This is a genomic window from Leptothoe sp. ISB3NOV94-8A (genome assembly GCF_043421595.1).
GTDB classification, from domain to species: Bacteria; Cyanobacteriota; Cyanobacteriia; order Phormidesmidales; family Phormidesmidaceae; genus Leptothoe; species Leptothoe turfae.
Genome location: NZ_JAXSQW010000004.1, coordinates 1 through 230,686, shown reverse-complemented (window position 1 = coordinate 230,686; position 230,686 = coordinate 1). Strand labels below are relative to the sequence as shown.

At 46.1% G+C, this 230,686-nt stretch carries 138 protein-coding genes and 7 pseudogenes (1 of these 145 cut by a window edge); 60 read left to right on the top strand and 85 right to left on the bottom strand.

Annotated features, from left to right (window positions below; all coding sequences use genetic code 11):
• The 3 genes and pseudogenes from SPB21_RS34550 to SPB21_RS34540 form a co-directional block, all read right to left on the bottom strand.
• On the bottom strand, nucleotides 1-2,683 hold the start of the coding sequence (locus SPB21_RS34550; RefSeq protein ID WP_499869575.1) for an amino acid adenylation domain-containing protein. Its footprint begins 3,974 nt before the window's first position; the window shows 2,683 of its 6,657 coding nt (coding positions 1-2,683); its start codon is at nucleotides 2,681-2,683; its stop codon lies off the left edge, out of view.
• Nucleotides 2,680-3,729: pseudogene (locus SPB21_RS34545) on the bottom strand (class I SAM-dependent methyltransferase); the annotation flags it as partial. The pseudogene SPB21_RS34545 and the gene SPB21_RS34550, both read right to left, overlap by 4 nt.
• A gap of 612 nt (nucleotides 3,730-4,341) precedes the next feature.
• A pseudogene (locus SPB21_RS34540) lies at nucleotides 4,342-7,296 on the bottom strand (non-ribosomal peptide synthetase); the annotation flags it as partial.
• Between the two features lie 1,663 nt (nucleotides 7,297-8,959).
• Between SPB21_RS34540 and SPB21_RS34535 the strand changes: the two are divergent.
• Nucleotides 8,960-9,097: pseudogene (locus tag SPB21_RS34535) on the top strand (ISAzo13-like element transposase-related protein); the annotation flags it as partial.
• Nucleotides 9,098-9,641: 544 nt separating this feature from the next.
• Here SPB21_RS34535 and SPB21_RS34530 read toward each other — a convergent pair.
• Nucleotides 9,642-10,646 (bottom strand): helix-turn-helix transcriptional regulator, encoded by a 1,005-nt coding sequence (locus SPB21_RS34530; RefSeq protein WP_499869573.1) that lies wholly within the window; start codon nucleotides 10,644-10,646, stop codon nucleotides 9,642-9,644.
• A 2,124-nt stretch (nucleotides 10,647-12,770) separates the two neighbouring features.
• Here SPB21_RS34530 and SPB21_RS34525 point away from each other — a divergent pair.
• The 22 genes from SPB21_RS34525 to SPB21_RS34420 all read left to right on the top strand — a co-directional run bounded on the left by SPB21_RS34525 (nucleotide 12,771) and on the right by SPB21_RS34420 (nucleotide 44,258).
• Nucleotides 12,771-13,028, top strand: a complete 258-nt coding sequence (locus tag SPB21_RS34525) for an acyl carrier protein (RefSeq protein WP_163666334.1) — start codon at nucleotides 12,771-12,773, stop codon at nucleotides 13,026-13,028.
• Nucleotides 13,029-13,646: 618 nt separating this feature from the next.
• Nucleotides 13,647-13,835, top strand: a complete 189-nt coding sequence (locus SPB21_RS34520) for a hypothetical protein (protein WP_163666336.1) — start codon at nucleotides 13,647-13,649, stop codon at nucleotides 13,833-13,835.
• A 491-nt stretch (nucleotides 13,836-14,326) separates the two neighbouring features.
• The gene (locus SPB21_RS34515; RefSeq protein WP_163666338.1) at nucleotides 14,327-16,039 is read left to right on the top strand and encodes an NAD(P)-binding domain-containing protein; all 1,713 of its coding nucleotides are present in this window, start codon (nucleotides 14,327-14,329) and stop codon (nucleotides 16,037-16,039) included.
• An 86-nt stretch (nucleotides 16,040-16,125) separates the two neighbouring features.
• Nucleotides 16,126-17,691, top strand: coding sequence for a benzoate-CoA ligase family protein (locus SPB21_RS34510; RefSeq protein ID WP_163666340.1), 1,566 nt, complete (start codon nucleotides 16,126-16,128; stop codon nucleotides 17,689-17,691).
• Nucleotides 17,692-17,753: 62 nt separating this feature from the next.
• Entirely contained in the window at nucleotides 17,754-19,076 is a 1,323-nt protein-coding gene (locus SPB21_RS34505; protein ID WP_163697761.1) for a salicylate synthase, read from the top strand.
• A gap of 622 nt (nucleotides 19,077-19,698) precedes the next feature.
• The gene (locus SPB21_RS34500) at nucleotides 19,699-20,586 is read left to right on the top strand and encodes a 3-hydroxyacyl-CoA dehydrogenase family protein (RefSeq protein WP_163697758.1); all 888 of its coding nucleotides are present in this window, start codon (nucleotides 19,699-19,701) and stop codon (nucleotides 20,584-20,586) included.
• 62 nt (nucleotides 20,587-20,648) lie between these two features.
• A complete protein-coding gene (locus SPB21_RS34495) occupies nucleotides 20,649-20,900 on the top strand; it encodes an acyl carrier protein (RefSeq protein ID WP_163666346.1) in 252 nt (83 codons plus the stop codon).
• 107 nt (nucleotides 20,901-21,007) lie between these two features.
• On the top strand, nucleotides 21,008-22,162 hold the full coding sequence (locus SPB21_RS34490) for an acyl-CoA dehydrogenase family protein (protein WP_499869571.1): 1,155 nt from the start codon (nucleotides 21,008-21,010) through the stop codon (nucleotides 22,160-22,162).
• Nucleotides 22,163-22,357: 195 nt separating this feature from the next.
• Entirely contained in the window at nucleotides 22,358-24,757 is a 2,400-nt protein-coding gene (locus SPB21_RS34485) for a non-ribosomal peptide synthetase (protein ID WP_499869569.1), read from the top strand.
• 39 nt (nucleotides 24,758-24,796) lie between these two features.
• A complete protein-coding gene (locus tag SPB21_RS34480) occupies nucleotides 24,797-25,564 on the top strand; it encodes an alpha/beta fold hydrolase (RefSeq protein ID WP_163666350.1) in 768 nt (255 codons plus the stop codon).
• A gap of 46 nt (nucleotides 25,565-25,610) precedes the next feature.
• Complete coding sequence (locus SPB21_RS34475; RefSeq protein WP_163666352.1) at nucleotides 25,611-26,336, top strand: 4'-phosphopantetheinyl transferase family protein; 726 nt, start codon at nucleotides 25,611-25,613, stop codon at nucleotides 26,334-26,336.
• A 325-nt stretch (nucleotides 26,337-26,661) separates the two neighbouring features.
• A complete protein-coding gene (locus SPB21_RS34470) occupies nucleotides 26,662-28,074 on the top strand; it encodes an alpha/beta hydrolase family protein (protein WP_163666354.1) in 1,413 nt (470 codons plus the stop codon).
• Nucleotides 28,075-28,924: 850 nt separating this feature from the next.
• Complete coding sequence (locus SPB21_RS34465; protein ID WP_163666356.1) at nucleotides 28,925-30,457, top strand: 3-oxoacyl-[acyl-carrier-protein] synthase III C-terminal domain-containing protein; 1,533 nt, start codon at nucleotides 28,925-28,927, stop codon at nucleotides 30,455-30,457.
• A gap of 131 nt (nucleotides 30,458-30,588) precedes the next feature.
• The gene (locus SPB21_RS34460; protein WP_163666358.1) at nucleotides 30,589-31,569 is read left to right on the top strand and encodes a sulfite exporter TauE/SafE family protein; all 981 of its coding nucleotides are present in this window, start codon (nucleotides 30,589-30,591) and stop codon (nucleotides 31,567-31,569) included.
• Between the two features lie 359 nt (nucleotides 31,570-31,928).
• The gene (locus SPB21_RS34455; protein WP_163697743.1) at nucleotides 31,929-34,400 is read left to right on the top strand and encodes a TIGR03118 family protein; all 2,472 of its coding nucleotides are present in this window, start codon (nucleotides 31,929-31,931) and stop codon (nucleotides 34,398-34,400) included.
• Between the two features lie 284 nt (nucleotides 34,401-34,684).
• Nucleotides 34,685-35,701 carry a helix-turn-helix transcriptional regulator gene (locus SPB21_RS34450; protein WP_163666362.1) on the top strand — a complete coding sequence of 339 codons (1,017 nt, stop codon included), beginning with the start codon at nucleotides 34,685-34,687 and terminating at the stop codon, nucleotides 35,699-35,701.
• A gap of 236 nt (nucleotides 35,702-35,937) precedes the next feature.
• Nucleotides 35,938-38,034 carry a TonB-dependent receptor gene (locus tag SPB21_RS34445; protein WP_163666364.1) on the top strand — a complete coding sequence of 699 codons (2,097 nt, stop codon included), beginning with the start codon at nucleotides 35,938-35,940 and terminating at the stop codon, nucleotides 38,032-38,034.
• Between the two features lie 393 nt (nucleotides 38,035-38,427).
• A complete protein-coding gene (locus SPB21_RS34440) occupies nucleotides 38,428-40,224 on the top strand; it encodes an ABC transporter ATP-binding protein (RefSeq protein ID WP_499869566.1) in 1,797 nt (598 codons plus the stop codon).
• The gene (locus SPB21_RS34435; protein ID WP_250565034.1) at nucleotides 40,191-40,775 is read left to right on the top strand and encodes a protein-S-isoprenylcysteine O-methyltransferase; all 585 of its coding nucleotides are present in this window, start codon (nucleotides 40,191-40,193) and stop codon (nucleotides 40,773-40,775) included. The genes SPB21_RS34440 and SPB21_RS34435 overlap by 34 nt, the downstream gene beginning before the upstream one ends.
• A gap of 11 nt (nucleotides 40,776-40,786) precedes the next feature.
• Nucleotides 40,787-42,529, top strand: a complete 1,743-nt coding sequence (locus tag SPB21_RS34430; RefSeq protein WP_499869564.1) for an ABC transporter ATP-binding protein — start codon at nucleotides 40,787-40,789, stop codon at nucleotides 42,527-42,529.
• Nucleotides 42,530-42,852: 323 nt separating this feature from the next.
• Nucleotides 42,853-43,681 (top strand): IS1 family transposase gene (locus SPB21_RS34425; RefSeq protein WP_250565035.1). Its coding sequence is split into 2 segments (ribosomal slippage): nucleotides 42,853-43,196 and nucleotides 43,195-43,681, totalling 831 coding nucleotides; the frame shifts between segments, so codons are not numbered across the junction.
• Between the two features lie 118 nt (nucleotides 43,682-43,799).
• Nucleotides 43,800-44,258 carry a GlxA family transcriptional regulator gene (locus SPB21_RS34420; RefSeq protein WP_499869563.1) on the top strand — a complete coding sequence of 153 codons (459 nt, stop codon included), beginning with the start codon at nucleotides 43,800-43,802 and terminating at the stop codon, nucleotides 44,256-44,258.
• A 113-nt stretch (nucleotides 44,259-44,371) separates the two neighbouring features.
• Here the strand turns inward: SPB21_RS34420 and SPB21_RS34415 are convergent, their stop codons facing one another.
• The 6 genes from SPB21_RS34415 to SPB21_RS34390 all read right to left on the bottom strand — a co-directional run bounded on the left by SPB21_RS34415 (nucleotide 44,372) and on the right by SPB21_RS34390 (nucleotide 49,883).
• Nucleotides 44,372-44,911, bottom strand: coding sequence for a phosphotransferase (locus SPB21_RS34415; RefSeq protein WP_499869561.1), 540 nt, complete (start codon nucleotides 44,909-44,911; stop codon nucleotides 44,372-44,374).
• A 33-nt stretch (nucleotides 44,912-44,944) separates the two neighbouring features.
• Nucleotides 44,945-45,355, bottom strand: coding sequence for an aminoglycoside phosphotransferase/kinase family protein (locus SPB21_RS34410; RefSeq protein ID WP_163703342.1), 411 nt, complete (start codon nucleotides 45,353-45,355; stop codon nucleotides 44,945-44,947).
• Nucleotides 45,356-45,377: 22 nt separating this feature from the next.
• Nucleotides 45,378-45,941, bottom strand: coding sequence for a GNAT family N-acetyltransferase (locus SPB21_RS34405; protein WP_499869559.1), 564 nt, complete (start codon nucleotides 45,939-45,941; stop codon nucleotides 45,378-45,380).
• Between the two features lie 403 nt (nucleotides 45,942-46,344).
• A complete protein-coding gene (locus SPB21_RS34400) occupies nucleotides 46,345-47,100 on the bottom strand; it encodes a class I SAM-dependent methyltransferase (protein ID WP_499869558.1) in 756 nt (251 codons plus the stop codon).
• Between the two features lie 112 nt (nucleotides 47,101-47,212).
• Complete coding sequence (locus SPB21_RS34395; RefSeq protein ID WP_499869556.1) at nucleotides 47,213-47,998, bottom strand: GNAT family N-acetyltransferase; 786 nt, start codon at nucleotides 47,996-47,998, stop codon at nucleotides 47,213-47,215.
• Between the two features lie 319 nt (nucleotides 47,999-48,317).
• The gene (locus SPB21_RS34390) at nucleotides 48,318-49,883 is read right to left on the bottom strand and encodes an iron uptake porin (RefSeq protein WP_499869554.1); all 1,566 of its coding nucleotides are present in this window, start codon (nucleotides 49,881-49,883) and stop codon (nucleotides 48,318-48,320) included.
• Nucleotides 49,884-50,235: 352 nt separating this feature from the next.
• Here SPB21_RS34390 and SPB21_RS34385 point away from each other — a divergent pair, with 352 nt between their 5' ends.
• A complete protein-coding gene (locus SPB21_RS34385; RefSeq protein ID WP_499869552.1) occupies nucleotides 50,236-50,472 on the top strand; it encodes a hypothetical protein in 237 nt (78 codons plus the stop codon).
• Between the two features lie 164 nt (nucleotides 50,473-50,636).
• Here SPB21_RS34385 and SPB21_RS34380 read toward each other — a convergent pair whose 3' ends face one another.
• The 3 genes from SPB21_RS34380 to SPB21_RS34370 all read right to left on the bottom strand — a co-directional run bounded on the left by SPB21_RS34380 (nucleotide 50,637) and on the right by SPB21_RS34370 (nucleotide 51,929).
• Nucleotides 50,637-50,852, bottom strand: a complete 216-nt coding sequence (locus tag SPB21_RS34380) for a hypothetical protein (RefSeq protein WP_499869550.1) — start codon at nucleotides 50,850-50,852, stop codon at nucleotides 50,637-50,639.
• 210 nt (nucleotides 50,853-51,062) lie between these two features.
• Entirely contained in the window at nucleotides 51,063-51,542 is a 480-nt protein-coding gene (locus SPB21_RS34375) for a hypothetical protein (protein WP_499869549.1), read from the bottom strand.
• Between the two features lie 51 nt (nucleotides 51,543-51,593).
• Nucleotides 51,594-51,929 (bottom strand): AAA family ATPase, encoded by a 336-nt coding sequence (locus SPB21_RS34370; protein WP_499869634.1) that lies wholly within the window; start codon nucleotides 51,927-51,929, stop codon nucleotides 51,594-51,596.
• 85 nt (nucleotides 51,930-52,014) lie between these two features.
• On the opposite strand from SPB21_RS34370, the gene SPB21_RS34365 reads away from it, so the two are divergent.
• Nucleotides 52,015-53,676 (top strand): IS1182 family transposase, encoded by a 1,662-nt coding sequence (locus SPB21_RS34365; RefSeq protein ID WP_499869548.1) that lies wholly within the window; start codon nucleotides 52,015-52,017, stop codon nucleotides 53,674-53,676.
• 56 nt (nucleotides 53,677-53,732) lie between these two features.
• Nucleotides 53,733-54,155: pseudogene (locus SPB21_RS34360) on the top strand (ISAzo13-like element transposase-related protein); the annotation flags it as partial.
• Between the two features lie 246 nt (nucleotides 54,156-54,401).
• Here the strand turns inward: SPB21_RS34360 and SPB21_RS34355 are convergent.
• The 5 genes from SPB21_RS34355 to SPB21_RS34335 form a co-directional block, all read right to left on the bottom strand.
• On the bottom strand, nucleotides 54,402-55,232 hold the full coding sequence (locus SPB21_RS34355; RefSeq protein WP_499869546.1) for a DUF928 domain-containing protein: 831 nt from the start codon (nucleotides 55,230-55,232) through the stop codon (nucleotides 54,402-54,404).
• An 86-nt stretch (nucleotides 55,233-55,318) separates the two neighbouring features.
• A complete protein-coding gene (locus SPB21_RS34350; RefSeq protein WP_499869544.1) occupies nucleotides 55,319-57,688 on the bottom strand; it encodes a CHASE2 domain-containing protein in 2,370 nt (789 codons plus the stop codon).
• A 14-nt stretch (nucleotides 57,689-57,702) separates the two neighbouring features.
• Nucleotides 57,703-58,734 (bottom strand): DUF1822 family protein, encoded by a 1,032-nt coding sequence (locus SPB21_RS34345; RefSeq protein WP_499869543.1) that lies wholly within the window; start codon nucleotides 58,732-58,734, stop codon nucleotides 57,703-57,705.
• A 36-nt stretch (nucleotides 58,735-58,770) separates the two neighbouring features.
• Nucleotides 58,771-59,412: a sigma-70 family RNA polymerase sigma factor gene (locus SPB21_RS34340; RefSeq protein ID WP_163670228.1), complete on the bottom strand. Its 642-nt coding sequence runs from the start codon at nucleotides 59,410-59,412 to the stop codon at nucleotides 58,771-58,773.
• A 779-nt stretch (nucleotides 59,413-60,191) separates the two neighbouring features.
• On the bottom strand, nucleotides 60,192-60,347 hold the full coding sequence (locus tag SPB21_RS34335; RefSeq protein ID WP_163670229.1) for a hypothetical protein: 156 nt from the start codon (nucleotides 60,345-60,347) through the stop codon (nucleotides 60,192-60,194).
• A gap of 1,484 nt (nucleotides 60,348-61,831) precedes the next feature.
• Between SPB21_RS34335 and SPB21_RS34330 the strand changes: the two genes are divergently transcribed.
• Nucleotides 61,832-66,244, top strand: coding sequence for a two-partner secretion domain-containing protein (locus tag SPB21_RS34330; RefSeq protein WP_499869541.1), 4,413 nt, complete (start codon nucleotides 61,832-61,834; stop codon nucleotides 66,242-66,244).
• A 23-nt stretch (nucleotides 66,245-66,267) separates the two neighbouring features.
• Nucleotides 66,268-68,868, top strand: a complete 2,601-nt coding sequence (locus SPB21_RS34325; RefSeq protein WP_499869539.1) for a CHAT domain-containing protein — start codon at nucleotides 66,268-66,270, stop codon at nucleotides 68,866-68,868.
• A 327-nt stretch (nucleotides 68,869-69,195) separates the two neighbouring features.
• On the opposite strand, the gene SPB21_RS34320 is transcribed toward SPB21_RS34325, so the two are convergent.
• The 22 genes and pseudogenes from SPB21_RS34320 to SPB21_RS34215 form a co-directional block, all read right to left on the bottom strand.
• Nucleotides 69,196-69,375 carry a hypothetical protein gene (locus SPB21_RS34320; RefSeq protein ID WP_163670235.1) on the bottom strand — a complete coding sequence of 60 codons (180 nt, stop codon included), beginning with the start codon at nucleotides 69,373-69,375 and terminating at the stop codon, nucleotides 69,196-69,198.
• 222 nt (nucleotides 69,376-69,597) lie between these two features.
• Entirely contained in the window at nucleotides 69,598-70,065 is a 468-nt protein-coding gene (locus SPB21_RS34315; RefSeq protein ID WP_250565177.1) for a nitrogen fixation protein, read from the bottom strand.
• 343 nt (nucleotides 70,066-70,408) lie between these two features.
• A complete protein-coding gene (locus SPB21_RS34310; RefSeq protein ID WP_499869537.1) occupies nucleotides 70,409-70,621 on the bottom strand; it encodes a hypothetical protein in 213 nt (70 codons plus the stop codon).
• Nucleotides 70,622-71,686: 1,065 nt separating this feature from the next.
• Nucleotides 71,687-72,811: a T3SS effector HopA1 family protein gene (locus SPB21_RS34305; protein ID WP_163670238.1), complete on the bottom strand. Its 1,125-nt coding sequence runs from the start codon at nucleotides 72,809-72,811 to the stop codon at nucleotides 71,687-71,689.
• Between the two features lie 21 nt (nucleotides 72,812-72,832).
• The gene (locus tag SPB21_RS34300) at nucleotides 72,833-74,014 is read right to left on the bottom strand and encodes an aminoglycoside phosphotransferase family protein (protein WP_499869535.1); all 1,182 of its coding nucleotides are present in this window, start codon (nucleotides 74,012-74,014) and stop codon (nucleotides 72,833-72,835) included.
• A 64-nt stretch (nucleotides 74,015-74,078) separates the two neighbouring features.
• The gene (locus tag SPB21_RS34295; RefSeq protein WP_499869534.1) at nucleotides 74,079-74,876 is read right to left on the bottom strand and encodes a peptidylprolyl isomerase; all 798 of its coding nucleotides are present in this window, start codon (nucleotides 74,874-74,876) and stop codon (nucleotides 74,079-74,081) included.
• A gap of 70 nt (nucleotides 74,877-74,946) precedes the next feature.
• Nucleotides 74,947-76,368 carry a beta-barrel domain-containing protein gene (locus SPB21_RS34290; RefSeq protein WP_499869533.1) on the bottom strand — a complete coding sequence of 474 codons (1,422 nt, stop codon included), beginning with the start codon at nucleotides 76,366-76,368 and terminating at the stop codon, nucleotides 74,947-74,949.
• Between the two features lie 116 nt (nucleotides 76,369-76,484).
• The gene (locus SPB21_RS34285) at nucleotides 76,485-79,235 is read right to left on the bottom strand and encodes an ABC transporter transmembrane domain-containing protein (RefSeq protein WP_499869531.1); all 2,751 of its coding nucleotides are present in this window, start codon (nucleotides 79,233-79,235) and stop codon (nucleotides 76,485-76,487) included.
• Between the two features lie 98 nt (nucleotides 79,236-79,333).
• Nucleotides 79,334-80,014, bottom strand: coding sequence for a helix-turn-helix domain-containing protein (locus SPB21_RS34280; RefSeq protein ID WP_499869530.1), 681 nt, complete (start codon nucleotides 80,012-80,014; stop codon nucleotides 79,334-79,336).
• Nucleotides 80,015-81,140: 1,126 nt separating this feature from the next.
• Nucleotides 81,141-81,528: pseudogene (locus tag SPB21_RS34275) on the bottom strand (helix-turn-helix domain-containing protein); the annotation flags it as partial.
• Nucleotides 81,529-81,830: 302 nt separating this feature from the next.
• Nucleotides 81,831-83,177: a pentapeptide repeat-containing protein gene (locus tag SPB21_RS34270; protein WP_499869528.1), complete on the bottom strand. Its 1,347-nt coding sequence runs from the start codon at nucleotides 83,175-83,177 to the stop codon at nucleotides 81,831-81,833.
• A gap of 57 nt (nucleotides 83,178-83,234) precedes the next feature.
• Nucleotides 83,235-83,627, bottom strand: coding sequence for a DUF4280 domain-containing protein (locus tag SPB21_RS34265; protein WP_163670257.1), 393 nt, complete (start codon nucleotides 83,625-83,627; stop codon nucleotides 83,235-83,237).
• Between the two features lie 8 nt (nucleotides 83,628-83,635).
• Nucleotides 83,636-85,645 (bottom strand): VgrG-related protein, encoded by a 2,010-nt coding sequence (locus SPB21_RS34260; protein ID WP_499869526.1) that lies wholly within the window; start codon nucleotides 85,643-85,645, stop codon nucleotides 83,636-83,638.
• Between the two features lie 205 nt (nucleotides 85,646-85,850).
• Nucleotides 85,851-86,327: a CIS tube protein gene (locus SPB21_RS34255; RefSeq protein ID WP_163670260.1), complete on the bottom strand. Its 477-nt coding sequence runs from the start codon at nucleotides 86,325-86,327 to the stop codon at nucleotides 85,851-85,853.
• Nucleotides 86,328-86,340: 13 nt separating this feature from the next.
• Nucleotides 86,341-92,565 (bottom strand): hypothetical protein, encoded by a 6,225-nt coding sequence (locus SPB21_RS34250; RefSeq protein ID WP_499869524.1) that lies wholly within the window; start codon nucleotides 92,563-92,565, stop codon nucleotides 86,341-86,343.
• 3 nt (nucleotides 92,566-92,568) lie between these two features.
• The gene (locus tag SPB21_RS34245; RefSeq protein WP_431732038.1) at nucleotides 92,569-93,114 is read right to left on the bottom strand and encodes a phage tail protein; all 546 of its coding nucleotides are present in this window, start codon (nucleotides 93,112-93,114) and stop codon (nucleotides 92,569-92,571) included.
• A gap of 69 nt (nucleotides 93,115-93,183) precedes the next feature.
• Nucleotides 93,184-93,459, bottom strand: coding sequence for a hypothetical protein (locus SPB21_RS34240; protein ID WP_250565179.1), 276 nt, complete (start codon nucleotides 93,457-93,459; stop codon nucleotides 93,184-93,186).
• 15 nt (nucleotides 93,460-93,474) lie between these two features.
• A complete protein-coding gene (locus SPB21_RS34235; protein WP_499869521.1) occupies nucleotides 93,475-93,918 on the bottom strand; it encodes a hypothetical protein in 444 nt (147 codons plus the stop codon).
• Between the two features lie 24 nt (nucleotides 93,919-93,942).
• Entirely contained in the window at nucleotides 93,943-94,428 is a 486-nt protein-coding gene (locus tag SPB21_RS34230) for a phage tail protein (RefSeq protein ID WP_163671841.1), read from the bottom strand.
• Between the two features lie 109 nt (nucleotides 94,429-94,537).
• A complete protein-coding gene (locus SPB21_RS34225; RefSeq protein WP_163670265.1) occupies nucleotides 94,538-95,020 on the bottom strand; it encodes a phage tail protein in 483 nt (160 codons plus the stop codon).
• Nucleotides 95,021-95,037: 17 nt separating this feature from the next.
• Nucleotides 95,038-95,535 (bottom strand): phage tail protein, encoded by a 498-nt coding sequence (locus tag SPB21_RS34220; RefSeq protein ID WP_163670267.1) that lies wholly within the window; start codon nucleotides 95,533-95,535, stop codon nucleotides 95,038-95,040.
• Between the two features lie 112 nt (nucleotides 95,536-95,647).
• Nucleotides 95,648-97,360 carry a phage tail sheath family protein gene (locus tag SPB21_RS34215; RefSeq protein WP_499869520.1) on the bottom strand — a complete coding sequence of 571 codons (1,713 nt, stop codon included), beginning with the start codon at nucleotides 97,358-97,360 and terminating at the stop codon, nucleotides 95,648-95,650.
• A 658-nt stretch (nucleotides 97,361-98,018) separates the two neighbouring features.
• Between SPB21_RS34215 and SPB21_RS34210 the strand changes: the two genes are divergently transcribed.
• Nucleotides 98,019-98,222 (top strand): hypothetical protein, encoded by a 204-nt coding sequence (locus SPB21_RS34210; RefSeq protein WP_163670271.1) that lies wholly within the window; start codon nucleotides 98,019-98,021, stop codon nucleotides 98,220-98,222.
• A 34-nt stretch (nucleotides 98,223-98,256) separates the two neighbouring features.
• Here the strand turns inward: SPB21_RS34210 and SPB21_RS34205 are convergent, their stop codons facing one another.
• Together SPB21_RS34205 and SPB21_RS34200 are read right to left on the bottom strand one after the other, a co-directional pair.
• A complete protein-coding gene (locus tag SPB21_RS34205) occupies nucleotides 98,257-99,720 on the bottom strand; it encodes an ATP-binding protein (protein WP_499869518.1) in 1,464 nt (487 codons plus the stop codon).
• Between the two features lie 50 nt (nucleotides 99,721-99,770).
• Nucleotides 99,771-100,298: an eCIS core domain-containing protein gene (locus SPB21_RS34200; RefSeq protein ID WP_499869517.1), complete on the bottom strand. Its 528-nt coding sequence runs from the start codon at nucleotides 100,296-100,298 to the stop codon at nucleotides 99,771-99,773.
• Nucleotides 100,299-100,560: 262 nt separating this feature from the next.
• Between SPB21_RS34200 and SPB21_RS34195 the strand changes: the two genes are divergently transcribed.
• Nucleotides 100,561-101,193 carry a type I restriction endonuclease subunit R gene (locus SPB21_RS34195; RefSeq protein WP_499869515.1) on the top strand — a complete coding sequence of 211 codons (633 nt, stop codon included), beginning with the start codon at nucleotides 100,561-100,563 and terminating at the stop codon, nucleotides 101,191-101,193.
• A gap of 11 nt (nucleotides 101,194-101,204) precedes the next feature.
• Complete coding sequence (locus tag SPB21_RS34190) at nucleotides 101,205-101,636, top strand: four helix bundle protein (RefSeq protein ID WP_499869513.1); 432 nt, start codon at nucleotides 101,205-101,207, stop codon at nucleotides 101,634-101,636.
• Nucleotides 101,637-102,135: 499 nt separating this feature from the next.
• Here SPB21_RS34190 and SPB21_RS34185 read toward each other — a convergent pair whose 3' ends face one another.
• The 5 genes from SPB21_RS34185 to SPB21_RS34165 all read right to left on the bottom strand — a co-directional run bounded on the left by SPB21_RS34185 (nucleotide 102,136) and on the right by SPB21_RS34165 (nucleotide 108,302).
• On the bottom strand, nucleotides 102,136-103,119 hold the full coding sequence (locus SPB21_RS34185; protein WP_499869511.1) for a hypothetical protein: 984 nt from the start codon (nucleotides 103,117-103,119) through the stop codon (nucleotides 102,136-102,138).
• A 156-nt stretch (nucleotides 103,120-103,275) separates the two neighbouring features.
• The gene (gene xerA / locus SPB21_RS34180) at nucleotides 103,276-104,397 is read right to left on the bottom strand and encodes a site-specific tyrosine recombinase/integron integrase (protein WP_499869509.1); all 1,122 of its coding nucleotides are present in this window, start codon (nucleotides 104,395-104,397) and stop codon (nucleotides 103,276-103,278) included.
• 81 nt (nucleotides 104,398-104,478) lie between these two features.
• Nucleotides 104,479-106,635, bottom strand: coding sequence for an ATP-binding protein (locus SPB21_RS34175; RefSeq protein ID WP_499869508.1), 2,157 nt, complete (start codon nucleotides 106,633-106,635; stop codon nucleotides 104,479-104,481).
• Nucleotides 106,632-107,855, bottom strand: coding sequence for a Pvc16 family protein (locus tag SPB21_RS34170; RefSeq protein WP_499869507.1), 1,224 nt, complete (start codon nucleotides 107,853-107,855; stop codon nucleotides 106,632-106,634). The genes SPB21_RS34175 and SPB21_RS34170 overlap by 4 nt, the downstream gene beginning before the upstream one ends.
• 237 nt (nucleotides 107,856-108,092) lie before the next feature.
• Nucleotides 108,093-108,302: a Nif11-like leader peptide family natural product precursor gene (locus tag SPB21_RS34165; protein WP_163665486.1), complete on the bottom strand. Its 210-nt coding sequence runs from the start codon at nucleotides 108,300-108,302 to the stop codon at nucleotides 108,093-108,095.
• A 611-nt stretch (nucleotides 108,303-108,913) separates the two neighbouring features.
• Between SPB21_RS34165 and SPB21_RS34160 the strand changes: the two genes are divergently transcribed.
• The 11 genes from SPB21_RS34160 (at nucleotide 108,914) to SPB21_RS34110 (ending at nucleotide 127,409) form a co-directional block, all read left to right on the top strand.
• Nucleotides 108,914-109,336, top strand: coding sequence for a GPW/gp25 family protein (locus tag SPB21_RS34160; protein ID WP_163665489.1), 423 nt, complete (start codon nucleotides 108,914-108,916; stop codon nucleotides 109,334-109,336).
• A gap of 79 nt (nucleotides 109,337-109,415) precedes the next feature.
• On the top strand, nucleotides 109,416-111,665 hold the full coding sequence (locus SPB21_RS34155) for a putative baseplate assembly protein (protein WP_499869506.1): 2,250 nt from the start codon (nucleotides 109,416-109,418) through the stop codon (nucleotides 111,663-111,665).
• Nucleotides 111,666-111,676: 11 nt separating this feature from the next.
• A complete protein-coding gene (locus SPB21_RS34150) occupies nucleotides 111,677-112,732 on the top strand; it encodes a phage tail protein (RefSeq protein WP_499869504.1) in 1,056 nt (351 codons plus the stop codon).
• 82 nt (nucleotides 112,733-112,814) lie between these two features.
• Entirely contained in the window at nucleotides 112,815-114,113 is a 1,299-nt protein-coding gene (locus tag SPB21_RS34145) for a hypothetical protein (RefSeq protein WP_499869502.1), read from the top strand.
• A 5-nt stretch (nucleotides 114,114-114,118) separates the two neighbouring features.
• Nucleotides 114,119-116,410 carry a WD40 repeat domain-containing protein gene (locus SPB21_RS34140; protein ID WP_499869501.1) on the top strand — a complete coding sequence of 764 codons (2,292 nt, stop codon included), beginning with the start codon at nucleotides 114,119-114,121 and terminating at the stop codon, nucleotides 116,408-116,410.
• Between the two features lie 54 nt (nucleotides 116,411-116,464).
• Nucleotides 116,465-119,035: a COG1470 family protein gene (locus tag SPB21_RS34135; RefSeq protein ID WP_499869499.1), complete on the top strand. Its 2,571-nt coding sequence runs from the start codon at nucleotides 116,465-116,467 to the stop codon at nucleotides 119,033-119,035.
• A gap of 64 nt (nucleotides 119,036-119,099) precedes the next feature.
• Nucleotides 119,100-120,515, top strand: a complete 1,416-nt coding sequence (locus tag SPB21_RS34130; RefSeq protein WP_499869498.1) for a cache domain-containing protein — start codon at nucleotides 119,100-119,102, stop codon at nucleotides 120,513-120,515.
• A 230-nt stretch (nucleotides 120,516-120,745) separates the two neighbouring features.
• Nucleotides 120,746-122,422, top strand: coding sequence for a tetratricopeptide repeat protein (locus SPB21_RS34125; RefSeq protein WP_499869497.1), 1,677 nt, complete (start codon nucleotides 120,746-120,748; stop codon nucleotides 122,420-122,422).
• A 280-nt stretch (nucleotides 122,423-122,702) separates the two neighbouring features.
• The gene (locus SPB21_RS34120; RefSeq protein ID WP_163665505.1) at nucleotides 122,703-123,959 is read left to right on the top strand and encodes a hypothetical protein; all 1,257 of its coding nucleotides are present in this window, start codon (nucleotides 122,703-122,705) and stop codon (nucleotides 123,957-123,959) included.
• Between the two features lie 496 nt (nucleotides 123,960-124,455).
• A complete protein-coding gene (locus tag SPB21_RS34115; protein WP_499869495.1) occupies nucleotides 124,456-126,843 on the top strand; it encodes a hypothetical protein in 2,388 nt (795 codons plus the stop codon).
• 278 nt (nucleotides 126,844-127,121) lie between these two features.
• The gene (locus SPB21_RS34110; RefSeq protein WP_499058314.1) at nucleotides 127,122-127,409 is read left to right on the top strand and encodes a hypothetical protein; all 288 of its coding nucleotides are present in this window, start codon (nucleotides 127,122-127,124) and stop codon (nucleotides 127,407-127,409) included.
• 96 nt (nucleotides 127,410-127,505) lie between these two features.
• Here SPB21_RS34110 and SPB21_RS34105 read toward each other — a convergent pair.
• Nucleotides 127,506-127,736, bottom strand: a pseudogene (locus tag SPB21_RS34105) (AMP-binding protein); the annotation flags it as partial.
• Nucleotides 127,737-128,540: 804 nt separating this feature from the next.
• Between SPB21_RS34105 and SPB21_RS34100 the strand changes: the two are divergent.
• The 3 genes and pseudogenes from SPB21_RS34100 to SPB21_RS34090 all read left to right on the top strand — a co-directional run.
• On the top strand, nucleotides 128,541-128,783 hold the full coding sequence (locus SPB21_RS34100; RefSeq protein ID WP_499058316.1) for a hypothetical protein: 243 nt from the start codon (nucleotides 128,541-128,543) through the stop codon (nucleotides 128,781-128,783).
• A gap of 120 nt (nucleotides 128,784-128,903) precedes the next feature.
• On the top strand, nucleotides 128,904-129,221 hold the full coding sequence (locus tag SPB21_RS34095; protein WP_499869493.1) for a LexA family protein: 318 nt from the start codon (nucleotides 128,904-128,906) through the stop codon (nucleotides 129,219-129,221).
• Between the two features lie 10 nt (nucleotides 129,222-129,231).
• A pseudogene (locus SPB21_RS34090) lies at nucleotides 129,232-129,615 on the top strand (Y-family DNA polymerase); the annotation flags it as partial.
• Here the strand turns inward: SPB21_RS34090 and SPB21_RS34085 are convergent.
• On the bottom strand, nucleotides 129,579-129,728 hold the full coding sequence (locus SPB21_RS34085) for a hypothetical protein (protein ID WP_250565497.1): 150 nt from the start codon (nucleotides 129,726-129,728) through the stop codon (nucleotides 129,579-129,581). The pseudogene SPB21_RS34090 and the gene SPB21_RS34085 sit on opposite strands and share 37 nt — an antisense overlap.
• Before the next feature lie 16 nt (nucleotides 129,729-129,744).
• Here SPB21_RS34085 and SPB21_RS34080 point away from each other — a divergent pair, with 16 nt between their 5' ends.
• Nucleotides 129,745-130,035 (top strand): DNA polymerase Y subunit UmuC family protein, encoded by a 291-nt coding sequence (locus SPB21_RS34080; protein ID WP_250566266.1) that lies wholly within the window; start codon nucleotides 129,745-129,747, stop codon nucleotides 130,033-130,035.
• Nucleotides 130,032-130,505, top strand: coding sequence for a DUF4113 domain-containing protein (locus SPB21_RS34075; RefSeq protein WP_250566144.1), 474 nt, complete (start codon nucleotides 130,032-130,034; stop codon nucleotides 130,503-130,505). The genes SPB21_RS34080 and SPB21_RS34075 overlap by 4 nt, the downstream gene beginning before the upstream one ends.
• Nucleotides 130,506-130,683: 178 nt before the next feature.
• Here SPB21_RS34075 and SPB21_RS34070 read toward each other — a convergent pair whose 3' ends face one another.
• The 6 genes from SPB21_RS34070 to SPB21_RS34045 all read right to left on the bottom strand — a co-directional run bounded on the left by SPB21_RS34070 (nucleotide 130,684) and on the right by SPB21_RS34045 (nucleotide 137,758).
• Nucleotides 130,684-131,199 (bottom strand): hypothetical protein, encoded by a 516-nt coding sequence (locus SPB21_RS34070; protein WP_499869491.1) that lies wholly within the window; start codon nucleotides 131,197-131,199, stop codon nucleotides 130,684-130,686.
• 226 nt (nucleotides 131,200-131,425) lie between these two features.
• Nucleotides 131,426-131,605: a DUF4278 domain-containing protein gene (locus SPB21_RS34065; RefSeq protein ID WP_499869490.1), complete on the bottom strand. Its 180-nt coding sequence runs from the start codon at nucleotides 131,603-131,605 to the stop codon at nucleotides 131,426-131,428.
• Nucleotides 131,606-132,206: 601 nt separating this feature from the next.
• Complete coding sequence (locus SPB21_RS34060; RefSeq protein WP_250565535.1) at nucleotides 132,207-133,178, bottom strand: class I SAM-dependent methyltransferase; 972 nt, start codon at nucleotides 133,176-133,178, stop codon at nucleotides 132,207-132,209.
• Between the two features lie 312 nt (nucleotides 133,179-133,490).
• A complete protein-coding gene (locus tag SPB21_RS34055; RefSeq protein WP_499869488.1) occupies nucleotides 133,491-136,739 on the bottom strand; it encodes an ATP-binding protein in 3,249 nt (1,082 codons plus the stop codon).
• A gap of 68 nt (nucleotides 136,740-136,807) precedes the next feature.
• On the bottom strand, nucleotides 136,808-137,521 hold the full coding sequence (locus SPB21_RS34050; protein ID WP_499869486.1) for a peptidylprolyl isomerase: 714 nt from the start codon (nucleotides 137,519-137,521) through the stop codon (nucleotides 136,808-136,810).
• A gap of 108 nt (nucleotides 137,522-137,629) precedes the next feature.
• Nucleotides 137,630-137,758 carry a hypothetical protein gene (locus tag SPB21_RS34045; protein WP_490795726.1) on the bottom strand — a complete coding sequence of 43 codons (129 nt, stop codon included), beginning with the start codon at nucleotides 137,756-137,758 and terminating at the stop codon, nucleotides 137,630-137,632.
• A 308-nt stretch (nucleotides 137,759-138,066) separates the two neighbouring features.
• Here SPB21_RS34045 and SPB21_RS34040 point away from each other — a divergent pair, with 308 nt between their 5' ends.
• Both SPB21_RS34040 and SPB21_RS34035 read left to right on the top strand, forming a co-directional pair.
• The gene (locus SPB21_RS34040) at nucleotides 138,067-143,730 is read left to right on the top strand and encodes an AAA family ATPase (RefSeq protein ID WP_499869484.1); all 5,664 of its coding nucleotides are present in this window, start codon (nucleotides 138,067-138,069) and stop codon (nucleotides 143,728-143,730) included.
• 216 nt (nucleotides 143,731-143,946) lie between these two features.
• Entirely contained in the window at nucleotides 143,947-145,245 is a 1,299-nt protein-coding gene (locus SPB21_RS34035; protein WP_499869483.1) for a response regulator, read from the top strand.
• A 196-nt stretch (nucleotides 145,246-145,441) separates the two neighbouring features.
• On the opposite strand, the gene SPB21_RS34030 is transcribed toward SPB21_RS34035, so the two are convergent.
• The gene (locus SPB21_RS34030) at nucleotides 145,442-146,881 is read right to left on the bottom strand and encodes a sensor histidine kinase (RefSeq protein ID WP_499869481.1); all 1,440 of its coding nucleotides are present in this window, start codon (nucleotides 146,879-146,881) and stop codon (nucleotides 145,442-145,444) included.
• A gap of 303 nt (nucleotides 146,882-147,184) precedes the next feature.
• On the opposite strand from SPB21_RS34030, the gene SPB21_RS34025 reads away from it, so the two are divergent.
• The gene (locus tag SPB21_RS34025; protein WP_163665529.1) at nucleotides 147,185-147,436 is read left to right on the top strand and encodes a hypothetical protein; all 252 of its coding nucleotides are present in this window, start codon (nucleotides 147,185-147,187) and stop codon (nucleotides 147,434-147,436) included.
• Here the strand turns inward: SPB21_RS34025 and SPB21_RS34020 are convergent.
• Complete coding sequence (locus SPB21_RS34020) at nucleotides 147,426-148,082, bottom strand: DUF928 domain-containing protein (protein WP_163665531.1); 657 nt, start codon at nucleotides 148,080-148,082, stop codon at nucleotides 147,426-147,428. The genes SPB21_RS34025 and SPB21_RS34020 overlap by 11 nt on opposite strands.
• Nucleotides 148,083-148,476: 394 nt before the next feature.
• Between SPB21_RS34020 and SPB21_RS34015 the strand changes: the two genes are divergently transcribed.
• Nucleotides 148,477-150,945: a CHASE2 domain-containing protein gene (locus SPB21_RS34015; RefSeq protein WP_163699525.1), complete on the top strand. Its 2,469-nt coding sequence runs from the start codon at nucleotides 148,477-148,479 to the stop codon at nucleotides 150,943-150,945.
• 33 nt (nucleotides 150,946-150,978) lie between these two features.
• On the opposite strand, the gene SPB21_RS34010 is transcribed toward SPB21_RS34015, so the two are convergent.
• From SPB21_RS34010 to SPB21_RS33995, 4 genes are all read right to left on the bottom strand, one after another.
• A complete protein-coding gene (locus tag SPB21_RS34010) occupies nucleotides 150,979-152,235 on the bottom strand; it encodes an adenylate/guanylate cyclase domain-containing protein (protein ID WP_163665535.1) in 1,257 nt (418 codons plus the stop codon).
• A 130-nt stretch (nucleotides 152,236-152,365) separates the two neighbouring features.
• Complete coding sequence (locus tag SPB21_RS34005; RefSeq protein ID WP_499869480.1) at nucleotides 152,366-155,941, bottom strand: two-partner secretion domain-containing protein; 3,576 nt, start codon at nucleotides 155,939-155,941, stop codon at nucleotides 152,366-152,368.
• 291 nt (nucleotides 155,942-156,232) lie between these two features.
• Nucleotides 156,233-158,716 carry an L-type lectin-domain containing protein gene (locus tag SPB21_RS34000; protein ID WP_163699531.1) on the bottom strand — a complete coding sequence of 828 codons (2,484 nt, stop codon included), beginning with the start codon at nucleotides 158,714-158,716 and terminating at the stop codon, nucleotides 156,233-156,235.
• A 1,038-nt stretch (nucleotides 158,717-159,754) separates the two neighbouring features.
• On the bottom strand, nucleotides 159,755-160,468 hold the full coding sequence (locus SPB21_RS33995) for a DUF928 domain-containing protein (protein ID WP_499056844.1): 714 nt from the start codon (nucleotides 160,466-160,468) through the stop codon (nucleotides 159,755-159,757).
• A gap of 448 nt (nucleotides 160,469-160,916) precedes the next feature.
• Here SPB21_RS33995 and SPB21_RS33990 point away from each other — a divergent pair, with 448 nt between their 5' ends.
• The 3 genes from SPB21_RS33990 (at nucleotide 160,917) to SPB21_RS33980 (ending at nucleotide 165,264) form a co-directional block, all read left to right on the top strand.
• Nucleotides 160,917-162,932: a CHASE2 domain-containing protein gene (locus SPB21_RS33990; RefSeq protein WP_499056842.1), complete on the top strand. Its 2,016-nt coding sequence runs from the start codon at nucleotides 160,917-160,919 to the stop codon at nucleotides 162,930-162,932.
• A gap of 19 nt (nucleotides 162,933-162,951) precedes the next feature.
• Nucleotides 162,952-163,557 (top strand): slr1658 superfamily regulator, encoded by a 606-nt coding sequence (locus SPB21_RS33985; RefSeq protein ID WP_163665551.1) that lies wholly within the window; start codon nucleotides 162,952-162,954, stop codon nucleotides 163,555-163,557.
• Between the two features lie 69 nt (nucleotides 163,558-163,626).
• Nucleotides 163,627-165,264, top strand: coding sequence for a mechanosensitive ion channel family protein (locus SPB21_RS33980; RefSeq protein WP_499056839.1), 1,638 nt, complete (start codon nucleotides 163,627-163,629; stop codon nucleotides 165,262-165,264).
• A gap of 52 nt (nucleotides 165,265-165,316) precedes the next feature.
• Here SPB21_RS33980 and SPB21_RS33975 read toward each other — a convergent pair whose 3' ends face one another.
• The 4 genes from SPB21_RS33975 to SPB21_RS33960 all read right to left on the bottom strand — a co-directional run bounded on the left by SPB21_RS33975 (nucleotide 165,317) and on the right by SPB21_RS33960 (nucleotide 173,024).
• Complete coding sequence (locus SPB21_RS33975) at nucleotides 165,317-167,203, bottom strand: calcium-binding protein (RefSeq protein WP_499869479.1); 1,887 nt, start codon at nucleotides 167,201-167,203, stop codon at nucleotides 165,317-165,319.
• A 592-nt stretch (nucleotides 167,204-167,795) separates the two neighbouring features.
• The gene (locus SPB21_RS33970; protein ID WP_163665554.1) at nucleotides 167,796-168,152 is read right to left on the bottom strand and encodes a slr1659 superfamily regulator; all 357 of its coding nucleotides are present in this window, start codon (nucleotides 168,150-168,152) and stop codon (nucleotides 167,796-167,798) included.
• Between the two features lie 94 nt (nucleotides 168,153-168,246).
• Complete coding sequence (locus tag SPB21_RS33965) at nucleotides 168,247-171,258, bottom strand: CHAT domain-containing protein (RefSeq protein ID WP_163699541.1); 3,012 nt, start codon at nucleotides 171,256-171,258, stop codon at nucleotides 168,247-168,249.
• A 47-nt stretch (nucleotides 171,259-171,305) separates the two neighbouring features.
• Complete coding sequence (locus SPB21_RS33960) at nucleotides 171,306-173,024, bottom strand: ShlB/FhaC/HecB family hemolysin secretion/activation protein (RefSeq protein ID WP_163699543.1); 1,719 nt, start codon at nucleotides 173,022-173,024, stop codon at nucleotides 171,306-171,308.
• Between the two features lie 358 nt (nucleotides 173,025-173,382).
• On the opposite strand from SPB21_RS33960, the gene SPB21_RS33955 reads away from it, so the two are divergent.
• Together SPB21_RS33955 and SPB21_RS33950 are read left to right on the top strand one after the other, a co-directional pair.
• Nucleotides 173,383-174,513, top strand: coding sequence for a PAS domain-containing protein (locus SPB21_RS33955; protein ID WP_250565801.1), 1,131 nt, complete (start codon nucleotides 173,383-173,385; stop codon nucleotides 174,511-174,513).
• A gap of 81 nt (nucleotides 174,514-174,594) precedes the next feature.
• Complete coding sequence (locus SPB21_RS33950; protein WP_163665558.1) at nucleotides 174,595-175,350, top strand: MinD/ParA family ATP-binding protein; 756 nt, start codon at nucleotides 174,595-174,597, stop codon at nucleotides 175,348-175,350.
• A gap of 261 nt (nucleotides 175,351-175,611) precedes the next feature.
• Here the strand turns inward: SPB21_RS33950 and SPB21_RS33945 are convergent, their stop codons facing one another.
• The 5 genes from SPB21_RS33945 to SPB21_RS33925 form a co-directional block, all read right to left on the bottom strand.
• A complete protein-coding gene (locus SPB21_RS33945) occupies nucleotides 175,612-176,451 on the bottom strand; it encodes an SDR family NAD(P)-dependent oxidoreductase (protein WP_499869478.1) in 840 nt (279 codons plus the stop codon).
• Between the two features lie 22 nt (nucleotides 176,452-176,473).
• Nucleotides 176,474-178,429, bottom strand: coding sequence for an ATP-binding cassette domain-containing protein (locus SPB21_RS33940; protein ID WP_499869476.1), 1,956 nt, complete (start codon nucleotides 178,427-178,429; stop codon nucleotides 176,474-176,476).
• 41 nt (nucleotides 178,430-178,470) lie between these two features.
• Nucleotides 178,471-179,634, bottom strand: a complete 1,164-nt coding sequence (gene devC / locus SPB21_RS33935; RefSeq protein ID WP_163665563.1) for an ABC transporter permease DevC — start codon at nucleotides 179,632-179,634, stop codon at nucleotides 178,471-178,473.
• Nucleotides 179,631-180,809, bottom strand: a complete 1,179-nt coding sequence (locus SPB21_RS33930; protein ID WP_163665566.1) for an HlyD family efflux transporter periplasmic adaptor subunit — start codon at nucleotides 180,807-180,809, stop codon at nucleotides 179,631-179,633. Before SPB21_RS33930 ends, devC begins: the two co-directional genes overlap by 4 nt.
• Before the next feature lie 153 nt (nucleotides 180,810-180,962).
• The gene (locus SPB21_RS33925) at nucleotides 180,963-181,211 is read right to left on the bottom strand and encodes a DUF6200 domain-containing protein (protein WP_163665568.1); all 249 of its coding nucleotides are present in this window, start codon (nucleotides 181,209-181,211) and stop codon (nucleotides 180,963-180,965) included.
• A 519-nt stretch (nucleotides 181,212-181,730) separates the two neighbouring features.
• Here SPB21_RS33925 and SPB21_RS33920 point away from each other — a divergent pair.
• Nucleotides 181,731-183,842: an ABC1 kinase family protein gene (locus SPB21_RS33920; protein ID WP_163665570.1), complete on the top strand. Its 2,112-nt coding sequence runs from the start codon at nucleotides 181,731-181,733 to the stop codon at nucleotides 183,840-183,842.
• A 220-nt stretch (nucleotides 183,843-184,062) separates the two neighbouring features.
• A complete protein-coding gene (locus SPB21_RS33915; protein ID WP_163665572.1) occupies nucleotides 184,063-184,476 on the top strand; it encodes a rhodanese-like domain-containing protein in 414 nt (137 codons plus the stop codon).
• 9 nt (nucleotides 184,477-184,485) lie between these two features.
• Here the strand turns inward: SPB21_RS33915 and SPB21_RS33910 are convergent, their stop codons facing one another.
• The 5 genes from SPB21_RS33910 to SPB21_RS33890 all read right to left on the bottom strand — a co-directional run bounded on the left by SPB21_RS33910 (nucleotide 184,486) and on the right by SPB21_RS33890 (nucleotide 213,956).
• On the bottom strand, nucleotides 184,486-190,557 hold the full coding sequence (locus tag SPB21_RS33910; protein ID WP_499869473.1) for a thioester reductase domain-containing protein: 6,072 nt from the start codon (nucleotides 190,555-190,557) through the stop codon (nucleotides 184,486-184,488).
• A 1-nt stretch (nucleotide 190,558) separates the two neighbouring features.
• On the bottom strand, nucleotides 190,559-210,634 hold the full coding sequence (locus tag SPB21_RS33905) for an SDR family NAD(P)-dependent oxidoreductase (protein WP_499869472.1): 20,076 nt from the start codon (nucleotides 210,632-210,634) through the stop codon (nucleotides 190,559-190,561).
• A gap of 76 nt (nucleotides 210,635-210,710) precedes the next feature.
• Nucleotides 210,711-212,474, bottom strand: a complete 1,764-nt coding sequence (locus SPB21_RS33900) for an FAD-binding oxidoreductase (protein WP_499869471.1) — start codon at nucleotides 212,472-212,474, stop codon at nucleotides 210,711-210,713.
• A 199-nt stretch (nucleotides 212,475-212,673) separates the two neighbouring features.
• A complete protein-coding gene (locus SPB21_RS33895) occupies nucleotides 212,674-213,303 on the bottom strand; it encodes an HAD family hydrolase (protein WP_499869469.1) in 630 nt (209 codons plus the stop codon).
• 11 nt (nucleotides 213,304-213,314) lie between these two features.
• Complete coding sequence (locus SPB21_RS33890; RefSeq protein WP_499056816.1) at nucleotides 213,315-213,956, bottom strand: lysophospholipid acyltransferase family protein; 642 nt, start codon at nucleotides 213,954-213,956, stop codon at nucleotides 213,315-213,317.
• Between the two features lie 171 nt (nucleotides 213,957-214,127).
• Here SPB21_RS33890 and SPB21_RS33885 point away from each other — a divergent pair, with 171 nt between their 5' ends.
• On the top strand, nucleotides 214,128-214,808 hold the full coding sequence (locus tag SPB21_RS33885; RefSeq protein WP_499056814.1) for a DUF6629 family protein: 681 nt from the start codon (nucleotides 214,128-214,130) through the stop codon (nucleotides 214,806-214,808).
• Nucleotide 214,809: 1 nt separating this feature from the next.
• On the opposite strand, the gene SPB21_RS33880 is transcribed toward SPB21_RS33885, so the two are convergent.
• From SPB21_RS33880 to SPB21_RS33845, 8 genes are all read right to left on the bottom strand, one after another.
• Nucleotides 214,810-217,908 (bottom strand): type I polyketide synthase, encoded by a 3,099-nt coding sequence (locus SPB21_RS33880; RefSeq protein WP_499869468.1) that lies wholly within the window; start codon nucleotides 217,906-217,908, stop codon nucleotides 214,810-214,812.
• A gap of 37 nt (nucleotides 217,909-217,945) precedes the next feature.
• Complete coding sequence (locus SPB21_RS33875; protein ID WP_163665588.1) at nucleotides 217,946-220,045, bottom strand: AMP-binding protein; 2,100 nt, start codon at nucleotides 220,043-220,045, stop codon at nucleotides 217,946-217,948.
• Nucleotides 220,046-220,104: 59 nt separating this feature from the next.
• The gene (locus SPB21_RS33870) at nucleotides 220,105-220,935 is read right to left on the bottom strand and encodes a long-chain fatty aldehyde decarbonylase (RefSeq protein WP_499056811.1); all 831 of its coding nucleotides are present in this window, start codon (nucleotides 220,933-220,935) and stop codon (nucleotides 220,105-220,107) included.
• Between the two features lie 164 nt (nucleotides 220,936-221,099).
• Entirely contained in the window at nucleotides 221,100-222,167 is a 1,068-nt protein-coding gene (locus tag SPB21_RS33865; RefSeq protein ID WP_499056809.1) for a fatty acid desaturase, read from the bottom strand.
• A gap of 15 nt (nucleotides 222,168-222,182) precedes the next feature.
• On the bottom strand, nucleotides 222,183-223,151 hold the full coding sequence (locus tag SPB21_RS33860) for an acyl-CoA desaturase (RefSeq protein ID WP_499869467.1): 969 nt from the start codon (nucleotides 223,149-223,151) through the stop codon (nucleotides 222,183-222,185).
• A gap of 385 nt (nucleotides 223,152-223,536) precedes the next feature.
• Nucleotides 223,537-224,391, bottom strand: coding sequence for an arsenite methyltransferase (arsM, locus tag SPB21_RS33855; protein ID WP_499869466.1), 855 nt, complete (start codon nucleotides 224,389-224,391; stop codon nucleotides 223,537-223,539).
• 410 nt (nucleotides 224,392-224,801) lie between these two features.
• Nucleotides 224,802-225,431, bottom strand: a complete 630-nt coding sequence (locus SPB21_RS33850; protein WP_499869465.1) for a hypothetical protein — start codon at nucleotides 225,429-225,431, stop codon at nucleotides 224,802-224,804.
• Nucleotides 225,432-225,458: 27 nt separating this feature from the next.
• Nucleotides 225,459-226,670 carry a hypothetical protein gene (locus SPB21_RS33845; RefSeq protein ID WP_499869464.1) on the bottom strand — a complete coding sequence of 404 codons (1,212 nt, stop codon included), beginning with the start codon at nucleotides 226,668-226,670 and terminating at the stop codon, nucleotides 225,459-225,461.
• A gap of 616 nt (nucleotides 226,671-227,286) precedes the next feature.
• Between SPB21_RS33845 and SPB21_RS33840 the strand changes: the two genes are divergently transcribed.
• Nucleotides 227,287-228,588, top strand: coding sequence for an eCIS core domain-containing protein (locus tag SPB21_RS33840; protein ID WP_499869463.1), 1,302 nt, complete (start codon nucleotides 227,287-227,289; stop codon nucleotides 228,586-228,588).
• Nucleotides 228,589-228,889: 301 nt separating this feature from the next.
• On the opposite strand, the gene SPB21_RS33835 is transcribed toward SPB21_RS33840, so the two are convergent.
• Entirely contained in the window at nucleotides 228,890-229,096 is a 207-nt protein-coding gene (locus tag SPB21_RS33835; RefSeq protein ID WP_163701050.1) for a hypothetical protein, read from the bottom strand.
• Nucleotides 229,097-229,213: 117 nt separating this feature from the next.
• On the bottom strand, nucleotides 229,214-230,521 hold the full coding sequence (locus SPB21_RS33830) for a hypothetical protein (RefSeq protein WP_499869462.1): 1,308 nt from the start codon (nucleotides 230,519-230,521) through the stop codon (nucleotides 229,214-229,216).
• Nucleotides 230,522-230,686 lie beyond the last annotated feature (165 nt).

Genomic DNA, 230,686 nt, shown 5'->3' with positions numbered 1-230,686 from the left:
AAATAAAAGATTTCTCAGTTAAATCAGGCCGATTTAAATAACCTTTAGCAAGATTAGTGCCACCGATATAGAGTTCCCCAGGAATACCAATGGGAACCGGTTGCATCTGGCTGTCAAGAACATGGGTTTGTACATTATTAATGGCTTTTCCAATGGAGGGAGCCCAATGCTGTTCTAACTTAGCAGTCACTATGCCAGATGTTGTCACAACCGTATTCTCAGTTGGACCATAGTTGTTTATGACTGTAAAAGGTATGTTCTCAGATGGATATTGTTTTAATTTATCTCCTCCAGTTAACATAACGCGTAATGCTGTCTGAGTGGGCCAGTCTAAAGAAAGTAGGGCTTCTGCCAAGGGCGTGACAACAGCTGTCACTGTAATTGAATTTTCTAGGAGCCAGCTTTGTAAATTTCTAGGAGAGCGGAGGATGTCTGGCTCTACCAAATAGAGCGTTGCCCCAGCTGTTAGGCAGGGATAAACCTCTAAAACACAGGGATCAAAAGCAAGCCCAAAAATCTGTGTGACATGATCGCAAGTGGATATCTTAAAGGTAGAGTGATGCCAGAATACAAGGTTGAGCAGCCCTTTATGTGGTATGAGAACTCCTTTGGGTTGCCCGGTTGATCCGGATGTATAGATAATATAAGCCAGGTTTTCGGCAGTGACTTTGCTATCTGGATTAGCGTTACTTGCTTGGTCAAAAGCCTGAACAACAGCATCTAAACAAAGGATCCGTTCCTGGAAGAATGACAGGCTAGGCAATAATGTTTGCTGCGTTAGTAAGATGCTGACTTGGGCATCAGACAGCATAAATCTTAAGCGCTCTTGGGGATACTCTGGATCAAGGGGGACATAAGCCCCGCCGGCTTTGAGAACTGCCAAAAAACCAATCACTAACTCAGGCGATCGCTCAAGACAAATACCGACCAAGCTATTGGAGCCTACACCTAATGTTTGTAAGTAATGAGCCAACTGGTTTGAACGTTGGTTTAACTCACGGTAGGTGATTTGCTGATTCCTAAAGACAATTGCGATCTCATCCGGTGTCTTTTCTACTTGCTCTTCAAATAACTCATGGATACAACGCTCATAGGAAATATTAGTAAACGTATTATTATTCCACTTTACCAATTGCTGTCTTTCAGCGTTCGTTAATAAAGGTAAGTTGGAAAGACACTGATCTGGATTGGCCACAATTGCTGTTAGTAAGGTTTGAAAATGGCCGATCAAGCGCCTAATTGTGGCATCGTCAAATAGCTCTGTATTATATTCAAACCTACCAATTAAACCACCCGTAGTTTCTTGCATCGATAAGCTCAAATCGAACTTAGCAATGGCGACTGGAGTTTCCCATCGACTAAGGGTAAGCCCCCCTGATTCTATCTGCTCGATTCCTAAACTCTCTAAAACAAATACAGCTTGGAATAACGGTGTATAAGACCGATCCCGCTGCGGTTGAAGTTTTTCTACTAACGTGTGAAAGGGAAGATCTTTATGTTCTTGGGCTTCAAAGACAATCTGCTGTACATGCTTGAGAAAGTCTCGAAATGAAGAGTTCCCTGATGGTTGAGTACGGATAACAACAGTATTCACACAGTAACCGACCAGTGATTCCAGGCTACGATTATCACGATTTGAGATGGTTGTACCAACGCACAGATCAGTCTGATGTGTATAACGGTGCAGCAACACCTGGAATGCTGTAAGAAGCAATGTGAAGAGAGTTACCCCATGCTGCTGACTCAATTGCTTGAGGGATCTCGTCAAATCCGCTCCAAGCGTTAACGTAGTTGCCTTTCCACGATTAGTTTGAATAACCTGTCGCGGACGATCCGTCGGTAGCTGTAAAAGGGGAGGAGCACCATTAAGCTGCTGTAACCAATAATTCAAGTGCTTTTCTAGAACCGTTTCAAGCTGTTGCTGTTGCCAATAGGCAAAGTCGGCATACTGAACAGAGAGTGCTGGTAGGGGTGAAGGGTTACCGACAAGAAATGCTTCGTAGAGAGTACCTAACTCTTGGATGATGACGCCACTGGACCAACCATCTGCAATCAGATGGTGCATGATAAAGATCAAAACATGGGATTTATTTTCCAGGCGGAAAAGCGAAATACGGAAAAGTTGCTCCTGTGCCAGATTAAATGGACGCTGAACTTCGGCAATGGTAAATTGCTCAATTTCTGCCCGTCGATCGACCTCTGCAAGATGTGAAATATCTACCTGAGATAACTGGAAATCATTGAGCGCTTGAATAACCTGAACTGGTTTTCCATTTCTACTTACAAAGTTTGTGCGCAGAATTGCATGACGAGCGATAACTTCCTGTAGAGAGCGCTCTAAAACATGAACGTCAAGCTGCCCCTCCAACGCCACTGCAAAGGTTTGGTTGTAGGTCGCTAGATTATTGTCCAACTGTTCGATAAACCAGAGCCCTTGTTGATTAGGAGCTAATGGTAAAACACTATCAGACGGAGCCGGTGAAATAGTGTTCACTTTGGCAGCAGCAGCCGTCATCGTTTGAGACAGAAACGAGATGATTTCGGATTTATGCTGTGCCAGTTTGTCGCGCAAAGCAGGTGTAAGGACATCATGAGGCGCATTGCAGCACAAGCTATCGCCCTCTAACCAGAGTCTAATATCCTTTTCACTCAATTCGAGCAGAAATTCCTGTATCGAACTCATAATTTGATTTCCATCCGTTGAGATGATGCAACATCAATAGGGGCTTGTAATTTTTGAGTGATTTGCTGAAATTTTTCAATAGAGTCTGCTAAAGCTGCAAGCGTAGGCGTTTCTAGCAAACGTTGTACAGACAAATTGATTTTCAATTTCTCACGCAGTCGAGAGAGAACCTGAGTCGCTTGTAAAGAGTCGCCTCCTAGGGCAAAAAAGTTATCTTGGGACCCAATTCTCTCAATTTGTAAAATTTCTTGCCAAACACTGGCAACTAACTGTTCCATATCATTTTGAGGCACTACATACGTGGCCTTTGCTTGGGAATGAAGCCCCTTCAATGTGCTCAGCGATAGGCGATCTACCTTGCCATTCGCGGTCAAGGGTAATGCATCTAGGAGAACAAATTGATGCGGCACCATATATTCTGGCAGTTTTTTGTTAAGGAAATTCTGTAGCCTTTCGGGTTTAAACTGCTTCACTGAGGATGGGCCTTGGGCAACCAGGACATCAAAGCCAATATCATCGGCAACTGAATCGGGACGATTTAGGAAGGTACTGTTTTCAAATCCAAGATGACATAAAACGCTCTGCCATTGTTCTTTAGAAGGAACGGGATGCTCTGGCCGTAAACTATTATCTTCAAAGCGTTCAAAGCCTTGCTGTAGACCCATATTCAAATCAAACGCAGGATGAAATCTTGTTTTCTCAATAGCTAAAAGCAATCCATTGGGAGCTAACAAAGCACGAATATGCCGCAACGACTCTTCAATTGATCGGGTGTTATGCAAAACTGTTGCAGCAATGATGATGTCAAACGAGTGGGGGGCATAGCCTTGCTGGTAAGGATCTTTTTCAAGATCAAATCGATTGTACTCAATGAAGGAGTAGTCGGCAAAACATTCTTGAGCTCTCTGTAGAAAGAAGTTAGAAATATCGGTGAAGACATAAGTTGTGCGCTCAGGCGAAAATAATGGCAACAGGTGAATTGCTGTTGTTCCGTAGCCAGCGCCAACTTCTAAAACTCGTAATGGTCGATCTGGTTCTAAAGTGTTAAGGTAAGCACTCATAACAGCTTTAGAAATCGCATTACAATCGGCAAACATTAACTGATATATCGTCTGAGTGTTATCAGATGTGTAAATCTCTGCCGAGTGAATTTTTTCAGTGATAATGTCTGCTAATTCTTCTAAGGGAGTTTTTGGCATGAGGGCAATCCAGTTTTGCATGAATTCGTCACTGCAAGATAAGCTGGATTGAATCTCTGCTGTTAAAGGTTGGAAGACCGTTGCTGGCAGATCTGCAATGCTTTTGAAGTGCTGGCCCTGTTGCTCTAACAATCCTGCTTTAATCAGTGTCTTGAGACCGCGAAGTAACCACTTGCGATAGCGAGGCGCAATTTGACATTGCACTATGATTTCATCCAGTGTGTACGCGTCTCCTATCGATTGGTAAATACCTAGCTTCTTCAATGCCTTACAAACTGAAATCAGATGCAAATGATTTTGATAGTCCCAATAGGCTGAGAAAGTAGATCGATCAAGCGTCCAGAAGGTTTGTTCAGCCTGTTTATATCCTGCTCGGAGAAGATCTTGCCATTGTTGCTGATGCTTTGAAGAGTTTGCCCGCTCTATTTGCAATAAGCCAGATTCTTCGCCAGGTTGAAGCACAATATAAGCCACTAGAGCCTGGTTCTCATGAGTATTTTTTAATGTCGTAACAACGGCATTTTTGATGGATTGATGCTGCATTAAGGTAGCTTCAACTTCCCCAGGTTCAATCCGATATCCGCGTAATTTTATTTGAAAGTCGACTCGCCCTAAAAATTCAATATTTCCATCAGGTAAATAGCGCCCTAAATCACCTGTTTGATAAATTCGCTCACCTGTACGAGGGTGTTGGATAAAGTTAGCCTCTGTTTTTTCCTTATTTCGCCAATACCCTTGGGCTAACTGAACTCCAGCACAGTGCATCTGACCTGGAACCCATACGGGACAGTCTTCTAGTGCATCATTCAAAATGTAGTACTGCGAATTAGCCATTGGCTGACCATAGGGAATACTTTGCCAATTAGGATCAACCTCCTCAATTAAATAGCCAATGTTCCAAATCGTTGTTTCTGTTGGACCACCAATACTTAGTATTTGTATCTGTGGCACGAGAGCACGTACCTGATTGGGGAGCGAAACGGGTAGCCAGTCTCCCCCTAAGATTGCTAGCCGTAAACTGTCAGGTAGACTTCTAGAATGGCTATCTGCATAGCGAACTAGCATCTCCATCATGGCAGGAACTGAATTCCACAACGTCACCCGATGTTGCTGCAATAGGCTGGCCCAATGAGCCGGCTCTTTAACTAAGGCTGCATCAGGTAGAACAATTGCTCCCCCAGTACTCAAAAGTCCGAAGATGTCATAGACTGATAAGTCATGATTAAGTGCCGTAAGAGCTAGGATGCGATCGCAGGCATCAATGTTGAAGCGCTGGTTAGTATTAACAACCACATTGATAACGTTACGATGTGAAATCATCACACCTTTCGGATTGCCTGTAGAACCAGACGTGTAGATCACATAAGCTAAATCATCAGAACCTTGAACAAGTTCGAGATCCTCTGTAGATTCATCTGCCAAGGAAAACTGATCAATATCATCCACATCCAAGCAGTGAATTTCTGAAGGATATTGCAACTGTTTTAACCAAGATTGAGTGAGGACAATCCGCGCCTTACTATTCTCTAATAGGTAAGATAACCGCTCTTGAGGAAGCTCAGGACTAATCGGAACATAAGCTGCACCAGCCAACAAAGTCCCCATCACTGCAACAATTTGTTCCCACCCCTTTTCCATCACAATGGCTACTAGCTGGTTAGGGCGAACGCCTAAGGCACGTAATCGATGGCCAACTTGCTTTGATAATTCATACACCTCTTGATAAGTGAGGTTGCGGCGGGAAGAAATAACCGCAACCTCTTTGTCCCTTAGTTTTACTTGTTCTATAAATAGCTGATGCAGAGTGATTTCAGGAATGGGGATTAATTTAGCATTGGCCTTAGAGCGTTGGTTAAGTTGATTTGGTAAGGCAAATTGACGACTTGTCTCAGTCCAAGCTGACTCAGATGATGCCAACTTTTGCAGGAATCGACAATATGCTGAAAACATATCATCAACCAACCCTTGTGGAAATAGCTCTTCAACAACATCCCAGTTGAACGTTAGAGTATTATTCTCTTCCCAAACTTGAACATCTATCCAAGCTTGTGACGCTTGGCTGATGCCATACACTAACTTGCCGAAGTGACTAAACGTACGAGTGTCCTGTCCCAGTGAACTGAAACCTAACGTGCTTGTAAAGATAATCGGCATAGCACTGGGCGCAGTGCCTCGCTTGCGGGATAATTCTCGTACTACACGGACACCACTGAAATAGCGATGTTCCAAGTCTCTCCATAATTGCTGCTGAAGCTGCACTGCTTGGTCCGCAAAAGATTTGGGCACTGAGTGATCGGCTTCTAACAAGGTAACAGACGTAAAATCCCCCAAAATATGGCTAACTTGGGGGTGCATCGGCAAACGGTTGAAAAGGGCAAGATTTATAGTGAACCGAGGAATTTTACTCCAAACTGCCAAGATTTCAGAAAAGGCTGATAACAATAATCCAGAGGGTGTTAAACCAGCTTGAGCTGCTTTCTGCTTCAATGCTTGCCAAACAGACTGTTCTAACCCACCTTCGTATCGTCTACATCGATGATGCTGAAGATCGCTAGGACGTTTTGCTAAAGGTAAATCTGGCGCTGGCGGTAGGGTATCCAAGCGATTCAACCAATAGTCTTGTGATTGTCGATACTGTTGCGTCTCCTGTAAAGATTGCTCAGCTAAGACATAGTCCCGAAATGAAATTTCAAGGGGGACTAATTCAGCGTTAGATGCTTGATAAAGCTGAAACCATTCATCAAACAGTCGAAATAGGCTCCAAGCATCAAATATTTGCAAATCATAACTAATATGCAGCCGAATTTTGCCTTTGTCTAAGCGCGTCGCCCGAAACTCAAACAGCGGATATTGGTCAGCAGGTAATACTTGATGAGACATTCGATGACGAATGTCGTTGATTCTAGCCTTTACTACAGGATCTGGCTGCGATCGTAAGTCTAATATTTCAATTTGATAAGGAGGAACTTTTTTCAGAACTTGCTGTTGCCCATCGGGCAAAACAATTGCCCGTAACATATCATGGCGATCAATTAACTGTTGCAATGCCAAATTCAATTTTTCTAAATCTAAATCATATGACTCAATCTCGTAATAGCCATGATTGGCAACCTCACCCAGTTCCAACGCACCACTGCGCCCTACCCAAAAGGCGTGCTGCATATCTGTCAAAGGAAAAGGCTTATAGCGATCTTCTGGCCGAGGTGCTACGTTAGGTAGCTGATTGATGTTAACATTCAAAACCTCACTATATTGATGTAATAGCGAAAGTAACTCTGCTTTATGCTGCGTAATAGAACAACTTATATCTGGAGTAATAGCTCCCTTAGGTGCGTCAACTTCTAACGCATCGCCGTAAAGAGATAATTTTACTCCATGACTGGAAAAATAATTTAACAACGAATACAGATCCATAATTACACCAAAGTAAATTGATGATCTACTTATCTCATTGCGAGCCAAACAGATTACAACTCTTGTTCCTGCAAGCTTTAAAAAGGAATACTTAATGTGTTTATTTTACTAGGCTATTTCGTTTCGAACATCAGAAAACTAGAACTAATCTTTCGAGGCCTGTTCCAACGATTCTAATCTACCTCGAACAATATCAATTTTTCCGATGCTACCTGGTCATAGCAAGAAGATAAATCCGAGCCTAGCTCTATAACTAAAGCATCAGGATGGGTCGTAATATGGTTCACTACAACATCATCAATCAGCTTTGTTCCAATAGCAATTCCCGCTTGATAACTCCAACTATACCAATCCTCCGAGTCAGCAGCCCAATTTAATTTCTGCCTCCATTCCATAGCTCTAGGATTACAAAACAGCCTATTCTCTCGCTGATGTTCATCAGCTCCTCCCCTAAACGTAAAAATTGTGGGGTGCGAGGAGCCCCGGTTAGTTGTGTCATCAGCATAGGAAGGATGTCTCCGTACCCTTAACCTATCGTTTGCAATGGTATTAGGATTAAGTAATACAGAGCCCTAAATATTTCTGACGTTCTACACAGTCAATAGAAGAATGGAGTTCTAATTTCTGGATTTACCTATCCTTGTATTCAATAGAAGACATGCCTACATCAATATAAAGTTCTCAATTGCATAGAGCTACCTCAATGACAGCTCAAAAATTGCTACCACAGAGATTAGGACGTTGCTTGCAACAACAGATGGAACGTTAGGTTGTGGAAGGCCATCCGCCTAAATTTTATAATTCTCACTTGTTTCCTAACATCCATACAATACTTTTCTGAAGGCAATGGATAGATATTCCATACCTTCGCTCCCGTAAAAATTACATGGAGAAACCCAGACAGTTGATTCACCTATTGAGTAGGCTCAATTTCTTTACTCTAGCCGTATACTCCACAGCTAGCAAAGTCATTCTAACTATTAGAAGACTATCTTTCGTCTGAGTCTTTCTTCTCAAGATACCTCCCTTTTCCAACAGGATTATCTACAGAGTGCAATAGTAACGATTCTCAGATGGTATTCATCTATGTATAAGCAGTCAAGAATTTAAATTGTGAGCCATGCATCTTGCTATCAGGTTAATCTAAAAATTCGCTAAGCCTAGGGTTTGAAAAAGCATTTATGCTTCAAAACCCAGCTACTTAGGCCGCAAATGTTTGTTCATTAACTAACCTTATCCTCTCTTATCTGACCCAAGTTAATACTACAGGACTAAAGCAGTAATCAGTTCATCACAATAAATATTTCCATATTTCCTATCCCAAACGGATCATCATCTATCCTCAGTAGAGCATAAATGAACACTGTTATGGTTCAGTAGATAAGAAAACAGCCTGGATGAGGGGACAGTATCGTTTAACGGCATGGGCTATAAACTCCAGCAGGGTCGCGAGCGGAAACATTCGCCTGTTATAGGTGCAAATCACGCGTATCTCACAAGGGACGGTCCCGTACCGAGAGCCGGTCAAGAGATACTCAGTGAAATAGCTACACCGCTCTTTGAGCAGTTGCCTGGTCCCCCTGCTTACCGCGTACAATGACCGGCATCAGAAAAGGGGTATCGATAGCAATGACATGTTTGTGTTTCTTGAGTCGTCCTTGGGACCAGTCGAGACACCTTGGAATTTGCCTGTGACTCCATCTATCATTGGTGGACTCAGCATGGCATCAACGACTATCCCACGGCTACCTCAATTAGCCCCTTGTGTGATGCAGGCGATAGCAATAGTGCTAGCCACTAGATCTTCCAAGAAGATTTACAGCTGTTGGCCCATGACTTGGGCCTCGAGATTCGGATTGCTCATTGGAACTATGTTGCCCAAGCACAACAGGTCTAAAATTGGAGTTTATCAAATCCTTTTTCTTGAGCGGTTACTATACCGTTCAAGAACAGTTAGTGTGGACCCTTAGGTGTTCCAGGTTACTAAGACGTTAGCACAATGATCCTTTCTGAACCGCCCCAAGGCTTTCTCGATAAAACAACAACCTTGTTCCGTTCTCAACGCTTAATAGATAGACTTGGCCTGCGTCCACTATTTGGCTCAAGAGAGCTATCTTCAATTCATTTCAGATGTGCATTAGAGTATACACAATACCTATAGGAGGGTATATTGAATTACGACATTACATCGTTCAACCTCATTACAACCCCCTTTACTAGTTAAAGTTGCTGGATATATTGAAACATTCCCACTGGTCGCTGACTCACTACCTGGAGTTTGGCGGTGTTACCGATGCCCGTTAGATTCACCCCTTAATTCAGCAACACCTCTTTTCTCAGGCTCCCTAAAAGATCGATGCTCTATAAACAGTCGGGGGCACACCAAATTTCTCTTTAAATGCAGCACTAAAAGACGTTTCACTAGCATAGCCGACAGCTCGTGCAATTTCAACAATACTGAGCGCCCTGGTGGCAAGTAAGTCTTTAGCATGATGCATTCTATGCTCTCTAAGATAGCCAAAAGCAGTTTTACCTAAAACTTGACGAAAACCAATCTTGAGCTTGTAATCATTTAGACCAACTAGTTTAGCTAAGCTTGCTAATGAAGGTGGATGAGCTAAATCATTTAACAGAATCTCTTTGGCCCAATGAATTCGATCGATATCAGTAGGTTTGAGGGCAGGAGTTCGAGATTTTGTCTTTGCACTAGATGAAAGATGCTCTAGAAAGCAGGCGAATACTTCAAGTGCTTTGCTTTCTAGATAAAGACGTTTTGTGAGGCCATGGTATGGGCACTTTAAGACTTGCTGCATGGCCATTTTCATTGTGTGCGTCATCCAATCAGTTTGTAAATAAGGGGACCTATCTTTCCCTTTCATAAGCCGCTGAAATTGGGTAGGGAGCGACTCAGCACGGCCATTCAATAAAGTATCGAGCACTTCAGTATCCATGGAGATATTGATAAATGAAAATGGTTTTCCAGCACAATACTCAATTGTCCCAAGTGTATCGGATGTAACACCCCAGCCAATTTGCCCTGATTTGAAGCTCAATTCCTCTTTGACCCCTTTGATCGTTCCCCTGGAACTGCCTGAAACGCAGAAGCCGAGAGTCAAAGATGCCGGGTGGCTAAATTCAGTCTCTAAGATAAGACGCTTTGGAAATAAAGTATTTTGTACCGATAGCTCAAATCCTGGACGTAACTTATAACTCTTTACCAAACCATTGCAAATACGCGACGGAAATATCAACGTATGCTCATATTCTTCTGAACTGATCGCTAAATCTTCTTGATGACTCAATTCGGCAAATAGTTCGTCTATATTTCGAACAGAGAAATTTACTTTCATGACGTCTGTGTGCAAAGTTTGATGTTGTCAATGAGTAAGTTCAATAAGAGATTTCAGTCTAAGGTCATACTTATTGATATGTTCCTAACATATGTATGAACTTACTCTCTTTTACACTTACTTATTCGGAGGAAGCCTGAAGAATGCTGAGCATTTCTCTAAAATCACTTTGTTAGCCAGCAAGATTAGCGTAAGAAACTATTTTAACGAGCAGAGAGGGAAGCTATGAAATTATGCCCGTTTCCGAAGAATCAATTGAGTCATTAAAATGTGAACCATCACTTTTGTGAACCATCACTTTTGTGAACCATCACTTTGGATGACTCGGTTAAATTCTTATACTCAGCTCTTGCACGTATGTTGGTGATGAGGCAATAACCCACGTCGGGTTCAAAATCCAACGCTAATTAAGGGCTGTCTGCTAAGGTGAAAACTTGGCCGTAGGGCTCTGGATATAGAGCTTTTACCGATCTCTCAACCCCTTTAGTGGGTTTTGATTCGATTAGCCGTGCAACTTTGAGTCCATGGTGAGCTAACGCCGCCTCGCCAGTTGCAAGATCTGAGCCTTTTACGAATAGCAGGGCTGTTCGCTCAACCGGCAAGAAACACAATTGTCGTGATTCTGTCGACAATCAGTCTATTTTAGGGTTGATTAGTTTGTGTTTCTTAGGAGTTATAGCTTCTAATCAATGGTCGGTAACATTTCCATCCTCAAAGGCCCGTTCGATGACCCAGCATCCTTTGGCAGAATGGGACTTTTGATTCCTTATGGCATAAAGCGACCTGAACAATCCATCAAATAAATTCATAGCTCATTGGATAAAGTTTACCCCTCCGATGAACTCCATTGCCCCAAAAGAGATACTCACTTGCAGTGACTTTACTTGTGTAAGAGACTTTTTCAAGAACCTACTGTCTCAAACATATTCAGGAACGTTGGTAGTCGTAATTGCAGCACAAAACGTTAAACCGAACGTATCAATTGTGGTACACGTCTTCAACCTTCTGTTGTATCGCTAAAATCATCATCCAAAAGCCATGAATCGTTGTGTTAGGACAACACCCCGACTGTAGCCTTTCAGGTTGACTTAGCTTTCTATGTTTATCCTAGATTCTATCTCCATACTTTCTTTGCTTGCCAATAGTAATAAAGCATTATTGAGAATTTATGTCAATAGATGCCATACCCCCTTTATATTACATATCGCTTGAGATAGCTTTCAATTGCTAAATCGGCACTGTAATGCGGCGGAATCATATATAACCGATGCGCTGTCAAATGGCGATAGGATTGATAACTTGCTAAATCTAAGCTCATTGCCAGAATTATTTGGAGTCTGATAACGCTAATCAAATAGCAAAGGAATGTAAAGCAATGAGATTTACGTCATAAAGTATGATATAGAGTATATTATTAAGTAGATCCACTGAAAGGTTCTTTAGCTACTGGTAATCTTTCTTGATTGGTCTATCTGAAAAAAGTCACTCATTCATCTGTCATAAGTAGTCTAGGTAACCTTTAAAGAGTCAATTCTGAAGGTTAAGTGATTTGAAAAAGCTTTTGCAACACTTATGTTGTTTAGAGGAATGAAATACTTTAAAATTCAGGCTACATGGAAATGGACCGTTACTTAACTTTTCCTGGTCGGCTTGAATATTTCATCTGTTTTCTAGGTTTATCTAAACTAGCTGTTCGTTTTTCAATCTCTCTGAATTGTATGTTTGAAGTTTAGAGTTGATCGTTGAATGGGGAAAGTTGTTTATTTTAGCATCCCTGTCGATTGAAGCAGTAGATGTTCAATCTATAATGTTACGTTTGCGATATTATCGTTTTTCCTGCTGATGAGACGCCTTGGTTTCCTGGTTAAGGTTTTTTGGGTCAAGCTTTTCCTTATTTGACTTGAGAATCTGGAGGGCTCCTTGTTGTCATGGGTAGAAGTGACAATAACGAAAGCTGGATAACATATATCTAGAAGATACGTACTGGAGTTTAACCCTCCTAAAGCACTAGATTGAGAGAACCATACTCCACTTTTTTCAGAATTGAGATGGAAGCATCAAACAGTTAAACAACTTGTTCACCTCTTAGAAAAGATTTAATTGACTTATCGAAGTATTTAATTTATGAATGCATTACAACCAATGAATGTGCTCATGGATATTTTATATGAGCTAGGTATTCCAACAGATGAGCTTAATCCAGATTCTTTCCTTTATAAGGATTTACAGTTGGATTCGACAGAAATAGTCGAAGTCGCTGTTGTACTGAAGCAGAAATTTGGTGTCAGGATTAAGCTAGAAGGCCGTCGAGATAAGACTTTAAGTGAGGTTTGCGATTTAATCAATTCATCCATATCTAAAGATTCTGAAAATGCTAGTTAAGCAGACTCATCTTGTTTTTGGAGAGATTGTGAATCATGTGGATGGGATTAGCTTGTTGAGGATTGTTTACATGGAAAATTAGTTTTCAAGCCTAGATTTTGACAGACGGGTACAGAGTGATTCTAGATTAGTGATAGCTAAGATTGATTGTCTTAGTTCATATCCATCGTCATTTAAAAAGTTCTCAATCCATGAGTAAAGGCTATTATGGTCAGTATTGATGAAGAGTTGTTTGATGTTTCCAGGCTTTCTGCATATTTAAATAGTTGACTTGCTCTGTAGAGTCAACTACCATTCTGTTATGAGAGAATCTTTTCTTATAATAGAATATAGAGGAACGCACTTTGTTACAGTCAATGGCTTAGTTTAGGTTATTGTGTTGTTAAGTGATATAGCTGCTGAATGTTTTTTGAAAAAGATTAGCTTTCAATTATTTTTGGACGATTCTCAAGATTTTTGGAGAGTACATAATTCTTGTAGTAAGTTTTTGTAGTAGATCAAGATTTGAGATTAGGAGGTGCTATCATCGCTTACTTTCTTCACTGCCTGCTAGATCAAGATAGGCAAGAGCTAATGAGTTCGTTGCGACCTCAACATCGTGTTTACATGAGAAATCACTTGGAGCAGATTGCTTTTGGTGGACTTGCTTATGATGAAGACTCTGATACCACTGTGATCTGTATTTGCTTAAACGTCGAGTCAGACTCTGAAGCAAGCGACTTTGTTAAAGATGATCCGTATTGGGAGGTTTACAAGCAGGTTAAGATTGAGAAGTTCAAGCAAATGATCCCAGGAGTGATTACTTAAAGACGATCATACGGTGTAAAGTCGGTCTTCAAAGCACTTCTTTTCGGTGTTGCTGTTTTTGGTAAGTCTTTAAAATATGAGTTGCTGTTTGTGCTTTGATAATTTGTTTTCGCTTAAGGAATTTCAACTAAGCGTAAGACATTTTTTTCTTCTAGAGATTCTGCCTAAGATTTTATTAGGATAAATCTTAGGCAATTGGATATGTAATCTGTTTTGAAAAGCCATCTGACTTAGGATTCTATAAAGCTATCGCTTTATTTGGATTGGTTCGGGATTTTAGAGGCTTTAAGGCAGTTTTGATTTAATCTAAGATAGCGTGTGACAAGTTCTTGGCGTAACTAGATTAATTCCCTAATCAATGAAAATCGCAAAACAGATCTACTGTACCAAAAGATATGTGAAGTTTCAGTAAATCTGTTTTGTGATTAATTCTGTAGATCTGCTCAGTTCGAGTTGAAAGAATTTCCAAGAAGCAAGGAGCCGAGATAGTTATGGATGTTAGACGTCATAAATACATTATTGTAGGTGCCGGTCCGAGTGGCTTGCAGCTTGGCTATTTTATGGAAAAAAATCAGAAAGATTATGTCATTTTAGAGCGTAATCAAACTGCAGGGTCCTTTTTTTCTAAATATCCGCTACATCGCAAGCTTATCTCCATCAATAAGAAGAATAATTATTTCCCTGAGGATGATTTTAATTTGCGTCACGATTGGAATTCATTATTGTCTGATGATCCAGAGATGCGCTTTACTGAGTACTCAGATGATTTATTCCCAAGTGCTGATCGACTTTACGAGTATCTTCAGGATTTTGCTAAACACTTTGATTTAAATATTACTTACGGCACTACGGTTTCTAAAATCAAGCGCTATGACAATGGGCACTTTCATCTCGCAACAGAGGATGGGGTCCATTATGAGTGTGAAGCTCTTTTTCTTGGATTAGGCCCAGTGAAAGCGCTGTTGCCAGATGATATTGAAGGCATTGAGCTGGCTACAGTTTATGATGATCAGATCCTCGATCCAGAAACTTATCGGAACAAGAGAGTCTGTATTATTGGACAAGGTAATTCAGCGTTTGAAACAGCGGAGTTTTTATCAGGGATTGCTAGCTTCGTTCACGTCTTTGCTAAAGAACCTATCAAGTTCGCATGGAATACTCATTTTGTCGGAGATGTGAGGGCTGTTAACAATAACATCTTTGATATGTATCAGTTAAAGTCGCTACATGCTGTACTAAATCCTCGATTAAAGCGAATTACTCGTCTGGAAAATGGTTGTTTGCAAACTAATCATAGCTATGATTATCCAAATTCAGATATTCCTGGCTCTCTTGAGTTGACTCGTGAGTATGACCACATAATCTGTTGTTCTGGTTGGCGCTGGTTTGATGAAGAACTCTTTGATGAATCGGCCATGCCATTATCTTGGAAACGAGGTAAGTTTCCAAAGATGACTCCCATCTGGGAATCGGAAAATGTTCCTAACATGTTCTTTATCGGTGCGGCCATGCAGAGCATTGATAGAAAAGCTTCATCTGCTTTCATACATGGCTTCCGGTATGCTATACGAACACTGTTCAAGCTTATAGAGGAGCGCTATGAAAATATTCCTCTGCCCAGCAAGACGATAAAACCATTAGATTGGGATAAACTTTTGGACTGGATGTACGAACGATTTAGCATCGCGTCTGCTATCTTTCAGCTTTTTGGTGTTCTTTCGGATGTTGTTGTCCTAGCCGATGATATGACGGAAGCGACGATTTTTGAGGAACTTCCCTTCAATCATGTAAGAGAACGCCATTTTGACGGAAAACATGTCCTGGTTTTTACGCTTGAGTTTGGTTTCGATAACTTTAAAGACCCAGCTATTACCTTTATGGGCCCCTCTGATCCGGTAGACACTTCCTGTGCGGCATTTTTGCATCCCGTCATTCGACACATTTACAACGGAGAGGAAACCGAGTTTCATTTTGGCGATTCATTGCTGGCCCGGTGGGATCGTCCCCATGGTGACGGAGGTGCCGTTATGTCGTATCACTACTTGTTCCAAAAATGGCTCGAAAATCAGTTAGGAATTGACCTTAACCTGCCAGAGCCTGTAGAAGGAGGCCCTTATCGTAGATGGTCTCAAGAAGAGATTGAAAACTGGAAGTTAAACAATCCACCGACTGATTCTATTGCAAAGTGTGTTCGCCCTGTGTAACGACAAAACCTTTGTGTTGGTGAGCCTAAAGTTGACTTCAGCTTAATCAGCTAGCTAATGATTGCAGGAACCATAGGACAATTGCCATGAAAAGCGTCAACGAAGAGTTACCTGATGTTTTTAATCTTGCTGCATACCTCATTGAGGGTAATCTAAACATAGAGTATAGTGATAGGATCGCTTTTTATACTCGACTTGGAACGTATACTTATACCCAAGTAAATAGTTTGGTCAAGCGTAGTGCTCAATTACTTTCTGATCTAGGTGTAGAGCAGGAAAATCGAGTGAGTATTCTCCTTGAAAATGAACCTGAGTGGATATTTTTCTTTTTAGGTGCAATTTGGTTGGGCGCTGTGCCTGTCCCTATTAACCCCACCTGTTCCGTAGAAGATATTGGTTATATCCTTCAGGATTCTCGGAGTAAGGTTTTGCTAACAGCTCAGGTATGGCAAGAAGAAATAGTATCTCTCCCATTAGACTATTTGTGTCATACCCTGCTTGTGGATGGTGAAAATCCCTTCTTGTCATCGCTTGAACATAGAAGTGAATTGATGACTCATGCTCAAACATCTCCCAATGAGCCTGCTTTTTGGCTGTACACATCGGGTAGTACAGGGCGGCCTAAAGGCGTCATTCATGCACATCAAAGCTTTCTTTTCTGTGCCCAAAATTATGGTCAAAGTACTATTGGTTTAAGTCAGGATGATATTACCTATTCGGTTGCCAGTATGGCATTTGCCTATGGGCTAGGCAATAGCCTATACCTACCCATGACGATGGGGGCTGCTTCAGTACTTTCTGCTACTAAAAGTGCTTTTGATATAGTTGATGATGTTAAACGCTATCGACCTACAGTTTTCTTTGGAATACCCAGTGTATATGCCGATCTTTTAGAGGTGGAGGACATTTCTAATTTTGATTCTTCATGTCTACGTTTGTGTGTATCGGCTGCTGAAAAACTCCCTAACAGTATTTGGCAGAAGTGGTTTGATACTCATCATCTAGAAATTTGTGAGGGAATTGGCACAACTGAATTTCTTTATATATTTCTCTCTAATCAATTAGGAAAGTCAAGACTAGGTAGCTCTGGATACCCTGTGGCTGGTTACGAAGTTCAAGTTGTCGATGAAAAAGGGCTTCCTTGCTCTATTGGTGAGATTGGTGAGCTGCAAGTTAGCGGTCCTAGCCTGATGTTAGGTTACTGGAATCGCCTGAAGGAGACTCGTAAGGCAATTCATGGTTCTACGATGAAAACTGGAGATAGGTATAGACGAGATCGTGATGGTTTCTTTTGGTTCGTAGGACGGAAGGATGAACTGTTTAAAGTTAAAGGGCAGTGGATTTCACCTTTGGAGATAGAAGAGGTCTTGCATCAGCACCCACACATCCATGAAGTTGCCGTGGTGTCCTCCTCTACCCATGGTGAGCAGTTAACTGAAATTGTCGCCTATATTAGTCTCAAGCCAGAGCAAATCTCTTCCCCAAAATTAGAAAGAATGATTTATCAGTTCGCCAAGCAGCGACTACCCCATTTTAAGACACCTAAACGTATGTTCTTTTTGGATAGCCTACCTCGCACATCCACAGGAAAAATTCATCGACAGATGTTGAAAAATATGCTTTCTGAACCTCCATTAGCTATTGCCAATTAAGCAATACCAGGAATTCTAATTTAGTCTGTTGAAAAGTATGTAACCCCAAAAGGAGAAAATGAATGGTACTGGATTTTAAACCTTCGACCAAGTACTATGAAACATTTATTCCTGGCAAAAGAGAACCCGTGATTATTTTGCATAATCTTCTCCAAACCGGAATATTTTCTAAGTATATGATGTACGAGTCAAAGGACGAGACTTGTATAGCTGGGGGTGAGTTAGCAAAAGTTTTAGTCACTCAGGAACAGATTTCTTTAGAGGGATTAGGTGCATCTAAATCTGAACCTGTTAGTGATCCCCTTAAACAAGTCGAGAATCTTTTGAATTCCTTACGCTTTGAAGATTGGACAGCTTATGGCTATGTTGCCTTTGATATAGCCCGATTTTATTCTTCTTATTCTAAGGCAATTGACCAACCGCTTTGCCATTTTTTTATTCCTGAAACTGAGTTACGCTTTACCAAAGAGGGGGTCAGGATTAAAACAACTAAACCTCTAGAAACAATTAGAGACCAACTCTTTTTTGATGGTCAGATGCCCAGCTTTGAATCAGCATCTTTGATATGTGATGATAGCGATCAAGAGGCCTATCAAAGCTCTGTCAATCAAATGGTTAATGTTATTAAAGAAGGACACTTGCATAAAGCTATTATTGCTCGATCACGTGAGATTTCTGGTACCTTAGATGTCTTAGGAACCTACGAGGTTGGCTCAAAAGTAAATAATGCAGCTCGTTCCTATTGTTTGGATTTTAAGGACATAAAAGCTGTTGGTTTTAGCCCTGAAACCCTTGTAGAGGTGAGTCAAGATGGGTTTGTAACGACTAATCCTTTAGCAGGGACTCGACCTCGTAGCAGTACTTTAGAGGAAGATATCAAGCTGAGCAAGGAACTTTTTACAGATGCCAAAGAGGTTAAAGAGCATGCCTTATCTGTGTGGCTAGCACAGGATGAAATTACATCCGTTTGTTTGCCAGGTACAGTGCAGGTGTTCAACTTTATGGAGGTTAAAAGGTACCGATGTGTACAACATTTGTCATCAAAAGTTGGTGGCCAGCTGCAGCCTGATAAAACCTTTTGGGATGCCTTAAAAGTGTTATTTCCAGGAATTACAGTTTCCGGTATCAACAAAGATAAAGCTCTGGAATGGATAAATCATTTGGAATCCGAGCCCAGAGGTCTTTATGCTGGAGGTATTGGGTGGTTTGATAGTCGTGGCAAAGCAGATCTAGCGATCGCAATTCGTTCAGCCTATCAATATGGTGAACGTACTTATCTGAATGCGGGAGCAGGAATTGTAGCTGAATCAATTCCTCAAAATGAGTACACTGAGTCTGTTAATAAGATGAATACAATGTTAACCAATTTAGTTTTGAAATCTTGAGAAGAAGCTTGAGTGACTGCTCTAATCGTTCAAGCTCAAGCCTATCTGATATTCATACGACTCTATCTCTCATGCCTTGAGATATTAAACGCCAACTATCTTAAAGCTAGTCTGGTCATGACGTTAACTATCCTGATGTAGTTGGTCACGGAATTTATTTGGTAGAAATCAGCCGCTTTCAACAACTAAGAAATGAGCTGAGAGAATCTTTAGATCATCATTGTTTCACGCACAGAGCGCACTGCAACTCATTCTCTGGAGAACGCCACCTTCACTTTTTGGTAGACTGTTTAGCTGGAAAATTGTTGTTGTAAAAGTACTTGGTCAAGACAATGTTCCTGAAAATCCTTAGCAGAGCATGGATATTCAAAAGCGGCCTAACGATCAGCTATTAGTAGTCCTTAACGGAGAGATGTAAAATGTTGCTGATCGGCGAAGAATTAGAGCATAGAGTCACACGCCATCCTATGCGTTAACTAATGCGATTGTCCTTGGCTCAAACCAAGGGGTTAGGGTAAAAAACATTATTCCAATCCACTTTGGGGAAATGTTGGACGATGAGTGATTAGTGATGGCGAGTCTACATTACCTCATATACTCACTGAGTTCTGAAATAGCAGTTATGAAGATTCAATCAGTTGGTGTTATTGGTGCTGGCACAATGGGCATTGGTCTTGCCCAAAATTTAGCCCAGACAGGTCATCAGGTTACGTTGTTAGATGTTGCTGATCGGATTTTGGAAAGAGCTGAAGCCGAAATACGAAAAAATCTACGCATGCAAAATTTTTTCTCAGCCTCTAAATCTAACATTTCTCTTGAGCTGAGTACTATAGAAATTCTTGATAAAATTATTTTTTCCACAGATTATCAACAACTTAAAGATGTTGAATTTATCGTTGAAAATGCCACAGAAAAATGGAATTTAAAGCAAACTATTTATGAAAAAATAGATGAAGTTTGTCCTGCTGAGACTATCTTTGCAGCTAATACATCAGCCATTTCCATTACACGATTCGGTTCAGTAACTCAGCGGCCAGATCGAGTAATTGGTATGCATTTTATGAATCCTGTTCCAATTAAACCCATGGTGGAAGTGATTCGCGGTTACCATACCGCTGACGCGACGATTCAAAGTGCTCAAACATTGTTAAGACAAATGGGTAAGGACTCGATTGTTGTCAATGATTCCCCAGGGTTTGTAACTAATCGAGTCATGATGTTGACCATCAATGAGGCAATTTTTATCCTACAAGATCAGGTTGCTACTGTTGCAGAAATCGATCGGTTATTTAAAGGATGCTTTGGCCATAAAATGGGGCCTTTAGAGACGGCAGATCTCATTGGTTTGGATACTATTCTTTATTCGATTGAGGTTTTGTATGAAAGTTTTAATGACGACAAGTATCGCCCTTGTCCCCTACTCAAGAAGATGGTAGATGCGGGGCTATATGGCTGTAAGAATGGTAAAGGTTTTTACACCTACATTCAAGGGCAAAAGGTATCTGATTAAGCTTTTATCCTTGAATATTCACGAAGTTTTGAGGTCATTTTTACTGAATAAGGTTAACAAAAATGAAAGAAATAAAAGAAAAAATCTACTCGTTTCTATCAGGTCACTTTAGCGATTATCAATTGAAAGAAGATGAAGATATTTTCGCAACCGGTTTTATTAATTCTATGTTTGCCATGCAGCTGGTTCTCTTCATTGAGAAAGAATTTCAGTTGACTATCAGGGATGAGGAACTTGATTTTGAAAATTTTAGGACGGTTAATGCGATGACTCGATTGATCGAGAACAAAGTCTCTGTCACCACTAGTCACTAATGTTTTGATGTATTCTCTGCCCCTTTGGTATCAGCGACAGTGTATTAACTTGTGCTGTCGAGTACTACAAAGTTTATGCATATCATAATTGCCAGTTATTTCTCATAATGAGTATAAGTTTTGCTTGGGATTCAGATCAACTTGACTTCCGTAAGTCAGTCATTAGCTTTGCTCAAACGGAATTAAATCAAAGGTTAATTGAGAGAGATCGGAATAGTGAATTTAATCAAGAAGGTTGGATAAAATGTGCCGACTTTGGCATCTTAGGTTGGCCAATTGCTAAGGAGTATGACGGACAGGATCTAGATTTTTTGACGATTATATTGGGCTTAGAAGGGTTAGGTTATGGTTGCAAAGATAATGGCTTAGTATTTGCCATCAACAATCATCTTTGGAGTTGTGCCGTCTCAATCGCCAATTTTGGCACTGAGGTTCAAAAGCAACAGTATCTACCATCTCTTTGTCGAGGAAAATCTCTTGGAGGACATGCTTTAACAGAGTTAACGTCCGGTTCAGCAGCCTTTGAGATGAAAACTGAAGCTATCCGTCATGGAGATTACTACATCTTAAACGGCACCAAAACGTTTATTAGCAATGCTCCTATTGCTGATGTCTATGTTACATTTGTTCGTACTGACTCAGAGGTAGATATTCAGAAAGGAATTTCTGCTTTTATCATCCACAAAGATTTACCTGGTTTGACGATCGAGAAAGAGTGGGAAAAGTCAGGGCTTCGTACGGCACCGATGGGTGAATTAGTTTTTCAAGATTGTAAGGTACCGGTTGACCATCGCTTAGGTCAGGAGGGGCAAGGCTATAATATTTTCCAGTCAACAATTATTTGGGAACGAGGATTTTTATTTGCTAGCCAGGTGGGCGTGATGGAAAGAATCTTGGAACAATGTGTCAACTATGCTAGAAAACGGCATCAGTTTGGCCAGTCCATTGGTTCTTTTCAAGGAATTTCCCACAAAATTGCTGATATGAAGATGAGATTAGAGCTAGCAAAGCTAATGCTATATAAAATAGGATGGCTGAAGAAAGAAGGTAAACGAGCTTTCTTGGAAGCTTCGATTTCTAAAGTTTTTATCAGTGAAAGTTTGCTTCAAATTTGTCAGGATGCCATCCAAATTCATGGTGCTAGAGGGTATATGACTGACTATGAATTAGAGAGGGAACTCCGAGATTCTATTGCTGGTACTATTTATGCTGGTACGTCTGAAATCCATCGCAATATGATCGCTACACTCATAGGTATTTAATCTTTTATGAGTATCAATTCAAGGTGGGGAGTAATTCTGGGAAAAGGAGATAGTATATAGAATGCAGCAGGGCTAATACTTCTAGCTCTTGCATTCTATATTTCCACCTACCAAAATTTCCCAGATTAAATTGATCTCCACCTTTTATTTAATCAAGATTTTCTATCATTTAGGCTTAAGGAAAGAAGTATGAGTATGAACAGTCCATCTGTTTTGGTCTCACTTTATCAAGAAAATGATTATCAGGGTCTTAAGTCTGATAATCAATGGCTGGATTTATGGCAACATCGTATTGAAGCTTTACCGTTAGCGCCAGAACTACCTTTATCACGAAACCTCGATAAGCTTAATCCCAAGCTGATCCAGTATAGTCACCAAGTTGATTCTGCAACCTGGCTTCGGCTGCGAGAACAGACTGTGCAGTCTGGGTTAATGCCTAGTGAGATTGTGTTAGCAAGCTACGTTGAAGTTCTAACAGCCTGGAGTAAAAACTCTCACTTCACCATTAATGTGGTTGAACAGTTAGCTCCAGATATCGGTGCAAAAGCCGAATTCGGGTTAGCAGCTAATCAATTCAAGCCAGGTAATAATTCATTCACCTTACTAGAGATCAATCACTCTGCTTCTGACTCTTTTGGGAATAAAGCTAGGCATATCGCAACACGCTTGAGAGATAATCCAAAACATCGATCAGAAGTTCAGTTTCAACAACTAACCTCATTGTCTGAAAACTCCTTAGAAAAGCTAAAGTCTATATTGGCTACATCCTTTTTTATTGAGCCTACAGAAATTAAAAAAGATGTGGCCACAAAGAATGATATAGCCGTCCCAGCTGTGACAGTTCCTGCTCATTTAGAATGTCGATATCGGGAAGAAAACAACACGCTAACTATTAGTTTAAATGTTGATGAAGGTCTCTTTCCACCTGGCATGGCTAAAGATATGCTAGTGTCTCTCTGCCATTTATTACAACGCCTGGCTTATGAGGAAGACATTTGGCATGCAAATACATTGCAGATGATTCCTTGCACTCAACTTGAGCAGAGGGATACAGTTAATGAGACATCCACCTCGTTATCTGAGGAGACACTTTATAGCTTATTTGTTACACGGGTTCAGCAGCAGGGCGAATCAATTGCCATTGTTACCCCAAAACAATCATTCACTTATGAAATTTTATATCAACGCATTAGCCAATTAGGTCATTATTTAAGACAGTTAGATGTCCGACCTAATCATCTAATAGCAATTGTTATGGAGAAAGGATGGGAACAGATTGTTGCGGTGCTTGGTATCTTAGCTGCTGGCGCTGCCTATGTTCCAGTTGATCCTGAGTTACCGCCAGAAAGATTCCAATATCTTTTAGAGAATAGCGGTGTAGACATTGCTATAACTCAGTCATGGCTAGACGAGAAGCTATCCTGGCCATCGTCGATCCGTCGATTAGCCCTTGATCAAGAACATTTTCACCAGGGTAATTATTCTCAATTATCGCTAATCCAAAGTCCTGATGATCTGGCTTATGTCATTTATACATCTGGATCCACAGGTTTACCTAAGGGGGTAATGGTTACCCATCGTAATGTGGTCAATGTGGTTATCCATACTAATCAGCTTTTTCAGGTGAATTCCAGAGATCGGGTTTTAGCACTCACTGCCCTCAACCATGATCTATCTGTTTATGATATCTTTGGTCCTTTAGTAGCTGGAGGAACCATTGTGATGCCAGATGCTGCTGCTGTTAAATTTTCTCGTCACTGGCTTGATTTGTTGATCAAAGAGCGGGTAACTCTATGGAATTCAGTGCCTGCCATGATGGAAATGCTAGTCAATTATCTTGATATTACGTCTGAAAAGCTACCGCGGAGCTTACGTTTAGCAATTTTGGGCGGCGATTGGCTACCAGTTTCCCTAGTGAATCGCCTAAAAGCACTCTCACCTGATTTAAGTATTCTAAGTATTGGTGGACCCACTGAAACTACAATCTGGAATATTGGTTATCTAATTCGCTCAGTCAATCCTGATTGGAAGAGTATTCCTTATGGGAAGCCTATGGCTAATTCGAAGTACTATATTTTAAATGATAATCTTGAAGACTGTCCGGTGTGGGTTCCAGGAGAAATGTATTGTGCCGGTGTGCAGTTAGCTAGAGGCTACTGGCGCAACTATGAAAAAACAGCTGCTAACTTTATTAATCATCCTCGAACTGGTGAGCGGATATACCGGACTGGAGATCTAGGTTGTTATTTACCAGATGGTAATATCGAATTTTTAGGTAGAGTTGACTTTCAAATTAAATTGCGGGGCTACCGCATCGAAGCCGGAGAAATTGAAGCCGTACTTACAGAGTACCCTTCCATACAAAATGCCGTAGTTACGGTTGCAGAAACACAACAGCATCAAAAATATTTAACAGCTTATATAATTCTTCACCGAGGACACGTTCTTAACATTGAAGAAGTTCGCAGTTTTCTCGAAAAAAAATTGCCGTCATACATGGTTCCATCAGACTTTCAGGTCTTGGATGTTTTTCCGTTGACAGCAAATGGTAAGGTTGATCGTCTCATGTTGTCACAAGGGAAAATTACTCGATAAAAACCATGCATATAGGGCATATTTTTGTTACTTGAGCTTATGAGAGAGACATTTTTGATGAATAAATGGATGGTTTGTTTCCATCCAAGATCTCATCCTAAGCTGAGATTGCTATGTTTTCCACATGCAGGTGGTTCGGCCAGAGTATTTTATAAATGGTCTGAACTATTACCGTCGACAGTTGAGGTATGTGCACTTGAGTTGCCTGGACGAGGTAAGCGTCTATTGGAAACTCCATTTACTAACATTGATTTATTGCTGTCAGCCTTAGGCCCTGAATTATTACCTTTTTTAGATGTTCCCTTTGCGTGTTTTGGCCATAGTCTAGGAGCACGGATTGCTTTTGAGTTTTGTCGATGGCTACAAGAGACAGTTCAGCTTACTCCTCAACATCTTTGGGCAGCAGCAGCCCGCGCCCCTCATCTACCACCGGATACTAAACCAATACATGGTTTGCCTGATCCTGACTTCATTGTTGAATTAAGACGATATAGTGGCACGTCTGAAGAGGTTTTGAATAATCCTGAGCTCATGGGCTTAATGCTCCCTGCTCTGAAGGCAGATTTTTCATTACTGGAAACATATCAATATCGCCCTAGTGCTCCGCTAGATTGTCCAATTACTTGCTTTTGGGGACAATGGGATGACATTGCGATTCAGGCAGATGTGGCAGCCTGGCAGCAGCATACGAATACATTTAGCCTAGAACCCGTTCCAGGTAATCATTTCTTTCCCCATGATCCCCTGTTTCCCAAAAGATTATTATCTAAACTGATGAAATTTAACTGCGTTGAGTCTCCTAGTTGAAAAACTCAATAACAAGACAGATGACTCCATCAGTCCATCATCTCCAATGAATCTGACGTTACCGGTTTGCTCGCATATTCACGTTTGGCAGCTACACATACCTTGTTTTCGCTTTGAACTTGATCGCTGGTTTAAGTGGCTATCTAATGATGAATGTGAGCGTGCCCAGAGATTTTTCAGATGCCAAGATCGAGAACGCTTTATTCTAAGCCGAGGCGGATTACGCTATCTCTTAGCCTGCTATCTTGACTGTGCACCCAAATCGCTGGTTTTTGCCTACAATTCTTACGGAAAACCTCGTTTGGCAATTCCCGATGGGTCTTTACAATTTAATTTATCTCACAGCGGTGAATGGGTCGTGTATGCGATCGGATTCAAAGTACTACTGGGCGTAGATATTGAACAGATCTCCTCGCGAACTCGCTTGGATAAATTCCGAACTCGCTTGGAGGGGTTAATCGAGTACTGCCTCACATCAAATGAACAAATTACTTTACCAACATCCCATGTCGAAAGATTGGAAGGCTTCTTTAAATACTGGACCTTGAAAGAGTCTCACCTCAAGGCTATTGGGTTGGGCTTGAGCTATCCCATGACAGATATAGAGATTGCATGGCTTCCCGAACCCAAATTAGTGATTCCGGCCAAGATTGACCAAGCCCCTGTAGGTTGGACAGTCAAGCTTTGGTATCCTGCTGATGGCGCGATCTCAGCTATGTGTGTGGGTCAATCAAAGATTCAGGTAGTGATTCGGTCTTTTCCTGGGCATTAGTGCCCTAGGGATGGCGAGTACTGTTATTAAGGGTGCTACAACTTACAAATTTTTTCCTTAACTTATTTATTAGGTTTTCTGGGCAGTATGGGTAATACTGGTAATGTAGTAGAGACATCTTTTTCCATGAAAGGTTCTGGAGGATGCTAGAAACAAGTTCTTTGGATATACTGCTACGCTCTTTTACTACCTTTAAAACCTGATGCATTGGTGTGTTGTCATTCCTTGGTGTTAAGCCAATATTCGAGCCTAAATAAAGTTATCAGCAGGCTTATCGGCAACAAACTTATCCAGTCGTTCTGAATATTGATTCTAGAAGCGCAATATGGCAATAATAACACAGTTCTCTGATTATGAAGTTGATAGTTACACTACGATGATCGCGGCAGAGGATCCCGTAGATATTTATTTTCCCGTTTTACCTGATCCCGTTGAAGATAGTCTTGAATTTCCTATCGCTTTAATGCTTCAGGGGGCTTTTCTGGATAAGGCAGAATACTCAAATTACGCTTCTACAGTAGCGAGTTATGGATTTGTTGTCGTAGTTCCTAATAACGAACGAACAATAGTTGCTCCGACTGGGGACTCGTTATCTGGCTTGCTTGCCGAGCAGCAGCAAGTGAATGAGACTTTAACACAAATGCTATTAGAGGATACAGACAGTTCGTCTCCAGTTTTTGAGATTATTGATACAGATAAGATGGGACTGCTAGGGCACTCCTTTGGTGGCGCAGCTGGATTAAGTGCTATTCAAGAAGACATTTGCCTACTCGAATTTTGTTCTGAAGACGAAGACTATGTTCGACCGCCAGAATTAATGGCAGGCATCTTTTATGCGGCAAGCTTTAGAGACACTTTCACGGAAGAGGCTCTGCCAGTTAATAACGACGATATACCGACTGGCTTGATAGTCGGTGAGTTGGATGGTGTAGTTCCATCTATTCTTAGTGAAGAAACCTACGACCTGATTCTTAATCCACCGAAAGCCTTAATCACTGTTGAGGGCGCTAACCATTACAGCATCACAAATGAGGATAATCCTTTACGTGAGCCAAGCCGCTCCACGTTAGATCAAGCCATTGCAACAGAGACAATTGCTCGTTGGAGTGCCTTATTTTTACGAGCACATTTATTTGAAGATGAGGCTGCATTTGAATATGTCTATGGCACAGGTGATTCTCTTGATCAAAACGTTACCGTTATTAGTCAGTTACCAGATGTGAATCCTGGTTCTATCAGTGTCATCGATTTTGAGATGGCTGATGACCTCGTATTAACGGCTGGCACTATTATCACTGATCAATTTGAGGGGCTAGAGGTTTCAACACCGGATAATCCCTATGGAGCAATGATCTTCGACAGTGCTGAGCCCACAGGCGGCGATAACGACCTACTGGCACCCGAGTTGGGGAACGTGCTAATTATTTCCGAAGATGGGGATAGTAATGACCCCGATGACAATGCCAGAGGTGGCACTCTACGTTTTGAGTGGGATGAGCTAGTCAATGTTGCCAGTGTTGGCTTCCTAGATATAGAAGAGTCAGGCAGTTCTATTCAGTTATTTGACGAAAATAATCACTTAATTGAAGCTGTAGATATTCCAAGTTTAGCTGATAATAGTATACAAGAGATTATCTTGGGAGTGTCTGAGATTGCGCGGATGGACGTCACATTTGTTGGCAGTGGTGCGCTAACAGATATAGCATTGACAACAGATGTCGTCGTAAGTACGGTGTAAGAGTTATTTATGTTGGTCAAGACCTCTTAACCAGCGTAAATAATCGTAATTTTCAAGAAATTGCCAAGGGTCTGTATTCTGTCCAAACAGATACAGACCTTTTTTTATAGATTTACCGACAATATTATTATTTTGTCTGGAAATGTTAACTCTGATGGTGAATAGGGTTAGAAAATTCTGATGCATTAAGAAGTTTGCTCGTCATATTGGCTTTGTAGCTGAATGCCCTCGTGGGAGATGAACTGCCTTAACCAATATGACCAAGGCTATAAATCTATATCTAGAAGGACCATAGGATAATTTGTTAGATGCGAGATGATTTTAATATTTTTCAACCTAGCTCGATTAATTTGAGCTTTTAGAAAGATAAAGTATTGCAATCAGTCATTTTCTCTGTTAATAATGAGAGTATTATCAACACTGATATATTCGCCTCTGAAGAGCGATAAAAATATTCACCAAATACTGGAGAAGTCAAAGGGTACGCTGTTTCAATTTGGTTGATACAAAGCGAGATACTCAAGTTATGCAATTCTTTAGACTGTTTAGATTTTAGACCTTGTTAAGGTCAAATAGTCTCGGGATATTTGTTTGGGCTAGAAAATCCTGACCAGCTGTGGATTTAGGATCCAAGGGGCTTATAACTTCTGCCCTAACTGAAATTTCTCGGCATAAGCTCATACCTAGGTTTGGTTGCATAAGAGCATTTATCGTCTCAGCTAGGGGCATATTGAAAAGCTGAAAATACTTTTTGGGAAACTTTGAATTTTTTTCCTGATGTGACAGTGTCGGGATTTGACAAGTATTTCCCTTTAAAAGAGATTCAAGGATCATTAAAAGGAGTTATATCATGGTAATGGATGCAGTTGGAATCCGCTCCTTAGCATTATGTTTTCCAGATACAATTCGAACTAATGAATATTGGCAGGAAAAGTTGTCATCTGAGGCACCTCTAAGTGCACCAAAACGGGTTCGAGTTAAACGCCCTCGTCAATTTACTCCTAGTGCAGATGGGCTTGATATCTGGTCACGTGCAGTTGCACCATATTTGCCCGATCCATTTCGAGGCAGTGTGGAGCGAAGAGTAATTGGAGCTAAAGAGTCGTCACGCTCCCTCGAGTATCGTGTGGCTCAAGATGCTTTGTCGGCGGCTGGCTTAGTTTCAGATGAGGTTGAATTACTAATAGTCACTTCTATTTTTTCAGAGTCTTTAGGCTTACAAGATGCCTCTGACTTGTCCCAACAGTTGGGGCTGAAAGCGCCAGCCTGGAACTTGGAAGCAACATGTTCCAGTGCTTTAGTAGCATTGCAGAATGCCAGTGCTTTAGTAAAGGCTAACGAGCACAGACATGTTTTAGTTGTAGTTTCACATGTTGGTTCAAATGTTAGAGCAGACGATGATACGCTTTCGTGGTCATTGGGTGACGGAGCAGGGGCATTTGTCGTTAGTTCGCTGAAACCACATCAGGGGATTTTGGGTACAAAGATGATACATACTGCAGAAACAAGAGGAGCCTATATTTACGAGCCTGCTATCAATGCACAAGACCAGCCACGTATTTGTCTGCGCACAGGTGAAAACGCCAGTTCTCTTGCTGAAACGGCTGTTAAATTTGTTCGAATATGTTGCGAGGGAGCGCTCACTGCTGCTGGGGTAACGCTTGAGCAAATAAAGTTTTTTTCATTTAATACACCCTCTGCTTGGTATGCAAACGTTTGTACTCAAGCACTAGAAATTGATTCCAATAACACTATAAATCTCTATCCCTACTATGCAAATATTGGTCCTGTTTCGCCGATTGCAAACCTGTATCACGGGATGCAAAATGCCAAGTTTCAAGAAGATGATTTAGTGCTTGTTTATACGACTGGCGCAGCATCAACAGCGGCAGCAATGGTTATACGATGGGGAGATGTAAAACTTGGAGCAACTCCAGCTCCTCCCCTAGATGAAGAACTTACACAGCACATCGCAACATCTTATTGTGAGGCTGCTCCTCAATCCTCGTTGTCTCAGGTGGGCTATATTTCCCGCTCAAAAATTTTAAACGCCAGACCTAATCAAAGTCGGCAAATCTTAGAAATAGCTTTGTTAGAATGGCTAGCGACCTATCTTCAACGCCCAATTTCTGACTTCAATGCTCAGGAATCAATGGCTGCGTATCTTGATTCTCTTATGGTGTTCACTCTAAGGACCCATATTGAGCAACATCTCCAGATCCAAATTCCCATTGAACAATTTTTTAATGATAGTAGCTTGACTCAGCTTATTGAATTTATTTTAAAGCAATTATTGTTGGTAGACCTGATTGAAACTGAATCTATTGCAGAGAACAAACTTAGTAGTGAAAAAACAGTATCCAGGAAAAAACTCCTTTTTTAAACAACTTTTTCGATCTAAATCTTATTTGTGTTTGTCATTGGGTGAAGCTTTATCTGTTGGAGTATTCGGCTCCTTGCTTCCATCACAAAGTGCTAGCGCGGAGGTCATCAATCCATGCGAGTGTTTTTAAGATGAAGGCTCTAGCAAGTGCGGCTAAGCATAAACTCAGCATCTGTCTCTTGATTGCCTCATTCGTCTGGAGTGTCTGGTTTATCCTTTTAGGACCGACTTCTATTATTAATATTTTGCAGGCTTATTGGCCGATAACATTGACGATGCTGTTTGGCTCGATGGTGGCAGGCGGTACTAGCATGGGTGGCGGAGCCGTTGCATTCCCTGTCCTGACAAAACTCTTGGAGGTACCACCCCACGAGGCTAAGATATTTGCCCTCGCCATTCAAAGTGTGGGCATGACCGCTGCCACGCTTACCATCATCGCCATGAAAACTAAGATAGACTGGCGACTCATTTGGTGGGCCAGCAACGGTGGCTTGATAGGTATCGTAATTGGCACGCTGTTGCTGGAACCTCGGCTGCCTCCTGATTTTATTAGGTTGTCATTCACTATGATGACAAGCAGTTTTGGATTGGTGATGGTATTTATTCAACTACGTAATAGTGAACGGTGTATTCTGCATCCTTTTTGGGGACATCAAGAACGGGCTATTTGGTGGACGACGGGCTTTGTCGGCGGGATCATTAGTGGGCTGGTGGGTTCGGGAATTGATATTTTTGCCTTTTCGGTGATGGTGCTGCTGTTTCAAATGTGCGAGAGCATTAGCACGCCGACTTCAGTTGCCTTGATGGCAATTAATGCGATCGCAGGGTTTGTTCTGCACGGCCTATTCCTTAACGACTTTGGTTTCCCTGTTCGAGAATATTGGCTGGCCTCGGTGCCTATTGTTGTTGTGGGGGCTCCTATCGGCGCGGTTTTGTGCAGTTATGCCCAACGTCATCACATTGCGATCGTTCTACTAGGATTGATTTTTACTGAATTAGTCAGCTCTCTTTTGCTCATTCCACTTACTTGGAATAGTCTTTTGGCTTCCATCTGTGTTCTGACTGGCTTTCTTTGCTTTTATATCTGGATTGCCCACGCACAAGTCAAATAAAGCTTTTCTATTATATCTAAGTAGGCTCAGTCCAGACAAATTTTCCGTTAATTTTAAGAAAAAGTTTTGAATTAACTTAAAGGCTCTCAAATGAGACTACCTAGGGTATTTTCAATCTCCAGAATACCTGAAGGGCTTAAGAAAATACCGCTTGGAGCTGTTTTGCAGACCCTTATTATTTACGCTTCATAACAAACCTTACATTCGAGAGCTTGTGTTTGCAAAATATTGCAACCGCAGCATAGCCTCTCCAGAAAATGTTGGAACAACTATGAGAAAGGTACTCATATGATTCCAGGGGGACACCTTAGAGTTCAGCTAATAATTCGTTTCCAAGTCAACGAAGGATAATACTGTTTATGAATAGCGATTCATTGAATCTAATTGACAATGACTCAGGCTATGTGGTCACTAATTTAGTGTCCAATAATCCCGATAACAATCCACAACTACTAGATCCTTATGTCAGTTTAGGTTGGGGAATTGCCATTCGACCTGCAGGATTGGGTGGTCACTTCTGGATCAACAATTCCGGTACCGGTACCGTGACCGAATATGTTGGCGATGTTGGCGGTGTTCCTATATATCAGGATAGTCTTAAAGTAGTAGAGGTTTCTCCCACACCACTTAATCCCTTTGAGCTGTCTGGACCAACGGGACAAGTATTTAATGGATCTGGTGATTTTATCATCACCCAGGAGCATCCCAATGGTGACATCACTGCTCCCAGCAAATTTATCTTTGTATCTAGCGATGGCGGTATTTCTGCCTGGACCGAGCGCCGCAATGATGATGGCACTGTTGATCGCCCCCTAGTGTCTGAAGTGGTGGTGGATAAACTGGGACAATCCATCTATTACGGGTCGGCGATTACCAACTTTGAAAGCGATAATCGTCTGTATGTGGTCGATTTTGGTCCTACACCAGGGATTGAAGTTTATGACGCTAACTTTTCTGAGATTACGGACAATTTTGAGTTTATTAATCCCTTTATTGATGAAGGGTATGCCCCCTACAACATTCAGAACGTTAACGACTCTCTATTGGTTGCCTATGCGATTCCATCGCCGGTTATTCCAGGGGATGAAATCATTGAACCTGGCCTGGGCAGAGTAGCCGAATTTGATTTAGACGGTAACCTGATCGCCATTTGGGATGATGAAGGGCTTTTAAATGCGCCCTGGGGATTTGTCGCAGCCCCCGACAATTTTGGCGAATACAGCAACATGCTGCTGGTGTCTAATTTTGGGGATGGCACTATCGTGGCTTTTGATCCTACGACGCAAGAAGCCGTTGATTATTTACGGGATGGCAACGGTGACCCCATCGTTATTGACGGTCTTTGGGGCTTAGTCTTTGGTAATGGAGGCAGCCTTGGTGAAACCAATGATCTCTACTTTGCTGCCGGTAATGATATCGGCAACAATCCAGGAGATGGCGTTTTTGGTAAGGTTGAAGTTGCCACCGATGTGGATGTCCCGGCACCAGGGGGGGATCAAACCTTTACGGGGACTGCCGATGACGATCTGCTGGTGATTGATGGAGATAACAACACCTTCTCTCTAGGGGCAGGCAATGATACTCTGACAGCTCGTGGCCTTAATCAAACGGTAACTGCTGGCGACGGTGACGATATTGTGAGTATCGGTAGTGGCACCGTTGATTTGGGTGGCGGTGACAACTTTGTGACCGCCAGTGACGGATCGACTACTGTCACCGCTGATGCAGGTAATGACACGGTTAATTTAGTCAAGGGTGACCTGACGGCTAATGTCGGTGAGGGCGATAACCATATCACCTCCGGTGCTGGAGATGATATGGTCACAGCAGGCAGTGGTGATGATATTGTCCATGCGGGTGCAGGCAATAATACCCTCGACCTGGGTGGGGGGAACAACACGGTTAATACCATTGTTAACCAGGGCAATTTCCTAGTATCCATTGGTCAAACCACTGTTACCACTGGCAGCGGTAGCGATACCTTTAGACTGGGTGCTGGTGAGGGCATTGTCACGATTACAAACTATGATGCTAGCGATCGTTTTGAGCTAGTCGGCTTAAAGTCAGATTTTTCCGGGATTCTTGGCTTTAGTGACTTGGCTATTATTCAGGAGGGTGCAGACACTGTTATCACCCTGGCTGGTACAGACGATGTGTTGGCCATTTTGCAAAATGTGTCAGCCGACGCCATCAATAGCGGTGATTTTGAACTGGGTCAGACGCTGGTAGGTGGGGATGCTGACGACACCCTTGACGCTGGCGGTGGGGATGACACCGTAGCGGGTGAATCAGGTAACGATATCATCACAGGCGGCGGCGGTGATGATGTGCTGCGGGGAGATCGCAACTCCCGCGATGCTCAAACAGGTGAACCTGGCGGTAACGATATTATCTTTGGTGGCGACGGCAATGACCGCATCGGTGGCAAATCTGGTAACGATATCCTCAGCGGTGATGCCGGCGATGACTACATTTGGGGTGATGCCGGTGATGACATCCTAATGGGTGTCACTGGCAACGATATCCTCGTAGGCGATAACGACTCTGGCGGTAGCGGCAGCGACTTGTTTGTCTTTGGCAATGGCGATGGCACCGATACCATTCTTGATTTTGAGGTGGGCGTTGACCGCATCGGCCTGATGGAGGGTGAGCTGGTGTTTGCTGACCTTAGCCTGACTCAGGATGGTGACAATACTCTGCTGGGCGTCACCAGTACTGGTGAAACGCTGGCAGTGCTGCAGAATGTTCAAGCTTCTGCCCTTGGGGCGAACAGTTTTGAGATTGTGCCTGATATTTCCGACCCTAGCGGTGGGTTGAGCTTAGCAGTTTAGATTAGAGAAAGGCTGGAAAAAGGGGACAGGGAGACGCGGGGATGCAGAGATCTATCTGAAGCTGCGTCCCCCTGTCCCCCTGTCCCCGCGTCCATCTCAAGCCCTGTCCATCTCAAGCCCTGTCCATCTCAAGCCTTATCCATCTGTAGTCGCTCCTGATGGAGCAGACACTGCTGGCTATTGACAATTAATTTCAATAACGTAAAAATATTCATGTATATAATATTCCAGCTATAAGGCGTGATTGCTTCGGTGAGATCGCACCTAGCGAAGCATCAGTTATTATGTCAAGTCAAGTCTTTCTTTCCGATCACGATCTTGAAGAAATGCTGGCGGAGCTGCAGCAAGAGGCTGAGCAGCCAGATATCGGTAAACATTATCAAGCAAACGATAGTGAGATTGTATGGACCCTCAATAAACCCTTTGGTAAATGGTTTAACCATTCATTTCATCTAAGGGATTATCTTACTCTAACCTTAACCGAATGGACCTTCCAAGAGAATTTTAACTTCACAATGAAGAGCCAGACAGAGCCGTTATTTGGCTTCTCATTTTGTATGTCTGGCGGGTTTAGCGTAAAGCCATTTGGTAGAGCTAAAGAATTTGTAGCCCATGCTCGTGATACCCATATTGCCTTTTTTCAAGGCGATATGCAGACTACGTCTGAAGTGGATTCTGGTCAAACAGTTTCCCTCGTTCAAATAGGGGTAAAGCCCGAGCTTATTAATACCCTATCGACAGAAGTATCGGACCCATCGCAATCGGTTTTGCACCAGACCTTTTCCAACTATCAGACTGGAAAGTCGTGGTTAACGATAACGATGACTCCAGCAATGTCCATTGCTCTCCAACAAATTCTTCAGTGTCCCTATCAAGGAATAACAAAACAACTCTATCTGGAAAGTAAAGCGTTGGAGCTGATTACCCTGCAACTACATCAGCTTACTGAAGACCGATCGACCGCATCCACATCGCTTAAGTTGGACGATATCGACCGCATACATCTGGCTCGGGATATCCTGATTCGTAATCTAAACGAGCCACCTTCCCTATTGCTCTTAGCAAAGCAAGCGGGCATCAATAGTTTTAAGCTCAAGCAGGGATTTCGTGAGATTTTTAATACGACCGTATTTGGATACCTACATGCCTATCGGATGGAAGAAGCACGGCGGTTGTTACAGTTGGGCAAGTTGAATGTGACTCAAGTTGCTCAAACTGTTGGCTATGATCATCCAGGCAAATTTGCAGCTGCTTTTAAGAAAAAGTTTGGTATTAGCCCAAAGATGCTTAAGTCTTGCTAGTCAGTAGAGTGACGCGAGGACGAGAGGGTAGAGTGACGCGAAAACGCGGGCAAAGGGAGACGCGGGAATCCCTGATTGATCAAGCTCTCCGTGTCTGCGGGGCTCCCCCTTTCCGTGCCCTAACAATACCGGAAGGGCTTAAAAAAATACCGCTTGGAGCTGTTCTGTAGGCCATTATTGCATAAATTTCTCAACAAGCCCTGGTGTGTGTGAGGAATAGTATAGTGCGAAAATTTATGTTCAACGAACTTAGGGTATTTGGCATAGCTGCGTTTACCCTGTTAGCAACAATGCCTCCGACTATGGCAGAAGAAACGCTGCGCATTATTGTAACGGCCGAAAGAACGCCTGAAGATGTTCAAGATGTGCCCATTAGCATCACGGCTATTACTGAGCAGGAAGTTGAAGATGCGGATATTACATCGTTAGAAGACATTGCTCGCAATACTCCTAACTTTACATTCTTCTCCAGCGGTGATCGCTCCTTTGGGCTTTACAGCATTCGAGGGCTGTCCAATAGCACTGCGATTTCAAATCGAGATCCGGTTGATTTTTATGTGGATGGCGTTCCCTATAATTTTGCGTCTTTTATAGATTTTGATCTACCAGATTTGGAGCGTGTGGAGGTACTGCGGGGTCCCCAGAGTGTTCTATATGGCAGAAACTCCCTAGCGGGGGTGGTCAACTTGATTACCCGCAAACCCACCGATACCTTTGAGTTTAGCGGGGTGGCTAGCTACGGTAACTATAATGACCTGGATTTAAGGGCCAGTGTCAGTGGCCCCATCATTGATGATGACCTGTTCTTTCGTCTTTCTGGCAACTATGGTTCACGGGACGGCTATCTCCGCAACACATTATTGGATGATGGGGTTAATGAACAATCTGGCGGTAATGGTCGAGGACAGTTGTTATGGACTCCATCAGATAATCTAGAGATTGCATTAAATACTTCATTTAATAACTACCAAGATGGAGCAAATGCCTATGTAATTCTCAATACTGATGATCCATTTGAAACTGAGCAAGATATTGATGGCTTTACCGATCTGGTCTCCAATGACCAGTCGTTACGCGTTGCCTATACCCATCCTGACTTTCGTTTCACCTCCATTACCAACCGTCGCTTTTCTAAAAATGATGTTGAATTTGATGGAGACTATACAGCCGCAGATGCTTTTGTGGTGACCATAGAAGAACTAACCAACACCATATTTAGTCAAGAATTACGGCTTCAGTCTCCTGAAACTGCAGAACGATTTGAGTGGATCCTGGGGGGATATTATGAATCAAATCACACTGACTCAATTAATAATGGTCTGATCAATGGTGATGATATCGCGACGATATTTGGCCCCACATTTCCTCTCCCTCCTGGCAGTATCAATGTAGCCAACGCTGAGGTCAATAGCGACACATTTGCTATTTTTGGTCAGATGAGCTATCGCCCCATTGATGCCCTTACCCTCACCACGGGCCTCCGCTATGAGTCAACTAATAGCACCCTGGAAAGGTTCGATCGATCGATTGCGATTCCTGGTCTGCCAGATATGCCTTTTATCTCTCTAGATGAGATTGAACAAAATGGGGATGAATTATTACCTCGCTTTGCAGTTGAGTATCGTTTCTCTCCGGACCTGATGGCCTACGGCAGTATTACCCGAGGCTATCGCCCTTCGGGTGTCAATTTAGGTCCCGGTGGTGAGGATTCTGCCACCTTTGATGCGGAGCGTTCCTGGAACTATGAAGTGGGTTTGAAATCCTCCTGGCTAGATGATCGTCTAGCGGTTAATCTTGCCCTGTTTCATACTCCGGTGGATGATTTTCAGATACTACAGTTTGATCTAATCGGCAACTCGTTTACTGACAATGCCGATGTGAGCATTACGGGCTTTGAGCTAGAGGCTAGGGCTACCCCTGTACCAGGGTTTGATATTATTGCTGGTCTGGGTTTGACCGATGCTGAATTTACTAACTTTACCAATCCCTTTACGGGAGACGATGCGGAGGGAAATAATCTTCAGTTTTCTCCTGATGTTACCTATAATCTTGCCCTCCAGTATCGCAGTCCCCAGGGACTGTTTGGGCGGTTAGAGCTTCAGGGATTGGGGACTACGTTTTTTGATGATGCCAATACCATAAAGCAAGAGCCCTACGCCATTTTCAATGCTCGTCTGGGATATGAGTTTGACAATACTGGCATCTATCTCTTTGGCAATAATATCTTTGATCAAGAGTATATCAATCAGGCCTTTGCCTTTCCTCCTTTCGGTACGTTGGCATCCTATGGAATGCCAGCAAATTATGGGGTACAGGTGAGGACGCAATTTTGAGTGGTGGTCGAGAATAAGGGGTGAGGGGGAAGCGGAGACAGGAAGATACGGAAAGAGGGGGAGGGTTTAACAAGTAGCGTCTCCGTCAATCATTTCCTTTGGTTGGATATGCTCATCTCGGTAAATTTGCCGCTACCTTTAAGAAAAAGTTTGGCATTAACCCAAAGGCCCTAAAATCAACCTCATTAGAAGATTTAGAAGTCTGAAAATACCAGAGGGGCCTTAAAGAATACTGCTTGGAGCTGTTTTACGAACCATTATTATCTAAATTTTTGAATAAGCCTTGTGTCTAAGGGAGGGATAAAAAATAATTTAGTACGAAAATTCATATCCAATCAAAAGACTAACCGTAACTTTCACCATTCTTTCCGGTAATTTATTACTGGTATTCTTATGAAAAATCGCCCTTTTACTAAACCGCCAACGGGACTCTGGAGCATCGTGGCTCCGGTTAAGGGCAAGATTGCGATCTCAATCATCCTTGCAGCTCTGAGTTCTCTCACCAGTCTTGGAGCTCTGCTTGCTTTTCCGCCCATTGCTGCTAACCTGCTTTCTGATTCTCCCCAGCCTGATTTGATTTGGCGCTGGCTGGCCGTTGCCATAGGACTAGTAATTGTTGCCTTTACCTCGCGCGTTCTGGCATTTAATATTTCTCATATGGCGGCCTTCAAGCTGGAGGTAATTCTGCGCACTGCACTGACAGAACATCTGGCTCGAGTTCCCCTGGGCTATGTGATTACGATGGGTTCAGGAGCAGTGAAGAAACTGGTGCAGGATGATGTTAAGGCGCTACATGCGTTTGTCGCCGATAGTACTCCCCTGATCGGCCAGGCCTATACGATTCCGCTGCTAACCCTGGTGACCTTATTTGTTGCCGACTGGCGTTTGGGGTTAATTACCCTGGGGGTGTTGCCTGTAGGTATGATTTTTATTCGTTTGGCCTTAAAAGACTATGCCCACCAGCGAGATGCCTATAATCGTGCCAATGAGGCCATTAACGGCGTGATCATTGAGTTTGTACAAGGGATGCAGGTGGTACGTACCTTCGATGATGGCAGTAGTTCCTTTGCTCGCTTTCAACAGGCCCTGGATGATTTTACCCGTAATCTGCGGGCTTGGAATCGAAAAACAAGGACTTCTGGTAGCTTAGGCTCACTGTTGTTTGAGCCGTTGCCAACATTACTCATCGTTCTAGCAGCGGGCACAGGATTTATGGCGCAGGGCACGCTAACATTTCCACGACTGTTGGTATTTTTGTTGTTAGCACCGCGACTATGTGGAGGCTTTAAACCTATACTTACCCTGTCTTCTTTTATCAATCAGTCTAATGCCGGGGCCTTACGCATCGGCTCAGTACTGGCGGAACCCATACTTCCCCAGCCGAGCCAGCCGCAACAACCTCAGAATGCTTCGATCGTCCTAGACAATGTTACATTTACTTACTATGGTGATCGCTCTGCCTTACAAAATGTGTCGTTAACCATTCCCGCTGGTACTGTCACTGCTTTAGTAGGCCCTTCTGGCGCAGGCAAAACGACCCTGGCTCGGTTAATTCCCCGATTTTGGGATGTGACCACCGGTTCGATGCAAATCGGCGGTGTTGATGTTCGCCAGATAACGTCTGATACGCTGATGTCCTGGGTGTCATTCGTATTTCAAGATACGTTTTTGCTCCATGACACGATCTACAACAATATTAAATTGGGCAAATCTGATGCCACCCAAACTGAGGTAGAAACAGCTGCTTGTGCAGCCCAGGCCCATGATTTTATTCTCTCATTGCCCCAGGGATATGACACCGTTGTTGGCGAACGGGGTGCACGACTGTCCGGTGGTCAACGCCAGCGTATCACCATTGCCCGCGCTATCTTGCAAGATACTCCCATTGTTGTGTTAGACGAGGCCACTGCCTTTGCCGATCCTGAAAATGAGGCCTTAATTCAACAGGCCATTGCCGCCCTCACCCAAGGTAAAACCTTAATTGTTGTAGCCCATCGTTTGGCCACTATCATGGGAGCCGATCAAATTGTCGTTCTAGATCGGGGACAATTAGTAGAATTGGGGCAACACGACCAGTTAGTGACTGCTAATGGCCTATACGCCAGACTTTGGTCACACCATCAAACCGCTCAAAATTGGCAAGTAAGAGGTCAATCATGGACACCCTCACTCTCAAAATCATCTTCTTAGTTTGCTTCGTATTAACGGGAATTATCCGCAAACCCTATCAGCGAGAGGTTAAGGATAATAACATCATCGACAATCGTAAAACACCTCTAGAGAATAGCTTGTTAGCATTTGTTCTTGTGGGGATGTTTGTTTTACCTCTGATTTATATAGTTACGCCATTGTTTGATTTTGCTAATTATTCGCTACCGATTTGGGCAAATAGTTTAGGGATTGTGATGTTTGCGATCTCACTCTACCTATTTTGGCGTTCTCACCATGATCTCGGCAAAAACTGGTCACCTACATTACAAGTCCGAGAAGACCATAGCTTGATTACCAACGGTATTTATCAAAGCATTCGCCATCCGATGTATACATCTATTTGGCTATGGGCGATTGCTCAAGCGTTGTTATTAACCAATTGGATTGCTGGTCTCTCAGGCATCATTGCTTTTGGTACGCTGTACATTCTCAGAATAGGCAATGAGGAGGCAATGATGCTAGAACAATTTGGTGAGCAATATCGAGAATATCGACAGAGGACGAAGCGGTTAGTACCGTTTCTTTTTTAACTGCCAAAAACATGTTCAAAACCTACTCCCACATGATGACCGTTGCCGGTCCTTACAGACCGCAACTACAAAAGACTCTCTGTTTATCTGCCATTGCATCTGTCATTCAAGGTATTATTTTCGCCTTGTTCTTTCCGTTGCTCTCAGCATTGATAGCCCAACCTATCAATACTCAGCGTGTATGGACGCTACTGGTGATTTTGGGGCTACTTATCCTTATTGAGGGATACATTCGGTGGCAAGAGCTGCATTTTGGTTGGATTACCTCTAGTGAGGTGGCTCATGACACTCGTTTGCGCTTGGCAAAACAGCTACGGCAGATGCCTTTGCAGGAACTAAATCGGCGGCGAGCAGGGGATCTCAATGTGGTGATGAGTGGCAATGTCAGCGAATGTGTAATCTGGATCGGTAGTCTAAGTACCCTGGTGATTCAGACCCTGGTGACGCCGTTGGTAGTGGTGGTGGTGACGCTGTTTGTGGACTGGCGGCTGGCACTGACATTATTGGTGAGTTTTCCTCTGGCAATACCTATTTATCGCTACATGCGAACTCTGAGAAAGAGAAGTTTAAAAGCTGTTTCAGCGGCGAATGCAGATACCGCTTCCCGGGTAGTGGAATATGCTCAGGGGTTGCCAGTACTCCGGGCGACAAAACAGGTGGGAGTGAGATCACAACATTTACAAACGGCCCTTAAGCGTCAGCGACAGGTACAGGCACAGGGACAACGGTTGGCTAATTTACCCTCAATGGCCATTGCAACGTTGGTGGAAGTGGGGCTGATGGTTGTTATTGGTTTGGGTGCTCTGTTTATTTTGCAAGGCAGTCTGTCTGTAGCAGCTTTGTTTGCCCTGGTGGTAATTACCATGAGATTTAGCGAACCCCTATCGCTGCTCATCGTCTTTGCGGGTGTGTTTGACCTGATGGAAATTGCCCTGGAGCGAATTGAGACGGTGATGGCGATTCCGTCTTTGCCGGTGCAGGAGCCTCTAGCCCAGCTGGCTTGTTTTGATATTGAATTTGATCAGGTATATTTTCGCTATGCTGAGCACACTGAATGGACTCTGCGAGATGTGTCGTTTCAACTGCCGATGCGATCGCTAACGGCTTTGGTGGGTCCCTCTGGCAGTGGTAAAACTACAATTACGCGCCTGATTAGTCGTTTTGCCGATGTTCAAAATGGCTCTATTCGCATTGGCGGTGTTGATGTACAACAGGTACAACCGGCTGAGTTAATGCGGTGTATCTCGGTGGTGTTCCAGGATGTGTATTTGTTTGACGATACGATTCTTAACAACATTCGTATGGCTAAACCAAATGCCACCAATGCTGAGGTAGAGGCAGCGGCCCGTGCGGCTAACTGTCATGCGTTTATTACTCGATTAGCCCATGGGTATGAAACTCGCATTGGTGAAATTGGCGGTGCCCTATCAGGGGGCGAACGTCAGCGTATCTCTATTGCCCGCGCGATTCTTAAGGATGCGCCCATTGTTGTGTTGGATGAGCCTACCTCAGCATTGGATACGGAAAGTGAAGTGGCGGTTCAGACTGCCATCAATCGACTAGTGGAGAATAAAACAGTCATTGTGATTGCCCATCGACTTTCAACGGTGGTTGGGGCAGATTTAATTCTTGTTTTGGCAGATGGCCAGGTGGTTGAACAAGGTACCCATCGGGAATTGTTAGAGCAGCAGGAGCGATATGCAACGATGTGGACTGTGCAGCAGCAATCCCTGGGGTGGCGAATTATGGCTTGAGGTAGGTATGGGAGGTGAACTCTACAAGAATACCTATCTAGCGAATGTTTGAATAACTCTTAAGAAACACACTTGTCAGTCATGGGCTTAGGTTAAGCATAGGCCTGCGACTTTCATCACATCGGGGTTCTCTCTAAAATGAGCATCGTACACTATCACCTAGAGAAACCGCCGCGATTGGGCAGCTGCACAGCATTAAATCCCGGATATACCGCATTCTACAGCTGGGGTACTTTAAAGTTCGTCATCTCTTTTTTTGTTTGGTCGTGAACCAAAGAAGTGTGGGAAACGTCCTGTAAAGGGATGCTATCTACCCGAAACCAATGGATTGCCCCTATTGCGACTATCCGAAGACTCACAAACACGGTAAAACCAGCAAAGGAACTCAACGCTACAAATGCGCCCACTGTACGCGTACCTTCGTCGAAACCTTTGATACTTTCTACTATTGGCGTCAGGTCAGTGCCGATGAAGTGGAGAGCATCCTTCAATCGCAAGCAGAAGGGAGCAGTTTACGGGGCATTAGTCGAATCAATAAACGCGCCTACAATACCGTCGTGAGTATCGTCCATGCGGCGGCTTACCGAGCTCAGTTGGTTCATAACGAAGAAGTTAAGGAAATTGAGACAGAGCAAGTGATTGCCGATGAGATGTGGTCATTTGTAAAAAAAACAGAAACGATGCGGGCCTGAGGATATCAATCTGGGAGACTGCTGGATAGGGGTAAGTTTAGCCAAGCAAAGTGGACTCATCCTGACTGCCCGAGTGGGCAAGCACACGGATGCAGTCTTAGAAGAACTCATCACCTGCACCGAAGGCAAAACAGATTGTAAGGTCTGGTATACCAATGATTGCGCTGGCTATGGGCGAGTATTGCCGCCTGAGGTAGTCCATGTGGTTGGCAAAGAGAACACCCAAAGGTTAGAACGAACCAATGGTATCATTCGGCAACAGACCGGTCGTTGGCATCGACGACAGAATAAGTTTGCGAAAGTCTGGCAGACGACCGAGAGTATTACTCGACTGGTCGTGACCTATTTCAACTGGATATGGCAGCACAATCGCACAGGTGATACGGCTGCTCAGAGAGCAGAGATAACCACGAAACCTTGGTCCTGGAATGACATTGCTGCCCATCCCACTTTTTTCTGAGGCACGACCCGCTAACGCACTCATGCGAGGCACGACCTCAATCGACACACTCCTTTACTTTAGAGACTTTCGTCCTATTATGTCTAGAATGAAATAGCCCTGCACTGCTGGTATTGATATGGCGCTTGCCATTGTTGAGCAAAATTATGACCACAGTGTAGCAACTCAAGTAGCACAAGATTTAGTTGTGTTTTTACATCGACCGGGTGGGCAGTCACAGTTTAGCGTGGCATCTAGACGCCAAGATATTCGAGATGCCTCCATACGTGAACTGCAACTATGGATGGCCGAGCACCCTGAGGCAGACCTTTCGGTGGCAGCTTTAGCACGTCATGTTCGTATGAACGAAAGAAATTTTTCGCGTGTGTTTATGGCTGAAGTAGGAACCAGCCCTGGAAAATATGTGCAACAGCTTCGGGTTGAAATCGCCCGTCAGTATTTAGAGCAAACCAAGAGGTCGATAGATGAGATCGCACACGCTTGCGGCTTTGGTAATGAGCTATCGATGCGACGCAGCTTTCAGAAAGTGTTAGGAATTAATCCAAGTGACTACCGTGCACGCTTTACCTCAAGTTAAGCCTTTGGTTCACAGCTTTGTGATTGAAGATTAGAATTCCAATAACACTATTTGCAGCTTTTCGACTCCCTTCAAACCTGCATTCCTTTCTAAACATGCCAGGGTTAACTGCTTCACTTCAAGAACAAAAAGGTCTCGCCATTCAAATATGAATGAAAATGGTTCTTGACAACATAAGGTACAGCATGAGAAAGCCATTCGTGCTCCTGTGGGTTGGCACTGGGAAAAGCATAGTTTTCTACTGTTGAACTTACAAAAAATGCTTCAACAATGCTTTGATAATTTGTTGGTAATGACTTAAAACTTGTGTAACCTTCGAAGAAATGCAAACGAAATGATGCTTCAATATCTCCTAGCGTTGACGCGATATCGTAGAGGTAAAAACCAAAACCACAGAGTGAAAAGTCTATTGGACGAACGTCTTCATCGTAGAAGACGTAATTACCTTGGTGTAAGTCAGCATGAATTATTCCCCATGTATCGCTTGTCTGCTGTAGGCTAGGCATAAGTTCTTGAACTTGTATCGCAGCCCTTTGGAAGACTTGATAATCGTCTGATGAAATTGTTCCGTTCTGCACTAGCACACCAAGTTGAGATGTTGCGGACTTTAGCTTCTCCACATTGTGAGTAGGACGAGAAAATCCAGATGGCAATGACCAAATGCTTGAATGTTGGTGCAGTTGTGCCTACAGCGCATCCAACTGCCAAATTTGCTGTGCTGTAGGCTCACTACCGAGATGTTCACCGTCTACCCACTGCAATAACGAACAAGGTATTGACACACCTTGTTGTGTTCCGACAATGTTAGTTACCCAGTCACCCAAACGGTTTTGTACTGGTTGGGGCACTGTTAACTCGGTATCCTGTGCGATCGCATTCAGCCATAATAGTTCAGACTCAATGATTGATGGCTTTTTCCAAGACTCATACAAACTCTTTCCAGCAGCCTCAACACCAATATGAAGCCGAAGCAAATACATCTCTTTTGCTGGTGTTTCAACCCGAAACGTAGTGTTTTGACTTTGTTCTAAAAACGATAATTGAACTTTGGGTAGGTCGTAATAGGTCAGGGCCGCTTGAGCAATTTCATAATTCATAACCAAGGTGTACTCCGTCAAGTTATACGGTTACGAACGTTTGCCTTGTTAACATAAACGGCTCTAAATCGTGGTGCTTCCCTTTCCAGAAACCACGCGCCTTAAATACTCCTCTGCTCTCAAAATCTAATTTCTCTAACAGCTTTCTAGATGCCAGATTTTCTAGCATGATTTCAGCCACAACGAACTGCACTTTTTTAACCTCAAACCCATAGGACAGAATGGCACGTAATGCTTCACCCATAATGCCTGGTCGCCAAAATGGACTGGCCAGTTCATAGCCAAGTTCAGCAGCATTCGCTTCTCTATCCCAACTAAACCCACAAGAACCAATCAGGCGATTATCTTGTTTAAGAGCGATACCCCAACGTATCCCACGTCCACTTTCAAATCCTTTTGCCCGTCGCTCAATCACCCTCATTGCTTCATCGAGATGAGTAAATGTATCAAGATCATGAAATTGAGTCACTTTTGGGTTAGAAAATACTGAAAATATAGCTTCAGCATCTTTCTGGGTAGCTTGTCGCAGCTTTAGCTGCTTTGTCTCAAGGTAGGGAAATGGAACCGTTTCAAAATCCTGGCTCATCAGAATTATGACCTCATTTTTCGCCGTTGCTAATTTAAGGGATGCATCGATCTGTTAGAAATGTTATACACCAGAATTTTGTAGATGTAATCATCCCGAGGATCAGCAACGCCCATTTTTTTGATACGCATCTCCATTATGGAGATGTAGTGCGATTGTTACAGTGAGATCGCACTGTTGAAAAAGCTTTTCATAATTCATATTGCATAATCACTTCTCCATCCTCATCCATCTCACCTGTGGGTGTGAAGCCCATCTTTTTATAAAACCCTTCGGGGCTTCCTTCACCAGGAACACAGCTTGTCAATAAGACCTTTGCTTGTAGACGTGTTTTTACGTATTCAATTACCAACTCTGAAGCACGTTTGCCAAACCCACGAATTTGAAAACGTGTATCGCACAGTTATCCCGCGATCGCGTTTGCCGAGAGTTTGAAAGCTAAATAAACCATGCCGCGAATTGCAGTTCTGTGGATGAGTGAGAATCCATGCGATTCAGCGGTTGCGATCACGCTATCAGGACGCAAGCGTAGTTTTGGATAGGCGCTGACGGACGTTTGCCATGACGAATCAATAAGTGAGTGAACAATATTATGGACAATAACACTATCAGGACGATACTCAAGAAAGCATGTGTGAATTCGATGGTTGTCAGCTCGAACAGGAATAAACCGGTCTGTGCCAGTTAATTCATGGGTTGAGTAATCACGAAATGAGAAAATCAGTAATCCATCTGGCACCAGCTTGAGAGCGACATCACGAATCAATACATTAACGGTATCGATAGAGGGAAGATGGGGCAGAGTGTCCCCCATGCAGACAACGAGGGAAACCCTTTCGGTTTCAAGGTGGTCGGTGAACCTAGTGAGATCGGCAGCGATAGTCTTAATTGGTAAATCATTGACTACTGCTTTAAGCTCACTCAGTAATTGGGCCGACGTGTCGAACGCAAAAACATGGTATCCACGGCGAGCAAGGGGGACGGCATGGACACCATGGCCGCAGCCGAGATCAGCCAAAATTTGTCCATCACCATCGGCGAGGCCAAGGTCGGCGTAGAAGTTATCGGCTTGCTTGCACGCAGCTTCAAAGTCGCCGACCATCCATGAGTATATTGGGGCAAGGTGGTTGGCATAATGGTCAGCAACAGATGTAGTCATGGAATTTGGCAGAGTAACGGTCGTGTTCAACAGATGCAGACACGTTCGAATTTAACAAAGTAGGCCGGTACGTTCCACATAGGAAAACTCAAGGTTTTGAGTCAGATTTAGCTTATGCGGCAGCTAGATAACATTTGAACTGATCATTCATGGTTCGATATCCAATCCGCTGATAAACCGGTTCCCCCATTGGGCTGGCCTGAAGTACAGCCCATTTTGCCCCTGCTGAAAAACCAGCGTTGCTAGCCAATCGGCAGCAGGCCTCTGCCAGGCCATGTCCTCGGGCAGAGGGTTTAGTACCCACCCAATAAACCCCCGCGATTTGTGGGGTTAGCAGGAGCATCGCAGTCGAGACGGGCTCCCCATCCAAATACGCCACATACACCCTCAAATTTGGAGACAGCAGTCGGGCCGGAACCCCAAAAATGGCTTCGGTCTCCGTTCTGGGAAAGTCTAATGATTCAAACGCGTCGGCATTGATCTGTTGGGCATCGAGAATGCCTTGCTCATCCGTAACTCGTTTGATTTCCACGTTGGGTGGAAGCTGGGGTTCGGCAACTTGGTGATCTAACACCATCCAGGGGACAGCGACAACCGGCTCCATACCAGCATCCGCCGCTGCTGCCTCAAGATCGCGGTCGGCTTGCCCACGGCTCACAATCGAAAAACCGCGCCCAAGTGCGTTGAAGAATCGTTTCGCTTCGTCTATGACCGTTGAAGCGGCAATCTGAGAATCAAACCGGACAACATAGTTCATGAGTAGGGGGAAGGATGTTGTCCCGGCTACCAGCAGTACCCCATTTTTTTCAACCAGCTGACTTGAATGCTGCCAACGCCCAAACTCCCGATAGGCTTCAACAAGGTTGGCATCAATGAGGGCACGCGTTTCTGAAGTCAAGATCTTACTTGTTATACCCATTGTTTCTTCTGGAAATAGTTGTCTCTAATGGCGGGAACTCTGGTTGTGGTTATTTAGGGGTAACTGACAACAAGTTTTGAAACGGTAATTACTCAGCAAAGACAGCGCATTTAGCCTATTGTTTATACCCGCTGGCTTTTACCTTAACTGTTCTTTAGTGGGGCATCCATGTATGTTTTTCATTGTCTGTATGGGCGAAATCGATAGACTCAGCAGCAGCGTCAGCGTGCCCAGGGCCCAGAGAATTGACCGCAATCGGGTCGGTGCTTTAGAGACATCAAATGAGAGCATAGGCTGACTAAAACTCAAATACGGTACGCAGACTCCCTAACCAAATGGTGTCATTGGCACGATTATTTTCAGGATTCACCAAGACAACAAACCCTGGAATTAAAGCAACATTTTGATTAACGCGATAGCGATAAAACGCCTCAACTTGCCAGGTGGCATCTGCTTCATCAGGGCCGCTGTCATTGCTTAACACTCGAGGCGGTTGCCCCACCAATAGTCCACCAAAATGGCCTTTTCCACCCAGATTGCGCAGCCCCAGGGTTAACGCCCAGTTGAGCAGTGTGGCATCATCTCCGTCCCGCACCGTTCCCCGGTCCGATTCGGCGCTAGCCAAACTTAACCCGGCCCAGCCAGAGAGCGTCGCATTGTCCCCCAGTTTTACGCTAGACTGCAGCCCAAAGTGATTGGCGGATGTCGCCACACTATTACCAAACGGCGCATTGGCCAGGCGACTACCCGTGCCCGCTGTCACCGCCACGGCTCCCCCCGGATAATAGGAACGGGCATAGGTCACACCCAGTTTAACGGTATCAGTCGGTCGAAAATCTAGCTGGCCCAGTGCCGTATAGCCACCGCTAAACAGCCCTATCTCCGAGTTAGCCGCACTTTTGCCAGGGACTAAATATCCGGCTGAGAGAGTGAGATCAGAACTGATGTCATAGACTCCAGTAATCCCCGTCCCCAGCGCTCCCTGATAGTAAATCGGATTAAAGCGCCCAAAGCGGGAGACGGCCCCATTAATGGGATTGGCAAAGCCTGGATTAAAGGTGCTGGAGACATTCGCCTGATAGGCTCCCCGAGTAGCATCAATGTGGAGACCGATGCGATCGCTAACCGGAAAGCGATAAAACAGCTTACCAATATCCACGTCATTATTGGTATCACGGTCAAATGCCAGCCGGGTCATATTTGTGCCAGTGATGGGAGCATTGAGGCGAACCGGATTCAAGGCATCCAGACGCACTTTAAGTAAGTCCTGCCCGGTAAAGCTGGTATTAAAATTTAACCTGGCCCGACTACCAAAGACCAGTTCATCGGGCAGGTCATTGTCGCTGCCAGGCTGCTTGTTCCCAGCGAGTTGTTCTAGGGAAAACACCACCTCGCTACGTAGACGGGTGGTGGTAGAAAACTGATTAGCCTCTAGAGCGGCGGTATCGGCTGCCAGTGACTCCAGGCGGCTTCCTAACGTGTTTAGATCTCGGTTAAACGAAGTCTGTAGCCGCTGGATAGTGGCCATATCGGTTTCAGAGATCCCCCCTTCTGCCATTGACGTAGTAACCTCCGACAGACAGGCCTCTAAAAGAGCGGCAAACTCATAGCGTGTCAGGGGGCGATCGCCTCTAAACGTGTCATCGGGATAGCCGACTACACAGCCATACTGCTCCATCAGTCGCTGTAATGCACTATAGGCCCAATCGGACGGCAATACATCAGATAGTTCATCCACTGAAATACTCAACGCCGCTGAAGTTTCTTCATTCTGTACCCCAGTGACTGTTGTTGCCCAAGCATCCTGAGCACCCATGCTAATAACGGCAATTGCCCCGACTCCTAACTGTTTCCACATCTCCATACAGTTCTATCAACCAGTGAATAATCAATGAGGATGACTTTTGTCAGGACACCATAACTGCGCCCCACCGCTGAAAGAATGCCGTCATCCTTAGATTCTGCTCACTGTAAGCACTGGAGATAGGTATTTCTCTCAAGTAGAGATTTAATTTAGATTTATGTAGCAATTATTTATTGTATGACAGGTTGTCTTTTGACATTTCTCTTTTTAGAAGTCAGTTAGATAGCTCGTGAGATAGTTCGCATAGCTAACTGTAGCGACCGATGCCTGTCTAAGTGTTAAATAGTAAACAGAGAAAAAGGTTGAGAAGGGATACGGTACGCTAAAGCCAGTCAGGAATAGAGAGGTTGCCGTGCTAACCGAAATCGTTCAAAGGTTTGCCCAAGAAAGCCCTATCAGCGTGATGATGCGAGGGGTGATGGAGTTGTTTTTCCGTCCTGAGCGGTTAGATGACATCTTTGAGCGTCATGCCAAAGTTCAGTATCAGCGCGAACTGCTTTTCTCGAGTGTCGTGAACTTGTTGAGTTTAGTGGTGTGTGGGATTCATCCGTCGATGAATGCGGACTACCGAAAAAGGCCTAAGAGATGAACGTGACCCGCAATGCAGTGTACGAGAAACTCAATGGCATTGAACCGCAGGTAAGTCGGGCGGTGCTCAAGGAAACGGCTGCTGAGTTGTCTACCTTGATGGATACGATGGGGGGTAAACGTGAGCCCCTCTTAGCGGGAGCAGCGTCGCTTCAAACACCCCTATCAGTAGTCCGGTGTGGCGGCCAATTCAACCCCGGCATCTTCAGCAGCCTGCACTAGATCGATAGGGTATTGAAATTCACTGGAATCATCTTCTTGCAGCCGGGTCAAGGCCGTTTGGCAATCCGCCAATGCTCGATGACCTCCCCCTAGTGCTTGCCATCGATAGTCACCATGGTAGCTACTCCAATCTCCGCGCCATTGGGAGTACCAAAGCATTAGGCAGTCTGATTGATATTGCAGCGCAGGTTGTTCGCATAGTTTACAGCCGGTCTCCAACACCTGGTTGTCTAATTGGGATCCGTAAATTAAAACGAATGAGTCTTTTAATAACAACTTGATAGTGCTGTACAAGTCACCAAAACTGGGGGCTTCACTCAATTGTTCTGACTGAATGCCGTGGATTGCGATCGCACCTGGATCGATTGTCTATTGATCCACCGGTTGGCATAGAGAATTTAGCAAAGTCTCCCCTTTGCCGTTGATAATCGCAATCTCAATAATGTGAGCCGTCTTTTTTAAGCCTGTTGTTTCAGTATCCAGGATTAACAGGTTGGGATTTTTAAGTTGTTCTCTGGCCCAATTGACCGCATTAATTCGGTCATACTCTATCCAAAAATCTGCGGAGTATTCTCGGTACAGTTTTTTGAAGTGAGACTTTTTCCTGCCCCTTTCTAAAGCGGCTAGCTGCGCCGGACTGCATTTACGCTTGGGTTGAGCACTGGCTATATCGTTTGGATCGTATAAGTAGCAATCGTACTTGAGTGTATGGATGACACCGACGGGCTGCACTGGCTTTAGCCCCAGCGACCCTAGCTGCCGTTTTGTTTTCAGGTGCTCAGGTGGTGAGTTAGGTTCCCCCCACCAGTTATAAACAGTTAGTTTTATTGTTGCCTGAGCGTCACCCATACTCTGTTTGGCCACATTAGCCAAATGCTATATCAGCCAAATTAAATGAGTCTAAGATAAATTCTGCCGTTTCTGCTCCTGGCGTTCGAGAATTGTCAACATCCAATCGCCGGTCATCTGGAATCTCATCATACTCAATCCGGTCGGCCTGGGTCGTATCACGTCGATCAAGTCGGTTTGGCCTGCTGTTTTTGCCCGCTGTATGCAGACCTCTGGCTTTGCATGGACGCAGAGGAAATAGCAGTCAAACTGTTCAGTTTTAGTCCATTTTTCACGCTCCCACCGTCGGGTGTGGGTGGCATCAATCACGATAATGGAGTGCCGTCTCAGTAGGGCTCTGGCTGAGGCTTGTAGGCCTTTGTATAGGACACTGTTGGCGAACTCCAGAAGTATTGAAAAACCACTAAGCTGAGACCGATCTATCGCTATCAGTAAGTGTGATCGCTAAAGCGTGTCCTGAAGGAAGAACGCCATGTCCCTAAAGCCTCAACCAGAATCGCCAGTACCCGCTGATACGCTGCGAGTTGCTAAAGCCGTATTCGCTAAAGGCAATCCCTACGTGACGCTGCATGATGAACTCGGCCCTATCTTGGAAGATACCGACTTCAGCGAGCTATTTTCAAAGGTCGGTCAGTCGGCCATTCCACCGTGGCGGCTGGCTTTGGTCACTATCATGCAGTTCCGTGAAAACCTATCCGACCGACAAGCCGCTGAAGCCGTACGCTCACGTATCGACTGGAAATATCTGCTGCGGCTAGAGCTGACTGACATTGGCTTCAACTATAGTGTTTTAAGTGAATTTCGAGACCGTTTAATCGCAGGCAACGTCGAGCATTTGCTACTGGATAAATTGCTGGTCCGCTGCGGAGAATTAGGCCTAGTCAAAGCCGGAGGCAAGCAACGGACTGACTCAACCCGTGTCCTGGGAGCCATTCGTAGTCTGAACCGTTTAGAAGTCGTTGGAGAGACTCTTCGCGCCGCCCTCAATGACTTAGCAGTATTGGCTCCTGACTGGTTACAACAGATAGCACCTGAAGACTGGTATCAACGCTATGGACGACGCATAGAAGACTACCGGCTGCCATCAAAGCCAGCAGAGCGTATCGCCTACGCGCAACAGGTTGGAGAAGATGGAGCTTATCTACTCAAATGCCTATCTGAATCAAAGCTATCTGCTGAAGGCCAGGCTCTCAAGACAGTGCAAGCACTAGAGGAACTGTGGCCATATCACTATGAATACAACCATCAGGAGGATGGTCCGAGCCTGCGTTGGAAAAGCGACAAACAGCTAACAAAGAAGACACCAACTGTCGAATCACCCTATGACACGGACGTACGCTATCGTCGGCGCTGTGGCACCACTTGGACAGGCTATATCACCCACTTGAGTGAAACCTGCGATGATGATAGCTGTCATTTGATTACTCATGTGATGACCACTGATGCCAGTGTCCATGAAGCACAGTGCGTTGATGACATTCACCAGGCACTAATCGACAAGCATCTTCGGCCTGAAGAGCACTTTGCCGATACCGCCTATATTAATGCGTTCCTGCTGGTAAATGCACAGAATCAAAACATCGAGATGATTGGGCCAGCTCGCTTTGACACCAGTTGGCAGACACGAACTGAAGGAGCCTTTAATTTAGATTACTTCAAGATTGATTGGGATAACGAACAGGTAACTTGCCCAGAAGGTAAAATCTCTCAGGCGTGGAAAACGTACAACCGCGATTCCGGAAAACCCTATATTCTGGCTAGGTTTGACCCTCAAGACTGCGTTGGTTGCCCAGTTCGCTCACTGTGCACCAAAGCTAAGCCAACTGTTGGCCGCACACTGCATCTGCTGCCCCAAGACGAACACAAGGCATTAGAAAAAGCTCGATCCATACAAACGACAACCGAAGGTCAGGAGCGTTATCGTCGCCGTGCTGGCATCGAGGGCACAATTGCTCAAGGCGTGAATAGTTGCGGTCTACGGCGTTCTCGCTATATGGGCATGGCTAAGACTCACTTGCAGAATATGGCAATTGGCGCGGCGGTTAATATTGATCGATTATTCAACTGGTTTCAGGAAGTTCCATTAGCCAAAACGAGAGTGTCTCGATTTAAGGCGCTAGAACCTGCTGCTTAGTTGCCGAAATTTAAGTTCGCCAACAGTGTCCTCTATACAAAGGCCTAGAAGAGTGGTGGCTGACCTATGCAGACGAGTATGTTGAGATTGAGCAATTGGTCATCAACTTGGATAACGGTCCATCGCTCAACAGTCATCGCACTCAGTTCATCAAACGTATCGTAGCTTTTGCTCAGGCGAGTCGTTTATGCATCCAATTGATTTACTACCCGCCTTACCACAGCAAATATAATGCGATTGAACGGTGTTGGGCTGCGTTAGAAAACTACTGGAATGGAACGATTCTCAAGACTGTTGAAGATGCCCTACGGTGGGCTGCCAACATGACTTGGAGAGGATGTACACCCGTTGTCGATTTGGTTGACAAGGTTTATCACAAGGGCGTCAAGGCATCGCCTGAAGAACTCGCCAAGCTTGAACAGCAGTGGCAACGCTCTGAGCAATTGCCAAAGTGGGACGTCACTATTATTCCCATTTGACTGGTGTGTTATTCATTTGCATTTCCCTTATCAGACTTACACTAAAATTCTTATTTCTTTTCGTAAAAGCCTGATCTCACAACCAATAAGTATCCCTCATAGCTAGGATATTTCAACTGTAGAGCATGACTATCTCTGGTTCAAAACTTTGAAATAGTCGTTCCCAGAACTTTCAAATAATCCAAACTAATTACAGCTTCTCTGCAATTAGTTTGATGTAGCATTTCTTTGAAACTACAGACTAGCCTAATCGATACTTACTGGCTCCAGTAGTGGCTGTTCTGAAATGGTTTCTAAGTCAATAGATGTCAATAAACTACTCCAATTATCTCGAAATATGGTGTTTTCGGGCGACTCCCGATAGAGTTCTCCTAAAATAGTGATGGCATTCTGCCAAATACCATTCGATGCATAAATGGAAGCCATTTCCAAAGCTGTGGCATTATCAAGCTGTGTTTGTAAATTAGATACCAACTCAACCCGTCGGATCCATCCTCCCACCTCAGGCGATAGGGCTGTTGTACCAGATTCACAGTGAGTTAAAAAGAACCATTGATAGGTAGCATCCAATCTCAAAGGGGATAGCGTTTCGGGGAGAGTAATCTGGACAATGCCTGGGGTTTCATGATGGGAAATAAATGTCTCCTGATAGACTTCATTTCCGCTTTCATCTTGTAAAACAAACTCAAATTCCTTTATATCTTCAGAGGAGTAGGGAACGTAGAACCAAAAAGCAGGCAAGGCTTCTGTTGTCAAACTCAAGACTGATTCATAGTTAGACAGGTAAGCATTGTCGGCGGTTTCTGCAGTGTCCTCTAATTGAACCTGGGTATTTGGCACGAGAGCCGTAAGGCCAGTTTGCTGTTCTAACAACTGACAACTCCCTCGGCTAGCAGCTCCCTGACGACGCCCTGAGTGAGGACGACCGCGATCTTCTAAAGGTGGTGGAGTAAATTCGATATTAGTGTTGACTTGGGTTGACTGAGCCAAGCTGGAGATTGGCACTAAGCATAGCCAGGCAACACCCAGTAAACTGACTGGAAACATTAAGTTGAAAAGTGTGTTAAGTCTTTTCATAATCGTGCTAGATGACCAGTCTTATCTACAGTCAGAATGGTCGTTTTTCCGAGGAAGAACCTACAGTGTTTGGCCGGTTAATGAATTCAGACGTGAGCTGACTGGAAACGACGGTAGGTCGCTACACTCCCTACCGTAATTATGATTACAGTAGATACCGATACCCATGGCAGCCAATAACCAAACCGTGTCAGGCTAAACCAACATAGACTCAATAAACTAAATTGAGCCACTATTCCTACCAATAGTAGCTGTCTCCATTGAGGCTGTGTAGGAATCCAAATGTTAACACCATAAATCGCGACACCACCAAGGGTCGTCCAGCTCACTATCCATAGAATTTCAGCCCAATCAGGCCAGGTGCGAATGGGGGGATGTCCATCCAGGACCATGCTCAGGAGATGACTCACCATATGGGCCTGTAGAAAAACCCCTGCCGTTTCCTGTAGGCCCATATGTCCATGGCTGTAGGGGGTTAACCAATAGTCTCCAAAGCTGGTGGCAGTGGTACCAATCAGAACAATGCGATCGCGCACAATATCATCACTCACACGCCCCGCTAACACTTCGTCGAGGGTAACTTGGTCCGCAATTTGATCCGGCGAGGGTAAATGGCGATAGTTCAGCAAAATTTGATGTCCCCCAGCATCCATCCCCTGGTAACCTCCACTATGGGGTTCTAATGGCGTAAAGATCACCTCACCTGCCTGTAGATGCCCCTCAGGGGTAACGGTGATGTCCATACCTTGCGCTGACAGATAGTGTAGAGCGATTAAGGCATTCAAAGAATAGCTGGCCGGGCAGGGGGAAGCTGGCTCAGGCGTTATCGACAGTAACTGACGACGAGTAATGCCATCGGCATCGGTGAGTACATCGCTAAAGCCTACTTGATTGCTGGGCACTTCTGGCGGCGAGGCAATCCCTGGACTATCGTCACGGCTATTGCGAGATTGGCACGTCGCGATCAAATTGGGTAACTGCAGCTGGTTGATAAGTTGTGGCTGACGATCGCTGACTGGAAAATCTCGATAGATATCCAACCCAATCACCCTGGGTTGCATCGGTTCTAGTGTCTCTAACAGCGCTGATAACGCATCATCTGAAAGGGAACCCCGTCTTTGAGCCGCATCCTGAGCCTGAATATCTGCTTCGGTCACCGTGATGATTAACAGTCGCGGATCGGGCAACTGGTGGGAACGGCGTTGCATTAAAAAATCAAACCCTCGTAATTCCCAAGGCTGGAGTATCCCAGTCTGGCGTAACCCTAAGGTTGTACATACTGAAAAAATGCCAATAATAAGTAGTTCTTTCAGGCCCAGTGTTTGTTGTTGTTGAGGAATGTTGTGGGATGGCTTGGCTATGTTGTCGAGCTGTGGGGCTGGCCAGGTGGGTGGTTGTTCAACCAGGTGTTGGTAAATCATCGGCAGCCAGGTAGCGCAAGGATATTTGTCTTCTAATCCCTGTAGCTTTTCTCGGGCTTCTCGGACTGCAAGATAAAAGGGTACCTGACGGGAAAATGTAGTTAAAAACGATTTGAGAAACACATGGGCGACTGGATCGGGGACTGGTTCTCTCATCACCAGCACCTGAGGAATTTGCAAATCTGCCAGATCATGGGCCAAACCCAGACCGTCACAGGAATTGAAAATAGCGATCTTTAATCCACGCTCAATGGCTTTACTCAGGCCATGTTTCAGTTCAGGCACAGTTAAACTGTCGTCAGGGTTGAGATAAAGTTTCCCGGTGATATCTGTTGCCGATTGGGTTTGACTAGAACTATGGCCAGCAAAAAAGAGAATATCCCATCCCTGCGGATCCCAAAGAACATCATTTAACTGTTGACGGTCGGGCTCGACTAAAAACTGCACATCGGCTTGGGGCAATTGGTTTAATAATACCTGGTCAGTTTGTAGCTCCAGCCCCTGACCATGGCCTAAAATGGCCAAAATCCTAACCCTAGAGCGAGGCATCGTCTGCCGTTCAATGCGTTCGTAGGCAGGGGCACTCAGGGCAATTTCGGCTTTTGGGTAGCGATCGCACAAAGCCCAAGTGTGCCAGGGCAACCGTTGGAGAGTATGCAGTTCAGTTTGTAAAACAACACGAATGTAGTCGCTGGGATTTAATCGCTCCAGCAGTTTGTCATATAAAGGGCGAAAGCTATCTGAACTGAGCCAGCGATTAAAGTCTTCATTTAATTGCCGAGCAACCGTATCACAGTCATCTATTCTAGAAACATTCTTGGCAAACCCAGTTTTAGCCTCCAGACGATAGGGTGTGCCCATGCGACGGTATGCCCTTTGCCAGCGCTGCAGCGTATGCTGTAGTTGCACAGCAGGCGGTAAATTCCCAGTAAGTTCTACAGTGGGTAATTGACCTGACTCACCAATTTGCAAAATGACATGTAGCCCAGTCTCCAGGCTGCCATTACCAAACTTTAAGGTAACCAACTGCTCCATGGCCCGCTCAAGTCTCACATGACAAATTCTTCGAGGTATTGGACACCATCCAACTGGAGCCGTACCCGAAAGCGCTCACCAGGACGACTGCTGAATTGTAACTGAATATAATTGTCAGCCTGTCTGGCTCGAGCATCCATAAATACAGTATCCGATGTTTCTAGCACTGCCAGTTCAAGGTCAGGGGGAAGGTAAGGTTGACCTTGGGGATGTACCTGTAGCCCAATGTTAATTGCCCCAGATGATTCACTCTGGATTTCCACCAGCATGACAACTTGCACATCCCCCAGATGCACTCCAACATCAATCAGCTTGGCTCGTTTGACATCAAGAAGACTGTCAGCAAAGGGGCCATCAGATACAGCATCCAATGGAGTATCAGTATCCGTTTCATCGACATGTCTAAAGCTAAAGGCCAGACTAACTTGTTCTGGACTAAGCAAGGTTTCCACTGCAAGCCATCCTGCTTCAAATGATTGATTAAGCCATTGGCCAAGTTTGACCGCTGTTGCAACTAGCTGGGACTGGTCCATATCTGAGGATGTAGCCACTTCGTTCGAGGGCATTAGCTCATGGATACGCTGTAGCAATGTTTCAGGGGGCTGCAGGTCTGAAATGGTTAAGGCTGTTTCACCAACGGTAGGCGTAAAACCCAGTAGATGAGCCATTTTCAAGTTTTCATCAATCCAGACAACCACATACCCGATGCGCAGATCCCATACTTCAGGGGGTACCTCACAAATATTAGCCCCTGTCTGAATAGGTCGGCATTCTAACCGACCCAGCCCTGGCAGCGTCAAGTCAGCAACATCAGTCATCATCTGAGTCACTGGATTCCAGCTATCACTTTGCTCTAAATCGCTGACAATTCCCATCATCTGGCAGTAACCATGGATAGCAAAAACGGCTAGCGTATTTAGCTGCACCTGCTCTGACTTGATGGCAGTCGGCTGAGCACTGGCAAATTGCTGGGCCATGGTGCGGGCCTGTTCAGTAATGGGAAGCGGCACTGCTTGAGGGTATAGCGTTAACTGTGTGGTCATCATCTTTCTCTGGCGTAATAGTAATCAGACACAATGGGTTTATAGATAACCCTGGACTCGACCAAATTCTTTTAATAATGGAATGCACTGACGCTGGTAAAAGCTACTCAAGGTACTCACAGACACCTCTAGCTGTGCAGCTAACTCTTTCCATGGAGTTTCTGGCGGCAATCGCTTTAGAATCAGCAGCTGACAGGTAATCTGAGGCTGACCTTTAATGTGGGTGTCAGCCAGGACGCCATCAGCATCGGCCTCTGCCCAGGCTTGAACTTCTGCCAGCAGCGGGGGAATATCTGGTGGGGCGGGTAAGCTGTCAAGCGGGTCCAAAGGTTTTCCCTCTGAATCTGAGGAAGTGGATGGATATGCCGTGGTAGCGTATTGCTTTTGTGTATTGATGTAGCCGTCCTGGAGGCGACGCTTAAGGTAAGCGTTTAACCAGGTAACGACATTAGCCTTGTCAGGATCGTAAGCGCAACCAGTTGTTGCTTCGCACAGATTACGACAAAAGTAGATCCAGGTCTGCTGTAGAGCATCTTGATAGTAGGGGGCTTGGTCCCGCCAAAGCTGATTGGAAATCAGGCGAATGATTTGGGTCAGGTGAGTCTGTCTTTTCAGACTACCTGGAGGATGACAACAGGCCTCAGCAATTAGTTTTTCGACGGTTTCCTGGAGTTCACTCATGCCTGATCAGTCACCCTTGCAAACGTCAATTTAAGTTAGCGATCTTTGGACGGTCACCTAAATAACCTATCAGGAAGATTGATAACTTTTACGCGGACGTTTATGTGAAAGTTCACTAAGTTGAGAGGCTAACTCGCCACTCTTGCTTGGGCATCATTAAAGCAAAAATTTGGAACTAAGACAGTGAGTCGTGAGCCGTAATTGATAAACCACGTCCAAGTTGAAACCTGTCGTTTCCTCTACGGTAACATTCCAGTTCTGGACGTGGACAAGGTTTATATCAAGTTTAGCCACGTCTTGCCCATGACTTGCCAAGTCAAAATCTTCGTCTTGACAGACCACTTGGCAATAGCAGTAATTTTAGATTCTAACTTAAGGGCAAATTACTGCTTGAGGCAGGTCAAAAAATAAAAAGGGGCTGCCATTAGACAGATCCCCTTTATGAATAAAATCTTTGGACTAGTTGAGTACTTGGGAAGATACTGATAGAACTCTCTCTACCCAGGAATCATTAGGGAACGAGAGGAGCATTCGCATTTCGATAAAAGATGGCAACGTCACTAATGCTGACGTTGCCAGTTCCACCAGTTACCCGAAACTCGATATTGTTTTCTCCAGATTTCGGAGAATTTATAATATTGACTGAAAGGGTTCTATCGATATCTCCGCCGATTTTCAGTCCAGGGGAATTTCAGAGGAAGTTTTCCCTCTTACTCCATTCCCGTCACCCTAGTCTCAACCTAAAAATTTAGGCTTGACAGACTACTAGAAAAGCGGTTTCAACGGACATAAGGGTTAATCTGTAGCCACTTACAAACTAAGCGATTGTTTTCGACAACCCAGGTAGCCGTTAGCCGAGCTTTGGTTTGAGCAGTGGGCATTTGAGTCTGGAATTTATCAGTCTTAGGGGCCAGGGTTTGAACAGGTGCAGTCATGACAATTTTCTCCAAATAATGTGATCAAGGTTAGGGATCTGCCAAAAAATAAAATCTCTGGCTGAGAGAAGGAAAAGGGGTAAAGGAACAAGGGTAAGGGGCTATTGGCAGGTACCTTATTTACCGGCAAGCCCCTAGGGCCCATTTTTTTACTCCTTCTGACCATGGGTGGGATGGAACATGAGATCGGAAAGTCCTCCAAAGGATTAATGCTTTGACGTTAGTCTTGCTCGCTTCAGTCTTACTGTTCCATCTCTGATCACTCTTAAAGAGGATACAGCGTTTCTCACATGCGCTGAATATATCCCCATTGCCCATTGCCTCACCTTGCCAATATATTCATTCCAATCGAGAATGCGATAAGCATTAGCTAACAAGAAACTTGTTCAGCAGCCTCATATTGTCCTGGAATCGGCACATCAGGCTGAAACACTTGGCGTAATGTGGCCATATTCATCACCATGGCGCATGTTACGATTGCCATTAGTCCTGTCAAGACTAAAAGACCAAGCAGACTGGTCCAATCGGGGTTAGCGGATCGGATGATGTGAGGTTTTGGTATTGATACCTTAGTCACATTCAATTATTCGAGAGAATAAGGTTTTGACGGAGCCAATGGTTTTGGTGTAGTCAAAATACGGACAAATTCTAAAATCATGGATAACTCCTTACAAACCCATTTTGGTTTGTAAAAAAGGTGTTTTTTGAGTTGTTCTTTGTTTTGTCTGACGATGCTTGCTGATTGAACACTGTTAGGTTAATGGACTGTGCTTTGGAACTTGGCGAAAGGTGCGATCTCACATTGAGTAAATTGCAAGTGAGATCGCTAGTACGTGAACATAAACATGAAAATCATTCTTTGAGTCAATAATGCCTGGTACCAGCCTCCTTACAGGATTAGTTAGTGGATATCAGATACTTCAAACAGATTTTCTGTAAGCGTCTATTGACCTATCAGGGGAGGTTCTAGAAATTATGCAGAGTGACGCAACTTTTTTAGGATGAGTATGAAACTAAGCTCGACTTAATACATTAAGTGATATAACAAACCCAGTCAGACCAAGGACTGAGGCGTTATATAAAAGCATGGCACTGCTGGATTATGCCGAGCCATTGCCCTACCAGCAAGGCTGCTCAGCTCCTGCAACAAGCACTTGACCAGTAGCACTCGCTCACACTCTAATGTCCTACTTAAACAAATTCAGCCCGGTCACAGCGGCTTGGGTAAACCCAAGTCAGTGGCTAGGCATTCTGTTTGAGGGCCAGGCATTACGATTCACCACGTCAAGGCCTTGAAATAAATATATAGCTCAAACAGTTTCAGGGTTTACCCGGAGAAAGCTTTGATATTAAAATGATGCTCGGCAACATGTTTAGAACCAAAGCATTTGTGATTTAGACCGAGTATCGAAAAGTAGAAAGGGAAACACTGTATTCGAAGCGATTGGGAATCACCATAACTTCCAGGAGTAGAGGATATAAACATGAGTCAGCCTTTAAACCACTGGTCTTATTACCTTAACCTCATTAGCTATTTGGCTTGTGGGACTAGTGTTTTTTTAGTCGCACCTGCATTAGCTCAAAGCAACCCTGTCCCTGACAACAGTTTAGGAGCAGAAAATTCTCAAATTATTCCCAATCAAACTATCGATGGTTTATCTGTAGACATCATTGATGGTGGGGCTGTTAGAGGTTCCCACTTGTTTCACAGTTTTATCGAATTCAATGTTGAACAAGGACGAGGGGCTTACTTCAGCAACCGCATTGGGATCGAGAACATTTTTAGTCGAGTAACCGGTGCAAACTCTTCAGCAATAGACGGTACGTTAGGCGTCTTGGGCGATGCAAATTTGTTCTTGCTAAATCCGAATGGGATTATCTTTGGTCCCAATAGTCGCTTAGATGTGGGCGGTTCCTTTTTCGCCAGTACTGCCGACAGCGTCTTATTTAACGAGTATGAATTTGACACTGTTAATCCAACAGCTCCGCCTTTGCTAACGATGAGCCAACCGGTGGGACTGCAAGTTGGGCAAAATCCAGGGGACATTGTGATTCGTAGTCAACCGATTTCTTTTACGGCAGGAAACATCACTGAAGTCGCTGATGCAGGGCCTTTACTAGATACAGCCCAAGTTGCTAATGATGCAGGATCATCGGTACCCAGCACCATCACGGGCGAACTCGCCGAGAATAATGATGTTGATTTGTACAGGCTCTTACTGCCCGCAGGCTCTTCTTTTTCGGCGAGCACGGTCGGCGGAACCGATGTGGATACAATTGTTTTCTTGTTTGATGAAAACGGACTGGGGATTATTGGCAATGATGATGGTGTAGGGCTTCAATCGACGTTGCCTGCTCAAGAAGTAACCGCATCAGGAGAATTTTATTTGGGTCTATCTAGTTTTAACAATCGCCCCATAAGTGCAGGGGGAGATATTTTTTCACTTAATGACTTTAGACCGACAGGGCCAGGGTCGGTCTTGCCCTTAGCAGGCTATACAGACAATGGCCAAGAGAGTGGAGCTTACACAATTTTTCTTGATGTTCTGAGTTCGGATCCTAATGATGTGGGCGGCTTACAGGTGCCTGCAGGTGAAACCCTGACGCTGCTGGGGGGAGATGTTCGCCTGGAAAGCGGACAAATTCTGGCACCGGGGGTAGATGTGCAGTTGGGCGGATTGAATGCAGCAGGGGTGATTACGTTAGACGCGAATCAGAGGATTGCTTTTCCTGAAAATGTTGTCCGTGGGGATGTTTTGTTCGAGGCCGGAGCCACAGTGAATGTACAAGGGGATGGTGATGGGAGCGTTGCCATCTTAGCTGACACCCTTAGCCTGACTCAGGCGAGCGAGATTGTGGCCGGAATTAGGGCAGACGCGACGAGCGGCAATGGGGCAGGGGATATTGTTATCAATGCCTCTAATCTAGTGGAACTTTTGGATGGAACACGAATCGAGGCCAGTACCTTTGGTCTGGGCAATGCTGGGCAAATCGTGGTGAACACCGGTACTTTTCGTGCTCAGGGAGCATCTAGTGAAGTTTTACGTCGCAGTGGCGGCATTTTCAACAATGTCGAAGAGGATGCTGTAGGAAACTCTGGAGGGATCGTGGTGGAAGCTTCTGAAAGGGTCGAACTCCTGGATGGAGCAGGTATCTTTAGCGAAGTTGGAAGAAACGCTGAGGGGAACTCTGGGGGAATTGTATTAGAAGCATCCGACAGTGTTGAACTCCTTAATAAAGCAGGACTCGAGGCCAATACCGCTGGTCAGGGAAATGCTGGGCCCATCGTCGTAAACACCACTATCTTTCGTGCGCAGGACAGTGATGTTGTCAGCGAAGTCGAACCGTTCGCTGAGGGAAACTCTGGGGGAATTGTTTTGGAGGCTTCAGAAAGTGTTGAACTTCTGGATGGGACATTAATCCTTAGCAATACCTCTGGTCAAGGAAATGCCGGACCCATCGAAGTGAACACCACTACCTTTCGCGCACAGGGAACAGGCAGTTTCGGTGTCCCGAGTACTGTTTTTAGTGAAGTCAGATCTCTCGCTGTGGGGAATTCTGGAGGAATTGTGTTAGAAGCATCTGAGAGCGTCGAACTCCTGGATGGGGCACAACTTGCTGCCAGTAACTCTGGTCAGGGCAATACTGGTCCAATCGCCATAAACACCAATACCTTTCGCGCTCAAGGAGAAAGCAGCCGAGGACGGAGCGGTGTTATCAGCGAAATTGAAGGATTTGCTGAGGGGAACTCTGGGGGCATAGTCCTGGAGGCTTCTAACAGCGTTGAACTCTTGGATGGGGGACGACTCAGTACCACTATTAGAGATCGGGGTGCAGGCACTGTTGGCTCAATAGTGGTGGACACCAATACCTTTCGCGCTCAGGGAGAAGCTAGCAACGGTGATAACAGTGGTGTTTTCAGCTTTAACTTCACGTTCGATGAGGATGAGCGCTCTTCTGGAAAAATTGAATTAGTAGCATCTGACAGCATCGAACTCCTGGATGGGGCACAACTCATTACCAATACCTTGAATCAGGGCAATGCTGGGCAAATCGTGGTAAATACCACCACATTTCGTGCTCAGGGAGCATCTAGCAATGGTGATAACAGTGGCGTTTTCAGCCAAGTCGAGTCCAGCAGCATATCAGAGAGGTCTGAAGGAGATTCTGAGGGGATTATATTGGAGGCGTCTGAGAGCATCGAACTACTGGATAGGGCAGGGCTCGCTGCCAGTACCTCGGCGTTGGGAAATGCAGGAGAGATCACCATCGCCACCCCCAACTTAAGCCTTGCGGATGCTGCCTTTATGTCAACCGAGACTACTGGTGCAGGTAACGCTAGTTCCATCAGGGTTGAAGCATCAGAAGCCGTAACCCTAGGACAAAACACCCGTCTGACTGCTGAAACTTCTGGTGCTGGTGCCCCCGGTGACATTGAAATCACGGCCCCAATCCTTACCATTGGTCAGAATGCAGAACTCAGTACCACCATTACCGCAGACTCTACCAACCAGGCAGGCAACAGCGATATCAAGCTCAATACCTCGGTGTTAGATATCTCCGGTGAACTGGGGGTCTTTGCCGAAACCAACAGCGCTGCACCCGCAGGAGACTTATCCATCCAACCCACTAGCCATGATACCGATTTAAATATCCAATTCAGAGACAATGGTTTTATTGCTGCTCGCACGACAGCCACTGGCATCGGCGGTGGTATTGAGATTACGGCCCCTGAAACTATTAATATTCAGGGGCAAGGACGGGTCTCGGTTGAGACCCTGGGACAAGGTGATGCAGGGCAGGTGACACTGACGGCTCCGGAAGTCACCCTCAAGGAGGGAATAACCATCGCAGCAACTACCACAGCATCAGGCCAAGCAGGAGACATACTCTTGGACGTTGCCGACAGTCTGACTATTGATAATAGTACTGTTGAATCCAGTACAGGCCCTGTTTCGTCCGGATTGGGGGGGAATATTTTCATCGGTAATGAGATTGTCGATCAAGGTGGGGAGACTGTCATCCTCCAAAGCACTCCTGAGGTCGCTTTAAATAACGGTGGGCGGATTACGGTCAACTCCGAAGGGCAAGCTCAGGGGGGGAATATCACGACAACCGCTGACCAACTAACGCTAAACAACGGTAGTGCCATCACCGCCACCACGCGCAGCAGTAATGGGGGTAACCTGACCTTCACCCTGGAAGATGTCTTAGTGTTGCGCAACGGTAGCACTCTCTCTGCTACTGCCGGAACCGCCCAAGCTGGCGGTGATGGTGGCAATATCAGCATTACTGGTCCCAATAGTTTTCTCGTTGCTGTTCCTGATGAAAACAGCGACATCACTGCCAATGCCTTTGAAGGTAATGGCGGCAATATCAACATCACCGCCCGAAATATCCTTGGTCTAGAATTTCGCCCCAAGCTAACACCCCTCAGTGACATCACCGCCAGCTCCGAGTTTGGCCTATCGGGCACTGTCACTCTCAATACCCCCAACCTTGATCCCGCTCAAGGACTGATTGAGTTACCGACCGACCTCGTAGATAGGAGCAACCAAATTGATCAACGCTGCCTGACTGATACTGGCCAAGGGCAGAGTGCATTTGTAGTAACCGGTCGCGGCGGATTACCCCCCACCCCCAATGATGTAGTACGTAGTGAATCACCTGGATTGATAGACCTAGAAATTTATGGAAACCCCAATACCCTCACCCAGAGTACAGACACTAATGCAAAACCCACTGCCCTAACCCCAACAACCAATCGTCCAACACATCTAGTCGAAGCTCAGTCTTTTGTCATGAATGACTCTGGCATCGTTGAGCTGTTAGCCCAGGCTTCCCAGGCAACAGCCCAGTTAATCTCTTACAGTGGTGCATGCCCATCCAGACCATGAGAAGATATCTAAGGAAATTTTCATTGGGTTACTTCTGCCTATCTTTAGTCACAGTGCTAGGCATAGGCATCCTCTGGTACCCGCCACCAGCACCAGCCAGCCAGCCAGCCTTAGTTCAGACGCCAGATACTGAAATTAACTCTCTCAACAGCCTAACTGCACAACAGACAGATAGGTCATCATCCAGCCTAATTCAACAGGGACGAGACCTATACAAAGCAGGTAATTACAAAACAGCTATCCAGGTTTGGCAACAAGCCGTTGACCAACTGGTCGCCCAGGGAAACTGGCTGAGTCAGGCCAGTGTACATAGCCATCTGGCTCTGGCCTATCAAAATATAGGCCAGAGCCCCCAGACAGATGAGGCCATTAGCACTAGTCTACAACTGCTCGACAGTAACCCATCACCCGACCAACCTGACTACTGGAGTAGTCGAGGCCAGGTGCAAAGTACCCAGGGGACCATATATTTATTGAGATCGCAACCCACAGATGCCCTCAGCTCTTTTCAGCAGGCCGAGCGGGATTACCGCCAGGCCAGTAACAACAATGGCATTCTCCGCAGTCAGATCAACCAGGCCCAGGCCTTGCAAGCACTAGGCTTTTACCGTCGAGCACTCAACACCCTCACAGACCTGAATCCTCCCCTTGCAGACCGTTCGCCCTCATTGAGCCAAATAACAGGGTTGCGCAACCTGGGAGATCTGCTCCGGATTACGGGCGACCTTGAACAATCTCAAACAGTGTTGGAACAAAGTCTCACATTGGCCCAACAGCTAGGCGATCCCATCGAAACAGCCAAAATCCGCTTTAGCTTAGGCAATACGATCCAGGCGCAGGGAAATACGGACCAGGCCCTAAACTATTTTGAGCAAGTCTCTGTTCAGCCAGTTTCATCCTCCTTACGGCTAAAGGCCAACATTACCCGACTCAGTTTACTGTTTGAAACCGGCAAAACCGATGTGGCGACTTCACTCCTTGCCGATATCCGCACCCAGTTAACTAACCAGCCTGTTGGTCGCACTAGCGTTTACACCCGGCTCGTCCTGGCCCGTAACTTGCTGGATCATGCCGAACCACTACCCACCAACGAGACCGCTCAACTCCTGCAACAAGCACTTGACCAGGCCCAAGACCTCAGGGATCGTCGTGCTGAGTCTTACGCAATGGGCTACTTAGGAGAACTCTACAACCGAACAGCCAATCTGTCTGAGGCACAGGTCCAGTTAGCATCCGCCCTGGCAATTGCACAAAACCTCAATGCTGCTGACATTGCCTATCGCTGGCAGTGGCAGCTGGGCCAACTGTCGCGTCAACAGGGTAACCTGACAGATGCCACCATAGCCTATAGCGATGCGGTCAAAAGCCTACAATCCCTACGCAACGAGCTAGTAGCCATTAACCCCGATATTCAATATGACTTTCGAGAAAAGGTCGAACCTGTTTATCGAGAACTGGTAGATTTATTGTTAACTCCGTCTTCTACAGAATCCAACATTAGCCAAAACAAGCTATTACAGGCTAGAGATGTGATTGAATCCCTGCAGCTAGCAGAACTAGAAAATTTCTTTCGAGAACCCTGCTTGGCAGTTCGACAACAAATTGATCAGGTAGTTGATGATGGCCAGTCTGCCACCGCTGTTTTATATCCCATTATCTTGCCAGATCGGCTAGAAGTCATTCTGAAACTCCCCAATCAACCCCTGCAACATTATGCAACGCCTCTGGCCCAAACCGATCTAGAAGTCATTATTAATGATTTACGTCAACAAGTTGTGCGTTCCTTCGGTCTTAGAAGCACCCAATCCCTGGCAAAACAAATTTATGACAGTCTGTTGAAACCGGCAGAGTCCGCCCTGGAAGAAGCCCAGGTTGATACCCTCATTTTTATTTTGGATGGGGCATTACGCAACATTCCGATGGCAACGCTCTACAACGGACAACAATATTTAGTCCAAAAGTATAGCCTGGCCCTGGCACCGGGTCTCAAGTTGGTAGACCCAAAGCCGTTGGCGGAACAAAACCTAGCTGCCATTACAGCTGGTTTAAGTGAATCTCGTCATGGCTTTATTCCCCTACCTTTTGTAAATGTTGAAGTCGAGCAAATTCAATCAACCTTAGATAGTCGTGTCTTGTTAAATGAGACCTTTACAAAAAGTGCGTTAACAGATGCAATCAACCAAACTCCTTTTCCAGTGGTGCATCTTGCCACACATGGTCAGTTTAGTTCTAACCCAGAGGAAACATTTATCCTGGCCTGGGATAACCCAATTCAAATTAATGCATTAAATCGCCTGTTGCGAAACAGTGAACAAAGTCGCCAGGATGCCATTGAACTATTGGTGTTAAGTGCCTGTGAAACAGCAACTGGCGATAAACAAGCCGCACTAGGGTTAGCTGGCGTTGCTGTACGTGCAGGTGCTCGCAGTACCCTGGCCTCACTCTGGAATATAGATGATGAAACCAGTGCAGTCTTAATGCAGCAGTTTTATCAAGTACTGACACGTAATCCTACTACTAAAGCCAGCGCACTACGGCAGGCTCAGCTAGCTCTACTAAAAAATCCTCGATACCAGCATCCTCGATATTGGGCACCCTACGTGCTGGTGGGTAACTGGCTGTAAATATAGTTTGGTGAAGGCAATGATAATGCTCTCGACTTATTAGTCGACCCTAAGCTAGCCTAATTATTTCGGTTATTTAGACAACCCATACACTGAAGCACCCAATATCTCATCCATTTCCAGAGTAATGAAAGTTTATATCAGATCACTCATTTGGGAATGCCGGATAGCTACCCTGTTGAATCCTGAAATCGATGCTCTGGAGGATCGATCTGGCTGTCAGAACATTCACGCACCAAAGCCATCCATGAGTACAATCGCTTAATCCGAGAAAAGATGACAGAGAACTATGCCAACGCTATTTTCTCTGTCATTTACTAAGACGGACTAACGAGGAAACAAGACCGAACCAAACCCATCCCAGATCCCGCCAAAAGTAGTGTAGGGATTATGCCTTGCACCACCACCTTTATTGGTTGTAGTTTCCTGCTCAGAAAGCATCTGTTGTCGCCGTTCAGCTGCAAGTGTAACAGCTTGCTCAACTAGGTCTTTGATTTCAATAGTCATGATTGGTCTCCAAATAGGTTGTTATTGCTGTAAATGCATTTTTCGAAACTCTTAGCCAACCTCCAATAATCTAGCTTCAACCTCTCAATTTAATCAAGCATTTCTAGAAGGGTTTTAGGGATGAAAGATAGTAGTTTTGTCCGATAACCCAATGCAGAATTAATGAACCTCTAATATGTCAAACAAACTATCTGTTGAAGTCTTCAGCAAAATGCAAGGCTTTTAGTGACTTAAATGCCCTCTAGGGTCACCCGAGACCTGCACTTCCAATTCAGTGGGGTGATAGTTATCTGTAAGGATTTGCGGACAACGCATGCAGGCTGATTTGCCTTCCTGTTTCCACCAGCGGCAATCACGACGAATCGCGCAAGGTGGCAAAGTCTCAGTCACGTGTGGTAGTTGATCAGCTACCCGCATGACCAAGCGACAATCTTGCCCATCAAAGTGAACACATTTATTAGCCTGACATGGAGACGCAATCCTAAACACTTCAGTGGGTGTAACGGCTTGAGTTTGGCTCAGTAGTTCTTCATCTAAGGGAATCGTCTTCTTGAGATAGTTCACCTGCGGTTGCTCAGCAGTTCCTGTCACAATACCGAAGACACGGCTGTCTTCAATTTCCGGTCGTCCGCTAGGGCAAAGGGTTAGATTGCGATCTACTTGTTCCCGAATCATATGGTTATTTTTCATGGTGTTTTGGTTGGAGTGTTAGTAGAGGACAAGCCCTGAGCTATCAGGTGTGGAAGATATTTTCCTGGAAGCAAAACTCTGATTGACGAGAAGAAGTTAACCAAATAACATTTGGGGTTATGAAAGCTTCAATTTTAAGTTTTTGCTGCGATGATTTTCAAAGAGTAGAAGGTGGGCATCGCCCACCTTCTTTCAAGTTAAAAATAGAGCTGTTGCGAAATAAGGTAACAAAGTGGCTTAAACCCTTGTACCTCAATGGATTTAAGTTTTGTAACAAACGAACGTTCAAAAGCCTCTGCTACCAGTGCTTTTAGTTCGATTAGGTTCTTATTTCGCAACAAGTCTAATCCGTATTGGTGACGATGTTTGATGCTATAACTGATGCAATACAGGCGGGAGTCGTGAATACTGATAAAGCCACTACTCGGCTATCAGAATAAACTTTTCCTCCATAAATTGCATCTTCAGCATCACCAAGCTCAGTTAAAAATGATTCTGGGCTTTGCATCATCTCCAAACCTGCTGGAGATAAACTATCAATCTTAATACTGGACATTTTGATTTCTCCAAAAACTAAATTTGCTAACATACACCGGAAATCAAACAACAGGCAAACTTCTATAAAAAATATGTCAGTTTTCCATATAGATTTGATTCGAGACAGGTAATATCCTGGCCTATATTTATTATGCAAACTCTTCCTTCAAACAACAAGATAAATGCCATATCTAAAAAGACATAAATAAAATACAAAAGACTTGAATTCAAAAAAATAAATTCCAACTTTTATCAGTTTGATTTATTTAAAGCCCAGCATGGCAAGGTTATCCAACGTAAAACATTCACTAACGCTCTAATTTCCACGTACGACGCTATGAAGCTATCCACAAGTGGTACAGCAGCTGCCTATGGCAGCTTAAAAAGAGACTGGTTTTAGAACTATTTCATCGAAGTGCCCGATTCAGATTTTGCAATCTAAAATCTGAATATAAGAAAGGTTACTAACTGTCTGACAGTTAGTAACCTTTCTAGATTTGATTGTTTTAGGTTCAAAACTCTTAGCTTCTATATTCCCATCTCACCGAGAAGTCTCGACCCGAGATTTCTCGGCTTAATCTGGTGCTAATTTTTCCTGCCAAGCATTGAAGCTCTTGACAGATATTAATTCTAGCGTTTGATTGAGAAGAAGATATTGCTAAAGCGTTTGGCCAATTCAACAAGTTGAGACATATGAACTTACTTGGAACGCACTCAATCAAAGCTCCCTGCTAAGATTATTCTCCCGTCCGGTCAAATTCACGTTCTCAAAGCGAAAGCGACTCGCTTACCCAAGACATTCACTGTTCAATAGGTCGTTAAATAGGACATAAGTAAAATAGTTAAGACTGTTAGATTGAGCTTCAAATATTTTTTTGGAAACTCTCTCCTTCAGACTGGACTATTTTAGGATGTTTCTAAATATCCAATAACCAGCTTCAAAAAAGGTTGAAGAGCTCGATAAAATCAAAACTTTGATCGCTCAGCTGCTGAAACTTTTCTTCTGTAATGGATGGACCTCTTACAAAAAGACAAAAGTTCTGTAATGATGTCTTCCTCATTGCATCTTCTAGGGAAGTGATTTTCATAGGTCCAAAGGAGCATAGATATCCTCAGCATTAGCGTTGAGGTAAGGGCGTGTTAGGTCGAGGCCAATTTGCTGAAAATGTCGTTGAATAGTAGCTAGTCGCTGCTCAGGATAGTCTGGCTTGTCGCTAAATGTCTCTGCTTCTAACAAAGCATTCGCGACGATTTGGCAGCGGTTTTGACCGAAACTTTCAGACTGACCAAACTTGCGATCGGGCTCCTCGGCTAACCCTAGCCCCGGTGCCAGACGTTTGGTAAAAAGGGGTTCCTGCTGGCCAAAGTGAGACTGATGTTTGGCATAAACTGACTGCAACAATCCACGGACCTGCAGGTAGTGGGAACGCTCTACATATAGAACCCCTGCATCATGACGCTGATAATTGGCCGGGTTATAGAGCACTTTGAATGTGAAGGGCAACGCTTGGGCATTCATCTGTTGGGTAAGGGTCTTCATAACAGTTACGGCCCCTTGGCTCGTCACGTTGAAATAGAGACGAACGATTGGTTCTTGTCCTTGCTCAACTCGCTCAGAACTCTTGCCAGCATTTCCCACGGCTACGTAAAAACCGTTCTGCATTAAATTACTGGGCAAGCGAATTGCGACAACTTCACCCACTGCCGCAGTCACCTCTGGGACCAAATGACGCTGGCAATTGATGTATAGGGTCAAGCCTCCCTTTTTGACAGTAAGGTTCTCCTCGGAGACTTGTTCGACGACCTGCCAACCCGGATCAAAATAGCCGGTTCCAGTATTATGCTGATGCAGTTGAGTCAAAAAGTCGAGATCAAGGCCAAAGTAAGTATTGTTCTCTAGATCTTGGAATTGAGTTTGTTTTTCGGAATCACTATCCAGAGCCAGTTCCGTTTGTAAAGAACCGTTGTAGTAGATGCCATACAAAAAACTCCTAAGCTGGAGCATGAGATACTTTTGTTTTAAATCAGCCGGAACATGTTCAAATCGATTGACGATCTCGGGCGGAACTTGAAAGGGCTGATACTGAGGGTGTTTAATGCAAAGGTCTGACTGAATCATGACGGATGCCGCCATATCTTCTAAGGCATCAGCTAGGTTAGAAGGTAAAGTCGCCAGGGAGGCTGACGCAACTGAAGTGGAAAGAACCATAGTTAGAAATCCAAAGTAAATTTACATCACAGTAGAAAGGGTGGGCACCTGCAGGCTATCGGTACCAAACAGTGTCGGAATCGCTAATTCTGGCTGACAGAGCAAACTTTTTGCTACTTGCAGAGTACAGATCTGGTTATTGCCAAATTTTTTTTGATACCGTAAGACAGATTGAATCTGAAAAATCAGCACAATCCCAGCCAACTTCAAAGTCAGGGATAAAAAGTCAGGTCGCTGTGCCAGAATTTCAGGAAACTCATCAAAATAGGCCTTGACTAAAGCTTGGAGCGAAGGCTGTAACAGTTCCAGCGGAGTCATGGCCAATTTCAAGCTTTCTTCAATCGCCATGTCTTGACTAACAATTAAGCTCCCTAACCAGAGTTGTAAATAACTAGCAATTACCGATCCCAGGTCAAAAGCAGGGTCACCCCAACCTGCCTGTTCCCAGTCGATCAAACGAATCAAGTCAGGGAGTTCGGCGGAATCGGCAGAAGCAGTGGAAGATGACCGTAGGCGCTCTGGATGCAGTAAAATGTTGTTGATTTTGAGATCATTGTGAGTTAAGCAACAGGGTGTAACTTGCACATTAGCTGCTGCGATCGCCCGCCTCAAACTCGCAAAACGCTGGTAGAGGACAAAGAACCGTATCCCGTCCCCTGGTAGACCGCTAAAGATCTCAGGAGTTGGGCGCTCTAGGTTCTGCAAGTACGGTTTTCGGGTACTATTTGTAGCTGCTTCCTTAGTTAAAAAGGACTGATACTCCGCCTGGCGAAAAGTGGCTTTGTGTAGAGCTGCTATGGTTTGACCAATCGCGGTAGAAATTTGCTCCGGATAGTGATTTTCTTTCGCATAGAAATCTCCTAGGTCACGGTAATCATCCAGATACTCAAAAATAGCAATCGCATGTTCAGCATCAAAGTGTACTAGGCTTGATGCTGAAGGCTGTACCGCAGCAAACTCTGGAAATGTTTGCCAGAATTTGCGAATATGCCACTCATTGAAAAATTCGCCTGCGGCTTTACCATCTGGCGCATAACGCTCTTGCTTCACTAGAAACTTTTTGCCATTGTTTAGACTGACTAACAGATTGAAGTTCTTCGCTGGCTTTAGCTCAACTTGTCCTGTCGGTGACTCTGGTTCAGACCAGAGGTCAGTGCCTTGAAGATAATCGAAAACATTTTGGGCGTTTAAACGAAAAATCATAGGTCATACGAAGATAAATGGTCAACAAAGAAAGCTGTCTATATTCGATGTTTCTTTTTAGAAATTAACCAGACATAACAGCTAAAGTCATGTCATTGTCAGAATTCGCTTGTGCATAGTTATCTACATCAAAGTCAATTTCAATATTTTGGATTTCTTCTTTTAGCCATTCCGTAAACAATTTATTTAAGATTTGGCCTTTGAGAGACTCAGTTAGTTGTGCAAGAATGATTTCTTCGACCAAGATTAAGTGGCTACCCTGAGCCGTTAAAATTGGTTTTAGAAGTGTAGGTGGCTTAGAGGCAAATACAGCAGCCGAGATCTCAGGCTTCAGGTCTTTGCGACTCACGACACCTCGATATCCACCAATACGCCGACTTTCTTTATCTTGAATATACTGATGAGCAACATCTGAGAAGCTTAATTCTTCTTCTGCAATCGCATAAAAAGCTTCTAAAGCTAGGTCCTCATCCTCAAAAAGAATTTCATAAAAAATGGCCTGCTCATAAACTATTCGATGTTCATAAAAATAAGGTTCTACCTGATCTGAGAAAAGGTGGTCAGCCACTTTATGAGACAATATATTGCCATGAATAAACTCCTCAAACTCATCTAAGGAGAGTTGATATTTTTCAAGCCAAGAAAAAGTGGCTTCTGTACTGTGCAATTGATTCATATTACGAAACAGGTCAGCGGCTTGTTGCAGTTCCTGGGGAGTGACATCCAGGCTCAAATCGTTCGCTTGTGCTTGGATAACCTGACGAGTTGCGATCGCTTCAACTAAAGTCGGTAGATGGGCTAACGTCTTAGCCTGATGGAGAAACTCACCGGGAGTCATTTTTATTTTTTTAACTGTATTCATAATTTAATCTCCCATGTCCTTATTTAAGAAGAAATAACACGTCAATTGAAATATCTGCTGAGTAGCCTATCTAGAGCTGTAACCCGTCTTTACTCAGCTTCTTAAAGGGGTCTAAGATAATGTCAACAATGCGACGTTGCTGAACAATCACTTCTGCAGTAGCTGTGTCACCTGGCCGCAAAGGAAGACATTCCTGAGGCGTCGGCAAACAAGGTTGGTCGAGTTCAATTTCTAGCTGATACGTATCGACATCACCTTGAATCGTTTCTTCAACTCGTGAAGTTGGAGAAATACTCGCCACCGTTCCTGTCGCAATACCGTAATCCTGAAAAGGGTAGGCATCAAATTTGAGTTTTACTGGCAGTCCTTCACGCAGAGATCCACTTTCAGTTGTAGCCATCTGGGCGTTCACAATAAAGGTCGCTCCCTCTGGGGCAATTTCAGCCACCTTACTACCGGGTTGAACCACTGCCCCTGCTTGCTGAAAAGGCAACTCAAAAATAATTCCGGCCACAGGGGAGGTAATTACACGTTGCTCTAATTGCAGTTTAAGTGATTGAATCGCATGGGTACTTTGAGCAATTTCGGAAGTGAGTTGGGTGATTTGAGTTTCCAGATTTTTCAATTCTTCCTGTATCTGAAGCATCGAGAGTTCACCTGTGTGCAGCAAACTGTCATAACTCTGCAGCCGTTCTTGTTGTTGAAGCTTTGCCTGGATAACATCAGCCTGGGCCTGCTCATAGAGACGTTGCCGCTCCATCAACACATCCTCATGTTCGACAACTTCGACTTTAGGAATAATCTCTTGCTCGTAAAGGGTCCTATAACGGTTTAATTCTCGCTTGGCACTCGCAAGGTTCATTACCCTCAGATCAAGCTCAGTTCTAGCATGTTCGATTTGCTGGGTAGCCTGATCAATTTGAGTTTTCCGTTCCAGAGCTTGGGCTTGATTTTGTTGCTGCTGGATCGTGAGGGTAGTCGTTAGCTGATTTCTCAAGAGATTAAGTTGAGCCAGACGATCTGCTTGACCATTTCGCTGCTCTTGCGTTTGCCGTAGCTCAACTTCAATCAATTCAGAGTCTAAGACTAAGAGCTGGTGACCGACTTCAACACGATCGCCTTCTTCGACCTGGATAGTCGCAATTGAGCCTGCCACCTCAGTATCTAATCGCAGGGTCTGTCCTTTAGGTTCCAGACGTCCCCGAGCAGTGCCGGTTTCGTCAACGAGGGAAAACATTGCCCAGGGTAATACCACAGCCACAAATAGTAAGAGTAAATATAACAGACCTCGTGTCCAGACTTGAGGCATGCTGTCCAGCAGTTCTTCGGTAGCGTGGGACCAATCTGCTTTGAGAACTGGCGAGGATTTTTGGGTGATGGGTTGAAGTGGGCTATCTTTCTGCAGCTCTGGTTGTTTTTGCTGTTTTTTGGATCCCTGTAATGGAGTTAGCAAAGCAGCATGGGCAACGTGACCATTGAGAGAATTGGGCATCGAATTCACCAAAATTAAGTGATAGATAATAGATAGAGATAAATAAAATTAAAGGGGCAAAGATTTTGAGATATTTTTTGCGTCGCAGCAGACAACACTTCATGTCAAGCAATGGCTCAATTCAAGGTGGCTAATTGTTGTTGATTGAGGTAGTAGTAATGACCTCGACGAGCCATCAGGGCTTCATGATTCCCTGACTCTACTAAAATCCCGCGATCTAATACCAGAATCAGATCGGCATTACGAATAGTCGATAATCGATGAGCAATTACCAGTGTTGTTCTGTCTTTGATAATTTGATTTAAGTTTTGTTGAATAATACGCTCTGATTCTGCATCCAGGTGAGAAGTTGCCTCATCCAAAATTAACAATTTTGGGTTGCCCAGGAGTGCCCGAGCGATGGCCAGTCGCTGTCGCTGTCCGCCTGATAACATGCCACCACCTTCACCAATTTGAGTCTCATAGCCCATGGGTAATCTGCGAATAAACTCATCGGCTCCAGCCAAAGTAGCTGCTTCCACAATTGATTCAAGGGACATACTGGGATGGCCCAGGCTAATATTTTCGCGAATTGTGCTGCCAAAAAGAAAAGTATCTTGATCGACGACCCCAACTTGTTGACGAAACGACTGCATGGCTAGAGTCGATAGGTCATAGCCATCCACCAAAATTTTGCCATCCGTAGGAGGATATAGTCCTAGCAGTAATTTAGAAATCGTAGTTTTACCTGAGCCACTGCGGCCCACCAGAGCTACCATTTGTCCTGGTTGCACCTCAAAACTCAGATTTTCGAGTACGTTAATGTCACTGTCAGGATGGTAGCGAAAAGTCACCTGATCAAAGCGAATTTTACCGTTAATCAAGGGCAAGCCCTGTCGCACTTCAGTGAGCCAATTTTCCTCTGGCTCAGCATCGAGAATATCATTAATGCGCTCTACAGCAATAGCAACCTCCTGGAATTGATTCCAAAGGACTGTTAAACGTTGAAAAGGACTAATAACATTGCCGAGAAGCATGTTAAAGGCTACCAACTGGCCAATAGTCAACTCATTTTGAATCACTAGCCAGGCCCCAAACCAAAGTAGGCCAGTAGTTGCCAGCGTTTCGATAGTATGACTAACAATTTGTAAACGATTGCTAATAATTTGGCTGGAAAATCCTTTTTTAATTTCCTGATTTAGTAACTCTTCCCAATGCCAACGAACTGTTTGCTCGACAGCCATTGCTTTAACGGTTCTAACGCCAGAGAGAGTCTCAATCAAATAGCTATTTTCACTGGCATAGGCATTAAACACCTCTCGTGAAATTCGTCTCAGAAAAGGTGTGGCCAGCAGTGCTAATAAAAAGAATGGTGGAATAATCACCAGGGCTAGCAAAGCCATTTTCCAGCTATACCAAAACATAAGCCCGATGTAGACAAATACTGTCAACAGATCAAGCAAGATAGATAAAGACTCACCCGTCAAAAAACGTTCAATTTTACGATTTTCCTGGACTCTAGCAATAATATCGCCAACATAGCGCGATTCAAAAAAGCCCAACGGCAGCCGTAGAGTATGACGAATAAATCCGACGATTAAGGCCAGATCAATTCGATTCGCTGTATGGTCAAGTAGGTACTGTCTGAGCCCTGTCATAGCAACCCGAAACAGACCAAAAATGATTAATCCTAGTCCCACTGCCACCAGGGTTAATTCTGAGCGTTGCACCACTACCCGATCAAGGATAAGTTGGGTAAACAGCGGTGTAATGAGTCCCAACAACTGGATGCAGAGAGAGGTAATCAGAATCTCTAACATTACCACCCCGTGAGGCTTCAACAACTCAAAGAACTGCCAGAATGGAGTGGTGCTTTCTAGAGTTTCCCGAAAGAGCGCTGTTGGCGTTAATAGCAGAGCGTAACCAGTCCAACCAGCCTTGAAATCTTTCACGGTAAGGGTGCGCTGGCCGATTGCTGGATCAGCCACAATCACATGCTTAGGTGTGATTTCGTACACCACGATGTAGTGCTTACCTTCCCAATGAACAATAGCCGGTAGCGGCTGCTTGGCGAGCTGATCCAAACTTGCCTTTATGGGACGGCTATTGAAGCCAACACTTTCAGCTGCAGTAGACAGGCCACGCAGTGAAGCCCCATTACGATCAACATTGGCAATATCGCGCAGACGATTGATGCTGAATCGTTTGCCCCAGTAACGAGCCACCATAGACAGACAAGCAGCCCCACAGTCGGAAGCACTTTGCTGCCCATAGAAGGGATAGCGCCGAATTATACGCTGAAAAAGGTGCCCAACCCGTTGGTTAGGTGTAGGAAAGAATGCTTTGCGTACCCGACTGGCGTTAGGAATTGACTTTATAGGGGCAAGGCTACTGACAGACTTTCTAGCAACCTTGCTGGCAGCTTCGCTGCTAGTTTCACGATTGCCCCTTAAGGAAATATCAGATTCTAGTCGGGCATTATGTATTCTTGCCCGATTTAACAAGTGTTGACGGACCTCAGGAAAGTGGAACATCAGATCATCTATCCAGGACTGAGGCAGAAAGCCAACTTCCACCCCTAGGGAAGCCCGCGCAGAATAAGTTAGAAACTCACCATCCGCCGGAAACAGAGTACAGTCACCAAAGGCACCACCAGGACCAATGGTCTCTACCAATTGTCCTGCTTCATTGAGGAGACGAACTTTCCCAGAAAAAACAATGTAAAGTCCAGGCTTATCCTGCTGACTATGCCAGAAAGCACCAACCTTTGGCTGAGTTTTCTGAGTCTGTTTCAGACACGCTTGTAGTTGAGCTTCTGAAATAGCTATCCTAAAGAGATGACTGAGTGTCTGACAGGAGAGAGAAAACGCTACAAGATTCTGCGTCATCGATATTTGACCTCTTGTTCAATGGATCTAAATGGGGTTGTTTGCGCGTGCGATTGATAGAAGCAGCCAAATTCATCTAGAAACTAAACTTGTAAAATCTAGCTCTGAGCCACATAGCTTAATTGATAGAACCCAGATTCGAGATTAGAAGCTGGTTGCAAATCGTGAATCGCAATTTTTTTTGCACGAGCTTTTAGTTCTGATGCCTGAGCAGCTGATATATCCTTAGACGTTGTACAGTCAGTCTTAGATAAAGACTGAGGCCGTGTGGATAATCCCATTTGCTTGAGTAATCGATTGATATGGCGATCGCTAACTCGAATGTTGTATTCTTTCTCCAGGTGTTTGCTTAGCCAACCTGCAGTCCAGCGACGAAAGACATACCCGTGATCGCGAGGGCTATGTTCGACCAGTTCTTTCAGGCGATTGAGATATTCATCATGAACAATCTTGGGTCGCCCTAGAGTGTTATCACAGCAGGTATGGGCCTGGCCTGATTGTGCAATCAAAATCCAGTGTCGTGCTGTCGCATGACAGCAACCAAGTAGCTGACAAATCTCTGTTTGAGATTTACCCTGATCAGCGAGCAACATAATTTGAATACGCTTGCACCACAGCGTTGACAAATCGCCTTTTTTCAGACGTTTTTCTAAAAGTTTGCGCTGAAAGGTAGAAAGATATTGCGAAGTAGGCTCCGTCGAAATTGTTTTACTTTGACCGAATGTTGAGTCAGATTTAAGCGTAGAAGTAATCTCTATTTGAGTTTGATTAAATTTCATGGGAACTCCTCCAGCAGAGAAAAAATCAAGGTCCTTACGGAAGTCATTAGTAAGCGTCTATTGACCTATCAGGGGAGTTTCTAGAGATTATGCAGAGTGATACAACTTTTTTAGATGAGTATGAAACTAAGCTCGACTTAATACATTAAGAGGTATAGCAAACCCAGTCGGACCAAGGACTAAGTCGTTACATAAAAGCGATATAACTGCTGGATTATGCCGAGCCATTGCCCTACCAGCGAGACCGCCCAGCTTCAGCAACAAGCACTTGACCAAGTCCAAAACCTTAGCGATCACTCGACACTCTAATGCCCTACTTAAACCAAATTCAGCCACTTATAGCAACTTGGGTAAAGCTAAGTCAGTGGCTATACGTTCTATTTGAGAGCAAGACATTACAATCCACTACGTCAAGGCTTCGAAATAAATACTGTAGTGCCCCCCAAAATTATGGGGGCATTTCAGCCGTCGATGACACCGCTTTTCCACCCAGCAACCATCGCCAGACTCCCCATGGAGCTGCCTTGACTTTGACACACTCATCTGAGCACAGGCCACACATTTTTGATTAATCCGTCGCACCATCCACCTTCAAAAATCGAGTAACCGCCAAAACGCTCTGATTTCAAGGGACATGATAGCTCAAATTCAGCATACTATTTTTAGGTTGGGTCGGAGGAAGTGTTACCACTTCGCCCCTCCCACTTAGATCCGGACGTGCGACTTTCACCGCATCCGACTCCCGACTACCTGAGATAATTCCAGCCGTTTTAGGAGAGAATTAGCGTTTGCCCATATGGATATAATCGTGACAAGATTCATGGACGGCTAAACAGTTGTTTATCGCCCAATTATTCCGGTCACCATCAATGTGATGTAGATGTCCTTTTTCACCATCGATGAATGCCAGATGACATTCTCCACATGTATGGGACACGACTTGGAAGGTTATGAGCAGAGAAAAATAACCTGTAAGGCCTCGCGATAGTCCTTCAGAAAGCCTTTTAACATAGACCCAATCCCAACCAACGGACAATGCATCGGTGCTTTTCCTGCGACGGTCCACCTATTATCTTAAATAGTCGAACGACCTAACCTTCCAAATCGTATGGCTTGGGTAGTCGCGATAACGCTTCAGAACACCAGCGACGGCCTCTTCACTGATATTCAGCTTTCTAGCTACGTCTGCAACTGTCGAGTTGATTAGCATCCGAACTAGCCACTGTTCATAAGGCTTGGCGTTGGGACTCCGTAACTCATGCCAACTCAGTCGTTCGGTGGTAGTGGGCTTCCTCTCGCAGAGTTGGCAGCGGTAGCGCTTAGGGCAAAATTCAATAAAAACAGGCGTTTCAAACAAGGGGAGGTAACGTAGCTGGATGGCAGGTTCAAAGCCATGAGAGTGCCTGATCTGTCGGCCACATTGATGGCATTAGCCAAGCACCCTGGTCAGTCTTGGAAAGATCTAGGACACGAACGTCCGGTAGGTCAAGAGGGATACGAATAGAGTTATCCATAGCTAGCCTCCATGGAATCGACCACCTCAATCATCCCACAGGTGTCATGCTCTCATCCGTAACGCTAGATATAGTAGTCGACCACGGCAGTTCCGGAAGAGCTTTTTTTAAGCCCATAACAAAACCTAAAAGCCATTGAAAACGTCTTCTAGTCAGACCAGTTACGTTGCATGTTTCAGGATTTTGAAACCGATGATACAGAGATTATTGCTGTTGCTCTGTTGCTCCCCTGAGGCGACTATTTAGCCAATATTCTTGTCTATCCGTTGGCCTTAGCAGAAACCTATCCACTAGTTTCCAACTTACTGACTGCATGTAAAAGTTGTCCCATCAGGCAAGATCGCTCCACAGAGGTTGGTGGCATCACTAAATTGAATGCCCCCTAACGATGCACCCTCAAGGTTGGCCCCCCGTAAGTCTGCGCCGCTAAAATTAGTGTCTGTCAACGTCGCATTTTCAAAATTAGCTTCCCGAAAATCTCCCTTACTCAGGTTAGCCTTTGTAAGATCAGCACCACTCAAATTTGTTCTTATCAGCTTGGCCCCAATCAAAAGACTGTTGGTGAGAACCGCACCACTGAGATTGGCATCTCTCAAGTCAGAGTCACTCAGATTACTATGACTGAGATCCGAACCTGAAAAGTCAACGCCTCGTAAATTCTGACGACTCAGGTCAACGGACTGTAAACGGAGACCCCGCAAGGTCACACCCTCAATGGTGGCACCGTCGAGAGATGCTTCGGTCAGGGTGGCATTGGCGAGATTCGCACCGATCAGCTGTGCATCCTCAAAATTAGTATCGGAGAGATTCGCACCCCTGATATCAGCTGCAAACAAATTGGCTCCTTCTAAATCTCTCCCCTGCAGGTTAGTGTCTGTTAATATGGCAGCCGAAAGATTGGAACGACGGAGGTCCGCTGTATCCAACTGAGCTGCATGCAAATAAGCAAGAGCCAGATCTGCATTCCGAAAATTGGTAGAGGTTAAAGTAGCCTCCCGCAGGTCAGCGGCACGGAGACTAGCATCCTCGAAATTTACATCTCGTAGGTTTGTTTGTCGCAAATCGGCAATGAACAAATCAGCCTCGGTGGAGACAGATCCCTCCAGACTACTGTGGCGTAAATCAGCCCCCGCTAAGATAGCTTCGGTCAGATTAGCATTGGTTAAATCCGCATTGCGCAGATCAACACCATCTAAATTGGCCCCACTCAGGTCCACGCCCGTCAGGTCTTGACCATTGTAGCCATGGGTAACTAAGTCATACACCAACCGCCACTTAGCCGATAGCATGGTCTGGTCATCAATACGAAGATCTGCTAGCTGTGCTCCTTCCAGCCTGGCATTTTGTAGATTGGCTCCCCGCAAATCCGCATTACGGAGGTCTGCATTACGGAGGTCTGCATTATGTAAAAAAGCTCCCCGCAGATCCGCCGTGTTGAGATTGGCATTTTGCAGATTGGCCCGACTCAGGTTTGCCTGTTGTAGATAGGCATGGGCCAAATTGACTGCTTCTAGATTACATCGTCTACACTGTCGTAGTTCGCGCAGGGCCTCCAAATCGTTAGCGCTAAATGCCTTAGCTGGTGAAGGCATCAGTAGTAAAACAACGATAGGCAAAACAAATGTGGGCTTGGAGCAGGGTGTGATCATTGGTTGAAAGGGGGCAACAGGAGAGAATAAACGATGTGGACAGGTTCCAAAAGTCTGTTAAGGAATCTGTACGGTAAACTGGCCAGGGTTGATAATCGAAATCACCCCACCCCAGGTACACATACATTTCGAACTATCATTCAGTGCCGGGAATGTGCCAATCAATACCGTTGGTGACCCCGGTGCCCACGGTGCCGGAATCACAGGAATACAGGGCATGGGCGTCAACACTCCTAAGGCGGCCGCAGTGGCAGTGGCTACCGTCGGGTTCGCCAACGACGTACACATTCCAAAGGGCATAACATTTGCAATCGGGACAAAGTCCATAATCGTTGCAGCGAAAGGCCCCGATGCAAATGCAGGTGGTCCCTTGGGAATCACATTAAGCGTACTTGGAGCGACACCAAACGGACATTGGAGCATTGCCCCCGCCACAACTTGCATTCCCATAATTCACCTTAATTTAGCTTCAAGATACTGCCCGCCACCTTAGTCATACCGGTACTCTGCACATTGACACTCCCCTGACCTTTAACATCCACCATCGCTCCCTGTAGCTTGGCACTCGCATTGGCCTTCATATTCAGTTGCGTACCCGTAATATCGATTCCTGAACTACTGAGAACAATTTTATTGCTACCCACCTTCAGGGTAATTTTAGTTGCGCCCGTGAGGGTAATCTCACCACCATTAATATTGATCTTTTCACTGTTGCCACTGGTTCCCGATTTAGCATTGAGACTGCCAGTGGAGATAATATTCACATTCTTACCACTGTCATCCATGGTGATTTGATGACCACCTTTGGTTTTTAGATCGATTTTTTTGTTTTTATCATCCAACTTCAGCTGATGGCTATCTTTCGTCTTGAGCTCAATGTACTTATCTGTATCATTAAAATGCAGCAAATGATTATCGACCGTGGTTAAGTAAACTCCTTTTTTACTATCCCCCTTATCCTCTTCGACAAACTGTAATGTGTGTCCCAAACGGGTTTTGAATGTCCGTAACCGCACCTTGCCTCCGGCAACAACATCCTCTGTCTTTTCTGGAGGGGCATCTTTGCCATTCCAGATTCCGCCCAACACAAAAGGCCGATGAATATCGCCATGTTCAAAGGCTACCAATACCTCATCATTAATTTCCGGCAACCAATCCACCCCCCGTGATGGTCCCACCCCTGCTGATACCACCCGCGCCCAGTTACTCATATGATCCTCGGTTAACGTGGGTAGCTTAACGCGCACCCGTCCCCATCCCTTCGGATCATTATTGTCGGCAACAATGCCCACCATGTGGGTTTGCCCTGGCTGTAACGTATTTCTGGCTTCCAGGGTTTGGAGCAAATCACCACCCCGCAGCCCCCTAACCGCAAACTCTGTTGTATAGATCCGTTCATGGAAAAGTTGACGGGTTTCTGTGACATAATAGCTCCCGCTATACTTACCCATTCCGGTCAACTTAACCACTCGCCCCGGACGGATCAAGGGGTTACCTTCCGCCCGCGCATCGGCCTGGACAAACTCTCCCCCCAGTTCATCAAATAGGGCCTGGGCCATGGTCTTGGCCTCTTTGGATTGAGAGATCGGTTGGTCCACCATAATTAGGGTGGGAGTGCTGGGCTGTCCATTAAAGCTACTGACGGTTTTACTACCCGCACCGCTATCTGTTTCTGTTAAGACCTTTTGGGCGGAGCTAATACTTTCCGCAATCACTTCCTTACGACTATAGTCCCACCCTCGCACCTCCACACTTTTCATTTGTTCCGCACTGCTGACGCGGACGCGAAAACTGTGGACGTTTTTCAACCACTCCAATTCTAGGGTGCTATCTTTTTTAGGTTTACGAAAATACAGTTTCCCATCCTGCACAAATAGTTCAAATCCATTGCGGGCCGCCCGCTCCCGCAAAAACTCCATATTGGTCTGGTTTTGTTGAAACACATAGCCACTGGCCCCACCAATGTCACCATAACCATAGGGACCGCCCGTAGTATCTACAGTCCCGACTGAAATGCCCACTTCCGACGCAATAGATTTAACAATGTCAGAATCTGTTTTATTCTGGAATGAGCGATTGTGACGACCGCGATGTAACCGATGGGAGGTATCATAACCGCGCACAATGATGGGCGCTTGGGCCTCACTGGTGAAATGGGTTTCAATCGCTGTAATTTCGCCCTTAATCACATTACCTTTGTTCTCATCATCAAAATCATCGGACTCTGTCGTACTAGAGGCAAACCCAATTTCTATGGATTTGCCAATTTCAAAGAGTTTCTCATGTTTCCAGACTTCATAATTGGCAGCACCACCATAATAGTCATTCCGGATGACAAGGGTAAACATGCCTGGCAAATGCAAGCTCTCCTCCACAGCAATTTGGAGGATGTCGTCCATTAATTCAGATGACGCCGTTGATCCGTCAATTTTGAGCGTAGGTTGGGCGATAAAAGAGGATGCGGGCATAATAGCGGCATTATCTCTACGGAGAATACTTCATTTTAAAGGTGGTCGTTATCAGCGGACACGTTGAGTGAGATAGATTCACATTAGTATAAATAAACCTTGTCCACGTCCAGAATTGTAGTTTTTCTGGTAAGAGTTCCAGGATTCAACTTGGGTGTGGTTCAAAAATATACAGAACCTAATATTGCAGATTCCCGTAGCTTCCTCATGTTGGTCGCCCCGGTGTTCCCGTATTACCAGTGCCACTAACTTCTCCGACCTCTTTGAGGGTAATATCCACGGTGGCGCGAACAGGTGTCCCATCGGCTAAGAACATGGTGAGCTTATAGGATAACGACTCCACAAAACAGCGTAAATATTCTTGCTTGCCCCAGGTTAAGAGATAGATGGGAGGACGCTCCTGGCTATCCATAAATTCAACTGCCTGTCGAAAATTTTCGACATATTTATCGATCACATTTTCACCGGTTTCATAGGTATCAAAAACCAGACCAGAGACGTTAAGACTATAGGGCTCAGGCGAACCAAAACTCACCTTGGGCAATCCCTCGTCAGTACGCGCCCCACCAGGGCTATTGAGGCGAAGACTGCGACTGAAGCTTAACTCCGTTGGGTTAAACATAAATTCAATATTGTTGCCACCCCCTTGGGCAATTAATTTGGCTTTTACAAATGTACTCATCAGTTAATAAAACTCATCGCGGATATTTGGGCCCTCGGCGCTCTTGTTCCAGGCAAAGGCGTTGTCGTAAAACGCTATAGACTTCTTGAGCGAGTAACTCTAGATACTGACTATAGTTCCGAATATAATTATCTGTCTCCAGTTGACTAGTGTCTGATGAACTACGGATGGTGACCGTGGGTAGATCTTGGGCTGTTTGGATAATATTTGTAGGTGATGTTGATGCGGATGCAGCTGATGATAAATGTGTTGGTGATGAATCTAGTTTACGTTGAACAGAACCAGCCATTTTATTGGTAAGGTACTCAGATGCTATGGTGCGATCGCTAGACGCGGTTGATGCGATCGCCGAATCAGGGATCGGAGAGGCAACGTTATCCTTTGTGTTTGAAAGATGCGAGACTGCTTGAGGATTTAAGTCTTTGGCGGATATATCCGCGTTAGACGTAGGATGAAAATGGGTGACAAGATCTTCAATATTAGACCAGGCATTGGGCAGTGTGGATTCTGTGAGCTGTGCTGGGGTTTGATCATCTATTTGACGTTGAATGGTGTGATTGTTTACATGGGCAGGTATTTGATCAACTGTCTGTCGTTGAATAGTGTGGCGATCTAGAGACTGGATAGACGATCCATCAGAAGTTTGAACTGGAGCTTGACCTGGAGTTTGAGTTGAACTTTGAGCTGAACTTTGGGGTGACGATTGGATCAACGCTGGGGCATCAGGTAACGCAGGGGTTAACTGTGTTACTAAGTTTTCTAGACTCGACCACGCGCTGGGAATACTGCCATCAATGTTCTGAACATGATTGTTCTGGTCATGATTGCTTTGGGATCGTTGAGTTTCACACTGGAACGTGGGGGCCTGCAATCGCGTCTCCAAAGATGGCAGAGAACGTAGCACACCAATCGGCTTAAGCATATTGAGCGGCAGCGTTTGACCAGCATCCATACGAGTATCCCTATCCCTTACCCGTTGAATTGATATCTGATGAGCCTGAGATAAGTGAGTCACTGATTCTGATTTTGCCCTGGGTTGCACCACGAAGCGAAGAGGACGTAATACACCCAGCGGTTTGAGTACCGTCAATAATGGTGTGACCTGGGAGGTGTTAACAAGGATAGCCCCTGACTGGCTCTGGCTATTGGGTTTCCCAGGAGGGGTCGATGGAGTTGCTAATTGATGGGCTACCTTCTTAACAGTTTGTTCAGTTGAGGGTTTGGCTTGGAGAGTAGGGGGAGGAGACGGGGTAGAGATAGGGGAAGAAAGATTTGTTGTGGGTGCGATCTCAGCATCCTGTTTTGATTGAATAACCTCACCATTAACCTTGCTCTGCAGCGTTTTAGAAATTTGCGTTCTAGGATTAATATTAGTTTTCTGTAACTCAGAACTATCAGCTACAGAGTGCTGTATCACTGCCACTTGTGAGAGGTTATCCGATTGTTGTTCAGTCTTATCGATATGGCTAGGGGAAACCGTATTAATCGTATGGCTGTTAGTGTTTGAAACATAGGCGATGGGATCGATCATCAGATCAACAGCATTATCTACTACCGAACCAGACTTAAGTTGTATAGATTTAGCAGTTGAGGGAGTCAGTGGTTGAATAGATTGTCCTGGTTCTGCAGGCAAGAAATTAGAAGCTGGCGTAGGAGATGAATTTCCCTCAGGAGCAGCTGATTGATGGCGTGAGTGAGGTGTACGTTGCAGAGAACGAGATGGTGCCACCTCATTGACTGGACTGCTGGGTGGATGGTGGAAGTTAGAAGGCTGGGTAGTAGCAGCAGCAACACGTTGAACGATGGCAGGGGACCCTGGCAGGAGCAACTGCTGGGCGTTAGAAAGTGTTTCAGAGACCTGCATTCCAGAGGGTTGTTTAGACTCAGCGCATTTAGGAGATTCAGATGATTTAGGTGTGTCTGATACTATACCGGACTGAATTTGAGGTTCGGTCGCCTTGCACTGGTGTATTATCTCTTCGGTGGGTATCGATGGCTGTGTTACTGGATGATCTATCTCTATGGATACCTGTCCAGGTATTTCAGAGCATTGAATTGGTTCCGTAGATGCATGGGCATCTGCCATTGATAAAGTAGTCGCCTGACCCGACTCTATCGTAGCAGAGATTTTTGATCGCACCGTCTGTTTAAGAGGATCCGCTATAGTCGGTGGATCTGACTCTTCTACTGGTAGCCTCAAAACCTCTTGGGATTTGCGCTGAATCGGCTCTGAAGAAGTGGGAGATAAAGTTGATGGCGGAATAATCTTCTGAGCTGACTCTGCCGAAGGATGAGGAATAGCTTGCGAAGTTTGTTCAACTGGAGCACTGAAAGCTGAGTGCGATGGCTCAGTTGCTACGTGAACATTATCAAATGACAATTGCCGACCATCAGAACCGGGGACAGGCCGTGTTAGCTGAGTCGGAGATAGCTGAGACTGCTCTAATGAAACTGCCTGTGTAGTCGAGCCTGATACTTCTTTAGATTTGGCAATATCTGCCTCAAGGTTGAGTAATGGTTGACGCTGAATTTGAAAACTAGGGATTTCAGAAGTTAATGTGTTCTCTTCAGCCAATTGAAACGGTTCACCCCCTTCTAAAGGTTGCACTTTTTGGGAAACAAGTGGTGATTGTGGCGAGGAGGAGTTAATCACGTTGTTATCTACCGAGGTATTATTCTGACGCTGAATCGGGTCAGGTCCAGCAATAGGACCAGATATCTGAGCCTGAGGCTCAACCGTAGGTAAATTAGCTAGGTTAACTGCTTGTTCCCGCTCGATTAATTGAGAAGCTGGGCTACCAGGAGACTGGGGGATGCCTTTTTGGCATTGAAGAATATCAGCCTGGTTAGTATCTGTCTCTGCTACAGGAGGAAGTATCTGAGATACTCCTGCTGATTCGGCAGAAGCAGAGTCTGCAGCGATGACTCGGTTAATAGCTGGATGATTAGCAGTGCCTGGATTACCAGAGATATCTTGTCTTGTCGGTAGACGAGATGCACTATCAGAAGGCTGGTTTATATTTGCCTGGTTAGATTGTTTGAGTTGAAGCACTGTTGGCTCATGGGTCCAACTATCAGCAGCCATATCCTCAGTTGATAGCAGGTTAGTAGGTTTCTGAGGGGTTGACGCTGACGAATGGATTGATGGGCTAGAGACGTTATTGTCTACTGAGGTGTTGTTTCGACACTGAATCGGGCCAGGTCCAACAATAGGCTCAGATATCTGAGTCTGAGGCTCAACCGCAGGTAGATTAGCCAGGTTATCTGTTTGCTCCCAATTGATAGATAAAGCAGCTGGGCTACCAGAAGATGGGGAGATATCTTCCCGGCGTTGAAGAATATCAGACGGGGCTGCCCCTGTCTCTGATACAGGAGGAGGTATCTCAGGCACTCCTGTTAACTCGGTAGAAACAGAGTTTGCCGTGACGGCTCGGTTAACGACTGGATTATTAGCAGTACCTGGATGACCAGAAATATCTTGTCCTGAAGGTAAATGGGAGGCATCATCAGAAGACTGGGAGATGTCTTCCTGACGTTGATGAAGAATATCAGACGGGTTAGAGCCCGTTTCTGATACAGGAGAAGGTATCTTAGACACTCTCGCAAACTCGTTAGAAGCAGAGTCTACGGCGATAGCTCGATTAATGACTGAATTATTAGTCGTCACTGAGTGGTCAGAACTGTCTTGTCCTGTCGGCAGGTGAGATACATCAGAAGAAGAAGAAGAAGAAGAAGAAGATGATGATGATGATGGGGAGATATCTTCCCGGCGTTGAAGAACATCAGACGGGACTGCCCCTGTCTCTGATACAGGAGGAAGTATCTCAGGCACTCCTGTTAACTCGTTAGAAACAGAGTTTGTCGTGACGGCTCGGTTAACGACTGGATTATTAGCAGTACCTGGATGACCAGAAATATCTTGTCCTGAAGGTAAATGGGAGGCATCATCAGAAGACTGGGAGATGTCTTCCTGACGTTGATGAAGAATATCAGACGGGTTAGAGCCGACCTCTGATGCAGGAGAGGCTATCTTTGATACTCCTGCAGACTCAGTAGTAGAAGCATAATTTACAGCAATAGCTTGATAGACAACTGGATTATTAGCAGTAACTGGATGACCGGAGATATCTTCTCCTGGAGGTATACGAGATGTACTATCAGAAGACTGATATAAATCTGCCTGGTTAGATGATTGTTTCGGTTGAAGTATAGGTGACTCGTTAGCCCAACTGCCAACAGCCACATCCCTACTCGGCAATGGGTTAGTAGGAGCCTGACTGATTAATGCAGATGGATAAACGGATGAGTTAGCAGCGTTGTTGTCTACCGAGACATTACTTTGGCTCTGAATTGGGTCAGAGCCATTGATAGCCCCAGATGGATGCATCGTAGGCTTAACCATAGGCAAATTAACTGGGTTATTCTCTCGTTCGTGACTGGGAGATAAAGCAGCTTGGCTGGCAGGAGACGAGGAAATATTTTCCTGACGTTGAAGAATGTCAGAGGGGTCAGCTCCAGTCTCTGATACAGCAGAAGTTAACCCAGGCACTTCTGTTAACTCAGCAGAAACAGAGCCTACAGCGACAGCTCGGTTAACAACTGGATGATTAGCAGTAGCTGAATGACCAAAAATATCTTCTCCTGTTTGTAGAGGAGATGCACTATCAGAAGGCTGGTTTATAGCCTTCTGATTAGATTGTTTTGGTTGAAGTATTGGTGGCTTATGGGTCCAACAACTATCAACAACACCCACTAACGGGTCATTAGGGGCCTGACTAGTTGATGCCGATGGATAAACGGATAAGTTAGAGGTGTTATCTATCGAGGTCTTATTCTGATGCTGAATTGAGTCAGGGATATCAGTGGGATCTAATGTTAGATCCGTAGGCTCAACCGTAGTCAGATTAACTGGGTTATCTATCCGCTCCTGACCAGGAGATAAAACAATTGGAATACCAGAAGGCTGGGAGATGTCTTCCTGACGTTGGAGAATACCAGACCGATCAGATTCTGTCTCAGATGCAGCAGAGGGTATCTCAGGCAATCCTGCTACTGACTCTATCTCTCCCAAGTCAGCGGCGATAGCTCGGTTAATAACTGGATTGTTGGCAGTGCCTGGATGACTATTCTGTCCTGTCGGTAGATGAGATGCGCTACTAAAAGATAAGTCTGAAGATAAAGCTTTATTCGTCGGGTTAAATTGTTTGGGTTGACCGATGGGTGACTCATTAGTCCAACCATCAACATCCCTACCCACTAATGGGTTAGTAGGAGCCTGACTAGTTGATACTAATGGAGAGACAGATGAGTTAGGAATGTTGTTATCTGTCGAGGCATGGCTTTGGCGCTGAATCAGCCCATGGGTATTGAAGGACTCAGACGGTTGTGTCGTATACTTAGACGAGTCTATACCCGCCTGGCCAAATTGTTTTGATTGAAGGAGGGGTAGCTCATTGTTGTTGTCTACCGATGTATTATCTTGACGCTGAATCGGGGCAGAGCTGTCAATGGGATCTAATATCTGAGTCGTAGGCTCAACGGTAGGCAGATTAACTGGGTTATTCTCTTGTGGATGATCGGGAGATAAATTAGCTCGGCTGTCAGAAGACGGGGAGATATTTTCCTGACGGGAAGATGTGGATGCTGATTGTTGTGAACTTTGTAAGCTTTGCACTGCCTGGGCAATATTCACTGGTGGGACACCTGCAGAAGGTAATTCCGCAGGTGTTTGTCGTTGCACTGTTTCTGAAGGGATAAATGGAAGATTATCAGCAGATAACGCATTGTTGGAGTAAGGAGAGCTGGGTGATGTAGGCGATTGCTGTTGGGAATGTCCCATAAAGTAATTCTGTAGGTCAGTTCGAAATGATTTGGCCTGAACAGAAGATGATGTATCTGAATCCGATTTCTTCTCTGATACAGTTGGATGAGATAGCTGTACCGGAGCGTTAACAGCAATGTTATCCGTTATTAGTTGAGGGGATGCCGATTCAGGCTGAACACCTACATCAGGTATTGACGAAGGTTGCGATACCAATTGACTAGTTGTACCAGGGGCTCCCTCACTAACTGAAGATATTTCCCCTGGTACTATAGTAGGAAAACCATTGGGGTAGAATGTTTTAAGATCTAGAAACGATATGGACGATGCACCTAGGGGACGTCGTTGCCCCACTCCAGACGGCCCTAAGGGACGACATAAACCTAATGGAGAGCAATGACCCAGATGCTTTGCCATCGGTTACTTACTCTCAAAATAGCCAGTGTCAGAACGACCTTTGGAGAGAATGGTAGCACCGCCGCCGCCATTGCCAAAGGTAACATTCAATCCTTCATAGGTTATTGTCAGTTCTTCAATGGCTACAGCACTACCATCGGCTTGGAGCGACGGTGCTTGCCAACCAATGGGCACAGCCCCAATCAAGGTCCAGCACTGTTGAATGGTACCAGCCTGGTTAAATACTAAAATGTTAATGTTGCGGCGATGCTCTTTGATATTAGTTCCCACGGTTCTGGGTTGAAACAATGCGCTGAGCCAATCCCAAAATATTTTGTTCTCACTGAGACCGCGCTTCAGAGTTACATCTGAAAAGTCTGGCTTACCTAATAAAACACGCTGCTGATCGTTTAAGCCACCCTCTTCGACCATTTCTTTTTTTACCTGGACTCCTAGGCCGCTACATTCCGTAAACGAGGCGGTGATTTTACTTTCGATTTCAACGTAGAAACGATTGGTGGTAACGTAGTTCGCGGCATTGGATGTGACAGTTTTATTGTCGGTTGCCACTGCGATCACCTCCCGTTGTGGATAAAATGGATAATTATGGACGCACCTTGGAGACTAACACTGTTGAAACTAACAGCGTCTCCTATAACTATGGGCTCGTTCATACTGTGCTCGCACATCGTCACAAAGTAGTTGATAGACGCGATCGCAAAACTGCTGCATCGCCATGGGATCATGGGCTAACTGAGCTGCAACTCGGGCCATCATTTGTTTTACTTCCGCAGGCTGATCACTTCGCAAAATGACTGGAGCCACAAAACCAGTCGGGTTAGACACTGGCCCTACGGGAGGTAAAAATGTCGCATTTTCAGCCCCAGTCATGGATTTTTTGTTGTGGTCAGTCATGGGAGCACCGCTACTTTACTCTTCAAGACGATTTATCTTGCGATAGAAATTTTGTAAATAATTTAAGTCCCCTGCAAACATATTTTCAATCACCACCGGACTCACATCCGGCAAGGTACCTAAGGATAAAGTCACCTGGGCCAGAATAATCACAGTGGCATAGGCGGGATTTGCCTGGACCCGTGGATCGGCCATGGGTCCAATTTCATCCACAGTACGGGCCAAACGCATAATGCCTCGACGGTGGGATTGGCCCACGGCATCTACATAACCAATGGGTAATTCAAAGGAAAATTCAGTTTGAGGACCTGACTGGAGACCCACTGGACTGTCTTGACCACCTGGAACTCCTGGTGGCTCTATTATAGGATTCGGTGGTGGGTCTATGGGCTGAAGCGAAGGCTTTGTCTTGGGTGGGGCCAGACCCATATTGTTGTTACTGAGTTGAATCGTCGACATAATAAATATGTGAGTTTTACAAAATTAGACTTTTATCCGTTTGAGGGATTCCATCACAATTTCCACTTCTTCAATATTGTGGTCTGCTCCTTTGACATCTAGATCAGAGATTTTATAGCTGACGGGCCAGGCCCCCATAAACTCAAACCGAAACTGTTCTTGTCCCGACTGACCATAGATACATAAGGCCCCATTGCGACGTTGCTTACTCCAGTTACCCCTGCCAATGGTATCCATCCAATCCCAGAAGGCCATGGACACCGTCAGCCCCCGCTTCAGCGTAATGTTGGGATAAGAACTGTTACCTGGAATTTTTGAGCGCACCACATGGCCATGGCTGCTACCATCTTTTCCCCAAACCTGGGGAGTGACTTCAGTGATCTCAATCACATCTTGCGATCTCTGGAATCCAGAACATTCCATAAAGTAACCATCCGTGGAGTCCACACTCCCATCTAACTTTAGCTCTAGATAAAACTTGGCCTTGGTTAAAATCTCAGGAAACATAATCGATCTCCTGATCAACAACAGCTCAGTAATTGTTTAACCCAAACCACGTCTCAGTTGAAACCTTGAGGTTCCTCTACGACAAAACTCCAGGTCTGGACGTGGACAAGATTTATTTAGCTCGTACAACTTGAGTAAAATAAAGTTCTAACGTATCTTCTGCTAAATTACCGCCACTATCCACCGCCAGACTGCTAATTTGTTTTTTGGTGCCTGGGAACAAATCAATAAAGTTATACCGCATAGCCTCCTTACCATTAGGATCGTAAATCACCAAAGAGCCCGTTTTACGACTATCCATCGCTTTAGAAGCACCTCCCGAGAAGGTATCTGGGTGGCAATCGTTATACCAATCAGAGAGCTTTTTCTGATCGCCTTCATTACCTGCCACATAGGTTAATGTCACGGTAGCGTTGTATTTTACACCACCAATGGTTGCCTGGGTTTGGGTTTTAGCATCCTTGGTTACCCCAATGGCCGCATCGCCTCCAGCCACTTCCATTTCAATCTCTGGACCACTACAGGTCTTCACAGCTAAAGACGTAACACCATCAATTTCAAAGTAAAACTTAGAATTGGTGAGATATTGAACCATTGTTTCCTCTAATTAAACTATTTGGTACGGTTAAACTTTTCGCAGGTAATGGTATAGGTCTCTTCAATGTAAGCATCAGCTGTCACATCGAGATCGGCACATTTATATTTAGATGGCCAAGCTTCTGTAAATTGCCATTGGGCAATTTCCTCTCCATCGGTGTTATAAGCCGTAATGCTGCCTTCTACCTTATTATCAGTCCACTTACTCTTACCACCATTGGACGAGGGCAAACACTTTTCGAACCACTCGTAGAGTTTTTTACTGGTACTATCACCGTCACCACTGGCAATGGTGACACAGTCAAGGGTAAACAACCCTTCAAAACCAGCAGAGTTTACCTGCCAAATGGTTTTACCCCCTTTAGTAGTCCCCACGGCCTGTTGCCCGCCCTGGACTTTCGGCGTATAGTCAGGGAGAGTAACACTTTTAAAGACGGACTTTTCCCCTTCACATACTCCTGCCAATTCCAGGTAAAAACTACTGGGGGCAATGGGTTTAACTAACTCGCCCATAAAATCACTCCTTTCTCTTGGATTACAGGTGAACTATTTCTTTAACTAGGCATTAAGGGGCCTTAATACCTAGTTAAAACAGTCAGCTCAGTTAGCATTAGCCTTAAAACTACTACTGATTCGGTGCCCACTGACTAATGCGGAAGATAACAAATTCTGCTGGACGCACGGGGCAAACGCCCACTTCAACATAGAGACGTCCCAACATAATTGTGTCATGGGTGTTGAGTTCACCATCACACTTCACATAGAACGATTCTGCTGGAGCGCCTCCCATTAAGGCACCTTCCCGCCACAACCTTTCTAAAAAGTTGCTAACGGTGCGGGTGACCCTAGCCCAAAGATCTTGATCGTTAGGTTCAAAGACAACCCATTGAGTGCCAATTTCAATGGACTTTTCAATGTAGCTGAGCAGCCTGCGCACGCTAATGTAGCGCCATTGCACATTGTCGGGCTCAACTAAGGTGCGGGCACCCCAAACCTTGAGCCCCCGGTTATAGCTGGCAAAGTTGCGAATACAGTTAATCCCCAGCGGGTTGAGTAACTCCTGCTCACGCATATTGGTCTCATAGGCCAGACCAATCACCCCCCTCGGGGTTTCATTGGCAGGAGCTTTAAAGACACCGCGAGATTCATCTGTGCGACACCAGATACCCATCATGTGACCGGAAGGAGGCACCAATTTAGGTCGTCCACCATCGCGAGGATTGGCCACCTTTATCCATGGATAATAGGTTGTCCCAAACATGGAACGACGATTAAATAAACTGAGCCATTTGGCCACATCCGCTGGACGTTGTCGACTGGGAGCCACCGGGTCCATACTCTTACCCGGCTTCACAGGGGGAGGATCAATCACCGCCATGCGATAGGCCGGTCCAGGGAATGAATTTTCACACATGCTAAGCATCATTTCCATGACACCATGCACCTGATCAATATCAATCAGCCCCCTCTCATAGGCCAGCAATAAATCAGGACAGGCCACCATGGAAACTTCATCCACTTCATATAGCCCCTGAATACCCGTGCGATCATCTCGATTGCCCTGGAGATCGCGATTAAATCGATCGGGAGTACCCACATAGGGAGGTGGCGCAATTTCGTAGGAACCATTGGCCGGACGTCGAGAGAGGGCCTGCCCTGATTGCGAGATATTTTCAATTGTGACAAATTCTGAGGCTTCTAAGGCCGTCACTGCATAGTCAGCAAGGGCTGTTTCCACCTCCGGATTCATGGAGAGGTGCTCATATCGTTCAACTTCTTCACTGCCGTTGCTCACCACTACAGTGAAATACTCTCCATTATTAATAGGAGGTTCTGCATCGTCAGGAGCATCGTCAGGCAATGGCTTTGGTTCGCCATTCATCACCGTAAGCGTCAACCGCCCACTGCTAGAGGGTAACACTTGGAGGCCCCCCTCTTCCGACGAACTCTCCTTGAGATAGCATGACAGCGAGGGTTTACCACTTGACGTCAGCATCTTAGTGGCATTATCAGCAGCCGTGGGTTGGGGTGATCCTGGCAGCTGCGTGCCAATACTAACCACCCAACAACGGCCACCCCCATTCATAAACCAACCTTGCACCGCGAAGGGTAAATAAGCGCCATAGTCGGTAAATCCGTCGGAACCCGGTTTAGAGAAGAATTCTAAATATTGAGCCCAGTTTGTTATCATCATCGGCTCAAACAGTTCGGCATCGCCCCGAACATCTTCGGTAAACCCAATAAACCCGGCAACACTCAGGCTAACGCCTTCTATTGGGCGACTGCCTCGGTCTACTTCTTCAACGTAAACACCGGGGGCAAAGTAGTCTAATGCCATTCTGGCTCTCCTCCGTTGGGATTAATGCTTGGGGCGTTTGTAAATATATAAGTCTCTGTAGCGCAAAACTTTTTAGTTCAACTGAACTGACCCTTAGGCCAGAGCCATCAAAAAAGCGTGACAAATTCTCATTAGCCTTGTTTCTACCATAACAAATTTATTTTTTCAAAGATCTCGAAGTTAAATCTCTCAACATTGACAAAAATCAATCCATAGCAATGTCCACAGCAAAGACATCAAGAAGTTTTCAATATAAAAGTATTTTTTCCTTGAACAAGGTTTACTTAAGCAGGAGAAACATCGCTGTAACACAGCGATGTTACAAACGTTCCGTAAGATTGATTTTCTGAAGTTGAAGATACATTTCTATACTTAGGACATAAGTTAATAATGTTTGATGAAAAAGAGTTGATTTCAAGATTGAAGTCTGCATAATTAAGAGATGCGTTATGTGGAATTTAGTCCTATGGAAGCGTAATACAAATCTATCTAGTGCCAATATTCAAGGATTTTCAAGGCGCTAAGGATGTTCCCAGATTTCTCTTATAAACCAAGAACATCCTTTTGAAGCCGTTTATCTAATGGCTTTTGCTACATGACGGTGACATCACATTAGTCAGATTGAACTTGTCAAGGTTAAGATCCTCTCAAAAATCAAATGAACTTAGAACTGGATTCCATTAGCGTTAATCAGCTATATCAGCTCGCCACTGAAGCAACGGAAAAGAAATTAATTACGGCCCATGGGTATCGAGGCGGCCAGTATGAGCTATTACGACAGGGAGAATTTATTTTATTGTCGCCCAGTGAGGCGATCCAATATCTGCAAACATTAGTGCAACCGACGGATATCAATATTTGATACCCGAGTGGCATTTGTTTAGATATAAACAACCTTATTCCATAGTTATCGATGAGCCTAACCAAAGGGGTTTCCCAGTTGGGCTATTGCTATTTTTCTTAGGGACTGTGGGCAGGCTATCCCAGGAGCTATAGGCTGAGCCATTTAACTTGCCTTCTTTTTGTAGCTCGCGCTGGATGCCGTTGAGCACATCGTCTTTGTGGATCTTTTGTGGTTTACGATTAACGGCTTTGACACAGGCGTAGTGCAGAATATTGATAATGTTACCGCCTGTTAGCTCATACTCATGGGCAAATGCTTCAAAATCGACGTCTTTAGCCACTTTAAAAGGCTTGTTGATAAACGTATCTTGCCACAGCTGCAGGCGTTGCTCAGGGTTGGGTTTGGGAAACCGAATCATAGACTGAAACCGACGGGCAAAGGCATTGTCTAAATGAGACTGTAAATTTGTGGCGAGAATGACCAAACCTGCATAGTCTTCAATGCGCTGCAGCAGGTATGAAACCTGTTGATTGGCCGCCCGGTCATTGGAACTTTGGGATTCTAACCGTTTGCCAAATAGGGAGTCAGCTTCATCAAAGAATAGAATCCAATCATGATAATTGGCCCGATCAAACAGTTTGGCTAAGTTCTTTTCAGTTTCTCCAATGTACTTTGACAGGACGTTAGATAGCTCAACGTGAAACACAGGTAAACCCACCTTTTTACCTAGTAAACAGGCCGTTAGGGTTTTGCCAGTGCCTGGGGGACCATAGAAAAGACTGCGATAGCCGGGCTTAATCCGCTGTTTTAGCTGCCAATGGTCCATCAGCAGATCTTTGTTTTGTACCCAGGCCAGGATATGGTCAATCTCCTGGCGGGTGGCTGGATTAAGCACAAGATGATCCCAGTCTAAGGCGGTGGTGATTTCTTGAGCTGGAAACTCGGCACCAAAGGCAGGGGTGTAGGGCTGCCCGGTGAGGAGTTGTTGGCGATACTCAGGGCTAAGGTTGAGGGCTGCGCAGAGGGGGGGCTCGTTTTGGTGTGGATAGTCCAGGGTGAGGATGCCCTGGGTAAATAGGATGTGTTTGGGCTGAAAGAGATTATCGTAGCGTAAGCGAGCAGAGAGATTATCTCCAGCCAGTAAAAACATAGCAGTTTCGCAGGTGGGGAGAAAGCCACTGTGGACATTGCCAGTGAGGCCGCCAAATTCGGTATAGCCGCGATCAAGGTTTTGGTTGCGGATAAAAAATGTGTCTAGGAGATGGGGCTTAAGATGGGGGATCAGGCATAGACAAAGGACCAGACGGTCTTCTGGCTGTAGATGAAGCTGCTGCACGAGAGTGGCGTAAGGCGCATCGTTGTGACGTAGCTCCGGTGGTGGGATGATGGCAAATAAGTCATCCGGAGGTGGTTCGCCTTCAAAATATAGTTTTATGCGATGCTCTAGCAGGGTACTGAACCAGGTGAGTTCAAGATCAATACAGGCTGCGTTTTGAGACACTTGATCTGGGTTCATGCCGTCACCGGGTAATGGGCATTATCCTGTCAAGGAACCGTTTACTATCATTATCCGCGAGCGGCTTCGGTTCCCATGCGGTCAGCTTCTCGTTCTAAGGCAACATCGTCATTAATGTCTACCCCGTGAGCTTGCATAGTGGGCCTTACCCGACCCTGCATTTGTTGTACGATGTGCCAGCCTTCGTGGGGCAGCTGTTTTTCTTGGCCAGGACCGAGGTGAATGGTCTGTCCCTGGGCGTAGGCGAGGGCGTTTAGCTGGGCTGGTTTGGCAGAATTGCGGTGAACGCGCACGTTGGATAGGTCAAAGCCGGAAAGCTGTTCTAAGCCCGACTTTAGCCGGTCGGGCATGCCGGTGTGGTTTTCGTTTGCTTGTTCGTTGCTTTGTCGTTGAACGGCGGTATCCTGCTCTGATGATACGGTGTCTAGCATGGCATCAACATCGTAATGCAGTGCTGCCTGTCGCTGCATTGGAGTCCCACTAACATTTTGTTGTTGCTGCACGGGGAGCCAATAGTTATCTGCTTCGGACTTCGTTTGAGGCTGCTTGTCTCGTTTACGCTGGGTGGATTCAAACATGGGGCTGGATTTCCTTAGGCTATTTGCCTATGACATCGCATGGGTCTAAAGCTGATTAAGACAGATAAACCGCTCAGGAATAAAAATATATGTATGTAGCACCATAATAATCGCAACTAGCGATTGAAATCATTAGGGCATGTTAGCGAAGCGTAACGCAGCATTGCAGATAGATCACCTTGATAGGAAAGTTCGGTAGGGTGTGCTGGCGAAACATTTTGAGGGTATTGGCTACAATGGAGCAGTAGAAATAGTCCAAATAATGTCAGTTGCTATCACAGAAGCGATTACTACCCTGATCGAGGCAGAACAGCGTTTCTGCCTGCGTCGGACAGAGGAAGATAATTTTTTTCAGGAATGGTGTACTGATTTACCAGCGCTCACTGATATAGATAGGGCAGGCTTGACAGAGCTGCGCCGGCGTTATCTGTATCAGCGTTCCCAGGGACAGCTATTAGAAAATACGGTAACGCTCTTGTTTGCCTCACCACTGCTAACCCTAGCGGGATTTTATGATCCTCCTTTTAGGCTTAAGGCGGAGGAGTCGGTACAGCTTACTCTTGAGGATCCAGAGGAGGTTTTGCAGGGTCGGTTAGATGTGCTAGTACTCAAAGAACAGTTTTGGGTCGTCGTGCTGGAATCTAAGAAGACGGCGTTGTCGGTATGGTCGGCATTACCGCAAACACTGGCTTATTTGATGGCGAATCCTCAGGCTAAACAACCCAGTTTTGCGCTGATGACCAATGGTGATAACTCGGTATTTGTGAAGGTTGCTCGTTCACAGGGCGGAGAGTATAGTTTCTCGCGAGTGTTTGCCGCGATGACGTCTAATCAGGAACTGTGTGAAATTTTGCAGATTTTGAGACGCATCGGCCAGGTAGTGGGAAAAAACTAAGGTAGGGAGTGATGCGACGCGTCACTCCCTACGAGGTTCTCGGTGACGCACCCTACCTGGCTTCCCCTCCTCCCTCCATGTCCACTTCCATCAGCATCCAAGCCCGTTCCCAATCGTTTGCTATACGGGTTGTTAAGGCGTATGTGGAGTTGAATAAACAGCCGTTTGATGATGCGGGTAAGGTGCTGTCGAAGCAGTTTTTGCGGGCAAGGAGGAGTATTGGGGCGAATTGTGCAGAGGCGAAGTTTGCTCAGTCGAATAAGGATTTTATTTCGAAGTATTCGATTGCGCTGCAAGAGGCGTCGGAATGCCGTTATTGGATTCGGATCTTGGTTAGCTCGGGTGTGATCGCTGAGCAACAGTTTACGCCGATGTTGGATGAGCTTAACTGCATTATCCGCATCCTGATTGCTACTATCAAGCAACTGAAGAAAAAAGAGTAGCCATTAATTCATAGCCCTCAAAACTACGCCATAATTCTCCACTTGTTACTCGTTACTCGCTACTTGTTACTTCCTCTCTGGTGGCTCGGCTTTATGAGCAGGGTGCGGATTTTTTCGCATTGAGGTTTATCTTTTCCATTGGTTGCGGTGGGTCAGGAGTGGGTTGGGGGAGTTGGTGGGGCGGTTGGGGTTTGCCGTTGGGGTAATCGGTGGTGGGGCGGGGTGGGTTGGAAGCGGTGCGACGAGTCACACCCTACGTTCTCGGTGTCGCACCCTACCGCCCTATACTCATCCGCGTCATCCAAAGTTGTGACATTTCTATCATGCACCAATTTGAAAGAGTGCTTGTTAACAATTAGGCTAAAAGACGTTTTCAATGGCTTTTAGGTTTTGTTATGGGCTTTCCCGATCTTAGCTCAGCCCATTCATCTATTAGATATACACTCAAGCCTTTTTATAGTTTTCGTCCAAACCTAACCAATTAAAAACATAGCCTGACTTATTTGTAAATTATATGAAAGTTAAATACTGGCCTAAACTTGGATGAGCCTTTATCCCAAAGTTCTATCTGAAAATCCCATATATTCTCATTGCTACCTGACCGAGCAGTACGTAATTGAAACGGCTTCAAGGTACTAATTACAGAAATTACTTTATTTTTCCAACCAGTCTTTACTGCCTCAAGGTCTTCAGTTTTTATTCGCCCGTTAGGCCTTCCAGATCCATAGTACCCAGTATCGAAACGCCGAGGAAACGGGTCTGGCTGTGCAACAGTGAAATCTACCTTTTGTGCTTCACGAACGATCGCCGCAATAACTTTATCTGGTGATTTAGGGACCTCCGGATTGTTTTCGTTTTCTTCTACCTCTCTTGCTTGATCCTTGGCTCTAGCCATTGCAGAATGCAGTCGAAGCATTTCTTGATCAATATACATTACAGTAAACTCTTGAAATTCTTCACCAAGACAATCCTGAATATGTTCATCTATTTCGTTTAAACGCTTTATAAACCAGTCAGGCAAATAAGGCGGGATTGACATACTATGACGAAGAACATCTTCGAAGTGTTCAACATCTTCCTCGTAACGTAATAATTTATCCGCAAACACAATGGCCTGAACCCAATCTCGAAATACATGTCTGGGACCATCATCAATCCAGCCTAGCAATACCCTATTAACATCTTCATCTTGATTTAATCCAGCAATTTCGTCTTCTGTGGCAAGAACACCATCTATATCAATTTGTTTCTGAATAGTTTGCTGTCGCAGTTCGGTATTATTATCCGTCGTTGTCTGCAATTGAGCGTTTTTTTCCTCTTGTTGACTACTATTCGCCACCTCTTGAACTTTTCTCTGCATAATGGCTTCAGGACGATTATCCACAAACCCAAAACCTTGCTTCGTATTCTTTTTCCTCTGCGCCACTGAATTAGCAACAGCTCTACTTTTATTCTCTTTCGACCTCTCTACTTGTTCATACATATCTCAAACCTTTTAAGTTTTTCTTTAGTGGTTGTTATAGGCTTTCTTCATTGCCTATAACATTGGTAACAAACGACACTAGTGCGTTTATTTTCACTGTGTCATTACTCAAAAGGTGCACATATACCTCTGATTTGGCGGTATATGTGCACCTTCTCACACATCCATATCGTCCAACGGCGATTTCAGATTCTCAAATCCCTTGGACGTAATATGCGTATAGATTTCCGTTGTCTTCGAACTACTATGACCTAGCAACGACTGGATATACCGTAGATCCGTCCCCCGCTCCAGTAGATGAGTCGCAAAACTATGTCGCAGCGTGTGTAACGTCACCTCCTTTTTAATTTCCGCGTTCTCCACAGCCCGTTGCAATATCTTACGTAGACTAGTAGTACTGTACTTTCCTCCGTTGACTCCTTCAAATAACCACTCCTTCGGACGATATTGCTTGTAATACTCCCGCAGCAACAACAGAGCCTTCTGCGATAGAAACGTAATCCTATCTTTATTCCCTTTGGCATCCCGAATGTTGATGCAATTCCGTTTTGAATCAATATCCGTTAGCTTAAGATTCAGAACTTCACTTCGCCGCAATCCCGCAGAATAGATCAAGTAGATTGCACACTTATGCTTCAGGTTGTTGATCTGCTTGAAAATCAGCGCAACCTCTTCTTCACTCAACACGGTTGGCAGCTTCTTCGCTTTTCTGGGTCTCTGAATCACAATGGGATCAACCGACCGGCCCAGCACCGTTTCAAAATAGAACTTGATCGCGTTGATCGCCTGGTTTTGGTAACTGGCTGAGAGATCCGTATACTCCACCAAATGCAGCATATAGGCGCGTATGCGCCCCGGCTCGATCTGGTCCGGCTCCCGATCACTATTAAATTCGAGGAACCGAGCCAGGGTAGAAGTATAGGCCTTGATCGTATTCTGGCTGTACCGCCGTATCTTCATCTGCTCCACAAAGGCAGATGGGATCTGCACCTGTCTGGATAATTTGGCCTGGTCAGAAGATGGTGCATCTGCTTCATTTGCTTCCTGCACCAGCACGTCCTGCATCGGCACAAAACTGATCTGTCCACCAAACTTCCGATTCAAAAATTCCAGATGATTGGCATAGTAAGGAATGTGCCAGCAACTCAGGGTCGTACTCCACCGACAGTCCCCAATCAGTCGCACCAGCCGCATCAAATCATCATCCCGATCAAACAGGAGTTTCAGGCGCTGCTGATTACGATGAATCGTCTTTTCAACTCTGATGATCTTAGTCATGGTCGCTATGGCTATCATTCAACCAGTTTCTCCACTCCTAGAACCAAATAGAACAAAAAAGAATACACTGCATCGTCGGCTTCACCCAATCCTGCACCCATCGTCCTTGTGTCCATCAGAGATCACTTCCCAATCCTTTACGGCATGTTGCTGACCATTCCACTGAAAATCAGCTTTGTAGATCTGCCGCTCCAACTTCTGATACTCCGTCCTCATCGCCGCCAAAACCTGTCTCATTCCCACCTGATTACCCTGCTCCGTCGCCATAAACGCCGCATTAATCGCAACAGTATGGATCGTCCCCCCCGTAATATTAAACCGCCCTAAATGTTCGTAATCAATAACACCTGTCGGTATCCTATCCGGAAACACCTTCCGCCACAATTCCTGCCGATACGCCTGCGACGGAAACGGAAACTCCACCAAAAACCTCAGCCGCCTCAAAAACGCATCATCCAACGCCTCCCGTAAATTCGTCGCCAACACCGCCAGTCCCCGATACGCCTCTATTCTCTGCAACAAATAATTAATCTCCACATTCGCATACCGATCATGACTGTCCTTCACCTCACTGCGCTTCCCAAACAACGCATCCGCCTCATCAAAAAACAAAATCGCCCCACCTTCTTCGGCAGCATCAAACAACCTGCGCAAATTCTTCTCCGTCTCCCCAATATACTTACTCACCACCGACGACAGATCAATCCGATAAAGGTGTAGGTTCAACTCATTCGCAATCACCTCCGCCGCCATCGTCTTCCCCGTCCCACTCGGCCCCGCAAACATCGCACTTACCCCAAACCCCCGATTCATTCGCTCCCGGAAGCCCCAGTCGTCGTACACACGCGAACGCAACCGCACCTGATCCACAATCTGCCGCAGAATCCCCATCGCCTCATCCGACAACACCAACTGATCCCAAGTCGCCTTCACATCAACCCGCTGCGCCAGGGATTCTAATCTTGGGCGAGTACGGTTGAGGCAGGCATTCCAGAGAAGGGGTGATGGGGTGATGGGGTGATGGGGTGATGGAGTATCTGAATTTTGAATTTTGAACTTTGAATTTTGAACTGTTTCCTCTTCTTTTTGAATTTTGATTTTTGTAGAGCTTTGCTCTTCTCGCAGAGTACTTTGAATTTCCTCCCCCAACTTGTTACTTGTTACTCGATACTCGTTACTTATCTCTTCAATTTCCGACACATTCAAACAAAACTGCCCCGCCAATACCCCCGCCATCTCATCCGATCCTTCACCCAACATATCCTCCCAAACCTCTCTCTGTTCCATCGCCGTCGGCTTCCACACCTCCTGCACGATCGCCACCCGATGCGTCGGCAACCGCACCTCCCGACTATCCACAAACACCAACCCATCACAGCCCGCCAAAAACCGGCGCAACGCCACCCGGCCTGAGCTATCAGCCCCCAGCTCCTGCGTATCCACATACAGCGCCACCGCCGACAAAAACGTCTCCCGTTCCCACCGCCGCAAAAACTCCGTAAACGCCGTATCTCCTGTCGGAATCAACTCTCCCATCAAACAATACAGCCCCATGCCAAAGCCCCGCGCCACCGCCCGCGCCACCAACACCTTCGTCGGCTCACTCATTCCCAACAGTTGCACCACCGGCAAAGCCTGGCCTCGCTCCGTCCTCGCCAACCGCTCACCCAGAGCTTCCACCACCGCCCGCTGGCTGGCCGACAGCCGCACCGCACCACGCCCCAAGGGCGTCACCAATCCTTCTAGCCGATGGTCCAACCCCGCCGAGCCCATAATATGATTCACCACCCGCTCATCCGCCCGCAGCATCGTCTGCGGCAACGGCTGCGGCTGGGGAGAATGCAGCTCTACTAACCGCCAGTAGCGCAGCGGCGCATCCACCGTCATCACATCCCACTGCACCTGATCAAACAAATTAAAACAAAGGGCAAACGTCGGAAACGCCCAACCCCGATTCCCCTGGGCCTGATCGCACAGGTCCGGTATCTGCGGGTCCACCTCCATCGCCACACACAGCAGCAAAATGCCCAGATCCAGGTCCGTTAAGTTAAACCGATAGCCCAGCTCCAACGCCGCCGGTTTCGGATCCATCGCCGCCGCTTTTGCAATGGCCGCTTCTGCTTCCTCCAGCATTTCCGGCGTGATGGCATCTTCTCCAATGGCCCGCCGCAGCCGCAGCCGCAACCCGCGACACACCGCTAATAGATAGGCTCGATTCTGTTCTGCCCAGCTGCTCATGGCATAGTCACCCTCACCTGCTGCAATGGATCGATGCGCAGCGGCACCGTCGCCACATCCACCGGCAAACTATCCACCCCATCCACCCGCAACCGCACCGGATAGTCCCCCGGCGTCATTTCTCGAATGCGAAAGGTGAGGCGAGATGCCCCTGGATTATCGTCGTCCGTGGAGATTTCATAAGGTGCAATGGTGCGATCTCGCCAGATCAACATCACCCGCTGCTCCGGATGCACCGCTGGCCTACAGCTCAACGACAGGGTTAAATTCCCCGCCGAGATTTCCAACGGATCCAATTCTGAAATGGTGGGGGCCACTGCCAAGGGAAACTCATTACTAATTCGCATCGCACTGGACGCCCGCACCCCCCCCACCGCCACGGTCCAAAACCCGGCCAGTCGGGCCTCGGGGGGCAACACAATCTCCGCCGAAGTGGGTGACACCTCAGGTACTAGCTCAATCGCCTCAGGCAACAACGGATGGCGCAGTTGCACCGTCACCGCTTCCCCATCAAAATGTTCTCCCCGAATCATCACCCGATCCCCCAGCCGCGCACTGGGCTGTCGGTGGGGCAAAATCACTCCGGTAATCTGGGGCGGCAGTCCCGGTATGACAAAGGGACCACCCTCCACACCACTGCGGTTTAATACGGGCATTGCTCCCGCTGGCAACCCACCGGTATCAATCATAATTACGGCGACTTTAAAGGCGATACAGGGCCGATAGGGATGTTGTAACACCTGCCACACCTTCGACATATCCTCAAAGTCCAGGGCCACAGGCGTAATTTGAATCTTTTCAATCTGTCGATGTAAATCGCTATCTGGGAATTCTCTTGCGGTCGCGATTTCAATCTCGTCTGGGTGCAGGGTGATGCCATCCGCCAAAAACTGAATCACCCGCCCCAACAACCCATGGCTTTTGGCCTCGCTACCATTTTCCCCATAGGCTACCGCTAAATAATAAAGATCCAGGGCAACAGCAGTTTTCTGCGGCGTTCTCACCTTCGCTCTGGGATGGATCGGCTGTTGGTGGCCCAGCTCAAGCTTAGGCATCGCATGGTAGAGCAACAGATTCACCCGATTACTGTCACCATTGCCCTGAGACTTTTCCAGGGTCTGTGCCGTCACCGTCGCACTATCAACCACATTACGCAGACCCTGGTTAATCAGAGACTGCAATGTGGTAGTGACCGCTGCAATGGCCAACGAGTTACTCATAACAAGATAGAAAAATCACCTCGGGCTGTTTTACAACAGAACAATCCGTAGGATGGGTAACACCCATGGAACACGTTTCGGCATGGAACCAATACCAACCATTACCCACCACCAGTGACAAACAATAGCAAGAGATATTATTTGTAGGCCATATCACACGATTGATGGGTCGTGCCCACCCTTCGAGTTATTGGCCAATATTCAATGGGGGGTTAATATCACGGTTTCATGCCCGTCCTAAATCCCTGGAATCTCCGATAGCTCGCAATCAAGCTCTTCCACGGAAAACCGCATCATGTCTTGCCATTCATTCAGCGTAAACGAAAAACCCCGTTGATTTGCCATCATCACAAATGACTCAGCATTGGGAGCTAAATTAAGAGAATCTCGCAAATTAGGATTCGCTTGAGCTTCACGATAAAGCTTTACAACCTGCTCTTTAGCCATATTAGAGGGGGCTCCTTTAAATATTTTAGTAAGGAAATGAGCGCAAAGCCACGATGATTTGTTCGCAACAGATGATTTGTTCGCAGTAGCTGACTGTTATACTAGCAAGCTTCATGACTATACCAACACACAAACCAGGATTCCATGATTTTTGTTGCAAATATCTGCAATATTGATCGCTCAAAGTTACAGACACTCTCCATTTTTTAACTTATCTAACAATTAACGGCTGAACGGTAATCAAATAGAGTCAATTCCAAAACATCTGTAAAAGAAATGCTAGTTATCCAAAACATGTCTATTATTAGGAAAAATCTCTAAACAAAATCAAGTAATCGCCATCCTGTAATACATCACTGTTTTTCAGTTAGCGAGAAGTCTACATCCTTGTTCTTATCTGGTTTGGACATAACTGGTTCTCCTTGAATAAGGGGAGCCATTGCCGCCATTGCCGATGTTAATAATCTTCCAGATGTGTATATACGGTAGCTGCTTAAGGAGAGGTAGTTGTTAAACATCAATTCAAACTTTACATAACTCAGTATTATGTTTTGTACTATTCCTATTCCCTTTTGAGATATCCCATGTAATTGTTAGTGGATGCATGCCCTATGGCGTCAGTTCAAGACCCGTCACAAAAACGACGACACATCCTAGGCGAAGGCTGGGGATTTCCCATGCGATTAACCAAGCAAGGAAGTTTTCAGCTAAGTCATGACTATCGCAACCTGGAAGAATCTATCGTTATTATCTTAGGAACGCGCATCGGAGAACGACTTTATCGACCTGATTTTGGTTCTCGACTCCATGAACTTGTTTTTGCCCCCCTCAACGATGACACCTTGTTATTGGCTCAAATTTATGCCCGTGAAGCCTTACAACAATGGGAGCCCCGCATCAAAATTGATGCGGTGACGGCGGATCCTTTGCCAGATGCGTCTAGTTTACAGATTACGGTGCACTATCGTATTCGCAAAACTCACCATCGTCGCAGTTTGGTTTATCCGTTTTATCTCACTCCGGTTGAGGGGTAATAAAGTAAAAATTGAACAGTAAAAAGTAAAAATTGAAAAAAACCTTCCTCCCCCTCTCCCCGCCCCCTAAAGCTCTACAATGGAATTCGACTTCCTCCCAAAGCTCCCCAACTCCAACCTTGACGACCGTCAGTTCAAAGAACTGGTGGAAGAATGTTTGTTGCGCATTCCCCGCTACTGTCCAGAATGGACCAACCATAATCCCAGTGATCCGGGGATCACCATGGTGGAGTTGTTTGGCTGGCTGACGGATCAAATGATGATGCGGTTTAACCAGGTGCCGCGACGTCACTATGTTGCTTTTTTAGAATTACTGGGCATTCGCTTACAGCCGCCGGTACCGGCGCAGACGGCCCTTACCTTTTATTTATCTGCCAGTTTGCCAGAGCCCTATACCATTCCAGCCTCAGTGGCCGTGGCCACCGAACGGACGGAGACGGAAGAGGCAATTATTTTTAGTACCGACGGTCCCCTCACCGTGGGGCTACCCCATATCCGTCATCTTTTAACGGCAGAGACCGACGAACTGCAGCCGACAACACTACAGGATCGTCTGTCGGTACGCTGGACTCGCCAGCCCAACGGTCGTTGGACCGGGGCAGAGCAGGAGATTTTTAGCCCCACACCCCAACCTGGCAATTGTTTTTATGTGGTGCTTGATGCTGACCAAGCGCTAGACGGCAACGTTGTTGCGTTACAGATAGAGGGCGAGGCGGCTACACCCACCGGCCTGTTGCCCGCAGCACCGCCTCGTCGTTGGGAGGCTTGGAATGGTGAGACCTGGGTCTCTACGATATTGATGCAGGAAACTGACGATGACACCCACGGGTTTAGTTTTTACAATTCCGGCAGTGACAGTGCAGTGCAGCAGGGGGAAATTGTCTTACATTTGCCCCAACATTTTCCAGCCACAGACTTTGCTGGTCGTCGGGGAAGGTGGATTCGGTGTGTCTGCACTGAGCCGATGGTAGGAACAACGGCCTATGGCAGTTCTCCTCGCTTGATTAGTGTGGCGGCGCGGTCCACAGGGGGCACGGTCAATGCCCACCAATGTGAGACCATCCACAATGAACTGCTGGGGGAAAGTAATGGCCAGTCAGGACAAACGTTTCAGTTGCAAAGTACGCCGATTTTGCCGCGCCAGGGTTCAGAGTCTTTGGTGGCCACCTTAACCAATGGTCTACAGCAAGTGTGGCAGGAGGTATCTGACTTTGCTGAGTCGGGACCGGAAGATCTCCACTACACCTTAGATTCACTAACGGGTTTAATCCAGTTTGGTCCCTTGATCCGTGAACCGGCCCAGTTAAAAACTGCCACCCAGCTACGCGCCCACCAACAGTCTTTCCATGCTTCTGGTGCGGCGGCTGTGTTGGCCGCTTCTCCCCAATTGCTAGAACGACAGCATGGGGCTGTGCCCCCTAGAGGGGCGGTGCTGACTATGCGGGCCTATCGCACCGGCGGCGGCCAACAGGGCAATGTGCAAGCCAATACACTGCGGGTGATTAAGTCGGCTGTACCCTATGTGGCATCTGTGACCAACTATCGGGCTGCCCTCTATGGCGCTGATGCGGAATCCCTGGAGTCCGCCGTATTGCGGGTACCCAAATTGTTGCGCACTCGCGATCGCGCCGTCACCGCCGAAGATTTTGAAGCCTTGGCCTTAGAAGCAGGTGCAGGCACTGTGGCCCGCAGTCTCTGCCCCCATGCACTCAACGACAAACCTGGCATCATCACTGTTGTTGTTGTGCCCAAAACCAACCTGGGGGACCTTGACACGGGTCTAGGTATTTCCCCCGAAGCGCTGGGTCTCACGCCAGAGCTAAGCCAAACCGTGCTCAACTATCTCAACGAACGACGTCCCCTGGGGTTGCAGGTAAAGCTTGTATCTCCTAATTATGTGGGGGTGAGTGTGACCACCGAAGTGGCTCTGGATCCTAGCTACAGTTCACCAGAAGCGGAACAGGCCATACTACAGGAGCTGCAGGTGGCCCTATATCGATTCTTAAACCCATTGACCGGTGGCCCCCAGGGAGAAGGCTGGCCCTTTGGTACCCCCGTCTATCCGTCAGATATCATTACGCTATTGCAAACCATGACCGGGGTACGGTATCTGGGCGCAGTGACCCTATACGAAATTCGACAACAACGTCGGCAGCAGGCCGCAGACCAGAGCACAGATCAGAGTACAGATCAGAGTACAGACCAAGAAACGGAATGGGTACGGCGGCTGGCTCCAGACAACGTCGTCACCCCCGATCCCCTGGGTCTCATCTGTTCCTGGAACGACGCTCAGCTGTCTACTGGCCATACCATTAGGGTCATTCGTTAGGGGGACGTACCATGGCACAGACCCAAACTGGACGCATGATCGACCTTGAGTTGGTGCCCTTGCAGGAACCAGATCTTGCCTCTGGCTCGGCAATTAGCTTTTCCCCCTCTAGCACATTGTCTCGCATCGCCACTCCCCGCCCCCTGCCATCCTCCCTCACAACCCAGCTACAGCTACAACCAGGAGAACCCAATGAGTTGGTGGTACGAATAAAAAATCGAGGGGACGCGAACCTCACACTTCAGTTTACGATCATGGGAGATATTCCCTCAGGCTGGTGCCAGATTCACACAGAAGGCTCGACACTGCCTGCGCACCATCAAATGGAGACGGTATTTTACTTTGTTAGTCCAACGGATTTTTTTGAACGCCCCCTCTCCCCCAGTCAATTACCCCTACGCTTAGATTACAAAGGCCAACTTAAAGTCACCGCCAGTTCCCAACGGGGTGATGCCGAAGAACATCTCACCCCCTTTCAACTCTTAGTACGTCCCCCCAGTAAATATCTAGACCTTCTACCCGATATTTACCGCCGCACCGATATTGTCGGTCGATTTCTCAAAATCTTTGAGACCACCTTTGAACCCACCGTTGATATTCTGGACCACCTGTGGGCCTATCTAGATCCGCTAACCGCCCCGCGCGCGATGCTGCCGTTTTTGGCCCATTGGGTGGGTTGGTCATTTCAGGTGCCCCTGAGCCTGGAACAACAACGGATGCTAATTCGCTACGCCATGGAGATTTACCGATGGCGCGGCACCCGACGAGGATTACGGTTTTATCTACACCTGGCCAGCGGCTTGCCCCTGGATGAACATATTCCCGACGAATCCCAAAAAGCTATTGGCATCCACGAGACCTTTAGCCCAGGCCATGTATTGGGCCAAGCCGTCATCGGCACCTCAGCAATCTTAGGAGGCAGCCGTCCCTGCCACTTTTCCGTACGACTACGCCCCCCCGAGAACCATCCCCTGGATGAATCCTTAATTCGTACCATCATTGACCAGGAAAAGCCTGCCTTTTGTAGCTACGATCTTGTGATTGAAGCTGGGGTGGACAGTAGTTGAAGTAAAAGTAACAAGTAGCGAGTAGCAAATCAGACTCTCTCACTCCTACCTCTTACTTTTTACTTTTTACTTCCTCTCCCCCATGCCCCTCCAACCCCTCCAACGTCTCCACGTCAACGACGGTTTACTGATTACGGCCAACCTGTGGCAGGTGGCCCACAGCTACCATCAAACCCGTCAGACCATCCACTATCAGTCGCTACACCAGGGAGGTATTGTCGATGGCCTGGGGGTGTGTGTAGCTGAGATTCCAGAGCAAGCATCCAGTCGCTATCGCCATCCGCGATGGTTGACGATTCAACCGGGGCTGGCGATAGATGGCCAGGGTAACCCCATTGTTGTCTCTTGTCCTGAGAGTTGTTATCTGTCGGCCCAGCCCACCGAAGAAACCACAATTTATATTGTGCTCAAGCATTCGGAACAGGCCTCCCAAATGGAAGCAGAAATCGTTCAGGATGCGTTTCAGATTATTGAAAAAGATGTGCCTGCTGAGGCGAATGAGGTAGAGCTTTGTCGGGTACGATTGGGGCCAGGGTTACAGGCGCTCACTAACCCAGACAATGTCTTTTCCCCTGATGTTAATCAGCTAGATTTACGTCATCGCCAACCGGTTCAGGCTCGTTCATCCCTCACCTGTGGAGTCGATTTATGGTCATCCTCGTCTAACAATGTGGCTCAGTTTCAGGCGTTATTTGCCGCCTTACCGAGCCTCGCCCCTAGACTCCAGGGGCACATGGTGGATACCCCCCTAACAGGGGACCTCAGCTACATTGACTACGATGAGTTTTGTCGTACACCCCGTCCCCATCAGCACCGGCTGGCTGACTATTTGCAGCAGGGCGGGGTGTTGCTCATCGAGGCAATTGTGGATCATGATGTCTTGGACCTGTATCAGGCCGAGCTAGAACTGCAGCAGGCCATCGCCGCTACCCCCGCCCACAGTGCTCAATCATTACGAGAAAGTGCTCAAGCAGAATTAAGTACCCTGCAAACTTGCATTGCCGACGAAGTGGCTAACCTGGCCGCACCCATTCACACATTTCTAGAGATTGAAGGACTGTCAGCCACCGTTAGCACAGCAACAGCGGCGGATAGGGTGCGTCAGGGAGAGTTTTCCCTGGTGCAGACCCAGCCCTTTCACTTTAGCCATTTGCCAACGGTGCAGCGACGACCCATTGGGCTATATCACTGGGGTGGGGTGGTGCTGTTAATGGGGCCATTACTCCAGGCCTGGGGTGCCAATGATGACCTATATCTCGATCGAGAAGAGATTCGTGCGGCCCAGGAATTTGGCGTTAATCTCCTCACGTTTGCTGCCCGTCATCGTCAGCTCCACCAGTGGCTGATGGCCGATTCATCCCCTCGTTCTCAACCGGTCTAAGACCCATGGCTACCCAGATTTTGACCCAGCTATCTACCCAGTCTCTTCAAGTTGGCGACGGCCATGACCAGTTTGAGGTGATGGTCAATAATCTCAGTAATCTTTTTGCCACCTTTACCCTGGAGCTATCGGCACCTGGCATTAGGCCTAATGCCAGCCCTGATTGGTATCGCCTGACGCCGGATATCTCTGCCAAGATTCCAGCCGGGGATCAGGCTAATTTTATTGTTAATCTATTGGCCTTGCCCCCCATTGCCGGTGGCTTCACTGGCAAGATGAAGCTCAATGTGAATGTCACCTGTTTAGAATTGGGAGAAAAAGATCGACAAAGTATCAATTTAGAGGTTAAAGGCCCAGGCAGTATTCCCCTGGAAATCTCCATAGCGACAACGGAATTTCAGGGCAAACCAGGGGAGCTTATTGATATTCCGGTAGTGATTAAAAACTGTCAGCGTAATACGGCCAACCTGCAAGTGGAGCTAACGGGTTTAAACCAGAACTGGTTAATTGATGGCCATAAACGACGGCTACAGCTGCCGCCCCAGGGCCGATCTGAGCTGTTATTTATCTGCCAACTGCCCGATCTCAGTGAAGCGATCCACGGAGACTATGGGTTTCAGGTGGAGGCACGTCAAATTCAGGCTCAGCCGGTACAGCAGGCGGCTACCCTGACCGTGTTACCCGTGGGTTCTTTGCTCTTTGACTGTGACCTGGCGACGGTGAATCCCAAGCTGCATAAAGACCCTAGGGAGATGGATGAGGTCGATGACGTTGAGCTGTGGGGGGTGCGATCGTACCCCCCTTCCTCTCCCACCCATAACCCCCGATCCAGATCTACCAAAGCCTCTAAATCCAAAACCTACAGAATCACCCTGGACAACGCCAGCAATGTAGTACAGTCCGTCAGACTCAACATAAACCGCATCGATATCCCCTGGTTCAAGCGATTGCAGTCATTCCTACGACGCACCGTTCCCACCCCAGCTCGCACCACCCCCCATTGCCTGCACCTAAGACCATCTCAGGTTGATCTCAAACCTGGAGAAGTCACCACCCTGGCCTTAAACATCAAACCCAAGGTCCCCTGGTGGGGATGGCGACGCCGACAACAGTTTCAGCTCCACCCCCAACTGCAAGAAACTATCGTTGACCCTCCGGAACATCAGATTCGGCTTGCGGTCCCCCCTAGAGTTCCATTTTGGCTGCAATGTTTAGGACTGCTCTTAATGGCACTAGGTCTAAGGTGGTTCTACCAACATTTATCTGACCATAAAGGCCCCGTTAATAGCGTGCAATTTGACGGGCAAGCCAGCATGGTCATTAGCGGCTCCAATGACAATACCATTGGCCGTTGGCAGCTCTTTCGCCAACTCCGAAAGAGTCAACTCCAACGGTTAAATAAGCTGCCCCCGAACAAAGCAATGCAAGAAAAGGCGGTGCGAGTCGTTCACTACCGTCCTCGTAACAACAATATTCTGGCAGCTGGGCTAGAAAATGGAGAAATTCAACTGTGGGATTTACTCGCGGAAACCAATAAACCAATGGTCTTCCAGCCAGACGATCGCGTCTTTGACCTACAATTTAGCGCCGATTCCCGCAGTTTGTTTAGCGCCCACGGTAGTGGGCTAGTTTTACGCTGGTATCTACCAGACCTAGACAATCGCCCTAGACTTTCGAAACCGGCTCAACAACAACAGTTTAACTTTGCAGTTCAGGCCATGGCCCCCACAAGCCTTGCCCCTGAGCAAGGGATCCTCTTCAATAAAACAACTGCACCGGAAGATCCCTTAGCCCTGGTCATTGGCGGTCGCCGCAATCAGCTCAAGTTATGGGATCCCCAAACTGACCAAATCAGCTCTATCCCCTATGCTACAGGTCAAGAAGACAATTACATTACCAGCCTAGACACCGCTGACAATAAGCCAACGCGCCTGGCAGTTGCCGATAACCAGGGTCGCATTAGTCTCTGGAATCTTAACCAGTGCTGGACCGATAATGCCAATTGTTCACCCACCGACCAGTGGACAGATGGTCACCAAGAGCGTCCCGTCAATGCCATCGCCCTCACCCAAGATGCCTGTTATCTCGTCAGCGGCGGTGCCGATGGTCGAGTCATCCTGTGGCGTCTCAACCCTTCAGGTTTAGTAATGGACAAAAAACAAATTGCCAAGTTTTCAAAACCCATCAACAGCGTCGATATTGCCCAAAAGGAGAACACACTAGCCATTGTCAGTGGCAGCGACACCCATCAAGTCAATCTGCGCCAAACAAAAGCCGACAACCCCGCCTGCCCCTAAGATCCATACTCGTTACTCGTTACTTTTTAATATTAACTCCCCCTTCCCTCCGCCATGACTCGCTATTCTGTTCCAATGGCAGCATTGCCCACAGTCGCCCTTCAACAGGAATCTACCACCGATCCAATTGGTGTGGTAATCTCGTCATCCGGACAGGACCAGGTACTCCCAGGGAATTGTTTTGACATCAACGTTACCATTAGCAATCAAGGAGATAAAAGTGCCGTTATTGACATTTTCCTAGATGAGTTACCCGTCGCCATTCATCCCTGGTGTCCCCTTACCCAAACTCAGCTAGCCTTAGACCCAGGGGAACGAGAAGACGTCACCTTTCACTTTGATGTCCCCCCCAACGCCCTGACAGGCAGTTATCACTATTGGCTAGTGGTGGACGCACCAGCACATTATCCTGGGAAAGCGCCCCACCGTTATCAACATCATTTAAACGTGCTGCCCCCCTCCCAGGACAGCCCCCAGGAGAACACACCCACCTTTGCGGTGGAACCGGTCACTACCCACCTCAAACCCATCAAGGTGCTTCCCGGCAACCCCCTCCAGTTTCAAGTATATGTCTACAATCGTTCAGATCGGGTCGATCGGTTTCGACTGTTTTGCCCCGACCTACCCGAAGACTGGGTCACCATTGATTATCCTCAAGGATTTCGCACACCGGGCTTAGCCGTTGTTGAAACCCAGTTAGATCTCAACCCAGACATGGAAGGGGTGATTTTACTCACCCTCACGCCTCCAGTTAGGGCTCTGGCCCAAACCATGTTGGTCACACTCCAGGTAAAATCTGAAAACAATCCTAAGCTTAAGCTACTGGATGTTCTCTATCTACAGATTGAGCCATTTTACGAAGTAACCACCCATTTTCGTACCCTGGTCAGCCGCATTCAACAACAATCAGGGCTGTACAGCATCCAGACAACAAACCAGGGCAACACCGAGAGAACCCTGGATTTTCAGGTGATTGGGTTAGAAGGTGGAAATCTTTGCGAGTATACCCTCCGACCAGAATCCCTGACCCTCGCCCCCCAACAAACCCTGGTGAGTGAGGTCATCGTCCAACCCAAAAATCCATGGAAACAACCTCTGTTTGGTGGCGGTCGCGTCATCCAATTTGAAGTCATTGCCACAGACCTCGACAAAAAGCCATTGGTCGAGAACCCAATGCAGGGGCTACTGATGTGGGAGGCTCGCCCCTGGTGGCAGATTTTGCCCTTTATCCTGTTATTAATTGGCTCCTTTATCGGCTTAATGTGGCTGGCCTGGTGGTTGTTTATTCATCCGCCTGCCCAGGCTAAGGTACTACGCTTTGCCACAGAAAGTAGCGCCTATGAGGCCAGTAATGGCGATACAGTGTCTGTGGGCTTTGAAATTAGCCACCCTGGCCGTATTCAACAGCTAGAAATTATGGGTCAGTCGGCGGAGGGGGATCTGTTGAGTGGTCCCCTAATCTATGACCTGAGTGGTAAAACCTTACCGCCAGAACTGGAATCTTTTTGCATCGAACGGAGACAGTCTCTGACCTGTCGCAATGTTCGCACCGATGCTAGACGGGCCGGAGAGTACCAATTTATTCTCAATGTGATTCCTAAACCTGGACGCAATGCCATCCCCACCCAGGCCCAAGCTCCTCTTGTTGCGATCGCACCCATCCCACGACCCAGCATCTTAGAGTTGGTGCCATCCCAAATGAACTATGTGGAAGCCCCCCCGGTTCAGCCTTCGGATAATCAGACCGCTGCCACAGCTGTTTCGAGTAATGCAGACACTGATGAAGCGACCAGTAGATCAGCTAACGAATCAGACAGTAGCGATCGCAAGCCACTACCATCGCTCGAAGAAGATCCCTATGTTGTCAGGGCAAACTGGAACATCAGCCATCCCGAGCAACTTATGGGCCTGCAGCTAATTGTGCGAGATGCCCAAAAAGCCGTTGCACTGCCTCCCCAAATATTTGATTTTCAAGAGGGCATCCCCGATGAACTAGAAGATTTTTGCGACATTAACCAAAACAGTATTTTAGCTTGTAGCAACGTACCAACAGGCCTGAAGCAAGCTGGAGCCCACACCATCGAGTTGGGTGCTATTCCCAAAACAACATCCTCCACAGAAGAACCGATTTTAGCCACCACAGATCCTATTCAAGTACAGGCAAGGCCACCTCAGGTGATTCAGTTTACCCTTAATGGAGACCCTATCCTGGCCGAGAAAGCAGACTATTTATTACCTGTTGACGAAGGGGAGGGCCTCATGGAAATTGTATTGGGGTGGAAAGTGGAAAATAATCCAGGAACTCAAGTGATGTTGATGCCCGCCCCAGGCAATGTGGAAACCCAGGGAACTTTATTTGTGCCCTTAAGTCCTGACCCCGGTAAAAATGTCTTTTCACTACAGGTAACCAATTCAGCCGGAGAATCACTAACGCGATCGCTCACCATTACCACCTATGATCCCACACCTGAAAACCCCACCATCATTGTTAATACTGGGGATGGCGACCAGGCTGCCGATGGTGCCAGAGAGGGTGGAGGAGAGGCTGGTCAGAGCAGCGGACCACCAGTACGCTCTCGTCCAGGAACCGTTTCTCCTGTGGAACTACCTCCCCAATTTGAGTGATTCTCGACTGACGTTTAACGATCTGCATTGGTCATCATAATTTATCAACATCTTTAGAAAAATCATGTCAACGTTAGAGCCATTTCCATTCGAATCCTACGGGGAATCGCCAACCCGCGCCTCCCAAGGACCGGCTATTTCCATCCGATGGATTTTGCCTTTATTGGTTGTTGCTCCAGTAATCATTGGCATTGCTCTAACGGGTTGGTTCGCCTATAGAAGTGGCCGAAGTGCCGTTGAAGAAACCGTCAACCAAATCACTACAGAGGTTGCAAATAACATCCAGACAGAAGTCATCAGATACCTTGAAGTATCCATCGTGGCATCAAAAATGTTAGTGGCTGAGGTCAATAGTGAGGTCCTTAACATTCAAGATATGGCTACACTCACCAACTATCTTGAGGAAACTCGAGAAGTCTTCCAAACGACACAAACGAGTGAGAATATTGCCAACCTTTTTTATGCCAATGAAGCCGGAAAGCATGCCACCAGCCAGCCAAACTCCACCAGCTTCGATCGACGGGAACGCCCCTGGTATAAAGCTGCTGAAAAAGCTCGAAAAGCCATCTGGGCAGAAGTCTATAACGATAAAAAAACCTCCGAATTAGTCTTGACTCGGTCAATTCCCATTGATAATCAAGCCGGGAATCTAGAAGGTGTTTTTGGAATTGACATCAAGCTCAATTCCCTGAGTAATTTTCTTAAAGAATTAAATGTGGGCAAATCAGGTCAGGCATTTATTTTAGAAATGGTAGATGATCAGCAGTCTACAGGAGAACTTATCGCCACTCCTGAGGACGAGGATCTATTTGTAAAACAGTCGGGAAGAAATAACACCATTAGTGCTAAAGAAAGTACAAATAAGTTAGTTAGAGAAACAGCAGACTATATTCTGGATAACAACAACGGTCTTCGACACCCAAATTGTAATTCAAACAGCCTTTCTAATGAAGAAATAAATAACCTAAGAAATGACAATTGTGAATTTAATATTGATGGGAAAAAACATCTAGTTCGTGTCAACTACCTTGGAGATAAAGATATCAACATTAAGTGGCTGATTGTAGTCACCATTCCTCAGCAGGATTATATGGGGGCCATCAATGGCATTGTCCGAAAGGCACTATTAATCGGAGTTGTTATTACCGTGCTTGCCTCACTGCTGGCGTTAGTAGGCGCAATGTATATTATTCGCCCCATTAAAAAGCTAAACCAGGCTGCCGATGATATTAAACAACATCAGTTTGATCCTCAAACCCTGGCAGATGTGAGGCAGCGTCCGGATGAGTTTAGTATCCTGGCCGATGTATTTGACGATATGGCAACGGTGGTGGTGAGTCGCGAACAAAGTTTGGCAGATCAGGTAAAACAGCTGGAGACAGAGAAATTACAGTATCGGAGCACAGGAGATAAACGTTACTCTTTGGATGTAGCATTGCGCCATGCGAAACAGGTACGCAGTCGATATAGCCAGCGGTAACCCCACCCAGAGCCCATCCCAAGAGGGGGAAGTAATCGATTGGTGGCATAGGGTTTGTCAACTCTTTTATTTAGTGAGAAAGATATAATTATCGTTAATAATACGCCCCTCAGCATAGCCCAGGCATTTTACAATATGTTCAAACTATAGACTTTTACCCAATGTCCAATTTACTGCAACTCAGGTTTGTAACAGGCTTGGCTACGCTTCGTAGTGCCACTTGCTGTGCAATGTCAGTGGCAGTAAGCTGTCTATGCTTATCTGTTGCTTGGGCGCAGGAATCACCATTGGGAGAAGCGATTGAAGATTTTGAATACTGGCAGGATCTTTGTCAACTCCACATTAGTGCGGCAGAGGATAAGGCTGAAGAAGAAGAAGAAAAAGAAGAATATGCTAAAGCGCTGATGGCCTGTGAACAGGCGATTGCCCTCGAACCTGAAGATGCCAACATCTGGGTGCTACATAGTAGTATATTACTCAATACTCAAAAATATCCAGAATCGATTTCATCGGCCAATCGGGCCTTACTCTTCGACCCAGAATATTCGCTAGCCATTACCTATCAGTGTGTTGCCTATAGCGCCCTCAAACAAACCGAAACTGCTTTAGATCATTGTAATCAGGCCCTGCGGATCAATGGTAACTGGGGTAATGAGAATCCGGCCCTTGCCTGGTTATATCGCGGTGTCATTCTGGCCCAAGAAGAAGAGTATGGGCGCGCATTGGTGGCTTATGAACGCACGCTATTGTTAGAACCCGAGTATTCCTTTGCTTTGGCCCGTAAATGTGACGCCCATTTTGCATTGCAACAGGCCTCTCTAGCACTAGGGTCATGCAATGCAGCATTGGGCGTCAATCAAGACTGGGGCGAAGCTAGTCCGGCTATGGTGTGGACAACCATTGGAAAAACCCATACCCAGTTGGAACTATATAATGAGGCAATTGCTGCCTATGACCAGGCCCTCAATCTGGATCCCATGAGTGCCGTAACCTGGGTGGCCCAGGGACAGGTATTAGCACAGCTCAAGCAGACTGAAGAGTCGTTAGTTTCCTTTGTGCAGGCCGTAGGTATCAAGGCAGATTTTGCAGACGCGTTGTTGGGCCAATGTATGGCTTTAAATCGGTTAGCGGTGGACGCCGAGGTGAAAGAACAAGGGAAACTATATGAACAGTCTTTAACCGCTTGCGAAGCAGCATTGGCAGGGGATAGTGACTGGGGAGAGAATAGCCCTGCTAATGCATGGCATGAGCGCAGCATTGCCTTAACGGGTACCGGTAAATATGACGAAGCCCTGGCCTCGATTAATCGGGCGGTGGGAATAGATCCGAGATATGTGGAGGCTTATAACCAACGGAGTATTGTTTATTGGTATTTAAAGGATTATGGTCGGGCTTTAGAAGCAAATCAGCAGGCTTTGGCCATTGATGCGACCTATGACCATGGTTGGTTTACCCGTGGGTTAATTTTTCGGGCACAAGAACAATATCTCCAAGCATTGGAAGCCTATAACCGGGGGTTGGGGTTAAACCCTTGGAATGATTGGGCCTGGACAAATCGCAGTTTGGTTTTGTGGGAGTTGGGGGATTACGAGGAGGCTATAGTCTCGGCAGAAGAGGCTCTCAACCTAAATAATGATTCGGTGCAGGCTTGGTATAACAGGGGAGCAGCCCAGTCGGCATTGAAGGACTATCGTGGGGCGATTGAGAGCTACGATGAAGTTCTGGATAGGGATGAGAAATATGCTGATGCGTTGACGGGGCGGGGGGTGGCACGGTTTCATCTGGGTGAGAATGAGGATGCGATGATGGATTTGCAAATGGCGTTGGCGTTGAATCCGGAGGATGAGTTGGCGAAGGAGACGTTGGAGGCGTTGAGTTCAAATGGGCAAGGGAAAGGCGATAAGTAAAATGGATAGGTGAAAATGTTGAGAACAGGGCGTCACCGTTTAGTGACGTTGGAAATTTACACAGAATTTATGTCAACGGGAGGGAGAGCTTGAAGTTTATGCTGGAGGTGATGGAGGGAAGGAGGGGTGCACATATACCGCCGATTTAGCGGTATATGTGCACCTTTTGAGTAATGACATAGTAGAAATAAACGGAATAGTGACGGTTACCGGCCATGTTATAGGCAATGAGGGAAGCCTATAACAACCATTAAATAGAAATTCAAACAAGGTTTGAGATATGTATGCACAAGTAGATAAAAAAAGAGGGAATAAGAGTCAGGCGGTTGCCAATTCTGTTGCTCAGAAGAAAAGTGACGTGAAGCAATGTTTTGGATTTGTGGATAATCGCTCCGCTGCCCTTCATCTCAAGAAACTGCAAGAAACCGCTGAAAACAATCTCCGTCACGCCGACCAGTTGGCGACGCAATTCAAAGGGAACAACGGGCAAGCGGAAATCAGCACAGGAGATTCGAATCAGTTTATGGCCAAGCGCGAGGCTATTCCTGACCCACCTGGGTCGTTTTCTAATGCTACGTCGGCAGAACCTGTGCAACGAAAACCGACAGAAGCGTTAGGAGCATCAATGTCCGCCAGGCGAGGGCCTATCCAGCGCAAGTGGGTCCCCTATGAAGGCAAAGATACTGAAGGTAAGCTCATGAAATGGGACAAGCCGATCGACAATAAGACGTGGTTCTGTGTCGAGGGCAAGGATTTGCTCTTCTACCAAGACAACTTAACTAAAAGCGAGAAGAAACCATACCTACAATGGCTCCAGGAAGGCTGGCTAGGGTTGACTGACTCCGCCTTGGCGCGCGACGCTAAGCGGAACGTCCAGGGTGGCGTCAATCCCAGACCAGAAACCACGAAAGAAAGCTATACCAAGATGGTAAACCAAGGCAAGGCGCTCTACGCGAGCATGGGTCACAAAAATAAATTGTCTAAGCCAAGGAAAGAATGGCAGCAGTACAAATCCGATAAGATGGAGCCAGATAACGCTATAGACCCCGTAACCAAAGAGTGGGGCATCAAGGTTGTCGTCAAGACTGGCTTCAAAGACACGTACTTCAATCGACTGCTTAAGGACACTGGCCACTACCAGAACTATTTCTACTTCCCGTCTGGAACGATTGTCGCCTCATCAAACTATCGAGCCCAGTCAGAAGAAAAGGAGCCCCTGACCAACAACGAAGTCATCTACCACCAGTTGCTGGAGGCAGCGAAAGTTGCAAAACAGAAGCCACAGGTAAAGACACTGATCCGCGATCACGTAGTCAACAAGACCCTCCAGCCAATCATCCGGCAGGTACGCAAGGATCGAGGCAACGGCGACCTCAAGTTCACCCCCAAGGATCCGATCTTCTTCGTGCTGTTGGCGACCCCCAATGTCAAGGCGGGTGTGTTCCTTGTCAACGACCGGGGTCACCTCATTGGGATCAAGACGATCACGGAGCTAGTACTCCTGAAGAAGGGAAGCGTCGAGATTCACTTCGGCTGATCTCGGTGGAATCCGTCCCGAACCAAACGAAAAGGACTGTAGGGTGAAATTGGACAGGCACGATTCCTGAAAGCTCATAACAAAACCTAAAAAATCATTAAAACGCTTTTTAGCTCAATTGTTACGTCGCATTTTGTAGTAGCCCGGTAGGGTGCAATACATTGCACCGCTTCAACCCATTTCGCTCCCGACGATCCTCTCCTCACTCCACAATCAATCTCTACAACCAAAGCCCCAAACCAAATTGGTGCGTTACGCGAAGTATCGCTAACACACCCTACCCATATCTGAGGATGGCTAAATAACTCGAATTGTTGATCCCTTATTTTGCAGGCCACCCATGATAAGTATGCAAAGTTAGATAAACCATTAACAGATACGGAAGTATTGGATTGGGTATAGATATTTCTTAAAAGGAGATCGATTCTATAATAAGTGGTTCTTAGGGACCCATTATCATCTGGAACAATATCTGTTATTTACTGAGGATGGCTAAATGATCCTAAATCCTGTAGCAACCACCATTCTCCGACGCTACTTACGCAGGTTGCCGTTATCTCAGCGCATATCACAGTATCAATCCCTGATGACGGTGAGTTGGCTCCAGACCGCTCTAGAGCAGATTAAACCAGAGGTTTTACCAGAAGAACCTCTCCCCGAGAACGTAGAGATACAAGATACCATTCAACCCCTGCCACCCTACTATCGTCAATACCGCTGTACCCAAGGCGATCCCCTCACCTGTCAAGAACATATTAGCCAGCCTGGCGAACCCACTAGCCTCATCTGTACTCAATGTTACTTTCCTGCATGGCTCGCTCCAAAACAACACCTTATCGGCAAACGAGGTGAATATGAAATTATTAAACCTCTGGGTCGCCGAGGCATTAGCCGCCTTTACGAGGGCATTAACCTAGACACCGAAGATCCCATTATTATTCAAGAATTTCTTCTACCCTCACGATATTTTAATCAGGAAGAACAACGAAACTACCAAGAACAGTTCCTTGGCCTTGCTGGCATTACCCTGGCCGATGGGCGCTCCCAAGATATTAGAATTGTTGACCCTTTTGATACCATTGTCGATCAATCTGGAGATCGATGCTACTTAATCACCCTTGGCTTCAATCGTACCGCCACCCTAAATGAGTACTGCGCTCGCCATGGTCCCTTTAACGATTCCATGGTACGAGACCTGCTGAACCAGGCTCTCCAAACCCTTATCTTTTTACACCAACAACGATTCGCCGTACCTACTGGTCAGGCTCAACAGGGCGTCATTCACGGTAATCTAAATCTCAATAGTTTGCTATGGGCTGCCAATACAAATGACAGTCCTCCCCAGGGATTTGTCTATCTTACCGACTTTCATATCTGGACCAATCTGTTTGACCCGGCCAGCCTCGAACGGGGTGATTTAGGTGCCCAGGATGAACTGAGTATTCAAGATGATTTACAATCCCTTGGGAAAGTAGCATTTTGGATACTACATGGCACTACCGTAGATGATCATGGTTATCCCCTTAATCCTCGACTTAATCGCCACTGGCCTAAGTCTGTCGATAAAGAGTTAAAACAGTTTATTTGTCAGTTAATTGGCATTGAGTCCACTTTTGAGAGTGCTGAGATAGCCCGTAATGAATTACTCAAACTCCCACCCAAGCCAGCCATTAATCAGATTGAGAAACGAGCAGCAGAAATATTGCCTACTCAAAAGCCATGGTACCGGCGAGTTATGCCCTGGCCCTTGCTCAGCTTTCTAGCATTAGCTGCCCTAGGTGGTCTAGTTTGGTGGTTCTTATGGCGATCGCAACGCGCACAGGTTGCACAACGTGTCCCCTCTCCCTGTTGCCTCAAAGATGTGGATGGTATTCCCTCAGGTGAGTATACCTATGCCATCCCAGATTCGGCCTATTGGCAACCACTGTTTCAACCCGCACCAAATAGTCAGGATCGCACCACCATTATTGACAACACACCAGGGCTGTTAGACCAAATCACCCCACAACAATCTAAGCTCTCTTTTAAGAGATATCATCCCAAAAATGACGATGAGACCAATCTTGCAAATACATCGATAGATGATGCAATTACAGCAGTTCGAACGGATCAAGCTGACTTTGCTATCGTACCCATGCTCGCAAAATTACCTATTGATGTAACGGCTACCATCATCGCCTACGATAGCCTGGTACCCATTGTGGCATTTAGCTACTCTAAAAGAGATGACAGCTTACCAACAGCCCTGCGAGGCAAGATGACCATAGCCGAGCTAGAGAAATTATATACCAACGAAATCAATAATTGGGACAAGCTAAGTCCTGTAAACTTAGCTGTCAAACGTTATTGGCCCGACGATAAGACCAATCAAGAGATTTTTCAGCAGCTGTTTGTTGCTGATAGAGAAAATGGACCAGAGGCTAACGCATTAATTAACAAAAGCCAGTCTGCCGCCGAAACTCTGCCAATGCTGCCAATGTTCCGTCGCATTTTGCAGGATTTCGAAAGCAATGACACCGGCAGTATCGCGATCGCTCCCCTAAGCCAGGTCTTTGGTCAGTGTGCCATATATCCTCTTGCTTTTGAGAAAAACCGTCAGGCTACAGCACCACTGATATTTGATACAGGGGTAGTTGTCACGCCGGAAAGTGATTTGTGCGATCGCAAAGGCAGTTATTTTCCCCATGAACATGTCATTCGAGAACGCACCTATCCCTTGGCCTATCCCCTGGCCATTGTTTATCCTCTAGACAACACCCGATCAGCAATCGGAAAAAGTCTGGCAAAGCTCTTATTAACTCAGGAAAGCCAAACATACCTAACAGCCTCAGGCATGGTATCCGTTTATCCACAACAAAAGTCAATCACCTCGACCTTTAGATAGTCGTCCCTGAAAAACCTCAAAGCAGGCTCCGACTGGAAACTAATTTTTTGGATTCTTGAGAAAGAAACGGACTAACTTTCGTAAATTAAACCCACACGCCTGCCTGCCTGACATAAATGCCTATAACCTAGCATACATAAGGGTCAGCCAGAAAATGGGCAAAGCGCATGCAAAGCTGAAAATACCAAACCATCAGCTTGAGATGCATGTCACCCTCGACCCAACTGTATGATTTACTAAAAATACTCTTTTCATATCGGGCATTAAGCTTGAGATGCATGTCACCCTCGACCCAACTGTATGATCAATTGTTCACCTTCTTACGTCAACACAGCTGTTATAAAGACTTTCGGCATTTGAAAACGTTGGCTTGGATGGTCAGTGCGCTCATCTGTAGTGGCCAACTTAACCCCGCCGCTTGGGAGCCGTATGTCCCCAGTCGGACAACTCAGGCTCAAAGCTTTGAACGTCGATGGTCTCGCTTTTTCATGAATCGAGTCATCGATATCAAGGGATTGTATCTACCTCTGGTTTTGTTAGCACTCACTCACTGGCAGTCTCATTAACTGTATCTGGCGTTGGATACGACAGTGCTGTGGAATCGCTATTGTATGATTCACCTGTCGGTGGTCTGTTGTGGACGAGCGGTACCGCTTTTATGGCAGGTCTTGGTTACGTCGGGGGGGATAGGCTGGGACTGCCACCACACCTGCATATAGACAGCCCATAAACGCGGCAATAAACTCTAACCCAGATGGGTAAAGTAACAGAGCACGATCCCCCACATTCACCCGCTGCCCCAGATAGGCTGCAATATTTTGAGCTTGTTGATCTAACTCCTGGTAGGTAAGTGTGCCGGATTCTACTTCACCGTCTTGTAACAAACATAAAGCCAACGGAGCAAGACGCCGGTTTCCATTAGTTCGACTTCGAGAGAAGTCATGAGCATAACTCTGCAGTAACTGAAATCTCACAAAGCTTGCGTTTCCATTAGTTCGACTTCGAGAGAAGTCATGAGCTTGGTTTACGCCATGTGCGCGTAACCCGAGTTAAGTTTCCATTAGTTCGACTTCGAGAGAAGTCATGAGGAAAATCACTCCCCGAACTGGTGGATTTTAAACTGTAAAGCTTCCATTAGTTCGACTTCGAGAGAAGTCATGAGGGCCGGGTCCTAGAACCCTTACTCTGAGAGCATTATAGACCCCACTTTTCGTAGGGGGCAAGCTCATTCCCAAATACTTAAGAATCATTTGCAATTACCACCTGTGGAAAACGTCTAAAGCTCTTATGTGCCAATGCATTCGTGGGGTTCAACCAAAAAATAAGGGTTTCAGCGATCGCCTGACCCCCACGAATCGTCAAGCAAAGTAACTCAAACCCTATAAAATCGATCAGAAATCTGCCCTAACCATTTCAGAACGCCCAAAATACCAATTTCCCTACCCCCTTGACTAGGCAGATCCTCAATGTATACCCTATGCCTAAGGTCCTCACCGACCCCACTACAGAGCACATAATTTAGCGCCACCGGCTGGTGCTGGTAACACCAAACCGGCGGCTTCACCCCCACGTTGCGGCGACAACCTGGGAGCGCAGGTTTATGGTACCTGTTGCCACCCCGGATTGCATATACACACGGGGTGGCTACTTTATGCGCTCTGGTTTCCTACCCGTTATCTATATGGAGATCAGAGCCCATGTTTATCGACCCAACCCAGGGTGCAGGTGCGCCAACCGATCCGCCTGCCGATGGCCTACCCGAGCATCAGTACGAGGATGTACGACTGATGCTGCTTGGCCCTTTAAACGCTGTGCAAAATACCATTGCTACCCTATTCAAACTCAACTATGCCGAACCCAACGACTGGAGCCGTCCTCTGGCAACCGGTCGACCCAATGAGGTGATGGCTATTTTGACCCGTCGAGTACGAGTAGATTAGGAGCAGGGGAGCAGGGGGGCAGAGGGGCCGCAATATGCCGATCTCCCTTTCTCCCCTCTCTACCCTTGGCAGAAAGCCACTGCATTTGATACAAATGAACTATCGTCATCCATCGTTCCCATGGGATTTCCTATCCCAGGTGATGCCATCGAGCAGCGCCTTGACCTCAACCAGTACCTGATCAAACGCTCAGCCGCCACATTTCTAATGCGAGTGGCCGACAATATGGCCACCCATGACGATGTCCAATCCGGCGATTTACTCATCGTCGAACTGACAAGTCAGCGCTTACGCTATCGCTCCCTTACCGGTCAACCCGGCACCCTAGTCGTCGCTGTCCAAGACGGCGAACTGATGGTCACCCGTTTAAGCACTGACGAATCACGTCCCATAGACCTCTGGGGTGTCGTCACATCCCTAATCCGTCAGTTCTCATGAGGGTAACAAAATGTTAGCCCTTGTAGATTGCAACGCCTTTTTCGTTTCCTGTGAAAGAGTCTTTCGGCCAGACCTGGAAGGTAAGCCAGTAGCGGTATTATCCAACAATGATGGCTGTGTTGTTGCCCGTTCTGCCGAAGCCAAAAAACTGGTTCCCATGCAGGCAACATTGTACTCCATTCGCCACCTGGTACAACAAAAATGCCTGCACGTTTTCTCATCTAACCCGGTTCTCTACAAAGACATGTCTCGCTGGGTGATCGAGACCCTACAATAATTTAGCCCTGAAGTAGAACAATACTCCATTGACGAAGCCTTTCTCGGCCTGGGTGGCTTTACCCACCTGGATTTAACCGACTATGGCCACACCATTCGCCGCACCGTCAAGCAGTGGACCAATATTCCAGTATCTGTCGGCATCGCCCCCACCAAAACCCTGGCCAAGATCGCGGCCCATGTAGCGAAGCGATCGCAAACCGCCAACGGCGTACTTAACCTCGAAACCATAGACGATGTAGACGGCTTGCTAGCAACTATCGATGTGGGCGAAGTCTGGGGCATTGGCCGTCGCAACAAAGCGAAGCTGCTTCAGGCAGGCATTAAAACCGCACTCCAGTTAAAGCAGGCACGAGATGGCTGGATCAAAAAACGATTTGGCATTTTTGGCCTGCGGACAGTGCTGGAACTGCGGGGCACCCCCTGCTTTGCCATGGAACCCGTGGCTCCGCCCAAAAAAATGCGCATTGTGTCACGATCCTTTGGCCACTTGGTCACTGAACTGTCTGATTTGAAAGAAGCGATAGCGAAGCGCTGACTTGTCAGTTCGCCACATACACCACCCGCTGTGCCGAAAAACTTCGCCAGGATAATCTGCTAGCCGGTTACTTTACCGTCATCATGCGCACCAGCTATTACCGAAAGGAGAACCAATATTCAGCCGCGCGAACGGTGCAGCTAGACCCACCCACTAACGACACGGGCCGATTAATTCAGGTTGCTATGCAGCTGGCAGAAATGGCCTACGAGCCCGGCTATGACTATCTCAAGGCAAAGGTGATTGTGCAGGCCGATGAAGTCCAAGGTAGCCTGCTGGGTGGACCAGTCCATAATGAAAAGCGAGCCCGACTAATGGCAACGCTGGACCAGATTAATAGCAAGCTATCTCCGGACGCGGTGAAATATGGTGCAATGGGGCTGGCTCCGACATGGGGCATGCGGTCAGAGTATTTCTCCCAGTGTTACACCACCCATTGGGATGAGTTACCCCTGGTGACCATTGAGTAATGCTTTCCATTCCCACAAAAAAGCCCCTACCCTGTTGGCAGAGGCTTGGAGTATGTATGTAGGAGAGTCTGATGAGAAAAAAGGTGCCCTGAAAATAATGAAGCTTCACAGATTAACGGAGTCTGCACCGGGCACCCAAGCCTGTTAGAGCTTAGTACCGCAACAGCTCAGCAATCTGTTAGCGGACGACGGACTTAGTCCGCGCATCCAGGGCATCTAAGCGAGCTTCCTGGATGTTGTCGATAGCTTTTGTCCGAGCATCCAACGCTTCCAAACGAGCGGCTTGAATATTCTCAACCGCTTTGGTTTGGTTGTTGAGGTGCTCAAGACGTAGCTTGTGAACGCTGTTCTTAGTGCGAGCATCCAGAACATTTAGACGTTCAGCTTGGATATTTTCAACAGCTTTAGTACGAGCATCCAGAGCATCTAGCCGGGCTTCTTGAATGTTATCGATAGCCTTGGTGCGGGCATCAAGCGCATCCAGACGAGCGGCTTGGATATCTTCGATGGCCTTAGTCTGGTTGTTGAGATGCTCAAGGCGTAGCTTGTGGACGGAATTCTTAGTGCGACGGTCGAGTGCTTCGAGGCGGGCTTCTTGGATATTGAAGTTAGCGGGCTCAATGGCGGAGGCAACGGGTGTAATGGCAGCTGTCGCAACGAGAACAGTTAAAGCGGAAAGAAGTGTGCGTTTCATGGTTAAAGCTCCTTGGGAATCAGTGAATGAACTTCATTGATTACAAGAATGCCGGGGCTAGCTGAACGCTATCTGACCGATACCTGAAGGTTGGTTAAGGCGTTTCTGAGATTGGCTGAGTAACTGTGGTGACGGGCATCACAGTTACTCAAGAGCCAATAAAAAAGCCCCTGACACTGCTGTCAGAGGCCGTTCACTGTGCTGTATCGAACGTGGGAATTTGGTCTTAGGCGCTGTAGCGAATGCCGCGATAGGTGAGGCTACGAGCAGCAGACTGAGCAGGCATGGCCTTGGGGGCTCTCATTTTGAAGGTGCGACCCATAAAGAACAGCTCAGTATTGGTTTCGATGGTTTCAATAGTCTGGGCAGAGGGAGTGTAGGATGCACCAAGATGAGTGAGTTTCATAGATAAAGTCCTGATAGGTGTGTGAGTGTGTCGGTGGGTGTTGGAACTCCGAGGGGGTGGATGAACGTTGTTTTGTCTGTTCTGAGTAGGGAAACAGCAGGCTGCCTATCAATTCCGATGGACTTTTTGTGATCGTTGTTACAGGTGGATGTGCGATCGCTCACTTTCGAGCCATCCCTTTTCTGCCTACGCGATACTACAGCCTCGCTTCAAATAAGAAGCCCTCCACGGACACTAAGGTTCACGGAGGGCTTCGGGTTAGATATAGAGGGTGCCTAAAATTAGGAAAGTAATACAGGGTTCTGTCTACTTACCTAACTCTTAGACGATATAAGGTTCGAGATAGGACGTTATGCAATAGTTTGTCTGTGAATCCACTGTACGCCGGGCAGTGGCACACTAACCCCTTGCAGGATAAGCCCACTGTCTGCTTGCACAACCATCAAGTTTCCTTGGTTTGTGTCTGCGATCACTGTGGAGTGGACTGATTGGGTATTGACTAAAGGATTCAGAGGTTCTCTGATGCTATGGCCCAGTGAGGTGTGTGGAATTTAATTGATTTTGCTTGCTAAGCTACTTGAAATCTTATTTGATAGCCCTTTTATTTTGTAGCAATGATGATTCTATGGCGAGGATTACAAGCCTTAGTGATTACAGCATTAAACCCGATCTGCTTCAAAGCAGTTTCTATATCAAAGGTATAGTAGTCGTCACTCCAGGGTTCGGTACTCTTCATAAGGGTTGACAAAATGGGATTCAAATTCTGAATATGGGGAGACTTAGGATCGATGTCCACCAGGGCTATGCTGCCTCCCTTACGCAATAGACGAAAGGCTTCCTGGCAAATTTTCTGGGTTGCCTTGCGAGGCAGTTCGTGGATAACGTACTGTAGCGATACTAAATCAAAAGAGGCATTAGGTAAGCCTGTTTCCTCTGCCTGAGCATGACGCCATTCGGCAATTTCATTGTTGGTATCGCGATATTTTGCTACAGACAACATATAAGGGGAGAGATCTAAACCGACAGTGCGAACTGCGTGGTTTTGGCGTTGGGTGTAGTGCTGATGGAGATATTGAGTGGAAATGCCGATCGAACAACCCACATCAAGGAGATTTTTGACATCATTTGGGCCATATTGATCGAGAACTTGATGAATATTAGTGCGTAGCTTTGCCTGGGCTGCCTCCCAACTCAAAGCTGGCCAAATTCGTAATGGCATGGCGTAGGTAGCTGGTTCCGTTTCAAACGCTGCAATCCAACATAAGTTTCCTTTGGCATAAGCGTGAAAAGGGGCCTGATAATAGTCAGGATAGGTAACAGTAGGATTGTTCAACTGAGGTAACCATTTTTTTACATCAGAGGTTACCAATGTCTGAACTGTCTCACGCCATGGAATTCCTTTTCTCTCTGCCTTTTTAATCAATACTTGTCGGGCTTGCTGTTTCATTAAGGCATATAATGGCTTGGTACCGATTAACCGATTAACAAAATGAGATAGCCAAGTATCTCCAGCCCAGGCAGGAGTCTGCTTTTGAAAGGAGATAGTCTTATTAGTCATAGTCTTACTAATCATGGTGTTTGGCTCCTAGGATATTGTGTGTAGGTTTTGTTGTGATGATCTAACTATGGCAAAAAAAATCGGCGAAAAAAATTCCGTTTTGTTCAGGTTTATTTAGGAGAAGGTTCAGGTTTATTCAGGTGTCATGAAAATAAGTGCTCGAAATTAGTTGAATGGGGTGAATAGCTCACATCTAATCAATGGGTATCAAAAACTTCAGGAGCAGGAGCAAAAATCTGCCAGCATAACTAAAGAGAAAAAATTTACTGCCGCGCGGTAAGAGTATAAGTTGCTGCATCCAAATCCTGAACTTGTTTCTTAACAGCCCTAAGTCTCTAGTAAGCTAATAATCTCATCAAACTGATAATTCTCAACTAAGGCATTGAAGCGAGCAACAATAGCATTTCCCCTTTTATTTAAAGCACCATTGGACGTCACTGATATCTCACTAAGTAGCTGTTTTACCCGTTTACCCTTAAGGGAGCTAGCTGCCTGTTTTAGCTCGCTCACCCACTCAGTAGGCATAGCTTTTAGCGCTGCTGCTAGCTCATCAGTGGTAACAGGTTCAGGCGTTGTAGCGTTAGTCAAATTAGGGGGAACACTGACCGAGTCATAGACAAACTCAGCTCCCAAATGTTCACTAATCTTTTTCCAAATACTCTCTTCTTGAAACGGCTTGAGCACAAAGTCATCAAACCCAGCCTGACGCATTAATTCCTGCTTGCCTTCGAATACGCTGGCTGTCAGGGCAATAATTATCGGAGATTTTGAGTTTTGAGTTTTGAGTTTTGAATTATCTCTCTCGACTTCCTCTGCCTCTGCTTTTTCTGCCTCTTCTCGAATCCAACGAGTCGCTTCATAGCCATCCATCTCAGGCATTCTCAAATCCATCCAGATCAAGTGGGGCTGCCACTCTTTCCAGGTTTCTATCGCCTCTTGCCCATTACTTGCCTTTCGGACCGAAAGGCCAACCGGTCTGAGCAAATCTAACATGACCAAACAATTATCCGGTTCATCATCCACAATCAACATGCGATAGTCAGGTTGATCTGGCACTAAACCGACCACCTTCTCGGTGTAACGTTGCACCGGGAAAGACTCACTGTCAGCAATCTCAATTGGCAAAGACACCTGAAAACAGGTGCCTAAACCAACGGTACTGCTGGCCGTTATCTTTCCTCCCATGAGATTGACAAATTTATCTGTAATCGATAGCCCTAAGCCACTGCCCTGCTTAATCTTATGTCCTGCAGTAGTTTGTTCAAAGGGAACGAATAACTGTTCTAAATCCTCCTTAGGAATACCAGGCCCCGAGTCTTCTATATCTAAGTGCAAAGTAGGCTGTTGAGCACTATCCACACTAGCCTTTAAGGTCACGGTTCCTTTTTCAGTAAATTTCACCGCATTGCCGACTAAGTTAATCAAGATTTGCCGTAGCTTCCCTTCATCAACATAGATATGCTGGGGTAGACTAGCATCAGGTTCTATGCGAAACTGCAACCCTTTTTCTTGCACTTTGAGACAAAACATCCCTTGAATGTCTCTGAGAGTTTCATGCAAATCACAATATTTAGCATTGAGCACAATTTGCCCTGCCTCAATTTTGGACATTTCCAAAATATTGTTGATCAAGGACAGTAAATGCTCACCGCTGCGGTTGATAATAGTTAGACGCTGCTGCTGCTCAGGCTTAAAGGATGTGTCTTTGCCAAGAATTTGGGTGAAGCCAATAATGCTATTGAGAGGGGTGCGGAGTTCATGACTCATATTGGCCAAAAATTCTGATTTGGCTCGGTTTGCACTTTCTGCTTTTTCCTTAGCCTGTTGAAGTTCTACTTGAGTGGCTCTAAGAGTTTGCAACGTTGCCCTCAGTTCTTGGTTACTTTTTGCTAATGTTTGCTGGCTTTGGGCAAGGGATTCAGTACGTTTGGCTACCTTTTGTTCCAATACCTGGTTTGCCTGGGCCAACGCTTCTTCGGCCTGTTTGCGAGCACTGATATCACGCACCATGATCAGCACCTCATCATCTCCTAACCCTGAGATACGCACCTCTTCATCCTGGATCTGACCATCCAAAATCATGCGGTGTTCGTAGACTTGCAGTTCTCCTGTTTGTAATGCCTGCTGAATATGATGCATTCTTTTTTTAGCCAAATCAGATGGTAATGATTCATCCACCGTGTTACCAGGCAAAAATTTGGTTACACCATAAACCCGTTGCAAGCGATTGTAACTAACAATTTCTAAATAGGTGCCATCTCTCTTTGCATGGATAAGCAGATCAGGAATGGCTTCAACAATGGCACGATTAGTGGTTTCACTCTGCTGCAGTGCCTCAAAAGAATCCTTGAGCTGACTGGCCATTTTATTAAAGGCTCCGGCCAGGGTATCAATATCGGCAATGGGGCTGGGGACTATTTGCTGCTCTAAATCTCCTTGAGCTAGTTTTTCTGAGGCTTGGGCCATGGCCATTACTGGGGCCGTAATCCATCGGGCAGTGGCAATGCCAGAGAGGATAGCGACGGCCAGTGCGATCGCACACAAAACCAACGTATTACGAGTATTTGTATCAATCTGGGCCGTAAAGTCTGCCCTGGGAATCACCACCACCATCAGCCAGTCCAGCCCACGGCCATCTTGAATTGGAGTGACCTGTAAAAATTGCCGCTGGCCATCTAGCTTAAACGTAAATCGCTGACTGGTTGTAATGTGTTCAAAACTGTCAAACTGCTGCAATAAATCTTCGGTAGCGGCATGAATTAAGGGATGGCGGCTCTTTATTGCCGCCAGTCGTTCCTCTTGTCGATTTACCTTTAGAAACGGAGGTTCTGGTACCGAACTGGCAACAATATTCCCTGAACGTTCAACAATAAAGACCTGGCCATTGTCACTGACATTCAGCTGTCGTAAAAAGTCGCTGATGTTAGATAGTGTCAAATCCACCGCCAGCACCCCTAACAGCTGGTCCGCCACTACGGGTACAGCATGGGTAATCCCCAAACGGGGAGGATTCGCAAATACGTAAATTGGGGACCATGTAGATTGCCCAGCCGCCACGGCTGCTTGATACCAGGGGCGTGTTCTTGGATCAAACCCATCCTGATTGAGTAACGTTTTGCGATCGCCCTGCTGATCTAACTGATAAATCTCTCGGTTAGGGACTGTGCGCTGATCTTTGATTCTTAAGGTGGTGAGAACCTGATTCTCACGCCATATACCGACAAACTCTCCATCAGGATTACCAAAATAAACATAGGGAACGGCTTCAGAGATTTGGATCTGCTCCCAAAAGTAGCGGGCCATAGCATCGTAGTCGGTCAAATCAAAATACCCCGCCTCAATTGCCGCCACATTGAGTTGTAAAAACTGGTGAGGAGTATCAGCAAAGGTTTTGACATGGGTTTCCACCCCTGTAGTCACCTCATCACTGATCTGCTTGACCAGATCATCCACTGACGTCTGAGCATTACGAAATGCTAACCAGCTTGTCAATCCGACTGCTGCCATAAGTTGCACAACAAACGACACCACCAGGGCCTGACGAAGACTGAGCTTAGCGTTTTGAAAATGGCGCATGAATCTAGAGACAATAACGCTTATCTAGTCCATTGGATTTCGTTTAAGGGTAGTGCGACTCGCATGATTTAGGTCATACTTTTCATCTGTACTGCCAACCAGGTGTCAAAGCATTCATCCAGTAAACGCTGTTTCAAGCTATTGTTTAATTCGGCAGACACCCGCTCTTCCAGCCGCAAGATAACAAACCATTCGCCAATGGGAATGGGAAACCATAGCTGACCTACTTGACTCACTGACAACAGTCGCGCAATAGCGCGATGCGGCTGCATCAGAGACACAGGCCCCACTAAACCACCCACTTCAGCTGATGACCCTTTAGAGTAGGTTTTTGCCAGGTTAGCAAAGGTATCTTCGTTTTTCTGAATGCGAAAATAGATGTCTTGGGCCAGACTGCTATCGCGGGTACGAATGAGCGAATAGATCACCTGGTCAAAATCATGTTTACGTTTGGCATACAAAGACCCTAGCTGATGCGCCCATTTATCCTCTTTAAATCGTTGGACTTTAAACTGGCGAATGGCTAAGGCTTCTAATTCGTCTGGCACCAGCCCTCGTTGACGACAAAATGCCTGCTGGTCTTCTACTGAAAATAAGTTATATCGCATGTCAAACTGCTGACAGGCAATTCTAATATCGTCAGATGTGAGTTGAATGGATGCGATCGCTTGATCAATGACCAGATCTCGCTGTAATTGCGGCAGCAGTTGGTAGCGTTTGAGTAACGGTACCAAATCCATCGTACTAAGGGCTTGGGCATCAAATTGCAAGGTTGTATTCATGGCAGTGCCTCCTGAGAAAATGCCATGGACAAGGTCCAATATCGCGGAAAGCTACAGCAAAAAAAATACCGAAAAGTTCAGGTTTATTCAGGTTTAAATTCAGGTTTTTCAAAACGCTTTGGCTAATAGGACAATCTCATAGCGATCAGATAGAAATTCGCTATAGTCTGCCAAGTCATCTAACCCAGCCGCTCCTAAAAGAACTTCGCCTAATGCCCACAGGGTCAAACCAGTCATAAGTTGCTTCCATTTCCATGAACCAGAACGGCCATGGGCAGAGCGAGTCAAGTTCTGAGTTCTTAATGATGTCGTTATCGAGATAGCAGAGCGAGTCAAGTTCTGAGTTCTTAATGACGACGTTATCGGGATAATAGTCTGCATCACTTAAGCCCCTTACCGCATAGCCAATCGTTTGAGATGACTCAAGTATTGCGGTGATAGCAAGCAGAAAAAATCCCGAAAAGTTCAGGTGTTTGACCAGAAAAGGTTAGGAAAATTCAGTATGATCTTAGCTATCCCTCAAAATGTGACGGAGATTGGCTCAGTTGCTTCAATCATCTCAATATCACATTCAAAATAAGATTTACGAAAGTACACAGTCCCTGGTGTATCGAGGAACTGTGCTGTCGGAGGGAAACGGTTTGACCCAGGGACAGACTGTCATTATCAAACAGCTTAAAAACAATTATCCGTCCTCAAAGGCTTTAGCACGTTTCCGCCAGGAATATAGCATCTTGCAACATCTTGCCTTTCCTGGGGAGGCCAACTTTGGGACAAACCTGTCCCCTTCCACAGAAAACGAAACATCAGCTGGCAATGAATATATTGTTCAAGCCTATGGATTAGAATCCCATGAAAAAACTCTTGTTATTGTTCTAGAGGACTTTGGCGGTAAGTCCCTCAAAAATCTGCTTCATGGTGGGGCAATGGCCATAAACCAGTTTCTCACCATTGCCATCAAAATCACCCAGGCATTAGGATACATTCACAGAGCCAATGTGATCCATAAGGACATTAATCCCTCTAACATTGTTTTCAATGAGATCTCACAAGAGTTAAAGCTGATCGATTTTGGTCTCGCCACCCAGGTACCCCAAACCAGTGTCCGGTTAGAAAGTCCAAATGTATTAGAAGGCACCCTGGCCTATATTTCCCCTGAACAAACGGGTCGGATGAACCGGCTATTGGACTATCGCACAGACTTTTATTCTCTGGGGGTGACCTTCTACGAACTGTTAACTCAAACCGTACCGTTTTATGCCGACGATCCCTTAGAAGTCCTCCATCAACATTTAGCTCAATCCCCACCCTGTTTACAAGAAAAACGACCGGATATACCCACGGTTATTTCAGACATTGTTCTAAAGCTGCTGAGTAAAACAGCTGAAGAGCGTTACCAAAGTGCCCAGGGTATTCAGGCAGACTTGCAGCGGTGTTTACACCAGTTAGAAACCGAGGGAACTGTAGAACAGTTTAGCCTGGCCAGTCAGGATTATCCCCACCAGCTCAAAATTCCCCAAAGACTCTATGGTCGTGCAGCTGAAATTAACCAGTTGCTCGAAATCTTTAACCAGGTAGCCACGGCAGAAAAGACCGAGTTGTTGTTGGTCACGGGTCATTCAGGCATTGGGAAATCGGTCCTGGTTCAGGAAGTTTATAAACCTATTACTGAGAAGAAGGGATATTTTATCTCCGGTAAGTTTAACCAGGTGCAGCGAAATACCCCCTACGCGGCTGTAGTGGATGCATTTAGCAACCTGATACGGTTATTACTGACTGAGGATCAAGAGCGACTGCAATCTTGGAAACTAAAACTGCTGCAGGCCTTGGGAAACAGCGGTCAGGTGATTGTGGATGTGATTCCAGATTTAGAGTTGGTCGTTGGCCCTCAGCCCGTTGTCCCTAAGCTGGGGGCAACAGAAACCCGCAATCGCTTTAATTTAGTTTTCCAACGCTTTGTTCAAGTCTTTAGCGATCCCACCCACCCCCTGGTAATTTTTCTGGATGACTTACAGTGGGCTGATGCGGCAAGCCTCCAGCTGATCCAACTGATTTTGACCAATCCTAAAATGAAGTCCCATCTGTTTATTGGGGCCTATCGGGATAATGAAGTCAGTCCCACACATCCCTGGATGATGGTGCTCAAGGCCTTGAAGGAGGAAGGTGTTAACCCTCGCCACCTGGCTCTCCACCCCCTGACCCACCAGCATATCCAGTCCCTGTTATCGGATACATTCCGCTGCGATCTGACAGCTGTTGATATCCTTGCCCAGCTAATCACCCAAAAAACCAACGGTAATCCCTTTTTTGTAAACGAGTTTCTCAAAACCCTTGCTGCCGAAAACCTGGTTTACTTTGATAGGCAACAGTGTCATTGGCAATGGGATATTCAACAGGTTCAAGCTCAAGACATTACCGACAATGTCGTAGAGCTAATGTTGGTCAAGCTGAAAAAGCTACCTCCAGACACTCAGCAGCTGCTCTGTCTAGCCGCTTGTGTAGGGACCCAATTTGACCTGAAAACCTTGGCTGTTCTTGAGCGCAAACCAGATACAGATATTGCCCCAGACCTGATGGTGGCTGTCCAGGCCGGACTGATTTTAACCACATCACAAACAGATGCCAATTTACTGATTCAAGAATACCGATTTTTACATGATCGGGTGCAGCAGGCTGCCTATGACACCATGAGCGACAGCCAGCGGCAACAGCAACACCTGTCCATTGGCCAACTGCTATGGCATACGGTTCCAGCAGGAGACTGGAGTGATACCCTGTTTGATGTTGCTGATCACCTCAACATTGGCCGCAGACACAATACCGATACAGGCTTTCCATTGAAGCTGGCTGAACTCAATTTAAAAGCGGCTCAAAAGTCCAAAGATGCTACTGCCTACGACGCTGCCCACACCTATCTTGATGTGGGGCTAGATTGTTTACCAGACAATTGCTGGAATAATCACTATTCCTTGACTCTGGCGCTGCATCAAGCCCAGGCAGAAGTGGAGTACCTTCTGGGTAATTTTGACATCTCCCGTCAACTGTTGGAAATTGTTTTAACCCAAGCTCAAACGGTCATGGACCGAGCTGAGGCATATAACCTACTGGTAATTCAGTCCACCCTTAAAACTGAGTATGCCCAGGCACTGGATTACGGTCGGCAGGCACTACAGCTGTTTAACATTGACTTTCCCCAAGAGAATTTTTCAGCAGCCTTTACCCAAAGCTGCAACCATCTTCAGGCCCGTTTGGACGATCGTCCCCTGGCGTCACTGCTAGAGCTGCCTGAAATTGTTGATCCTGAGCAACAGCTCGCGGTTAAAATCCTTTCTAATATTGGGTCAGCAGCCTATCGTTATAACCAGGCTGCCTGGCAAATCGTCGTTGTTCTGTCCATTAACCTGTTTTTAGACCATGGCAATGTAGCTGAGTCGTGCTATGGCTATTCCAACTATGGCACGCTGCTGGGCTCAGTCTTAGGTAACTATGAAGCCAGCTATGAGTCCTGCTTAGTATCTCTCAGACTGAGTGAACGATATAACAATTTAACTCAGAAATCGCGGGCCTGCTTTATTTTGAGTAACTTTGTGCACTCATGGGTCAAACCTGTCAAAGAGGCCGACGACATCAACCAAACCGGGGCACAGGTAGGTTTAGAATCCGGTGAACTGCAATATGTGGGCTACACCATCAGCTATCGCATTTCCAATTTGTTCTTTCAGGGCAAAAACCTGGAAGCCTTAATGGTGGATTTGCAAGATGCCCTAGCGTTCTGTCGCCAGGTCAAGAATCAGTGGGCTATCGATGCGCTACGGGGATATGAGTTAGTTCTCCAGCAGTTATTAACTCCTTTGGCAGAGGCCCCAGCTGAAGTCTCTGCGGAGGACGACCTGGCTCAGTTACCCGCAGCAGTGGAAACATCGTATATTCAAGCCTGTACAGACCACAAAAGTTTTAGTGGCCTCTGCCGCTACTACATTCTCAAAGCCATTATGGGCTATATGGACAGGGAGTTTGAGCTAGCCCTGGACTATGCCCGACAAGCCAGGGAACTGCAAAGTTATATTCTGGGGGTGATTTCCAATGCTGAACTCAACCTGTACACCTCCCTTATTCTGATCCAACTTTATCCAGAGGCGACTCTCCAACAGCAAAAGGAGTATCTGGAAGAAATTTCAAGTCTGCAGCAAGAACTTAAAGGCTGGGCCAACACCTGTCCTGAAAACTTCTTGCATAAGGTTTGGCTGGTAAACGCAGAACTCGCTCGCCTTGACGAGCGACCATGGGAAGCGTTTGGGGGGTACGATCAGGCAATTACAGAGGCAGCAACCCAAGGATTTATCCAGGATGAAGCCTTAGCAAATGAGTTGGCAGGTCGGTTTTGGTTATCACAAAACAAGCGAGATTTTGCCCAAACCTACTTGCAAAAGGCCAGCTATACCTATCAACTTTGGGGAGCCCATGCCAAAGTGAAACAGCTGAAGCGGCACTACCCAAATCTGTTGGCGATCACCAGCCATTCCCCCAGAGGGTACATTTTTGATTCCCAGTCTACGGCAGTGCAGTTTAGTCTCGCGTCGGGGACTGAAACCGTTGATTTCCAGTCTTTGATGAAGGCGTCCCAGGCCATTGCCCAGGAGATTGTCCAGGAGAAGTTGCTGGGGCAGCTGATGAAAGTGGTGATGGAAAATGCCGGGGCCCAAACCGGCCATCTCATTCTTGAAAATCAGGGCCAGTACAGGATTGAAGCAACTGGAGCAGTCAATAAACCGATTCGGGTGTTGATGGGGTTACCCATTCAGGGGCATATTCCCACTGGGCTGTTTAACTATGTGGTGCGGACTCAGAAGAGTGTGGTGTTAACCAATGCGATCGCACCCGACGCCACGGATCAATTTGCCGACTTCGCCCAAGATCCCTACATTCAGCAACACCAGCTCAAGTCTGTACTCTGTACTCCCCTGGTACACCAAAGCAAGCTAGTCGGCGTTCTATATTTAGAAAACAACCTGGTAGAAGGAGCCTTTACCCGCGATCGTTTGCAGATTTTGGGTCTCCTTTCCACCCAAATAGCCATCTCATTAGAAAACTCACAGCTTTATACCACCCTGGAGCAAAAGGTAGCAGAACGCACGGTTGAACTGAAGTTGGCCAGGGATGAAGCCGAAATGGCTAGCAAAGCTAAAGGCAAGTTTCTCGCCAACATGAGCCATGAGCTACGCACCCCCCTCAACTCCATTATTGGCTTTAGCCAAATTATGGCTAAGGCTACAGACCTGGCAGAGACCCATCAAAAGCGTCTCAATTTGATTCGCCATAGTGGGGAACACCTGCTGCACTTAATCAATGACATTTTGGAACTCTCTAAATTGGAGGCTGGTAAGCAACCCCTAAAGGAGAGTCTATTTGAGATTATCCAATTAACAGAAACCATTCAGGCCCTCTTTCAACTACGGGTGGAACAGAAAGGATTGAGATTTTTCATCGAGACTGATCCAGATGTCTCACCTCAGTTTGTCGGTGATGAGAAAAAGATTCGTCAGGTGCTATTAAATCTCTTGAGTAATGCGCTCAAATTTACGAACCAGGGACACATCGGTGTGCGGGTGCGGCCTTGCTCTGAGGCTGAACAGCCATGCTTAGAATTTAGTGTGGAAGATACCGGCGAAGGCATTGCCGTCGATGAACTACCTAAATTATTTGTCCCCTTTGAACAAACTGACAGTGGCACTAAATCCAAAACTGGCACTGGTTTAGGTCTCTCTATCAGTCAACAGTTTGTCAAACTCATGGGAGGAGAGTTTCAGGTTACTAGCCAACTGGGACAAGGCACAGTATTTGCCTTTACGGTTCAAAGTCAAAGTACCGTTGAGGCAATAGAACCACCAACACTTGAAGCAAGATTAGACCCTGCTGTCCAAACAAAAAATCATGAAGTCGAACCCGACGTTTCAGATTTAGGGGAGCGAGCAAAGGGAGTAAATGCCCTAATCACATCCAGTACCATTGCCCAATCCCTGACCACGATGCCTGCAGACTGGTTAACTGAACTCAAACAAGCCTCACAGCGGCTCAATGGTCGTCAGGTGATGAAACTCCTGAACCAGATGCCAGCATCTGAAGTAGCGGTGGCTAACCATTTGAAGCAACTCGCCGAAAATTATGACTACAGTCAACTAACTGCCCTTTTGTCAGGTCATCCAGCCTAGGGCTTGTCAAAAAATAAGCTTATGGTTTTACTCAACGCCTCATATAATGCGGCTCAGATAATATTTATAACCCTATCCACAATGAATCTGAAGGGTTTGCTACACTCACGACAGTTTAAGCTTTCTCAACCACTGCAATGACAGTGGTTGAGAAAGCTGATTTTCTACGGTCAACTTACTCTTCTGAACGTAGGCCAGATTTAATAAGCGTTATCCATGAGCGACACTGACAGTATTCTAGAATTTGCTGAAACTCTTATCCACAAAAAGACAGACACGTTCTGTAGTGAGCTACAACGCCAAATTTTGATTGCCGCTCTCCAGGGAGAACGCAAAACCTATGACCAGATTGCTGAAGAATGTGGATACTCAGCTAAATATGTCAAGCAAGATGTTGCGCCTAAACTTTGGCAGCTGATTTCTCAATCATTGGATCAAAAAGTTACAAAAGCTAATGTGCGCGGGCTCCTAGAACAGGCGATGCGCAGTGCTGCCCCTGCTCCTAAACCGGTTACGGCACCAATTGCGGCTGATGCAGCAGCAGCGGCTGTACTACCGGTCACACCAGCCACTACAGCGCCAACCGCTGTACCATCGGTTAAACCTTTATCAGGTTCTACCATTTTGCTGGTGGACGATCAGCCTAAAAACCTGAGGCTGCTATCCGATTTGCTCGAAGAGCAGGGCTATGAAGTCCAGCAGGCCATCAATGGCACTGTGGCGCTGCAAGCCGTTTCGCTAGAACAGCCAGATTTGATCTTGCTGGACATTCATATGCCCGATATGGATGGGTACACCGTCTGTCAGCAGATCAAGGCGAATCCAACCACCCAGGAGATCCCTATCATTTTTGTCAGTGCCCTGGATGAAGCGTGGGACAAAGTCAAAGCATTTTCGGCAGGGGGGAGTGACTATATTTCTAAGCCCTTCAAGGTGGTGGAAGTGCTGGCCAGGGTAGAAAATCAGCTCAAGGTACAACAGCTGCAACGTCAGCTCAAGGCACAAAATGCTCAGCTGCAGCAGGCGATTCAAGAGCTACAGCGCCTAGCTGCCCTGGATGAATTGACCCAGGTGGCCAGTCGTCGTCGATTTGATGCCTATTTGCTGCAGTGTTGGCAGCAGGCGGTACAATCCCAAACGTCTTTAAGTTTGATGCTGGCCCAGGTAGATAATTTTAATTTTTATGGGGAAGGGGGAAACCCGACAGCGGGCGATCAGTGTCTGACTCAAGTGGCCCAGGTGCTGAAGCAAACAATCCAGGGTTCTAATGATTTGGTTGGTCGCTATGGCACGTTAGTCTTTGCCATCGTTTTACCGAATACAACAACAGCAGAGAAAATGGCTCAGAAGTTGTTGCAAGCTGTTGAGAAAATTGATCAAACCCTGAGTATTGGGATAATCACAGCGCAGCCGATAGCGGATATGGGACTGGAGGCGTTTTTAGAGGGATGCGATCGCGCTCTGCAACAGGCCAAACAAAGCGGCGGCAATGGCATCAACATAGTGTCGTTGTAACCCTTGAACGCTCAGGCCGATATTATTTCTCACTGGGGGTCAGTACTCAGGTTTGTGTTACGGAAAGCGCGATTGCTGGTTAATCGATAGATGCCGTAGCCATGCTCTAGCGTATCAAGCCCCAGACCATGATCAACAGATTACTCACAAAAGCCAACAACATTTTTATCATCATTCCAGTTTAAAGCCTTAGTTTTTAACGCATTGTCATCTCAGTTATCTTGTTGAACTGATAATTTTCGGCTAGTTCTCTCAAGTGGTGCGCAAGGGCTGCTTTCTCTTCTGACACTTGCTGAATCAACTGCATCACCTGTTTCCCCTTTAATTGGCTCGCTGCATAATGTAGCTCTTTTAACCATTGGGGCGGCATATCATTTAGCATTTCATCCAATGATGCTGCAGTTGATGACGATAATGACTCAATTTTGTTTATATTATTCTCTTTGATTTGAATTTGACGCTCTTGACCATCAAGCTTGGATAAATGCTTAATAGCAGAGGCTACAGACAGCTCTGCAGGTATCTCCACAGACATCATCTCATCAGAATACTGGTAAACGGGTATATGGAGTTTAAACTTAGAGCCGACTCCAACTCGGCTATTGACTGTCAATTCACCCCCCATCAATTGAATAAATTGTCGACTGATGGATAACCCTAACCCAGTTCCTTGATGGATATTACGACCTACTGAAGTTTGTTCAAAGGGGGTAAAGATGACTTCGAGATCACTCTCAGCAATCCCAGGCCCAGAGTCTTCTACTTCACAGTACAACGTACATGGAGTTCTAGACGATGTTTCCCCTTGTTGCTCAGCTGCCAATGCTTCAAAACTAACCCTAAGACACACCTGACCACGCTCTGTGAATTTAATGGCATTATCTAATAAATTGATTAAAACTTGTTTTAATTTTCCGGCGTCCGTTTCAACATACTGAGGTAGTTCAGGAGAGTAATTGAGAATCAGCTCTAAGCCTTTGGCATCTGCTTTGAGCTTAAACATAGCCTGCATATCCTGCAAAAGTGTATGCAAATTGATAATGCTTGGATTAACAATGATTTTACCTGCTTCCAGCTTAGACATATCTAAAATGTCATTGATCAAAGTCAGCAGGTGCTCTCCACTTCGATTGATGATAGTCAGTTGTTCTCGTTGTTGAGAACTCAGGGACGGGGTATTTTCTAACAGTTGGCTAAATCCCAAAATCGCATTTAAGGGTGTGCGTAACTCATGGCTCATCCTAGCCAAAAACCTACTTTTAGATTGGTTTGCCAACTCAGCAGTCACCTTAGCAATACGTAGTTGATGCGTAATATAGTCCGAGTGTTCCAGAGTAGTGTCAAGCAGAATCTCTAAATCTATTTTTTCACGCTCAAGCTCGCTGATTGTTTTTTGCAGTTGAGTAAGAGGATTATGCTCAGACTGTTGATCTTCGGACGTAACAGTAGGTTCTTTAGACAGAGTTGACTGAGGTGCTCCCAATGTCAACAAGTAAGACGTTGACTGAGGTGCTCCCAATGTCAACAAGTACGACTGAATAACTGTGGATGAATCCAGACCAGACTGCTCGCAATAGGCTACTAAATTTTTTAGTGCCTGCTCGCTAAGTTCTACAGTTAGATGTTTTGTATCCATGGGCAAACCTGAGCATAGGTCCGATCAAGTTCTAACTATTCTTGCACATATAGCTGGTATCTAGAAGTTTGTATCATATGCCACCAGATATTTCGAAAATACTGGTAAAAAGTGGGCCTAAGGATCCATTTCTACGTAGAAACCCAATTAAACTGAACTTTTACCTGAATAAATCTGAACTTTTCAGGAATAAATCTGAACTTTTCAGGATTGATTTTACCAAAAGTAGTTGTCATAGTGAGATTGTAGAATCCCATAGGCGATGCAGTGGGCTGTCAGTAATTTTCATCACTCCTCTGTTCGATGATGTTTTCTCAAACCGACCTTAAGTACATTGAGCTGGAAATGCTTTATAGCATTTTGAGCGATGATACTCCTTATCCTTGGAATCCTGCAGAACCAGCCGCCGCTAACTACTTCGACAGCATCGAAACACCCGATGATTTTTGCGATTTACTCAAAAATAGTGAATCCCAGTGGCTCCAATTGCTACGACAGTTAGAGTCCCACTGGGAGGATGAGTCGTTCAATCTCTCGAAGTCGATTACGGATTAATATCTGAGTTACCAATGATTTCAATAACTTCAGATAAGTACTGTTTCTGAAGGGAGTCTTCTTCGGAAGCAGCTAAACTGGATAATAGTGTTTGTACAAAACTCACATCTTCTGAGGCACTCAATGCTTCCTTAAAAGCATCGTACCAGTAGCCGGCTTCTGCATAGAGTGATGCCTTCTCTGAGGCTGTGGGAGCTAGAGCTACAGCAGCAGCCAGCTCTGCTGGAGGAGAAACGATGTCAACCTCGGCTATAAAATACTCCTGATAAGTGGGATTATCCAAATCGCAGTCAATGTTGACTTCCCAAAGATAACGCCCATCAGGTTCTAAACCGACATCTTCAGGGATTGAAAAACTCATAATTCCTGGGATAGTGTCTTCATACTCTGTCTCGTATAGTAAGTTTTCTTGGTCAATTGTATAGAGAGAAACTCTAATGCGATAGGGGTCAGCTGTCGGGACAAACCAGGCTAGGGTGGGGGTGATCGTAGTCGTTTGCCCCACATGATTCATCAACGTTGGAGCTAATCCCACTAGCGGTACATCATATATTCCTCGACAACCACGTGAGCCATTTGAGCCAGTTGCAGTTTGCGGAGGACTACCGCTGGGAGGATTATACTGTTGAGCGTGAACAGGATTCAACGGCAACGTTAACAGTAAAGTCCCCAGTATTAATTGATAACAACGTTTTGAAAACAAAGAGCTTTTTTGTGAGGGTCTCATAGCCATATATTGAAAATTTTTAAAGTATTTCATAGTTCTACGAGAAGATCCTGGTAATTTCAGTCTCAAGCCATCGTTACCCCACACTATAATCCGACCCTGATAAAAGGTAATAGTTTCTACGGAAGGAGGGTAACCTGAGACACTCATCATTCTCTACACACCATTTCCCACAGTTTTAAGGTGAATACCGGATGTTAAGACATGCAAGGTGTACTGATCAGATGGCTAACTCTAACTCCAAAGATGATTTCAGGCGATGTAAACTTTGGTTGCAGCTAGAATAATGACACTATCTTTGGGAGACGACTGATTGATTTTTGGGACCTGGGGCAGTATTCGTAACCAGATAGCAGTTTTACAAGTTGGACTGCTACCCGGTTTGCTGTTTCTAGGCTTAATTACAGCTGGCCGCTTGGCAGGGGCATTTCAACCTTTGGAATGGCAAGCTTTGGATGCTTTTTTGCGATCGCACCCCCAAGAACCCACCGATGAACGGATCTTGCTGGTCAGCATCAACGAGGAAACCATTCAATCCATCGGCACCTATCCCATCCCCGATCGTCCCCTTGCCAAAGTGCTACATACGCTCCATAGTCACGAACCACGGGTCATTGGTTTAGACTTATTTAGAGATCTACCTGTAGAGCCAGGTCATAACGAGTTAAGAACTACTTTGCAAGATATTGAAAACATTATTGGCATTGAAAAAGTCCTTTATCCTATAATTCCACCGCCACATACAATACCTGCAGAACGTGTGGGGTTTGTTGACGCCCCTTTTGATCAAGATGGTTGGCAACGCCGTGCCATTCTCGGCACCCAAACAGATCAAGGGTTCCGATTTTCTTTGGCATTATTATTAGCTCAAACTTATTTAGAACAAGAAAACATTCTTATCGGCAATGGGTATAAGGATCCGACCACCATACGCTTTGGTGATACTGAAATACCCCGCCTTCAATCCAATTTTGGCAGTTATGTAAATTTAGATACGGGTGATGGCGCAGTCCAAACTTTGCTCAATTTTCGTCAAAGCGCTCAACCCTTTAGGGTAGTGACATTTCAGGATGTGTTATCAGGCAATATCAATCCTGATTGGATTCGCGATCGCATTGTTCTCATCGGCGTCACTACACCCAGTATCAAAGACTATAGCAACGCAGCAACCCAATCTGTCATTAGCCCAGAGCTAGATTTTGTCTATGGTGTTGAAATCCAAGCCCACACAGTCAGCCAAATTATTAGTGCCGCCCTTGAGCAACGTCCCTTATTTAGAAGCTGGTCAGATCCAGAAGAATATCTCTGGATTATTGGCTGGGGGCTAGTCGGTATTGCTCTTGCAGGATATACGCGCAAGCCTCTGCATGGCCTACTGTGGGTTTCCCTTAGCACTGCCACTATCGTTGGCATTAGCTATATCATGCTGTTAACAGGTTGGTGGATTCCCTGGGTACCTGCGGTTGCCAGTCTATTGTTAAGCAGTGCTGGGCTGGCAGCTTTTTACCAATACGATCGAGTTATCCAAACAAAAGTCAAAGCCCAGCAACAGACCGTTGCCATTCTAGAAGAGGCAAAATCTGCTCTGGAATTAACCGTCGCTGAACGCACCGCTGAATTGCGACAGTCCAACGTAGAACTCAATCAGGCCAAAGAAGTTGCAGAAGCGGCTAGCCATGCAAAAAGCAACTTCCTTGCCCACATGAGTCACGAGCTTAAAACGCCCCTCAACGCCATCTTAGGATTTAGTCAACTGGTCGCCAGTGATAACAACATTTCTGCAACAAGTCAGAAACGCATACAGATGATTAGCCAGAGTGGAGAACATTTACTGGAACTGATCAATGACATTTTATCAATGGCTAAGCTGGAGTCAAACCAGCAAACTCTACGCCAAGATCCCTTCGCCTTGAGTACTCTAATCACCACGATTGAGTCTTTATTCCGACTGCGTATAGAACAGAAAGGGCTACAGTTTATAGTTGAAATTTCACCCACTATGCCAAAGGAGCTGATTGGAGATGCCCCCAAACTTCGGCAAGTGTTGATTAATTTATTGGGTAATGCCTTAAAGTTCACCCAAGCTGGGTATATAGCCTTACGCGTGGGCCACACAAAATACCAACAAAGTGGCCTCTCTCTACAGTTTGAAATTGAAGATACGGGTGAAGGAATTGCCGAATCTGAGTTATATAAGCTGTTTATTCCTTTTTTACAAACTGAAAGCGGCGAAAACTCAAAGACTGGCACTGGCTTAGGGTTACCCATTAGCCAGCAGCTAGCCCAGTTAATGGCTGGGGATATTCAGGTTAGTAGTCAACTTGGGAAAGGGAGCATCTTCACTTTCACAGCTCACGTGTTGGTTAAGTCAGACGAACTAGGGAGTAGCAAATCTTCTACTGATACTGTTATTTCCCATCAAAAGATCCTAAAAGTACCAGCCACAACTGTAGTTCCTTCCGCTGTGGAAGTTCCAATTAATCTGGGTAACGCTGTTGAACAACCTAAGGACGCAACACTCGTAAAGAAAGAGGTGATCCCTGTAGATGTGACAACTAATAACAGTCTTACAGTAGCATTGGCTACCATGCCGCCAGACTGGTTAGTGAAACTACATCAGGCAGCTCAGCGGCTCAATGGCAAGCAAGTGAAAGTGTTACTACAAGACATCCCCCCGTCTCAAATATTGGCCACCAAGCAGCTAATGGCGTTTGCTAAAGACTATGAGTATGCAAAAATCGCGCAACTGGTAGATAGGTGTTTACAGCAGCAGGATGATTAAATCTGAGGTTATTCTCCCAAAGAATTAGGTATCCTATTTTTGTTTAAACTCCCAAATCCCCTGCCAATCATCAGGCAAGTCTTGCTGCTGAAGCAGCTGTAAACGGTCTAAATAAAGCTGCACAGCTTTATCAGTAGGATTTGCCTGAAGAACTTCTTGAAAACAAACCTGGGCTTTGAGCAACTGCCCCTGCTGATAAAAGTCTAGAGCCTGTAAATACTCTGGCAATGTTTTTAGCTTATTGGCCCGCATTGTCTCTTCTTCCGCATCAAGCACCTCGTAAACGGTGATGGGGGTGTGACGACCTTTGACAATGACCCGATCAATTAGACGCATTGAGTAACGATCAACATCTGTTAATTTTTGGAGAACGTCTTCTGAAATCAGTAGTTGCACCCCATAGTATTTAGTCAATCCCTCCAAGCGAGCTGTTAGGTTCACGTTGTCAGCCATGGCATCCAACTGCATGCGATGGCTCTCACCAACAATCCCCACCATCATCTGCCCCACATGGATCCCCGTGCCCACATTTAGAGTTACATAGCCTTTTGATTGGCGCTGTTGGTTATAGTCTCGTAGTCGTTGAGCTTGAGCAATGCTAGCTTGTAGAGCATCATCTACTCCATCGGGAAAGACGGCCATAATGCCATCCCCCATATATTTCATAATCAAGCCATGATGATTAGCAATTTCTGGGCTAATATCCCCTAAATAACTATTAATAAAGTTGAAGTTTTCCTGGGGAGTCATGGTCTCGGCCATTGTCGTAAAGTCACGAATGTCGGAGAACAAGATGGCCATTTCTTTACTCACATGGTCCCCCAGATGTAAGTCGATCACGCTCTCTTTTTGCAAAAAATGAAGAAATTCCTGAGGCACAAATCGACTGTAGGCTTGCAAGAGTTGCTCTAGGTGTTGATTATTTTTGATTAATGTTTGTTCATGGGCTTTGACAGCCAACACTGTTTCTGTAAATACCTGGGCCAGGGTACCCAACTCGTCAGCACGACTGATAACTGTTTCTAAGTGCTCAGGGGTGAACGCATTACGTTGAACAGCCGCTGCTGCTGACGTAACAATTTTCACCTGCTGAATGTAACTGGCCATTTCCCGCTTTTGCTGATTAAGCGAGTTTTCCAACACAGTAGAATGCTCGGTCACAATATTGATCAGCGTCTCCAGGCTTTCGCGTTCACTCTGAGCCACTAACAGTGCCTGATGCAATCGTTCATTCTCTGCGGCAAGGTCAGTTGGTGACAGGTCATCAGGTTTAGGGGACACAGGGTTCATAGAGGATAATGGCACCTTTAACCTATGTTTACAAGAATGCATCAAAAAGCCAGCAGTGTTTAAAAATGGTAACTGTCCCAGAGATACCGTTGCTGAGCAGTGGTATAAGTAATGGCTAATTTCAAGCCATTTAATCTTGTGTCTGACAGGCAAATGCTGAATACCAGGGACTATGAGGTGTGACAGACGTTGCTTCTGCCGTCAGCACAATTTCGCCATTGTCATCTACAATCCATCCTTGAAACTCAGTGATTTGCCTGGGCTCTTGATGGTTGACCGTTGATGTCACAGGCCCTTGATCTGTGGTTATTGAGGTGTTTGGAACATCATCTAACGTTTCCCAAACTGCCAGGTCGCTTTGAGGGTTAAGCTGATCAGGCGATGGGGGCAACCCTCCCCGACCGGTCACCGTAAATTCCCCCAGGGCAGTTGCAATATCGCTAGCCCCCGCACCACACCCCTGGGCAACCAGTCGGGAGGCATCTACCAGCCCTGTGGGCAGTTGCACTAGATCATCACTGGGATCAACATCTGGCGTTTCAATTGTGACGCTACCTTGAAGACCAAATTCAGAACTAGCTGTAATATCGCTCAAGGGAGTCAAGGCTGGCCGAAACTCGATACCAAACAACCCCTGGGTGTTTACGGTGACATTCCCACCGTTGCCCAGGAAAGCATTGGCTGTGATGTCACTATTTTCGGTATCCACCGCCACCACAAAACCATCGGCAGTCGTAATGGCAACGTTTCCACCGTTGCCAAAGCCTTGATCACGCCCGGCAGTGGCAGAAACGTTACTGCCATTACGCAAAAGCAAAATAGGCCCCAAATTAAGGGTAATATTTCCACCATCGGCACTGTCAGCTTCAGCTGAGATCAGCCCTTGGTCCAGGCGAAGTTGCTCAGAAGTAATAAAAATATTGCCACTTTCACCAGTCCCCTGACTATCAACCGCAATCCGGCCTCCGTTTTGTACGAGCACTAGCTGAGGATCAATAATCACATCCCCGCCAATACCCGTTGAATCTGATGTGGTGTTAGCCTCAATAGCACTGTCAGCACCATCTACTAAAACAGTATCACTAACGTTTAGTTTGATATCGCCAGCATCCCCTTCACCTGCGGTTGTTGCTTCTAGCTGAGCACCATTGATAACAGACAGGTTAGGGGTGGTAATCACCAGTAGGCCACCATTTCCAGTTGCTTGTTCCAAGGTTTCGACACTGGCACCGCTATGGCGAGTGTCTTCACCCACTTCTGCAAACGAAACTAAGCCGTCAAAGATAGCGGATTCAGTGGCTGTAATCGTGACGTTGCCAGCATCACCCGATTGGGTACTGGCACTAATGGTGCCCCCATTGGTGAGGGCTAGGGTGGAGGTTGTTATATCAATCGTTCCTCCTTGCCCATCTGACCCTGGACGCATCTCACTTAAAATTGCACTGGGAAATGTGGGTATTAAATCAGGTGTAGCTAAAACTTCTGGACTAAAGACAGCCCCATCTAAGGTGATATCGTCCGCCTCGATGACAACATTACCAGCATCGCCAACACCGTCTGAACTGGTTCTAATTTGAGCTGCATTTTCTAAGGATAACGAGCCAGTTTTAATATCAATGTTGCCTCCTGTACCAACGGCACCAGGGACAACGGTACTAAAAATACCTGTAGGTTCAAAAACAATAATAGGTTGAGTTACTACTCTAAAACCAGAAAGGGAGATAGAATCCGCCGTTACAGTTACATCACCAGCATTGCCATTGCCAGCAGTTAAAGAACCTATTAGGGTACCGTTAATGGCTACTAGCGAATCGGTTGTAATATCGACATTTCCTGAATTACCTGAAGCCCCAGGGATGACAACTGCACTGAAAAACTGTACTTCATCTAAGAAAATTGAATCACTGTTAATATTGACATTGCCAGCTTGCCCATTATTGCCAGGTGGCACCACAACAGCGGCTATAGTCGAAAAATCAGACTGAAAAGAGTCTGCGAGTATGTTAAGGTCTCCTCCTTGACCAGGTCCAAATGCTCCGACAAATACGGTAAATGCATTACCCCCCAAATTAATAATGGGGGCCACCAGATTAATATCTCCGCCGTTCCCAACCAAAGAAGTACTTTCGATAGAAGCCTCATTTTCTGGCTGAAGAATAGCGGTCTCACTTCTTAAGGTAATACTCCCCCCTGGCGTCCCTACTGATGAAATGGATTCAGATGAGGGAAGAGAAATATCACCCCGAGCATCGATAACAATATTACTGCCAGCACCTGCAGGAGGGGGAAACTGATCCTCAATCGAAATTACTTCGATCGTACCAGCAGGTAAACTTGTATTTGGCTGATACTGATTAGTCAGCAACACCAATCCACCGGGTTGTCTAATACCGATAGTACCTACGGTAATGTCAGAACCCAGGGTTCCACCAGGATCATTCACAGTGGCTACACCAGCCGGCTCAATAGTAGGAACTCCGATCCCAGGCTCTCCAGTAAACGGAGCCTGATTCCAGTCAACGCCTGCCCTCACATCAAGCGTAGTCTGAGTGTTGCCACTAATCTCTAATGTTGTTACACCATCAGATAATGTCACGTTACTGAGGGCACTGTAAGGAGTTGTTGTCCCAGGAATAAGCGTATTGTTATTCGGGTTAATGGTATTAGCTCCCGTATCAGGACCAGTAATCACGACGTCACCCAATTGAACGCTGCCCCCTGCTAACACATGCAGTGAAGGGCCTTCGTAGTTCGCCAGGGTCACATTACCCACCGCTAAAACAATCGGATCTTCCAAACTGAACACATTCGCTGGATTACCATCAAGGTCTTGGGCCTGAAATTCACCCCCTGTTATAAAGTGAGCGTCTGCTCGAATGGCATTGGGTGAAACCAATGTTAGATCATTGCCTGCAGTCAAACCGCTGCCTGCCTGCTGCAGTATATATAGATCAATCGTGTCACCTTGCAGAGTTAGATTGTTACCCGCTGAAGCGATAAATGAATGACTGTCACTATCCCTGGCCGTTAGTGTATCTGTAGCTAATAGCGTTAAATTTTCCCCCGCGCTTATTTGATTATGCAGGTTCAGACTTAGCCCTTGCAGGGTCAGGTCTTGCCCCGCAGTTAAATTGCCCTCATTGGTAATATTTCCTGTAGCAGGCAGCCAACTGCTAAGCCCCATCGGTGAGTTAATTGCTAGCAGAGGGGGAACATCCGGATTAAGGGCACTAAAAATATAGCCGTTGTCAAACGTAACGCCGTTAGATGTGGTGCCAACAAATGAGCCGCGCACATCCAACTGAGCCTCAGGGCCAAAGAGGATACCGTTGGGGTTGATTAGATATAAGTTAGCCTGTCCCAATGTGCCAAGGGTGCCTAAGATACTGGATGAGTTTACTCCAGTTACCCGGCTAAAGATATTTTCAATATCAACAGGATTGGCGAAATGAACCTGTTGGCCATTTTGCACATTAAATTCTAAAAAGCTATGAAAGAGATTTCCAGATCGAATCGCTCCTCCGTCAATTCGATCCGTGAACCCATTACCCAAAGGAACATCAGGGGTAATAAAAGAACTTTCAATTCCTAGAGAATTATCTGGAATGAGCTGGGCATAGGCGGGAGCAACAATACTTAAACTGCCTACAGCCAATTGACTAACAGCTACAATACCCATGAATGCAAATTTCGTACCTTGCTGCATGGCTGTAAACCTTTAGTGTAAATTTGAAGTGACTTTGCGGTAAGTGTACCGTGAAAAACCTTAGGAATAGAGTCTTTGCTTAGTAAGTATTTATTAAGTTATAGCGTTTAGTCACTATGGAGCGATCTCAAACTACCACTCCATGGCTGTTTGCGATCGCAATGGGCTTAAAACCAATCCAATTTTTGTGGACTACCCTTATCCTCTAAATGCCAATGCCCCAGCCTCAATAGACAAGCACATTGAGACTGGGGCTAATGGCAGTTTCGGCCTTAGTTATAAACCTGTGACTTAGACATCCAAAGCAGTATGAAATGGCAAATCAGGCGTTACAGAAACAATCCGCTCAAAGTTATGGCGATTTCGTACCCGCGTGTGATCTAGGGTCAAAATCAACTTGCCTGGGTCACTGGTATCGCTTCCAAGCCTGATTTCTAAATCACCCGCATTATGGGAGTAAACAAAATCATCAATAGTGAACTCTGTTGTTTGCAACAAGATTTTATCTTGCCGTTTACTAAAGTCTTTGACCGTAGACGCTAATTCGTCGCCAGTCGATGTAACTGAGTCAGGAGGATTAAGCAAAAAGTCGACTGGGACATAAACCTTGTCTCTTCCTGCCCCCGTATAGGTATTCACACCACTAAATAGGATTAACGTATCGTTACCTCTGCCAGTATTGAGCGTTTCTCCCACACTCAGGCCAAAGTCTGTGACCTTATCTTTGCCATTACCAGTTTTGACTGTGACATCTATATTGCTGCTAAATTTATTTGCTGAAGCATCAAAGAAATCCTTGGCAGAGTGTTTTTTAGATTTAGATAGGTCAACTTTAACCTTCAGGGTCTCTTCAGCATTATTAGAACTGGCAATCAGATCGGCAAACGGGCTAAATGTCGTTCTACTCTTTTTGGAACTGTAGTCTTTATAGCCTTTATGGCGTCCTTTATGATGCCTTGGCTCCTTAATAGTAACTTTGTCACCATTTTCCCAGTTGTTAAAGATTAGGGTGCTAATCCCGTCTTCATCATTTTCCTTCCATGTCAAAACTGAAGAAATCGATGTATCTACTAGGACAGGGCCAGAAAGGCCATCTAACTTACCGTCTGCAGATACCGCTGTAATATTGGCTAACTCACCAAATACCAGATCTATCGTTTCGGCTATATCTGGAACAGTCTCATCACCGACAACTCTCAGGCTACCGTCCTCTAGTTGAGCAATACCATCGCTAAACTGTTGGAAAAATGCGACAGCCCCTTGATCTTCCAATAAATTAAAATCGGGGTCTTCGGTAAACTGCAAAAACATCTGAACACCAGGAAGAGTGCCCGCTTCAGATGTATTGACACCATTCCCTCCCCAAGGGCCCCAGATGGTTGAACCAGTCCCAATACCACCATCTACAATAAAGAAATCACCAACATTTGCCACATCAACTGCTCCAAATGCCAGCTGAGCAGTTTCCTCATCTGTTACAGTGATCCCCGTTTCAGATTCAGTAACCGAAACCGTATTGGTATATTGTTCTGCTTCTAAAACAATCTGATCAACTTGGTGATCGTTATCGGTATCAATTCGATCCGTAATCAACGATTCATATAATAAGAATGAACCATCTAAAACCCTGCCTCCATAGGATTCTATTTCACTGGCAATACCTGTAAGAGCTGCAATCGGAACTTCTACAATCGGCTCGTCAGGCAAAAGTGCCTGTACCTCAACAAAAAATGTGCCAGTCGAATTACCCGCTAATGTTGCTGTCAATTCTAGTTCATCACTATCAAACTTATTAATATGAACCGAAGTGATATCAGGATCAGACGTCTCTAGTGTTCCAGAATTAAACGCCAACCCCGAACCTACAATATTGTCAGCTAAGTCAAAGGTAACAGCATGGTCAGAACTATTTTCTACTTCAAACCTTAGTAGACGATTCTGCCCTAAAGCTATGGTATTGAAGGGTAAAAGTTGATTGTCAGATCCTTCAATAACAAAGTCCTTTGTAACTGACAATGACGATTTATTGAATTCAAAATCTAAAATTTCATGGGTGGCATAGGCACCCCCAGTGGCTGCACCGAATCCAATCCAATTTGAACCTTGTCCAAAACTAGAGTCTAAATCAATGCGATCAGACTCATCTCCATCTCCATCAGGATCGTCAAAATCAATCGTTAGACTCGGATCTTCTGGGCGTGAGGGATAATCATCACCTTCATCAGCACTGACATAAACGCTCAGTTCACGTTCGCCACCATCATATTGAACCCAAGCATTGACAGGTGTTTCACTGATATTCTCAAAAACCGCCCCTGGCAGACTTTGGGTCTTGATCGACCGCACAGAACCATTTATATTGATGCCAAGATGATTACTATTCGGGTCTAATCTATTAGGATTTGCCCAAGTGTCAAACTCAACGGCAAAACTATTATCAATGCCCAAATATCCTAAGCCTTCTCCTGATGCACCTAGTGCATGAGCTCCATTACTTTGGAGCATAAACACAAGACCATCGGCTCCGTTTAAAACACCGACATCCTGAAATTTATCAGTAATTCCACCAGAATCACTCACTTGAAACGTGAAGAAAGCTTCCCAAGATTCTGCCTGACCTACGTCAACTTGTAAGAAAGCAGTACCCTTTTGGTCATTGGGATTAGTATAAGGGTCGGATACATCGGTTAAACGTAGCCTCCCTTTATTCAAAACGGCGTCACCGTTTGTTATTAAAAGAGATTCTGAGAGAAGGCTGTCGACAGTTGAATTCATACTGAGGCCCATTGCTAAAAAAATCCTCAAAAGTGGATGGTTAAAACGAGGAGATTATCCACAGCAAATTTTGACAAGATAGCGCTTTTCATTAGATGAAGTACTTACAAGTCTTGGCTAGAAAGCCTTGAGAAATTGACATATACTCCACTAATCCTAAAATGCTGTATCAACATTGATAAATGCCGACATTCTCGTGCATTCACGTAAGCTCTATAAATGCAGACCAAACTCGATGGATCTTACTTGGAAAAATAACGCCTCAATTTTTCAGCTTATACAAAAGCTAATTCGAGCAGCTGTAGTTGAAATCATCCAGTCAAAATGAGTAATTGAATACCAATTCACTGGGCATCAAAACTATTGTGCTCTCAATGCTATAGCTGAATCACTAAAATTAAAGCCACTTGTCCCCTTAGATGAATCGCTTCCAGTATGAAGAACCATAGCCTCTTTAAAGGGAAATCAGTACTTCAACACAGATCACGATACAAAGCTATGAACAATATCACCTAGAATATCTCGTTCGAGTATAAATTTTCATTGAACATTTGCAGTAATCCATGAAGCAACTACTTCGAGATTAAGGGGCTAAACCATAATATTTATTGTTTTTTAGCCCTTAACACATTACTGGCCTTAGCCCACATAAAGAGTGTTTCTCAACGCCAATAAAATTTTTGAGTTTTTACCCGTGTGGCCCTTCAAGGCATTCCGTTGACTCTGTTTCTAGCTGTTTATATTGTTACTTCAAGGGTAATTGATTGAGAAAACACAAACACCTGCTCCATAAGCCAGAGTAAATAGGAACAATACCCCCATTTACTCTATTTGGGTTAATTGGGGTATTCCTGGAGAAGATCTTCCATACCAAACATTCGATACATTTCAATGGATTCTCGATGTGATATTGCGGCCACAAGGTTGCAAAGGACTTATGGCGTTGCTGGTCCTTGGGATGACTTTAGTTGCTCGATTTGCCATGGTTTGGCCTATATTACATAGCCTGACATAAAGTCTGAGAAGCCTATCCATGCTTTAAGGTAGTAATGATTCATTCGCCAGAGTTTCTAAGCCCACCGATTGCAACAGATCCTTAAGATTTTGCTCAGCAGTCGCACGGTTAGTCCGGCTCGCCTCCATGAGGCTATTTAAGGTTTCTGGCCATAGTCCTGCTTCTGCATAAACAAATGGCTGCTGACTAACAGAAGTACCTTGCAGTTGCTGATTTACATTCCCACCACTAACACGCTCAAAGCTACCCTGCACAGTCATATCGCTAGCGCGCTCTCGAACATTACAAATTAACGAAAGATACCAGTAATAGCGCTGTCCTGTCCGCAATGGTGACACTGTGGCCCGAGCGGGTACGTCAACTCTGACTAAACCTGAGTTGCCAGTAACATTAAATAATGCTCCATAAACTAGTTCGTCAGAACCTTCTTCATAAAGAGTAAATTCTGCAAACTGAGCTGTACTTGCCGGGAAATAAGCATACACAACTGGATGAGATGCAGCAGTTTGCGCCAGATTATTGTCCGGCATCAACGCTACTAGCCCTTGCTCGCTCTGAGCACAGGCCCCGCTACGATTTGCACCTGACTCACGATTCCCTGGGGCTCCCGTCTGAGTAGGCTGAAAATCTAGACGTCTCTGGCCCCATGCAGGCGTCATCGTGCCAACTGTAATGGACAGGCCAAGGGTTACCCCTATCAGATAAGCACCCAGATTACTCAGCAGCATACGATTCATATCGATAAGTTCAAATAGTTACACTCAGGAGAGTTAAAAGCGCTGGAGAAATCCTAACAGGGAATATAGTTCCTAACTGAGTTAAAACAACCTTTTGTAACCTCTTCATTGGCAAATATTGGCCATCGGTAACAAATGTGGTCTAAAAAGCTTAATATGCGTTTAGCAATAGAATCTTCTGTAAATCAACTAATATTAATTTTAGGATAGTCTTGTTATCTTGTGCTGTCTACACAAACGTCAGAATAACTTGAAATAATTTGTCAGCCAGGGCCTGTAAATCCTTAAAGGGAAATAGACTGTACCAAGAGCTTCATAGTAATAGACAAGTTTATTCTAGTTTAATGGCGGCACAGCTTAAATACACCTATTAGGAGGATTGAGAATCAAACTGGTTAGCTTCAAATATCCTATTCAGGGTCTAAAAACAATATTGAGCCGTCTGCCATTGGTTAAGCAAGGTCGTGATCGTCCACTGTCCAAGCATTTAATCCAATTAGGGCAGCCTGTTCTGCTAACCAGCTTAATTGTTGCCTCGTCTATCCTTGCGATTCGACACCTGGGAGGCCTCGAAAAATTAGAGTTATGGGCCTATGACCATTTTATGAGTCTACGTCCCGAGGAAAGTATAGATCCTAGAATGCTGATCGTCGGGGTTACAGAAGAAGATATTCAGAGGCTGAATCAGTGGCCCCTTGCAGATCAAACAGTTGACCAACTTTTAGCCAAGCTCGAACAATACTCTCCCCGTGTGATTAGTCTGGACATCATGCGCGATGTGCCCTTAGAACCAGGCCGAGAAGCATTGCTTGAGAGGTTAACCTCCAGTGAAAATATTGTTACTGTTTGCAAAGCTAGTAACCAAGAGTCGTTGGGGGTACCTCCCCCCCCCGGTGTCATCAAAGAATCTGTTGGTTTTGCAGATTTGGTGGTTGACTCGGGCGGTGTGCTACGACGCACCTTGTTGTGGATGACTCCGCCTGCACCTGCTGGGGGACTGGCCAACCAACCAGGACATCTTTGCAGCGGTCCTGAAATCATTATCTCTCTAGGGCTACGCACTGCTTTTTACTACCTACTCGATGAAGACATCCAGCCAGAATTCACTGACCGTGGAGAGTTTCGATTAGGCAATACAACCTTTCCTAGACTGACATCTAAGTTTAGCGGTTATCAAACGGTAGATACGGCAGGCTATCAGGTTATGCTCAACTACCGCTCGGAGCAGAATTCTGCTCGACAAGTCACCCTTGAGGACGTTTTGGCAGACCGAGTTGACCCCGATTGGATTCGCGATCGCATCGTTTTCATTGGCTACTTGACCCCTCAAGCAGGGGATGACTTTTATACCCCCTATAGTCAGGCCCTAAGCGATGATCAAAAGATGCCTGGAGTGGAAATTCATGCCCAGTCCACCAGCCAAATTTTGAGCGCCGTTTTAGATCAGCGACCGCTAATTTGGGTTTGGCATACTCCCGTTGAAGCCCTTTGGGTAGTTGTCTGGGCCGGTGTTGGCAGCATCCTAGCCTGGTACATTCGCCATCCCTGGCGACTGAGCCTAGCGGTGTTGGGCGTAGCTATTGGTCTCTACGTTTTTTGTTTTTTGCTCATGCTCCGAGGCGGGTGGGTTCCCCTAGTACCACCGATTATAGCCTTGGGAGCGGCCGCCTCTACCACTATCACTATTCTCAACCAAAAGCTTAAGGCAGAAAACCTGCGCATTCAAACTGAACTCGACATCACCCGCCGTCTGCAGAAAATGATTTTGCCACCTGAGCGTGAACTGCAGGTGATTGAAGATCTAGATATTGCTGGGTACATGGACCCCTGTGATGATGTAGGAGGGGACTACTACGATGTCATATCAGATAGCAATGGACACCTTAAAATTGGGATTGGTGATGTCACTGGCCATGGTTTAGAAAGCGGATTAATCATGATCATGGTGCAGACCGCTGTTAGAACCCTATTAGAAAGTGGCAAAACCAAACCTGAAGAGTTTCTAAGTGCCCTTAACCGCTCTATCTATCACAATGTGCAGCGGATCAACTCCGATAAAACCATGACCCTTAGTTTATTGGACTATAAACAAGGCACCTTATACCTGAGCGGTCAACATGAAGATGTGCTAATTGTTCGTGCCGATGGCTCCCTGGAACAAATTGATACCGTTAATTTAGGCTTTCCCATTGCCCTCGAAGAAGACATTGACGATTTTCTGGCACATACCCAAATTCATTTAGAGACCAACGACGTAGTGGTACTCTACACTGACGGGATTACCGAATCGAGAAATATAGATCGAGAGTTTTACGGCCTAAACCGACTGTGTAATGTCATTATGAGCAATTATCAGCGAACGGCACAAGAAATTAGAGCAGCTGTTATTCAAGATGTGGCCAATCATATTGGTCAGCAGAAAATCTTAGATGACATTACGCTACTAATCCTCAAGAAAAGATAGATGGGAGAGACCTGAAACTATGGCTTCACCCACTTCATCAATGTCTGAGTCATTTGGCCAGTTCGCTAGCGAGCTTCATAACGAGAATCTATGTGTCAAAATCGATTTTCCGGTAGAACTAGTAAAACAGCGAAAGTTTTGGCCCAATAGCAATCTATCCGCCAAATTCGTTTCAGAATACATATCAATTTTTTTCCCAGTTGAAAACGCTCGATCTGAGCAGCTGCACCGACGCACGGAAATAACTGATGCAGCTCGATACATTACTAATGAGCTATTGGAGAATGCATTTAAATTCTCTTGTACAGCAGCTCAACAACCTGTACAGATGGCCTTATACCACTATTCTGATCGGTTAATTATCACGGTTACCAATACTGCCCACATCAATAACATCGACTCGTTTAGGTCGCTAATTCATGATCTCACAACATTAGATCTGACCGAACTATACGTAGAACATCTGGAGAAAAACTTAGACCATGAAAACGCCCTCAGTTCTGGCCTCGGTTTTATTACTATCTTGATTAATTACAACACAAAACTGGGTTGGAAAATTGAGCAAAATTCACCAGAATCAGACTGCTTCCTGGTGACCACTATGGCCCAGCTACTATATGACTAGAATATTTATGGCACTAAGACTATATACTCACCCTGAGTAGCCCACGGATACTTGTGCATAAGCGATGTTATGATAGCTCGGTTAAATCACTACCTGCAAGATATCTTTTATATTGCTCTTAGCTTAGTTATCACCGTCTTTGGTGCAATCGGTTTATATGTGATCTTGTTCCATCTGCTACGGTCTTATTTTCGCAGATTCGAGCGAGATATAGCATTGGTAACGCTGAATGTATCTGCCTATCCAGGCTTAACGTTGTTTGTACTGCTCGGCCTGGCAATGATAGCCCAAAATTCCAATAGTTTGGCTACTGTTGATTGGTTACAGCGTCTACTGCTAGGTTGCATCATTTTAACCATCAGCTATTGGTGCTTGCGCCTGTTCAAACAAGTCCTGATCTATTACCTCAAAGATTATGCTGAAACCACTGAGGTAATGTGGGATGAAGTGCTACTCCCCTTGCTAGAAGCAATTGTTCCAGTCATGATTATCTTAATGAGTGGGGCCCTTATTTTACAGCTTTGTTTGGGCTTAAACTTAACCGGTGCCTGGGTAACCCTAGGGGGTAGTGCCTTTATCATTGGCTTTGCAGTTAAAGACATTCTAGCCAACTTTTTTAGTGGTATTGCCCTATTGATAGATAGTCCCTTCCGGTTCGGTGATGTACTCCGCATAGAAAGCGGTAGTGAAGGGTCCAGCCATTTGGGCATTCTGCGAAAAATTGGAGTGCGTGTTACCCACATCTACATGTTTGAACTTCACACAGAGGTCTACATTCCCAACAGCGTGATGCAAAGTCACAAAATCACCAATTTGAGCCGTCCCATTGAACCTGTTTTTTTCTCAACACCGATTGAATTCAACCCACAGTGTAACCTGGAGCATGCCAAAAAGATTATGCAGGAGATCCTCCTGGCCCACCCGGATACTGTAGGTAACATTGAGTCTAAGCTAACCTGTCTCAAGAACTACTATGGCTGGGAAAATGAATTCGCCCAAAAAAAGGAAAATGGAATACAGCGACTCTTAGCTGAATATGCCGTCAACAACAAATTAGAAGAGGTTGAAGATGCATTAAACGCTATGATGATCACGTTACAGTTTGTAGAACAAGGCGGACTAACCCAGGAAGAAATTGACACGGTACAAACTGAGTATGATGACATTCTAAAACTGATGGGTCTTACGGTCGTTAAACAAACAACGCGTAAACAGTCATTTCTTAATTTGCAGCATATTCAGCCTAAATTTGTAATCAGAGAAACGAAAGACCCTGACTCCTTGATTCATCTAGTGCGCAAGTGGTATCGCATTTGGCTGGGCGACCCGAACATGGCTGATGAGGATGAATATGTATTGCTGGAAATTTGGGAACGCAAAATTGAGCTGCTAAAACGGCGCACACGTAAGCTCCATCAAAAGATTCTAAATCCACTTCAAGAAGAAACTCGATTAGATGATTATGTCAAAGAGCTAGTCCGATGGTTACGAGATCGCTTTAAACAAGCTCGTAGCTCATGGCATGAACCAGAGGTGCGCATGGAACGTGTGGTGAAGGATGAAGGACATACCTATATCCGATTTACCCTAAACTATTACGTTGATGATATCCGTCTAGAAGATGGGGAGCGAGGTACTCGTGTTAACAGCGATATCCATCGCGAGATTATGCATCATCTAAAAGATGATTGTCGTGGCCAGGCTTAATAGTCCCCGACATATAGTCCCTAACATAGAGAAGAAGCACAAATAGCCAAGATTATAAGGAATTCATCAGCTTATTTTCTTCTTCGGGGGTGATCCCATAGTCCTCTCGACTCTGCTGAATTACCTTTTTATCCTCTAACGACAGTGCCTCATCCGGTGCATCTAAGGATAGATCTTGAACTGAGTCTAGGGATTTTCGATCACCGGCCACAGCCAGCAAATCTGCACCTAATCCCTGAGCTGGGCGTCTGCGATCGCCAAAAACTTTCGCCAGCACCAGGCGATACCCCTCCAGGCGCAGCCAATCTTCTCGACTTTGCTGACGATCGGGATTTAGCAAGTCCGGATCATCAATGCCAACATCTGCTAAACAAGCACCATGCTCCTCATCAGTGATTTCTAGTTCCCGTCGCATATTTTGGAGTAGATCCAAACTAGTGGCTGAGGTCATTGCACCCTCTTCTAGACTTTCCTGCAAAATAGCCCGATACGCCTGCAATCGTTTGTCATGGGTAAAGCCAGGTAAGACTTTTGCCAGCACATATACTTCATTCGCAGTCAGGTCATCCAGAGCACGCCCTTCTAAAAACTTACCCACATCTAGATTGATCTTGCGTAACTGTTTCCGTAATCGACTGGCTAGCCCCTCACGCTGATATAAAGCCGGTGTCCGTGGCCATGTACGATACAGCCATAAACCACTAGAAATGGCAATGACTGACGTGAACAGATACTGACCAGGAATCGGCAACAAGCGTAAATTAGGCCTCGCCCCAAACATAAAAAATACGTTGAAAACCAAAAATGTGTAGAACGTAAACATCTTGTGCCGAATGAGTTCTATACTCGTTGGCCGCTTCCGTTTCAGAAAATAGGCCTTTAAACGTTTCTCTAATTGATCACCAATCCAGTAACTACCTAAACCAAAGCTCCCTAATGCCAGGGGTACAGCTATTAACTTAGGAATGGGAATTGCGTGACCCGCAATATAAAATCCTGGATTGAGAAGTGTGGCTAGTTGCTGCTCTTCATGGGTCCACACACCAGAAAAGTAATAATCCCAAGTTCCAGCATAGAGATAGTAGTAGACATAGAAGCCAACAGTAAGGCCGAAATAACTGTAGTATAGCCAGCGTTGATCTGGACGGGTAATTAATTCCCAATACGAACGTTCAGAATCAATATCAATACAAGGCACTTGGCAGGCCACACAGGCCGGTTTATCCTTACCCTCTTGAGTAACCGTGCGACACATCGACTGGGTAATCTTTTGACGATCATCAACGTGGGCAGCGCTATTCAACAATCCTCTTGGCTCACTGTAAATCTTTTGAACTGGAGCCATTGGACAAAAATACTGACACCATGCTTTGCCTCCAAATAAGTAGCCTACGTAAATTGAGGCAATAATGGTTGCTACGAGAAATATGCCAAGGGCAAGGCGATCAGAATTGACAAACAAAATACGGGTACATAAACCCAGATAAAATAATCCAAATTGTAGGGCAAGATAATTTTTCGCCAACCAGGAATTCTTAGCTACCTTGACCAATTCTTTACGGGTTTTACCTGTTTTTGCATTTACTCGGATCCGATACCGCTGTAATCCTAGGGCACGCGGAATCTGTGAAAGAAAGCTAAGGGGACAAATCCGTCGCCAGAACTCATGGCCAAGTATAAACAGAATAAAAATACCTGCAGGCACAACAGCTGCCCAAAATACTCTTGCGCCAATAGGATAGGGCTGTTCTACTAAACAGTCCCCTTGCACCTTGACACAGACAGTTGAATCAAGACGAATTGGACTAATGGTATTAGCTGGGTCAGTCAACCACGACGTTAGAGGATCATAAAAGAGAGAAAAGATAATCAATAACCAGCCGATGGTGAGCATCCACCGAATGCGGTGCATTTGTTGCTCAGATGTGCGATTAAGCATGATTTGAGTAGATGACCCCCGCTAGGTACTTTTTCTATGACTATTAAAGTTGTCCCCAATTTTGAATTTTCTTCGGCCATTCAACACCAGGCCCAAAATTTCGGGAACAGGATGAAGATTTTTTATGCTAAACCACGTCCAAACTAAAACCTTGAGTTTTCTCTGCGGAAAACCCTCGATTATGACCTTGAACAAGGTTTATAACCATTGCCTAAATAGTTCTACAAGAACAATATTATCTACTAAACACAAAGGCATTAATTATTATTTATCACGCTTTATTTCTGCTCTAGCAATTAATCGCAAAAATTAATGATTGATTCCAGGTACATTGAATATCGTTGTCCCTGATTACAATATTGATTACTCTCCTGTAACAACTGGTCCTCATAGCTACAGGTACAAAGGACATCCAAAATCTATTAAGGAGGCGATAGGACAGGCACAACCTATGCAATTACTTTAATAAAAGAGGTATTGTTCATTTATAGCCGATTACTGAACAATACACCCCTATCACCTCTTGGACTTATCCAAAAATATGATTCGAAGCCCTATTGTGTCTTAAGTAGAAAGAGTTAAAGAGTATTCTTTAGCCTAACTCCACAATCATCCCAGGCATCAGGCGCTTCAGATTTACCAAAGACTTTGCCTGCCAGGGAATCGTGTCAGAGCCCCTGATCGTCATAGCAACTTTAGCTGATCTACGAACTTTGATAACAAACTTCGAAATAACGTTAATGCCAGAACTATTCAGAAATTTAAGCTCCCGCAGATCCAGCGTCAGTTGGCTGGGTTCCTGGCTCGTCGCATCTTCTAGACACTGCTCTAACAAGTTTGCAATTGGTGGATACTCCCCCATGCCCATCAGAGCTAGTTCGCCTTTGAAAGTTACGGTTGAAATCGCTTGCTCATAGACAACCTCATACTCCTTACCCTTTATTTCCATGTTCGCTCTCCAAAACTTTGCCCTTGGGGTAGATATCCAGCCTATCAATCATAGCTGAGCAATTGAGCCGTAGCAGCAAACGGCTCACAGCTTCTTATAACCAGTTACCCACCAAAACGTAGGGAGCCCAGAAAAAGGGATGCTGTCGAAAGCGAGGAATTTCTAAAATTGAGAGCTGAGCACGACGTAATGCCTCTGCTTTGGTCACTTCACCAGAAATCAGCTCATCATAAAACCGGCTAATCAGCAAAGCGGTTGCTTCGTCACTGACTTGCCATAAAGACCCTAAGGTACTCCTTGCACCGGAACGGACCGCAGTACCGGCTAATCCTAATGCTGCCTGCTGATCACCAATAGCAGTCTCACAGGCACTCAGCACCAGTAGCTCCACGACATCAGATGATGTTGTTTGGTCTAAGCCAGTGGTCAGCAAGAGATCCCGAAGTTGATGCACACTCAGTCGGTCATTCCAGGTCAATATAAAGGTTTCATCAAAATTGGAGCTAAACTGACCATGGGTAGCTAAGTGGATCACCGGTGCATTGGCTGTCCGAATGGCCTTAGCAAAGGTGTCACGGGTGAAGTCTTGATTGAGCAAGGTCCTTTGGGCAGAGAGCTTGGCTTCAACTTCGGCAATTTCAGGGGCCACGTTAGGCAGTGAAGGAAATCCCTGACGTGCTTCTGTCAAACCAGCGGCGAGTACTCCCAAATTCTGAGGCTTAATTGGGGTGGGCTCTAGCAGTTGCAGTCCTGGAGTCAAGGCAATGGCATAGCGTTCCATCAAGTACCGTTGGCCATCGTAGAGTGCCGCCATGGGTACATTTCGCAAGACCCCATCAGAAACAAATACCAGGGTATTGACATCGCTATTTTCTAAATCTGTACTCAAGGGCTGCACCAGCCAATCATATACCTGTTGAGATAGCTTCAAATAGCGCTGACTAGTCTTTTGTACCAGGGCTTGTCGTAGGTCCAACACAGTCGCCTCTAATTGGGACTGCGAGACAGCGCTACTGTAGTGACGGAGAGCTTGGCCTGGCAGCCGCACAATTATATCCAGTCGATCTGGCAAAATAATCGGATAAACAACCGCTGCTTGACGATCCACTTGATCAATCAGCACTGGGTTAGCCGATAGACACGCTTCCCTAAAGAAATTATCGAGTTCTGCCAGCTGTAAAGACTCCATTACAGTCCTGGCCTTTTCAAGATTTTCCGTTGGAACTGTTGTGTCCGCCAGCAGTAGGCTAACGAGTTCACGATGGATCGGTTCCACACCAGTTTGAAAAGCCGCTTGCACCTCAGGATTGATCGAGACCAGGTCACTACGCAGCAATTGCAGGGTTTTGACCGATTCACCATAAGCCTTAACGGCTTTCGTGTAGTTAGGGTTTTGGGAGTTTTTGGAACTGCTTTGAGGAATATTTGCCTTGAAAATCCGCCCTAGTTGCCACTGCCAACGGTAGGAAATTTCTGGGGCATCTAGGCTTTGAGAAATCAGCAGCGCCTTTTGGGTAAAAACTTCGGCCTCTTGCCACTGTTGCGCCTGTTCATATAGATGCCCTAAACTACCCAGGACATAGGACTCTGAGCGTAAATCTCCCAGTGCTTGAGCATCCTTTTGAGCCAGCTGTAGCAATTGGATAATATCTGCTTGAGCATTGGCTGACGGTGTTTGCCTGGGTACTTCTAATGCAGGTGCTGTCTGGGGAACACTCCCATTCTCTCCTAAAAACTGTTCGACCAGACTGAGATTACCACGGGTATAAGTATCAGCATCAATAGCTGTTGCTGGTCCACGAACTGTTGTGGCAGATGAGCGTCCTCCTAAAAACTGTTCGACCAAATTGAGATTGTTACGGGTGTAGGTTGATGCATCTGGGATAGTCCTACTTTCGAACCCGTTATCGGGTGCCAAAGGAGTCTCTTTGATAGAGTCGATGGAGCGATCAATAAACAAATCAACCAAATCGAGATTATCGCGGGTATAGGTACTGGGCACGGTTGTTGAGTGGGGTGCTCCCAAGTATCTTGGAACTTTTTCTAAGCGAGCATTACGTTGGCTAATTTTGAGACGACTCTCTGCCAAGTTGATTTTGGCATAGACAACGGCCTGGCTGGAGGGCAACCCTTCTAGTGATGGCTGAATTTGTCGCGCCAGTGATTCTGCTCGCTGCCATTGTTGGGTATTGATCAAAACCGCCAGTTCACTCAGCTGGGCCTGAATGGTAGTAATGGGTTCTGCCGATTGGTTAACAGCCTGTTGATAGTATTGCTGGGCAGTTTCTAACTGTCCTCGGGCTTCAACCGTATTCCCCAAGCTCACCTGAATGGTTACGATCAATTGCGATAGGCCCAATTGTTGGGCCATCCTTAAACTGGTTTGTAATGCTGTCTCAGCCTGTTCCAGATCGCCAGCCACACGCAAAGCTTCACCCAACATCTGCAGTCCTGTTGCCTTAATGTCAGAATCAGGCTGGTCAGCGAGGGCCTCTGTCAAATCACTCAGGGTGACAATGGCACGTCGATAGTGCCCCATAGCCTGTAATGCTTGGGCCTGGGTCAGTATGGAACGCAGCCTTCGATCTTCATCGCCCAGTTGGTCGTAAATCTCAGTGGCCGATTGCCATGCTTGTAAAGCGTCTAATGCCTTACCCTGACTGAGATACAAATGGCCCTGTATATCTAGAATCCTGGCCAAGATTGGTGAGCGCTCCGCTGCTGGTAGCTGATCAATGACCTCTAACCCCCTGGAAATCGTCTGTCTGGCCTCGGACCAACGCCCCAACTGTTGATAAACAAAGGCCAGATTCCTTAGGGCCAGGGCTTGATTGAGATTGTCACCATTATTTTGGTAAAGCTCAACCGCTTGTTGGAGTTGTGCAATTGCCTCGCTGTAGGCACCAGCTTCAAACAGGTCGCGACTTTGTTGTGAGTTTGCATGCAGCTGCTCCTTTGGTCCTCGAAAATCTGCCCTGACCAATCCTGCTGGCAAAAATACAGCACATAGCAACGCTGTCATAAATCCTAAAAGTAGACGCCGCCAACGGTGCTGCCAGGGGGCTAAAAATAATCGCTTCAGGGGCCGAAAACTCAGTGAAACCATGGCATTAAACCCAGCGTGAATCTAGCAACAATAGTCAAGAACAACGGTTAAAAAAGGCGATAGTTAATGGCAAAGTAAAGGCCGTTTTCTTGCAAAGACGATGTTCGTTTATCAATGTCCACCAGGGGAATCCCCCAGTCCAGACGAGCCGTTAGGCGATCCCCCTGTTGCCACAGTAGACCTACACCAGTTGAGACCAATACGTTGGGATCTGGGTTAGTGCCATTATGATTCCAACCACCTCCCATATCTACAAAGGGTGCAAGCTGAAGCAGTCCATTAATCTCACGGGCACGGAACACTGGCAGACGCACTTCCCCTGACAGAGAAAATCCATTATCAGTTAGCAAAACATTTTGGCGATACCCCCGCACTGTTTGCTGTCCACCAAGACCAAATTCTTCTAGCGGCAGCAGATCATCACCACTCAGTTGTAGCCCGCCCTTGAGCAACAGCAGAGTTTCCGGAGCCAATAGCTTTACCCACTGGGCCTGCCCACGCCAGGCAAAAAACTGACTGTCGGGAGCATTGTCATTAACAGTGGCCTCTAATAGATCCAGCCCCAGACTAAATTCAGAAAACAGCGCTAGCACTTCACGATTGCCCGTTTGGGTCCATTCCTGAGAAAAACGCAAAGCTGACAGTCGGGTTCGCCCGTCCGCATCGGCCCCAGGGGAAGGAAAGCCGACAGACTCACCAATTACGTCACTCAAAAAATCTGTCTTGCTGCGCTGGTGTGTCAGCCTCAGTCCTAACGCCAATTCCTCGTTGGGAGTCTGTACCAGCGGTTGACGAAAAGATACCCCATAGGTTTGTGATTCTGATTGAATATCCAGGACCGTAAACGGGTCTTCTATCACTGAGCTATCGGACAAGCTTGTTTGCCAGCCGATGGTGCCGTTGCGAGCATTGACGGGAAATGTATAGTCCAGTTTGACTTCATCACTACCGCTAGTGTTGAGGTACTCCAGCTCAATGCGATCGCCCTGGCCCAGCAAATTACCTTCAGTTAGGGCAATTCCCCGTCGCCAGCTGCCGACACTGGGAGAACGATTGTTGTCTGTGCGTAGCTCGACGTCAAATGTATCCGCTACTGTCACCTCTACATCTAAAATACTTGTGCCCGGCTCAGTCCCCGTTGCTAGTTCAGCCGTAATGTTCTGAATTAGAGGATCGAGCTGTAGTAGCCGTAGCCCGTCTAACAGACGTTCTGAATTCAGCGGTGTAGACCCAGCCAGAGCTAACCGACTACGAACATAGTTGGGGGATAATCTCCCAACTATGTCGACATTGATATCTGTTAGTTGACCTTCCAGCACTTGAATTTGCAAAATGCCATCGGTCAACGTTTGGGGTGGAATGTAAGCACCGGAATTGACATACCCCTGATCTACATAGCGCTGCGTAATGGCTGAACGCACCTCAAACAACTCAGCTGGGGTGAGAGGACGATTGAGATAAGGGGCTGTAATCGTTGCTAAGTCTGACTCACTAAAGACTGTACTGCCTATAACCTCAAAAGCACTGATCACAATGCTTTCTGGCACTGTACCTGGGAGAGCAGGGGATGGTGCGACATCAATCGGAATGTCAAGTATCCGCTCGGATGGCAATGGCTGTATATCAATCGATTCTGGAAATTCACTCTGGGCATATCGGGTTTGGGCCAGTACTGACTCAGCAATCAAACCACCACAGACACCACACATCCAGATAGATAGGCAAAACCGTAGACAATGAAAAATAGGAACACGCAGCAGGGTCATTTTATAGTATTGCTTTTACCTAGAGTCTTTATAAATAAAGTTGGCATTGCTGCTCCTCGGGATGGATTGAATATGGATACTGTTGAATAGCAATGGTGCTAGACTGGCTCATCCCTTCAGCGATCGCAAAAAGTTGAGATAGGACAGTATGCGGTCTTAACACGTGACAGGTGCTAATTTTACCGCGAAGACTTTTTTTGAGGGACATCTTGAATCATCTCTTTGCAAGCTTTACCTTTTGATACACTCTTTTGATATTGCGCTTTTGATAAATGTATCGATATTGGGCGGTGATATAGTACTTCTAGTCATGATGGCTGCTTGATCCATGACTTAAATTACGGCAGCTTCATCGCCAATGGAGTCAGAGACTAATAACCTCAAATTACAGCTGAAAGTTTTACGACACCAATTGCTGAAAATACAGCAAGAAAAAGCAGATCTCGAAGTAATGCTGGAAAATGTGAGTGAGCATGCTGATTTGATTCTAGCTGAGGTTTATGAAGACAAACAGGATTTAGAACTGATTTTAGAAACGTCAACAGTTCATGCTGAGACCGTTGAGTCTGATTTATACCGACGAGCTATCATCGCTAAACAGCAGATTACAGAACAGTTTCAGCTAATTGCAGAATCCTCGCCCGTTGGCTTAAGCATTGGTTGCATTGCAACGAGTAAATTTCTATATGCCAATGCTAAAACCTGTGAAATTCTAGGAATTTCCTTTGAAGAGATTCTCAGTCGAAAAACAACAGACTTTTATGTAAATCGAGCCGATCGTGAGCAAATCATTGCAGCATTACTGAATCAACAGACTTTCGAAGGAGAAATAGCGTGTGTGCGGGCACAGGGTGAGCACTTTTGGGCGATGGTTTCACTATGTCCGTTTATTTTTAAAGATGAGCCAGCCATTCTCATGGCAATGCAAGATGTGACCGCTCAAAAGCAAGCAGAAGAAGCACTGAAGCTGGCAGAAGAACGGTATCGCAGTATTTTCGAGAATGCTTTAGAGGGCATTTTTCAAACAACATCCACAGGGGACTATATTCGAGTCAATCCGTCCATGGCCCGGATATATGGATATAAATCACCGGTCGAAATGATCCGTCAGGTGCCTTCGATCTGGGCAAAACGCTTTGTTGACCCACAGATACAGATAACCTATGAAAAAACGCTTAGAATCAAGGGCCAGTTAAAAGAATTTGAATACCAGTGCTATTGCCAGGATGGTCGGACAATCTGGATTGAAGAAAATAGTCGAGTGGTGAAAGATAGCCTTGGACAAGTTTTGTACTATGAAGGCATTGTTCAGGAGATTACTGAACGGAAACAGGCGGAAGACGCTTTAAAGCAACAGATCAAAAAGCTGCAAATCGAGATTGACCAAACCAAACGACGCCGAGAAGTTAAAAAGATTGCTCAGACTGATTACTTTCAGCATTTAATGGCAGAGGCTGATAACCTTCGTTTTTCTGAGGAAGATTGTTAAGAGATCGCCGTAATCGCCCAGGGTATTTATAAGTTATGGTAGTTTTTCTACACGCACTATCCTAATTTTAAAATTAATAAAATGGCTAAGGTTGTAGCAATTCACTCCTACCGAGGAGGTACTGGTAAATCCAATACAACTGCAAATTTAGCAGCTGTGATCGCAAGCACCGGACACCGAGTTGCTGTCATTGATACTGATATACAGTCACCTGGTATTCATATCTTGTTTGGCCTTGAACCAGACACGATGAACCAGACCTTAAATGACTATCTCTGGGGAGATTGCACCATCGTCGAAGCCGCCCATGATATCACCCCCCCTGAGGTTAAACAAAATCAAGGAGAAATTTTTCTAGTCCCATCCAGTAGTGAGCTAGCAGACATTACGCGAGTATTGCAGGAAGGATATGATGTTAAGCTGCTACGGGATGGCTTTCGAGATCTGGTTAAAGAGCTAAATCTAGACTATATCTTCATTGATACCCATCCTGGACTCAATGAAGAAACACTGCTGGCGATAGCAGTCTCTAACATTTTGGTCATTGTTTTGCGACCTGACAAACAAGACTTTCAAGGTACAGCAGTGATGGTCGATCTCTCTCGGAAGTTAAAGGTACCGAAGATGTTGATGGTGATCAACCGAGTGCTACAAAACACTGATTTTCCTGCACTATCACAGCAAATCGCCGAGACCTATGAAACTGATGTGGCGGGTCTCTTTCCTAACTGTGATGAAATGATGGAGTTGGCTAGTAGCGATCTGTTCTATTTACGTTTTCCCGAGCATCCATTATCTAATCTCTTCAAACAGGTTGCTGACCAGGTGATGGCCTAGGGTACGCTTATGAGGCAATATCAAAGGACCTCAGCACTGGCCCCACATTTTGTAATGCTTTGCTCGGTGCAATGTCACACCGAGATTGCGGAAACACAAGCTAGTTATGATTGACCAAATCATCTGGGTGGGTGGGTTTATGGCCTTTAACTCCATCAGCGTGGTGTTGAATTCGCTACTCCTACGTTGGCAATTGAGGTAAAGGGATTGATTTTTGATAGCGTGTGGTGCGCCTTTAGCTTACTCATTAGCCAGATATCCCTAATGCTTGCGCGAAGCTTGCTTAAGCCAAAAGAGAATTAGCCAATCAACGATGCGATCGCTTAACACGCCCTGCAAAAATTTCAAAACCTTGGCATCGACTGTAGCGCAGTAAACGGTTTTGGGGCGTTTGGCGATGGCTGCTGCCACCATAGCTTTTACCGTACTGTCTACTCCAGGAGCCTTGGCATAACTCGTGGCCATAGAATGCCTGAAGTCATCAACTAAAGGCAAATAATCAGCGGGATGCTCAACGTGATCCAGTAAATCAAACGCAACACGATCAAACCCTGTTTTAACTATTCCAGGCTCAATAATAATCACCTCAATCCCAAGATCTCTAACCTCCTGGCGTAATGCCCTGGCAATACCAGTTATGGCATGTTTAGTTGACGCATACCAGCCTGTGCACGCTATCGAGAGATGACTGGCGAGGGAAGCGGTGAAAATAATTCGACCACTTTTCTGCTGACGCATAGCGGGGAGCACAGCCTTGAGGACCCTTGCCACACCAAAAACATTAACGTCGTACTGGTTTTGGATTTCTTCTATAGCGATACTTTCTATTGTTCCATAAGCCCCATAACCAGCGTTCACAAAAACAACATCGATACGCCCTTGCTCCGCAAGTATCTGTTCTACACTTGCTATGATCGAGGCATTATCTGTCACATCCAACCCTAAGAGATGTGCCTTCTGTATAAGCAGATCTTGCATTTTCTCAACACTTCGAGAGGTGGCATAGACAATGCAACCCAGTTCTAACAGCATCTCTGCGGTTGCTTTTCCAAATCCTGACGAGGCCCCAACCATCAGCACTACTTTGGACTTGATTGACACTGCTACTAACTCTCCTTAGAAATCAGCTCAAATACTGATAGGCATGACGCATACACTGGATACTCATTTGGAAAACATTACCTAATTCACGGATAAACTCCAATAGTCTTGCCTCATCCTCTGAATCAAAAGGCATGTCACCTATTTTGTTGATGATCTCGATAACGGCAATCACTTCACCTGTTTGGAAACCAAAAACTGGTAGGGCCAATATATTTCGAGTAATAAAGCCAGCATCTTTATCAATTTGTGGATTAAAGCGATGGTCATCATAGGGGGATGGAATATTGAGGACTTCTCCTGTGATTGCAACATATCCCGCGATCCCAGTATCAAGCGGCATCTCAATTGCAAAAAGATTATTATCTTCATCTATGGCGGTATTGGTACGCAAGACCTGGTTCGAGAGATCCACTAAGAAAACGGCAACTCTCTCTACTCGAAGGGTTTGACCAATCTTGAGGAAAATAACCTGCAGCAGAACTTGAAGCTTTTGCTTTAACACTGATTTGTCAGGAGATACAGCAGAGTCTAAAAAAGATTGAAGTTCCTGGTTAAGTTGATCTAGAAAAGCAATAAATTTATCTGTGGATAGAGAGTCTACTCGTCGCCTTAATTCATGGGCGTTTTGAATCAACGATTGATGCCGAGAAACATTGGTTTCTCGCGCATATAAAATACTGGTTTCCAGAACATTTCCTAGAAATTGGGTTAACTCATAAAACCTGGTCTCATCTGCCTGGTCAAAGGCTGCATCACCAATTTTATTGAGGGCCTGGATAACGGCACACACTTCACTACTAGAGTTAAAAATCGGCATACAAAGGATACTTCTTGTCCTAAACCCAGTATCCCTATCAACTTGAGGATTAAATCTAGAATCGTTATAGGGGTTAGGAATATTTAGACTTTCTCCCGTCGTAGCAACATGACCGGCAATACCAGCATTTAAGGGAATTTCAATATTAATCGGTTCTCCAGAGGCACTGCGTGCGCTTTGCGACCAAAGCTTATACCGATCTCTATCTACCACGAAAAAAGTTACTTGTTGGGCAGCTATCAGCTGAGAAATTTTAATAGAGACCGCCTGTATAATCAAGTTTAGTTTTTGATTGACAGAACGGTTTTTGAGCAGGTTCATCGTACTTAGAATCTGCTCGAATTCTTTATTAAGCTGCTTCAAGAATATGGAAAATTGCTCAATTGATAATGGATCAATCAATGTTCTAATTTGACTGGTTTCCATTTGAAAAATTTCCGACATCAAGTTATTGATGTTCAGCAACAATTCACCCTTGGCCTGGGATAAACGACCATCTTCTAAACTAATAATTCGATCAGCAATATCAAGAATTCGATTATCGTGGGTCACTAACACAATGGTGCAGCCTTGTTGTTTGGTGAGCTGCTGCATCAGCTCAACGACATCACGTCCACTGCTTTTATCTAAGGACGCAGTAGGTTCATCCGCTAGTAGAATTTTGGGTTGATTGACTAGGGCACGGGCAATGGCGACACGCTGTTTTTGCCCTCCCGACATTTGGTGAGGATAGCTTGTTATCTGGGGCTTTAAGCCCACAGATTCTAGCATCGCTTCTGCCCGATTCTGGGATCGTTTTCTTGATAGGCCAGGGTTTAGCTTTAGTGCCATCTCAACATTTTGTCTGGCGGTAAAGAAGGGCACTAAATTATGGTGCTGAAAAATGTAGCCTAGCTGATGGCGCAGTTCTAGCCGTTTGCGATCGCTCGCTTTAGAAATATCTCGATTGAGAACCATTAAACAGCCTTCTTGGACTGATCGTAAACCGGCAATTAATGTAAGTAGCGTGGTTTTACCAGACCCTGAAGGCCCAGTTAGAATAACAATTTCTCCAGATTCAATGGAAAGGTTAATGTTATATAAAACCTGCTGACGTAGTGTCCGTCGACCATAGTAATGATTGAGGTTTTTAACCTCTATAATGGTTTGCTTAGTCATCGGCTCAGCACACGAAATAAAAAATTATTCAGACTAGACTCTTACCTAAAGAGATCAGCAGGATCGGCATCCTTTAGTTTTACAATTGCTACAATACTTGCTAACGCACAGGTAATAAACGTTAGCACAAGGACCAAAGCAGCTCTGCTAAAACTCATATCCATAGGCAGCCGAGTAGCGCTCTGAACTAAATTAAAGAGATAGAGACAAAAAATATATCCGGGAATATACCCCAGAACTGCCATTAACATGCTTTCTTGGAGAACTGTATTGATCAAATATTGGTTTGTATAACCAATTGCCTTAAAGGTGGCATAGACAGATAGATAATCTGAAATTTGGGTAAATAGGATTTGATAGACAATTACTCCCCCAAATATCGAACCAATGACTGCCAATGTATTAAAAATGAACCCAATGGGTGAACCCGTCGTCCAATATTTTTTCTCATTGGCAATCAGTTCTTCTTTTGTCAATACTTCTATTCCTTTTGGCAAAATACTGACTATCTCCTGTTTAATGGCTTGAGGATCTACTCCCTCTTCTAAATTAACCAGTCCTAAACTTGCTTTAGCCAGGGAAAAACCTAATAAATTTGAATAGTTAAAATCACTCGTAATCAGGATGCCATTAGCGGATAAAATGCCTCCTCCTAAGGTAAAAAGACCTGCAATGGTAATTTTTTTATCTGCTATTTCTGTTGTAAACGAGCCTCTCTCCTGAACTTCTTGAATGATAGGCCCATATCCAGGCTTAGCCAGCTGATCATAGAGCCATGTGTTAGACCGCGTTATGACATCCAGCTGCTGATTAATTTCAGGCAGATTAAATACAGGGCGCTCAGGATCAAAGGCAAAAATAGTAATTTGTTTTTGCGCTAATGTTTCTGGGTTTTTGAAGTTGGTCCAATTCATATAAAATGGGCTGGTTTCCGTGACGCCACCAATAGCGGCTACTCGATCCATCACCCGCCGAGGAAATCCCCGCGCGCTTAGCGCCCAAAAATACTCCAATTGCCCCGGTTGTATAAATAAATCAGCTCTCAGAGATTTATGAATCGTAACTGCATCCTCAAAAATGCCATCACGCAGTGCCGTGGTGGTAAACATCAGCGTGACCGAGAGCATGACACTTAACAAGCTCACAAACAGACGAGACTTCTTATGGGTGAGTTGGAGCCATGCTTCTGATGTAAAGAAATTCATTGGACCGAAGAAGTGATTTGAATGGTAACGTCGGCTTCCATATGAATGAACTGGGTCACTTTCTCACTATCAGATGGGTTAAGACGAATTTCCACTTCAAAGACCCTGGCATCAATTTCCAAGGCCGGATCATTATCAAAAACTTCTTTTTGCCCTATTTGATGAGAGATCTTTTCCACGGTGCCCTGAAGTTCATCAGATAAGGCACTCAATTTGACTATGGCAGCTTGTCCTGCCTGAATTTTGGCAATATCGGTCTCATATACTTCAGCCAGGATATACATCTCCTGGGTTTGTCCTAAATCCACAATGCCATTCTGACCCATTTGCTCACCTGGCAAAGTATGAATTTTTAGAATGCGTCCAGCTACTGGAGCTCGAATACGGGTTAGTTCCAAGTTGGAAGCAGCTGTTACAGCGGCGGCGGTAGCGGCTTTAAGTTCAGCTTGAACAACAGCTATATCCACTGGACGCACCTCCTCTAACCTTTCTAGAGTGGCACTTTCACGGCGGATCTGCTGAGTACGACTGGACTGAATATTTTCTAATTGAGCTTTTACCTCATTCAACTGGGCCTGGGCAACCTCAAACTGTTCTTGCTTGTCATCTAAGTCAGAAATACTGATGGCACCATCTTCGTAAAGAACTTGAAAACGTTGATAAGCCTTTTCCGCATTCTGCAATTCAGCCTGCATACGCTCAATCAAAGCCTTTTTCTCAATCACTTCCGCACGCAATTGAGCTTCTAAATTAGCAATCTCTGCTTCCTGGGCAGCAATATCTCCAAGTTTAGCTTCACCAGCCAAGACTTTATCCAGCCGAGCTTTGGCCACTGAAACTCTCTGTTCGGCCATAGCTAACTCTGCTTGCTGGGAATAAAACGTATCCAACAAGGCAATTATTTGACCTGCTGTTACCTCATCCCCTTCTTGAACATTCACTTCAGCAATTCGTGCACCAAACAACTGAGACGGGCCAGATAAACTGATGACGCCGCTCTTGGGGATCACACGCCCTAAAGCAACAACCGTTTCAGGTTTATTGGCATTAATTTCAGGGACTTCTGGCAATGATTGCACTGGCTCAGAAGCCTTGGGAAATAGATGCCTATGCACTGCCAATGCAATCATTGCCAGTGTAATACAAGCAATGGCTAGTTTATATCTTCGCTGCATTGTCAAGTGAATTGAACTGATTTACTGAGCAAATAACTATTCACCAACATGGAATCAGTCCAAGGGCTATGGCTGACGAGTTTAGCTGGGAAATGGCCGAGTGAAACAGAAACGCTTGCCAAGATATTTTTTACTCTTTAATATACAGTTCCTCTACTTAAGAACAGCTTGCTTATTGAACCAATCTAGGGCTGTTTTAATTTTCTTTGGCTTTTCCTTATACACCACCACAATAGGGACAAGAATCTTATCCTCTGCTGCATCACCCAACTGGTATTGGGTACGTTCTAAAACTTCCTGAACTTCATCCATTAATTTCCCGCGACCTTTTTCAAGCTTCTTGATATTCTTTTTGCTCGTCTTACCAAGATTAACAACAACAGGCATTTGAATATTTTTCATGGTTCCTAAAAATCCTGATTTTGGTTCGGTTAATGGCTAAGCATGATCAGCATCATGCAACAAGTTGCTCTAATTCAGAGTGAGAAACTAATAAACTAAATATTAATTATGGTACATGAAATAATCTCCTATGGAGAGGTAAAGCCAGGAGGGCATAGAGACAAGCGATAAAGCTCGGGATCAAAAGAGTTGACAATGTGTTTTGTACAGGTGTTCTATAGAACACCTGTACATCCAAAAGCTGGAATTTAATCGGTCTTGCTTTCTAAGATGATTGGAATATAAAATCTCCTTGCCTACATTAACAAATTCAAACGTTCTTATATAAAGAAGACTTATACATGAAAATAACGTTTTCTTTTGAGAATATAGATAGATCCTTACATTTCTAATCATTCAGCCATTTATAACTAAATGATTAAATTCGAGCAGGTAAACGACCACTTCAAAATAAATCAATTCAAATAAATTTAAAATAATTCAAATGCATCATTGTGTTTTTAAAAAAGTTTAAGAATCATGGGTAAGAATCGTAAGCGACCTCGAATTAAAGTGATCAAACCCATAAACGTTAACGGTGACAATGGTTCATCACCAACAGCTTACACAAACTTGCCCAATATCAAACGATCATCATCTTCCTATCGCGTCCAAAAGGCTGTTAGCAGAGGCATTCAATCATGGCTTTCTCAAACCGCTAAGCCCTCTAAATCTCGCTTGATCAAACGGAAAAGGCGATCTCAAAAAGTTTTAGAGACTAACTCCCTCGAACCATGGGAAAACAATAGACCCGAATCCCATAGTTCCTCGAAGGGGATTGAGGATGAGGCCCCTATTCGCTCTATGCAACGTCGCCAACAGTTAGGTATAAATCCCGATATTTATGGTAGCCCACCACCGATGATGAGCATCATGCAAATCCAGGTGAGTTTTCTGCAGGTACTGATGAGATTGGGGGTGTGGATATATGCCATCGTTAAATTTTGGACTCTCATATTTTGGGATTGGCTACAACGAAAAGATTCGGTAGAGCGCCGCGCCCAGCGGGTACGGATCATATTACAAAGCATGGGGGGGATTTTTATTAAACTTGGTCAACAAATGGCGATGCGGGTTGACCTATTGCCCTACCCTTACTGCCTTGAGCTATCTAAACTTTTAGATAAGCTACCGCCCGAAACAACAAAGCATGCCATCCAGGTGATTGAACGGGTTACCCAAAAACCTTTAGCAGACACCTTTACTCAGTTTGACCCAGAACCTATTGGCTCTGCCTCAATTGCCTGCGTTTATCAAGCTGTTTTACACAATGGCGATAAGGTGGCAGTCAAGGTACGTCGCGCCAATATTGGCAAACTTATGATGGCTGATTGGCAAGCCCTGAATTGGCTGTTAGGGATAGTGGAACTGTTAGCCATTGTTCGCCCAGGCACCACCACCTATTTAAGAGCCGATTTACGGGAGGTCATCCTGGGAGAATTAGATTTTCGCCATGAGGCCCGATACCAGGAAGTTTTTCGTAAAACGGTGAAAGAATCGAAAAATTCCTTTATCAATGCACCAAAGGTCTATTTTGAACTGCTGAGTGAAGATCTTCTAGTCACAGAATTTGCATCTGGCGTTTGGCTTTGGGAAGTTCTAGCTGCCATTGAGCAGAAGGATAAAGACGCCCTTGCCTATTTGGAAAGCATTGATATCAACCCAACAATTGTGGCCAAACGGTTAGCTTGGGCAAATTGCTGGGGTAATTTAGAAAACATTATTTTTCATGCTGATCCCCATCCAGCCAATATTGTGATTCGGCCTGGCAATAAACTAACGTTTATTGACTTTGGGGCCTGTGGGACCATGAGTGAAAAAACTCGTCGTCATAGCCAACGACTTAATTACTGTTTTATTAATAAAAATGTTCGAGGCATGGTGCAAAGTGCCATCAGTGTCTTAGAACCCTTACCTCCCATTGATGTCGATTCATTTGAGCGTGAGTTAGAGCTGATTTATTGGCAAGTTGTCTTTGCATTTGAGTCTAAACATGCAGAATGGTGGGAACGGACATCGATGACGGCCTGGTTAGGGGTGATGAAGCTGGCTGGAAAGTATCAAATTCCAGTAGCTCGCGACACGTTGAATTTGGTGAGGGCAACGTTACTGTATGACACTATCGTAATGCGGCTGGATAGCAAGATTGATTCTATCAAGTTGCTGACTAAGTATCTGAAATCCATGGGTAAACAGTCGCGAAAACGGATACGCAAACAGTCACGGAATCTATTCAATCAAGAGCAAAGCTATACGCAACTGGAAGAATGGTTCAGGTTAGCCGATACAGCCCGTAATCGATTGGAACAGTTTTTGGATTTCCCAAAATATACCTTTACCTCTTTGGTGGATAAGCTGTCTTATGCTGTTTCTAATATCATGTGGACGGTTGGATTTATTTTGATAGTGGGGGTGGTGTTTGCGATCGCAATTGCAGGCATCCAAAACATCCAGGGAGACATGCTCCTCCAGGGAGAGCTTATCAGAAAAGTTTTATCCAACCGTCTGTACCAAGGCTTTATGGTAGCAATAGCCATCATTAGTACTCGTCGTATTTGGTTTCGGGTTCGAGATCGATCCATTCGTCGTTAGTTCGTCGGTTTACAGGGGAACATGGTGAGCGTCATCATTCCCTTATAAGATCCAGATCACACCTATGGCCTCCTTTACTTAAACACCTGAATAAACCTGAATTGAAACCTGAATAAACCTGAATTTTTCGGGATGTTTTCTGTCGGGGAGTTTTCTGATAATAGATTCAACGTTGCACAGGAGCTGTGCGACTCCTAATCACTAAACCGGAGACTATCCCATGCAATCCACATCCAAACCCTGCTGCGTTAACATCTCTCCTAAGGAATTTCTAAACTTACCTAACCGACCTATTCTCATTGATGTTCGCATGGAGATAGAGTACAAGACGTTTCGAGCTCCCAATGCCAGGTTAGTGGGGATGACTGACGTTCTCTTGGGTCTACGGTCTAAAGAAAGTCGAAAAAATCGCTGGCCTCAGTGGCTACAAGATTTGACTAAAAAGAGAGATACCCCTGTTGCCATTATCTGCCTGGCTGGCCAACGTAGCTATTTAGTAGGAGAGCAACTGGCTAAAGCCGGGTTTAAGGAAGTTTATAACATCCAGGGGGGCATGATGGAATGGTGCCGTCTAGGCTTAGATGTGGAAAAGGGGGAAGCTGATGCAATCAATGCTGTCGTTGCAGCGGCATAGTTGCCCCAGCTAAGGCACCGGAATTGAATCGGCCTTGGGTAAAAAATCATTTTGACGCCAATGGGTTACATAGGTTTTGAGTAATGTTTCATCTAAGAGCGGATAGCTCAAACCACTGTTAGCCAGCCCAATAGCAGTATTTTGGGTATTAATACGGCTAAAATCTATCCCAGCTTTTTGAAGATTTAGTAGATCTTCTCGAAAATCTACCATGTAAGGATAGAGAGAATTCTCAGGACATAGTTTTAATATGGCGACCCACTGATCTAGGGGAATTTTCTTAAGGGTATACCCAAAAGAACTTAACCATTGGAACAGGTTCTCCGTGGGGATAGATTGGGGGTGAAGCAGATGGAATGTAGACCCCATAGGTTGAAGAGAAAGCTGGGCAATGGCTTGAGCTACATAGTCAACGGGTACATAGTTACTGAACACCCCTGGGAGCGCAGGCACCTGGCCTAGCTGAACGCACCCCTTAATCATGCGAGAAAACAAGTCTTCGTTATTACCTACTCCGGTTTGACTGTTCCCAGTCACAATACCTAATCGATAGATAGATGTGGGAAGACCGCGATCTCGCGCTGTTTCCACTAACTTTTCTGCCACCCACTTACTTTGCAAGTAGCCATGCTTCAGTCCCTTGGGAGATAGTAACGGATCCTCTTCTCGAATGGGCTCCTGGTCATCTGTATAGGCCGAGGCCATAAACACCCAAAGCGTGGAAACAAAGTGAACGGGCTTAACTCTATGGGTACAGGCCAGACGCAGCATTTCTACTGTACCCAACACATTAGTCGCCTTCAAGGTGGAATAGGGATAAACATGATTAACCCATGCTCCACTGTGGTAAATCACTCCGATGTTCTCGGCTAGTTGTTGAAACACCTCGGCTGACAGACCCAGCCAAGGTGCTGATAAATCCCCCACCACTGGCACAATACGCTGGTTAAACCAGGGCTGCCATAAACCAAAGGTTTCAAGTTGGCGCTTTAGCTTTTGCTGGGCAGCCGCAGCATCTTGAGCCCGGATAAGACAATAGATATCGACGGTTGTTTGCTGCAGTAGTTCAGCTAACAGGTGAGCGCCCACTAGACCAGTGGCTCCAGACAGCAAAATTGGTTCGGCATGTAACGGATCTGATACGGACAATAATGCCGGGTTCGTAGGATCGATAGCTGGCTCTAAAATGGCCTCTGCTTCTAAATCTGGTTCTGCACTATCGGTTGCTTCTACTGTCGTTCCATCACGGGCGTCATCAATAAATCGAGCTAACCCAGCAATAGTTACCCCTTCAACTAATTGCCCCAGGGGAATGTCCACCCTCAGGGTACTTTCGAGCGCTTCTTTGAGTTCGAGGGCCATCAGGGAATCGAGGCCTAAATTACCCAAAGGTTCAAGCAGAGAAACTTGGGCTGGGGGTAGCTCCATGATTTGCGCGATCGCAGTTTGAATATGGCTACTCAAAAGCTGCTGACGCTCGGCACTAGATGCTGTGTCTAGTTGAGCAAGAATACTCTGTTGGGAACGGTGCGTTCTTGGTAATTCTGCACTTACTACGAGGTCAGGTTGATCCTTAGAGAATAGCTCCTGTCGATATTGTTGAGATAATTGCCGTAATAGCTTCGGTAAAAGCTGTTGTTCAGCCGGAGAAAAAATCCCCCCCGTACTCAATTGATGGACTAGCGCGTCCAGATGGCCCGTTTGTAGAGCTTGCATCACAGGGGATAAAGCTGGGACAGACAATGGATCCGTCATGACTTGACGCTGAGGGTAGCCCTGATAAAAGCCTGCCCAATCAATGGGGACTCCACGGATATAGAGTTCGCCCAGACTGCGCAGCAGTTGTTTCCAATCCGATAATTTCTCCCGTAAACTTGCTAGCCACAGCCCGGTTCCAGGCGGTACACTGGCCCGCCCCATGCTCAAACTGGCGGCATCGTCGCTGACGCCGAGAAAAATCTCGCAGCCATTATGCAGACAGGTGTGAATCGCTTTAGAAAATTGGGCTGGTTCCAGGGCCATGCGAGTCCAATAATTCGAGGTGGTCAGGACCTGATCAACTAGCTCTCCCGTCAAAGAAGACACCACCTTTAACTGGGGAGGAGACAGAGAAATATCTGCCATTGTTGGCGTATTTTGTACTTCCGGTGTCTGGAGCTGTTGAGTATGGAATCCATAGGTCAGCTGTAGATCAATGGTGGCCACCTGTTGATCACTCAGGTGTTGGATCACGGCCTCCATCGCTGCAGGTTCTCCTGAAATTAAGTTACAGGCCCCGGCGTAAACAATGATTGACACCTCCTGGGCAACAGGTTTAATTGCTTCTGTTACTACAGCTTCATTAGCATTGACGATCACCGCTTGATGGGTGGGAGCCACTCCCTTTAATGCCTGCCCAAAGGATGCCAACAGATGTAATGTATCGTCTAGGTCAATCACCCCAGCCACATGGGCCACAGTGTATTCACCAAAACTGGCCCCCAGCAACAATGATGGTGTTATTCCCCAAGATTTCCATAGTTCATACAGGGCATATTGCAAGGTAAATATGACAGGCATGGCATAAACCATGTCCTGATCAGTTGTTGGGGCAGTTTCATTAGGAGATTTATTGGCAGAATAAAGGTAATCCAGCAGCGATCCTCCCAAGAGAGATTGCACAATGGCATCACAGCGTTGGATGGCTTCTCGAAAAACAGGTTGAGTTTGATACAGTTCATACCCTGCCCCGCGATAGGGCCATTGAAAGCCGCCAAATAGAAAGGTGATGTCCGCACTTGTGGGGCTACTGATTTGTCCCCACAACACATTGGGAACATCTTGCCCCGCGAGGAATTGGAGGATAGTCTGATGCAGTTCTTCTGCGGACTGAACGATGACGGCTAGGCGATGGGGATGGCGCGATCGCGCTCCACTATCATAAGTATTTGCCTCAAAACAAATCGCTGCTAGGTCTGGTTTAGGTCCCAAATCTAACGATGTTTGTAGGCGCTTGACCGTAGCTTCAGCCTGGGTAAATAGCTCTGCTTCAGTAGCTGCAGATAAACAGAAAATTTGAAACGGAAGATAGCTAGTATCCGGAATTCTCCGCGCATGGGACATCTCTACTGAGGGGGCGCATGGCCATGCGCCCCTACGATCAGACAAACTTTTATCTTGTATGTCCGTTTTTGGCTCTTGGAACCAATGGCGCTGACGTTGCCAGGGATAGGTGGGTAAGTCAACTTTTTGGTAATCAACACCGACATTAACCTGTTGCCAGTTCACCGCTGCCCCTTGCACGTAGAGCGAACCTAAATTCTGTAAAATAGAGTCCTTGTCAGATTGGCTTGGATACAAGCTGGGCAACCATATCCCTGAAGATATGCATTGTTGTCCCATCCCAATCAATAGCGGCTTAGGCCCCATTTCGAGGAATAGTGGCTCTGTTAAAGAGTGCGTCTTCCCGTTTTGAGACGGCACCTTTTCTAACGCTTGCTCAGGTCCCAGAAGATCGCTGGACTCCTGGGTTTGTTCATACAGTGTTCTAATGCCAGCCGTAAACTGAATGGGTTGGAGAAAATGATCGCTCCAATAATCAGGGGTAGCCACCTCATCTCCTACTAAAGTGCCATTAATGGTTGAAACCAGGGGAATTTGCGGGCAGGCATAGGAAATGTTCTCTGCAGCTTGCCTAAATTTCGCTAGCAACGGCGTTAATAGCGAAGACTGAACCCAATGGGGCGAAAGCGCACCCGTTTCCAAGCATTTGTATAGGAGGCCCTCATCCTCCAAGGCATCACAAATGTCAGCCATTGTTGCAGTCGCACCAGACAGTACAAAATGATTCGGACTGTTATACGCCACTATCTCAACGGATGCTCCATAGGAGGCCAGCAATGTCTGACATTGGGATACAGGTGCGAGCACGGTCAGTGCCTGTCCCCGATCTGTGATGTTTGCCCACCATTGGTCCCACTGGGCAATCAACTGTAGTCCATCCGCCAAGCTAAAAACACCCGCAACACAAGCCGCCACAAATTCTCCTAAGCCATAGCCCATCACCTGGTTAGGCTGAATACCCCAGGATTGCCAGAGCTGAGCGAGGGCATATTCAAAGGCGAATAGGGCAGTTTGGGGGAGAGGGGGAGAAGGAGAGGGAGACTGTAGGGGCTGGCCTTGTGCGGTTCGGCTGAGCTCACCGTCGAAGCCCTGCCCTGACTCAGAGGACAACAGATCCGGATAGAGAATCTCCAGCAGATTGTAATGTGGACGCAGAACCTCGGTACATTGGTCAAGGGCTTGCCGGAAAACAGGGTAGGTTTCATAGAGCTGCTGCCCCATTCCTGAATATTGAGCACCGTCCCCCGTAAACAAAAAGGTAATGTTGGGCCTGTAGTTCGTCTTAGGCAATTGCCACTGCTGCACCTGGGCTGACGTCTGACCCGCTTCAAGTTGTTGCAGTGCCGTCATCAGCCCTTGCCGATCGGTAACTCGAATCGCTAACCGATGGGTAAAGTGAGATCGCCCCACCTGCGAACCACAACAAATATCTGCCAATCCCTGCTCAGGATATCGTTCTAAGTGTTGCCCATACTGACTCACTAGCGTCTCTAACCCTTTTTTACTCTTAGCCGACAACGTAAGTAAATTTTTAGACTGATTTTCCGACTTCCGACTTCCGACTTCCGATTTTAGTTTTCCGACTTCCTCCACAATCACATGGGCATTTGTCCCACTAAACCCAAAGGCACTCACCCCAGCCATACGTCGGTCATCCTTAACGTCCCAGGGTGTCAGGCTTTCTGGCACCGTCACCGGCAACGTATCCCAATCAATGTGCGGGTTCGGTGTCTGGCAATGGAGGTGGGGGACAATTTGTCGATGCTGCAGTTGCAGAACCACTTTGATCACACTGGCAATACCAGCTGCAGCTTCTAGATGACCAATGTTGGTTTTGACAGAGCCGATATGCAGAAATTGAGCGGTGGTGCGATCCCGAGGGAAAATCTCCCCTAAGGCATTGACTTCAATGGAGTCTCCCAGAGGGGTGCCTGTTCCCTGCACCTCCACATAGCTAATTTGTGAATGATCGACACCACTGTTCGCCAGTGCTTGGCGGATCACCTCAACTTGGGCAGGGCCATTAGGAGCCGTTAACCCACCCCGATGGCCGTTCTGGTTAGTGGTTGAGCCCCGCAGGATAGCCTGGATGGGGTCTCCATCCGCCAGGGCATCCGAAAGCCGCTTGAGCACAATCACCCCGCAGCCTTCACCGCGAGCATAGCCATTGGCACCGGCATCAAATGTGCGGCAAGGACCACCAGGAGACACCATACCGGTTTGGGAAAGCACCTCATGGGTGTGGCTATCCAGTAAGAGATTGACCCCACCGGCCAGCGCCAGGATACATTCTCGTTGCCGTAAACTCTGACAGGCCAGATGAACGGCAACAAGGGAAGAGGAACAGGCGGTATCAACGGCTAGACTTGGCCCCGTTAGGCCCAGCTGATAAGAAAGCCGACCAGCCGCCGTACTAAAGGCATTACCGGTACCGGAATAGGTGTCGACGGGTTCGTCTGCCGCCAACAACTGATTGGCATAGTCCTGGCTGCTAATACCGACAAACACTCCTGTGGCACTGTTGCGCAGCTGGTGTGGCACCTGATGGGCCTGTTCCAACGCCTCCCAACTGACTTCTAGCAGCAGGCGTTGCTGCGGATCCAAATTACGAGCTTCCCGAGGCGTAATCCCAAAAAACTGGGCATCGAAGCTATCCACCTGGTCCAGCAGTCCCGCTAATGATGTCGTGGTTTCATAAGTAGCTGCCTGCCCAGGCCAACGATCTGAGGGAATTGGGCCAACGGCATCTTGTCCCTGCTGGAGCAATTGCCAGAATTCATCAGGAGAATTAACACCACCGGGAAAACGGCAGCCCATGCCGATAATGGCGATGGGCTCAGTCTGGGCAGACTTCACCGCTTGCAGTTCAGCCCGCATTTCCCTAAGGGCAATCAAGGCTCGCTTAGTAGCGGACAAGCTAGTGGCGGACAAACCATCGGGCTGATGTTGAGGTGAAGGCGTTGAATGGATATTGCTCATGTTATTGCCCCCCTGATGATTGAGTGATGCTTTCCAGTTCTTGCAAAAGAATGACTTCGGCTTCGGCTTCTGAAAGCTGGGTCACCTCTGCTCGAATCTCAGAAACATCTGTTTGCGGCGAGCGGTGGGGGGGAGTCGGGTCCGGATGGTCTGGGGGAAAGATTTTCTCGAAGAGGTAAGTTGCGATCGCATCCACCGACGGATAATCAAATAACACCGTTGACGAGATAGATATCTGCAATTCTGACTGCAGGCGATTGCGAAACTCCACCGCCATTAGAGAATCCATCCCCATATCAAACAACGACTCCTGAGGATCAATCTGTTGCAGATCAGCGATGCCCAAGGTATGTCCCACGTTTTTCTGAATAAACTGAATCAGCAGCGACTTTCTCCCAGGAATTGGCGCGGTTTCTAATCGCTGGAGAAACGTGGACGACGGCTGAGATGACGGTTCCGCCGGTCGTAATCCCTCCAGGACAGGCATGGTCAGATGCCTGGGCAACTGTTCAAAGAACTGGGACCAATCTGCTGGCAAGACAGCGACTTGTGCGGCAGCGGTGGCCAACAGGTCACCCAAAACCTGCACACCGGTCGCTGGGGCAATAATTCCTAAGCCCCGCCGGTCCTGAAGGGGAAGATTTGCCGCCATACCGCTAGACCACCGGCCCCAGTTAATACTTAACCCTGGTAATCCCTGGGCCTGACGGTAATGGGCCAACCCATCCAAAAAGGCATTGGCCGCAGCATAGTTCCCCTGCCCCGGTGCCCCCAGCAAAGACGCCACCGACGAGAAACAGACAAAGAAATCCAAATCTAGATGCTTTGTGTTCTCATGCAATAACCAAGCCCCCTTCACCTTAGGAGCCAGAACCTGGGCAAACCGAGACCGGCTCATCTCCTGGAGCACACCATCATCTAACACACCGGCTGCATGAATCACCCCTCGCAGCGTTGGTAAGGCAGCAATCTGTTGAAACAGCTGCGCCACATCGGCCCGCTGAGTAATATCGACTTGTAAAGCCGACACCTGCGTACCGTTTGCTTGCAGGTCAGCAATGATTTGCTGCGCCACTGGTGACGGTTGACTACGCCCTGCTAAAACCAAGTGTTTTGCCCCCTGTCGCCCCAACCACTGGGCAACGTCTAAGCCGAGAGCACCCAGCCCCCCAGTAATCAGATAGCTGCCCTCCGCTTGGATAGACACCGGCCCATCGGGGAACTGCACCACCACTTTCCCAATGTGCTGCGCCTTTTGCATAAACCGAAAAGCATCAACCACATCGTCAGCGGCAAACACGCGATGGGGTAGCGGCTTTAGATGCCCCGTGGAAAACTGTTGACTTAAGTCACACCACAAATCTTGTAGCTGTCTGGGAACAGTCTGGGCAACTTCTCCCAGATCAAACGGGAAATAGCTTACATCTGGACGATGCTGCGCAACCCGCTCCGCACTCCAGATGCCCAGCTTGCCAATTTCAACAAAGTGTCCGTTTTCAGCCAGCACCTCAAAGCCCTTATCAATAAACTCTCCTGTAAAGCTGTTGAGAACAATATCCACTCCCTGTCCCTGGGTTCTCTCCTGAATCTCCGTCGCAAAATCCAGGCTGCGGGAGTTCATGACATGCTCAATGCCCTGCTGTTTTAACCAATCCAATTTAGCTGGGCTAGCCGTGGCAAAAATTTCAGCCCCCACCTGTTGAGCAATTTGGACAGCAGCCTGACCCACCCCCCCAGCTGCAGAATGGATCAGAACACGGTCCCCAGGTTGAAGTTTTGCCAGATGATGCAGGCCATAGTAGGCCGTTAGATAGGTAAGCGGGAGTGTGGCCGCTTCAGAAAAGCTCATGGCCTTGGGTTTGGCTATCACCCAGTCAGCCGTCACGGTGACATAGCGACTAAAGCCATCGGGTAGGAGAATTGCAATTACCTCATCCCCCACCTGCCAGGGAGAGATCTTGTCTTCTCCGACATCACCAACAGCTGTGACAATGCCGACACATTCAAACCCAAAGGTCAACTGTCTCGCCTGAGTAATGCCAAACTGTTCAGCATAGTAATCTTTCAACAGACCCAGCGCATTCAGCACATCCCGCAGGTTCAAACCGACGGCTTTGACTTGAATCTCAACCTCTCCAGGTTTGGGAGCACTGCGTTCGAGTGGTTGCCACGAGAGTTGATCCAGCCTGCCGTATTCATGCAACTTGAGCTGAACAGACTGATGGGTCTGATGGGCCAACGCCTTGGGATTGAACTGCCCTAACCGAGCCACGTGACGCAACCCGCGCCGGTAGGCAATTTGATTTTCTGTTGAGCCAGTTCCATGGGATTCCAGTAGCGCTTGCACCAGATCCTGTACAACTTGATCAGCCGCAGGATCTAGATCCAGACACCGCAACGATACATCTGGATACTCCAAGGCAATCACTCGTCCCAGACCCCACAGGAGCTGATGTTGGGGCGCACAGCTAGCATACTGCTGGTCTGGCAGCATATGAGCCCCCTGGGTAATTAACCATAGGGGCGGTAATGGAGTATCTGGCCAAGTTGTTGTCATACCTTGCAGTAAATGGAGGGCCATGCCACAGGTCAACGTTTCAGCGTGATCTAAGTCTTCTAGATCTGTGGCTAGACTCCAGAGATGGAGAATTCCTAGCAGGGGCGTCTCTGTTAATGCGCAATTCTGTTTTAACGATGCCAAAACCTGGCGCAATGCTTCCGGCTGACTTGGGGCCAGCTGATACTGCCCATCATCCACCTGACAAAAATCAGAACCAGGATAAACAACCACGCATGCTTGAGCATGATGATTCAGAGCATTCTTCAGTTGTTGACCAAATTTGACATCAGGAGCCAGAACTAACCAGATCCCCTGGGTCGTTGGTGCTAATGGATCTTGGGATGACGGTAACGCCTGCCACTGCAGTTGGTGATACCATTGGTACAAATCAGGAGTTTTGAGAACAGCCTGATCGGTTACCGGTACCAGGGTGAGACCAGAGAGGTCGATTATGGCCCGACCTCGGACATTACTCACACTCAAGGTAGCTTTTCTAGAACTCGCTGCATCAGTTATTATCGAACCCGCGACCCAAGGATTCAACGTTTTCTCACCTCGTCGCCAATGAAGTTTTTCAAGGGCGATGGGTAAATAGGTGGGACCCTCTTGCAACAAGATGGGGGCAAGACTCTGCAGCGCACTATCCAATAGGGTGGGATGCATATGATAGTCCTCTGGATCATCAGATCCTTTAAAGACCAATTGACCCACAATTTGATTGGAGCCTCGCCACAATTGTTGAATGCCTTGAAATTGTGGCCCGTAGTCAATTCCTCGCTGCTGATAGGTCTGATAAAGTTGTGGCATTTCCACAGCCTCTAAACAAGCGACTTTCAATGCCTCGATATCGATGTCATTGGGAGTAGTGCTCCCGTCTAATGCAGAAAGTTGCCCCTGAACATGAAGTGTCCATTTAGGTTGTTGTTCTTCTAGTTGCAGGCTCAGAATCTGGAATTCATATCGATGAGCATTGCCTGAAACAGGATTCAGCACCGTTTGGATTGTGGTGGTTTCAGTCTCAGAGAGAATGAACCCCTGGTGAATGGTGATATCCTCCAGGAGTAAATCGTGGTTTAGCGTTCCTTGACGTGCAAACACATGATGGCCAGCTGCGATCGCAATCTCCAAATATCCCGCAATCGGGAATAGTACCTGACCAAAGATACGATGCTCCGCTAAATACCCTGGCTCCAAAGCACTCAACTGTGCTTCAAACTGAATCTGCTGGGGTTGGGTCGCACTATAAAATCGACGTCCCAACAGGGGATGAGCCTCTGTTTTGCTAGTAGAGCTAGCCTTTGGTATGGTCGGTACCATGGAGGTTTCCACCCAATAGCGCTGGCGTTGAAAGGGATAGGTGGGCAGTGGTACTTTCTGATAGTGCTGTCCCTGAGCTACATTCTGCCAATTCACCTCAACCCCATGGGTATACAGATGTCCCAGACTCTCTAGCATCTGTTGCCAGTCATCTTGTCCAGACCTCAGCGACGGTAGCCATAGCCCTTTCTCTTCTGAAAAACTCTCTTCCGAGAGACACTGTCGCCCTATGCCCAACAAAATTGGCTTTGGCCCCATCTCCAGAAAGACGTCGCAGTCCTTGGTTAACAAGGTCTCCATCCCCTGGGCAACCCGCACTGGCTGACGTACATGGTTCACCCAATAGTCTGCAGTGGCCATCGATTCATCGGCCCATTGTCCCGTCACATTAGAAATTAAGGGCAGCGTGGGTGAATGGTAAGTAATTTGGGATGCGATCGCACCAAACTCCGCCATCATTGGCTCCATCAAGGGAGAATGGAAGGCATGGGATACTCGTAATCGCTTCGTCTTAAACCCATCGGCATCCAACACCTGTTGCAGTGCCTGAATTGCGTTATCTTCTCCCGAAACCACAACACTCTTCGGCCCATTGATAGACGCCAACGTCACCTGTTCTTTATAGGGCATCAGCCGAGCATTAATTTCTGCTTCCGACCCTAAAATCGACAGCATGGCTCCACCACTGGGAAGTTGCTGCATCAACCGGCCTCGATGGGCCACCAGCTTGAGACCATCTGCTAAGCTAAATACCCCAGCAATACAGGCGGCCACATATTCCCCAATGCTGTGACCCATCACAACACTAGGCTCAATTCCCCAAGATTGCCAGAGTTTAGCCAGGGCGTATTCGAGGACGAATAGGGCAGGTTGGGTGTAGGCCGTTTGGTCAATCTGTAGGGGCTGGCCTTGTGCCTGCCCTGCCTCCGAGATATCCCGGTAGAGAATGTCTAGAATATCTAGATCCAGAGATTCCTGCAGCATCTCATTACAGTGATCGAGAATCTCGCGGAACAGTGGCTGAGTCCCATATAGCTGCCGCCCCATATTTATATACTGAGAACCCTGGCCCGTAAAGAGAAAAGCAATTTTAGAACGCTCGCTGGCAACACGATTCCGAGAACAGCCAACCGGAATGTCTGATTGGGAGCCTAACTGCTGAAGACGATGGGTCAGTTCTGCCAAGGTGGTGGTTGCGATCGCAACCCGATAATTAAAATGAGATCGCCCCGTATTCGACGTAAAACAAATATCCGCCAGCCCTAAGTCTGAATGCGTTTCCAGATACCGTTGATACTCCCCAACCAATGCATCTAACGCCGTCCTATTTTTCGCCGACAACGTCAACAAATGCTCCGGACGACGTGGTGATACTTTCCGCCTTCCGCCTTCCGCCTTCCGCCTTCCAACTTCCTCCAACACCACATGAACATTTGTCCCACTAAACCCAAATGAACTCACCCCTGCAATCCGAGGCTCTCCCTCCCCGTCCCAGGCCGTCAGCTGAGTGGGAATCTTCACTGCCAGGTGCTCCCAATCAAGATGGGGATTGGGGGTATCGAAATGAAGGTGGGGGACAATCTGTTGATGCTGCAGTTGCAATACCACTTTCATCAAACCAGCAATCCCCGCAGCGGCTTCCAGATGCCCCATATTGGTTTTCACCGAACCAATGATGAGGGGCTGCATGGATGAACGATCCTGTCCCAACACCCGATTGAGAGCCCGCACTTCGATGGGGTCACCTAAGGGCGTCCCAGTACCGTGGGCTTCAACATAACTCACCCGGTGTGACGGCACACCGGCATTGGCTAGCGCTTGCTGAATTACAGCCTCCTGGGAAGGGCCATTAGGCACCGTCAACCCACCACTGGGGCCATCCTGGTTGGTGGCAGACCCACGAATCACCGCCAAAATCGGATCGCCATCTGCTAGGGCATCCGCCAGACGCTTCAGCACAACCATACCACAGCCTTCTCCTCTCCCATATCCATTGGCTGCCGCATCAAAGGTTTTACAACGACCATCGGGAGCCAGCATTCCAGCCTGGGAGAAGACAATGCTATTGCGAGGAGACAACATTAAATTCACACCACCGGCCAACGCCAAATGACATTCCTGCTGCTGCAAGCTTTGACAGGCTAGATGCACAGAAATTAGGGAAGAGGAACAGGCGGTATCCACCGCCAGACTTGGCCCGGTTAGCCCCAGCTGGTAAGACAGTCGTCCCGCCGCTGCACTCAATGAATTTCCAGTGCCAAGATAGGCATCTGGGATTTGTCCAGCCACAGAGAGCCGGTTGGCATAGTCCTGAGTACTAATGCCGACAAAAACGCCTGTCAGACTGTTATAAAGTTGTTCGGGCAGCTGATGGGCTCGTTCTAGCGCTTCCCAACTCACTTCCAACAACAGCCGCTGCTGAGGATCTAAACTCTGGGCTTCCTTAGGGGCAATGCCAAAAAATTGGGCGTCAAAACCATCCACCTGGTCTAAGAAACCACCCTCTGTGGAAATCATTTTGCCCACAGCGTCGGGATTTGGATCATAGAATTGCTCTACTGACCAGCGTTCTGAGGGGACCTGACTGATGGCATCCCGACCTTGTTGTAGTAATTGCCAAAACTCCTCGGGAGATGTCACACCACCGGGGAAACGACACCCCATACCAATGATGGCCACTGCATTCGATTGCGATCGCGTTAGATCAGGATTACGGTCAGAAACTCCCTGACTCTTTTCATCTGTTAATTCAATCTCAGCGTCTAGCGATAAGATATCCTGTTCCAGATAATCCACCAGGGCCTCCAGAGTCGGGTAATCAAATAGCAATGTGGACGGCATCGACAAGCTTAATTCCGACTGCAAACGATTACGAAACTCCACCGCCATCAGCGAATCCATTCCCAAGTCAAATAACGACACCCGCGATTCAATCCGCTGCACATCGGTCATCCCTAATACTTGGCCCACCTGTTGTTGTACAAACTTGACTAAAATCTCCCGCCGTTCTTCCCCAGGCGTTGCTTTTAAGGTCACAAGTACCTCAGACGATTTGGAAGGAGACAATTTTGCCCCTCGGAAGTTGTCTAGCACCGGCAATGCCAGGTTCTTCGGCAGTTGAGTAAAAAACTGAGGCCAGCTCACTGGAAAAATGCCCACCTGGGCCTGCGAGGTGCCTAAGAGATTGCCTAAAATCTGCAATCCAGCACCTGGCTCAATAGCCCTTAATCCCTGCACCTGTTGACGCACCTGATGTTTGCGTTCCACATTGGCTGCCATGCCGTCCAGGGACCACCCGCCCCAATTAATACTCAGACCGGGTAATCCCTGGGCTTGACGATAGTGGACTAACGCATCCAGAAACGCATTGGCAGCAGCATAGTTTCCCTGACCGGGTGAACCCAACAGAGATGCCACTGAGGAGAAACAAATAAAGAAATCCAGGTCTAATTCCTGTGTGCCCTCATGTAACAACCAGGCCCCTTGCACTTTAGGTGCCATCACCTGGGCAAATCGAGACCAGCTCATGTCCTGCAAAATACTGTCATCCAGCACTCCAGCAGCATGGATAACACCGCGCAGTGTTGGTAAATGTGTGGCAATGTGTTGAAACAGTTGCTCCACCTTTCTCTTTTGGGTGATATCGGTTTGAATAACAGAAACCTGTGCTCCTGCGTCCTCTAATAGGGAAAGCCTGTCCTGTACAGATTGAGACGGTGTACTGCGTCCCACTAGAACGAGATGGACTGCCCCCTGCTGCGCTAGCCATTGAGCAACTTCTAATCCTAGGGCACCTAAGCCCCCCGTAATTAAATAACTGGCTTCAGCTCGAACAGCCACAGCCGAGGGTGCTGACGAAGCTGAAATCTCATCGGCAAAACTCACCACCACCTTGCCAATGTGCTGGGCCTTTTGCATAAACCGAAAGGCATCCATCACCTGATTTATGGGAAAGAGCCTATGGGGTAATGGTTGGAGAGTTTTATCAACAAAGTGCTGGCTTAGCTCACGCCATAGATTTTGAATCAGGTCAGGATGGTCTTGGGCGACGTCTCCTAAATCAAAGGGATAATAACCGACATCAGGCCGCTGCCGTTGCACCTGCTCCGGGCTCCAAATACCCAATTTGCCAATTTCAATAAAGCGTCCATCGTCAGCCAGGGCATCAAAACTTTTATCGATAAAGTCTCCGGTGAGACTATTCAGGACAATATCCACCCCCTGACCCTGGGTTTTCTCGTGAATCTCCGCCGCGAAGTCAAGGTTGCGGGAGTTCATCACATGCTCAACCCCCTGCTGTTTTAACCAATCCCATTTAGGGGGACTGGCTGTCGCAAAGACTTCCGCTCCAGCCCGTTGGGCAATTTGCACAGCAGCTTGACCCACCCCACCTGCAGCAGAATGGATCAAAACTCGGTCGCCCGGTTGAATATCGGCTAAGTAGTGAAGTCCATAGTAAGCCGTCAGAAAAGTTAGGGGTAATGTAGCCGCCTCAGTAAAACTGATGGCAGCTGGTTTGGGCATCACCCATTCGTTGGGAACAGTAACATAACTGCTAAAGCCATCGGGCAACAGAATGGCAATGACTTCATCCCCCACTTGCCATGGAGAAACTTTCTCTCCATCAGCATCACCCACAGCGGTAATAATCCCAGTACACTCAAAACCAAAGGTGAGTTGGTCAGGGTGGGTAATTCCCAACGACTCGGCGTAATACTCTTGCAAAAGTCCTAGAGCATTGAGCACATCCCGCAGGTTAAGCCCCACCGCTTTCACTTGGATTTCGACTTCCCCAGGACTTGGAGGACGACGTTTCAGGGGATGCAGAGAAAGATTTTCTAACAGGCCATATTCTGAGAGCTTGAGCTGAACTGGTTGAGTCGCTGGAGACAGAGTCGCTGAAGACTGGTTTGAATGGTAAGATCGCACCAACCGAGCCACATAACATTTGCCCTGGCGATACGCAATTTGATTCTCCACCGTAGGCCATAACAGTTCCTGTACCAGTCGATGGGTCAAGTTCTCGGGGAGAATTTTGTAGGGGCTGTGCCTTGTGCCAGCCCTGCCACACCGAGAATCATCAGCCTGGGTTTCATTAGCCTGGGTTTCATAAGGGGGCAAATCCACCTGACGACAAGACAAGTCAGGATATTCCAGGGTGATCACCCGACCTAGCCCCCAAAGAGGGCTTTGTTGAGGCTGCGCCACATCCGTTGCCAAAACAGGTTGTGCCGCCTGGGTCATCAACCAAAGTGTGGGATTCGCTGGCCCAGACTGCTGCGAGGAGTGCTTATTTAGCGCCTGTACCAAATGCAACACACTACCACAGCCGATTTCTTGAGCAGTTTGTACAGTTTCTAAATCTAAGGGTGCCTTTAAAGCAGACTCTCCCCAGAAATGGATAACTCCCCGAATTGGACCACAGTCCTGCAGTAGCTGATCAAATGCCTCTGGTTGAGTTGGGGGAATTTGATACTGGGCCGCATCTAACTGGCGATACTCCGTCCCGGCCACAGCCCAGATACATTGCTGTGACTGTTGTTTTAGGGCAGCAGCTAATTGCTTGGCTAAGCCATCCTCATTTGCTAACAAAAGCCAGGTGCCCGCTGCTGGCTTTGGAGATAGTTCTTGTGGTGGTTTATAGGGTTGCAACTGCCAATCAAGGCGATAGCACCAGTCTTTAAAGCCAGGTTTAAGACCTTTAAGTAATGCGTCTGAAGTGGTTGAGACCAGTTTTAATCCTTTGATGTGAGCTAAAACGCTGCCCTGATCATTGGCCAGGATAATATCTCCCTTTAATGGCTGACTGGGCTGAACCGATGCGATCGCCCACATCCTAGTCTCGGCAGTCTTGGCAGATTGACTCACCCTGACCTGGTCAACGGCTGCTGGCAGATAAAGCTGCCCCGGTGCTAAGTCAGCTTCCGCCAGGGAGTTAGCATAGATCAACACCTGAGTGGCAGCATCGAGCAAGGCTGGGTGTAATTGATAGGCTGTGGCAGAGGCGTTTAATGACTGGGGCAATTCAATGCGAGCAATGGCCTGATGCTCCCCTTGCCAAATCCGTTGAACTCCCTGGAAGCTAGGGCCATAGGTAATACCTTGTTGTTGATAGGTTTGATAGTGATCGACAGCCTGAATAGCCTCAGGGCAAGCGGCCTTAATTTGTTCCAGCGCTACCTGGTCGGTTGGTTCTTGATCTGCATCAGCCGTGCCAGCCCGTAAAAGCCCTTCTGCATGGAGAATCCACTCAGAGTCTTGATCGTCTTCACCACTATTTTCTGTTGAGCGATGGCCAGGTAACGCTTCACTGAAGATTTGCAAGCGATAGGTTTCCAATGAATTTTCAAGGTCATCGGAAGTGTCCGACGTTAGGACCGTTTGAACTGTTCTGTTGTTCCCATCGGGAAAAATTAAGCCTTGCCGAATAACCAAGTCTTCCAGAGTCCAGTGAGAGTCTTTCCTATGGGCATGGGCAGCTGCGAACGCCATTTCCACATAGCCCATCATCGGAAACAGCACCTGGTCAAACACTTGATGGTGACCCAAATAGTTAGGCGACTCTGCTGCCACAACAGATTCAAACCGAGCTTGATCATCCACTCCGGGCAAGGGAATTTGTCGGCCCAGTAAGGGATGACCAGCCCGCTGTCTGTTTGACGCCCTGACGTTCTGACTTATCTCGTCCAGCCAATAGCGCTGTCGCTGAAAGGGATAGGTGGGAAGAACTATCTTCTGATGGCCATAGCCTTGTTCCACACCCTGCCAATTGACTTGCCCTCCGTGCACATATATTTGGCTCAAACTTTGGAAGATCTGTTGCCAATCTGCCTGGCCAGGCCGTAAAGATGGCAGCCATAACCCCTTCTCTTCACACCGCTGTGCCATGCCCAACAAAATTGGCTTTGGACCCACCTCTAAAAAGACATCACAGTCTTTAGTTAATAAGGTGTCCATCCCCTGGGCAAATCGCACCGGCTGACGCACATGGTTCACCCAATAATCAGCAGTCGCCACTGACGCATCGGCCCAGTGACCAGTGACGTTAGAAACAAATGGCAGCGTTGGTGAGTGATAGGTGATCTGGTTTGCGATCGCCCCAAACTCCGCCATCATCGGCTCCATCAATTGAGAATGGAAGGCATGGGAAACCTGTAACCGCTTCGTCTTAAAGCCATCCGTTTCTAAGGTTTGTTGCAATGCCTGAATCGCACCATCGGTCCCAGAAACGACAATACTTCTTGGCCCATTAATGGCCGCAAATGTAACCTGACCACCATAGGCCGACAGTCGCGGACTAATCTCCGCCTCTGATGCCAGAATCGATAGCATTGCTCCACCCGCTGGCAGCTGCTGCATCAATCGACCCCGATGGGCCACCAGTTTCAGCCCATCCTCCAAGCTAAACACACCCGCTACACAGGCCGCAGCATACTCACCAATGCTGTGCCCCATAAGCACATCTGGCTGGATACCCCAGGACTGCCAGAGCTTAGCCAGGGCATATTCAATAACAAAAAGAGCCGGTTGGGTGTAGATAGTTTGATTGAGGAGAGGGTGAGCATTAGACGGTAGGGGCTGGCCTTGTGCCTGCCCTGGGTCAACCTGTAGGGGCTGGTCTTGTACCTGCCCTCCCTCAACAAGATCTGGATAGAGAATAGCAAGGATATCCCCCCCCAGATAGGGCCGCAAAATCTCATTACAATGCTCCAAAATCTCACGGAACAGTGGTTGCGTCTCATACAATTGACGCCCCATATCCACATACTGAGACCCTTGTCCCGTAAAGAGAAAAGCCACTTTGGGACGCACACCTGCACTGTGATGCCGATAAACACCCACAGGGGCTTCTTCCTGACTGTTTATCTGCTTGAGAGTTTGAGCCAATTCTGCTGATGTGGAGGTCGCGATCGCCACACGATAATTAAAATGAGATCGCCCCGTATTCGCCGTAAAACAAATATCCGCCAACTCTAATTCTGAATGACTTTCTAGATGCCGCTGATACTGCCTAATCAGATCATCTAAAGCCCTGTCACTCTTAGCCGACAATGTCAACAGATGTATCGAACGACTCTGTAATACATTCTTCCACCTTCCGCCTTCCGCCTTCCGCCTTCCGCCTTCCGCCAACACCACATGAGCATTCGTTCCACTAAACCCAAACGAACTCACCCCAGCAATCCGAGCCCCTGACTGCCCATCCCAGGCCGTCAGCTGAGTCGGAACCGTCATCGGCAGATCCGACCAATCAACATGGGGATTTGGTGTTTCGAAATGCAGATGGGGAGCTATTTGGCGATGCTGGAGCTGCAACACAATTTTGATTAATCCAGCAACGCCTGCAGCAGCTTCCAAATGACCAATGTTGGTTTTCACCGAACCAACAGCCAGGGGACTATTCGATAAACGATCTGGGCCAAACACCTGATTGAGGGCACGGATTTCAATCGGATCGCCCAGGGGTGTGCCCGTCCCATGGGCCTCTAAATAACTAACCTGATGCGCCTCAACACCGCTATTCGTAAGAGCATGCCGCAGTAGTTTCTCCTGGGCAAAACGGTTGGGAACAGTAAGACCACTACTGGCACCATCGTGGTTAACGGCGGAACCACGAATAATTCCTAAAATCGGATCGCCTGCCGCTTGAGCCTGGGACAGAGACTTGAGGACAACTATGCCACAGCCTTCCCCTCGACCATAACCATCCGCAGTGGCATCAAAGGTTTTGCAACGACCATCGGGGGAGAGGGCTTTGATGCGAGACAGAGCAGTGGTAGTAAAGGGGGCCAGAATCAGCTGCACTCCGCCAGCCAGCGCTAAGTCGCATTCCCCATGACGAAGGCTTTGACAGGCAAGATGAATGGCTACGAGAGAAGACGAACAGGCCGTATCAATCGCCAAAGTAGGGCCTTGCAGCCCCAGCACATAGGACAAGCGACCAGCAGCGCAACTAAAGCTATTGCCTGTGCCATCATAGGCCGTGATCTGGTCTAAATCTTGCATACCCAGCTGACTGTAGTCATTCTGGCCAATGCCGATAAAGACGCCCGTCTGACTATCTTGCAGCTGGTCAGAGGCTTGCCCCGCCCGCTCCAGGGCTTCCCAGCTTACTTCCAATAACAAGCGGTGTTGAGGATCCAGATGCTTGGCCTCGCGGGGAGAAATGCCAAAAAATTCAGGTTCAAACTGATCCACCTGGGACAACAAACTAGCACTACGGATATACATTTTGCCAGCTGCATCAGGATCAGAATCGTAGAGTGAATCAATGTTCCAGCGTTCAGTTGGAATCTCTGCAACCGCATCCACACCTTGACTCAAGAGACTCCAGAATTTCTCAGGGCTATCAGCACCACCAGGGAAGCGACACCCCATGCCCACAATGGCAATGGCATCTTCGTCAGTCTGTTTAGGAGATTCCGATGTCCCCGGAGACGGCTCTATAGCCTGTGATGCTGACGCAGAGAACTGCAAAACCTCCTGCAGCAAATGATCCGTTAGCTTATTGATAGTTGAATATTCTAATGCTAGGGTAGTAGACAGGGGCTGATTCAACTGTTGGCGCAGACGATTGATCAATTCCACCACCATAAGAGAATCCATGCCCAGTTCGGTAAATCCCCGATCATGGGAAATAGAAGCGATCTCTTCGTAGCCTAAGACTTGTGCAATGTGCCTCTGTAAGTAGTTTTGGAGAATTTCTCTGCGTTCTTGTTCTAAAGCTGCGTCCAAATGTGTCAGTAAAGAAGATTTAGCAGGTTTAGAAGAATCTGCAGAAGGATCTGGATATTGGGTGAGCCAGTCGGCTAGTAGGGAACCAGGCTTGGTGCGATCGCAGCGCCAACGCTGCGTCAACTGGGGCCAATCCACCAACATCACCGCTGTTTGACCCCTGGCATCTGCATCGCTTAGAAGATCTGCTAAAGCCTGTAAACCCTGTTCAGGGCTTAGGGTATCAATCCCGGCGGTATGGGTGGAAGTAGCCACCATACCGCTTTGTTTCCATCCGCTCCAGTTAATACTCAACCCTGGTAAGCCCATACCACGGCGATGATGCACCAGAGCATCCATAAAGGCATTGGCCGCAGCATAATTACCCTGCCCCGGTGAACCGAGCAGTGCAGCCACCGACGAGAAGCAAACAAAGTAATCCAGATCTATCGCCTGGGTCAGTTGATGCAGATTCCAAGCGCCTTGAACCTTAGGGGCCATCACTGCCGTGAAGCGCTCCCAGGTGAGCTGCTGCAACACCCCGTCATCTAAAACACCAGCGCCATGGATAATGCCTCGCAGGGGCGACAAACTGGCAACAATCTGTTCCAGGATGTGAGCGACAAATGCCTCACTGGCAACATCCCCCAACAACATTAGAACGTTAACACCGGCTGCCTCTAGAGCATCAATCTGTCGCTGTTTTTCAGAGGAAGGAGGCCGACGACTGACTAACACTAAGGATGTAGCCCCAGCTGCCACTAGCCACTGAGCGACCTGCAATCCCAAAGCGCCCAATCCACCTGTAATCAGATAGGTGGCATCTTCTCGTATCACTAAGGGGCGAGACTCTGACCGGGACTGTCGCACTAGACGAGCCCCGTACGCTTGTCTCTGTCGCAGGGCGATATGATCTTCCCTATCTTCCTGCCAGATCTGTTTTAGGAGACTTTCTATTGTTGCTGAATCCCTGAATTCATTAGGCTCTAAGTCAATCAGCCCGCCCCATAGGTGGGGGTGTTCAAAGGCAATCACCCGACCCAAGCCCCACAGGGAAGATTGCCCCACAGCTAGGGTCTCTACTCTCTTATCTGATGAGGCTGGAGTCATTACAGGCTGACTGCCCTCCGTCACCAGCCACAGTTTGGGAACTGCATTTGTTGTCGCCAGAGCCTGCACAAAATTCAGCACCGTACCACAGGTATCTCTTTGGGCCTGCATCACATTAGATGACGTGAGTTCTGCTGTGGCTGGAACATCTAAACTCCAGCAATGTACCACTCGATCAATTGGCTGCTCAGCATCTGAGAGAATGGTTTGATAAAGCTGTTCAAACACCTGGGCATCTGTCGGATTCAGCTGATACTGACCGTCACCCATGGATTGAGTCGTCTCACCCTGATAAACCAACGTGTAACCATGCCCCTGTTTCTGAAGTTTCTGACCCAGCGCTTCTCCAACACCCAAACGATCGGCGAAAATTAACCAGTGACCAGGTTCAAGGGCAATCTGGGACGGAGCCTGAGGAAGCTGTTGCCACTGTACCTGGTAAAAATCAGGCTGAAACGATTCTTTTGATGCATTAGATAAGGTGGCATTTGCGGGAATTGCATCTACCCAATAGCGCTGTCTTTGGAATGGATAGGTGGGCAACGTTACCTTCTGCTGACTGTGCTCACCTGTCTGATGCAAGCCCTGCCAATCCACTGAAACCCCATGGACATAAAGATGACCCAGACTATGCAAAATCTGTTGCCAATCGTTCTGCTGAGGATGGAGCGACGGAAGCCAAATATTGTCTTCCATCAATGTCTCTGCAGGGAGACAATGTTGTCCCATCCCCAACAAAATGGGATTGGGTCCTACCTCCAAAAAGACAGAACATTTCTGGGCGAACAAACAGTCCATTCCCTGGGCAAACCGAACCGGTTGACGCACATGATCAATCCAGTACTGGGGAGTGGCGATGGCGTCATCCACCCACTGACCAGTTACGGTGGAAACCATGGGTATTTCGGGCAGGTGATAGGTGATTTGGTTTGCGATCGCACCAAATTCTTCTACCATTGGCTCCATCAACGGGGAATGAAACGCATGGGACACCGTTAACCGCTTTGTCTTAAAGCCCTCAGTGTCTAGATCTTGTTGAATCGCCTGAATCGCGCGAGCCGACCCAGAAATCACCACACTTTCTGGTCCATTGATGGCAGCAAACGTTACCTGTCCGCCATAGGGTGCCAATCGAGGCTCTATCTCTGCCGCTGATGCCATAATGGACACCATGGCCCCGCCCCCAGGCAACTGCTGCATTAACCGGCCCCGGTGGGCCACCAGCTTTAATCCATCTTCCAGGCTAAAGACTCCTGCAACACAGGCAGCAGCATACTCTCCAATACTGTGCCCCAGGACCATGCTGGGCTGAATCCCCCAGGACTGCCAGAGCTTGGTGAGAGCATATTCGATGACAAAGAGGGCAGGTTGAGTGTAAGCCGTTTGGTCAATCTGTAGGGACTGGCCTTGTGCCTGCCCTCTTTCCGAGATATCCGGGTAGAGCATGTCAAGGATATCCAGATCCAGATATGCCCGCAAAATCCCATTACAGCGATCCAGAATCTCTCGGAACAGTGGCTGAATCTCATAGAGCTGTCGCCCCATATTCACATATTGAGACCCTTGCCCTGTAAATAAGAAAGCAATTTTAGATCCCTTGCTGACAACATGATTTCGGTAATAACCAACAGGAATATCTGCCTGGGTATCTAATTGTCTGAGATGATTGGCAAGGTCATGGGACGTGGAGGCTGCGATCGCCACCCGATAATTAAAGTGCGATCGCCCCGTATTCGACGTAAAACAAATATCTGCTAATGCTAACGCTGGATATTTCTCTAAATGCTGCTGATACGCCCTAATCAGCTCATCTAACGCCGCCTCACTCTTAGCCGACAACGTCAGCAAATGCTCGGAACAGCTTGGTCGTACACTCTGACTTCCGACTTCCGACTTCCGACTTTCGACTTCCTCCAATATCACATGGGCATTCGTTCCCCCAATCCCAAAGGAACTTACCCCAGCTCGCCGCTTCTCTGTGCCCTTCCAGGGACTAAGTTCTGTGTTAACAACAAAGGGAGTTTGATCAAACTGAATGCGGGGATTGGCTTGTTCAAAGTGTAGGCTAGGGGGCAATTGTTGATGCTGTAGCGATAGCACTACCTTCATCACACCTGCAATTCCTGCCGCAGCCTCCAGATGACCAATATTGGTTTTAACAGAACCAATATGGCAAAACTGGTTGTTCTCAGTATCTCGTCGAAAAGCTTTGGTTAACCCTGCAATTTCAATGGGATCCCCTAGAGACGTACCTGTACCATGGGCTTCAACATAAGAAATCTCCTCAGCAGACAGTCCAGCATTATTTAAAGCCTGAGCCACCAGATTCGCTTGGGCATTGGGGTCTGGAACGGTAATGCCATTGGTTAAGCCCCCATGATTTACAGCCGAGCCTTTAATCACGGCACGAATGGGATCGCCAGCGGCAATGGCGGCATGGAGGGGTTTTAGTAATATCACCCCCACCCCTTCCCCCACAGCAATACCATCGGCCCGATGATCAAACGCTTTACAACGACCATCAGGAGAATGGAGTTTCATGCGACTGCCCGCCACATAATAATCCCCTTCTAATAGGGTATTCACACCAGCGGCAAAGGCCAAATGACATTCTCCACTGCGCAGACTCTGGCAGGCCTGGTGTATTGCCACCAGCGAAGAGGAGCAGGCAGTATCAATCACCAAGGAGGGTCCCTGAAGGTTGAGAAAGAACGAAAGACGATTGGCCAGCACCGCATTATGATTGCCCACCCCCGCTGCATGATCTTCAGCCGTTAAGGTGGGAACAATGCGGGAATAATAGCCATTGCTACTGCAACCAACAAAAACACCCACAGAATTGAGAGACAGGGTTTCGGCCTGGCATCCTGCATCTTCCACAGCTTCCCAAGCGGTCTCTAGCAATACCCGTTGCTGAGGATCCATTAAACGCGCTTCTCGGGGAGCAATGTTAAAAAACTCAGCGTCAAAGTCTTCTAAATGAGACATAAACCCACCCCAACGGGAGTAGGTTTTATCCGGGGCAGGCACAGGGTCATAAAAATCCTGCCAGTTCCAGCGGCTAGGAGGGACTTCCGTAATTGCATCCTGACCAGATCGCAACAGATGCCAAAAAGACTCTAGATCATCAGCCTGGGGAAAATGACAAGCCATGCCGATAATGGCAATATCCTCCACGGCTCCATCTATAGAAGTTTTCTTGGAAAGATTACCTTGGTTGAAGGTCCCCCTAGCCCTCTTCAATGCTGGGGAGTTAGACTCAAAGCCCCCAAAATTCGGGGTTTGGGGGCCTGAATAGCTGGCAACTTCTTTGCCAGAAATATCAATGTATTCAGGAGGATTATCTTGATTCTGATCAGGCACTTGCCCCAAGCGAATACACTCCAGTTGTTCTCGGTACTCCTGGGCCAGATGTGTAACCAGCTGAGCTAAGGTGGGATACTCAAATAGCAGGGTGGGAGGTAATGAAAGCCGAAATTTAGCACCAATCTTTTCCAACAGCTCTACTGCTTTCAGGGAATCCAGCCCCAAACTCAGCAAGCTGCGATCAAGATTGATGGCATCAGGGGCCAGGGATAGAAACTGAGCAATTTCATCCCTGACTTGAGCTTGGAACCAGCCCAATACTTCTTGGGCATCGGCTGGGGAACGCCATGGGATCGTCGATTGTTTGTGAGAATGTTGGCTGGAGACCACGGGCATCGCAACCGCTATATTTTGCAACTCCCCTGCTAAAAACTGAGTTCGACAGGCCCGACGCTGAATCTTTCCACTGGAGGTTTTGGGAATACGCCCCGGTTTCAGTAACACCACATCGTAGAGTTGTACCTCATGGTGCAGAGGAACCGCAGATCGAATAGCCTCAACCACATCTGCGCTGTTCAGATGACGCAGATGTGTGCGCTTAACTTCTTGCACCACCACCAGGCGTTCTTGCTGATCAACTTCGATAGAGAACGCTGCTCCGCTATTAGACCGTAGTGCAGGGTGACTTTCCTCCACTGTCCGTTCAATATCCTGGGGATAGTGGTTCCGTCCACGAATAATGATCACATCCTTCAGGCGACCGGTGATAAACAGATCGCCATTATGCAAAAAACCTAAATCTCCTGTCCGGAAGAAGATGGTTTCTGTGTTGTCAGCAAGATGGGCATGAAATGCAAATTCTGAGGACTCGGAGCGACGCCAATATCCCTGGGCAACGCTACCCCCTGTGACCCAGATTTCGCCTACCTGATTATCGACACACTGCTTACAAGTTTCAGGATTGACAATCGCAACAGTTGTATCTAGCCAGGTTTGACCACATCCCACCAACTGTTTAGCATTAGGGTGAATGGGCTCTACATGAATGACCTGGTTATTGCCTAGAGCAACAGCATCGACAATACAGTGGCCAGGTTCAGAGGTTACCTCACCCCCCGAAACCATCAAGGTGGTTTCGGCCATGCCATAACATGGATAAAACGCTTTAGCCTGAAAACCAACTGAGCTAAATTTAGAGGTAAATCGTTCTAATGTTGACAATCTCAGGGGTTCAGCACCATTGTAGGCACTTTGCCAACAACTTAAATCTAGACCATCCCGTTGTTCTGCTGTGATTCTTTGAGAACATAAATCATAGGCAAAGTTGGGACCACCGCTGTGGGTGGCTCGATATTTGGAAATCGCCTGCAGCCAGCGCTGGGGACGTTGTAGAAAGGCCGCAGGGGGCATAATATACCCTGGAAACCCCGTGTAGAGTGGTTGTAAAATCCCGTCAATCAGACCCATATCATGGAAACTAGGCAACCAGGTAACAGAAACATCGTCTGGTGTCAGTTCAAAGGATCGTTTGATAGTCTCGCAATTATGCATCAGGTTGCCATGGGAAACCATGACGCCTTTGGGAATGCCTGTGGACCCGGAGGTGTATTGTAAAAATGCGAGGTCGGATGGATCGATTGGAATCCTCCAATTCTCATCCTGCTCAGTCTCTGCCACAAGACTATCCGTAGCCAACCAATGGAGCTGATTTAGTTCAGATGCATCTTGACACTGCCCCTGCAGACGCGGCAACAATTCAGCCGTCGTCAACGCGACCGTTGCCTGGGCATCCTTAGCAATCGCCTGTAATCTCCCCAGTTTCCGCTGATTGCGTCGGGGGGGATACGCGGGTACAGCAATCACCCCGGCATCGAGACAGCCTAAGAACCCAACAATATACGCTAGCCCTTGGGGATAGAGGAGCAGCGCTCGATCACCTACCGCACAAACCGATTGCAGCCCCAGCGCAACGACCCTAACCTGTTGCGCCAATTCTTGGTAGGTCAGGCGTCCTGACTCAATCTCTCCATCCTGCAAAAACACGTAGGCTAATTTAGTTGGTTGACTCACCGCCCTGTGGTGGAGTAACTCAACTAAATTTGAGGATTTTGACGTAACAGATTCCCTGGGTTGCATAGAGTTTGAACTACAGCCCTCCATTACGGATACCAAAGATGTTTTGTGGATCTGTGGCCTCCTTTACTCCTCTCATTAACTTTATACCGGCAGGAGACAACACATCTTTCATGAAATCTCGACGAATTTTACCAATGCCATGGTGGTGAGAAATGGAACCACCGTTGTCAAGAATCACCTGACGTAAGGAATGTTCAATCTGCCAACAAACGTCCTCGGGGTGTTCCACACCCTTAGTATAAATTCCAAAAATGAAATAAAGACAAACACCTGTGTGATAAACCTGAGTAACCCGATGGGCTAAATAGGGCTTACCGGGTAAATTAAAGGCCTGGTGCTGCTCATCTAGCTTGGTTTGGACGCGATCGCAAATCAGTTGAATCTTATCCCAGGCAACCGTTGTTTCAAAGGTTTCACCAATGATGTGATAGGACGACAAAAAATCTCTTACATAGGCAATGGCAAAGGTAAACATATATCCCTGTTCACCATACTTAGACCCCGTCGCCAATCCCTTCAATTGCTTTGCCGTAGCATAAATATTGCGTTCCTGGTGGTCTACCTCCTGGGCCGAGCCCTCCATCACCACGGTGGCCACAACCATTTGGGTAGGGTTAAACTTAAGCACCTTAAATAAATACAGCTGCTTTAGCCAAGTCATCCAAGTTTCAACAACACCAGAGTTTTGAGGTTTTAAAGAAAAGCCTAGCCGAAACTGTTTATTATCCATAAGGCGTAAACTAGCTGGCACTAAGCCGCTATGGGCAATGCGCTTCATAAACTCCACCCCTAAGGTGAAATTTGGAAACATGAAAGAGGCATATTTTGTGACCTCAGGCAGTGGATGAATTTTGATGACAGCCTTGGTAATCAGACCTAGATTCCCCTCACTACCAAATGGTAACTGTTGCACTGGTATCCCCATGGAAGCACGGGAAACAGACTCCATCTGTTCCACTACTCCTGCTGGGGTTACCAGGGTAACCTTCTCCACAATCTGTTCGATATTGCCATAGCGGTTTTTCTTCATGCCACTGGCATTGGTGGCAATCCAACCACCTAAAGTGGAAAGTTCTAAGCTATCGGGAGCATGGCCACATATAAAGCCAGACGCCCTCAGCTGATTCTCCAAATCTTTGCCCGTGATACCCGCCTGCACACAGGCCTTTAAATTCACTGGGTCAATCCATTCGATCCGATTCATCCGCTTCATATCGACGGAAACGATCATTCGGGTTTCTGATGGAGGAAGCTGCAGGGCACAGGTCACATTAGTACCCCCACCAAACGGCACCAAACAGACATCATGCTCCACTGCCAACTGCACCAGAGTTTGGGCATCTTTCTCTGACTCGCAGTAGAAGACCATATCAACAGTGCGCGTTAATTGGCCATACAGAACTTTGTAAACTTCTGTTGTTGTCGTTTGACCGTGGCTGTGGAGCAAGCGGTCATGGTCTTCAAAGGCATATTGACTTGAGGGAAATGAAGCCTCTATTACTGCACAAAAAGCTTTGTTACGATGGACGGTCCCAACAACCTTTTCAGAGACTTCGGTTAACGGTGTTTTTTCATCGATAGTGATTCCCAGTTCAGCTTCTAGAAAGGGAATAAAACCAGGCATTTTAACCCCAGTGAGACCATAGCGCTCACCAGTCATCATCACCGATCGATCATCATTGACAACTAAGGTCGTATCTTTAAAGCCCCACTGATGGCCCCATAGCTGAGAATCGCCCTTGTACTCTAATGGACTTTGGTGATGATCTGCCATGATAATTTCTGATGCTTTTTATTACTGAGCGCTTTCAATGTCAGGCAATGAATATTGCGTTACTTTTGGGGATTGATCAGCCTTTTTATAATTGTTGCACCTGATCAACAAGGTAGAAGTATATTTGACGCTTTTTTTAAGTTTATTTTGACGAATGGAGGTTCCATTGAACATTTCTACAGACAATTACTAAAGATTCTTATCGAATCATCAAATATCGTCCACGATTGAAGAAACGGTAGTAGGGTTCATTGGCGGCCTCTAACAGCTCGCGATCGCCTTGGCCATCACCATAGGCATAGATGTAATATTGCTGTAAATCCCCTAGCAACCGCTCTAAGCGTTTAACTTTCTCAGGGCCATAGCAATTTTCTCCTGATAATTTGCCTGTCACACTGCCACCCTGATGTTCTAATCGAGTAGCCAACAGATGATCAATGGGCAGTATTTTCATCCAGGGTTGTAAATAAATCTCCAGGGTAGCGCTGACTAAAATGATCTGATGTCCCTGGCGTTGATGCCAATGTAACCGTTCTAACGCGTCAGGATCGACCAGCTTAGGTAAGTAATGGTGAGCATAGTCAGCCGCCGCTGTTTTTAAACGTTCAATGGACCAACCTTTGTAAAATTCGGTCAAAAGTATTTCTTTGATAGTTTGATTAGAACAACGCTTCATTCCATAACTGAGTACTGCTGAACTATGGCGCATAAGGCCAATCACCAGTCGTCTCCAGCCATGGGTCCAGCGCAAAAAGGGCACAAAACTATCTTGAGTTGTCAGAGTCCCATCAAAATCGAAAATAGCAATCTTAGGCTTATCCCCCATCATTGTCTCCCATGTTATAAAGTCATTTGGTGCTCCAGGTCTTCTATCGATTTTTTTACCTGATTGACAATAGCCTGGTAAAGCTGACGTTTTGTTAAGGTGCCAACTTTATCTCGGTAAGAGATAAGGTCAATAGGAGGGCCAAAACAGACTTGAATGGGATATTGCTGAGGAAATAATTGCCCTTTGGGCAAAGCTTTATAAGAGCCCTGAATATAGACTGGGACAATAGGAACGCCTAATTTCAATGCCATCATCCCGAATCCCAACTTTAAATCCTGTAATTGGCCTGTTAAAGAGCGTCCTCCTTCTGGAAAGATTAAGAGAATTTTCCCATGGTAGATTGCCCGTTCACACTCTCGAAAACTTTGGAGTGAGCCGCTGCAGCGATCCACTGGAATCATATTCAAGACATGCCGACAGAACCAACCTTTCAAGGGATGATCAAAGAAATAATCCTTAGCGGCCAGGCTATGTACCTTATACATATGACAACCATGGGCCGCAATAATGGCAGGTCCATCAAGGTGACTAGCATGGTTTGCAACTAATAAATATGGAGAATCTTTCGGTAAGTGTTCTGCACCTTCACAGGTAAGTTTAAAGTAATTGAAATAAATTAAACAGCCCCAAATCCAAATTTGATCTTGGAGCATTCTTTTTAGAATGTGCATGCTTATAATTAAAAATTAAGCGGTTTTGTTTGTCCATTGTGTCCAATTATTCGTGAAGTGACCCAGTATTAAACAAAAGCCTTCCTCCCTAGGTTAAGCTGAGCAAAATACGAGATATGAGTCACTAATTATCTTGAACTACCTCACAAGCCCATGTGTTTTTCTGCTACTGCTAGTTTCACTGCTGCTACTCTTCTAATACCCGCTGGTTTATATGCCTGTAAGCTGGCCATAGATATAGATCTCAGGTATCTGCCTGGAGCCCTTATCCCTTGCATATTTGGTATTCAGCAAGGGTTTGAAGGCATTGAGTGGTTAGCCATCCACGGAAACCAAGCAGACACTGTTCATCTAGCCGCTCTTGGCTATCTCGTTTTTTCCCATGGATTCTGGCCAATTTGGTTCCCGTTGACAGTGTTTGCAATAGTGCAACGACCTTGGGCTAAAAAACTACTATTAGTTGTAACACTGTTGGGTGCTTTATTTGGTATGTCTCTGTATGTCCCTTTGCTGTTATCTCCTGATATGTTTTCAGTAACAGTCATTCAAGGCTCTATCCATTATCAGACCACACTAATCTATGATCAGTTTTTTCCTCGCAATGTGTCGCGGCTAATATACTTGCTCATTGTTGCAGGACCATTTTGGTTCTGTGATCTTACCGAAATTAGAGGTTCAAGTGGGGTCATTGCTCTAGCACTATTAGTCACCTACTGGTTTTACAACTACGCATTCATATCGGTATGGTGCTTTTTTGCTGCAATTTTATCCATTAATATTATCTTTATGCTACGTTCCATCGCTTCCAAAAAATTGCTTAAAGAAAAGTATTAACTTAACTGTTTGAGATGTTTACTTTTCCACTCGATCCACAAACCTCTGAATTATCCTGTGGTTTTCTCAAAGGCACCTCCACTGTGACAGCTAAGTATTTGGCAAGTTTGTGAATTGAGGAGTGGCGGGATGCCAAAGTCTCAGAAAGCGAAATTCCTAGCGCGGTTTGAATATGGTTCTTGACCTCCATAGCTGTTAAGGAATCCATCCCCAGTTCAATAAAGTCAAGGTGGGGATTGGGGATATTAGAAGGGGCTAACCGGAGAATATACGCTACAACTTCTTGGAGGTAGGTTTCTAGAACTTTAGATCGATCACCGATTTCAACTTGCATTAACTGTTGCCAAATCTTTGCTTGCAATAGTGTCAGAGGATCTTGACTAATGATAGGCCTAAAGGGAGTTTCCACCTGATCCACAGAGTCAGTATCAATCCAGTATCGTTCTCGCTGGAAAGGATAGGTTGGTAACCTTAATTTTTTACAGAGTTGGCCATTATGGAACTGAAACCAGTCAATGGAGACTCCTTGAGCATAAAGTTGAGCGAGATTTTCCTGTAGCTGTCGCCAATCTTGATACTGTGCCTTAGAGATTCCATGCCTACCACTGCGTAAACTCGACAACCAAAGATAGTCCTCCGATAAACATTGCTGGCCCAGTCGGGTTAATGACGGCTTGGCTCCCATTTCTAGAAAAATGGTACAGCCCTGCTTGCATAGCGCTTGCATTCCTGCCATAAACTGAACTGGCTGACAGAGATGATTGGCCCAATAAGCAGGCGTTGTGATCTCGTCGCCAGCAATTTTCCCACTAATACCAGAAATCATCGGAATACTGGGTGAAGCATAGTTGATCTCTGCTGTAACCGACTCTAATTCTTGTTGCAACGGTGCCATCACCTGAGAATATAGGGCATATTTTGTCGATGACAGCTGGGTCAAGAGCCCATTATCTTCCAATGTTTGACAGACGGTCTGAAGTGCTTGCTTGTCACCAGCAATAACCCACTGGCTCGGCGCATTATGGGCCGCAATACTTATATTTGAGGCATGGGTTGAGATTGCAGCTTCAACCTGTTCCTGGTTTCCTATCACCACCGCCATTCCACCGTCAGACTCGACTGACTGCAATAGCGTTTGTCGAGCCACCAACAGACGCAGCCCCTCTTCCAAACTAAATACCCCCGCTACACAGGCCGCAACGTATTCCCCTAGCCCATGCCCGATTAAAAAGTCTGGCCGCACTCCCCAGGAGACCCAGAGTTGAGCCAGGCTATATTCTAGAGCAAACACCGCCACATCAGACAGCGAAGCGAACTGATCTTGAGCAGATTGAGGATAAAGAATATCGATCAAGGATGCACCTAAATCAGCTTGCAAAAATTCATGGCACCGATTCACTGTTTGTCGAAACAGTGGCTGGCTTTCATACAACTGCTGCCCCACCCCCAGGTAAGCAGACTGTTCCCCCGGAAACAGAAAGGCAACGCTAGGGGGAACATCATCATCCCCTAACGTTGCTCTGGCATATCCACTTGTAGATTTTTCGGAAGGTATTTCAACGGAAGCATCATTCAGCTTCTCAGCTATGTCCTCCAGGGTATCCCCAACAACTGCCAAACGATGATGAAAATGACTCCGCCCAGTATTGGCTGTAAAACAAAGATCTGCCAAGTCTACATCTGGGTTCTGCTGAATATAGACCTGGTATCGTTGCCGTAACTGATCAAGTGCCCCATCACTTTTCGCCGACAATGTCAGCAGATGCATCGAATGACTTTGTTGCAGATCCTGACTTCCTACGTCCGATTTCCGACTTCCGACTTCCTCTAAAACCACATGGGCATTTGTCCCACCAAACCCAAACCCACTCACCCCAGCCAGGGCTGGATAGTCACTGTCTGGCCAGGGAGACAGTGTTTGCTGCACGTTGAGGGGAATCCGTTCAAAACGAATGTAAGGATTCGGTTTTTGAAAGTGCAAACTTGCTGGGATTTTTTGATGTTTAAGGGCTAACGTCACCTTGATCAAACTAGCCATGCCAGCAGCAGCTTCCAAGTGACCCAAATTGGTTTTGACTGAGCCAATGGAACAGTCTTTCCCTGCTTCGCGATCTTGGGAAAGAACCTTGGCCAATGCTTTTGCTTCAATCACATCCCCCAACTGAGTGCCAATGCCATGGGTTTCCACATACTGTACCCTCCCTGGAGAGACCTTCGCATCCTGGTAAGCGGCTTGTAATACGGTCTCCTGGGCCGCAGGATTTGGAGCCATCAGACCGTTACTCTGGCCATCTTGATTGATGGCACTGCCTCGGATGACGGCATAAATGGAATCGTTATTTGCGATCGCACTCGACAAGGGCTTTAAAACCACCACCCCCACTCCCTCACCGCGCACATAGCCATCAGCTCGCGCATCAAAGGCCTTACAACGACCATCGGCAGCCATAACCTTAGATTGACTAAAGGCCAGGGTCATCTCCGGGCGCAGAATCAAATTAACCCCAGCAGCCAAGGCCAAATCACAGTCTCCATATTGCAAACTCCGACAGGCTTGATGAACTGCCACCAGAGAGGAAGAACAGGCCGTATCTAAGGCTAAACTAGGGCCATGCCAATCGAGATAGTAGGAAAGACGATTGGCGGCAATAGAAAAGGCAATCCCTGTGTTGTAGTAGGCATCAACCTGACGATACTGGCAGATTAAGTATGAGTAATCTCCACTACTGATCCCGACAAACACTCCCCCCTGGCTACCCATGGTCTGCTCAGGCGAGATTCCCGCATCTTCTAAGGCTTCCCAACTGACTTCAAGCAATAGCCGCTGTTGGGGGTCCATAGTAATGGCTTCGCGAGGAGAAATTTCAAAAAACTGGCAGTCAAAGTCTTCCACATGGTCTAAAAACCCGCCTAAACAGGAAACCTCTGTACTGGATGAGTCGGAATCTAGCGCATGGAGTGACGGCATATACCAGGCTCGCTTGGAGGGAATGGGTGAAATCGCATCCTCTCCATCACATAGCAACTTCCAGTAAGCATCAGCATCATTAACGCCTGGAAAACGACAACCAATACCAATAATTGCAATAGGTTCTTTCATAAAAGACTAGAAGAAAAGGCTCCCTCAATACCTAATGCTAATCTTGTTCCTCCAACAACTTATGTAAATGTTGAGCCAGACTACTGATAGTCTTATGCTCCCAAAATATTGTGGGATCCAATTCTAGATGAAGCCTGGCTTCCAAATTCGCTGTCACATTAACCGCCGTAACAGAATCTAAACCATAGCGAAGTATCTTGTGACGAGGATTAATTTTTTCTGGGTTAATCGCTAGCGCTTGAGCCAGGTTATTGATCAAATACTCTGCAATTCCTGCCTCACTCAAATCAGCCTTAGCGGTTTGTTCAGTAACTATCTGAGCTGCTTTGTCCTCTGCATCAGCCGAACGGCTATCTATCGTGGCAAACCATTGCCCCACAACATTCAGGCTTTCCTCCAGATATTGCCTGCGGCAAGCAGAACGCTTGAGTTTTCCACTTGCTGTCTTGGGAATACTGCCTGTCTTCAGGAACAAAATGCCATGGACTTCAAGTTCATGCTGCTCTACAAAAGTGTCAAGGATAGAATCCACCAGCATATTCGCATCAAAATCCTTTAAGTGGTGACGTTCTATCTCCTGGGCCAGGATCAATCGCTCTACCCCTTCAACATCAACCGAAAAAGCAATCCCACTGTGGGGACGCAAAACAGGTGATATCCGCTCCAGTGTCAATTCCAGATCCTCCGGATGATAGTTACGACCACGCAGGATAATTAAGTCCTTGAGTCGCCCCGTGACAAAAAGTTCACCCTCCGCAATAAACCCTAAATCACCAGTACGCATAAATGGCCCTTCACCGGTATCTGCAAGATATGTCTGAAACGTTTTACTAGTTTGCTGAAAACGTTGCCAATACCCCTGAGCCACACTAGCCCCGGAGAGCCAAATTTCACCTACAGTATTTTCTGGCTGAGTTCTAGATGAATCAGGATCAACAATAACAATATTTTGACTCTGGTCACTGTAGCCACAGCTCACTAGCCAGGACGCTTTCGGGTGATCGGGCTTAGCATCTACAGCCTGCCCCTGAACTAAAGCCTCGCGTTCAAACCACTTAGTTTTCAAAGGAGCCCCATCAAAGCGCCCCGAAGCCAGCAGGGTTCCTTCTGCTAACCCATAACAGGGAGAAAACGCATCTTGACGGAACCCAAAGGGTGAAAACTTAGCCGTGAAATGCTGTATGGTTTCAGCTCGAATGGGTTCAGCTGCACTAACGGCCATTGACCAATGGGACAGATCCAAATTTTCAGCCGCTAACTGTTCTGGTCGAATCTTCTGTGCGCAAAGCTTATAGGCAAAATCTGGGCCACCGCTGATGGTGGCCTTATAGTGCGAAATCGCCTTCAACCAGCGAATTGGCTTTTGTAAAAAGCTGACTGGCGGCATCAGCACTGCCGAACAGCCTGTATAAAGGGGCTGGAGTAGGCCGCCAATTAAACCCATATCATGGTATGGGGGTAACCAGCTCACAACACAAGTATCAGAGGTAAAGTGAAAACACCTTTGAATCAGCTCTGAATTATGGATGAGATTCCCATGGGAAATCATTACCCCCTTGGGCTTACTCGTAGACCCAGAGGTATATTGTAAAAATGCAAGGCTATCAGGAGTTAAATCAGGATCCTGCCAGTTTAAGTTGTCTGCATTTTGCAGAGCGTCAGTAGCAATGCATGTTAGTGGCGATGAATATACCTCCTGTTCTAACTGTTTGCGGCTATTGCTCAGCAACGCTGTTGTTGTGAGTGCAAATTTAGCCTCAGCATCAGCAGCAATCGATTGGAATGAAGACGACCGCTGATTGGATTTAGGGGGATAGACTGGAACTGCAACAATACCTGCATAAAGACAACCTAAAAAACTCGCAATCAAGTCCAATCCAGGCGGATAAATTAAGAGGGCACGCTCTCCAACAGCTGAGATTTTATGCAGGTGAGTAGCAATGCCTCTGGCTCGTTGCTCCAATTCTTGATAGGACCAGGAAGTGGCTACTTCGCACTCGCCATCAACAAGAAAGGTATAGGCAATCTGATGAGATTGATGATGGGCTCTCCAAGTCAACAAATCCAAAAGAGTACACTGATCATCTAACGTAGGCGTTTTGGGAACTGACGTGCGTGGTCTAACAGACAGGCTCATGATTCTCCTAAATCGGCTTAATTTCTTTAAATGGGGCCTTGCAAGTCTGTTGCTCTAGCTTAGCAGCAGCCACTAGTCTTAACTTTGACTGGAACTGATTCCTGAGTAGGTTGATAATCTGACAAACCCGAGACCAGAGAATTAACAATTTTTTGGTCAAAACCAATTCTCTCTAAGGCTTCAATATAACGACGGACAATTTCTTTCGCTGCCAGACCACTTTCAAATCCCATATCTCCAGCATTAAATGTGCCACAAACCACACCCAGCTCTCCACACAAGGAGGTACATCCTTCACGAACAACAGTTAAGATTTCAGGCATGACTCTGTGATGAGCCCAAATCAATGCATCGTGAGCTTCATCTGAATCTTGTTGAAGTAATTGCTTCAATCGAGATATACCAATTTCAAAATGTTCTAGCTCATCGTTGAGAATACTTTCTGATACTCTAGCAGTCTCTCCGTCAACCGTCGTTGTTTTACCAATTCCAGCTAGCCCCAGATACGTAGTGATAGCTAAAATCTCAATCATAACGTCTTGAATGATGTAGCATACAGCTAGATTTTTTTTCGCTAGCGCTGCGTCAAAGTGCTTTCGAATGGTAAACCATTCTGGTTCTACAATTTTTTCAACCACTGGTAAATTCAAACGTTTTGCCAGTTTCACTAAGTTCCTGACATGCTTAGATTCAGCATAAGCTTGATGAACAGCCTCCATCTTCTCATCTGTATCGTCCAGTAGAGCAACCAAACGACAATAGTTCTCAGTGGCCGTAATCTCCCCAGCGATTAAAGTTGATATTAGAAATGCCAATAAATCTTGATATTGTTTATTGTATTCCTTCAAAGTAGAAGATTTAACCGACTTCGTCTGAACTTCAGCAACCATAATTCTTCTCTCCTAGTTTTACCTAACTTGTCAGCAACAATATTCGTAATTTAAGCAGAGCTAATCGTAAATAACATCTAATCGTTCATAAAATGTGACCCTTAGTAAAGGTGTGAAAATGTGAAAAGATTAACTTGCATTGAAAATTAGTGTTTGAATGAATTTCAATCAGATAATGGCAAATAACATTTTTGCTCAGGACAATAGAGATTTAGCTTTCCCATTTGCCAGAATAAATGCCAGCTAAATTCTGATTCTCGCATATACTCTCCCCAATTTCTCTTGAGACTTGTATGAGCCATTCTCAAATGATAGTGAGGAATTGCAGTGGAAATATGGTGAGGGATGTGAATGTTGATGTCATGACAAAGAAACTCAACCCAACGGGGATATCGACAATGTACTGTTCCATATAGCTGAGCTTCTGCATTATTCCATTCTTCTCCTACTCGCCATGGAATATCTACCGCACTATGATGCACACGAGTGAATGTGGAAAGCCAGAAGTGGAAAACTAACCAAGGTAACAACCAAAACTTGCCCATAGCCCAAATCCCACCCAAATAGTAGAGCCAAGCCAAGGCAACTACAGCAAAGAGATAAACGAGCACCGAGGAGAGTCGCACTTTGGAACACTCTTCCGTAGACAAGGTAGAACGCTTGAGATTCAACTCATACCACCAGTTTTGAATTGAGGCTAACCACCAGAACCATTCCCGCCAAAATTGGTAAGTCAATCGCCCTTTAAGGGACATTGACTTCCAAACCTCAGGTCGGAGAGGATACCAAGCTATATCAGCTCGTCGATGGATAACATCTTGAAGTTGTCGCCAGCGCTCCCCCCCCAATTTATTAGTAAAACGATGGTGGGTATTGTGTTGAATGCGCCAGTTATGAAAGGGATAGAGCAGAGGTAGCATTAACAAGTGTCCTAAACACTCATTCACCCATTTTCTTTTAGCAAAAGAGTAGTGGCCACACTCATGTCCTAAAATAAAGAAACCCGTCAAAGCAGTCCCGGTAAATATCCATAATGGAGGACAGAGGTACCAGGGGGCAAAAAATAATCCCACAGTGCCTAAGGCAACAGCCAATACACTAACAAAAACAGAAGTCCAGGCTTTGAGTGGTTGCTGGAGAAAACAGTCTTGAGGCAAACTTTTAAGTAACTCTTTAGTCGTAAAAGCTCGTTGTTGGACAGGGAGGGAAAAAGCTGAGTTTGGCACCGTCATTTTAATTTACCTCTCTTATACCTTCTGAGGCATCTTCTTTTGGCTTAACATTGCCTTTGTTGGCATCTTAACATCCCGCGCCAGCCCTAGTTTCTCTAGCACACGGATGAAATATCCACCCAAATCAACTTGCCACCATTCCAAACCAAAAATTGCTGAACTTGGAAAGGCATGGTGATTATTGTGCCAGGTTTCCCCTCCAGTGGGGATTGCTAACCAAAATATATTGTGACTATGGTCATCTGTCTCAAAGGATCGTTGACCATAAACGTGGGAGAGGGAATTTACACTACCCGTTAAGTGTTGGGTAATAAATATTCGAAAAACTCCCCCCCAGAGAAATCCTTGTACAGCACCCTGCCAGGTTAAATTCAACACCCCTCCTAAAATAGTGGGAAGCAATAGTCCCAGGAACACCCAAACATGGTAATAACGACTTAGTTTAGCCAGTGTTTGGTCCTTCATCAGTTCAGGTGCATAATAGGCTGGATTAGCATATTCATAATCCATAAGCCATTGCACTTGGGCATGCCATAAGCCCTTTACCCGGTTAATCAGCCCCTTTCCATGGTGGTTGGGTGAATGAGGGTCTTCCGGTGCATCACTGCACTCATGGTGACGGCGATGCATCACCACCCAAGACACAACAGGACCTTGAGCCACCATCGAGCCAATAATAATAAAGAGAACCTGCATCACTCGATTCGTCTTGAAGGAGCGATGGGTAAAGTAACGATGAAATCCAACCGTGATCCCCATACTAGTTACACCACACATCAATAGCGTAATGCCTAACTCTATGGGACCAAATGTTAACCAACTGAGAGAGATAAACGCTAAGATAGTCCCTACAAATGGACCGATTGTGTACAACAAAAAATGATTTCGCTGAATCCGGTTTATGTAGGCACTCGATATTGTCTTGCGTTTTTGATAAGGTCTGACCTTAGCTTGAGGTGAGACTTGAGGATGGAATGAATCCATTCGTATTTCGCCTGCTTCTAATGAAATGAGAATGAGATCTATATCTAAATTACTGTGTGATTAATACCACATGATTAGGATTATAAGATTGAAATACTCTTAGAAATACTGAGAAACAAAAATTTTCTCAAATATTAATTGCCAATTCCAAAGTTTTTTAAGCAGAAGAGTCAGATACAGACCCCTCTTATTATTGACATAGCTACGTAAGCCATAGAATATCATTAGGCAACGCAACAGAAGCTAAAAGCTAGTCAGCTTAGCGATTCTGTTCCTTTCCTTCTATTCGGATTTTTGTTATCTAACAACCTGATACGGGAATCTAAGGCCCAATTACATTGCACTAGATAACCATGATTGGTGTGACGTTTCAGCAAATCATTAATCAGACCAACTTCACACCACAAAATCTGGCACTCCAAACTTTGCCTACAATTTTCTTTAAAATATAGTCAATGCCTTGCTTAGAAACATTTTTGGCAGTCAACGTTTGCTCAAAATCTAGCACAGCTCCTATCATAGTTCGATCATAAACCATTCGATCGTCCACTCGAACGTCTCCAAATCCAGCCTGTTCCAGCCCTTTGATATAGTCATTCTCAGTAATTGCACCAGCCACACAAGCAAAATACATGTCGAGATCTGCGCGCATCCACTGAGGCAACTGTTCAACAATCATGTCAGAGACTGAAAATTGCCCACCCGGTTTCAACACCCGCACCATTTCCTGGAATACCTTATTTTTTTCAGGAGACAGATTGATGACACAATTAGACACAATCCAATCCACTGAATTATTTTTTAAGGGTAGGTCCTCGATATATCCCTGTAAAACCTGGATATTTTTATAAGGGCTTTTGTCAATGTTGGTTTGAGCTAGACGCAGCATTGCATCAGTCATATCAACCCCAATCACCTGACCCTCGTGACCAACTTTTTCCGCTAACAACAGTAAGTCCAACCCAGCTCCTGAACCTAAATCCAGCACTGTCTGTCCAGGCTTTATAGCGCTAAAAGCTACTGGGTTACCGCAACCAAAAGAACTTCCGGCAGCTTCTTGATGACTTTCTGTTGACTGCTCATCCCTATATCCAGACACTTTTGTCAGCGCTTCATGATTGACAGAAAATGATAGCTGTTCTGATGACGCGTCAGAATCTGAGGTATCAGAATTAGCAGTCTCCTTATTTAGGGCTTGCGTATACGCTTCCGCAACTTTCTGACGAATATCATCTACCATTGTTGTCTATTTGTAGGATAGTCACTATTGCACTGGACAAATTCTATATGTTCGGTGTGACATTGCACCGAGCAAGCTATAGCAGATTCTGATGGGATAAACACATTTTAGCGACGCACAGGAATTGGGAGTAGGGCGTGTTGAATGGAATGTATTCAAACTGAGCTGTCAGATTTTCTGGATTTGAGTTTTTTCTGGATTTCGGTGCGTAGGGCTATGGCTTGGACGTGGTTGGATTCTAATTTTAGAACATGGTTAATGTACTTGAGGTTGGAAATACTCTAGAGCTTTATCATAATAGTTTATCTCATAGAGGAGATTGCCAAGATAATTGGCCAAATTACGAGACTCGCCGATGGGATATCGAGGATGCCCTAGTCAAAGTAGGCCTGGAGTAATGGATACTTGCGCTAGAAGTTCAGGTTGCGATCGCTAAAGTCAGTTAGTACATATTTGATGGGAATAGTCTTTAGCGGCGATCGCCTAAAGAAGTCAAAGAATTTTTTTAGAAAATGATAGGCAAAACGACCTGAACCTGCTCCGAGCTCAATGATGCAAGCAGGCTGGGCAGGTATCCCAGGCGTTTTGTTGTTACTCAGGTTTGAACCGTACCAATCTTGTAGGAAACCATAAACGACTTTTCCATAGGCATTGGCAATGAAGGGATTACTGGTAATGTAGTGGGGGACAGTACCTTTATTCCAGGCTTTAACACCCTGTTGTTCAAAGAACTGACGCTGGATTTTCCAAAGATTTGATTGGGAAAGTCGATGGCTCTGGTTGGAAGGGATTGCAGGGTAAGGGTGAGGGGATCTTAAAATATCATCAGATAATTTCTCATCAAACGAGGCAATAGGAGTAGGCTGATGGAGTGGATAGCGATCTTGTTTTCCATTGACAGTTAGCTGAATTGGTAGGACAGGAACAACTTTATCAAAAATAACCCTCATGCCGTTTAAGCGTACAGGCTTCTGGACATTGCTGGTAGATGCAGCAATGTCCAAGTTATAGCCATTGGATAGGTCAGTTCTAAAAGACATAATAATAGCTGATTAGAAAAGCACCCATTAAGCTCGACTTACAACAAGTACTTCTACAGGAATCATATTCGCGACTTCCGTATCGACATTTGCATCCTTAAGATTATGTTTCTCTCCCCAGGTCCAAACGGTATCTGCATCAGGCATAAATACCCAGTGCATTAGCAAGTTGTCATCCAGAAATCTTTTGATTTTGTCACGATCAAAAATCTTCTGATTACGCTGATTAGGATCTTCTTTTTGAAAAGAATCTTTGTCATAGATGCCAACTATACGTGGCCATGCAGGCTGATTCCAAGAGATTTTCTGATCTTGGAAACCACTTAATTTACCTAATGTAGGGTTTTGAGAAAGCGCACGTAGAGTAAAGCTATTGTGCTCATTATTTATTTTTTGTTCCACCAGATCTATGACTTTCTTTACAGATTCGCTCATCAATTGCTGTAAAGGAAGTTTGTCTTTCTTGCGTTTATAAAGTATATCCAAATCACTGTAAGGTGTGACTCTGATTCCTAGCCTTTCACACAGTACAGAGAGGGCTCTAGGCGTTAATGCTAGATCTCCTTTCTTGTATCCTGAATCTGATACTTCTTGAGGTTGCAGGCCCTGGAGTTTTTTATTCTTCTGGTCTATTTTAATGCCTTCAAACAAATTGTTAAAGTCTTTTACTTTTTCCCATAGTTGCGATTTATGTTGTCGAAGATGATCCTTAAAGAAAATCATCAAACCGACAATCAGCGTGTAGTCAGTTGGATACCCAGGCACTGTCTCTTTTGAATCGTCATCGTAATAATGGGCCATTCGTTTTTCTATTCGATTTTGTACAATGCCCTTACCTCCTCGATCTTTATTTAAGTTGGCTTTGACTGACATCCCTTTATAATCAGTGCCATGGTAAATTGCGTCGAGTAACTCGATCAATATCTGCTCCTTACCTTGTGTTCCATTCTGCCGATTAGCAAAATAAAGCATGGCCATCAAGGCAGAGGCCATGCCACAGTTCCCCTCTTGATTCTGATTCAGTAGCCATGGCTTATCTCTAAGATTTTCTAACCTTTCATAGCTATTTAATTTTATTTCTACACTAAGGCCTAGCTTAAGAGCATCCTGCCAATCATTTACATTTTGAGCAATGCTGTAGTTAGACAAGGAGCCTGACCAGCCTGCGTAATCATCCCCTTGTTGTTGCTGTAATTTTTGTTGTTGAAGTGCTGTTTGAAGTTCTAGTAGGCGGTTCATAGTTGATCCTCTAGGGGGCTATTGTTTATCAATTAAGATCTAGAAGTATGTCTTTGAGTCAATTATCTGTTTTGTCCAACCATTACATGACGTTAAATTATAATTTCACTAGCTGTTTAAAGAACTGAATAAGCTTATGTATTTCCTAGGCAGGTGAGCTACTACAATGACTGAACCATCTGCTATGGAAAGAATAGGATGCGGCCATTTATATTTTCTCTATCTCTTTTGAGAACTTATATCTTCAAAAGTTATCTTGTACCACTCAAGCTAAACTCTAACACAGATTTTTTGGGAGTTCTGTTACTAGCTCCCTTGTATTTATATGAAAATCTTATCTTTTAGCTTGATCTTGGATTCTGTACTGACCTGATGGATGCAGAAGATTTTAATGCCATGTTACATTGATGAAAACACAAGTCTTTCCGTCTCAGGATTACTTGAGATTGTTACAAGGTTCAAAAGATAGGCAATATTTCAAGAAATTGAAATATCTCTTGATACCTTGAAGTAACGACTGCTAGTCAGTTCTCATCAGATCTTTTCAATGTTCCAGTATTTGGCTGCTGATATCGTGCAGTCACATTATTCTGTCAATTATTACTCGGAGTTATCCATGAAAACTAACCTATCACAGGTAACATCAGCACTAATCTCCAATACGGACTTGGTGATTCAACCTAAACTGACAATTGGTGCCATCAATGACAAGTATGAGCAAGAAGCGGATCAAATCGCTGCCCATGTGATTCAACAACTTAACTCTCCTAACCCTGGAATAGCCGTGGTTTCTAGACCTACCCTGATCCCAGAGAGTGACAGAAGTATTGGCTTACCTACCAATCCAGAATTTCAAACATTGGTTTATCAAGCCTGTACAACGGATGGAGAGACTTTAGAAGGTTCATTGCAACAACAGCTAGAAACCATCATGGGAGCCAATTTTTGCAGGGTGCAACTACACCATGATTCACTATCTGATAGTTTGAATCGTGCCCTGGGATCAATCGCATTTACGATTGGAAATCACATCTTTTTTAGACAGGATGCTTACCAGCCAGAGACTCAAGCAGGGCAAGAATTACTTATCCATGAGCTCACTCACGTTATTCAACAAGGGGGCGGAAGCCATGACCAAGGTATCGGCTCGTCCTGGTATATACAACGGCATGTTACCTATGGCTTGGGAGCTGATGCTATTGGAGTAGAGATCACAGTTAACAAGAAATATACAGAAGCCAAACTAGTTGGCAAAAGTGGTGTGATCACCGATAAAGGCCCCAACAAAGACAAACGCTGGTTTGTCCGTCTCCATGGAGATGACAAAAACTACAGATTTAAATCAGAGGAACTGGATTACGCCAAGGTTGATGGTAAATCAGTAGAGGGTTTAGATGAAGCTCAATTTCCGTCAAAAAAATATCCAGGTTCAATTAATTGGTTTCGGGGGCGTCTGACCATCAACGATGAGGAGCTATATCTGGAAGATGAATCATCACCTGGCCGAACACCTCGCAATGTAGTGTGGATTTATAAGAATGATGATAAGGATGAATATCCCCATATTCTATGTGAGGAGTGGGCAGGTTGGATGGGTAAGGCGCACTATACCAGTGCAGAAGTTGTTATGAACGCTACGGATACTGAGGTCGATCATGTCAATGTACGGCGGGTGTGGTTTATATGGGATCAAAATGAAAGAAAATTTCTGCCGTTTCAAGTAGCTGGTGGCACTGGACATGATAACAATGTCGAAAGTAAAGACAGTACCTCTATCTTGCCAAATTTTGAGGCCGATAGTACAGATGTGAGGTTCATGTACGACGGTGGATGGAGAAGCCATAAGGTCGATAGATCGACAACACATCCAGCGATTCCAACTGCGGCTGATTTAAATGCAGGATGGGGACATGTTTAAGCAAGAAACTACCGGTTGTCCATACTCCCAATGGTCTTGCGATATGGAGATAAACTCAAGCTGAGGGACTAGCCGGAGGGTGTTAACGGACTGAAACCGTCAGCGCCTGGGGAACATTACATTCCCCAGGCGCTCGTGCAATTGATAGGCTACTTCGAAACTTAGCAATGCTCCAAAGCTGTGGCGGAAAGAGGCAAATGACTGATGACAATGGAGCTAGAGTACCTGCAACAAGGGTTTAATCAGGTCTGGTCACTGGGTTAATAGCGGCTCCTTGAAACGTTTTTCATGTCCGATGCTTTTACCGACGACGCTGGGATAACTGGGCCTTAGGAATTAGACGAATGGGAGACACAGGGACAGCTCTCTCAAAGAGAATGGTCATGCCATTGAGCAATACCGGAGTGTTGGAATCATCTTGTGAGTCCAGCCTGGGCTCACTAACATATTCATCGTCTAAATTATCGGTATCTAGAGCATAACCGTAGGTGTAGGGGGCGTAAGCCATGGTGAATGATCTGATAAAGGGGATAAAGGACTAAAACGGAGGTTGGCAAAGGTCAGGATAGTGGTAAAGCCGAGTCGTTACAGTTTAATTGTCGCTGTTATATTTTGTGCCAAGGCCTCATCCCAGGGCGATAACTTCCATGGGAACAGCATTAAGGATATCGGCCTCTATGGAATCACTCTCGTAAGTTTCATTAAAATCTACGCTATAGCCCCAGGACCAGGCTTGGTCTTTACTGGGCATGTAGAGCCAGTGTCGCAATAGGTTGTAGGGAATACACTGCTTCAATTGTTCTTTATTGAATTTTTCCTCGGTTCCATTAGTTTCAGTCTCTTGCTTGGTGTAAAAATCGGACTCTTCATAAACGCCGACAATGCAGGGCCATGGGAGGTTTGACCAACTAACTGGAGCACTAGAATCTGCTTTATCAGCTCGGACGAACTTATCTATATTGTTTTTGTAGCAGTTGAACAAAGTTATGCCGTTGCCACCACGACTAGATTCCTGCATAAACTTTTGGTGCATCGTATTGTACACCTTTTCCTTAAGAGGTGTTTTTTGTCGCTCAGTCGCACTAACGGTATTGTCGGTATAGTGTACTGCATCTATGGACAAATATTGGCACAATGCTAACATTCCCTCTAGGGTTAAACCAAAATCGCCCTTCTTTAGACCGTCCTTTGTTAAATCGAGGATACCCATGTCCTTTAAATGAAGCTTAGGCCATTCATTTTTAAGGATCTGATTAAATTTCTCTAGCTGTTGCCACAGATTAGTATTTCTCTTTTTGACATGATCTTTGTAGAACAGCATTAAGCCGACAAGCAGCACATAGTCACCAGCAAAGGAGGCCACTTCTCCAATAGATGGGTGATGAAGAAGACGTTTTTCAATCCGATTTTGGATAATTGCCTTACCATTTCGCTCCTGGTTGGTATATCGGCTGGTGGCAATTAGGCTTTTATACTTGCTTTCAGACTTGAAGTCTTGTGACTGCGCTGCTGATAGCTCAGTTGATGTATAAATGGCATCAATTAATTCAAGCAGTATTGCCTGTAGATCTGCGTCTAATGATTGCCCACTGTTTGGGTCTAGTGCCTTGAGGTGGAGCATGGCCATAATAACGGCGGCAAAGCCACAATTGCCTTCCTGATTTTGGTCCAATGCCCAGGGTGCCTTTGCTATCCGGGTAAGTCGTCTTTTGATGGATAGGGGTATATTGATGGTGATTTGATCCAGGTCTTCCCAGTTGTCGATGGTTTTGGCAAGGCTGTAGGTTGAGAATGCGGTGGGCGCAGGTGGCGGTAGAATCCTGGGTGGTTCTGGTCTAGGTATGGGAGTAAGGGGCTTTAGTCTTGGTGTGGGTGGTCTTCGCTTTGCTGGTTTGCTGGTTAGGGCGTTTTGTAGTTTGAAGAGGCGATTCATGAGGGAGATCCTTGTTGTATTTGAGGGTTAGGAAGGAAGAGAGAGCAGTTTCATTTGTTAGTTGTTATTCTCTAGGGCTTGAGTATGGCGAAAAAGGATGTTGACTGATGATTGGACAAGTTAGCTTGGTTTCAGCTAATTACTCAGGAAATCAGTGCGTTACAG

What these genes read in the sequence shown, in the direction of transcription:
- SPB21_RS33980 (WP_499056839.1), top strand. Translation starts at nt 163,627, where the DNA reads ATGATAGCTCGGTTAAATCACTACCTGCAAGATATCTTTTATATTGCT.
- SPB21_RS34440 (WP_499869566.1), top strand. Translation starts at nt 38,428, where the DNA reads ATGAAAAATCGCCCTTTTACTAAACCGCCAACGGGACTCTGGAGCATC.
- SPB21_RS34315 (WP_250565177.1), bottom strand. Translation starts at nt 70,065, where the DNA reads ATGAAAAATAACCATATGATTCGGGAACAAGTAGATCGCAATCTAACC.
- SPB21_RS33860 (WP_499869467.1), bottom strand. Translation starts at nt 223,151, where the DNA reads ATGGATTCATTCCATCCTCAAGTCTCACCTCAAGCTAAGGTCAGACCT.
- SPB21_RS34185 (WP_499869511.1), bottom strand. Translation starts at nt 103,119, where the DNA reads ATGTATGAACAAGTAGAGAGGTCGAAAGAGAATAAAAGTAGAGCTGTT.
- SPB21_RS34210 (WP_163670271.1), top strand. Translation starts at nt 98,019, where the DNA reads ATGAACTTAGAACTGGATTCCATTAGCGTTAATCAGCTATATCAGCTC.
- SPB21_RS34350 (WP_499869544.1), bottom strand. Translation starts at nt 57,688, where the DNA reads ATGGAGCAGTTGGTTACCTTAAAGTTTGGTAATGGCAGCCTGGAGACT.
- SPB21_RS33890 (WP_499056816.1), bottom strand. Translation starts at nt 213,956, where the DNA reads ATGCTCCAAGATCAAATTTGGATTTGGGGCTGTTTAATTTATTTCAAT.
- SPB21_RS34000 (WP_163699531.1), bottom strand. Translation starts at nt 158,716, where the DNA reads ATGAATTCAACTGTCGACAGCCTTCTCTCAGAATCTCTTTTAATAACA.
- SPB21_RS34195 (WP_499869515.1), top strand. Translation starts at nt 100,561, where the DNA reads ATGTCAGTTGCTATCACAGAAGCGATTACTACCCTGATCGAGGCAGAA.
- SPB21_RS34475 (WP_163666352.1), top strand. Translation starts at nt 25,611, where the DNA reads ATGAATCTGACGTTACCGGTTTGCTCGCATATTCACGTTTGGCAGCTA.
- SPB21_RS33850 (WP_499869465.1), bottom strand. Translation starts at nt 225,431, where the DNA reads ATGTCTTTTAGAACTGACCTATCCAATGGCTATAACTTGGACATTGCT.
- SPB21_RS34235 (WP_499869521.1), bottom strand. Translation starts at nt 93,918, where the DNA reads ATGTCGACGATTCAACTCAGTAACAACAATATGGGTCTGGCCCCACCC.
- arsM (WP_499869466.1), bottom strand. Translation starts at nt 224,391, where the DNA reads ATGGTAGATGATATTCGTCAGAAAGTTGCGGAAGCGTATACGCAAGCC.
- SPB21_RS33925 (WP_163665568.1), bottom strand. Translation starts at nt 181,211, where the DNA reads ATGAAAAATATTCAAATGCCTGTTGTTGTTAATCTTGGTAAGACGAGC.
- SPB21_RS34145 (WP_499869502.1), top strand. Translation starts at nt 112,815, where the DNA reads ATGCCCCTCCAACCCCTCCAACGTCTCCACGTCAACGACGGTTTACTG.
- SPB21_RS34445 (WP_163666364.1), top strand. Translation starts at nt 35,938, where the DNA reads ATGTTCAACGAACTTAGGGTATTTGGCATAGCTGCGTTTACCCTGTTA.
- SPB21_RS34365 (WP_499869548.1), top strand. Translation starts at nt 52,015, where the DNA reads ATGTCCCTAAAGCCTCAACCAGAATCGCCAGTACCCGCTGATACGCTG.
- SPB21_RS33845 (WP_499869464.1), bottom strand. Translation starts at nt 226,670, where the DNA reads ATGAACCGCCTACTAGAACTTCAAACAGCACTTCAACAACAAAAATTA.
- SPB21_RS34500 (WP_163697758.1), top strand. Translation starts at nt 19,699, where the DNA reads ATGAAGATTCAATCAGTTGGTGTTATTGGTGCTGGCACAATGGGCATT.
- SPB21_RS34450 (WP_163666362.1), top strand. Translation starts at nt 34,685, where the DNA reads ATGTCAAGTCAAGTCTTTCTTTCCGATCACGATCTTGAAGAAATGCTG.
- SPB21_RS33985 (WP_163665551.1), top strand. Translation starts at nt 162,952, where the DNA reads ATGGCTTCACCCACTTCATCAATGTCTGAGTCATTTGGCCAGTTCGCT.
- SPB21_RS34200 (WP_499869517.1), bottom strand. Translation starts at nt 100,298, where the DNA reads ATGTTTGAATCCACCCAGCGTAAACGAGACAAGCAGCCTCAAACGAAG.
- SPB21_RS34375 (WP_499869549.1), bottom strand. Translation starts at nt 51,542, where the DNA reads ATGGGTGACGCTCAGGCAACAATAAAACTAACTGTTTATAACTGGTGG.
- SPB21_RS33880 (WP_499869468.1), bottom strand. Translation starts at nt 217,908, where the DNA reads ATGAAAGAACCTATTGCAATTATTGGTATTGGTTGTCGTTTTCCAGGC.
- SPB21_RS34340 (WP_163670228.1), bottom strand. Translation starts at nt 59,412, where the DNA reads ATGAGTGAACTCCAGGAAACCGTCGAAAAACTAATTGCTGAGGCCTGT.
- SPB21_RS34165 (WP_163665486.1), bottom strand. Translation starts at nt 108,302, where the DNA reads ATGGCTAAAGAGCAGGTTGTAAAGCTTTATCGTGAAGCTCAAGCGAAT.
- SPB21_RS34205 (WP_499869518.1), bottom strand. Translation starts at nt 99,720, where the DNA reads ATGAACCCAGATCAAGTGTCTCAAAACGCAGCCTGTATTGATCTTGAA.
- SPB21_RS34335 (WP_163670229.1), bottom strand. Translation starts at nt 60,347, where the DNA reads ATGACTGCACCTGTTCAAACCCTGGCCCCTAAGACTGATAAATTCCAG.
- SPB21_RS33955 (WP_250565801.1), top strand. Translation starts at nt 173,383, where the DNA reads ATGGAGTCAGAGACTAATAACCTCAAATTACAGCTGAAAGTTTTACGA.
- SPB21_RS34155 (WP_499869506.1), top strand. Translation starts at nt 109,416, where the DNA reads ATGGAATTCGACTTCCTCCCAAAGCTCCCCAACTCCAACCTTGACGAC.
- SPB21_RS34170 (WP_499869507.1), bottom strand. Translation starts at nt 107,855, where the DNA reads ATGAGTAACTCGTTGGCCATTGCAGCGGTCACTACCACATTGCAGTCT.
- SPB21_RS34160 (WP_163665489.1), top strand. Translation starts at nt 108,914, where the DNA reads ATGGCGTCAGTTCAAGACCCGTCACAAAAACGACGACACATCCTAGGC.
- SPB21_RS33865 (WP_499056809.1), bottom strand. Translation starts at nt 222,167, where the DNA reads ATGACGGTGCCAAACTCAGCTTTTTCCCTCCCTGTCCAACAACGAGCT.
- SPB21_RS34130 (WP_499869498.1), top strand. Translation starts at nt 119,100, where the DNA reads ATGTCAACGTTAGAGCCATTTCCATTCGAATCCTACGGGGAATCGCCA.
- SPB21_RS34465 (WP_163666356.1), top strand. Translation starts at nt 28,925, where the DNA reads ATGGTAATGGATGCAGTTGGAATCCGCTCCTTAGCATTATGTTTTCCA.
- SPB21_RS34285 (WP_499869531.1), bottom strand. Translation starts at nt 79,235, where the DNA reads ATGACGCAGAATCTTGTAGCGTTTTCTCTCTCCTGTCAGACACTCAGT.
- SPB21_RS34140 (WP_499869501.1), top strand. Translation starts at nt 114,119, where the DNA reads ATGGCTACCCAGATTTTGACCCAGCTATCTACCCAGTCTCTTCAAGTT.
- SPB21_RS34260 (WP_499869526.1), bottom strand. Translation starts at nt 85,645, where the DNA reads ATGCCCGCATCCTCTTTTATCGCCCAACCTACGCTCAAAATTGACGGA.
- SPB21_RS34295 (WP_499869534.1), bottom strand. Translation starts at nt 74,876, where the DNA reads ATGAATACAGTTAAAAAAATAAAAATGACTCCCGGTGAGTTTCTCCAT.
- SPB21_RS34095 (WP_499869493.1), top strand. Translation starts at nt 128,904, where the DNA reads ATGGGATTTCCTATCCCAGGTGATGCCATCGAGCAGCGCCTTGACCTC.
- SPB21_RS34505 (WP_163697761.1), top strand. Translation starts at nt 17,754, where the DNA reads ATGGTACTGGATTTTAAACCTTCGACCAAGTACTATGAAACATTTATT.
- SPB21_RS33975 (WP_499869479.1), bottom strand. Translation starts at nt 167,203, where the DNA reads ATGCTTAATCGCACATCTGAGCAACAAATGCACCGCATTCGGTGGATG.
- SPB21_RS33875 (WP_163665588.1), bottom strand. Translation starts at nt 220,045, where the DNA reads ATGAGCCTGTCTGTTAGACCACGCACGTCAGTTCCCAAAACGCCTACG.
- devC (WP_163665563.1), bottom strand. Translation starts at nt 179,634, where the DNA reads ATGAATTTCTTTACATCAGAAGCATGGCTCCAACTCACCCATAAGAAG.
- SPB21_RS34190 (WP_499869513.1), top strand. Translation starts at nt 101,205, where the DNA reads ATGCGACGCGTCACTCCCTACGAGGTTCTCGGTGACGCACCCTACCTG.
- SPB21_RS34120 (WP_163665505.1), top strand. Translation starts at nt 122,703, where the DNA reads ATGTATGCACAAGTAGATAAAAAAAGAGGGAATAAGAGTCAGGCGGTT.
- SPB21_RS34515 (WP_163666338.1), top strand. Translation starts at nt 14,327, where the DNA reads ATGGATGTTAGACGTCATAAATACATTATTGTAGGTGCCGGTCCGAGT.
- SPB21_RS34055 (WP_499869488.1), bottom strand. Translation starts at nt 136,739, where the DNA reads ATGCGCCATTTTCAAAACGCTAAGCTCAGTCTTCGTCAGGCCCTGGTG.
- SPB21_RS34355 (WP_499869546.1), bottom strand. Translation starts at nt 55,232, where the DNA reads ATGAAAAGACTTAACACACTTTTCAACTTAATGTTTCCAGTCAGTTTA.
- SPB21_RS34430 (WP_499869564.1), top strand. Translation starts at nt 40,787, where the DNA reads ATGTTCAAAACCTACTCCCACATGATGACCGTTGCCGGTCCTTACAGA.
- SPB21_RS34125 (WP_499869497.1), top strand. Translation starts at nt 120,746, where the DNA reads ATGTCAGTGGCAGTAAGCTGTCTATGCTTATCTGTTGCTTGGGCGCAG.
- SPB21_RS33830 (WP_499869462.1), bottom strand. Translation starts at nt 230,521, where the DNA reads ATGAATCGCCTCTTCAAACTACAAAACGCCCTAACCAGCAAACCAGCA.
- SPB21_RS33960 (WP_163699543.1), bottom strand. Translation starts at nt 173,024, where the DNA reads ATGACCCTGCTGCGTGTTCCTATTTTTCATTGTCTACGGTTTTGCCTA.
- SPB21_RS34470 (WP_163666354.1), top strand. Translation starts at nt 26,662, where the DNA reads ATGGCAATAATAACACAGTTCTCTGATTATGAAGTTGATAGTTACACT.
- SPB21_RS33900 (WP_499869471.1), bottom strand. Translation starts at nt 212,474, where the DNA reads ATGGCAGATCATCACCAAAGTCCATTAGAGTACAAGGGCGATTCTCAG.
- SPB21_RS34420 (WP_499869563.1), top strand. Translation starts at nt 43,800, where the DNA reads ATGGCGCTTGCCATTGTTGAGCAAAATTATGACCACAGTGTAGCAACT.
- SPB21_RS34225 (WP_163670265.1), bottom strand. Translation starts at nt 95,020, where the DNA reads ATGGTTCAATATCTCACCAATTCTAAGTTTTACTTTGAAATTGATGGT.
- SPB21_RS34175 (WP_499869508.1), bottom strand. Translation starts at nt 106,635, where the DNA reads ATGAGCAGCTGGGCAGAACAGAATCGAGCCTATCTATTAGCGGTGTGT.
- SPB21_RS34010 (WP_163665535.1), bottom strand. Translation starts at nt 152,235, where the DNA reads ATGAACCCTGTGTCCCCTAAACCTGATGACCTGTCACCAACTGACCTT.
- SPB21_RS34320 (WP_163670235.1), bottom strand. Translation starts at nt 69,375, where the DNA reads ATGACTATTGAAATCAAAGACCTAGTTGAGCAAGCTGTTACACTTGCA.
- SPB21_RS34085 (WP_250565497.1), bottom strand. Translation starts at nt 129,728, where the DNA reads ATGGTTTCGAGGTTAAGTACGCCGTTGGCGGTTTGCGATCGCTTCGCT.
- SPB21_RS34110 (WP_499058314.1), top strand. Translation starts at nt 127,122, where the DNA reads ATGTCACCCTCGACCCAACTGTATGATCAATTGTTCACCTTCTTACGT.
- SPB21_RS34305 (WP_163670238.1), bottom strand. Translation starts at nt 72,811, where the DNA reads ATGGTTCTTTCCACTTCAGTTGCGTCAGCCTCCCTGGCGACTTTACCT.
- SPB21_RS33910 (WP_499869473.1), bottom strand. Translation starts at nt 190,557, where the DNA reads ATGAGCAATATCCATTCAACGCCTTCACCTCAACATCAGCCCGATGGT.
- SPB21_RS34070 (WP_499869491.1), bottom strand. Translation starts at nt 131,199, where the DNA reads ATGAAACGCACACTTCTTTCCGCTTTAACTGTTCTCGTTGCGACAGCT.
- xerA (WP_499869509.1), bottom strand. Translation starts at nt 104,397, where the DNA reads ATGACTAAGATCATCAGAGTTGAAAAGACGATTCATCGTAATCAGCAG.
- SPB21_RS34255 (WP_163670260.1), bottom strand. Translation starts at nt 86,327, where the DNA reads ATGAGTACATTTGTAAAAGCCAAATTAATTGCCCAAGGGGGTGGCAAC.
- SPB21_RS34345 (WP_499869543.1), bottom strand. Translation starts at nt 58,734, where the DNA reads ATGATGACCACACAGTTAACGCTATACCCTCAAGCAGTGCCGCTTCCC.
- SPB21_RS33920 (WP_163665570.1), top strand. Translation starts at nt 181,731, where the DNA reads ATGGGTAAGAATCGTAAGCGACCTCGAATTAAAGTGATCAAACCCATA.
- SPB21_RS33970 (WP_163665554.1), bottom strand. Translation starts at nt 168,152, where the DNA reads ATGGAAATAAAGGGTAAGGAGTATGAGGTTGTCTATGAGCAAGCGATT.
- SPB21_RS34265 (WP_163670257.1), bottom strand. Translation starts at nt 83,627, where the DNA reads ATGGGAATGCAAGTTGTGGCGGGGGCAATGCTCCAATGTCCGTTTGGT.
- SPB21_RS33995 (WP_499056844.1), bottom strand. Translation starts at nt 160,468, where the DNA reads ATGAATCGTATGCTGCTGAGTAATCTGGGTGCTTATCTGATAGGGGTA.
- SPB21_RS34135 (WP_499869499.1), top strand. Translation starts at nt 116,465, where the DNA reads ATGACTCGCTATTCTGTTCCAATGGCAGCATTGCCCACAGTCGCCCTT.
- SPB21_RS34050 (WP_499869486.1), bottom strand. Translation starts at nt 137,521, where the DNA reads ATGAATACAACCTTGCAATTTGATGCCCAAGCCCTTAGTACGATGGAT.
- SPB21_RS34220 (WP_163670267.1), bottom strand. Translation starts at nt 95,535, where the DNA reads ATGGGCGAGTTAGTTAAACCCATTGCCCCCAGTAGTTTTTACCTGGAA.
- SPB21_RS34280 (WP_499869530.1), bottom strand. Translation starts at nt 80,014, where the DNA reads ATGAAATTTAATCAAACTCAAATAGAGATTACTTCTACGCTTAAATCT.
- SPB21_RS34405 (WP_499869559.1), bottom strand. Translation starts at nt 45,941, where the DNA reads ATGAGCCAGGATTTTGAAACGGTTCCATTTCCCTACCTTGAGACAAAG.
- SPB21_RS33895 (WP_499869469.1), bottom strand. Translation starts at nt 213,303, where the DNA reads ATGATGGGGGATAAGCCTAAGATTGCTATTTTCGATTTTGATGGGACT.
- SPB21_RS34270 (WP_499869528.1), bottom strand. Translation starts at nt 83,177, where the DNA reads ATGATCACACCCTGCTCCAAGCCCACATTTGTTTTGCCTATCGTTGTT.
- SPB21_RS34435 (WP_250565034.1), top strand. Translation starts at nt 40,191, where the DNA reads ATGGACACCCTCACTCTCAAAATCATCTTCTTAGTTTGCTTCGTATTA.
- SPB21_RS34455 (WP_163697743.1), top strand. Translation starts at nt 31,929, where the DNA reads ATGAATAGCGATTCATTGAATCTAATTGACAATGACTCAGGCTATGTG.
- SPB21_RS33965 (WP_163699541.1), bottom strand. Translation starts at nt 171,258, where the DNA reads ATGGTTTCACTGAGTTTTCGGCCCCTGAAGCGATTATTTTTAGCCCCC.
- SPB21_RS34100 (WP_499058316.1), top strand. Translation starts at nt 128,541, where the DNA reads ATGTTTATCGACCCAACCCAGGGTGCAGGTGCGCCAACCGATCCGCCT.
- SPB21_RS33940 (WP_499869476.1), bottom strand. Translation starts at nt 178,429, where the DNA reads ATGACTAAGCAAACCATTATAGAGGTTAAAAACCTCAATCATTACTAT.
- SPB21_RS34485 (WP_499869569.1), top strand. Translation starts at nt 22,358, where the DNA reads ATGAACAGTCCATCTGTTTTGGTCTCACTTTATCAAGAAAATGATTAT.
- SPB21_RS34035 (WP_499869483.1), top strand. Translation starts at nt 143,947, where the DNA reads ATGAGCGACACTGACAGTATTCTAGAATTTGCTGAAACTCTTATCCAC.
- SPB21_RS34510 (WP_163666340.1), top strand. Translation starts at nt 16,126, where the DNA reads ATGAAAAGCGTCAACGAAGAGTTACCTGATGTTTTTAATCTTGCTGCA.
- SPB21_RS33950 (WP_163665558.1), top strand. Translation starts at nt 174,595, where the DNA reads ATGGCTAAGGTTGTAGCAATTCACTCCTACCGAGGAGGTACTGGTAAA.
- SPB21_RS34250 (WP_499869524.1), bottom strand. Translation starts at nt 92,565, where the DNA reads ATGGCAAAGCATCTGGGTCATTGCTCTCCATTAGGTTTATGTCGTCCC.
- SPB21_RS33885 (WP_499056814.1), top strand. Translation starts at nt 214,128, where the DNA reads ATGTGTTTTTCTGCTACTGCTAGTTTCACTGCTGCTACTCTTCTAATA.
- SPB21_RS33930 (WP_163665566.1), bottom strand. Translation starts at nt 180,809, where the DNA reads ATGCAGCGAAGATATAAACTAGCCATTGCTTGTATTACACTGGCAATG.
- SPB21_RS33835 (WP_163701050.1), bottom strand. Translation starts at nt 229,096, where the DNA reads ATGGCTTACGCCCCCTACACCTACGGTTATGCTCTAGATACCGATAAT.
- SPB21_RS34480 (WP_163666350.1), top strand. Translation starts at nt 24,797, where the DNA reads ATGAGAGAGACATTTTTGATGAATAAATGGATGGTTTGTTTCCATCCA.
- SPB21_RS34380 (WP_499869550.1), bottom strand. Translation starts at nt 50,852, where the DNA reads ATGCTTTGGTACTCCCAATGGCGCGGAGATTGGAGTAGCTACCATGGT.
- SPB21_RS34495 (WP_163666346.1), top strand. Translation starts at nt 20,649, where the DNA reads ATGAAAGAAATAAAAGAAAAAATCTACTCGTTTCTATCAGGTCACTTT.
- SPB21_RS34330 (WP_499869541.1), top strand. Translation starts at nt 61,832, where the DNA reads ATGAGTCAGCCTTTAAACCACTGGTCTTATTACCTTAACCTCATTAGC.
- SPB21_RS34290 (WP_499869533.1), bottom strand. Translation starts at nt 76,368, where the DNA reads ATGCCCAATTCTCTCAATGGTCACGTTGCCCATGCTGCTTTGCTAACT.
- SPB21_RS34240 (WP_250565179.1), bottom strand. Translation starts at nt 93,459, where the DNA reads ATGACTGACCACAACAAAAAATCCATGACTGGGGCTGAAAATGCGACA.
- SPB21_RS34300 (WP_499869535.1), bottom strand. Translation starts at nt 74,014, where the DNA reads ATGATTTTTCGTTTAAACGCCCAAAATGTTTTCGATTATCTTCAAGGC.
- SPB21_RS34490 (WP_499869571.1), top strand. Translation starts at nt 21,008, where the DNA reads ATGAGTATAAGTTTTGCTTGGGATTCAGATCAACTTGACTTCCGTAAG.
- SPB21_RS34215 (WP_499869520.1), bottom strand. Translation starts at nt 97,360, where the DNA reads ATGGCATTAGACTACTTTGCCCCCGGTGTTTACGTTGAAGAAGTAGAC.
- SPB21_RS33870 (WP_499056811.1), bottom strand. Translation starts at nt 220,935, where the DNA reads ATGGTTGCTGAAGTTCAGACGAAGTCGGTTAAATCTTCTACTTTGAAG.
- SPB21_RS34005 (WP_499869480.1), bottom strand. Translation starts at nt 155,941, where the DNA reads ATGCAGCAAGGTACGAAATTTGCATTCATGGGTATTGTAGCTGTTAGT.
- SPB21_RS34525 (WP_163666334.1), top strand. Translation starts at nt 12,771, where the DNA reads ATGAATGCATTACAACCAATGAATGTGCTCATGGATATTTTATATGAG.
- SPB21_RS34115 (WP_499869495.1), top strand. Translation starts at nt 124,456, where the DNA reads ATGATCCTAAATCCTGTAGCAACCACCATTCTCCGACGCTACTTACGC.
- SPB21_RS34310 (WP_499869537.1), bottom strand. Translation starts at nt 70,621, where the DNA reads ATGTCCAGTATTAAGATTGATAGTTTATCTCCAGCAGGTTTGGAGATG.
- SPB21_RS34060 (WP_250565535.1), bottom strand. Translation starts at nt 133,178, where the DNA reads ATGATTAGTAAGACTATGACTAATAAGACTATCTCCTTTCAAAAGCAG.
- SPB21_RS34025 (WP_163665529.1), top strand. Translation starts at nt 147,185, where the DNA reads ATGATGTTTTCTCAAACCGACCTTAAGTACATTGAGCTGGAAATGCTT.
- SPB21_RS34045 (WP_490795726.1), bottom strand. Translation starts at nt 137,758, where the DNA reads ATGACTGGTTTGACCCTGTGGGCATTAGGCGAAGTTCTTTTAGGAGCG.
- SPB21_RS34150 (WP_499869504.1), top strand. Translation starts at nt 111,677, where the DNA reads ATGGCACAGACCCAAACTGGACGCATGATCGACCTTGAGTTGGTGCCC.
- SPB21_RS34065 (WP_499869490.1), bottom strand. Translation starts at nt 131,605, where the DNA reads ATGAAACTCACTCATCTTGGTGCATCCTACACTCCCTCTGCCCAGACT.
- SPB21_RS34390 (WP_499869554.1), bottom strand. Translation starts at nt 49,883, where the DNA reads ATGGAGATGTGGAAACAGTTAGGAGTCGGGGCAATTGCCGTTATTAGC.
- SPB21_RS33915 (WP_163665572.1), top strand. Translation starts at nt 184,063, where the DNA reads ATGCAATCCACATCCAAACCCTGCTGCGTTAACATCTCTCCTAAGGAA.
- SPB21_RS33840 (WP_499869463.1), top strand. Translation starts at nt 227,287, where the DNA reads ATGAAAACTAACCTATCACAGGTAACATCAGCACTAATCTCCAATACG.
- SPB21_RS34400 (WP_499869558.1), bottom strand. Translation starts at nt 47,100, where the DNA reads ATGACTACATCTGTTGCTGACCATTATGCCAACCACCTTGCCCCAATA.
- SPB21_RS34460 (WP_163666358.1), top strand. Translation starts at nt 30,589, where the DNA reads ATGAAGGCTCTAGCAAGTGCGGCTAAGCATAAACTCAGCATCTGTCTC.
- SPB21_RS34030 (WP_499869481.1), bottom strand. Translation starts at nt 146,881, where the DNA reads ATGGATACAAAACATCTAACTGTAGAACTTAGCGAGCAGGCACTAAAA.
- SPB21_RS34530 (WP_499869573.1), bottom strand. Translation starts at nt 10,646, where the DNA reads ATGAAAGTAAATTTCTCTGTTCGAAATATAGACGAACTATTTGCCGAA.
- SPB21_RS34410 (WP_163703342.1), bottom strand. Translation starts at nt 45,355, where the DNA reads ATGAATTATGAAATTGCTCAAGCGGCCCTGACCTATTACGACCTACCC.